Annotated in this window: 167 protein-coding genes (1 of these 167 running past the window's edge); 86 read left to right on the top strand and 81 right to left on the bottom strand. The window is 69.1% G+C overall.

What is annotated here, in order from left to right:
• Positions 1–90 precede the first annotated feature (90 nt).
• From AC2YHA_RS11885 to AC2YHA_RS11875, 3 genes are read left to right on the top strand one after another with little or no spacing between them, the layout of a single operon-like run.
• Complete coding sequence (locus AC2YHA_RS11885; RefSeq protein ID WP_487401670.1) at positions 91–492, top strand: metallopeptidase family protein; 402 nt, start codon at positions 91–93, stop codon at positions 490–492.
• On the top strand, positions 489–1073 hold the full coding sequence (gene ccmA / locus AC2YHA_RS11880; protein ID WP_487401669.1) for a heme ABC exporter ATP-binding protein CcmA: 585 nt from the start codon (positions 489–491) through the stop codon (positions 1071–1073). Before AC2YHA_RS11885 ends, ccmA begins: the two co-directional genes overlap by 4 nt.
• Positions 1070–1705 (top strand): heme exporter protein CcmB, encoded by a 636-nt coding sequence (locus AC2YHA_RS11875; RefSeq protein ID WP_487401668.1) that lies wholly within the window; start codon positions 1070–1072, stop codon positions 1703–1705. The genes ccmA and AC2YHA_RS11875 overlap by 4 nt, the downstream gene beginning before the upstream one ends.
• A 157-nt stretch (positions 1706–1862) precedes the next feature.
• Here AC2YHA_RS11875 and AC2YHA_RS11870 read toward each other — a convergent pair whose 3' ends face one another.
• The 15 genes from AC2YHA_RS11870 to coxB all read right to left on the bottom strand — a co-directional run bounded on the left by AC2YHA_RS11870 (position 1863) and on the right by coxB (position 16044).
• Entirely contained in the window at positions 1863–2732 is an 870-nt protein-coding gene (locus AC2YHA_RS11870) for a class I SAM-dependent methyltransferase (RefSeq protein ID WP_487401667.1), read from the bottom strand.
• A complete protein-coding gene (gene thrC / locus AC2YHA_RS11865; protein ID WP_487401666.1) occupies positions 2729–4129 on the bottom strand; it encodes a threonine synthase in 1401 nt (466 codons plus the stop codon). The genes AC2YHA_RS11870 and thrC overlap by 4 nt, the downstream gene beginning before the upstream one ends.
• A gap of 60 nt (positions 4130–4189) precedes the next feature.
• Entirely contained in the window at positions 4190–4828 is a 639-nt protein-coding gene (locus AC2YHA_RS11860; protein ID WP_487401665.1) for an SURF1 family protein, read from the bottom strand.
• Positions 4825–5223 carry a DUF983 domain-containing protein gene (locus tag AC2YHA_RS11855; RefSeq protein ID WP_487401664.1) on the bottom strand — a complete coding sequence of 133 codons (399 nt, stop codon included), beginning with the start codon at positions 5221–5223 and terminating at the stop codon, positions 4825–4827. Before AC2YHA_RS11855 ends, AC2YHA_RS11860 begins: the two co-directional genes overlap by 4 nt.
• Positions 5216–5722, bottom strand: coding sequence for a DUF3291 domain-containing protein (locus AC2YHA_RS11850; RefSeq protein WP_233785035.1), 507 nt, complete (start codon positions 5720–5722; stop codon positions 5216–5218). The genes AC2YHA_RS11855 and AC2YHA_RS11850 overlap by 8 nt, the downstream gene beginning before the upstream one ends.
• 12 nt (positions 5723–5734) lie before the next feature.
• Positions 5735–6652 (bottom strand): cytochrome c oxidase subunit 3, encoded by a 918-nt coding sequence (locus AC2YHA_RS11845; RefSeq protein WP_487401663.1) that lies wholly within the window; start codon positions 6650–6652, stop codon positions 5735–5737.
• Between the two features lie 35 nt (positions 6653–6687).
• Positions 6688–7221, bottom strand: coding sequence for a cytochrome c oxidase assembly protein (locus AC2YHA_RS11840; RefSeq protein WP_487401662.1), 534 nt, complete (start codon positions 7219–7221; stop codon positions 6688–6690).
• Complete coding sequence (locus AC2YHA_RS11835) at positions 7218–7355, bottom strand: hypothetical protein (protein ID WP_487401661.1); 138 nt, start codon at positions 7353–7355, stop codon at positions 7218–7220. Before AC2YHA_RS11835 ends, AC2YHA_RS11840 begins: the two co-directional genes overlap by 4 nt.
• Positions 7352–8251 (bottom strand): heme o synthase, encoded by a 900-nt coding sequence (locus AC2YHA_RS11830; RefSeq protein WP_487401660.1) that lies wholly within the window; start codon positions 8249–8251, stop codon positions 7352–7354. The genes AC2YHA_RS11835 and AC2YHA_RS11830 overlap by 4 nt, the downstream gene beginning before the upstream one ends.
• A gap of 190 nt (positions 8252–8441) precedes the next feature.
• The gene (gene mprF, locus AC2YHA_RS11825; protein ID WP_487401659.1) at positions 8442–10919 is read right to left on the bottom strand and encodes a bifunctional lysylphosphatidylglycerol flippase/synthetase MprF; all 2478 of its coding nucleotides are present in this window, start codon (positions 10917–10919) and stop codon (positions 8442–8444) included.
• 53 nt (positions 10920–10972) lie between these two features.
• Positions 10973–11377, bottom strand: a complete 405-nt coding sequence (locus AC2YHA_RS11820; protein ID WP_487401658.1) for a DUF2147 domain-containing protein — start codon at positions 11375–11377, stop codon at positions 10973–10975.
• Positions 11374–12117, bottom strand: a complete 744-nt coding sequence (locus AC2YHA_RS11815; protein ID WP_487401657.1) for an AcvB/VirJ family lysyl-phosphatidylglycerol hydrolase — start codon at positions 12115–12117, stop codon at positions 11374–11376. Before AC2YHA_RS11815 ends, AC2YHA_RS11820 begins: the two co-directional genes overlap by 4 nt.
• A 385-nt stretch (positions 12118–12502) precedes the next feature.
• A complete protein-coding gene (locus AC2YHA_RS11810; protein WP_487401656.1) occupies positions 12503–13162 on the bottom strand; it encodes a peptidylprolyl isomerase in 660 nt (219 codons plus the stop codon).
• A 103-nt stretch (positions 13163–13265) separates the two neighbouring features.
• On the bottom strand, positions 13266–14930 hold the full coding sequence (gene ctaD / locus AC2YHA_RS11805; RefSeq protein ID WP_487401655.1) for a cytochrome c oxidase subunit I: 1665 nt from the start codon (positions 14928–14930) through the stop codon (positions 13266–13268).
• A gap of 4 nt (positions 14931–14934) precedes the next feature.
• Positions 14935–16044 (bottom strand): cytochrome c oxidase subunit II, encoded by a 1110-nt coding sequence (gene coxB, locus AC2YHA_RS11800; protein ID WP_487401654.1) that lies wholly within the window; start codon positions 16042–16044, stop codon positions 14935–14937.
• A gap of 165 nt (positions 16045–16209) precedes the next feature.
• Here coxB and pyrE point away from each other — a divergent pair, with 165 nt between their 5' ends.
• From pyrE to AC2YHA_RS11775, 5 genes are all read left to right on the top strand, one after another.
• Positions 16210–16794, top strand: a complete 585-nt coding sequence (pyrE, locus tag AC2YHA_RS11795; RefSeq protein ID WP_487401653.1) for an orotate phosphoribosyltransferase — start codon at positions 16210–16212, stop codon at positions 16792–16794.
• A complete protein-coding gene (locus AC2YHA_RS11790; protein WP_487401652.1) occupies positions 16791–17519 on the top strand; it encodes a pyridoxine 5'-phosphate synthase in 729 nt (242 codons plus the stop codon). Before pyrE ends, AC2YHA_RS11790 begins: the two co-directional genes overlap by 4 nt.
• A 154-nt stretch (positions 17520–17673) precedes the next feature.
• Positions 17674–18081: a holo-ACP synthase gene (gene acpS, locus AC2YHA_RS11785; RefSeq protein ID WP_487401651.1), complete on the top strand. Its 408-nt coding sequence runs from the start codon at positions 17674–17676 to the stop codon at positions 18079–18081.
• The gene (gene lepB / locus AC2YHA_RS11780; protein WP_487401650.1) at positions 18074–18940 is read left to right on the top strand and encodes a signal peptidase I; all 867 of its coding nucleotides are present in this window, start codon (positions 18074–18076) and stop codon (positions 18938–18940) included. The genes acpS and lepB overlap by 8 nt, the downstream gene beginning before the upstream one ends.
• Positions 18937–20025, top strand: coding sequence for an AI-2E family transporter (locus AC2YHA_RS11775; RefSeq protein WP_487401649.1), 1089 nt, complete (start codon positions 18937–18939; stop codon positions 20023–20025). The genes lepB and AC2YHA_RS11775 overlap by 4 nt, the downstream gene beginning before the upstream one ends.
• Here the strand turns inward: AC2YHA_RS11775 and AC2YHA_RS11770 are convergent.
• Positions 19977–21047 (bottom strand): glycosyltransferase, encoded by a 1071-nt coding sequence (locus AC2YHA_RS11770; RefSeq protein ID WP_487401648.1) that lies wholly within the window; start codon positions 21045–21047, stop codon positions 19977–19979. The two genes, AC2YHA_RS11775 and AC2YHA_RS11770, sit on opposite strands and share 49 nt — an antisense overlap.
• Positions 21048–21214: 167 nt before the next feature.
• Between AC2YHA_RS11770 and AC2YHA_RS11765 the strand changes: the two genes are divergently transcribed.
• The 3 genes from AC2YHA_RS11765 to AC2YHA_RS11755 are packed head-to-tail and all read left to right on the top strand — an operon-like array spanning position 21215 to position 23868.
• On the top strand, positions 21215–22153 hold the full coding sequence (locus AC2YHA_RS11765; RefSeq protein ID WP_487401647.1) for a hypothetical protein: 939 nt from the start codon (positions 21215–21217) through the stop codon (positions 22151–22153).
• The gene (locus AC2YHA_RS11760; RefSeq protein ID WP_487401646.1) at positions 22150–22677 is read left to right on the top strand and encodes a DUF2141 domain-containing protein; all 528 of its coding nucleotides are present in this window, start codon (positions 22150–22152) and stop codon (positions 22675–22677) included. Before AC2YHA_RS11765 ends, AC2YHA_RS11760 begins: the two co-directional genes overlap by 4 nt.
• Before the next feature lie 12 nt (positions 22678–22689).
• On the top strand, positions 22690–23868 hold the full coding sequence (locus tag AC2YHA_RS11755; protein WP_487401645.1) for a glycosyltransferase: 1179 nt from the start codon (positions 22690–22692) through the stop codon (positions 23866–23868).
• Here the strand turns inward: AC2YHA_RS11755 and AC2YHA_RS11750 are convergent.
• Positions 23826–25307 carry a DUF2029 domain-containing protein gene (locus AC2YHA_RS11750; RefSeq protein WP_487401644.1) on the bottom strand — a complete coding sequence of 494 codons (1482 nt, stop codon included), beginning with the start codon at positions 25305–25307 and terminating at the stop codon, positions 23826–23828. The genes AC2YHA_RS11755 and AC2YHA_RS11750 overlap by 43 nt on opposite strands.
• A gap of 89 nt (positions 25308–25396) precedes the next feature.
• Between AC2YHA_RS11750 and AC2YHA_RS11745 the strand changes: the two genes are divergently transcribed.
• A complete protein-coding gene (locus AC2YHA_RS11745) occupies positions 25397–27019 on the top strand; it encodes an alkaline phosphatase D family protein (RefSeq protein WP_487401643.1) in 1623 nt (540 codons plus the stop codon).
• Between the two features lie 4 nt (positions 27020–27023).
• Here AC2YHA_RS11745 and AC2YHA_RS11740 read toward each other — a convergent pair whose 3' ends face one another.
• Entirely contained in the window at positions 27024–27710 is a 687-nt protein-coding gene (locus tag AC2YHA_RS11740; RefSeq protein ID WP_487401642.1) for an anti-sigma factor family protein, read from the bottom strand.
• A complete protein-coding gene (locus AC2YHA_RS11735; protein ID WP_487401741.1) occupies positions 27707–28195 on the bottom strand; it encodes a sigma-70 family RNA polymerase sigma factor in 489 nt (162 codons plus the stop codon). Before AC2YHA_RS11735 ends, AC2YHA_RS11740 begins: the two co-directional genes overlap by 4 nt.
• Positions 28196–28283: 88 nt before the next feature.
• Here AC2YHA_RS11735 and AC2YHA_RS11730 point away from each other — a divergent pair, with 88 nt between their 5' ends.
• Together AC2YHA_RS11730 and AC2YHA_RS11725 are read left to right on the top strand one after the other, a co-directional pair.
• Positions 28284–29537 carry a S8 family serine peptidase gene (locus tag AC2YHA_RS11730; protein ID WP_487401641.1) on the top strand — a complete coding sequence of 418 codons (1254 nt, stop codon included), beginning with the start codon at positions 28284–28286 and terminating at the stop codon, positions 29535–29537.
• A gap of 95 nt (positions 29538–29632) precedes the next feature.
• Positions 29633–30475, top strand: coding sequence for a hypothetical protein (locus tag AC2YHA_RS11725; protein ID WP_487401640.1), 843 nt, complete (start codon positions 29633–29635; stop codon positions 30473–30475).
• Positions 30476–30556: 81 nt separating this feature from the next.
• Here AC2YHA_RS11725 and pepN read toward each other — a convergent pair whose 3' ends face one another.
• Positions 30557–33151 (bottom strand): aminopeptidase N, encoded by a 2595-nt coding sequence (gene pepN, locus AC2YHA_RS11720; RefSeq protein ID WP_487401740.1) that lies wholly within the window; start codon positions 33149–33151, stop codon positions 30557–30559.
• Between the two features lie 215 nt (positions 33152–33366).
• Here pepN and AC2YHA_RS11715 point away from each other — a divergent pair, with 215 nt between their 5' ends.
• On the top strand, positions 33367–34779 hold the full coding sequence (locus AC2YHA_RS11715; protein WP_487401639.1) for an MFS transporter: 1413 nt from the start codon (positions 33367–33369) through the stop codon (positions 34777–34779).
• Here AC2YHA_RS11715 and AC2YHA_RS11710 read toward each other — a convergent pair.
• Positions 34735–36990, bottom strand: coding sequence for a glycoside hydrolase family 3 N-terminal domain-containing protein (locus AC2YHA_RS11710; RefSeq protein WP_487401739.1), 2256 nt, complete (start codon positions 36988–36990; stop codon positions 34735–34737). The genes AC2YHA_RS11715 and AC2YHA_RS11710 overlap by 45 nt on opposite strands.
• Before the next feature lie 199 nt (positions 36991–37189).
• Here AC2YHA_RS11710 and AC2YHA_RS11705 point away from each other — a divergent pair, with 199 nt between their 5' ends.
• Complete coding sequence (locus tag AC2YHA_RS11705; RefSeq protein ID WP_487401638.1) at positions 37190–39271, top strand: malate synthase G; 2082 nt, start codon at positions 37190–37192, stop codon at positions 39269–39271.
• A gap of 72 nt (positions 39272–39343) precedes the next feature.
• On the top strand, positions 39344–40267 hold the full coding sequence (locus AC2YHA_RS11700) for a bifunctional helix-turn-helix transcriptional regulator/GNAT family N-acetyltransferase (protein WP_487401637.1): 924 nt from the start codon (positions 39344–39346) through the stop codon (positions 40265–40267).
• A 57-nt stretch (positions 40268–40324) separates the two neighbouring features.
• Here AC2YHA_RS11700 and AC2YHA_RS11695 read toward each other — a convergent pair whose 3' ends face one another.
• Both AC2YHA_RS11695 and AC2YHA_RS11690 read right to left on the bottom strand, forming a co-directional pair.
• On the bottom strand, positions 40325–41593 hold the full coding sequence (locus AC2YHA_RS11695; protein ID WP_487401636.1) for a M20/M25/M40 family metallo-hydrolase: 1269 nt from the start codon (positions 41591–41593) through the stop codon (positions 40325–40327).
• Entirely contained in the window at positions 41593–42705 is a 1113-nt protein-coding gene (locus tag AC2YHA_RS11690) for an S-(hydroxymethyl)glutathione dehydrogenase/class III alcohol dehydrogenase (RefSeq protein WP_487401635.1), read from the bottom strand. Before AC2YHA_RS11690 ends, AC2YHA_RS11695 begins: the two co-directional genes overlap by 1 nt.
• 86 nt (positions 42706–42791) lie before the next feature.
• Here AC2YHA_RS11690 and AC2YHA_RS11685 point away from each other — a divergent pair, with 86 nt between their 5' ends.
• Both AC2YHA_RS11685 and kynU read left to right on the top strand, forming a co-directional pair.
• A complete protein-coding gene (locus AC2YHA_RS11685) occupies positions 42792–43571 on the top strand; it encodes a tryptophan 2,3-dioxygenase (protein WP_487401634.1) in 780 nt (259 codons plus the stop codon).
• A complete protein-coding gene (gene kynU / locus AC2YHA_RS11680) occupies positions 43568–44788 on the top strand; it encodes a kynureninase (protein ID WP_487401633.1) in 1221 nt (406 codons plus the stop codon). The genes AC2YHA_RS11685 and kynU overlap by 4 nt, the downstream gene beginning before the upstream one ends.
• On the opposite strand, the gene AC2YHA_RS11675 is transcribed toward kynU, so the two are convergent.
• Entirely contained in the window at positions 44785–46539 is a 1755-nt protein-coding gene (locus AC2YHA_RS11675) for a chloride channel protein (protein WP_487401632.1), read from the bottom strand. The two genes, kynU and AC2YHA_RS11675, sit on opposite strands and share 4 nt — an antisense overlap.
• Positions 46540–46615: 76 nt before the next feature.
• Here AC2YHA_RS11675 and AC2YHA_RS11670 point away from each other — a divergent pair, with 76 nt between their 5' ends.
• The 14 genes from AC2YHA_RS11670 (at position 46616) to AC2YHA_RS11605 (ending at position 63359) form a co-directional block, all read left to right on the top strand.
• Positions 46616–47026, top strand: a complete 411-nt coding sequence (locus tag AC2YHA_RS11670) for a MarR family winged helix-turn-helix transcriptional regulator (protein ID WP_487401631.1) — start codon at positions 46616–46618, stop codon at positions 47024–47026.
• A gap of 104 nt (positions 47027–47130) precedes the next feature.
• Positions 47131–47442: a hypothetical protein gene (locus tag AC2YHA_RS11665; protein ID WP_487401630.1), complete on the top strand. Its 312-nt coding sequence runs from the start codon at positions 47131–47133 to the stop codon at positions 47440–47442.
• Positions 47443–47643: 201 nt separating this feature from the next.
• Positions 47644–48225 carry an ANTAR domain-containing response regulator gene (locus AC2YHA_RS11660; RefSeq protein WP_233785091.1) on the top strand — a complete coding sequence of 194 codons (582 nt, stop codon included), beginning with the start codon at positions 47644–47646 and terminating at the stop codon, positions 48223–48225.
• Entirely contained in the window at positions 48222–49427 is a 1206-nt protein-coding gene (locus tag AC2YHA_RS11655; RefSeq protein ID WP_487401629.1) for a CmpA/NrtA family ABC transporter substrate-binding protein, read from the top strand. The genes AC2YHA_RS11660 and AC2YHA_RS11655 overlap by 4 nt, the downstream gene beginning before the upstream one ends.
• 251 nt (positions 49428–49678) lie before the next feature.
• Positions 49679–50917, top strand: a complete 1239-nt coding sequence (locus AC2YHA_RS11650; protein ID WP_487401628.1) for a nitrate/nitrite transporter — start codon at positions 49679–49681, stop codon at positions 50915–50917.
• A gap of 11 nt (positions 50918–50928) precedes the next feature.
• Entirely contained in the window at positions 50929–52134 is a 1206-nt protein-coding gene (locus tag AC2YHA_RS11645) for an alginate export family protein (protein ID WP_487401627.1), read from the top strand.
• Between the two features lie 382 nt (positions 52135–52516).
• The gene (gene nirB, locus AC2YHA_RS11640) at positions 52517–55030 is read left to right on the top strand and encodes a nitrite reductase large subunit NirB (RefSeq protein ID WP_487401626.1); all 2514 of its coding nucleotides are present in this window, start codon (positions 52517–52519) and stop codon (positions 55028–55030) included.
• On the top strand, positions 55027–55365 hold the full coding sequence (gene nirD, locus AC2YHA_RS11635; protein WP_487401625.1) for a nitrite reductase small subunit NirD: 339 nt from the start codon (positions 55027–55029) through the stop codon (positions 55363–55365). Before nirB ends, nirD begins: the two co-directional genes overlap by 4 nt.
• Positions 55366–55519: 154 nt before the next feature.
• Positions 55520–58117: a molybdopterin-dependent oxidoreductase gene (locus AC2YHA_RS11630; RefSeq protein WP_487401624.1), complete on the top strand. Its 2598-nt coding sequence runs from the start codon at positions 55520–55522 to the stop codon at positions 58115–58117.
• The gene (cobA, locus tag AC2YHA_RS11625; RefSeq protein WP_233785099.1) at positions 58110–58901 is read left to right on the top strand and encodes a uroporphyrinogen-III C-methyltransferase; all 792 of its coding nucleotides are present in this window, start codon (positions 58110–58112) and stop codon (positions 58899–58901) included. Before AC2YHA_RS11630 ends, cobA begins: the two co-directional genes overlap by 8 nt.
• Before the next feature lie 60 nt (positions 58902–58961).
• On the top strand, positions 58962–59732 hold the full coding sequence (locus tag AC2YHA_RS11620) for an MHYT domain-containing protein (RefSeq protein WP_487401623.1): 771 nt from the start codon (positions 58962–58964) through the stop codon (positions 59730–59732).
• The gene (locus AC2YHA_RS11615) at positions 59629–61035 is read left to right on the top strand and encodes a putative bifunctional diguanylate cyclase/phosphodiesterase (RefSeq protein WP_487401738.1); all 1407 of its coding nucleotides are present in this window, start codon (positions 59629–59631) and stop codon (positions 61033–61035) included. The genes AC2YHA_RS11620 and AC2YHA_RS11615 overlap by 104 nt, the downstream gene beginning before the upstream one ends.
• A 212-nt stretch (positions 61036–61247) precedes the next feature.
• Positions 61248–62930 (top strand): M28 family metallopeptidase, encoded by a 1683-nt coding sequence (locus AC2YHA_RS11610; RefSeq protein ID WP_487401622.1) that lies wholly within the window; start codon positions 61248–61250, stop codon positions 62928–62930.
• A 78-nt stretch (positions 62931–63008) separates the two neighbouring features.
• Positions 63009–63359, top strand: a complete 351-nt coding sequence (locus tag AC2YHA_RS11605) for a GIY-YIG nuclease family protein (protein ID WP_487401621.1) — start codon at positions 63009–63011, stop codon at positions 63357–63359.
• Positions 63360–63372: 13 nt separating this feature from the next.
• On the opposite strand, the gene AC2YHA_RS11600 is transcribed toward AC2YHA_RS11605, so the two are convergent.
• The 8 genes from AC2YHA_RS11600 to AC2YHA_RS11565 form a co-directional block, all read right to left on the bottom strand.
• Positions 63373–64293, bottom strand: coding sequence for a DMT family transporter (locus AC2YHA_RS11600; RefSeq protein ID WP_487401737.1), 921 nt, complete (start codon positions 64291–64293; stop codon positions 63373–63375).
• Positions 64294–64373: 80 nt separating this feature from the next.
• Positions 64374–65375: a threonine aldolase family protein gene (locus AC2YHA_RS11595; RefSeq protein ID WP_487401620.1), complete on the bottom strand. Its 1002-nt coding sequence runs from the start codon at positions 65373–65375 to the stop codon at positions 64374–64376.
• 143 nt (positions 65376–65518) lie between these two features.
• Positions 65519–67582, bottom strand: a complete 2064-nt coding sequence (locus AC2YHA_RS11590) for a transglycosylase domain-containing protein (protein WP_487401736.1) — start codon at positions 67580–67582, stop codon at positions 65519–65521.
• Between the two features lie 89 nt (positions 67583–67671).
• Positions 67672–69261: a serine hydrolase gene (locus tag AC2YHA_RS11585; RefSeq protein WP_487401619.1), complete on the bottom strand. Its 1590-nt coding sequence runs from the start codon at positions 69259–69261 to the stop codon at positions 67672–67674.
• Between the two features lie 64 nt (positions 69262–69325).
• Positions 69326–69736 carry an arsenate reductase (glutaredoxin) gene (arsC, locus tag AC2YHA_RS11580; protein WP_487401618.1) on the bottom strand — a complete coding sequence of 137 codons (411 nt, stop codon included), beginning with the start codon at positions 69734–69736 and terminating at the stop codon, positions 69326–69328.
• The gene (locus AC2YHA_RS11575) at positions 69733–70398 is read right to left on the bottom strand and encodes an aquaporin (RefSeq protein ID WP_487401617.1); all 666 of its coding nucleotides are present in this window, start codon (positions 70396–70398) and stop codon (positions 69733–69735) included. The genes arsC and AC2YHA_RS11575 overlap by 4 nt, the downstream gene beginning before the upstream one ends.
• A complete protein-coding gene (locus tag AC2YHA_RS11570; RefSeq protein ID WP_487401616.1) occupies positions 70395–70742 on the bottom strand; it encodes an ArsR/SmtB family transcription factor in 348 nt (115 codons plus the stop codon). The genes AC2YHA_RS11575 and AC2YHA_RS11570 overlap by 4 nt, the downstream gene beginning before the upstream one ends.
• Before the next feature lie 287 nt (positions 70743–71029).
• A complete protein-coding gene (locus AC2YHA_RS11565) occupies positions 71030–71596 on the bottom strand; it encodes an HNH endonuclease (protein ID WP_233785114.1) in 567 nt (188 codons plus the stop codon).
• 104 nt (positions 71597–71700) lie between these two features.
• On the opposite strand from AC2YHA_RS11565, the gene AC2YHA_RS11560 reads away from it, so the two are divergent.
• From AC2YHA_RS11560 to AC2YHA_RS11525, 8 genes are all read left to right on the top strand, one after another.
• Positions 71701–72753: a glutamyl-Q tRNA(Asp) synthetase gene (locus tag AC2YHA_RS11560; RefSeq protein WP_487401735.1), complete on the top strand. Its 1053-nt coding sequence runs from the start codon at positions 71701–71703 to the stop codon at positions 72751–72753.
• Positions 72754–72762: 9 nt separating this feature from the next.
• Positions 72763–72996 carry a twin transmembrane helix small protein gene (locus AC2YHA_RS11555; protein WP_487401615.1) on the top strand — a complete coding sequence of 78 codons (234 nt, stop codon included), beginning with the start codon at positions 72763–72765 and terminating at the stop codon, positions 72994–72996.
• 1 nt (position 72997) lies between these two features.
• Positions 72998–73543 carry a cob(I)yrinic acid a,c-diamide adenosyltransferase gene (locus tag AC2YHA_RS11550; protein WP_487401734.1) on the top strand — a complete coding sequence of 182 codons (546 nt, stop codon included), beginning with the start codon at positions 72998–73000 and terminating at the stop codon, positions 73541–73543.
• A gap of 52 nt (positions 73544–73595) precedes the next feature.
• Complete coding sequence (gene egtB, locus AC2YHA_RS11545) at positions 73596–74915, top strand: ergothioneine biosynthesis protein EgtB (RefSeq protein ID WP_487401614.1); 1320 nt, start codon at positions 73596–73598, stop codon at positions 74913–74915.
• Positions 74916–75893, top strand: a complete 978-nt coding sequence (gene egtD, locus AC2YHA_RS11540) for an L-histidine N(alpha)-methyltransferase (protein WP_487401613.1) — start codon at positions 74916–74918, stop codon at positions 75891–75893.
• A gap of 189 nt (positions 75894–76082) precedes the next feature.
• On the top strand, positions 76083–76952 hold the full coding sequence (locus tag AC2YHA_RS11535) for a 3-hydroxyacyl-CoA dehydrogenase NAD-binding domain-containing protein (RefSeq protein ID WP_487401612.1): 870 nt from the start codon (positions 76083–76085) through the stop codon (positions 76950–76952).
• A 108-nt stretch (positions 76953–77060) separates the two neighbouring features.
• On the top strand, positions 77061–77729 hold the full coding sequence (locus tag AC2YHA_RS11530) for a L,D-transpeptidase family protein (protein ID WP_487401611.1): 669 nt from the start codon (positions 77061–77063) through the stop codon (positions 77727–77729).
• A 59-nt stretch (positions 77730–77788) separates the two neighbouring features.
• On the top strand, positions 77789–78058 hold the full coding sequence (locus AC2YHA_RS11525; RefSeq protein WP_487401610.1) for a BA14K family protein: 270 nt from the start codon (positions 77789–77791) through the stop codon (positions 78056–78058).
• Here the strand turns inward: AC2YHA_RS11525 and AC2YHA_RS11520 are convergent.
• Complete coding sequence (locus tag AC2YHA_RS11520) at positions 78055–78579, bottom strand: MAPEG family protein (RefSeq protein WP_487401609.1); 525 nt, start codon at positions 78577–78579, stop codon at positions 78055–78057. The genes AC2YHA_RS11525 and AC2YHA_RS11520 overlap by 4 nt on opposite strands.
• A gap of 4 nt (positions 78580–78583) precedes the next feature.
• On the bottom strand, positions 78584–79885 hold the full coding sequence (locus AC2YHA_RS11515; protein ID WP_487401608.1) for a NupC/NupG family nucleoside CNT transporter: 1302 nt from the start codon (positions 79883–79885) through the stop codon (positions 78584–78586).
• Positions 79886–80120: 235 nt separating this feature from the next.
• On the opposite strand from AC2YHA_RS11515, the gene AC2YHA_RS11510 reads away from it, so the two are divergent.
• The 7 genes from AC2YHA_RS11510 (at position 80121) to AC2YHA_RS11480 (ending at position 84559) form a co-directional block, all read left to right on the top strand.
• Positions 80121–80774 carry a queuosine precursor transporter gene (locus tag AC2YHA_RS11510; protein WP_487401607.1) on the top strand — a complete coding sequence of 218 codons (654 nt, stop codon included), beginning with the start codon at positions 80121–80123 and terminating at the stop codon, positions 80772–80774.
• 10 nt (positions 80775–80784) lie between these two features.
• Entirely contained in the window at positions 80785–81684 is a 900-nt protein-coding gene (gene argB / locus AC2YHA_RS11505) for an acetylglutamate kinase (RefSeq protein WP_487401606.1), read from the top strand.
• 53 nt (positions 81685–81737) lie between these two features.
• On the top strand, positions 81738–82037 hold the full coding sequence (locus tag AC2YHA_RS11500; protein WP_233785125.1) for a YggT family protein: 300 nt from the start codon (positions 81738–81740) through the stop codon (positions 82035–82037).
• The gene (locus AC2YHA_RS11495) at positions 82034–82336 is read left to right on the top strand and encodes a DUF167 domain-containing protein (protein WP_487401605.1); all 303 of its coding nucleotides are present in this window, start codon (positions 82034–82036) and stop codon (positions 82334–82336) included. The genes AC2YHA_RS11500 and AC2YHA_RS11495 overlap by 4 nt, the downstream gene beginning before the upstream one ends.
• Complete coding sequence (gene folD / locus AC2YHA_RS11490; RefSeq protein WP_233785127.1) at positions 82333–83208, top strand: bifunctional methylenetetrahydrofolate dehydrogenase/methenyltetrahydrofolate cyclohydrolase FolD; 876 nt, start codon at positions 82333–82335, stop codon at positions 83206–83208. The genes AC2YHA_RS11495 and folD overlap by 4 nt, the downstream gene beginning before the upstream one ends.
• 134 nt (positions 83209–83342) lie before the next feature.
• On the top strand, positions 83343–83942 hold the full coding sequence (locus AC2YHA_RS11485; RefSeq protein ID WP_487401604.1) for a Cif family virulence factor: 600 nt from the start codon (positions 83343–83345) through the stop codon (positions 83940–83942).
• Positions 83939–84559 (top strand): MarC family protein, encoded by a 621-nt coding sequence (locus AC2YHA_RS11480; protein WP_487401603.1) that lies wholly within the window; start codon positions 83939–83941, stop codon positions 84557–84559. Before AC2YHA_RS11485 ends, AC2YHA_RS11480 begins: the two co-directional genes overlap by 4 nt.
• On the opposite strand, the gene AC2YHA_RS11475 is transcribed toward AC2YHA_RS11480, so the two are convergent.
• Positions 84556–86352 carry an AcrB/AcrD/AcrF family protein gene (locus AC2YHA_RS11475; protein WP_487401602.1) on the bottom strand — a complete coding sequence of 599 codons (1797 nt, stop codon included), beginning with the start codon at positions 86350–86352 and terminating at the stop codon, positions 84556–84558. The two genes, AC2YHA_RS11480 and AC2YHA_RS11475, sit on opposite strands and share 4 nt — an antisense overlap.
• Positions 86353–86504: 152 nt before the next feature.
• Between AC2YHA_RS11475 and AC2YHA_RS11470 the strand changes: the two genes are divergently transcribed.
• Positions 86505–86921 (top strand): GtrA family protein, encoded by a 417-nt coding sequence (locus AC2YHA_RS11470; RefSeq protein WP_487401601.1) that lies wholly within the window; start codon positions 86505–86507, stop codon positions 86919–86921.
• Between the two features lies 1 nt (position 86922).
• A complete protein-coding gene (locus tag AC2YHA_RS11465; protein ID WP_233785132.1) occupies positions 86923–87663 on the top strand; it encodes a class I SAM-dependent methyltransferase in 741 nt (246 codons plus the stop codon).
• On the opposite strand, the gene AC2YHA_RS11460 is transcribed toward AC2YHA_RS11465, so the two are convergent.
• Complete coding sequence (locus tag AC2YHA_RS11460) at positions 87585–88619, bottom strand: glycosyltransferase family 2 protein (protein ID WP_487401600.1); 1035 nt, start codon at positions 88617–88619, stop codon at positions 87585–87587. The genes AC2YHA_RS11465 and AC2YHA_RS11460 overlap by 79 nt on opposite strands.
• A 139-nt stretch (positions 88620–88758) precedes the next feature.
• On the opposite strand from AC2YHA_RS11460, the gene AC2YHA_RS11455 reads away from it, so the two are divergent.
• The gene (locus AC2YHA_RS11455) at positions 88759–90987 is read left to right on the top strand and encodes a TonB-dependent hemoglobin/transferrin/lactoferrin family receptor (RefSeq protein ID WP_487401599.1); all 2229 of its coding nucleotides are present in this window, start codon (positions 88759–88761) and stop codon (positions 90985–90987) included.
• 11 nt (positions 90988–90998) lie between these two features.
• Entirely contained in the window at positions 90999–91976 is a 978-nt protein-coding gene (locus tag AC2YHA_RS11450; RefSeq protein ID WP_487401598.1) for a DUF6607 family protein, read from the top strand.
• 559 nt (positions 91977–92535) lie between these two features.
• On the opposite strand, the gene AC2YHA_RS11445 is transcribed toward AC2YHA_RS11450, so the two are convergent.
• The 4 genes from AC2YHA_RS11445 to AC2YHA_RS11430 form a co-directional block, all read right to left on the bottom strand.
• Positions 92536–93291, bottom strand: a complete 756-nt coding sequence (locus tag AC2YHA_RS11445) for an exonuclease domain-containing protein (RefSeq protein ID WP_487401597.1) — start codon at positions 93289–93291, stop codon at positions 92536–92538.
• A gap of 250 nt (positions 93292–93541) precedes the next feature.
• Positions 93542–94924 (bottom strand): phosphoglucomutase/phosphomannomutase PgmG, encoded by a 1383-nt coding sequence (pgmG, locus tag AC2YHA_RS11440; RefSeq protein ID WP_487401596.1) that lies wholly within the window; start codon positions 94922–94924, stop codon positions 93542–93544.
• A gap of 298 nt (positions 94925–95222) precedes the next feature.
• Positions 95223–95480, bottom strand: a complete 258-nt coding sequence (locus AC2YHA_RS11435) for a J domain-containing protein (RefSeq protein WP_487401595.1) — start codon at positions 95478–95480, stop codon at positions 95223–95225.
• Positions 95477–96271 (bottom strand): division plane positioning ATPase MipZ, encoded by a 795-nt coding sequence (locus AC2YHA_RS11430; RefSeq protein WP_406693824.1) that lies wholly within the window; start codon positions 96269–96271, stop codon positions 95477–95479. The genes AC2YHA_RS11435 and AC2YHA_RS11430 overlap by 4 nt, the downstream gene beginning before the upstream one ends.
• Before the next feature lie 86 nt (positions 96272–96357).
• Here AC2YHA_RS11430 and panC point away from each other — a divergent pair, with 86 nt between their 5' ends.
• Positions 96358–97206, top strand: coding sequence for a pantoate--beta-alanine ligase (panC, locus tag AC2YHA_RS11425; RefSeq protein WP_487401594.1), 849 nt, complete (start codon positions 96358–96360; stop codon positions 97204–97206).
• A gap of 72 nt (positions 97207–97278) precedes the next feature.
• Entirely contained in the window at positions 97279–97575 is a 297-nt protein-coding gene (locus AC2YHA_RS11420) for a hypothetical protein (protein WP_487401593.1), read from the top strand.
• A 91-nt stretch (positions 97576–97666) separates the two neighbouring features.
• Here the strand turns inward: AC2YHA_RS11420 and topA are convergent, their stop codons facing one another.
• The gene (gene topA, locus AC2YHA_RS11415) at positions 97667–100189 is read right to left on the bottom strand and encodes a type I DNA topoisomerase (RefSeq protein WP_487401592.1); all 2523 of its coding nucleotides are present in this window, start codon (positions 100187–100189) and stop codon (positions 97667–97669) included.
• Positions 100190–100335: 146 nt separating this feature from the next.
• On the opposite strand from topA, the gene AC2YHA_RS11410 reads away from it, so the two are divergent.
• The gene (locus AC2YHA_RS11410; RefSeq protein WP_233785143.1) at positions 100336–100824 is read left to right on the top strand and encodes a hypothetical protein; all 489 of its coding nucleotides are present in this window, start codon (positions 100336–100338) and stop codon (positions 100822–100824) included.
• A 176-nt stretch (positions 100825–101000) separates the two neighbouring features.
• Here the strand turns inward: AC2YHA_RS11410 and dprA are convergent, their stop codons facing one another.
• Positions 101001–102089 (bottom strand): DNA-processing protein DprA, encoded by a 1089-nt coding sequence (gene dprA, locus AC2YHA_RS11405; protein ID WP_487401591.1) that lies wholly within the window; start codon positions 102087–102089, stop codon positions 101001–101003.
• Positions 102082–102705 carry a glycerol-3-phosphate 1-O-acyltransferase PlsY gene (gene plsY, locus AC2YHA_RS11400; RefSeq protein WP_233785145.1) on the bottom strand — a complete coding sequence of 208 codons (624 nt, stop codon included), beginning with the start codon at positions 102703–102705 and terminating at the stop codon, positions 102082–102084. Before plsY ends, dprA begins: the two co-directional genes overlap by 8 nt.
• Before the next feature lie 110 nt (positions 102706–102815).
• On the opposite strand from plsY, the gene murI reads away from it, so the two are divergent.
• Positions 102816–103613 carry a glutamate racemase gene (gene murI, locus AC2YHA_RS11395; RefSeq protein ID WP_487401590.1) on the top strand — a complete coding sequence of 266 codons (798 nt, stop codon included), beginning with the start codon at positions 102816–102818 and terminating at the stop codon, positions 103611–103613.
• 113 nt (positions 103614–103726) lie between these two features.
• Here the strand turns inward: murI and AC2YHA_RS11390 are convergent, their stop codons facing one another.
• Entirely contained in the window at positions 103727–103906 is a 180-nt protein-coding gene (locus AC2YHA_RS11390) for a hypothetical protein (RefSeq protein ID WP_233785147.1), read from the bottom strand.
• 195 nt (positions 103907–104101) lie between these two features.
• Here AC2YHA_RS11390 and hemA point away from each other — a divergent pair, with 195 nt between their 5' ends.
• Entirely contained in the window at positions 104102–105346 is a 1245-nt protein-coding gene (hemA, locus tag AC2YHA_RS11385) for a 5-aminolevulinate synthase (RefSeq protein ID WP_233785148.1), read from the top strand.
• Between the two features lie 156 nt (positions 105347–105502).
• Here the strand turns inward: hemA and bla are convergent, their stop codons facing one another.
• Positions 105503–106411 (bottom strand): class A beta-lactamase, encoded by a 909-nt coding sequence (gene bla / locus AC2YHA_RS11380; protein WP_487401589.1) that lies wholly within the window; start codon positions 106409–106411, stop codon positions 105503–105505.
• Positions 106412–106513: 102 nt separating this feature from the next.
• Here bla and AC2YHA_RS11375 point away from each other — a divergent pair, with 102 nt between their 5' ends.
• The 4 genes from AC2YHA_RS11375 to AC2YHA_RS11360 all read left to right on the top strand — a co-directional run bounded on the left by AC2YHA_RS11375 (position 106514) and on the right by AC2YHA_RS11360 (position 111343).
• Positions 106514–107389 (top strand): LysR substrate-binding domain-containing protein, encoded by an 876-nt coding sequence (locus AC2YHA_RS11375; protein ID WP_487401588.1) that lies wholly within the window; start codon positions 106514–106516, stop codon positions 107387–107389.
• Between the two features lie 122 nt (positions 107390–107511).
• Complete coding sequence (gene galU / locus AC2YHA_RS11370) at positions 107512–108408, top strand: UTP--glucose-1-phosphate uridylyltransferase GalU (RefSeq protein WP_233785151.1); 897 nt, start codon at positions 107512–107514, stop codon at positions 108406–108408.
• Positions 108409–108437: 29 nt separating this feature from the next.
• Entirely contained in the window at positions 108438–109781 is a 1344-nt protein-coding gene (locus AC2YHA_RS11365) for a UDP-glucose dehydrogenase family protein (protein WP_487401587.1), read from the top strand.
• 152 nt (positions 109782–109933) lie between these two features.
• Complete coding sequence (locus tag AC2YHA_RS11360; protein ID WP_487401586.1) at positions 109934–111343, top strand: glycoside hydrolase family 16 protein; 1410 nt, start codon at positions 109934–109936, stop codon at positions 111341–111343.
• A 49-nt stretch (positions 111344–111392) separates the two neighbouring features.
• On the opposite strand, the gene AC2YHA_RS11355 is transcribed toward AC2YHA_RS11360, so the two are convergent.
• Complete coding sequence (locus tag AC2YHA_RS11355; protein WP_487401585.1) at positions 111393–112904, bottom strand: alpha/beta hydrolase; 1512 nt, start codon at positions 112902–112904, stop codon at positions 111393–111395.
• Between the two features lie 83 nt (positions 112905–112987).
• On the opposite strand from AC2YHA_RS11355, the gene AC2YHA_RS11350 reads away from it, so the two are divergent.
• Entirely contained in the window at positions 112988–113509 is a 522-nt protein-coding gene (locus AC2YHA_RS11350; protein WP_233785155.1) for a MarR family winged helix-turn-helix transcriptional regulator, read from the top strand.
• On the opposite strand, the gene AC2YHA_RS11345 is transcribed toward AC2YHA_RS11350, so the two are convergent.
• The 19 genes from AC2YHA_RS11345 to AC2YHA_RS11255 all read right to left on the bottom strand — a co-directional run bounded on the left by AC2YHA_RS11345 (position 113491) and on the right by AC2YHA_RS11255 (position 132986).
• Positions 113491–114447 (bottom strand): glycosyltransferase family 2 protein, encoded by a 957-nt coding sequence (locus AC2YHA_RS11345; protein WP_487401584.1) that lies wholly within the window; start codon positions 114445–114447, stop codon positions 113491–113493. The two genes, AC2YHA_RS11350 and AC2YHA_RS11345, sit on opposite strands and share 19 nt — an antisense overlap.
• Before the next feature lie 2 nt (positions 114448–114449).
• On the bottom strand, positions 114450–115538 hold the full coding sequence (locus tag AC2YHA_RS11340; RefSeq protein WP_233785157.1) for an acyltransferase family protein: 1089 nt from the start codon (positions 115536–115538) through the stop codon (positions 114450–114452).
• On the bottom strand, positions 115535–116698 hold the full coding sequence (locus tag AC2YHA_RS11335; protein WP_487401583.1) for an endo-1,4-beta-xylanase: 1164 nt from the start codon (positions 116696–116698) through the stop codon (positions 115535–115537). The genes AC2YHA_RS11340 and AC2YHA_RS11335 overlap by 4 nt, the downstream gene beginning before the upstream one ends.
• Complete coding sequence (locus tag AC2YHA_RS11330) at positions 116695–117657, bottom strand: glycosyltransferase family 2 protein (RefSeq protein WP_487401582.1); 963 nt, start codon at positions 117655–117657, stop codon at positions 116695–116697. Before AC2YHA_RS11330 ends, AC2YHA_RS11335 begins: the two co-directional genes overlap by 4 nt.
• The gene (locus tag AC2YHA_RS11325) at positions 117657–118583 is read right to left on the bottom strand and encodes a glycosyltransferase family 2 protein (RefSeq protein ID WP_233785160.1); all 927 of its coding nucleotides are present in this window, start codon (positions 118581–118583) and stop codon (positions 117657–117659) included. The genes AC2YHA_RS11330 and AC2YHA_RS11325 overlap by 1 nt, the downstream gene beginning before the upstream one ends.
• Positions 118580–119509: a glycosyltransferase family 2 protein gene (locus AC2YHA_RS11320; RefSeq protein ID WP_487401581.1), complete on the bottom strand. Its 930-nt coding sequence runs from the start codon at positions 119507–119509 to the stop codon at positions 118580–118582. The genes AC2YHA_RS11325 and AC2YHA_RS11320 overlap by 4 nt, the downstream gene beginning before the upstream one ends.
• Complete coding sequence (locus AC2YHA_RS11315) at positions 119506–120909, bottom strand: O-antigen ligase family protein (RefSeq protein WP_487401580.1); 1404 nt, start codon at positions 120907–120909, stop codon at positions 119506–119508. Before AC2YHA_RS11315 ends, AC2YHA_RS11320 begins: the two co-directional genes overlap by 4 nt.
• Entirely contained in the window at positions 120906–122189 is a 1284-nt protein-coding gene (locus AC2YHA_RS11310; RefSeq protein WP_233785163.1) for a lipopolysaccharide biosynthesis protein, read from the bottom strand. The genes AC2YHA_RS11315 and AC2YHA_RS11310 overlap by 4 nt, the downstream gene beginning before the upstream one ends.
• Positions 122182–122997: a WecB/TagA/CpsF family glycosyltransferase gene (locus tag AC2YHA_RS11305; protein ID WP_487401579.1), complete on the bottom strand. Its 816-nt coding sequence runs from the start codon at positions 122995–122997 to the stop codon at positions 122182–122184. The genes AC2YHA_RS11310 and AC2YHA_RS11305 overlap by 8 nt, the downstream gene beginning before the upstream one ends.
• 37 nt (positions 122998–123034) lie before the next feature.
• On the bottom strand, positions 123035–123790 hold the full coding sequence (locus AC2YHA_RS11300) for a P-loop NTPase family protein (protein WP_487401578.1): 756 nt from the start codon (positions 123788–123790) through the stop codon (positions 123035–123037).
• The gene (locus AC2YHA_RS11295; RefSeq protein ID WP_487401577.1) at positions 123787–125148 is read right to left on the bottom strand and encodes a GNVR domain-containing protein; all 1362 of its coding nucleotides are present in this window, start codon (positions 125146–125148) and stop codon (positions 123787–123789) included. Before AC2YHA_RS11295 ends, AC2YHA_RS11300 begins: the two co-directional genes overlap by 4 nt.
• A complete protein-coding gene (locus AC2YHA_RS11290; protein WP_233785167.1) occupies positions 125145–126473 on the bottom strand; it encodes an nSTAND1 domain-containing NTPase in 1329 nt (442 codons plus the stop codon). Before AC2YHA_RS11290 ends, AC2YHA_RS11295 begins: the two co-directional genes overlap by 4 nt.
• A gap of 44 nt (positions 126474–126517) precedes the next feature.
• Positions 126518–127420, bottom strand: a complete 903-nt coding sequence (locus AC2YHA_RS11285) for a polysaccharide biosynthesis/export family protein (protein ID WP_487401576.1) — start codon at positions 127418–127420, stop codon at positions 126518–126520.
• A gap of 3 nt (positions 127421–127423) precedes the next feature.
• Positions 127424–128626 (bottom strand): outer membrane beta-barrel protein, encoded by a 1203-nt coding sequence (locus AC2YHA_RS11280; RefSeq protein WP_487401575.1) that lies wholly within the window; start codon positions 128624–128626, stop codon positions 127424–127426.
• Positions 128627–128887: 261 nt separating this feature from the next.
• Positions 128888–129016 (bottom strand): hypothetical protein, encoded by a 129-nt coding sequence (locus AC2YHA_RS11275; protein WP_487401574.1) that lies wholly within the window; start codon positions 129014–129016, stop codon positions 128888–128890.
• A 151-nt stretch (positions 129017–129167) separates the two neighbouring features.
• Complete coding sequence (locus tag AC2YHA_RS11270; RefSeq protein ID WP_487401573.1) at positions 129168–130559, bottom strand: exopolysaccharide biosynthesis polyprenyl glycosylphosphotransferase; 1392 nt, start codon at positions 130557–130559, stop codon at positions 129168–129170.
• 227 nt (positions 130560–130786) lie between these two features.
• Positions 130787–131011 carry a hypothetical protein gene (locus tag AC2YHA_RS11265; protein WP_487401572.1) on the bottom strand — a complete coding sequence of 75 codons (225 nt, stop codon included), beginning with the start codon at positions 131009–131011 and terminating at the stop codon, positions 130787–130789.
• Positions 131012–131093: 82 nt separating this feature from the next.
• Complete coding sequence (locus tag AC2YHA_RS11260) at positions 131094–131753, bottom strand: class I SAM-dependent methyltransferase (RefSeq protein ID WP_487401571.1); 660 nt, start codon at positions 131751–131753, stop codon at positions 131094–131096.
• The gene (locus AC2YHA_RS11255; RefSeq protein WP_487401570.1) at positions 131754–132986 is read right to left on the bottom strand and encodes a BtaA family protein; all 1233 of its coding nucleotides are present in this window, start codon (positions 132984–132986) and stop codon (positions 131754–131756) included.
• 179 nt (positions 132987–133165) lie between these two features.
• Here AC2YHA_RS11255 and rpiB point away from each other — a divergent pair, with 179 nt between their 5' ends.
• The 5 genes from rpiB to AC2YHA_RS11230 all read left to right on the top strand — a co-directional run bounded on the left by rpiB (position 133166) and on the right by AC2YHA_RS11230 (position 136977).
• Positions 133166–133618 (top strand): ribose 5-phosphate isomerase B, encoded by a 453-nt coding sequence (gene rpiB, locus AC2YHA_RS11250; RefSeq protein WP_233785174.1) that lies wholly within the window; start codon positions 133166–133168, stop codon positions 133616–133618.
• Positions 133615–134925, top strand: a complete 1311-nt coding sequence (gene glyA / locus AC2YHA_RS11245) for a serine hydroxymethyltransferase (RefSeq protein ID WP_487401569.1) — start codon at positions 133615–133617, stop codon at positions 134923–134925. The genes rpiB and glyA overlap by 4 nt, the downstream gene beginning before the upstream one ends.
• A gap of 120 nt (positions 134926–135045) precedes the next feature.
• Complete coding sequence (nrdR, locus tag AC2YHA_RS11240; protein WP_233785176.1) at positions 135046–135507, top strand: transcriptional regulator NrdR; 462 nt, start codon at positions 135046–135048, stop codon at positions 135505–135507.
• A complete protein-coding gene (locus AC2YHA_RS11235) occupies positions 135504–136235 on the top strand; it encodes an RNA methyltransferase (protein WP_487401568.1) in 732 nt (243 codons plus the stop codon). The genes nrdR and AC2YHA_RS11235 overlap by 4 nt, the downstream gene beginning before the upstream one ends.
• 475 nt (positions 136236–136710) lie before the next feature.
• Positions 136711–136977, top strand: coding sequence for a hypothetical protein (locus AC2YHA_RS11230; protein WP_487401567.1), 267 nt, complete (start codon positions 136711–136713; stop codon positions 136975–136977).
• A gap of 26 nt (positions 136978–137003) precedes the next feature.
• Here the strand turns inward: AC2YHA_RS11230 and AC2YHA_RS11225 are convergent, their stop codons facing one another.
• Positions 137004–137306 (bottom strand): chorismate mutase, encoded by a 303-nt coding sequence (locus AC2YHA_RS11225; protein ID WP_233785178.1) that lies wholly within the window; start codon positions 137304–137306, stop codon positions 137004–137006.
• Positions 137307–137488: 182 nt separating this feature from the next.
• On the opposite strand from AC2YHA_RS11225, the gene rpsD reads away from it, so the two are divergent.
• Positions 137489–138103: a 30S ribosomal protein S4 gene (gene rpsD, locus AC2YHA_RS11220; RefSeq protein ID WP_487401566.1), complete on the top strand. Its 615-nt coding sequence runs from the start codon at positions 137489–137491 to the stop codon at positions 138101–138103.
• A gap of 151 nt (positions 138104–138254) precedes the next feature.
• On the opposite strand, the gene AC2YHA_RS11215 is transcribed toward rpsD, so the two are convergent.
• Positions 138255–140249: an alpha/beta hydrolase family protein gene (locus AC2YHA_RS11215; RefSeq protein ID WP_487401565.1), complete on the bottom strand. Its 1995-nt coding sequence runs from the start codon at positions 140247–140249 to the stop codon at positions 138255–138257.
• Between the two features lie 131 nt (positions 140250–140380).
• Between AC2YHA_RS11215 and AC2YHA_RS11210 the strand changes: the two genes are divergently transcribed.
• Genes AC2YHA_RS11210 through aguB form a run of 3 tightly spaced genes read left to right on the top strand, consistent with a single transcriptional unit; the run spans position 140381 to position 143830 of the window.
• Positions 140381–141997, top strand: a complete 1617-nt coding sequence (locus AC2YHA_RS11210; protein WP_487401733.1) for a M28 family peptidase — start codon at positions 140381–140383, stop codon at positions 141995–141997.
• 10 nt (positions 141998–142007) lie between these two features.
• The gene (locus AC2YHA_RS11205; protein WP_487401564.1) at positions 142008–142985 is read left to right on the top strand and encodes an agmatine deiminase family protein; all 978 of its coding nucleotides are present in this window, start codon (positions 142008–142010) and stop codon (positions 142983–142985) included.
• Complete coding sequence (gene aguB / locus AC2YHA_RS11200) at positions 142982–143830, top strand: N-carbamoylputrescine amidase (RefSeq protein ID WP_487401563.1); 849 nt, start codon at positions 142982–142984, stop codon at positions 143828–143830. Before AC2YHA_RS11205 ends, aguB begins: the two co-directional genes overlap by 4 nt.
• A gap of 6 nt (positions 143831–143836) precedes the next feature.
• Here the strand turns inward: aguB and AC2YHA_RS11195 are convergent, their stop codons facing one another.
• Both AC2YHA_RS11195 and AC2YHA_RS11190 read right to left on the bottom strand, forming a co-directional pair.
• Positions 143837–144232: a lasso peptide biosynthesis B2 protein gene (locus AC2YHA_RS11195; protein WP_487401562.1), complete on the bottom strand. Its 396-nt coding sequence runs from the start codon at positions 144230–144232 to the stop codon at positions 143837–143839.
• 59 nt (positions 144233–144291) lie between these two features.
• On the bottom strand, positions 144292–146181 hold the full coding sequence (locus tag AC2YHA_RS11190; protein ID WP_487401561.1) for an asparagine synthetase B family protein: 1890 nt from the start codon (positions 146179–146181) through the stop codon (positions 144292–144294).
• A gap of 343 nt (positions 146182–146524) precedes the next feature.
• Here AC2YHA_RS11190 and AC2YHA_RS11185 point away from each other — a divergent pair, with 343 nt between their 5' ends.
• Positions 146525–146857 carry a MarR family transcriptional regulator gene (locus tag AC2YHA_RS11185; protein ID WP_233785186.1) on the top strand — a complete coding sequence of 111 codons (333 nt, stop codon included), beginning with the start codon at positions 146525–146527 and terminating at the stop codon, positions 146855–146857.
• A gap of 178 nt (positions 146858–147035) precedes the next feature.
• Here the strand turns inward: AC2YHA_RS11185 and AC2YHA_RS11180 are convergent, their stop codons facing one another.
• A complete protein-coding gene (locus AC2YHA_RS11180) occupies positions 147036–147665 on the bottom strand; it encodes a GcrA family cell cycle regulator (protein ID WP_233785187.1) in 630 nt (209 codons plus the stop codon).
• 62 nt (positions 147666–147727) lie between these two features.
• On the opposite strand from AC2YHA_RS11180, the gene AC2YHA_RS11175 reads away from it, so the two are divergent.
• The 7 genes from AC2YHA_RS11175 (at position 147728) to queE (ending at position 154011) form a co-directional block, all read left to right on the top strand.
• Positions 147728–148573, top strand: coding sequence for an ABC transporter permease (locus AC2YHA_RS11175; protein WP_487401560.1), 846 nt, complete (start codon positions 147728–147730; stop codon positions 148571–148573).
• A 108-nt stretch (positions 148574–148681) separates the two neighbouring features.
• Entirely contained in the window at positions 148682–149878 is a 1197-nt protein-coding gene (locus AC2YHA_RS11170) for an acetylornithine transaminase (RefSeq protein ID WP_487401559.1), read from the top strand.
• Positions 149879–150032: 154 nt separating this feature from the next.
• The gene (gene argF, locus AC2YHA_RS11165) at positions 150033–150971 is read left to right on the top strand and encodes an ornithine carbamoyltransferase (RefSeq protein WP_233785190.1); all 939 of its coding nucleotides are present in this window, start codon (positions 150033–150035) and stop codon (positions 150969–150971) included.
• Between the two features lie 132 nt (positions 150972–151103).
• Positions 151104–152018, top strand: coding sequence for an Hsp33 family molecular chaperone HslO (gene hslO, locus AC2YHA_RS11160; RefSeq protein ID WP_487401558.1), 915 nt, complete (start codon positions 151104–151106; stop codon positions 152016–152018).
• A gap of 167 nt (positions 152019–152185) precedes the next feature.
• Positions 152186–152536: a hypothetical protein gene (locus AC2YHA_RS11155; protein ID WP_487401557.1), complete on the top strand. Its 351-nt coding sequence runs from the start codon at positions 152186–152188 to the stop codon at positions 152534–152536.
• A gap of 162 nt (positions 152537–152698) precedes the next feature.
• Positions 152699–153382: a 7-cyano-7-deazaguanine synthase QueC gene (gene queC, locus AC2YHA_RS11150; RefSeq protein ID WP_487401556.1), complete on the top strand. Its 684-nt coding sequence runs from the start codon at positions 152699–152701 to the stop codon at positions 153380–153382.
• Positions 153379–154011 carry a 7-carboxy-7-deazaguanine synthase gene (queE, locus tag AC2YHA_RS11145; protein ID WP_487401555.1) on the top strand — a complete coding sequence of 211 codons (633 nt, stop codon included), beginning with the start codon at positions 153379–153381 and terminating at the stop codon, positions 154009–154011. The genes queC and queE overlap by 4 nt, the downstream gene beginning before the upstream one ends.
• Positions 154012–154123: 112 nt before the next feature.
• Here queE and AC2YHA_RS11140 read toward each other — a convergent pair whose 3' ends face one another.
• The 3 genes from AC2YHA_RS11140 to lipB all read right to left on the bottom strand — a co-directional run bounded on the left by AC2YHA_RS11140 (position 154124) and on the right by lipB (position 156154).
• The gene (locus AC2YHA_RS11140) at positions 154124–154801 is read right to left on the bottom strand and encodes a hypothetical protein (RefSeq protein WP_487401554.1); all 678 of its coding nucleotides are present in this window, start codon (positions 154799–154801) and stop codon (positions 154124–154126) included.
• A 329-nt stretch (positions 154802–155130) separates the two neighbouring features.
• Positions 155131–155397, bottom strand: a complete 267-nt coding sequence (locus AC2YHA_RS11135) for a hypothetical protein (RefSeq protein ID WP_487401553.1) — start codon at positions 155395–155397, stop codon at positions 155131–155133.
• A 70-nt stretch (positions 155398–155467) separates the two neighbouring features.
• Entirely contained in the window at positions 155468–156154 is a 687-nt protein-coding gene (gene lipB, locus AC2YHA_RS11130) for a lipoyl(octanoyl) transferase LipB (protein WP_487401552.1), read from the bottom strand.
• A 255-nt stretch (positions 156155–156409) separates the two neighbouring features.
• Here lipB and AC2YHA_RS11125 point away from each other — a divergent pair, with 255 nt between their 5' ends.
• Complete coding sequence (locus AC2YHA_RS11125) at positions 156410–157255, top strand: hypothetical protein (RefSeq protein WP_487401551.1); 846 nt, start codon at positions 156410–156412, stop codon at positions 157253–157255.
• The gene (locus tag AC2YHA_RS11120) at positions 157252–158013 is read left to right on the top strand and encodes a hypothetical protein (protein WP_487401550.1); all 762 of its coding nucleotides are present in this window, start codon (positions 157252–157254) and stop codon (positions 158011–158013) included. Before AC2YHA_RS11125 ends, AC2YHA_RS11120 begins: the two co-directional genes overlap by 4 nt.
• Here AC2YHA_RS11120 and AC2YHA_RS11115 read toward each other — a convergent pair.
• The 3 genes from AC2YHA_RS11115 to AC2YHA_RS11105 form a co-directional block, all read right to left on the bottom strand.
• Entirely contained in the window at positions 157983–158576 is a 594-nt protein-coding gene (locus AC2YHA_RS11115; protein ID WP_487401549.1) for a GNAT family N-acetyltransferase, read from the bottom strand. The two genes, AC2YHA_RS11120 and AC2YHA_RS11115, sit on opposite strands and share 31 nt — an antisense overlap.
• Positions 158567–159409 (bottom strand): oxygen-dependent coproporphyrinogen oxidase, encoded by an 843-nt coding sequence (hemF, locus tag AC2YHA_RS11110; RefSeq protein ID WP_487401548.1) that lies wholly within the window; start codon positions 159407–159409, stop codon positions 158567–158569. Before hemF ends, AC2YHA_RS11115 begins: the two co-directional genes overlap by 10 nt.
• 155 nt (positions 159410–159564) lie before the next feature.
• Entirely contained in the window at positions 159565–160014 is a 450-nt protein-coding gene (locus tag AC2YHA_RS11105) for a tRNA (cytidine(34)-2'-O)-methyltransferase (protein WP_487401547.1), read from the bottom strand.
• Between the two features lie 168 nt (positions 160015–160182).
• Here AC2YHA_RS11105 and petA point away from each other — a divergent pair, with 168 nt between their 5' ends.
• From petA to AC2YHA_RS11080, 5 genes are all read left to right on the top strand, one after another.
• Positions 160183–160767, top strand: a complete 585-nt coding sequence (petA, locus tag AC2YHA_RS11100) for a ubiquinol-cytochrome c reductase iron-sulfur subunit (RefSeq protein WP_487401546.1) — start codon at positions 160183–160185, stop codon at positions 160765–160767.
• 15 nt (positions 160768–160782) lie between these two features.
• A complete protein-coding gene (locus tag AC2YHA_RS11095) occupies positions 160783–162090 on the top strand; it encodes a cytochrome b (RefSeq protein WP_233785204.1) in 1308 nt (435 codons plus the stop codon).
• 15 nt (positions 162091–162105) lie between these two features.
• The gene (locus tag AC2YHA_RS11090; RefSeq protein WP_487401545.1) at positions 162106–162954 is read left to right on the top strand and encodes a cytochrome c1; all 849 of its coding nucleotides are present in this window, start codon (positions 162106–162108) and stop codon (positions 162952–162954) included.
• A gap of 73 nt (positions 162955–163027) precedes the next feature.
• Entirely contained in the window at positions 163028–163564 is a 537-nt protein-coding gene (locus AC2YHA_RS11085; RefSeq protein ID WP_487401544.1) for an adenine phosphoribosyltransferase, read from the top strand.
• Between the two features lie 86 nt (positions 163565–163650).
• On the top strand, positions 163651–164385 hold the full coding sequence (locus AC2YHA_RS11080) for a hypothetical protein (RefSeq protein WP_487401543.1): 735 nt from the start codon (positions 163651–163653) through the stop codon (positions 164383–164385).
• Between the two features lie 3 nt (positions 164386–164388).
• Here AC2YHA_RS11080 and AC2YHA_RS11075 read toward each other — a convergent pair whose 3' ends face one another.
• The 5 genes from AC2YHA_RS11075 to AC2YHA_RS11055 form a co-directional block, all read right to left on the bottom strand.
• Positions 164389–164853, bottom strand: coding sequence for a MaoC family dehydratase (locus AC2YHA_RS11075; RefSeq protein ID WP_487401542.1), 465 nt, complete (start codon positions 164851–164853; stop codon positions 164389–164391).
• Between the two features lie 49 nt (positions 164854–164902).
• The gene (locus tag AC2YHA_RS11070) at positions 164903–166189 is read right to left on the bottom strand and encodes an alkaline phosphatase family protein (RefSeq protein ID WP_487401541.1); all 1287 of its coding nucleotides are present in this window, start codon (positions 166187–166189) and stop codon (positions 164903–164905) included.
• 64 nt (positions 166190–166253) lie between these two features.
• A complete protein-coding gene (locus tag AC2YHA_RS11065; protein ID WP_233785210.1) occupies positions 166254–166439 on the bottom strand; it encodes a hypothetical protein in 186 nt (61 codons plus the stop codon).
• A gap of 86 nt (positions 166440–166525) precedes the next feature.
• Entirely contained in the window at positions 166526–167626 is a 1101-nt protein-coding gene (gene ychF, locus AC2YHA_RS11060) for a redox-regulated ATPase YchF (RefSeq protein WP_487401540.1), read from the bottom strand.
• 59 nt (positions 167627–167685) lie between these two features.
• Positions 167686–168150, bottom strand: the end of a protein-coding gene (locus tag AC2YHA_RS11055) for a lipopolysaccharide biosynthesis protein (RefSeq protein WP_487401539.1). 1011 nt of this gene lie beyond the right edge of the window; the window shows 465 of its 1476 coding nt (coding positions 1012–1476); its start codon lies beyond the right edge, outside the window; it ends in the stop codon at positions 167686–167688.

Below are 168150 nucleotides of genomic sequence, written 5' to 3'. Positions count from 1 at the left end.
GCAGTATCTTATGGGTGGCCGGGTGGGGGAGCGGGCCGGTGCCGAGTTCAGCGTAGCTGAAATCGACTCGGACGATTAAGAGCAGAGGCGATGACCTCGCAAGACCGCTTCGCGCCCGACGCCGCCGAGATCGAACGGCTCGCCCGCGCGAGCCTGGCGCGGATTCCGGCGCCCTTCGCCGAGCATCTCGCTGACGTGGTGCTGATCGTCGAGGATTTCGCCGACGACGAGACCCTGGACGCGATGGGCATCGAGGACCCGTTCGAACTCACCGGCCTCTACCACGGCCGCCCCATCGGCCAGAAATCGTCGTTCGATTCGGGCGCGATGCCCGACCGCATCCACCTCTACCGCCGCCCCATATTGGAGGAATGGATCGAGACCGGCGTCGGGCTCGAACGGCTGGTGCATCATATCGTCGTGCACGAGGTGGGACATCATTTCGGCCTGTCGGACGACGACATGCATGGCCTAGAGGATTCGGCGGATTGAGCGCGTGGCTCGCGTTCGAGAGCGTGACCGGGGTCCGCAGCGGCCGGACGTTGTTCGATGGCCTGTCCTTCGCGCTGCGATCCGGCGACGCGGCGCTGGTCACCGGCCCCAACGGCGTCGGCAAGTCGAGCCTGATCCGGATCGCCGCCGGCCTGCTGGCGCCAGCCGCCGGACGCGTGGTGGGGGAGGGCAGCCGCGCGCTGATGGCGGAGACGGCGGCGTTGGACGGCGACCGGCCGCTTGCCGAGGCGCTGCGCTTCTGGGCGGCGCTCGACTCGCATGACGATCCGCGCGGCCGGGTCGGCGACGCGCTCCGCGATACGGGTCTGGCCGCGCTCGCCGCCGTTCCGGTGCGACTGCTGTCGACCGGCCAGCGTCGCCGTGCCGCCTTTGCCCGCGTGGTCGCCAGCCGCGCCCCGGTGTGGCTGCTCGACGAGCCGGCCAACGGGCTCGACCAGGCGTCGCTGGCGACGCTGGAGCGGCTGATAGCGCGCCATCGCGGCGAGGGCGGCATCGTGCTGGTGGCGACGCACCGCCCGGTCGAGCTTCCCGGTGCGGCCATGATCGAGCTGATGCCATGATCGCGATCATCGCCCGGGAGGTGCGGCGCGGCTATGCCGGCGGCGGCACGACGCTGGTCGTAGTGTTCTTCCTGCTCGTAACCGTCCTGTTCCCCTTCGCGGTCGGCCCGGACGGCGCGCTGCTCGCCCGGATCGGCGGCGGCGTGATCTGGTCGGCCGCACTGCTCGCCGCACTGCTGCCGGTCGAGCGGCTGATCGGACCCGATCTCGATCAGGGCGTGTTCGACCAGTTCGCCGTGCGCGGGATTCCGATGGCGGGCGTCGCCGCCGCCAAGCTCGCCGGCCATTGGCTCGGCTTCGCGCCGTCGCTGATGCTGGCGGCGGTGATCGCGGCGGGGCTGCTCGGCCTGCCGGGCGAACTGCTGCTCAGGGTCGAGATCGGCCTGTTGATCGGCACGCCGGGTCTTGCCGCGCTGGGCATCGCCACCGGCGCGCTGGTGGCGGGGCTGCGGGGCGCAAGCGCGCTGGCCGGGCTGGTAATGCTGCCGCTGGCGGTGCCGCTGCTGATCTTCGGCGTCGGATCGCTCGATGGGGGCGCGGGTGCGCTCAAGCTGCTCGCGGCGGTGAGTTTGCTGCTGGTTGCGGGGGCACCGTTCGTGGCGGGAGCGGCGATTCGGATGGGACGAAGCTGAAGAGTTTTGTTCACGCAGAGGCGCAGAGAGCGCAGAGTCGGTGTGGCTTCATCGGCGACAGCCGAAATCAACCGCCGGTCGATCGAGTTGAATAGACGCGCGCTGCCGCGCGCGAGACATCTCTGCGCTCTCTGCGCCTCTGCGTGAACAAGAACCTCTACCGCGACCACCGCGCAAAAATGGCCGTCGGCAACACCAACCCGCGCCCTTCCTCGCGTACGCCGAGTTCGCCCGCCTCGATCGTCCCACCCAAGTCGCCGAGCTCCTGCCTCAGCAGCTCCCCGATCGCGAGCGCCGACATGCGCACGGCATAGACGGTGAGGAACAGAAAGCGCGACCTATCGTCGAGCAACCGCCGGCAATCCGCGATCAACCCCGGCAGCCCGTCCTCCAAGCGCCAAGTCTCGCCGGTCGGACCGCGGCCGAACTTGGGCGGATCGAGCAGGATGCCGTCATAGCGCCGCCCCCGCCGCACCTCGCGCGCGGTGAACTTGCTCGCGTCCTCGACCAGCCAGCGGATCGGACGATCGGCCATGCCGGACAGCTCGGCATTGGCGCGCGCCTGCTCGACCGATTTCTTCGAGGCGTCGACATGCACCATCCGCGCTCCGGCCGCCGACAAAGCCAGCGTGCCGACGCCGGTATAGCCGAACAGGTTGAGGCATTCCGGCTCCGCGGCGCCGTCCAACCGCTCGCGCATCCAGCTCCACACCGGCGCCATGTCCGGGAAGAAGCCGAGATGGCGGAACGGCGTGGTCTGGGCGGTGAAGCGCGCCTCCTGCCACTGGAGCGGCCAGCCTTCGCGCGGCACCGGCTTGTCGAACCGCCAGCGCCCGCCGCCCTCCTCGTCGGAGCCGGGGACGAACTCGCCATGCGCGTCCCAATCGGCGGATGCGGGTGCCCACATCGCCTGCGATTCGGGGCGGATGAAGCGGTAGGGGCCGTAGCGTTCGAGCTTGCGGCCGTGGCCCGAATCGACGAGGCCGTAGTCGGCCCAGGGTTCGCCGATGAGCGTGAGCAGGCTCACGCCTTCGCCACCGCCCGCTCGGCGATGTAGCCGCTCACCGCCTCGAAGGTCGCGGGCAGCACATCGAAACGCTCCTCGCGCTCGAACAGGTCGCCGACGCGGCCCGGCAGGCTCGGCCGCACCCCCGTCGCGCGCTCGACCGCATCGCCGAACTTGGCGGCATGAGCGGTCGCGAGCGTCACCACCGGCACCTCGGCGGGCAGATCCGCCCGGCGCGCGGCGGCGAGGCCGATCGCCGTGTGCGGGTCGATCACCTGGCTAACCCCGGCACTGGCCCAGCGCATCGTCTCCGACATCTCGCCGGGCTCGATCCGGTCGCTTGCGAACAGCGCCGCCGCGCTCTCACGCTGGGCATTGGTGAGGCGCATCGCCCTGGTCGTCTCGAACCCCTTCATCTGTTCCGCGATCGCGGCCCCGTCGCGGCCGGCGAGGTCGAACAGCAGCCGCTCGAAGTTGGAGCTGACCTGGATGTCCATGCTCGGCGCCGCGGTCGGCGTCACGGTGCCGGTCGAATAGTCGCCGCTCGACAGCGCGCGGTGGAGGATGTCGTTGATGTTGGTTGCGACGATCAGCTTCGCGACCGGCAGTCCCATCCGCGCCGCGACATAGCCGGCGAAGACATCGCCGAAGTTCCCCGTCGGGACGCTGAAGGCGACCGGCCGAGTGGGTGCGCCGAGCCGGACGGCGGCATAGAAATAATAGACCACCTGCGCCATCAGCCGCGCCCAGTTGATCGAATTGACTGCCGACAGCGCGAACCGGCCGGAGAAGGCGGGGTCGTTGAACATCGCCTTCACCAGCGCCTGCGCCTGATCGAAGTCGCCCTGGATGGCGATGTTGTGGACGTTGGGCGCGAGCACCGTCGTCATCTGCCGGCGCTGCACCTCGGAGACGCGGCCCTCGGGGTGGAGCATGAAGATGTCGACATGCTCGCGGCCGGTGAGCGCGTCGATCGCGGCGGAGCCAGTGTCGCCGCTGGTCGCACCGACCACGGTCAGGTGGGTGCTGCCGCCGGTCAGGAACCGCTCGAACAATAGGCCGAGGAACTGCAGCGCGACGTCCTTGAAGGCGAGCGTCGGCCCGTGGAACAGCTCCAGCAGGAAATGGCGCGGGTCGAGTTGGACGAGCGGCGTCACCGCGGCATGGGCGAAGCGGCCGTAGGCGGCCTCGCACATCGCGCGGAGCTCGGCTTCGGTGAGCGCATCGCCGACGAACGGCGCCATGATCCGGACCGCCGTCTCGGGGTAGGAGAGGCCGGCGAGGCCCGCGATCTCGTCCACCGAAAGCGCCGGCCAGGCGTCGGGAACATAGAGCCCGCCGTCGCCGGCGAGGCCGGCGAGCGTCGCGTCGCGGAAGTCGAGAGCGGGCGCCTGGCCCCGGGTGCTAACGTAGCGCATGTCGGGCGAGCGCTTAGCGGGCGGGGGAGAGGGCGGCAAGCAAGCCGGGCTTGGCCGCGCTCAAGCCGGAGGCGGCGGCTCGGTGCCTCGCAGCCGCCGGCGCAGCGCGATCGCGTAGATGATGAGGGCGATGGCGGCGAAGACGAACCACTGCACCGCATAGGCGAGATGGTTGTTGGGCACCGCCGACAGGTCCGGTCCCGGATTGGCCGCGAGCCCGGCGACCGGCGTGCTGGCGACCAGCATCAGCGTCTTGGGCGTGCGGTCGAACAGGCCGCCGATCAGCGAACGGTGGTTCGGCGCATGACTGATCCAGCCGCTGACTTCGCCGCCCTTCCAGGCGGGATGTCCCTCCGGCGAGCCGGCGACGCCGAGTTGGATGGTGAGCGGCGGCCCCTCCGCCCCGGTCGCGCAGGTCACGATCTGGCGCCAGCCGGGCTTGCCGCTCGCGTCGCGCCCCGCTTCGCGGCTCCACGACAGCGGGCGCAGGCAATAGGCCGAGGATTTGCGGAACAGCGCCTCGTCGCCGGTGCCGAAGCGCGGCCAGGCGACCGGCGGCGCATGGAGATTGGCGGCATAGCGCTCGAGCGCGGCGAGCTTCTCGTGCCGGCGCTGGAGCTGCCAGATGCCGAGTCCGATCATCGCCGCGACGGCTACAGCCACGACGATCGTCGCGACGATCGGGACCGGCCGCCTCATTCGGGCGCCTTGATCCGACCCTCGCGCGCGGCGTTGCGATATTCGGCGGCGAGCAGCCATGCTTTGGCGATGCGCAGCGATCCCACCACGCCGGCGAAGGTGATCGGAATCCACAGCAGCATATGGACCCACAGCGGCGGACGGACGGTGAAGTCGGTGACCAGCGCCAGGATCACCACCACCGCTCCGACGCCGAGCGTCAGGAAGGCGGCGGGGCCGTCACCGACGTTGAAGGCGGAGAAATCGAGCCCGCACGCGCGGCATTTGGGAGCGAACTTGACCGGTCCCTCGAACAGCGTGGAAGCGCCGCAGCGCGGACACAGCCCTTTCAGCGATGCTGCGGCAATCGTCGGGGCGGCGCTGTCCGAAGCCGCGGCGGGTGTCGGGTCAGGCACGGCCTTCGCACCAGGGATCGGGCTGCATGTCGACCGGAGCGCCGGGCAGGCCGGGCGCGGGGAAGCGCGTCTTGAAGGTGAAAGCGCGTTCGCTCGGCCCGAAGCGGTCGATCATCCACAGCCGCGCCAGCCCGTCGGCAAGGGTCGGAATTTCGCCGGCCGGGATCCACCACAGCGCCTGATAGGCACCTTCGTAGCGCTCGAACCAGGACTTGCGCTGCGCCATCACCGGCGTGTGCTGGCTGCGATAGACGAAGCCGAACAGCGTTTCGGCGTCCGCCCATACCGACATGTTGGCGATCACCAGCGGATCGGGCGTCGGCTGGAGGTCGGTGGCGTTGTTGCCCTCGCCGGTCAGTCGCCAGACGAATCCCGGGCTGGCCTCGGCCAGCGCGTTGATCCGGTCGAGCTCGGCGAAGAAGCCGGCGACCTGGGGGTGCTCGGGCGGCGCGATCAGCCGCCCGATGTTGATCTGCGCGAGATGCCAGCCGGCGCTCACTCAGCCGCCCAATCAACCACCATGCACCGGCGCGCCCCAGCCGCCCCAGACGTAGATCGAGACGAACAGGAACAGCCACACCACGTCGACGAAGTGCCAGTACCAAGCCGCCGCTTCGAAGCCGAAGTGCTGGCGCGGCGTGAAGTCGCCCTGATAGGCGCGGATCAGGCAGACGATCAGGAAGATCGTACCGATGATCACGTGCACGCCGTGGAAGCCAGTCGCCATGAAGAACGACGCGCCATAGTTGATCCCCGCGAACGGGAACGGCGCATGGGCGTACTCGTATGCCTGGATCGAGCTGAACAGCAGGCCGAGCAGGATCGTCAGCCACAGCCCCTTCAGCACGCCGTCGTTCTCGCCGACGCCGATCAGGCCCCACAGGCCACGCTTGGCGCCGCCGCGCTGGCCGTGGATCAGCGCATGGTGCGCCCAGGTCACGGTGGTGCCGGAGAGCAGCAGGATGAAGGTGTTGAGCAGCGGGAACTCGAACGCGTTCAGCACCTCGAGCCCCTTGGGCGGCCACTGGCCGGCGGCGTCGGTCAGCAGCTCGACCGTGCCTTTCTCGCCATGCGCGCCGGGGACGTAGCTGATCGCCGCCGGGAACAGCGAGAAATCGAAATAGGCCCAGAACCAGCCGACGAAGAACATCACCTCGGAGGCGATGAACAGGATCATGCCGTAGCGCAGGTGCAGCTGCACGACAGGGGTATGATCGCCGCGATGCGCCTCGCGGATCACGTCGCTCCACCAGAAGAACATCGTCGCCAGCACGCCGGCCATGCCCAGCGCGAAGGTCCATGGGCCATAGGCATGGCCCTTCATCCACATGATGCCGCCCGACGCCAGGATCAGCGCGGCGATCGATCCCATCAGCGGCCAGGGGCTCGGTGGCAGAATATGATAGTCGTGGTTCTTGGCTCCGGCCATCGTCGCGTCCCTGTTAGGCGTGTTTGGGAGATGCTCTAGCTTGCAGTTTTCCCGGAATCCACCGGGTAAAACGTGTAGCTGAGCGTGATCGTCTCGACGTCCTTGGTATCGGGATCGGTGCGCAGCTTGGGATCGACGAAGAAGATCACCGGCATCCGCACCGTCTCGCCCGGCTGCAGCGTCTGCTCGGTGAAGCAGAAGCACTGGATCTTGGTGAAATATTTCGCCGCCTGGTACGGCGTGACATTGTAGGTCGCCGTACCGGTGACCGGCACCTTGGCGCGGTTGGTGGCGGTGAAGAACGCCATGTCGCGCGCGCCGACGTCGATCGTCTCCTGCTCGAGCTCGGGCTTGAAGCTCCAGGCGAGCTTGGGGCTGACGTTGCTGTCGAAGGCGATACTGATCTTCTCACCCGTAGCCCCCGGCGCCTTGCTGCCGCGATTGGTGGTGCCGTCGAGCCCGGTCGCCTCGCAGAACATGCGATAGAGCGGCACGCTCGCGAAGCCGAGCCCGGTCATGCAGCAGATGCCGGCGACGGCGAGGAGAGCGGTGCGCGTATTGCGGTTCACAGCGCCATCCCCGCCTTGATCTTGGCGATGGTGATGGCGAACATAAGGATGACGAAGGCGCCGAGCAGCAGCGCCATCACCCGCGCGCGGGAGCGTTGCCGGGCGCGATACCGTTCTTCTTCCTGCGGAGTCATGCCACCCACCTGTCGATCACCACGGCCGCGAACAGCAGCGCCAGATAGAAGAGCGAGTAGCGGAACAGCCGCTTCTCGGGCAGCATCGCGTCGCCCTCGCTCGCGGTGCGCAGCGCTACCTGCAGCGCCATCGCGCCGAACACCGCGCTGAGCGCGATCGAGATCAGACCGTAACAAGCGCCGGTCAGCCCCAGCGGCCAGGGCGCGACCGCCGCCGCCGCCATCGGAATGGTGTAGAGCCCGATCTGGTGCCGCGTCACCCGCTCGCCCGCAACCACCGGCAGCATCGGCACGCCGGCATTGGCGTAATCGGTGCGCACGAACAGCGCGAGGCTCCAGAAGTGCGGCGGCGTCCACAGGAATACGGTCGCGAACAGCAGCACCGGCAGCCATGCGACGTCGCCGGTCGCCGCCGCCCAGCCGATCAGCGGCGGAAACGCCCCCGCCGCGCCGCCGATCACGATGTTCTGCGGCGTCCGGCGCTTGAGCCACACGGTATAGACCAGCACGTAAAACAGGATCGAGACGGCGAGAATCGCCGCCGCGGCGAGATTCACCGCCAGCCCCATTAGCAGCACGGAAAAGGCGCCAAGCCCCACCCCGAAGTGCAGCGCCGACTGCCGCTCCATCCGCCCGGCGGGAAGGGGGCGCTGGGCGGTACGCTTCATCGCCGCGTCGAGATCGGCCTCATACCATTGGTTGAGCGCCCCCGCCGCGCCGGCGCCGAGCGCGATGCACAGGATCGCGGTGAAGCCGATCACCGGATCGACATGCGCCGGCGCCGCCAGCATCCCGCACAGGCCGGTGAAGACGACGAGCGTCATCACGCGGGGCTTGGTGAGCGCGAGGAAGTCCCGCCAGTCGGCGGGCAGCGGGATTTGCGTTGCCGGAGTCATGGGTCGCGGACCCCCTTAGCGGCTCCGCACGCAGGACGAAAGCATGTGTCGCTTCCGGGATTTAGAGTTCGATCCATCTGGCCTGAAGCAGCTGTTCCCCGGCGAAGGCCGGGGCCCAGTCTCGAACCGTCTGCAACTGGGCCCCGGCCTTCGCCGGGGAACGGATTCAAAAACTGGCCGAATCCGACCTCTACCCGCTCACCAGCCGCGCGATGTCGAACAGCCCCTGCGCGGCGGCGAGCCCCGGCGGGGTCGCCACGAACCGCGGCACCCAGCGCGGCCCGAACTTCGCCTTAAATGCCCTGAGCCCCGCGAATCCGTAGAGCCGCTCGCCGTTGTCGAACAGCATTCCCCCGATTCGAGCCCACACCGGCGCCAGCGATCCGCTGGGCAGCCCCGACAGCGGCGCCATGCCGAGGTTGAACCGGGCATAGCCTTCCGCCCGCGCGAGCTCGATCAGCCGCACGATCATCAGTTCCATCGTGCCTTGGGGCGCGTCGTCGGCGTGACGCATGAGATCGATCGACAGCTCGCTGCCGTCCCCCGCACGCCAGAGGTTGGCGAAGGCGACGATCTCGCCCGCCACGCGCACCACCGCGCAGTCGAAGCGGGCGAGATAGCCGGGGTCGAACGCGCCGAGGCTGAAACGCTTCTCGCGCCCGTGCCGGTCGCGCAGCCATTCGTCCGAGATTTCGCGCAGCCGCGGGATCAGCGACGGCACCTCGGCGGCGGGCACGATCTCGAACCGCGATCCCGCCGCCTCGCCCCGGCGCAGCGCATGGCGCAGCGACTTGGCGCGTGGGCCGTCGAGCGAGAAGGTGGCGAGATCGATATGCGCCTCGTCGCCGTATTTCATCGGCTGCAGGCCGAGGTCGACGAACAGCGGCAGCATCGCCTCGCTCGCCTGGAAGAAGCACAGCCGCCCCCGCGCGGCATGGGCGTGGCGGCGCAGCGCCCAGACCAGTTCGTCCCACGCTGCTCGCGGCCCCACCGGATCGCCCATCACGATCCAGCTGCGCCCCTGCACGCGGTACATGAGGAAGGCATCGCCGCCCGCAGACGCCACGAACCTTTTGTCGCCGGTCAGCGCGAGGTTGGCGTCGCTGCGTCCCGACTGGGCGAAGGCGGCAGCGGCAACCGCGTCCGACAGCGTGTCGTCGGCCGGGCGCGGCCGGTATGCCGCCAGCAGCTCCCAGCAGGCGGTCGCGGCGAGCAGCACCCCCGCGCAGAAGGTCGCGCGCAGGAAGCGCGGCGCGTTGCCGTAGAGCGCGAACTTCCACCACAGGTCGTCGTCGTAGGGGACATGCTTGTAGGCGAAGAGTCCGCTCCACACGCTCATCGCCACCGCCGCCGCGGCGGCGGCGAGCCAGCGCCAGTCGGGCGGCTGGGTGAAGATGCCGCCTTCGCGCACGAACGCCGGCCGGGCATATTGCAGCGTCACCAGGATGCCTGCGAGCAGCAGCGCCTCCTCCCAGTCGAGCCCCTTCGCCAGCGAGAAGACGATGCCGCACGCCAGCATCAGCCGTGCCGCGTCGAACCCGCTGCGCAGCCGTGCGTGCAGTGCCGGCGCGACCAGCAGCAGCGCGGTGCCGACCAGACTGCCGGCGAGATGCGATCCCTCGATCACCGGTAGCGGCACCACGTTATCGATCGTGTCGAGCCGGGCGTGCACGCCGGGCAGCGCCCCTGACACCAACAGGATCAGCCCGCCGACGAAGATCAGCGCCGTGACCGCGATCGGCGCCAGCGTCTGCGCGCTGCGCTCGGCCAGGCTGATCCCGCGCGCGATCGGCCGGCGCAGGCGGTGTCCCTCCGCCGCGAGCAGGCCGGCGGCGGCAATCAGCAGCGGCAAAATGTAGTAGATCAGCCGGTAGAGCAGCAGCGCGGCGAACACCGCGGCACGGTTCCCGGGCAGCGCGGCCAGCATCACCGCCTCGAACACGCCGGCGCCGCCGGGGACATGGGTCAGCAGCGCGATGACGATCGCAGCGGCATAGGCGACGACGAACGGCGCCAGGCTGTGTAGCCCCAGGCCCGGCACCAGCACGAACAGTGCGGTAGAGGCGGCGGCAAGATCGATGACGGAGATGGCAAGCAGCCGCGCCTGGTGGCGCAGCGGCGGCACGGTCAGCGTCGCGCCGCCGAGCTCCAGCCGCTTTATCCCGGCCGCGCGAATCACTGGCGGGACGGCAAGCAGCGCGAACAGGGCGAAGGCGAGCGGCCGCGCACCAGCGATCCCGAACCCTTGCGGCGCCGCGATCAGCCCGACGCCGGCCACCACGGCCACGCCGGCCCAGAAGGCGAGCGAGGCGATCGCCATCACCTGCCCGATCTCGCCGAGCTCCAACCCCGCGGCGCGGTAGACGCGGTATCGCGCCGACCCGCCGGTCAGGATCGACAGGCCCAGGCTGTGGCTGAAGGCATAGCTGGTGAACGCCGCCACCGCCGCCGTCCGCCACTTGAGCGGGCGCCCGATGGCCCGGAGCGCGACATAGTCACCGAGTCCGAGCGCGAGGTAGCTGAGCGCGGTCAGCGCGATCGCCAGGCCGATCCGACCCCGTGGCACCTCGGCGAGCGCGGCGCGGACGTCGCGCAGATGCACGGTGTGCAGCACCTGGCGGAGCGCAATGAAGCCCAGCACCGCGACCGCGGTGATCGTCCCGAGCAAGATCCAGCGCGCGTGCCGGCGCGCAAAGACGAGGAGCCGGGCGACCGCCCGACTCAGCCGACCCGGCGCCACACTTGCGACTTGCATAGCCAATGTCCGATCAGGCAGCCCGCGATCGTCAGCTCATCCGGCGCGGTCTGTCGGATGTGCGAGGCGAAGCTGCGCCCCATGTCGGGCACATAGACGCGCCCGCTCCATTCGCCGTTCGCTTCGACGCGATAATCCTGCAGCAGCTCGGTGCCGATCAACGTGTCGACCTTGGCTGCGCGTGCATCGGCGAGCGCGGTCGCGTCCGCCCACACGATCCTGCCGCACATCCGGTCCTGCCCGCACGAGCCGGTGCTGACCTCGATCGTATGACGCGGATTGGCCCACCGCCCCGTCGGTGGCGGTGGCCCCGCCACCGCCGGAACCGGCAGCAGCAGGAGGAAAAGTGGGGCAAGTGCGGCGATCCTCATGCCCCATGCTCCCGCGTCGGCAGGAAATGGCGCAGGCTGGCGAGGACGTGGCCGATCAGCGCTGCCTCGTCATGGGCGAGGAAATGGCCGCCCGGCATCGCTACCACGGTTGCATTGGGCAGCTTGACGAGCGGGCACAGGCTGTCGGTCTCGGCGGTTCCGTAGATGCAGGTCAGCGGCGCCCAGGTCAGCGCGGCGGCGGTGGCGGGCCCAAGCGAATCGGGCGTGCCGCGATAGGCGATCCCCGACGGATCGGCGCGGAAGAAGACGGTGCGTCCCGGCACCACCAGGATGATCGCCGCCACCTTGGACCTAAGGTCCGCCGGCAGCGCCGCCGCGCCGGTCTGGAGGATGTCGGCGCCATAGGATTGCCCGATCAGCACCAGCTTCCGCGCGCCGGTTTCCGCCAGCGCCTTGCGCGCCGCGTCGGCGACGACCTTGTCGACATAGGCACGGTCATGATGGACCGCGAACAGCGTCGAGGAACTCACCCCCAGCACCGGCACGCCATGCCGCGCGAGCGCCGCGGTCGTCTTCGGCCCCATACCGAAGCGCAGCCCCATGTCACCGCTGAAGTAGAGTGCGGCGATATCGCTTCGCCGCCCCTCCGCCCTCAGGAAATGAAAGGGATCGCGGTCGAGAAACCCGCCCGCCCACGCGACCGCGCCGACAGCGAGCACGGCCAGCGCCGCGACGAGCGCAATACGGCGAAGAGGCCGGCGAAGGGAGAGCGAAACCATGCTGTTGTCGCTACCACTCCGCGCCTCACGCGATCATGTCGCGCGGATGAAGAAGCTGTCATGTTGCGGGATGGATCTTCCCAGGTCGCCGCGAACCGCGCCCGAGAGAAGAAGAATCGGTTCACGCGAAGGCGCGAAGGCGCGAAGAGAAAGAAGAAGATTGGAAGCTCGCGCGGAGGCGCGGAGACGCGGAGGTGGCTCGCCCGAGGCCCCGTCTCGCGTCAGCGAGACCTTTCAGCCTGTGGGCTTCGCCGAGCATGAGGGCCGCTGGCGCGGCTGAAATGACGGCAAGCGACGTATCTCCGCGTCTCCGCGTCTCCGCGTCTCCGCGTCTCCGCGTCTCCGCGTCTCCGCGCGAACAAATTCTTCTTTTTTCTCTTCGCGGCTACCGCGCCACCCCGATCAGCCAAGGTTTGACCCCGCCGGTCGGCTTGGGCGTCCCGTCCAGTCGTTCGGCGCGGAGGATGGTGACGGGTTTCAGGATCATCTGCCCCTTCATCGGCCCCGATCCGCCGCCGGTGGGCAGCGCGAGGATGCGCTTCACCACGTCCATCCCCGCGACGACGTGGCCGAAGGCGGCATAGCCCGGGTACTGCCCCGCGGCATCGAGCGAGGGCATCGGCCCCACCATGATGCTGAAGTTGCCGGCGGCCGAATCGGGATTCGCGCCGCGCGCCATCGAGATGGTGCCGTCGAGATGCTTGAGGCCGGTCCTGTCGGTGCGCTCGAGCGGGACCGAGCCGGGCAGGATGCGCCGCGCATCGGTACGGATGCCGCCCTGGATGAAGCCGAACTTGGGCGCGACCTTCTTGCGCGCCGCCCGATAGAAATCGATGCCGTCGAACCGCCCGTCGTCGACATAGGCGAGGAAATTGGCCGTGGTCTTCGGTGCCCGCCGCGCGTCGAGCGCCAGCATGATCGCTCCCGCCGAAGTGACGAGGCGGACGCGGACGAAACCGGGGGAAGGGCGGTTGGCGTCCTGTGTCCGAGCCTGTGCCGGCAGGACAAACGCGAGCAGCGCGAGGAGATGGAGGATCGGGCGCATCGGCGTGCCCGCTAGCGGGCCGTCCGCGCCCCTTGCAAACGAAAACGCCCCGGCGCGGGGCCGAGGCGTTTCGTTGATCGGATCGGAGAGGTTCCGGCCGGGGTCAGTCGACCTTCGGGAGCGTCTCGAACTGGTGGTACGGCGGCGGGCTCGACAGCGTCCATTCGAGCGTCGTCGCGCCTTCGCCCCACGGATTGTCCCCCGCCTTGCGGCCGGCGAACAGGCTGATGACCAGGTTGATGAAGAAGATCACCATGCCGACCGCCATGATCGCGTAGCCGATGCTGGCGATGTGGTTGTAGTAGGCGAAGGCGTCCGGATAGTCCGGATAGCGCCGCGGCATGCCCTGCAGGCCCAGGAAGTGCATCGGGAAGAACAGCACGTTCACGCCGATGAAGAACACCCAGAAGTGCAGCTGGCCGAGGAACTCGTTGTACATCCGGCCCGACATCTTCGGGAACCAGTAGTAGAAGCCCGCGAACAGGCTGAACACCGCGCCGAGGCTCAGCACGTAGTGGAAGTGCGCCACCACGTAGTAGGTGTCCTGCATATAGTCGTCGACGCCGCCGTTGGCGAGCACGACGCCGGTCACGCCGCCGACGGTGAACATGAAGATGAAGCCCAGCGCCCACACCATCGGCGTCTTGAAGCGCAGCGAGCCGCCCCACATCGTCGCGATCCACGAGAAGATCTTGATGCCGGTCGGCACCGCGATCACCATCGTCGCGGCGGTGAAGTACATCTTCACGTTCACGCTGAGGCCGGTGGTGAACATGTGGTGCGCCCACACGATGAAGCCGACCACGCCGATCGCGACCATGGCATAGGCCATGCCGAGATAGCCGAACACCGGCTTGCGGCTGAAGGTGGCGACGATGTGACTGATCATGCCGAAGCCCGGCAGGATCATGATGTAGACCTCGGGGTGGCCGAAGAACCAGAACAAATGCTGGTAGAGCACCGGATTGCCGCCGCCGGCCGGATCGAAGAAGGTCGTGCCGAAGTTGCGGTCGGTCAGCAGCATGGTGATCGCCGCGGCGAGCACCGGCAGCGCGAGCAGCAGCAGGAAGGCGGTGACCAGCACCGACCAGGCGAACAGCGGCATCTTGTGCAGCGTCATGCCCGGTGCGCGCATGTTGAAGATGGTGGTGATGAAGTTGATCGCGCCCAGGATCGAGGAGGCGCCGGCGAGGTGCAGCGACAGGATCGCCATGTCGGTCGACGGCCCCGGCTCGCCGTAGGTGGAGAGCGGCGCGTAGAGCGTCCAGCCGTTGCCGGCGCCGCCGAAGAACGGCGAGGCGAGCAGCAGCGTGAAGCTCGGGATCAGCAGCCAGAACGAGATGTTGTTCATGCGTGGGAACGCCATGTCCGGCGCGCCGATCATGATCGGGACGAACCAGTTGCCGAATCCGCCGATCATCGCCGGCATCACCATGAAGAACACCATGATCAGGCCGTGCGCGGTGATCAGCACGTTCCAGAAGTGCAGCGCCTCGTCGAACGACTGCTCGCCGCCATGGAACCAGCTCGCCCAGGCGCCGAGATACTGGATGCCGGGCTCCGCCAGCTCGAGGCGCATCAGGCCGGAAATGCCGCCGCCGATGATCCCCGCGACGATCGCGAAGATCAGGTAGAGCGTGCCGATGTCCTTGTGGTTCGTCGACATGAACCAGCGGGCGAAGAAGCCCGGCTTGTGATCGGCGTCATGATGCGCGTGCGCATCGTGGTGGCCGTGCGCGTCGAGCGCGTCGATGGTGGTGTCGGTCATCGGCTCAGTTTCCGGGGTTGGCCGTCGCGGCCTGATTGGTGGTCTCGGCGGGAACGGTGGCGTTCTCGACCGGCGCGCCCTCGGGCGCGGTGGTGATGTTGCCGGCGGCGGCGTCCGAACCGGGTTGCGCCGGCGTCGCCTCGGACGGCTTGGCCGCGCCCGGCATGCTGCCGCCCTTGGCCTTCACCCAGGCGGCGAACTCGGCCGGCGACACCGCCTCGACCGCGATCGGCATGTATGCGTGACGCGCGCCGCACAGCTCCGAGCACTGGCCGAAGTAGAGACCCGGCTCCTTGATGGTGAAGCTGGTCTCGTTGATGCGGCCGGGGATCGCGTCGAGCTTGATCCAGAAGGCGGGCACCGCCCAGCTGTGGATCACGTCGGCGGCGGTGGTGATCAGGCGGATCGGCACGCCCACGGGGAGCACCACGCGCTGGTCGACCGCGAGCAGGCGCGGGCCGTCGGCATCGGTGCGGTAGCGCTGGCCGGCGGGCACCTCCGACTGCTCCTTCAGCATGTTCGAGGTGAGCTGGATGCCGCCGTGGTCGGGATATTCATAGGTCCAGTACCACTGGTTGCCGGTCGCCTTCAGCGTCACCGCGCCCTTGGGGGCGGGCTTGAACTGCGCGGCGAGCAGGCGGATCGAGGGCACCGCGATCGCGACCAGGATCAGCACCGGCACCAGCGTCCAGATGATCTCGATGAAGGTGTTGTGGCTGGTCTTGGACGGGGTCGGGTTGGCCGCCGCGCGATAGCGGAACACCACCCACAGCAGCAGCGCCAGCACGAACAGCGAGATGATCGTGATCAGCGGGAACAGCACCGCATTGTGGAACCACAGCGCTTCCTGGCCATTCGGCGTGACCTGCTTCTGGATGCCGATCCAGCCGTTGCTCGGCTGGCCGACATGCTCGGTCGGGGCGAGCTTGGGCGCGCCGTCCTGCGCCAGCGTCGGATCGGCGGGCGCGGCGACGTTGGCCGCCGCCGCTTCGGTCGGAGCCGCCGTGGTCGCGACCGCAGGAGCGGCGGTATTGGCAGGCGCCGCGGCGGCGCCCGCGCCGGCGAGCGCAAGCCCCGCGGCGAGGATCATCGTCTTGAGGGCAAACATGCGCATCGTGGCGAAACGTCCCTGTTGTTCCGGCGCTTGGATTGGCCGCTTGGTCGCGAGCGAAGGCTCGGTTGCTAGCGGCCTATACGCAAGCGATTGGCGCGCCTCAAGCATCTTGGATCGCCGCGGCCATTGCGATGAAGCCGGCGCGAACCTACTAGGGGCGCCACAATGACCGACGACGATATCCTCGCCGAATTCCGCGCCGCCGACGCGCTGCTGGAAGGGCATTTCATCCTCTCCTCGGGCCTTCGGAGCCCGCGCTACCTGCAATGCGCGCGCGTGCTGATGGACCCGGCACGCGGCGCCCGGCTGGCGGAGGAGCTGGTGCGGCGCTTCCCCGCCGACCTGCGCGACGCGATCGAGGCGGTGGTGTCGCCCGCGATGGGCGGGGTGATCGCCGGGCACGAGGTCGCCCGTGCGCTCGGCGTGCCGGCGATGTTCGTCGAGCGGCCGACCGGCAGCTTCGAGCTGCGCCGCGGCTTCCGGCTGGAGCCCGGCACCAGGGTGCTGATGATGGAGGACGTCGTCACCACCGGCCTTTCCTCGCGCGAGGCGATGAAGGCGATCGAGGAGGCGGGCGGCAAGGTGATCGCCGCCGCGGCGCTGGTCGACCGCTCCAACGGCAATGCCGCCTTCGACGTGCCGTTCATCCCCCTGATTCGGCTGGAAGTGCCGACTTACGATCCCGAAGCGCTGCCGCCCGAGCTGGCGGCGATTCCCGCGATCAAGCCCGGGAGCCGCGCGGCGGCTTGACCCGGCAGCTGCGCCTCGGGGTCAACATCGACCATGTCGCGACCGTCCGGAACGCGCGCGGCTCGGGCTATCCCGACCCGGTGCGCGCGGCGTTGCTCGCGGCCGAGGCGGGAGCGGACGGCATCACCGCACATTTGCGCGAGGACCGACGCCACATCACCGACGACGACATCGCCCGCCTGTCCGCCGAGCTGCCGGTCCCGCTCAACCTCGAGATGGCGGCGACCGAGGAGATGCTGGAGATCGCGCTCCGCCATCGCCCGCACGCCGCCTGCATCGTCCCCGAGAAGCGCGAGGAACGCACCACCGAAGGCGGTCTCGACGCCGCCGGCCAGCACAATCACCTCGCGCCGATGGTGCGCGCGCTGGGGCAGGCGAACATCCGGGTCTCGCTGTTCATCGAGCCGGACCCGCGCCAGATCGAGGCGGCAATGAGCCTCGGCGCGCCGGTGGTCGAGCTCCACACCGGGCGCTTCGCCGAGCTGACGGGCGACGCACAGGCGGAGGAGCTGCGCCGCCTCGCCGACGCCGCGGCGCTGGCGGCGAAGAACGGCATCGAGCCGCACGCGGGTCACGGCCTGACCTTCGACAACGTCGTGGCCGTAGCGGCGATCCCGCAGCTCAGGGAGCTCAACATCGGCCATTTCCTGATCGGCGAGGCGATCTTCGACGGCCTCGCGCCGGTGGTGAAGCGGATGCGCGAACTGATGGATATGGCGCGGTGAGCCGGCTCCCAAAATCCTCCCCGGCACGGGGAGGGGGACCGCGCCGCGTAGCGGCGTGGTGGAGGGGGCCCTCCTCCAGCGAATCGTTTGAGGCAGGGCCCCCTCCACCACCGCCTTCGGCGGCGGTCCCCCTCCCCGTGCCGGGGAGGAGCTTGTGATCATCGGCCTCGGCTCCGACCTGTGCTCGATCGAGCGCATCCAGTCGTCGCTCGACCGGTTCGGCGCGCGATTCGAGACCCGCGTGTTCACCGAGGTCGAGCTCGCCAAGGCGAAGCGCCGCCCCTTCACCTATGCCGCGACGCTCGCCAAGCGCTTCGCCGCCAAGGAGGCCTTCTCCAAGGCGGTCGGCACCGGATTCAAGCGCGGCGTGTTCATGAAGGACATCGGCGTGGTCAACGCGCCCTCGGGCGCGCCGACTCTGGCGCTCACCGGCGGCGCCAAGGCGAGGCTTGACGCCTTGATCCCGGCGGGCCACCTCGCACACGTGCATTTGACGCTCACCGACGACCATCCCTGGGCCCAGGCCTTCGTCGTCATCGAGGCTATTCCGGATCATGGCTGACGACCTGGCGCTCGACCGCCCCGACACTGTTCCCACGGAGGATGATGGCGTGGCGACGTCCAAGCCCAAGACCGACTGGTGGGCGGAGGCCCGCGGCATCGTCTGGCTGGTGCTGGCGGTGCTCGGCTTCCACAGCCTGATCGCCAAGCCCTTCTACATCCCGTCCGAATCGATGATGCCGGGCCTGTTGGTCGGCGACCGGCTGGTGGTGACCAAATATCCCTACGGCTACAGCTATGTCTCGCCGACCTTCCATGTGCTGCCGTTCATCCACGGCCGGCTCTTCGGGCGGATGCCCGAACGCGGCGACGTGGTGATCGTGACGCCGCCGGGGGCCGCCACCGACTATATCAAGCGCGTGATCGGCTTGCCCGGCGACCGGCTGCAGGTGCGGGGCGGCATCGTCTATCTGAACGGCCGCGCGGTGCCGCGCGTCTATGAGGGCGACCGGCTGATCGCGGCCGACGCCAATACCAAGTGCACCGATACCGAGGTCGCCGGTACCGACGGTAGAACCTATTGCCGGATGCCGATCTACCGCGAGACGCTGCCGGGTGGCCGCAGCTACGACACCATCGACCGCGGCTATTCCGAGGGCGACAATTACGGCCCGATCCCCATTCCCGCGAACCATGTCTTCCTGATGGGCGACAACCGCGACAATTCCGCCGACAGCCGCTTCCCGGTGAGCGAGCTCGGCCTCGGCGGCCCGGTCCCGTGGGAGAATATCGGCGGGCGCGCCGAGTTCATCACCTTCTCATTGGACGGCAGCGCCACCTGGAACCCGCTGACCTGGCCCGCCTCGTTCCGGCCGGGCCGCGCCGGCACCTCGCTCCACCCGCAGCGGACGGCCAAGTGACCAAGCCGCGCGATCCCGTCACCGCGCCGGGACCGAACGACGGGCACGACGCGCGCACCTATGCCGAGCTCAAGAAGGCGAGCATCTGGCTCGGCCTCGCCGCGGCGATGGCGCTGGTGGTGCTGCTGATCCAGCCGCTGCTGATCATCTTCGGCGGGCTCGTCTTCGCTTCGATGCTCGACGGCGGCGTGCGGCTGCTCGGGCGGGTGCTGCCGATCCCGCGCGGTTTCCGGCTCGCGATCGTGATGATCGCGGCGGTAACCTTCGTCGTCACCGTCTTCTACCTGACCGGCGTCCAGATCGCCGAGCAGGCCGAGCAGCTCCGCACCACGCTGGAGGTGCAGGCCAACCGCGTCGCGAGCTGGCTCGCCGAGCTCGGCGTCATGCCCGCGCGATCGGACCTTGCCGGCATGGCGCAGCAGGCCCTGGGATCGGTGGGGCGGCTGACCTCTGCGGTCGGCAGCGCGATCGGGGCGGTCGGCAGCCTGCTGATGATCCTGATCATCGGCCTGTTCGTGGCGATGGAGCCGCGCATCTACGGCCGCGGGCTGGAGTGGATGATCCCGCTCCAGAGCCGCAACGAGTTCGCCATCACGCTCGAGCGCATGTCGGTGACGATGCGCCGCCTGCTCGCCGGCCGCCTGCTGGGCATGGCGTTCGAGGGGGTGTTCACCTGGATCTGCCTGTGGATCGCCGGCGTGCCGATGGCGCTGCTGCTCGGCATCATTACGGGCATGCTCGCCTTCATCCCCAACATCGGCGCGATCACCAGCGGCGTGCTGATGGTGGCCGTCGGGTTCAGCGCGGGCGTCTACACCGGATTCGCGGCGATCTTCATCTACTTCCTCGTCCAGAACATCGACGGCTATATCGTCATCCCGATGATCGCCCGCCGCACGGTCGACCTGCCGCCGGCGCTCACGCTCTCGGCGCAGATCCTGGCGAGCACCTTGTTCGGCGTGCTCGGCCTCGCGCTCGCCGATCCGATGGTGGCGATGATCAAGGTCGCGCTGCAGCGCCGCTCCGAGGCCGCGGCTCAGATCGAAGGCGTCGGCGACACCAGCGAATCGAACAGCGCGGCATAGGCCGCAGCGGGATCGCCGTTCTCGCCAACAGGCGCAGGGCGGCCTCGGCCGGGTGTTAGCCAATGGTCGAGCGCCGCGACCAGCGCGTCGGCGTCGTCGACCGGCACAACGCTGCCTTGATCGGCGCTGGCGATAATTTCGCGTACGGCGACGCTCGAATCAGTGCTGACCACCGGCGTCCCCACCGCCAACGCCTCGCGTAGCACACCGGGCACGCCCTCGAAGTCAGAGGTCAGCACCACCGCCGCCGCGCCGGCGATCGCGGCCGAGGGGTCAGCGACATAGCCGGGCAGGTCCACGCGATCGGAGAGACCGAGCGCTTGCACCCGGCTTTCCAATGCCGCGCGCTCGGCGCCCTCGCCGTAGATCACCAGTCGCACCTCGCGATCCGCAATCCGTGTCATCGCCGCGATCGCGCGGTCCCAGCGCTTCTGCGGCGCGAGCCGGCCGACGCCGAGCAGATAGCGGCCGGCCGGTATCTCGCCCGCGCCGTGCCGCGGCGCCGGATTGGGTATGACGTGCACAAGCTCCCGCGGCATCCGCATCGCCGCGACCGCTTCATTCGCCATCCCTGGCGTCATCGCCACCAGCGCGTCGACGAAGTGCGGATGCAGCCGCAACCAGGCGCGATAGCCGCTCGCCACGATTCCGCCCATGTCGCGGCGGACCAGCGCGTTGGAGACCTTGGCGACGATCGGCGGACAGGCGCGGCCGAGCCGCAGCCGGGTCCATCCGGCGATGCTGGTGTAGTGATTGCCGGGGCAGAACAGGATGTCCGGCGCGGCTTCCTGCGTGATTCGGGGCATCGCCCGGAGCAACGCCGTGTAGCGCGAATCGCCCAGCTCGACGCAGGCGGCACCTTCGGGAAGCTCCGCCGCGAGCGGCCCTTCGCGCGATCCGATGGCCAGCGTCACCTGTCGGCCCTGTCCGATCCACGCCTCGGCGAGTCGCAGCGCAACCTTTTCGACCCCGCCGCCGTTCAGCGTCTGGACCGGCACGAGGATGTGGCGCGCGATGCTCATCTTCGGCGTGCCGATAGCAAAGCGGCCGCTCTCCGCCCATGGATCGCTTTTGACATATGTTTGTCAAATTCCTGGGCGATGGGGAGGCGGATCGGGCTGGGGCCAGGGGCGCTCCCGCCCGGCTAGACCTGGCACCATACGGAATTGCCCCTTTGAATCCTCCCGATATGAGTGCCTCGACGACAATGCACGCCGACGTGCTGCCGCCTGCCCCGGCTGCGAATCAGCTCGCCGGGCTCGAGCCGATCGAACGCATCCGGCGGCGCTGGCCGATCGTGCTGGCGGGCCTGCTCACATTGGCGATGGTGGCGGGCCTCGCTCATGAATTGTTCGGCGAGGGGCTGTCGGCGCTGAGCCGCGAGATTCCGCGCTCGCCCGGCTATTACATCGCCTTCGCGCTGCTCTACATGTCGCCGCCGACCTTCGACTGGCTGATCTTCCGCCGGCTGTGGGGACTTCCGGTCGCCGGCCTCGGTGCGCTGATCAAGAAGCGCGTCGCGAACGAGGTGGTGTTCGGCTATTCGGGCGAGGCCTATTTCTACGCCTGGGCGCGTTCGCGGCTGAAGATGGTGACGGCGCCCTTCGGCGCGGTGAAGGACGTGTCGATCCTCTCCGCCATCGCCGGCAATGCGATCACGCTGGCGATGATGGCGCTGGCGCTGCCGCTCGCCCGGAACCTGTTCTACCCGGAAACCTTCCAGAAGCTGGTGTGGTCGGCGGTGGTCATCGTCGCGATGTCGCTGCCGTTCATCATCTTCTCGCGGCGGGTATTCTCGCTGCCGCGCGGGACCTTGTGGTGGGTGTTCGGGATGCATTGCCTGAGGCTCTGCTTCGGCTCGTTCATGATCGCGCTCGCCTGGCATTTCGCGATGCCGCACGTGTCGCTCGGCATGTGGCTGCTCCTCGCCGCCGGGCGCCTCCTGGTCTCGCGCCTGCCGTTCGTGCCGAACAAGGACCTCCTGTTCGCCAATTTCGCGATCATCCTGATCGGCCAGGGCGAGCAGCTGTCGGAGCTCATCGCCTTCACCGCGGCGCTGACCCTGCTCGGGCACGCCCTGTTCATCGCCTTCTTCGGCATCCAGGCACTGGTGCGGAGGATCGGATGACGCGCGTGGCCGCGGCCGGTCTCGCTCTCGTCATGATCGCTCCCGCCTCGGCGCAGACCGGGCCGATCGGCAGCGATGCCGATGCCTGCGCCTCCGGGCGCGGGCCGGCGATCCGGGCCAATGTGGTGGGCCTCAAGGACCGCACCGGCCGGCTCAAGCTGGAGCTCTACCCGGCGACAGAAGAGGATTTCCTCAAGGACGATCGCGATCTGGTCAAGGAAGGCAAGATCTTCCGCCGCGTCTGGGCGGCGACGCCGTCCGGCGACGGCCCGGTGACGATGTGCATCCGCGTGCCGGCACCCGGCCGCTACGCGCTGCTGTTCACCCATGATCGCGACGGCCGGAACAAGTTCAACTTCTGGCGCGACGGCGCGGGCTTCCCCGGCAATCAGAAGCTCGGCCGCAGCCGCCCCAAGCTCGACCAGGCGCTGATCATGGTCGGCCGCGGGGTGGCGACCGCGACGATCCAGGTGCAATATCTACGCGGCCTGTCGGGCTTCGGTCCGTACACGCCGGACGATTGAGGCAGCTCCGCGATGCGCATCGTCGACGTCAACGAATTCTACTCGCCGACCGGTGGCGGGGTGCGCACCTATCTCGACCGCAAGATGGGCATCCTCGCCGACATGGGGCACGAGCTGATCGTGATCGCCGCGGGCCGCGAGGACGCGGTCGAGGAACGGCCGGGCGGCGGCGTGGTCCATTGGGTGAAGGCGCCGCGCCTCCCCTTCGACCATAATTACGGATTGTTCTGGAGCGCGGAGCCGGTGACGCGGCTGCTCGACCGGCTCGACCCCGACGTGGTCGAGGCGAGCTCGCCGTGGCGGCCGGCCTGGATCGTCGGGCAATGGCAGGGCCGCGCGCTCAAGGTGTTCTTCGCGCACAACGACAATATGGCCGCCTATGCCGGCCGCTGGCTGGAGGGCGTGGCCGACATGGCGACGGTCGAGCGCTGGTTCGCCTGGTACACGCGCTATCAGGCGCGCTTCCTCGCCCATTTCGACGCCTTCGTCACCAACGGCGTGACGCTCGCCAAGCGCCATGCCCGGCGCGGCCTTACCGTCCATGCGGCGATGCCGCTCGGCATCGACCGCGGCTATTTCTCGCCCGAGCTGCGCGACGAGCAGCTGCGCGCTGCGCTGCTGCGCCAGTGCGGCCTGCCCGGGGACGGGCATCTGCTGCTCGGCGTCGGCCGGCACCATCCCGAGAAGCGCTGGCCCTGCGTGATCGACGCGGTGCAGGCGGCGGGCGAGCGGATGCCGGTCGGGCTGATTCTGCTCGGCAACGGCGTCGCACGCGAGAAGTTGGCGCGCCGCGTCGAAGGCAGCCCGCATATCCGCCTGTTCCGCCCGCTCTACGACCGGCTGCGCTTCGCCCAGATCATGGCGAGCGTCGACGGGCTGATCCATGGCTCCGACGCCGAGCCGTTCGGACTGGTCGCGCTGGAGGCGGTCGCCTCCGGCCTGCCGCTGATCGTGCCGGATGAGGGCGGCGCCGCCGACATCGCCGAGCCGCCCTTCGCCGAACAGTATCGCGCCCGCGACGCCCGGAGCTGCGCGGCGGCGATCGAGCGGCTGTTCCAGCGCGAGCCCGCGATCCTGCGCGCAGCCTGCCTCCACGCCGCGGCCAAGGTGCGCACCGACCGCGACCACGCCGCGGCGCTGGTCGACTATTATTCCGAGCTGCTCGAAGGCAAGCGCCGCGCCGCCGCCTGAGGCGGGACGTAGAGGCGGAAGCGCGCGCTCGCGACCGGCACGCGACGCCAGCCATGGGCGGTCGCCCAATCCTCCAGCACCCGGTCGAGCGCATCCTCGCCGCTGGTCCATTTGCCCTCACCGCCGACGAGGATCGCCCGCGGCGGCTGACCGAGCTCGGTAAAATGCTTATCGATCCGCGCGCGGGTGACGAAATGGTGCAGCACCTCGCCGTTGAGGTCGAACAGCCCTGCGCTGCGGAAGACGAACGGACCCGAGGCGAAGCGCGGATCGACCGGACGCCTGCTCGCCGGAACGAACTCCGGCGCGAGCGTGGCGATCGGGCCGTCGGCACGGGCCGCGTCCATCGCCGCTCGGATCGCGTGCCCTTCGGCGATCGCCGTCGACAACCCGCCACCCGCCGCTAGCGCGATGGCCGACGGGACGAGCCCGGCGCCCGCGAAGACGGCGACGGCGATGCGCAGCGCGCGCGCAGGCGGCTGCGCCTCCCAGCGTTCGGCGAGCGCGATGAACAGCGGCGGCAGCAGCGGCAGCAGATACTGCCGCCAGGTTGGCGTCGGCAGCAGCGCCGCGACCAGCCCGGCGAGGATCAGCCAGCCGAGCAGCCGGGGCAGCCCGCGCGGCTGTCGCCATGCGACCGCAATCAGCGCGAGCAGCGCCGGGCCGAGCGCGAGGAACTTCAGCGTGTCGACCAGCTTGAGCCCGGTCGAGAGCTTCCATGCCCGGCCGGCAGACTCATAATATTGGGCGGGGGCGAGAGCCGGGAACAAGACCGTACCGAAATACGCGCTCGGCGGATCAAGCCACCAGAGCCACGCGACCAATGCCACCGCCGGCAGCGTGCCGGCGATCACCCACAGCGGCCGATGCCGCTCGCGGCGCACCAACGCATAGAGGCCGTAGGCGAGCGCGGGGATCGCATAGGAGACCTTCGCGGCGGTCGCGCCGGCGAGCAGCAAGCCGATCGCCAGGGCGCCGATGCGGCTGCCGTCGCCCCGCTCCGCCTTCAGGATCAGCGGCAGCGCCCATGCCAGCATTGCCGCCGGCAGGGCATCGTTGCGCGCGGTGCCGGCCGAGAACAGCAGGATGTCGCACGCCGCGAACAGCATCGCGCAAGAGATCGCGATCGTCGGTCGCGCCCCCGCGACGCGCGCGCCGGCATAGACGCCCGCCACCGCCGCCCAGCCGAGCAGCGCGTTGACGATCCGGAGCGCCGGATAGGCCCATGTCCCCGCCGCCCAGGCGATCGGCGCGAACAGCAGCGGCTGCAACGGCGTCTGCAGATAGGCATAGTCGCGATAAGGCAGCAGCCCTCCCGCGCTCAGCACCGCCGCGGCGACATACTGGCTCTCGTCGTGATCGATCGGCCGCATCCACGCGAGCGCGATCAGCACGACGGCAAGTACCGCCAACAGCGCGAAAGGAGGTGGCAGGCGCATCCTGCAGCGCGCCTAGCCTGCCCATGTCATAGTGTCACGCGCCCGACACATGGCAGGCGCAGACGGCCCGCGGATTGAAGAGGACGCTCATGATCATCATCGACCGCCGCAGCCTGCTCGTCACCGGAACCCTCGGCATCGCCGGCCTCGCGCTGCCGGGCTTCGCCCAGACGCCGAACGTCGCGGCGCTCCGGGGCTTCACCCATTCGGTCGCGAGTGGCGAGCCCGGGCCGGACACGATGCTGCTGTGGACGCGCTATGTCCCCGCCGATGGAGGTACCGCCGAGCTCAAGGTCGAAGTGGCCGAGACGCCCGATTTCGCCCGCATCGCCGCGGGCGGGGTGATGATCACCGGCCCCTGGCGCGATCATACGGTCAAGGTTACCGTCGACGGCCTCAAGCCCGCGACCCGCTACCATTATCGCTTCGTCGCGCCGGACGGCAGCTTCTCGCCGGTCGGCCTCACCAGGACGCTGCCGGAGGGCGCCACGCCGTCCTTCAAGGCGGCGATCTTCTCCTGCTCCAACCTGCCCTATGGCTATTTCAACGCCTATGGCCATGCCGCCGCGCGGGACGACATCGACCTGTCGATCCACCTCGGCGACTATTTCTACGAATATGCGCCGGACGGCTATGCCCCGCCGGGCGGGCCGGTCGACGGCCGCGTGCCGCTGCCGCCCAGCGAAATCCTGAGCCTCGCCGACTATCGCCTGCGCTACGCCAGCTACCGCGCCGATCCCGACCTTCAGGAGCTGCACCGCGTCAAGCCGATGATCGTGCAGTGGGACGATCACGAATCGGCCAACGACAGCTGGGAAGGCGGGGCACAGAACCACCAGCCGAACGAAGGCGACTGGAACCTGCGCAAGGCCGCGGCGGTCCAGGCCTATCGCGAATGGATGCCGGTCAGCGACGAGCCCTGGAAGACCTATGACATCGGCACGCTCGCAACCTTGTTTCGTACCGAGACGCGCCTGCTCGCCCGTACCGCGCAGCCCGACGTCGCCCCGTTGTTCCGCGACGCCGATCCGGTGGCGGCGCTCACCAAGTTCCGCGACGGCGCATGGATGGACCCGGGCATGACCATGCTCGGCACCACGCAGGAAAGCTGGCTGTCCCACGCGATGACGCGCTCGGTGAAGGCGGGCCAGCGCTGGCAGGTCGTCGGCTTCGGCACGATCATGGGCGAACAGCGCGCGCCGGCGGAGGCAATCGGCTGGCTGAAACCCGACGCGCCCGCGCGCAGCCGGAACTATGTGGAAAGCGGCATCGTGGCGGCGAAGGTCGGCCTGCCCTCCAACTTCGACAATTGGGGCGGCTATCCGGCGGCGCGCAAGCGCTTCCTCGCCTCGGCGCAAACGGCCGGCGCGAACCTGGTGGTGATCACCGGCGACAGCCACAACGCCTGGGCCTTCGACCTCGGGAACGACGGCAAGCCCGCCGGCGTCGAGTTCGCCGGCCAGGCGGTGACCTCGCCGGGCTATGAATCCGCAGCGGCCGCCGATCCCAAGGCGATGGCGGCGGCGCTGGTCAAGGCGAGCGGCGAGCTCAAATGGTGCGATGTTTCGCGCCGCGGCTATATGGCGCTGACGCTGACGCCCGACCGCGTCACCAACGACTGGCTGTTCGTCGACACGGTGAAGGCCAGGTCGACCAACGCCAGCGTCGGCCACACCGCGACGGTGACGCGCGGGCGAAACGTGATGGCGTAACGGCTCAGCGCCACCCGCGATCGTGCGCCGCGCGTTCCTGTGCGGCGTCGAGCGGGGCGCCGGCCATCATGTCCTGCGCCATCGCCATCAGCGCGGGATCGGTCGAACCGGCCTGGCGATAGTCGGGGTGCGCCTCGGCCGCGCCGGAGACGGTGCGGCGGAGCGACCAGCCGTCGCCCTCCCGGCAGGCAATCCCGCTCGTCGCCCGTCCGGCGAAGGTGCGGCAGATCGCGCCCGAGGAATCGCGGAAGCTCACGATCACCCGGATCGGCGCATCGCCCTGGGTCGCGGCGAGCTGCGTGTCGAGCGCGCGGGCGAGATCGCCCGATGCGACCAGCCCCATCGGCCCCACCTCAACCGGCGCGCCTGGCCTGAGCATCGGGCCGATCAGGAGTCCGATCACCAGGCTGGCCGCAATCGCCGCCATCCAGCGCAGATCGAAGCGCGGGCGCGCGCGCGGACGCAGCGGCACGACATTGTCAGGCTTGAGCAGCGTGGTCAGCCGCTCCGGCACCGCCGCCTCCGCGACCGGCGCGAAGCTGCCCACGATCCGCGCGCGCAGCCGCCGATGTGCCGCCACCTGCTCGGCGAGCGCCGGATCGGCGGTGATCGCGAGCTCGACCCGCTTGGCAGCAAGCGGGTCGAGCTCGCCGTCGGCATAGGCCATCAGCATTTCCGGTTCGATCGTCATGCCGCTTCCCCCAACTGCCGCATCAGCGCCTCGCGCCCGCGCACCAGCCGCGAGGTGAGCGTGCCCATCGGGATGTCGAGCACCGCCGCCGCCTCCTTGTAGGCGAGCCCCTCGACCAGCACGAGCGCCACCGCCTCGCGCTGCTCGTCAGGCAGCCGCGCCATCGCCCGCATCACCTGATCGAGCTCGACCGCAGCCTCGACGGCGCGGTCGCCCGCATCGCCCACCGTCAGCCCGGCCTCCTCCGCGACGAAGGTCTGTGCGGCGCGGCTGCGGGCGCGGGCGGTGTCGATCCAGGCGTTGCGCATGATGCGATACATCCAGCTGTCCAATCGTGTCCCCGGCTGCCACCCCGCGCGCGCCGTCAGCGCCCGCTCGATCGCCGTCTGGCAGAGGTCGTCGGCATCGCTCGGCGAGCGGGCGAGCGCATGGGCGAACCGCCTCAGCCGCGGCAGCAGCGCCAGCACGTCGTCCTCGAACCTCAGGATGCCTCCTCCTTTCGCCTCCCGGATGAAACGGACGGCCCCGCTCGTTTCATCCCGGTCCTCGATATTTTCTCTTAGGATGTTCCGGATGACGATGCGATTCGCGCTGATGTTGGTGTTCGCTGCCCTGACGGCGGCGGCCGCGCAGGCGCAGCTCGTGCCGCAGCTGCCGAGCCTGCCAGGGCCGGTCGGCAGCCTGCCGGGCGAGATCGTCGATGGCATCGGCCGGACCACGGGCGAAGTCGTCGAACGCGTCCGTGACCTGCCCCCGCAAGCGCTCGCCGCCGCGCGGCTCGATCGGTTCGCGCGGCTGGTGCGCGAGAGCCGCGACCGCATCGCGCTCGACGACAACGGCCAACCCGCGCGCGCGGGCGAGATCGTGCTGACCGATCCCGATGCCGCGACGCTCTCGCTGCTCGCCGGCAGAGGGTATCGCCTGATCGAACAGGCCGAGGTCGAAGGACTCGGCGTCGGCTATGCCCGATTGGCGATCCCCGAAAGCCGCAGCCTCGCCGAGGCGATGCGCGAGGCACGCCGGCTCGCGCCTGTCGCCGCCGTATCGGCGGACGTGCTCCATTTCGAGAGCGGCGGCCTCGGCACGGCGGCGCAGGAGGCTCGGGCATCGGCGGCCGGCAAGGGAATCGTGGTCGGCATGATCGACGGCGGCGTCGGCCGCGGCGTCGGCGGGCCGGTGCGCCAGCAGGGCTTTGCCGCCGGCGCGCCACGGCCGAGCGATCACGGCACCGCGGTCGCCTCGCTGATCGCTGGTGGCGGACCAGTGCGCGGCGGCGCGCCGGGAGCCGGCCTGCTCGTTGCCGACGTCTATGGCGGTGACCGCGCCGGCGGCAGCGCGGTGGCGATCGCGCGGGCGCTCGGCTGGCTGGCGGGCGAGCGCGCGCCGGTGGTCGCGATCAGCCTCGTCGGCCCGCCCAATCCGCTGCTTGCGCGCACGGTCGCCGCCGCCCAGACGCGCGGGATGGTGATCGTCGCCGCGGTCGGCAACGACGGGCCGGCGGCGCCGCCGGCCTATCCCGCCTCCTATCCGGGCGTGGTCGCCGTCACCGGCGTCGATGGTCGCGGCCGGGTGCTGATCGAGGCAGGCCGCGCCGCCCATCTCGACTATGCCGCGCCCGGCGCCGACATGGTCGCGCTCGATGCACGCGGCCGCGCGCGGCGGGTGCGCGGTACCTCCTTCGCCGTTCCGCTCGTCGCCGCGGCGATCGCGCGTGCAGGGGGCCGTCTCGCCGCGGTCGACGCGGCTGCGAAGGACCTCGGCACGCGCGGCCCCGATCCCGTCTATGGCCGCGGCCTCGTCTGCGGCGACTGCGCGACCCGCAAATAATTTTGGGCCGGCGGGATTAAACCGCGAAGCCCTGCCGTTCTCGTGACGAGGCGCCGATCGGTGCCCGATGGAATCATGTCACGGAGGACGAAGAAATGGCCAGGATCGTGATCGGCGGCGCGCTCGTCGCGCTCATATTCGCTTCGGCGCCGGCGTCGGCGCAGCTGCTCGGCGGCGGCGGGCTGGGCGGAGGCTTGGGCGGGCAGCTGGGCGGCACGCTCGGCGGCGGGCTTGGGGGTACGCTCGGCCGCACTATCGACACCACCGGCTCGGGCCGCATCACCGGCGACGGCAATGCCCGCGCCGAGCGCTCGGTCGACCGGCGCAGCGGCCGCGTCCATGCGCGCGGCAGCGCCGACGGCAGCGGCTCGGGCGCACTCGATGGCACCGTCGCCGACCGCGCGCTGAGCGGCAGTGCGTCGGGCTCGGGATCGGCCTCGGGTGGCGCCGACGCCCAGCTCATCGGCACCGATGCGGTGCGCAGCACGGCCGGCCAGGCAGTCGGCGCCGGGCGCGGCCTCGTCGGCAACGCGCGCGACCGCGTCGGTTCAACCGTTGGCGCAGTCCGCGATCGGGCGGGGACGCTCGGCGGCACGAGCGGATCGGACACCGCCGCCGGTTCGGGCGGCGCGGCGGGATCGATGGGCGACGACACGCTCGCGCTCGCCGGGAATGCCGCGGGCAGCGGCACGGGCAACTTCGTCGCACGGCCGGGAATGCCGGTGGTCGACGCGCGCGAACGGCTGATCGGCACCGTCCAGTCGCTGAAGACCACCGCGCGCGGCGCGGTCACCAGCGTAGTCGTCCAGGTCGGCGATCGGCTCGCGACGCTGCCCGTCTCCAATTTCACCGGCTCGGGCGACGTGCTCGTCTCCGCGATGGGGAAGGGTTCGGTCACGAAGCGGGCGGCCAAGCAGGAGCCGGAGCAGCAGCAGTAATCGACTTCGTCCCGGCCGGGCGTGCTCCCCGCTCTCGCCTGGCCGGACCGGCGCGTCCGGCGCCCCCGCCGCCGGACGCGCCTATCCCTCCACGCTCTTGCTGACCTGCTCGAACATATCCTTGCTGAGCCCCGGCACGGCGAGGATACGGTTCAGCTCCGCCTTCATCGCCTCCGCCCGCGCCGCGTCGAACCGCCGCCAGCGTCCCAGCGGCGGCAGCAGCTTGGCCGCCGTCTGCGGGTTGAGCTTGTCGAGCGCGATCAGCTGATCGGCGACGAAGCGGTAGCCGCCTCCCGATGCGTGATGGAACGCCCGCTGGTTCACCCCGAACGCCCCCACCAGCGCGCGGGCGCGATTGGGATTGGCGAGCGTGAAGTCCGGATGCCGCGCCAGCGCCTCGACCGCCGCCAATGTGTCGTCGCGCGTCGACAGCGCCTGGGTCGAGAACCACTTGTCGAGCACCAGCGCATTGTCGCGATAGCGGCGATAGAACAGCTCGAGCGCCGTCGCCCGCTCGGCGGCGTCGCCATTGGCGAGCGTGGTCAGCGCGCCCTGGCGGTCGGTCATGTTGTCCGCCGCCTCGAACTGGGCGAAGGCGAGCGCCGCCGCATCCTCCGCCCCGCTCGCCGCGAGATAGCCGAGCGCCACCGTCCTCAATCGCCGCGCGCCCTTGGCCGCGGGCGAATATTCGAAGCGATTGGCGCGGGTCTTCTCGTAAGCCGCGCGCCACTCGCGCTCGAGCGTCCGGCCGATGTCGTGCCGCAACGCCTCGCGCGCCTGATAGATCGCCTCGGGATCGACCACCGGCATCTGGTCGCCGATGAAGCTCTCGGACGGCAACAGCACCGCCTCGCCGATGAACGCCGCATCGAGCGCCGGATCGGTGAGCGTGTTGCGGATCGCCTCCAGCACCGGCCCGTGATCGGCGCGCCCGCGGCTGACCGCGGAGACCAGCGTGTCGAGCATCAGCTGCTGCATCGCCTCGTAGCGGGCGAAGGGATCGTCGTCGCGCGCCGACAGGAAAGCGAGGTCGGCGGCGGTGCGGTCGCTGTCGACGATGATCGGCGCGGAGAAGCCGCGGTTGATCGACAGTACCGGCCGCTCGGCCAGCCCCTCGAACGCCACCTCCGCGCTCGCGTGGGCGAACACCTCCAGCCGCTCGTCGATGAGCGGCTTCGCGCTGTCGGCGCCGAACAGCTTGAGCCTGAGCGGCAGCACCAGCGGCTCCTTGACCGGCTGGCCCGGCGTCGGCGGGGTGGACTGTTCGAGCTTCAGCACCGCGCGCCGCCGCTCGGCATCATGGCTGAGGCGCGCGGCGAGGCGCGGCGTGCCGGCTTGCGCATACCACCGGCGGAACTGGCCGAGATCGATCCCTCCCGCCTCCTCCATGCAGGCGACGAAGTCGTCGACGGTGGCGGCGGTGCCGTCGAACCGGTCGAAATAGAGGTCGGTCGCGGCGCGGAACTTCTCGGGCCCCAGCAGCGTCGCCATCATGCGGATGACCTCGGCACCCTTGTTGTAGATGGTCGCGGTGTAGAAGTTCGAGATCTCGATATATTCGTCGGGTCGGACCGGGTGGGCGAGCGGCCCCGCATCCTCGGGGAACTGCGCGGCGCGTAAGGATCGCACGTCCTCGATCCGCTTGACCGCCGCCGATCCCTGGTCGGCGGAGAAGCTCTGGTCGCGGAACACGGTGAAGCCTTCCTTGAGGCTCAGCTGGAACCAGTCGCGGCAGGTGATGCGGTCGCCCGACCAGTTGTGGAAATATTCGTGCGCCACCACGGCGGCGATCGCGTCATAGTCGTAATCGGTCGCGGTCTCCGGGTCGGCGAGGATGTAGCGGCTGTTGAAGATGTTCAGCCCCTTGTTCTCCATCGCCCCGAAGTTGAAGTCGTCAACCGCAACGATGTTGAAGACATCGAGGTCGTATTCCCGGCCATAGACATCCTCGTCCCACTTCATCGCCGTCCTGAGCGCGTGGAGGGCGTGATCGGTCTTGGGAAGATCGGCAGCGCGCACCCAGATGCCGAGTTGCACCTCGCGGCCGGACCGGGTGGTGAAGGTCGCGCGATTGGCGACGAGGTCGCCCGCGACCAGCGCGAACAGGTAGCTCGGCTTGGGAAAGGGATCGTTCCACTGCGCCCAATGCCGGCCGCCCTCCAGCTCCCCCGAGGCGGCCGGATCGCCGTTGGCGAGCAGGATCGGAAAACGCGCCTTGTCGGCCGCCATCCGCACCGAATAGCGGCTGAGCACGTCGGGCCGATCGGGGAAGAAGGTGATGCGGCGAAAGCCCTCCGCCTCGCATTGCGTGCACAGCAGCCCGCCCGAGGCATAGAGGCCCATCAGCTGGGTGTTGGTCTCGGGCGCGACCTCGACCTCGGTCTCGATGCTGTGGCGGTCGCCGCTCAGCGGGACGACGAGCGCACCGTCGTCGAGCGACCAGTCGGCATCGCTGCCGTCGACGCGCACCGCGAGCGGTGTGAGTCCGTCGCCATCCAGGCGCAGCGGTTCCGAGTGATCCCCGTTCCGCTCTACGGTGAGCGTGGCGCGAACCCGCGTACGCGCGGGGTCGAGGTCGAAGTCGAGCGCGATCGTCGGCACGAGCCAGGCGGGCGGGCGATAATCCTCGCGGCGGATCGTCTTCGGCGTCGGCGCAGCGGCAGGGCGGGCATCCATCCCGCCGCTATACGCCGCCATGCCGTCGGCAAGCCAGTGTTGTTCTTGCTTCCGTCACCCCGGCCTTGTGCCGGGTTCACCGGGCGGCTCGGTTCAGGACTGGAGGCGTCTGTCCTGAGCTTGCGGCGCAGTGGACCCCGGCACAAGGCCGGGGTGACGGGGAAGGGGGTGGCCAGGTCTTTCCTGTAGTCACGCCGCGCCGCTACAGCAGATGGATGAAGGACGTCGGCGAACGCCCAGCCGCGCAAAGGCTCAGCTTCTGGCAGCGCACCCGCTTCGCGCTCGGCGATCTCGCGTTCAACCTCTATTGGCAAAGCATCACCCTCTACCTCCTGTTCTACTACACCGACGTGATCGGCCTGCCGATCGGGCAGGCGGCGCTGATCTACATGCTGCCGTCGATCTGGGACGGGCTGGTCGATTTCGCGGTGGGGCTGTCGGCGGACCGGCTGGGCGCCGGGAAGGGTGGATATCGCCGCTTCCTGGTCTGGGGTGCGCTGCCCTTGGGCGCTGCCTTCGTGCTGCTCTACCTGCCGCTGCCCTTCACCGGCACCTTGCTGCTCGGCGCGATGCTGGCGGTGCACCTCCTGTTCCGTACCCTCTATGCGGTGGTGAACGTGCCCTATTCGGCACTCACCGCCCGGATCACCTCGAGCAGCCGCGACCGCACCTCGATCGCGGGCCTGCGCATGATGTTCGGCACGATCGCCGCCATCTCGGTCGCGCTGGTGACGCAGCCGATGGCGGCGCTGATCGGGGGAGGGCCGGATGATCCGATCGGCTTCCTCGCCGTCGCGGCGCTGTTCGCGCTGGCGGGGGTCGCGATCCTGCTGCCGGTGGCGCTCGCGATCGAGGAGGCGGAGCCGCCGGCGCCGAAGCAAGGCGCCATCCTGCGTTTCCTCGGCGACTGCCTGCGCAATCTTGCCACCAATCCAGCTTTCCTGTCGCTGATGGCCGCGATGATCTGCATGACCTTCGCCGCGACCGTGTTCGGCAAGTCGATCCTCTATTATTTCAAATATGTCGTCGGCCACGAGGAGGCGGGGCGGCAGGCATTGGCGGTGATGGGATTCGCCGGCGGGCTCGCGGTGCCGCTGTGGATGGTGATCGGACGCCATCTCGGCGCGCGGATGGTGTGGCTGCTTTCGGCCGGCGGCGGGCTCGCGGCGCTAGGGGCCGTAGCGTGGCTCGACATCCGTGGCGTGCTGGCGATGCAGGCGCTGTTCGTCGCGCTGCAGGTGGCGATCATGGGGATGCACTTCGCCTTCTGGTCGCTGCTCCCCGACACGATCGAATATGGCGAGCGCGCGACCGGCCAGCGTTTCGAGGCGACCACCTTCGGCGTCGCCGCGCTGGTGCAGAAGGTCGCGTTCGGCGCCGCCGGCGGACTGTTCGGGGCGCTGTTCGACGCGATCGGCTATCGCGCCAACGTCGGCCAGTCGGCCGAGACGCTGGCGGGGATGCGCTGGATCGTGCTCGCGGTGCCGGCACTGGGCTTCGCGCTGTCGGCGCTGTGCATCGCGCTCAACCCGCTCCGCCGCGACGTCCACGACCGCATCGTCGACGAGCTGGAACAGCAGCGATTAGCCCGCGAGGAGCTCGAAACTGCCCCGAAGCCCATCGGCTGACGAGGGCCCGATCCAGAAGTCGAAGAGGCCGGGCTCCACCGTTCGCTTCATCGCCTGGCCGACGAACTCCAGGTCCCGACGCCGCAGCGTGAAGCTGACCGTCGCGGACTCGCCCGGCGCCAGGTGGATCTTGCGATAGCCCTTCAATTCGCGGACGGGCCGGGTGATGCTGGCGGCGCGGTCGTGGATGTAGAGCTGCGCCACTTCCCACGCTTCGTGCTTGCCCGAATTGGTGACGCGCGCGGTGAGGGTGATCGCCCCATCCCAGCCCAGCCGGCCGCCGCCGTTCGCAAGGTCGGCATAGCCGATGCGGCCGTAGGTGAGGCCGTGGCCGAACGGGAAGCGGGCCTCATTGCTCACCGTCTGGAAATGCGCCTTGTAGGGCTGGAGCGGTCCTTCGGGATTGGGCCGGCCGGTCGCCTTGTGCGCGTAATAGAACGGCTCCTGCCCCGATTCCTGCGGGAAACTGACCGGCAGGCGTCCCGATGGCCCCTCCTCGCCGAACAGCACTTCGGCGATCGCCGGGCCGGTCTCGCTGCCGAGGAACCAAGTGACGAGCAGCGCCGGCGCGCTCAGCACCGCGCCCTGCAGCTCCAGCGCGCGCCCGTTCTTGAGCAGCACGACATAGGGCTTGCCGGTCGCGGCGATAGCCTCGGCCAGCGCCTGCTGCGCGGGATGGAGGGTGAGCGAGGTGCGCGACTTGGCTTCGCCCGACATGTCCTGCGTCTCGCCGAGCACCAGCACCGCGACGTCCGCCGCACGCGCGGCGGCGACCGCGGCGTCGATGCCGCCCGGAATGGGTGCGAACGGCTGGCAGCCGGGCGTCACCGTCAGTGCCGTTGCGTCGGTCAGTTCCGCACGCATGCCCGTGGCGATATCGACCGCCTGGCCGTCGTCGCCATAGACGTTCCACGGTCCGATCAGGTCGTGCTTCCCCTCGGCGAAAGGCCCGATCAGCGCGATCCGCTGCCCAGACTTGCGGAGCGGCAGCAGCTCGCCCTCGTTGCGCAGCATCACGATCGACTTGCGCGCCGCGTCGCGCGCGACCGCCAGGTTGGCGCGGGTGCGCGAGCGCGCCTTCTCGCGCCTGGGATCGAGGCGACGGAACGGATCGTCGAACAATCCGAGCGTCGCCTTCAGCGCCAGCACGCGCCGCACCGCCTCGTCGAGCCGCGCCATCGGCACGCTGCCGTCGTTCACCAGCCCCGGCAGGTGCTTGATGTAGAATCCGCTCTGCATGGACATGTCGACGCCGGCCATGAAGGCGAGCTTGGTCGCCTCGCGCGCATCCGCCGCGAAGCCGTGCGCGATCATCTCCTCGTCGCCGGTGTAGTCGGAAACGACCAGCCCGCCGAAGCCCCATTCGCCGCGAAGCACCTCGGTCTGCAGCCAGCGGTTGCCGGTGGCGGGGATGCCGGACAGCTCGTTGAACGAGGCCATGAAGGTCGGCACGCCTGCCGCCAGCGCGGCCTCGAACGGCGGGAAATAGACCTCGCGCAGCGTCCGCTCGGAGATGTCGACGCTGTTGTAGTCGAGCCCCGCCTCCGCCGCGCCATAGGCGGCGAAATGCTTGGCGCAGGCGGCGACGGCGTCGTCGTCCCACAGCGACTTGCCCTGAAATCCCTTCACGCGCGCCGCCGCCATGTCGATGCCGAGCAGCACGTCCTCGCCGGCGCCCTCGACGCCGCGGCCCCAGCGCTGGTCGCGGGCGATGTCGACCATCGGCGCGAAGGTCCAGTCGATCCCCGCCGCCGCCGCCTCGACCGCGGCGACGCGCGCAGCGCGCTCGGCGAGCGTGGGGTCGAAGCTCGCCGCTTCGGCGAGCGGAACCGGGAAGACGGTGCGGTGCCCATGGATCACGTCGGCGGCGAAGATCAGCGGGACCTTCAGCCGCGATTCCTTCATGGCGACCGTCTGCATCCGCCGCGCCATCTCGGCGCCGTTGCCGTTGAACACGCCGGTGAGCCGGCCCTTCCGCACCTCCTCGAGCTGCGCCTCGAAGCCGGCGCCGGCCTGCGGCGGGTTGAGCGCATTTGCCCCGGCGCCCGCCCAGGCCGCGGCCATCAGCGTGAGCTGCCCGCACTTCTCCTCGACGGTCATCCGCCCGACCAGCGCGTCGATCGCCGCGTGCGATCCGCCATCCTTCCCCGCCTGGAGCAGCAGCGCGCGCGCCGGCGAATGCGCCCAGGCGATCACCGTCCCCGCCGCCATCAGCGCGCCGCGCCGCGTGATCGTCGTGCCGTTCAAGCCATCCTCCCTGTCGTTTCGTCCTGCCGACTCGGCGCTCATCGCCCGATAGCGTGCGCTGTAACCGGTTACAAATCCACCCTCAGGTTGATCCCCCGGGCCGGATCGGCTTAAGCGGCGGGGGCCTCCCCAGGCCCGTTCGTTCCGTTGGAGGCATTCTGCGATGACCTATGTTCCCCGCGCTGGCCTGTCGGTGGCCGCTCCCCTGGCCGCGTTCGTCGAGGAGCAGGTGCTGCCGCCGCTGGGGATCGCGGCGGAGGAATTCTGGTCGGGCACGGCGGCGATCTTCGAACGCTTCGTTCCGGAGAACCGGGAGCTGCTCGCGCGACGCGACGCGCTTCAGGCGGCGATCGATACGCGCCTGGTGGAGGGCGGCCAAGCCGACGAGGCGTTCCTCAGCGAGATCGGTTATCTCGTACCCGAGCCGGCGCCGTTCGCGATCGGCACCGAGAACGTCGATCCCGAGATCGCGACGATGGCCGGCCCGCAGCTCGTCGTGCCGGCGCTCAATGCCCGCTTCGTCCTCAACGCGGCCAACGCGCGCTGGGGCAGCCTCTACGACGCGCTCTACGGCACCGATGCGCTGCCCGGCGCAGCCAAGCCCGGTGGCTATGATGCCGAGCGCGGCACCCAGGTGATCGCCTATGCCCGCGAGTTCCTCGACAAGGCGGTGCCGCTCAAGTCGGGAAGCTGGAAGGATTTCATTAGCGGCGACCTCGACCTCGCCGACCCCGGCCAGTTCGTCGGCTCGAAGGGCGACAACCTGCTGTTCCACCACAACGGTCTGCACATCGAGGTGGTGATCGACCGCAGCCATCCGATCGGCAGGGACGATCCCGCCGGCATCGCCGACGTGCTGCTGGAGGCGGCGCTCACCACCATCGTCGACCTCGAGGATTCGATCGCCGCCGTCGACGCCGAGGACAAGGTGGCGGCCTATGCCAACTGGCTCGGCCTGATGCGCGGCGACCTCGAGGAGACGTTCGAGAAGGGCGGGAAGACGATGACCCGCCGCCTGAACGGCGACCGCGTCTATCAGCGTCCCAACGCCGACGACCTCGTGCTTCCCGGCCGCAGCCTGTTGTTCGTGCGCAACGTCGGCCACCTGATGACCACGCCGGCGGTGAAGCTCGTCGACGGCGGCGAGGCGCCGGAGGGCATCCTCGACGCGATCATGACCAGCGCGGTCGCGCTCCACGACCTGCGCGGGCTCGGCAAGCATCGCAACAGCCGCGCCGGCTCGGTCTATATCGTCAAACCCAAGATGCACGGCCCCGACGAGGTCGCCTTCACCGACCGCCTGTTCGACGCGGTCGAGGACCTGCTCGGCCTCGCCCGTCATGCGATCAAGGTCGGCGTGATGGACGAGGAGCGCCGCACCTCGGCCAATCTCGCCGCGTGCATCCGGGCGGTGAAGGACCGCATCGTCTTCATCAACACCGGCTTCCTCGACCGCACCGGCGACGAGATCCACACCTCGATGCACGCCGGCGCGGTGGTCCCCAAGGCCGAGATGAAGGGGACCGACTGGATCAAGGCCTATGAGGATCGCAACGTGCGCATCGGCCTCGCCTGCGGCCTCTCCGGCAAGGCGCAGATCGGCAAGGGCATGTGGGCCGCGCCCGACCGGATGGCGGACATGCTCGCGCAGAAGATCGCCCATCCGACGAGCGGCGCCAATACCGCCTGGGTGCCGAGCCCGACGGCGGCGACGCTGCACGCGCTCCACTATCACCAGGTCGACGTCTTCGCCCGCCAGCGCGAGATCGCGGGCGAGCCGGTCCCCGCGCTCGGCAGGCTGCTGACCGTGCCGCTCGCCGGCGGCCGCAACTGGAGCGAGGCGGAGGTCGCGCGCGAGCTCGACAACAACGCCCAGGGCATCCTCGGCTATGTCGTGCGCTGGATCGACCAGGGCGTCGGCTGCTCCAAGGTGCCCGACATCGACGACGTCGGCCTGATGGAGGACCGCGCGACGCTGCGCATCAGTTCGCAGCACATCGCCAACTGGCTGCTGCACGGCGTGGCGACGCCGGAGCAGGTCGACGCGGCGCTCCGGCGCATGGCGGCGAAGGTCGACGCGCAGAACGCCGGCGACCCGCTCTACCGCCCGATGGCGGGCCATGAGGAGGACAGCCTCGCCTTCCAGGCCGCCCGCGCGCTGATCTTCGAGGGGCTGACCCAGTCCAACGGCTACACCGAGCCGCTGCTGCACAGGTTCCGGGCAGAGGCGAAGGCGCGAAGGTGATCTCGCGCGGATAGATGTTGACTCGATCAACATTCCGTAGTGTTGATCAAATCAACACTACGGAGCCCGCGCATGACGCATCAGCACGAGAGCGCCGTCGCCGACCTGCGCGCATTCAACCGGCTCTACACCAGCCGGCTCGGCCTTCTCCACGCCAGGCTCGACGGCAGCCCGTTCACGCTGAGCGAGGCCCGGATCCTCTACGAACTCGCACACCGCACCGATCCGACGGCGGCGGAGATCGCGCGGGCGCTGAACGTCGATCGCGCGCAGATGAGCCGCACGGTGAAGCGGCTGGTAACACGCGGGCTGGTGGCATCGCGCGAGGACCCGGCCCATGGCCGCCAGCAGCTGCTCTCACTCACGGAGGAGGGGAGCAAGGCGTTTGCCGCCCTGGAGGGAAACACGAGGGCGGCGATCGGTGCGCTGCTCGAGGGACTGCCGCAAAGCCGGCGAGGGCGCCTGCTTTCGGCCGCCTCCACCATTACCCGCATCTTCGAGGCCGAGACCGCACCGGCAGTCACGTTGCGCGATTTGAGGCCCGGCGACATGGGCCTGGTCATCGCGCGGCAGGCGATCCTCTATGCGGAGGAATATGGCTGGAACAGCGACTATGAAGCCCTGGTCGCGCGCATCCTCGCCGATTTCCACCAGTCGTTCGATCCCGCCCGCGACGCCGCCTGGATCGCGGAGATCGACGGCCGGATGGCCGGATCGATCTTCCTCGTGCGCGGGGACGAGCCGGGCGTGGCCAAGCTGCGCCTGCTGTACGTCGAGCCCGACGCGCGCGGCGCCGGTGTCGGCAAGATGCTGGTGGCGGCCTGCATCGAGCGGGCACGGGCGCTCGGATACCGGCAGCTGGACCTTTGGACCAACAGCGTCCTCGCGGCGGCCCGCAGCATCTACGTGCGCGCAGGCTTCACGCTGGTCGAGGAGGCGCCGCACCATTCCTTCGGCAAGGACCTGATCGGGCAGACCTGGTCGCTCGCCCTTTGACATCATTCGCGCCTGCTTCGGCGTGGAATCATCCTGCGGTCAGCGATGGCAACGGCCTCACGGCGCCATCCCCGTCGCGCCGATCAGGGCAAGCAGCCCGACCGAAAGGCCCCGCACGCTTTCCGGCTTGGCGACGTCGATCCATTCATCGGGCGCATGGGCGCGCCCGCCGCTGCCGCCCGACCCGATCGTCACCGCCGGGATGCCGAGGCTCATCGGCAGGTTGGCGTCGGTCGAGGAGGCGTCGAACTCCGGCGCATAGCCGAACGCCTGCACCGCCGCCGCGGTGGCCCTCACCAGCGGATCGCCGGCCGGCGTGGCGCCGGCGGGGCGGTCGCCGATCACCTCCGGCTCGGCGGTGATCTTGCCGACGCGGGTCGAGCGCGCGGCGTTCTCGGCATCGACCGCGGCCTTGACGATGCCGAGGAAACGCTTCTCCAGCGCCGCCAGCGCCTTCGCGCTCTCCGAGCGCATGTCGACGTCGACGAACACCTCGTCGGGGATCGCGTTGACCGAGGTGCCGCCGCCGGTGACGCTCGCCGAATAGGTGGTGCGCGGGCTTGCCGGCAGCTTGATCCGGTAGAGCTCGCTCACCGCGCCCGCCATCGCTGCCATCGGATTGACGATCCCGAACGCGCCGTAGCTGTGCCCGCCCGGCCCCTTGAAGGTGACGCGGTAGCGCTTCGATCCCACGCCCGCGCGCGTGACCCGCGCCGCGCCGCTGCCGTCGACCGAGAAGAAGGCGCCGATCCGCCCCTTCATCGGCCCCTTGGTGAACAGATAGCGGACGCCGCGCAGGTCGCCGCGCCCTTCCTCGCCGACGTCGGCCACGAACAGGATCGGCGCGCGCGTCCTGATCTGGCCGGCGTCGAGGGCGCGGGCATAGGCGAGCAGCGCCGCGAGCCCGCGCGTGTCGTCGCCGACGCCCGGCGCGGCGAGGCGGGTGCCCTGGCGCTTCACCTTCACGTCGGTGCCTTCGGGAAACACGGTGTCGAGGTGCGCGGAGATCACGACCAGCTTGGCGCCCGGATCGCTGCCGGGGCGCAGGCCGAGGACATTGCCCTCGGCGTCGATCGTCACGTCCTGAAGGCCGACCGCGCGGAACTTCTCCGCCATCGCCTTGGCGCGTTCGGCTTCCTTGAACGGCGGCGCCGGGATTTCGGTGATCTCGACGATCTCCGCGACGAACCGGTCATGGCCCCGATCGAGGTCGGCGATCGCCGCCTTGAACGGCGCGCTCGCCCGGATGCGAGCGACGTCGGCTTCGGGCGTCTGGGCGGCGGCGGGCGCAGCGGCGACCAGCGCCGCGAGGGCGAGCATCCGCATCAATAGACCACCACGGAGCGGATGCTCTCGCCGGCATGCATCAGGTCGAAGCCCCGGTTGATCTCCTCGAGGCTCAGGACATGGGTGATCATCGGGTCGATCGCGATCTTGCCGTTCATGTACCAGTCGACGATCTTCGGCACGTCGGTGCGTCCCTTGGCGCCGCCGAACGCGGTGCCCTTCCACACCCGGCCGGTGACGAGCTGGAAGGGGCGGGTCGCGATCTCCTTGCCCGCCTCGGCCACGCCGATGATGATGCTTGTCCCCCAGCCGCGGTGGCAGCATTCGAGCGCGGTGCGCATCACCTCGGTGTTGCCGGTCGCGTCGAAGCTGTAGTCCGCCCCGCCGTCGGTCAGCGCGAGCACCTCGGCGATCACCTCCTCGCGGCTCTTGCCCTTGCCGTTGATGAAGTGGGTCATGCCGAACCTGCGGCCCCATTCCTCGCGGTCGGGATTGATGTCGACGCCGACGATCACGTCCGCGCCGACCATCTTCGCGCCCTGGATCACGTTGAGCCCGATGCCGCCCAGGCCGAACACCACGACCTTGTCGCCGACCTGCACCTTCGCCGTGTTGACCACCGCACCGACGCCGGTGGTGACGCCGCAGCCGATGTAGCAGCTCGTCTGGAACGGCGCGTCCTCGCGGATCTTGGCCACTGCGATCTCGGGTAGCACGGTGAAGTTCGAGAAGGTCGAGCAGCCCATGTAATGGAAGATCGGCCGCCCCTTGTAGCTGAACCGCGTGGTGCCGTCGGGCATCAGCCCCTTGCCCTGGGTCGCGCGAATCGCGGTGCACAGGTTGGTCTTCCCGCTGAGGCACGACTTACACTGGCGGCATTCGGGCGTGTAGAGCGGGATCACATGATCCCCGGGTTTCACGCTGGTCACGCCTGCCCCGACCTCGCGCACGATGCCGGCGCCCTCATGGCCCAGGATCGAGGGGAACAGCCCCTCGCTGTCCAGCCCGTCCAGCGTATAGGCGTCGGTGTGGCAGATGCCGGTCGCCATGATCTCGACCAGCACCTCGCCGGCCTTGGGCCCGTCCAGGTCGACCTCGACGATCTCGAGCGGCTTCTTCGCCTCGAAGGCGACGGCGGCGCGGGTCTTCATATCCTCTCCCTTCGGGCTGATGGGATTGCGGTAGAAGAAAGGACAGCCCTTCGACAAGCTCGGGGCGAACGGAGTAGGGGAGGCGCATGTCCAACATCACCTACCGCAGCTATCTCCGCCTCCCCGAGCTGCTCGATCTCCAGACGCCGCTCAGCGACGCGCACGACGAGCTGCTGTTCATCTCGATCCACCAGGCGTCGGAGATTTGGCTCAAGCTCTGCCTCCACGAGCTGCGCGCCGCGCGCGAATGCATCGTCGCCGACGATCTCGCCCCGGCCTTCAAGATGATGAGCCGTGTCGCGCGCGTGCAGTCGCAGCTCATCCAGTCGTGGGAGGTGCTCGCGACGATGACCCCGGCCGACTACACAAGGATGCGGGGCAAGCTCGGCACCTCCTCGGGCTTCCAGTCGGACCAGTATCGCCACGTCGAGTTCCTGCTCGGCAACAAGAAGCCCGAGATGGTCGACATCCATGAAGGCGAGCCCGCGGTCGCCGCGGCGCTCCGCGCGGAGCTGGAACGGCCGAGCCTCTACGACGAATCGATCCGCCTGCTCGCCCGCCGCGGCTTCGACGTCCCGACGGAACGCGACTGGACCCAGCCCTATGTCGCCTCAGAGGCGGTCGAGCGCGCCTGGGCCGCGGTCTACGCCGATCCCGACCGTCACTGGGACCTCTACGAGCTCGCCGAGAAGCTGGTCGACCTCGAATATCACGTCCAGCTCTGGCGCTTCGGCCATCTCAAGACCGTCGAGCGGGTGATCGGCTTCAAGACCGGTACCGGCGGCACCGCCGGCGTCGCCTATCTCGCGAACGTGTTGAAGGAAGGCTTCTTCCCCGAACTGCTCAGCGTGCGGACGCGGCTGTGACGCGGGACGAGGCGCGGGCGCTCGACGCCGCCGACCCGCTGCGCCGGCTTCGCGAGCGGTTCGCACTGCCGGAGGGCGTGATCTACCTCGACGGCAACTCGCTCGGCGCGTTGCCCCGGGCGACTCCGGCGCGAATGGCGGAGACGGTCGAGCGCGAATGGGGCGAGGGGCTGATCCGCAGTTGGAACGACGCCGGCTGGATCGATGCGCCGACCCGCGTCGCCGGGAGGATCGCCCCGCTGATCGGCGCGAAGCCGGATGAGGTGGTCGTCGCCGATTCGACCTCCGTCAATCTCTACAAGCTACTGATGGCCGCGCTCGCCGCGCGGCCGGAACGGCGGGTGATCCTGACCGAGCCGGGCAATTTCCCCACCGATCTCTACATGGCGCAGGGCATCGCTGCCGGGGGCCAAGTCGAGATGCGCACGGCTCCACGCGACCGCATCATCGAGGCGATCGACGAGACGGTGGCGGTGGTGATGCTGACCCACGTCCACTACCGCACCGCCGAGATGTTCGACATGGCCGCGGTGACGACGGCGGCCCAAGGGGCGGGCGCGCTGATGCTGTGGGACCTCAGCCACAGCGCCGGCGCGGTACCGGTCGATCTCGGCGCGGCGAACGCCGATCTCGCGGTCGGCTGCGGCTACAAATATCTGAACGGCGGTCCCGGCGCGCCGGCCTTCCTCTACGTCGCCGAGCGGCACCAGGCGCTGCTCACCTCGCCGCTCACCGGCTGGATGGGCCATGCCGCGCCGTTCGCGTTCGGCGATGACTATGCCCCCTGCCCGACGATGCGCCGCTGGCTGTGCGGCACCCCGCCGATCCTCGGGCTGGCGGCGCTGGAAGCGGGCCTTGCGACCTTCGAAGATGTCGACCCCGCAGCCCTTTACGCCAAGGGCCAGGCGCTCGCCGACCTGTTCGTCGCCGAGGTCGAGGCCAAATGCCCCGGTCTGACGCTAGCCTCGCCCCGCGAGCGCACCCAGCGTGGTAGCCATATCTCCTTCGCCCACACCGACGGCTTCCCTGTAATGGCGGCGCTGATCGCGCGCGGCGTGATCGGCGACTTCCGCGCACCCGACCTGCTGCGTTTCGGCTTCACCCCGCTCTACACCAGCTTTGAGGAGGTCTGGCGCGCCGCCGACATCCTCGCCGACCTGCTCGCAAGCGGGGCCTGGGACGACGAACGCTACCGCGCTCGCGGCAAGGTAACTTAGCTCCGCACCCGCTCCAGCTCCGCCCGGCGGCGGACGCTGCGTGCCTTGAGAAGATCGTGGCGGGAGAGGATGCCGACAACGCGCCGATCCTCGCCCTCGACGATCGGGATGCGCCCGACCCCTGTCTCCACCATCAGGTCGGCGACCTCCCCGATCGGTGTGTGGCGGAAGGCGAAGGGCTGCGACGCGTCCGACAGCACGTCGGCGATCGGCGCCTGGAGGTTGCCGCCGTCCACCTGCCAGCGCAGCGCATCGGATCGCGAGGCGAGCCCGATCAGCCGTCCCTCCGCGTCGACCACCGGATAGCTGCGATGCTCGGCCCGCTCGGTGAAGAAGGTCGCCGCATCACGCACCGACATCGCGCCCGGCAAGGTCGCCGGCTCCGGCGTCATGATCTGCTCGGCCTGGAGGAAATCGAGCGGATCGACCGTATATTCCTGCAGGATGTGCCGCCCGCGCCGCGCGATCTTCTCGGTCAGGATCGAGCGGCGCATCACCAGCACGCTCACCGCATAGGCGCCGACCGATGCGGCGATCGTATGCGGCAGCGCGCCGAAATGCCCGGTGAGCTCGACCGCGAACAGCGCGCCGGTTAGCGGCGCCCGCATCGCGCCGCTCATGATCCCGGCCATGCCGATCATCGCCCAGAATCCCGGTGGCCCCGGCAGGAAGCAGCCGACCAGATAGCCGAGCGCCCCGCCCAGGATCAGCAACGGCGCCAGCACGCCGCCCGAGGTGCCCGATCCCAGCGCGATCAGCCACACCAGCGCCTTCACCACCAGCAGCGCCAGCACCACGCGGATCGCCAGCGACCCGTCGAGCAGCGCCTGGATATTGCCGTATCCCGCCCCCAGCACATGCGCGTCAATCAGCCCGCCGATCCCCACCGCCATCGCGCCGATCGCCGGCCACCACATCCAGTGCACCGGCAGCCGGTGGAACGCATCCTCGATTCGATAGAGCAGCGCGGACAGCAGCGACGCCTCCAGCCCCACCAGCGCCCCCAGCCCCAGCGCCGCCGCGCTCCACCACCACGCCTCAGCCTCGACGATCGGGAAGGGGAACAGCGGCCCGACCCCCAGCAGCAGCGGTCGCCAGGCGAGCGCGGCGAGCACCGCCACCACCACCGGCACGAAGCTGCGCGGCTTCCATTCGAACAGCAGCACCTCGACCGCGAGCAGCACCGCCGCCACCGGCGTCGCGAAGATGCCGGTCATCCCCGCCGCCGCGCCCGCGACGAGCAGCGTCTTGCGCTCGGCGGCGCTGAGGCGAAAGCGCTGCGCGAACAGCGATCCGATCGCGCCGCCGGTCATGATGATCGGCCCTTCCGCGCCGAACGGCCCGCCGCTGCCGATCGACACCGCCGACGACAGCGGCTTGAGCAGCGCCACCTTGGGCGACAGCCGGCTCTCGCCATAGAGGATCGCCTCGATCGCCTCGGGAATGCCGTGCCCCCGGATCTTCTCCGACCCGAACCGCGCCATAAGCCCGATGATCAGGCTGCCGATCACCGGGATGACGACGACCAGGACGCCCACCGAACTGTCGGTGATTTCGACCGGCGCGGTCGAAAGGCGCATGAACCAGAACAGGTTGGTCGCCACCGCGATCAGCTTGAGCAGCACCCACGCCCCGAACGCGCCCCCGGTGCCGACGACGATCGCGGCCGCCGCGAGCATCAGCATCCGCCGATCGGCGCTGTGATCGGCGAGATGACGGGGATTGACGGCACGCTCTGCGGACGCGGACATGGCCTCGGACCGGTTTTGAGGGAAGACGCGGGCCAGATATATCGCATCGCGATGTATTTCAATCGATGAGGTGCCGATGACGTCGAGGCGCAAGTTGACCGATGCCGACTACGCGGCGCTTGCCGATTTCCGCCACCTGCTCCGCGAATTCCTCGCGTTCAGCGAAGGGCGCGCCGCGGAGTGGGGCCTGACGCCGCAGCAGCATCAGGCGCTGCTCGCGATTCGCGGAGCGGGGAGCGGGGAGGTGACGATCGGCTACCTCGCCGACCGGCTGATCCTGAAACCGCACAGCGCGACCGGCCTCGTCGACCGGCTCGAGGCGCTGGGGCTGGTCCGCCGCGAAGCCTCTCCCGCCGATCGCCGCCGCGCATTGATCGCGCTGACGCCCAAGGCGCAGGACCTGCTCGAACGCCTCTCCGCGACGCATCGCGAGGAGATCATCCGCCTCAAGCCGATGCTCGCCGGATTCCTCGACCGATTCGGCTAGCTTGCTATTTTAGTTGCATTTTTCTCGAAATCGGAGTATGACAATCACCGAGGCCGCAAGGCCCGAGAAGCCCGTAAAGACACGGCGGCCTCAGGAGAGGTCGCATGAACATTATTTTCGCAGTCATAGAGACACTTGGCCTGATATTGGGCAGCATGGCGGTCGGCGTCGTCCTGTGCGCGCTGCTCTGCGCCATCTTCCGGCGAGTCCATCATCCCGAATGGGGCGCGATCGCGCTGTTCGTCGCCGTCGCCGGGTCTTTCGTGGCTGCGCTTCCGCAGGGCATGTTCCTGCGCCTGACGCTGATCTTCGCTCTCCTTGCCGCTATTCCCTTCGGTCTGGCCGGTCTCTCCTGGCGCAAGCGCTGGCACGAGGAACATCGCGCCACGCCCGGCTTCCCCGAACGCGTCGCCTGACCTTCATTCATAGCTTCCGTCATCCCGGCGAAAGCCGGGATCTCGTGCCGCATCGCGTTTCCGCCTGAGATCCCGGCGTTCAGGGCGCCCATCAAAGTAATACTTTGATGGGACCCTCGCCGGGATGACGATCAGATCGGCCGTTGACCGGCCACCCCCGCTCCATGCATGGGACACACCCGTGCCTGGGAAAGCTCTGCCGTGCGGATCGTGATCGTCGATGATAGCGGCCTGCGTGCGAGCGTGCTCGAGGAGGGGCTGCGCGACGCCGGCTATGACGACATCCATGTCGTGCCGCCGCAGGGCGCCTTCGTCGCCAAGATCGAGCGGATGGCCCCCGACGTCGTGCTGATGGACCTCGGCAGCCCGAGTCGCGACACGCTGGAGGAAATGCTGGCGGTGAGCCGCGCCCTCGCGCGGCCGATCGCCATGTTCGTCGACCAGTCGGACGATGCGATGATCGGCGCCGCGATCGACGCCGGCGTCTCCGCCTATGTCGTCGACGGCCTGCGCAAGGAGCGGGTCAAGCCGATCCTCGACCTCGCCATCCGCCGCTTCAACGCCTTCGCCCGGATGCAGGCCGAGCTCGACGAGGCGCGCACCGCGCTCGCCGACCGCAAGACCATCGATCGCGCCAAGACGATCCTGATGGAGACCCGCGGCCTCGCCGAGCCCGACGCCTATGCGCTGCTGCGCACCACCGCGATGAACCAGAACAAGCGCATCGTCGACGTGGCGGAGGCGCTGATCACCGCGCACAGCCTGCTGGGAGGGCAGCCATGACCCCGCTCGCCATCGCCTTCCTGCCCCTCACCGACAGCGCGCCGATCATCGTCGCCCACGCCAAGGGCTTCGCCGATAAGCACGGCATCGCTCTCACGCTCACGCGCACCACCTCCTGGGCGACGCTCCGCGACCGGCTGGTCTACGGCCAGGTCCAGGCCGCGCACATGCTCGCCCCGCTCGCGATCGCGGTGACATTGGGCCTCAGCCAGCACCGCGCCGCGCTCGCCGCGCCGTTCAAGCTCAACCTCAACGGCAATGCGCTGGTGATGGGCAGCGAGTTCACCGCCGCGCTCGATCCCGATCCCGTCCAGCGCGTCCGCGATCCCGAGGCGACCGCGCACGACTTCGCCAACGCGATTGGCCTCTACCGCCGCAAGCCGGTGATCGGCATCGTCCACCGCTTCTCCAGCCACGCGCTGATGCTGCGCTACTGGCTCGCCTATGCCGGCATCGACCCGGACCGCGACGTCAGCCTGCGCGTGCTGCCGCCCTCGCTGATGGCGGAGGCGCTGCGGCTCGGCGAGATCGACGGCTTCACCGCGGGCGAGCCGTGGAACAGCGTCGCGGTGGCGGAAGGACTGGGCGAGATCATCGCGGTGGGCGTCAACATCTGGCGCCGCGGCGTCGAGAAGGTGCTGGCGACCCGCGCCGACTGGCTGGAGGCGAATCCGGAGACGGTCGACCGCCTGCTCCTCGCGCTCGCCGAGGCGGCGGCGTGGTGCGACGATCCCGCCAATCGCGAGGAGCTCGCCACGCTGCTCGAGCGGCCCGAGCATGTCGGCCAGAGCGCCGAGTTGATCACCGCCGCGCTCGCCGGCCGAATCGTGCTGCACTGCGGCGATGCCCCGGTGGATACGCCCGACTTCATGCTGTTCCACCGCGAGGCGGCGGGCTTCCCGTGGCGCAGCCAGGCGCTGTGGATCTATTCGCAGCTCGTGCGCTGGGGGATGGTGAAGCCGAGCGCCGCGAACGAGCGCCAGGCGGCGGAAGTGTTCCGCTCCGACATCTACCGTCGCGCGCTCGGCGGCGCCGGCCAGCCGATGCCGGGCGCCAGCATGAAGGTGGAAGGCGCCCTCGCCGCGCCGCTGCCGGTCGGCGCCCATCAGGGCGCGCTGACGTTGGGCCCGGACCGCTTCTTCGACGGGGCGGTGTTCGATCCGGCGGATATCGAAGGGTATCTGGCGCGGTTCAGGCGATAAAAAGCCCCTCCCCGTGCCGGGGAGGAGCTTTGCTGCTCCGCAATGAAATTTTTGCACTTGCGAAATGTGACGAAATGAGGAAGCTTTAGCCCTCGGACGCGCGACGCTGCGCGCCGAGACATGCGGAAGGGCCCCAGCGTCGGGCGCACCTCCGCCAACACGAATCAGCAAAGCCGCTGTCCCGCCGCTGCCGATGCGCAGCAGGCTGGGGGCGGCTTTTTTCATGTCCACGCGCAACAAGCGAGGGTTCCATGGCCACGACATTCTGGGACAGTGCGAAGACCGGGAAGAAAAGCGATTTCTGGAAAGCAGGGCACAAGCCCACGCTGATCGCCGCCTTCCTCTATTTCGATCTCGCCTTCATGGTGTGGGTGCTGCTCGGCCCGCTCGCGCCCGAGATCGCCAAGACCCTCCACCTGACCCCCGCCGAGAAGGGGCTGATGGTGGCGACGCCGACGCTCGCCGGCGCGGTGCTGCGGCTGGTCAACGGCCTGCTCGTCGACCGTATCGGCCCCAAGCGCTCCGGCGCGATCAGCCAGCTCATCGTCATCGCCGGCCTGTTCACCGCCTGGCTGCTCGGCGTGAACAGCTTCGCCGGCACGCTGGCGCTCGGCGTGATCCTGGGCTTCGCCGGAGCGAGCTTCGCGATCGCGCTGCCGCTCGCCAGCCGCTGGTATCCGCCCGAGCATCAGGGCAAGGCGATGGGCCTCGCCGGCATGGGCAATTCGGGCACCGTGCTCGCCGCGCTGTTCGCGCCGACGCTGGCCAAGCTGTTCGGCTGGAACGCGGTGCTGGGGCTCGCCTGCATCCCGCTCGCGCTGGTGTTCGCCGCCTATATGATCCTGGCCAAGGACGCCCCCAACGCGCCGCCGGCCAAGCCGATCGCCGCCTATCTCCAGCCGCTGAAGACCGCCGACGCCTGGTGGCTGATGGGCTTCTATTCGGTCACCTTCGGCGGCTTCGTCGGGCTCGCCGCGTCGCTGCCGATCTACTTCACCGACCGCTTCGGCCTCACCACCGTCATGGCCGGCTATGCCACCGCCGCCTGCGTGTTCGCGGGCTCGCTGATCCGCCCGATCGGCGGCGCGCTGGCCGATGCGATCGGTGGGGTGAAGACGCTGACCGTGGTATTCGCCGTCGCCGCGCTCGCCCTCGCCGGCGTCAGCGCCGCCCCTGGCGTCGCCAGCGCGCTGACGACCTTCGTGGTGGCGATGCTCGCGCTGGGGGCGGGGAACGGCGCGGTGTTCCAGCTCGTGCCGCAGCGTTTCCGCGAGGAGATCGGCGTGATGACCGGCCTCGTCGGCATGGCCGGCGGGATCGGCGGCTTCTACCTCGCCTCGTCGCTGGGCTTCGCCAAGCAGTTCGCCGGCAGCTACCAGCCCGGCTTCCTGATCTTCGCCGGCCTTGCGTTGCTCGCGCTCGCGGGACTGACCTGGGTCAAGGGGACATGGCGCGCGACCTGGAGCCTCGGCTCCGCCGCTCGCATCTAAAGGGGGTATCGATGCGGAAGATCGTCGTAACGGCGGCCGCGCTGGCCGCCGCAGGGCCGGCTTATGCGCAGGAAATCACCCTGAAACCGCTCGCCGAGGCGCGGCTGCGCTACGAACAGGTCGATCAGGACGACCTCGCCGACGACAGCGGCGCGCTGACCGCCCGCGTCCGCACCGGCGTCTCCGCCACCAGCGGCGGCTGGAGCGCGCTGGTCGAGGCGCAGGGCACGCTCTCGATCGCCGGCGACCATTATGACGGGCTGCACGGCGCGGCGACGCGGCCGCTGATCAACGATCCGCAGGATATCGCGCTCTACCGCGCGCAGCTCCAATATCGCTCGCCCGCGCTCACCCTCACCGCAGGACGCCAGCGGATCACCCTCGACGACGAGCGCTTCGTCGGCGCCGCGGACTTCCGCCAGAACGGCCAGACCTTCGACGCGGTGCGCGCCGAATGGACCCCGCTCAAGGGCCTCAAGGCCGACCTCAGCTACGCCTGGAGCGTGCGCACCATCTGGGGCATCGACGGCCACGACGCGCGCCAGCAGGCGGTGTCGGGCGACAATGTCTTCGCCAACCTCGGCTACGCGACGCCGCTCGGCACGCTGACCGGCTTCGCCTATCTCGTCGACCAGGACGAGGCCGCGGTGCAGGGCTTCCGCCTATCGAGCCAGACCTATGGCGCCCGCCTCGCCGGCTCGCGTCCGCTGGCGAAGGACGTGAAGCTGTTCTGGCAGGCGAGCTATGCCACCCAGGCCGACTATCACCACAACCCGAACGACTATCGCGCCGACTATTACCTGATCGACGCGGCCCTCGGCATCGGCGGGTGGAAGCTCGGCGGCGGCTACGAGGTGCTGGGTGCCGACAAGGGCGTCGCGCTCACCTCGTTCCAGGCGCCGCTCGGCTCGGTGTTCAAGTTCCAGGGCTGGGCCGACAAGCTGGTGACTACCCCCCCGGACGGCGTGCGCGATCTTTATGGCAACCTCGGCCATAGCTGGAAGGGGCTGGGCCCGTTCACCGCGGTATCGCTCCAGGCCGTCTATCATCATTTCGACAGCGATCGGCTCGTCCGTCATTACGGCGACGAGATCGACCTGCTCGCGAGCGGCAAGCTCGGCAAGACGACGCTGTCGGTGCGCTACGCCGACTATCAGGCCAAACGCTTCGCCGCCGACACCAGCAAGCTGTGGCTGCAAGTGGACTGGGCGCTGTAAAAAGCTCCTCCCCGGCACGGGGAGGGGGACCGCGGGCCGGAGGCCGGTGATGGAGGGGGCCCTCCGCCGAAGATATCGCTTGTGGCGGGGCCCCCTTCACCAAGCCGCTTCGCGTCTTGTCCCCCTCTCCGTGCCGGGGAGGAGCTTGTCCGAATGCTGCGCCGCAAAATTTCCTCTTGAACCTACGCCTCCGAATCAGCATCATGCACGGACTCGGGCAAGGTCGCTCGAACGGGACATAGCTGCCGCTCCCATCGACGGGATCCGGCGGCGCATCGGCCGGCTTCACCGCCGGCCAGGGTGAATTGGCAAGGCCGCCATGCGGGCGCCGGGATTTCCGGCGGCTCGCATGGCGGCCTTTTCGCGTTCTGGAGCTTGGGACATGGACTTTACGGGCGACGGCTGGACGGCGGAGGCAGCGGAGGAATCCGCCGGTGCGCCGGCGCGGCGCGAGCGGCTGGTGGTGGTCGGCAACGGCATGGCCGGCTGCCGTGCGATCGAGGAGCTGCTGGCGCGCGACGCGGACCGCTACCAGGTGACGATCTTCGGCGCCGAGCCGCGCGTCAACTACAACCGCATCATGCTCTCCCCCGTGCTCGCGGGCGAGAAGAGCTTCGACGACATCGTCATCAACGGCCATGACTGGTACCGCGACAACGGCATCGAGCTGATCGCCGGCGATCCCGTCGCGGCAATCGATCGCGTGGGCAGGACCGTCACCTCCCGCGCCGGCCGCACCGTCGCCTACGACAGGCTGCTGATCGCGACCGGCTCCGATCCCTTCATCATCCCGGTGCCGGGCAAGGACCTGCCCGGCGTGATCAGCTTCCGCGACATGAACGACGTCGACGCGATGCTCGCCGCGGCGGACAAGGGCGGCGACGCGGTGGTGATCGGCGGTGGCCTCCTCGGCCTGGAGGCGGCGCATGGCCTCAGCCTTAGGGGCATGAAGGTGACCGTACTCCACCTCATGTCGACCCTGATGGAACGCCAACTCGACGAAGCCGCCGGCTGGTTGCTCAAGTCGGCGCTGGAGGCGCGCGGCCAGACCATCCTCACCGGCGCCGATACCGCCGAGATCGTCGGCACCGACGCGGTCGAGGGCGTGCGGTTGAAGGACGGCCGCACCATCCCGGCGAGCCTGGTGGTGATGGCGGTCGGCATCCGCCCCAACGTCGCGCTCGCCCGCGATTGCGGGCTGGAGGTCGGCCGCGGCATCAAGGTCGACGACCATATGGTCACCTCCGACCCGGCGATCCTCGCGGTCGGCGAATGCGTCGAGCACGACGGGCAGGTCTACGGCTTGGTCGCTCCCCTCTGGGAGATGTGCCGCGCCCTTGCCGACGGGCTGACGGGCAAGCCGACCGGCTACAGGGGCTCGGTCACCTCGACCAAGCTCAAGGTCTCCGGCATCGACGTCTTTTCCGCCGGCGACTTCGCGGGCGGCGACGGCGCCGAGGACATCGTGCTGCGCGACGCCAGCCGCGGCGTCTACAAGCGGGTGGTGGTCAAGGACGACCGCATCGTCGGCGCCGTCCTCTACGGCGACACTGCCGACGGCAGCTGGTATTTCGACCTCTTGAAGAAGCGCGAGGACATCACGGACCTGCGCGACTTCCTCATCTTCGGTCAGGCCTATGCCTCAGGAGGTGGGCAGGCGGACCCTAAGGCGGCCGTTGCGGCGCTCTCGGACGATGCCGAGATCTGCGGCTGCAACGGCGTCAGCAAGGGCCAGGTCGTCGCCTGCATCGAAGCCGGAGCATGCAGTCTCGACGCGGTCCGCGCCGGGTGCAAGGCATCGGCAAGCTGCGGCTCCTGCACCGGCCTCGTCGAAAACCTGCTCGCGATCACCCTCGGCGACGCTGTGGAAGCAGGCCCGAAGACGCTCTGCAAATGCACCAGCTTCGGCCACGACGACGTCCGGCGGGAGATCGTCGCGCAGGACATGAAGTCGATCCCCGAGGTGATGCAGAAGCTGCACTGGTCGACCCCTGACGGCTGCTCGTCGTGCCGCCCGGCGCTCAACTATTACCTGCTCTGCGCCTGGCCCGGCGAGTATCAGGACGATCAGCAGAGCCGCTTCGTCAACGAGCGGATGCACGCCAACATCCAGAAGGACGGCACCTATTCGGTCGTCCCGCGCATGTGGGGCGGCCTCACCAACCCCCGCGAGCTGCGCGCGATCGCCGACGTCGTCGAGAAATACAACGCGCCGATGGTCAAGGTGACGGGTGGCCAGCGCCTCGACATCTTCGGAATCAGGAAGGAGGACCTGCCCGCGGTCTGGGCCGATCTCAATGCCGCCGGCATGGTCTCCGGCCACGCCTACGGCAAGTCGCTGCGCACCGTGAAGACCTGCGTCGGCTCCGAATGGTGCCGCTTCGGCACGCAGGATTCGACCGGGCTGGGGGTGAAGATCGAGCGGATGAGCTGGGGCTCATGGATGCCCCACAAGTTCAAGATCGCGGTGTCCGGCTGCCCCAGGAACTGCGCCGAGGCGACGATCAAGGACTTCGGCGTGGTCTGCGTCGATTCGGGCTACGAGCTCCACGTCGGCGGCAACGGCGGGATCAAGGTCCGCGCCACCGATCTGCTGTGCAAGGTCGCGACCGAGCAGGAGGCGCTCGATTACTGCGCCGCCTTCATCCAGCTCTACCGCGAGGAGGCGCGGTACCTCGAACGAACCGCGCCGTGGATCGAGCGCATCGGCCTCGACTATATCAAGTCGCGCATCGTTGAGGACGACGAGGGCCGCCAGGCGCTCACCGAGCGCTTCCTCCATTCCCAGCGCTTCAGCCAGGACGATCCCTGGGCCGAGCGCGCCGCCGGCCAGGCCCGCGAGCAACACGCGCACATGGCGGCGTTCAAACCCATCCGCGAGGAGGAACTGGCATGATCGGCGAATGGCTCGACATCGGCTGGCTGCACGAGATCCCGCTGCGCGGCGCGCGCACCGTGCCCGTCGACGGCGGCGAGGAGATCGCGGTGTTCCGCACCGGCGACGACAAGGTGTTCGCGCTGGTCAACCGCTGCCCCCACAAGCGCGGTCCGCTTTCGCAGGGGATCATCCACGGCCACAGCGTCGCTTGCCCGCTGCACAACTGGACCATCGCCCTGGCGACCGGCGAGGCGCAGGGGCAGGACAAGGGCTGCACCCCGACGATCCCCGTCAAGATCGACGCCGGCCGCGTCCTCATCTGCCGCACCGGCGCGCTGAAGGCGGCGGCGTGAGGGAAGCCCCCCAGATCCTCCCCGGCACGGGGAGGGGGACCATTCGCGCCAGCGAATGGTGGAGGGGGCCCTCCGCCACCGACTCGCTCGACGAGAGCCCCCTCCACCAAGCCGCTACGCGGCTCGGTCCCCCTCCCCGTGCCGGGGAGGAGCCATGACTACGCCCATCCGCACCACCTGCGCCTATTGCGGCGTCGGCTGCGGCATCCTCGCCACCCCCACCGGCGAGCGTTCGGTCGCGATCAAGGGCGACCCCGATCACCCCGCCAACCACGGCCGCCTCTGCTCCAAGGGCACCCATCTCGGCGAGACGGTCGGTCTCGAGGGCCGCCTGCTCCACCCGATGATCGGCAAGCGCCGCGCGAGCTGGGACAAGGCGCTCGACCTCGTCGCCCGCCGCTTCCGCGCCGCGATCGCCGAGCACGGCCCGAACAGCGTCGCCTTCTACGTCTCGGGCCAGCTGCTGACCGAGGACTATTACGTCGCCAACAAGCTGATGAAGGGCTTCATCGGCACCGCCAACATCGACACCAACTCGCGCCTGTGCATGTCGAGCGCGGTCGCCGGCCATAACCGCGCGTTCGGCGAGGATATCGTGCCGGCGAGCTACGCCGACCTCGACGCCGCCGACCTCGTCGTGCTGGTCGGCTCCAACACCGCCTGGTGCCACCCGATCGTCTACCAGCGCATCCAGGCCGCCCGCGCCGCGCGCGGCACCAGGCTGGTGGTGATCGACCCCCGCCGCACCGAGACCTGCGAGGACGCCGACCTCCACCTCGCCATCCGCCCGGGCAGCGACGTCGCGCTGATGAACGGCCTGCTCGCCCATTGCCGCGCGGAGGGCCTCATCGACGAAGCCTTCCTCGCCGCGAGCGTGACGGTGCCCGACGGTTTCTGGGAAACGATAGGAGAGGGGAGCGATCTGTGGTCGGTCGCGCGCACCTGCGACGTGCCGCCGGCCGACCTCAGGCGCTTCTACGACCTATTCGCGGCGCATCCCCGGACGGTCACGATGTTCAGCCAGGGCATCAACCAGTCGCTGACCGGCACCGACCAGGTCAATGCGATCCTCAACCTCCACCTCGCCACCGGCCGCATCGGCAAGCCGGGCGCCGCGCCTTTCTCGATCACCGGCCAGCCCAACGCGATGGGCGGCCGCGAGGTCGGCGGGCTCGCCTCGACGCTGGCCGCGCACATGGATTTCGCGCCCGAGAACGTCGCCCGCGTCCGCCGCTTCTGGGCCGCGCCGAGCATGGCGACCAAGCCCGGCCTCAAGGCCGTCGACCTGTTCCGCGCGGTGGGGGAAGGCCGGATCAAGGCGCTGTGGATCATGGCGACCAACCCGGCCGTATCGCTCCCCGACGCCGGTCGCGTGCGCGAGGCGCTGGCGGCGTGCCCGTTCGTCGTGGTGTCGGACGTGATCGCCGACACCGACACCAGCGCCCATGCCCATGTCCGCCTCCCCGCCGCCGCCTGGGGCGAGAAGGACGGCACCGTCACCAACTCCGAGCGCCGCGTCAGCCGCCAGCGCCCGCTGTTCCCGCCGCCCGGCGAGGCGAAACCCGACTGGTGGATCGTCAAGGAGGTCGCCCGCCGCATGGGCTGGGGCACCGCCTTCGCCTACGACCGCCCGGCCGAGATCTTCCGCGAGCACGCCCGCCTCTCGGCCTACGGCAACGACGGCCGCCGCCTGTTCAACCTCAAGGGCCACGCCCCGATCGGCAACCAGGCCTATGACGAGATGGCGCCCTTCACCTGGGGCGGTACGCCCTTCGCCGACGGCCGCTTCCCCACGCCCGACGGCCGCGCCCGCCTGATCCCCGTCCGCCAGACCTCGCTGCCGGCCCCGCTCGCGCGCTGGCCGCTGACGCTCAACACCGGCCGCTACCGCGATCACTGGCACACGATGACGCGCACCGGTTTGAGTCCCAAGCTCGCCCGCCACCGCGAGGAGCCGCTGGTCGAGGTCCACCCCGACGATGCCGCCGCGCTCGGCCTGACCGACGGCGGCCTCGCGCGCGTCGCCACTCCGCAAGGGGAAAGCCTGTTCCGCGTGACGCTCAGCACCGGCCAGCGTCGCGGCGAGCTGTTCACCCCGATCCACTGGACCGACCGCCAGTCGACCGGCGGCCGCACTGGCCTCTTGCCGCGCCCGCTCACCGATCCGCATTCGGGCCAGCCCGGCTTCAAGTCGACCCCCGCCTCGATCGCGCCGGTAGCGGTCGACTGGCGCGGCTTCCTGCTTGCCGACGGCGACATCCGTCCGCCCGACTGCCTCTGGGCAACGCGCGTCCGTGTCCCCGGCGGCCTGCTCTATGAGCTGGCCGGCAGCGGCGAGCCCGACCGGCTCGACGCCGTGCTGCCGAAGGGCGAGCGGATCGAGGCGCTCGACAACTCGCGCGGCACCCGCCGGATCGCCGTCCTGCAGGGGGGCAGGCTCGCCGCCGCGCTGTTCGTGACGCGTACCGGCTTGCTCCCTTCCCGCGACTGGCTGATCGCCCAGATCGGCGAGGCGGCTGCCGGCCCCGCCTTGCTCGCCGGCGCACCGCCGGGCGCGGCCCCGGATCGCGGGCCGATCGTGTGCCTGTGCTTCGACGTCGGGCTCAAGACCATCGTCGACGCGATCGTCGGCCAGCGCCTGACCAGCGTCGAGGCGGTCGGCGCGGCGCTGTCGGCGGGCACCAACTGCGGCTCGTGCCGCCCCGCCATCCGCCGTCTGATCGAGGAGGAAAGGACCACCGCCCATGGCTGACGAGGACTTCATGCCCGGCGAGGTCTGGCTGGTCGGCGCCGGTCCCGGCGACCCCGAGCTGCTGACGCGCAAGGCCGAGCGCCTGCTCCGCACCGCCAGCGTGGTGTTCCACGACGCGCTGGTCGGCCCCGGCGTATTGGATCTCATCCCCGCCCATGTCCGTCGCGTCCCTGTCGGCAAGCGCTCGGGCCGTCACTCGCAGGGCCAGGACGCGATCAACCGCCTGCTGGTCGACGCCGCACTGGCCGGCGAGCGCGTCGTCCGCCTGAAGGGCGGCGACCCCGCCATGTTCGGCCGCGCCGCCGAGGAGATGGCGGCGCTCGCCGCATCCGGCATCCGCGCGCGCATCTGCCCCGGCGTCACCGCCGCCAGCGCCGCCGCGGCATCGGCCGGCATCTCGCTGTCGCTGCGCGGCCTCGCCCGCCGCGTCCAGTTCGTCACCGCCCATGCCCGCGCCGGCGAGCCGCTCGATCTCGACTGGCGGGCGCTCGCCGACCCCGGCGCCACCACCGCCTTCTACATGGGCCGCTCGGCCGCGCCCGACATCAGCCGCAACCTGATCGCCGCCGGCCTCGACCCCGCCACGCCGGTGCTGGTCGCCTGCGACGTCAGCCTGCCCCACGAGCGCCGCCTGCGCACCCGCCTCGACCTGCTCCCGCTCGCCGTCCGCGCGCTGGCCGACGACCGCCCGACGCTGATCCTGGTCGGCGAGGCGGTCGCGCAGGCGGACGAAGCGGCGCCCGCCCGTGCCGGCGCAGATACCGGTTTCTTTACGGGGTCGTAACCAGCCAGCGCGCACAGGGTAGGTTGATAGCTCCTCCCGATCGCTTCCAGGCTGAAATCGATGATCAAGGTCGCACTGTGCATCGCCACCGAACATGACCCGTGGCTGGTGGCGCTCGCGGTCGCGATCTGCTGCGCGGGGGCATTCGCGATCGTGCAGATGTGCGAGCGGTCGAGCCATGCGCCGGGCCTCCAGCGCCTCGGCTGGGCCTTCCTCACCGCGATCGCGGCCGGCGCCACCATCTGGTGCACCCATTTCGTCGCGATGCTGGCGTTCGAGGCGGGCGCGCCCGTCACGCTCGATCCGGTGCTGACGATCTCCTCGCTGGTGGTGGCGGTGGCCGGCTCGTTCGCCGCGATCTACCTGGCGACGCGCGAGCGGACCGCGCTCCAGGGCGCGCTCGGCGGTGCGGGGTTCGGGGGCGCCATCTCGGCGATGCACTATACCGGCATGGCCGCCTATCGCGTCGATGGGCTGGTGACATGGGACCTCACCTATGTCGCGGTGTCGATCGTCTGCGCCTCACGTCTTCTCCGCCGCTGCGATGGCGGTGCTCGGATCGGACCGGATCGGCCGCCATCGGCTGGCGATCGCCACCGCATTGATCGTGGTGGCGATCGCGACGCTGCACTTCGTCGCGATGACGGCGATGAGCGTCACCCCCCTCGTCCTGAGCGACACGCCGCTCGACGCTCGCGAGGTGCGCGCGCTCGCCTGGGCGACGGCGATGGTCGGGATGATGGTGATCTCCGCCAGCGTGTTCGCGTGGCTGATCGATCGTCAGACGCGGTCGGATGCGATGCGCAAGCTCACCCATATGGCGCTCAATGACGCGTTGACCGGTCTTCCCAACCGCGTCGCCTTCCAGGCCGAGATCCAGCGCGAGGTCGAGATCGCACGCGCCACCGGCGGCCGGCTCGGGGTGCTCGCGATCGACCTCGACCGGTTCAAGGAGATCAACGACGTCCACGGCCACAAGGCGGGGGACGAGGTGCTCATTCGGCTCGCGGCGCGGCTGCGCGAGGCACTCGGCCCGGGCGACATGGTGGCGCGCCTCGGCGGCGACGAGTTCGTCGCGCTGACCCGCTTCGCCGACCGTGCCCAGCTCACCGCGCTGGCGGACAGGCTCGACGCCACGCTGAAGACGCCGCTGACCGTCGGCCATTTCGAGGCGCGGCTCGGCGCCAGCATCGGCATCGCCATCTATCCCCATGACGGGGACGACGCCGAGATGCTCGCCAACAACGCCGATCTCGCCATGTACCGCGCCAAGAGCGAAGGGGCACCGGCGCCCTGTTATTATGATTCCGAGCTCGACGACGTCATCCGCGACCGCCGCGAGATCGCGAACGACCTGCGCCGCGCGATCGACCGCAACGAGCTCGAGGTCCACTACCAGGTCCAGGCCTCGGTCGCGAGCGGCGAGGTGACCGGCTACGAGGCGCTGCTGCGCTGGACGCATCCGACACGCGGGTCGATCCCGCCGTCGACCTTCATCCCGATCGCCGAGGAGAACGGCTTCATCCTGGCGCTCGGCGAATGGGTGCTGCGGCGCGCCTGCACGGACGCAGCGGCCTGGGACCATCGATCCAAGGTGGCGGTGAACGTCTCGCCGCTCCAGCTCGCCCACGCCAATCTGCCGCGGCTGTTCCACCAGGTGCTGCTCGAGACCGGCCTGCCGCCGCGCCGGCTCGAGATCGAGCTCACCGAGACCGCGATCGTCGCCGATCGCGCGCGGGCGCTCCATGTGCTGCGCCAGATCAAGGCGCTCGGCGTCGGCGTGGCGCTCGACGATTTCGGCACCGGCTATTCCTCGCTCGAGACGCTGCGCGCCTTCCCGTTCGACAAGATCAAGCTCGACCGCTTCTTCGCGGCAGAGCTGGCCGGCAGCCCGCAATCGACCGCGATCCTCCGCGCGGTGCTGGCGCTCGGCAAGAGCCTGTCGATCCCGGTGCTGGCGGAAGGGATCGAGACGCAGGAACAGTTCGAGGTGCTGGCGCACGAGGGCTGCGACGAGGTCCAGGGCTTCCTGCTCGGCCATCCCGGCGTGATGACGGGCGAGAACCCGTCGCCGCTCGCGGAGGCCCTGGAGTCGATCCCGCCTGCGCAGGCCCCGCAGTCGACTGCCGCTTAGGGCGGATCGACATTTGAGGGGATGGCTGACATCCCAACCCTCCTCACCGTCACCCCGGCACAAGGCCGGGGTGACGACTGGAAACCGGGTCACGGAAGATCCGCAACTCAAAACCAACTGCCCCTAGGGGCCTGCGCCACCACTGAATTGCGCAGCCTGCCATGGTGCTGCTAGGCCACTGTGGTCAGACGCTTTTCCCCGAGGGGCCCCCTTTGCGTACGCTTTCCATTCTCCTCGTCGCGTTCGCGGCCGCTACCGGCGCTCTCGCCCAGACCGCTCCGGAACCCGCCCCCGCCACCAAACAGCTTTCAGCCGAGGAGACGGCGCGGCGCAACGCCATCCTCTACGCCGATCTGCCTCCGGCCGAGGCGGCGATGAAGGCGCACGTCATGTTCCTCGCCTCGGACGAGATGCGCGGCCGCGACGCCGGCAGCCCGGAGTTCGACATCGCCGCGCAATATGTCGCCTCGCAATTCTATGCGGCGGGCCTCAAGCCGGCCGGCGACAGCGGCGGCTTCCTCCAGCGGGTGCCGCTGATCAGCGTCAAGCCGGCGGACAAGGGCAGCTTCGTCTGGACGCCGAAGACCGGTCCCGCGGCGACGCTCGAGTTCGGCAAAGACTATATCCCGACCACCAACCCGGCAAAGCTCAATACCTTGGTCGAGGCGCCGATCGCCTTCGCCGGCTACGGTATCGTCGATCCGACGGCCAAGCGCGACGATTATGCCGGCATCGACGTGCGCGGCAAGATCGTGCTCCTGCTGAACGGCGCCCCCGCGAGCTTCCCGCCGGAGCTGCGCGCGCACTTCAGCAGCCCTGCCACCAAGGCGGTGATCGCCGAGGCCAAGGGCGCGGTCGGCGTGATCGGCGTCGACGCCGGCAGCGGCCGCGGCGGCTTCGAGCGCACGGCGAGTTTCTTCGATCGCCCGCGCATCACGTGGGCGCATCCCGACGGCACGGGCTTCAATCCCTCGCCCCGGGCGCCGATGCTGGGCCTGATCAGCCCGGCGTTCGCCCAGCGCCTGTTCGCCAATCGCTGGGCCGAGGTCGCCAAGGGCGCGCAATCGAGCGAGACGCGCTTCAAGCCCTTCCTGCTACCTGGCACGCTCAAGGCCGCGATCAACACCGCGGTCACCCCGCTGCCGAGCTGGAACGTCGCCGGCCTGCTCCCGGGCAGCGATCCGAAGCTTAGGGACGAGGTCGTCGTCTTCTCCGCCCATCTCGACCATGTCGGTGTCGGCCGTGCGGTCGACGGCGACACCATCTACAACGGCGCCGAGGACAATGCCGTCGGCATCGCCGCGCTGATCGAGGAGGCGAAGCGCTTCAAGGACTCGGGCAAGCCGCCGCGCCGCTCGATCCTGTTCCTCGCGGTGACGGCGGAGGAGAAGGGTCTCGTCGGCGCCGACTATTTCGCCCATTATCCGACGGTCGAGAAGGACCGGCTGGTCGCCGACGTCAACCTCGACATGCCGCTGATCACCTACAAGTTCGAGGACGTAATCGCATTCGGCGCCGACCATTCGACCTTGGGCCCACTGGTGCAGCGCGCGGCCCAATCGATGGGCGTCGCGCTCAGCCCCGATCCGATGCCGGACGAGGGCTTCTTCGTCCGCTCCGATCATTACCGCTTCGTGCAGCAGGGCATCCCGAGCGTGTTCCTGTGGCCGGGCTATGCCGGCGGCGGCAAGGCGGCCTATGAGGACTTCCTCGCCAACCGCTACCACAAGCCGCAGGACGAGCCCTGGCACCCGTCGCTCGACTGGGCGCAGGGCGTGCGCTTCGTCGACATCAACTACCGCATCGCCCGCGAGATCGCCGACGCCGACGAGCGCCCGCGGTGGAACAAGGGCGACTTCTTCGGCCTGCTCTATGATGGGTACGGGGCGAAGTAGTCCCGACCGTTCGCCAAACATACATACGTCACCCCGGCCTTGTGCCGGGGTCCACCGGGCGGCACATCATGCCGCCCGATGATCGAGCGAATACCTACCGTCTACATCCTCGCCAACCACTACAACGGCGCAACCTACGTCGGCGTGACCTCCAACCTGCTCGGCCGGATATTGCAGCATCGCGCCGGCACATTCGATGGTCACACCAAGAAATACAGTATCTACCGTCTCGTCTATTTCGAGGTCGCCGACACGATGGAAGCCGCGATCCGCCGAGAGAAACAGCTCAAGCGCTGGCGACGGGAATGGAAGCGCAACCTGATCGAACGGCAGAACCCAATGTGGAACGACCTGGCCGTTGGGTTTGGACTGGAGCCGCTGACGGCAGTTCCCGACGGCACGGTGGACCCCGGCCCAAGGCCGGGGTGACGGTAACGCCGGTCTACCGATTGGGCCGCTTCGCCCTCAGCGCGATCACCAGCCCCACCATCGCCAGCACCGCGCCCGCCGCCGCCAGCACCGACCACCGATACCCCTCGAACAGCGTCGAGATCAGCATCGCGATCACCGGCACCAGCACGCCCGAATAGGCCGCCTTGGCCGGCCCGATCGCCCGGATCACCCCGAAATAGAGCGGAAACGCCAGCGCCGACGCCGCCAGCCCCAAATAGAGCACGCCGCCCCAATAGCTGAAGCGCGTATCGAACGCCGGCGGCCCGCTGGTCGCGAAGGCATAGGCGGCATTGCAGGTCGCACCGATCAGCATCCCCGCCGCCAGCATCGCGAACATCGGATAACGCTTGGCGGTCTCGGTCGCCTGCATCACGTTGGCCACCGATGCCGACATGACCGCCGCCAGCGTGAAGCCGATCCCGGCAAACAGCTCGCCGGTGCCGGCCGCATCGCGTCGCGCCTCGTGCAGGAACAGCAGCGCCACCCCGGCGATCGCGATCCCCGATCCGGCCAGCAGCTGCGCTCCCATCCGTTGTCCCAGGAAGATCCGGCCGAACACCGCATTCGGCACCAGCAGCAGCGCGAACACCACCGCGACCAGCCCCGAGGTGATGTGCATCTCGGCCCGATAGACGAAGTTGAAGTTGAGGCAGAACTGGCTGAGCCCCAGCAGCGCGGCAAAGCCCCAGCCGCGCGCATCGAACGCCAGGCTCTCGCGCTTCCACAGCGCCAGCACGAGCATGGCGATTCCGGCAGTGAGGAAGCGGTAGCACACCGACCAGCTCGTCGGCACGCCGCCGCCGAGCTGCCCGGTGATCACGAACCAGGTCGAGCCCCAGACCAATGTCACGATCCCGAACGGCACCAGCACCGCAAGGCGGGTGGATCGCGGCGGGGCCTCGGGCGGCATCAGCATGGCGCTCTCCTACGCCTGCGGCCTACCGCGGCGAAACCGTTTTTCCTTATCGAATCACAAGCGCCGCTGATGGATCACAGCGCCGAGATCGCCTCGGCGAGCGGCGCGATCGCGGCCTCCCCCTGGTTCCACGAGACGACGAGCCGCGCCTCGCCCGGTCCCCAGTCGTAGAAGTCGAAGCCTTGTCCCCGCAGCGTCGCCGCCTCGTCGGGCGTGAGCCGCACGAACACTTCGTTCGCCTCGACCGGATGCACCAGCCGCTCCCCCGCCGCCTGGCCGAGCAGCGCCGCCCCGGCATTGGCGGTGCGGGCATTGGCGAGCCACAGATCGCCCTCCAGCATCGCGAGCAGCTGCGCGGCGAGATAGCGCCCCTTGGACAGCAGCAGCCCCGCCCGCTTGCGGCGGTAGAGCGTCGCTTCGGCCAGCTCCGGCCGGAACAGGATCAGCGCCTCCGCGCTCATCCCCCCGTTCTTGACGAAGCCGAAGCTCAGCGCGTCGACCCCCGCCTTCCAGGTGAGGTCGGCGGGCGTGCACCCCAGATGCGCGACCGCATTGGCGAACCGCGCCCCGTCGACATGGAAGCCGAGCCCTCGCGCCCTGGCGAGCTCGCCGATCGCAGCGGTCTCGTCGGGCGTATAGGCCAGCCCGTACTCGGTCGCATTGGTGATCGAGATCGCATGCGTCTGCACCTGGTGCACGTCCGGCCGGACGCCGGCGAGCACCCCCTCGACTGCCGCGACGTCGAGCTTCGCACCGGGCCCGTCCGCCAGCAGCAGCTTGGCCCCATGGGTGTAGAAGCCGGGCGCACCGCCCTCGTCGGTGTTGATGTGCGCCTCCCGGTGGCAGACCACCGCTCCATGCGGCGGGCACAAAGCGGCGAGCGCGAGGCAGTTGGCGGCGGTCCCGGTCGGCGCCCATAGCGCCCGCACTTCGGTCCCGAACAGCTCGGAGAAGCGCGCGTCGAGCTGCCGCGACCAGCGATCCCCGTCATAGGCGGTGTCGACCACGTCCGCGGCGGCGATCGCCTCCAGCACCTGCGGACTGACGGGAGCGGCATTGTCGGAGAAGAAGCGCATGAGCGGCCCATGCGGTGGGCACCCTCGCTCGTCAATCATTCCTCGTCATGCCGGACTTGTTCCGGCATCCACCGATCCTCGAACATGGAGGTTCGAGATTGCGGCACGGTGGACCCCGGCACAAGGCCGGGGTGACGAATGGCTCAGTTCGGCGGCCCGTCCCCGAAATCCTCCTCCGGCGGCGGCCGGCGGTCCTCGCGCGGCGGTGGCGGCGGCGCGCGGTCGCGCCCGCTCGGCCGCACGTCGACGCTGCCGTCGCGCCCGACGCGCAGGTCCACGCCCAGTCCCTCCAGCTGCCCCTCGAAGATCGGCCCTGTCGGATCGCTCACATTGGTGATCGCGTCGACCAGGTTGCCGACGGCATCGCCGCCGTCGTCCTCCACCCGCGGCGCCGGTGCCGGCACCGGCAGGTCGAGCGCGTCGGCCATGAAGTCGCGCCAGATCCGCGCCGGGATGCCGCCGCCCGACAGCCCGGGATTGGGGGTATTGTCGTCGTTCCCCACCCACACGCCCGCGACCAGCCCGCCCGCATAGCCGACGAACAGCGCGTCGCGGTTGTCCTGCGTCGTGCCGGTCTTGCCGAACGCCGGCACCACCAGCGCCGCCTGCCGCCCGGTCCCGGTCGAGATCGATCCGGCGAGCAGCTCGCGCATCCCGTCGAGCTCGCGCGCGGGGATCATCGTCGTGCGCCCGGCGAGCCGCTCCATCCAGGTCGGCTCGTCCTCCTGCTCCAGCCCGCGCGGCCGCACCGGATAGGCGCCATTGGCCACCGCCGCATAGGCCGAGGTCAGCTCCAGCAGGTTCATCGTCGAGGTGCCGAGCGCGATCGATCCCTCGTTGGCGATCGGGCTGGCGACGCCGAGGTCGCGCGCCGCCCGGATCACGTTGGCGACGCCGACCTCCTTGATCAGCCGCGCCGAGGCGACGTTCGACGACTTGGCGAACGCCCGCGCCAGCGTGATCTCGCCCTCGTAGCGGCCGTCGCTGTTCTTGGGGCTCCACTCGCCGATCGTCACCGGCTCGTCGAGCACCTTGGAATCCGGGTTCATGCCGGAACGCAGCGCCGCCAGGTAGACGAACAGCTTGAAGGTCGATCCCGGCTGCCGCCGCGCCTGCACCGCGCGGTTGAACGGCGAATCCTTGTAGCTCTTGCCCCCCACCATCGCGACCACGCGCCCGTCCGGCCGCATCGCCACCAGCGCGACCTGCGCCTGCCTCAGCCCCGCCCGCCGCACCGCGCGCTCGGCGGCGCGCTGGATGCGGGTCTCGAGCGTGGTGGTGACCGTCACCTCGTTGGCGAGCTCGCCGGATCGGTCGCGCGCCTCGGGCAGCACCCAGTCGGCGAAATAGGTGCCGTTGGGCACCTCCTTCACCCGCTCGACCCTGAGCCGGGCCGGCGGCACCGCCGCCGCCTCCCCCTCGGTCAGGAACTTGGCGCGCGCCATCGCCTGCACCACCAGCTTCTGCCGCGCCCGCGCGCCGGCAAGGTTGACCGTGGGCGCCAGCCGCGACGGCGCCTTGACCAGCCCCGCCAGCATCGCCGCCTGCGCGACGCTCAGCTGCTGCGGGGACCGGCTGAAATAATGGTGCGCGGCGGCGTCGAGCCCATAGACGTTGTCGCCGAAATAGACGTTGGACAGATAGCGCGACAGGATCTCGTCCTTGGTCAGCCACGCCTCCAGCCACAGCGCGATCATCGCCTCGCGGATCTTGCGCCCGGCGGTGCGGTCCGAATCGAGGAAGGCGTTCTTGGCGAGCTGCTGGGTGATGGTGCTGCCGCCCTCGCGCATCCGCCCGGCCATCGCATTGTGGATCATCGCGCGGCTGATGCCCCAGGGATCGATCCCCCAGTGCGAGCGGAAGCGCCGGTCCTCGATCGCCATGAACGCCTGGGGCACATGTTCGGGCAGCGATTTGACGTCGACCGGATCGCCGATGACGGCCCCGCGCCGCGCGATCGGCGTACCGTCGGCAGCGAGCAGAGTGATCTGCGGCGGCGCGATCGGCTTCAGCGACTTGGACAGGGGCGCCGTGATCGCCAGATAGAGCGTCGCGATCACCAGCAGCACGATCAGCGCGCCCGCCCCGCGCATGATCCACCGCCACACGTCGATCCGCCGGCGGGGCGGCTCCAGGGACTCGCCGGGGAAGGAGGGCTGCGCGCCGGTGGGACGTGTCTGGCCGGTCAGCGCGAGCGGGTCGTGCATGTCCGGGGCGGCGTCGCCCTTGCCGAAAAGAGATGCCAGCCGCACCACTCCAACTGTATTACATGACTAAGACGCTTGCCGCAACTATCCTACCGGACCGGCACGAACGCCAGATGCTGGAAGTCATAGCTGAAGTCGGCGAGCGGCGACAGCGGCTTCATCGTCACGCCGGCCACCCGTCCGTCCGCGACCGCGAAGGTCACCACCGCATCCTCCCCGGCATCCTTGGCGAAGCGCGTGCGGAAGGCGTCCTTACCCCACGGCTCGAGCGCACTCTTGAATACCGGCGTCGGCACGAAGTCGATCGCGAGCTTGCCGCCCTTCTCCGTCACCACCACGTCGCCATACCAGGGATCGCGGTAGCGCCCGGCATAGGCGGCGAGCGGCAGGCTCGGCCCGCCGGCCGGCGGCGTATCGACCCCGCCTGCGCCCAGCTCCTTGAGCGCTGCCGCCTGGCTCGCCTCGATCCGCTTGGCATAGGCGGCGGACCAGTCGAACGCGGGTGCCCCCATCGCATGGTCGAGCATGGCGTTGCGGATCGCGATCGACACGGGGTCCTCGACGTTGCTCAGCACCACCACGCCGATCCCGCGTGCCGGCAGCATCGCGGTGCGCGTCACCTGCCCGGTCAGTCCGCCGTCGTGCGCCACCAGCCGTTCGCCGCGATAGTCGGACACGAACCAGCCGAGCGCATAGCTCTGCGTCACCGCGCGCGTGGGATTGTCGGGAGTCGGTCCGTCGCTGGAGCCGATGATGGTCTGCGGCTTCCACATCTCGGCCGCCTGCGCCTCGCTCCATAGCCGCTTGCCGTCGGGCAGCTGCCCGTGCGCGAGCTGCACCGTCAGCCACTTGGCGACGTCGCCGACGCTGGCGTTGATCCCGCCGGCGGCATCGATCGCCGGCGTCTCGTCGGGTCCGACCACCTGCTGCCGGCCCATCCCGCGCACCGGCGGTCCCAGCCGCGCATGGCGCCCGGCGACATTGTCGGTCCGGAGGAGATCGCGCGACGGCACCGCGTCCGCCATGCCGAGCGGCGCCATGATCCGCGTCGCCACGAACTCGCGCCAGCTCTTTCCCGACACCCGCTCGATCAGCAGCCCGGCGACGATGTAGAGGATGTTGTCATAGGCATAGCCCGCCCGGAATCCCTTGTCGGGCGTGAGGTAGGGGAGGGCCTTCAGCACGTCCCCCGCCGGCCGCGCGCTCGCAGGGAAGTACATGAGGTCGCCCGCGCCGAGCGGCAGCCCGCTGCGGTGCACCAGCAGGTCGCGCACCGTCATCATCTGCGTGACGGCGGGGTCGTGCATCCGGAATTCGGGGAGGTGCTTCACCACCGGGTCCTCCCAGCCGAGCCTGCCCTCGTCGGCGAGGATCGCCAGGCAGGCGGCGGTGAAGCTCTTGGAGTTGGAGGCAATGCCGAACCGCGTATGCACGTCGACCGCGCCCGGCTTGCCCAGCGTACGCACGCCATAGCCCTTGAGGAACGGCGGCTGCCCGGCCCGCACGATCGCCACCGCGATCCCCGGCACCTCGAACCGCGTCATGAACCCCTGCACCAGCGGATCGACCCAGGCCTCGTCCGTCTCGGCGGCGAGGGCGATCCGCGGCAAGGTCGCGGCGGCGATGCCCCCCAGCGACAGCGCCAGCGCGCGGCGGCGATCGATCTGCAATCCGGCCAAGATCTTCCCCCTAAGGCTGGGCGGAAGCTATGGCCGGAAGCGACCGGCTGGCAAGGATAGTGCCTTACGGCCGGACGATCTCGCCGTCCTCCTTGACGAAGCTCTCGGGCGTGCGGTCGAGCAGCGTCAGCACGACCTCCGAGGGACGGCACAGCCGCGTGCCGCGCGGCGTCACCACGATCGGACGATTGACCAGGATCGGATGCTCCAGCATCGCCGCGACGATCGCCTCGTCCGGCGTCTCCGGCGCGAGCAGCCCCAGCTCCGCCGCCGGCGTCCCCTTCTCGCGCAGCAGGTCGCGCGGCCGCGCGCCCATCGCCGCCGTCAGCTCGCCGAGCAGCGCCCGGGTCCACCCGGCGCTGCGATAGTCGACCACGGTCGGCGCATATCCCGCCGCCTCGATCATCGCGAGCGCGTTGCGCGAGGTGCCGCAGTCGGGGTTGTGATAGATGGTGATCGGGAAGGCATCGCTCATGCCGGTACGTCCTCTCTCAGCAGCCAGCCGAACACCGCGACCGCGAGTCCCGCCCCGGCGATCTCGGCCGCGACGAACAGCGGGACCGAGGCGGGCGCGATCCCGGCGAAGCTGTCGGTCAGGCTGCGCGCGATCGTGACGGCGGGATTGGCGAAGGCGGTCGAGGCGGTGAACCAATAGGCGGCGGTGACGTACAGCCCGACCGCGACCGGCGTGAGCTCCGGCCGCGAGCGCCGCACGCCCGCGATCGTGCCGACCAGGCCGAAGGTCGCGAGCAGCTCCGACAGCCCTTGCGCCGGACCGTCGCGCAGCTTGGTCGAGAGCTGGAGGATCGGCTCGCCGAACATGGCGTGCGCCGCCCATACGCCGACGACGGCGCCGACGAGCTGCGCGGCGACGTGGCGCGCCGCGGCACGCCCGTCCATTTCGTCGTGCAGCCACGCCGCCAGCGTCACCGCCGGGTTGAACTGCGCGCCGGAGATCGGGCCGAACACAAGGATCAGCACCACCAGCCCCGCGCCGGTCGCGATCGAGTTGGCGAGCAGCGCGATCGCGACGTTGCCGCCCGCCAGCCGCTCGCCCATGATCCCGGACCCGACCACGATCGCGAGCAGCAGCGCGGTCCCGAGCGCCTCGGCCGCGACCGGACGTGCGACACTCATCGCGCAGGCACGCACGCCGGCGCACCGAGCAGGTCGACGAGCGGCGCGCAGACTTCCGGCCGTCCGCCGCAGCAATCCGCCAGCAGGAACCCGAGCAGCGCCCGCATCCCGTCGAGATCGGCGGAATAGATCACCGACCGCCCGTCGCGGCGCGATCGGACCAGCCCCGCATGGGCCAGGATGGTGAGGTGGCTCGAAAGCGTACTGGGGACGACGCCCACCTCATGCGCGATCTCGCCGGCGGGCAGGCCCTCGTCACCGGCGCGCACCAGCAGGCGGAACACCGCCAGGCGATGGGCATGGGCAAGCGCGGACAGCGCCTCGACCGCGACCGGCAATTGCATCGACGTCCCTTTCGATTCGATATTTCGACTATAAGCGAATTATCGAATTTCGGTAGAGGCTCGGGCCGGACCGACATTTGAGGAGATGACTGACATATCGATCCTCCTCACCGTCACCCCGGACTTGGTCCGGGGTCCACCGGGAGGCAAGGACCGGACAAGAGATTCGAGCGCAGTCCGCGAGGCCCATGACCCCGGATCAAGTCCGGATGACGGCTGGAAACCCGACTACGGAAGATCTGCAACCACGTGCCGATCCGTCCTGCACACCCTCTGCCGGATGGTGCTCACGACTCGAGCTCGACGTCCCAGTAGAGCCAGTCGTGCCAGGTCTCGTGCAGATGGTTGGGCGGAAAGCGCCGGCCGTGCTCCTGGAGCTGCCAGCTCGTCGGCCGGATCGGCTGGATGTGGAGCGGCATGTGCGCTTCCTGGGGGGTACGCCCGCCCTTCCGGAGGTTGCACGGGGCGCAGGCGGTTGCGACATTCTCCCAGGTGGTGCGCCCGCCCTGCGCCCTGGGGATGACATGGTCGAAGGTGAGGTCCTTGTGCGAGCCGCAATATTGGCAGGTGAAGCGGTCGCGGAGGAACAGGTTGAACCGGGTGAACGCTGGGAACTGGGAGGGCTTCACATATTGTTTGAGCGCGATGACCGAAGGGAGCTTCAGCCTCGCGGTGGGACTTCGCACCTCCCGCTCATAGTGGGAGACGATGTCGACGCGGTCGAGGAACACCGCCTTGACCGCGGTCTGCCATGGCCACACGCTCAAGGGGTAATAGCTGAGCGGCGTATAGTCGGCGTTCAGCACAAGGGCGGGGCAGCTGTCCGGATGCCGGATCAGATCGGGATGAAACATACGTCCCCTTTCGCCCGTCGTCGTCCCGCGCCTTTCGCCGCAAAGGATGACATGCGCATGACAGCACAGGCCGCGACTCGCGGTCAAGGGCCGGTTTGACGATGATGGAGACCGTTTCGCTCCCCACCCCTCCCACCACACGTTTCGCCCCGAGTCCGACCGGCCGGCTGCACCTCGGCCACGCCTTCTCCGCGCTCCAGGCGCACGACTTCGCGCGCGGGCGCGGCGGTACCTTCCTGCTCCGCATCGAGGATATCGACGGCACCCGCAGCCGAGAAGAATTCGTTGAAGCCATCCTGGAGGACCTCGCCTGGCTCGGCCTGCGGTGGGACGGCCCGGTGGTGCGCCAGTCCGAACGGCTCGACCTCTACGAGGCGGCGCTGGACCGCCTGCGCGACATGGGCCTGCTCTATCCCTGCTTCTGCACCCGCGCCGACATCGCCGCGAGCGTCTCGGCGCCGCATGGGCCGGAGGGTCCGATCTATCCGGGGACGTGCCGAAACGCGGACAACACCCACCGCCTCCACGAACCGCGCTGCTGGCGGCTGGACGTGGAGAAGGCCCAAAAGCTCCTCCCCGGCACGGGGAGGGGGAGCAGCGGGTCGAACGCGCCCCGCGCGTTCGAGGATCGTCCGGGGGACGATCCGACCCGCTACTCCGCCGAAGGCGGTGGTGGAGGGGGCCCGGCCGCATCGGATTCCGGCGCCGAGGGCCCCCTCCACCAAGCCGCTGCGCGTCTTGGTCCCCCTCCCCGTGCCGGGGAGGAGCTATATTGGCACGACGATTTCGCGGGCTGGGTCCGCGCCGATCCCCTCGCGCACGGCGACGTCGTCCTCGCCCGCAAGGACGCGCCGGCGAGCTACCATCTCGCTGTCACCGTCGACGACGCCGCGCAGGGCGTGACCCACGTCGTCCGCGGCCGCGACCTGTTCGCCGCGACCGATGTCCACCGTCTGCTCCAGGCGCTGCTCGACCTGCCGACGCCGGCCTACCGCCACCACCCGCTGCTCACCGACGCCGAGGGGCATCGCCTTGCCAAGCGCCACGGCGCCCCCACGCTGGCGGACCTGCGCGAGCGCGGCGTAGACGGTCGCGAGCTCGCCGCCATGCTGCGCGAGGGCCGTCTTCCGCTTGGATTCGCGACCGCGAAGGCCTAGATAATGAGGATGTCGATCTTCCTTGTCATCCTGATGATCGCCGCGATGATCGCGGTCCTCGTCGTCCTCATCCGGGGCCTCGTGAACTTCATCAAGATGACCGAGGAGGACCTGAAGGGCACCGGCGACGCCCCCAGTGCCTCGGCGCTCCGCTCCAACAAGCTGATGCAGTGGCGCATCATCCTGCAGGCGGTGGCGATCCTGCTCGCCGCGCTGGTGCTATTCGCGCTCGGCCGGGGTTAGCCTGGTCAAGCTCAACAAGATCTACACGCGCACCGGCGACGACGGCACCACCGGCCTCGTCGACGGCAGCCGCGTCTCCAAGGCCGACGCGCGCATGGCCGCGATCGGCGACGTCGACGAGGCCAATTCGGCGATCGGCGTCGCGCTGACCCTGCTGCCGGAGGGGCCGGTCGCAGCGGCGCTCACCCGCTTCCAGAACGACCTGTTCGATCTCGGCGCCGATCTCGCCACGCCGGAGGGAATAGCCGGCGCGCTCCGCATCACGCCCGGCCAGGTCGCCGCCGTCGAAGCCGAGATCGACCGGCTCAACGCGGATCTTTCTCCGCTGACCAGCTTCATCCTGCCCGGCGGCACGCCCGCGTCCGCCGCGCTCCATCTCGCCCGCGCGATCGCCCGCCGCGCCGAACGCTCCGCCGTCGCCGCGGAGGCGGGTGGGCAAGTGCTCGCCTATCTCAACCGCCTGTCCGACTATCTCTTCGTCGCGGCACGCCATGTGAACCAGGCGGCGGGCGGCGACGTTCTGTGGGTGCCGGGGGGCTCGCGCTAGCCCGTAACGATCCCCACTTGACGCGCATCGCCTCCGGTGGGAGAAGAACGAAATGGGAACGCGCCTTGAGTCCGTACCGGCCGCGTCGCCGCTCGCGGAGCGCTTTTCCGCCGTCCGCGCGCTGACCGAGGCGCTCGCCGCGCCGCTCTCGGATGCCGATGCGACGGTGCAGTCGATGCCCGATGCGTCGCCCGCGAAATGGCATCTCGCGCACACGAGCTGGTTCTTCGAGACCTTCGTGCTGCGCGATCACGTGCCGGGCTACCGCCTCCACGACGATCGCTTCCCCTTCCTGTTCAACAGCTATTACGAGGCGGAGGGCGCGCGTCATGCCCGCCCCGCGCGGGGGATGCTCACCCGGCCGACCTTGGCGGAGGTGCTCGCCTGGCGCCGCGCCGTGGACGCCGCCCTGCTCGACGCGCTGCCGCACCTGCCGGAGGCGGCGCAGGCGCTGGTCGAGCTCGGCTGCCACCACGAAGAGCAGCATCAGGAGCTGCTGCTCACCGACATCCTCCACCTCTTCTCGCAGAACCCGATTGAGCCGGCTGTCTGGCCCGGCGCCCCCAAGATCCCCGTGCCGATGCCGGGTCCGATCGGCTGGGTCGAGCGTCCCGCCGGGATCGCCGAGATCGGGCACGGGGACGAGTCAATGCATGGGGGTGAGTCAACTTCGTCAACTTTTCTGCCTGTTTTTTCGGCAACCTCCGCTTTCGCCTTCGACTGCGAGACGCCTCGGCACCCGGTGATGCTCGCGCCGCATGCGCTCGCCGACCGCACCGTCACCAACGGCGAATGGGCGGCGTTCATCGCCGACGGCGGCTATCGCGACCCCCGCCACTGGCTCGCTGACGGCTGGGCCTGGGTGCAGGCGGAGGGAATCGCGGCACCGCTCTACTGGGAGCAGCGGGACGGGGTGTGGACCCGCTTCGGCCTCGACGGCCGCCGCCCGATCGACCCTGCCGCGCCGGTCACCCACATCAGCTTCTACGAGGCCGACGCCTATGCGAGCTGGGCCGGCGCGCGCCTGCCGACCGAGGCGGAATGGGAAGCGGCGGCAAGCACTTACGACCCGCGCGAGGGCAATCTCCTCGACGCCGCCGGCCCGGTCGAACCGCGCCCTTCCACCGGCGGCCCCGCCTTCTTCGGCGACGTCTGGGAATGGACCGGCAGCGCCTATCGCCCCTATCCCGGCTTCCGCGCCGCCGAGGGCGCGGTCGGCGAGTACAACGGCAAGTTCATGAGCGGCCAGTTCGTGCTGCGCGGCGGCTCCTGCGCCACCCCGCGCGGCCACGTCCGCGCCAGCTACCGCAACTTCTTCTACCCCCACCAGCGCTGGCAGTTCACCGGCGTTCGCCTGGCGAAGGACATCTGAATGCTCAAGCAGGAGATCGAGGACGGCCAAGCCTCGCTGGCCGACCCGCAGTTCCGCGCCGACGTGCTGAACGGCCTGGCGCTCCGTCCCCGCGCGATCCCGGCACGCTGGTTCTACGACCGCCGCGGCTCGGAGCTGTTCGAGGACATCACCGGCCTGCCCGAATATTATCCGACCCGCACGGAGATCGGCATCCTCCGGCGGATCGGCCCCGAGCTCCAGCAGCACATCGGCCCCGGCCAGGCGGTGGTCGAGTTCGGCTCGGGCTCGTCGATGAAGACCCCGCTGCTGCTCGAGGCGATCCGCCCTGCGGCCTATGTGCCGGTCGACATCTCCGGCGACTTCCTGCGCGAGAGCGCCGGCCGGATCGCCGGGCAGTTCCCGGACATCGCCGTCGAGCCGGTCGAGGCCGACTTCACCCGTCCCCTGACGCTGCCGAAGGGCCTGGGCGCGATGCCACGGCTCGGCTTCTTTCCGGGCTCGACGATCGGCAACATGCTTGCCGCCCGTGCGGTCGAGCTACTGCGCAACTTCCGCGACGTGCTGGGGGAGGGCGCGCGGTTCCTGATCGGCATCGACCGCATCAAGCCGCTCGACGTGCTGATCCCGGCCTATGACGATGCGGCCGGCATTACCGCCGCCTTCAACCTCAACCTGCTCGAGCGCATCAACCGCGAGCTCGCCGGCACCGTCCCGCTCGACGCCTTCGCCCACCGCGCGATCTGGAACGACGCGCGCGCCCGGATCGAGATGCATCTGGAGGCGACTCGCGACATGACCTTCGCCGTCGACGGCCGCGTCTTCTCCATCGCGGCGGGCGAGACCATCCATACCGAGAACAGCCACAAATACGGTCCCCGCGACGCCCGCCTGCTGCTGCGCGCCGGCGGCTGGACCCCGATCGCCGAATGGACCGATCCCGACGACTGGTTCGCCCTGATCCTCGCCGAGGCCGGCCCGGAACGCTTCGCGCCCTGATACTCGCGCCGTCAGGCGCAACCCACTTCCTCCGCGCCTCCGCGTCTCCGCGTCTCCGCGTCTCCGCGTCTCCGCGTCTCCGCGTGAAATCAATTTATTGGCTCACGCGGAGGCGCGGAGACGCGGAGAAGATGAAGAGAGATTGCGCTTCGCGCCGAGGCGGATAGGGAGCCCGGAGAGGAGACGGCAATGAAGACGATCGGCGTAATCGGAGCGGGGCAGATGGGCGCGGGCATCGCGCAGGTGTCCGCGGCGGCGGGCTATCGCGTGCTCCTTTCCGACGTCTCGCTCGACCGCGCCGCGGCGGGCAAGGCCGGCATCGCCAAGCAGCTCGCCAAGCTGGTCGAGAAGGAGAAGATCACCGCCGAGGCGCGCGACGCCACGCTCGCCGGCATCGAGCCGGTCGAGGACGCCGCCTCGATGGCCCCCTGCGACCTGGTGATCGAGGCCGCGACCGAGCGCGAGGAGATCAAGCGCCGGATCTTCGGCAGCGTCGGCATCGTGCTGCGGGACGACGCGATCCTCGCCAGCAACACCTCGTCCATCCCGATCACCCGCCTGGCGCAGGCCTCGCCCGATCCTGCACGTTTCATGGGCGTGCATTTCTTCAACCCGGTGCCGGTGATGGGCCTGATCGAGCTGATCCGCGGCCTCGCCACCGCCGACGAGACGGTGCAGGCGGTCGAGGCGTTCGGCCGCTCGCTCGGCAAGGAGATCGTCCACGCCAACGACGCGCCGGGCTTCATCGTCAACCGCGTGCTGATGCCGATGCTCAACGAGGCGTGCTTCGCGCTCGGCGAGGGCGTGGCGACGATCCGCGACGTCGACACCGCCTGCAAGCTGGGGCTCAACCATCCGATGGGGCCGTTCACGCTGGCCGACTTCATCGGGCTCGACACCTGCCTCGAGATCACCCGCGTGCTGTTCGAGGGCACCGGCGATCCCAAGTTCCGCCCCGCGCCGCTGCTGATGAAGTACGTCGAGGCCGGCTGGTACGGCCGCAAGACCGGCCGCGGCTTCTACGACTATTCGGGCCCGGAGCCGGTGCCGACGCGCTGAAGGTAAACGCGGCCGTCGCCCGTCCCGCGGCGGAACAGCGCGAATCCGGGGCTGGCCGCAACCGCGGTTTTGCGCGATTTCCCTGGTTTGGAAGCAGGGAATCGAGCGATGATCGAGCGCATTGCCGGCATGGTGAAGGGCGGTCTGCTCGGCGCAGGCGTGGCCGGCGCGGTCGCGCTGGTCGCCGCGGCGACGGCGCATAGCTTTGCGCCGCCGGCGCCGAAGCCCGCTCCGGTCGCAGCCGCGCCCGCCAAGCCGAAGCCGCCCGCGCCCAAGCCCGCCGCGCTGGCCAAGTCCCCGGCCGAGGAGCCCTTCGTCGTCCGTCGCATCCTGCCGATCGACGGCAAGCCCTTCCGCCACGGCGACTGGTATTGGGACGAGAAGGGCGCCCCCGCGAGCGGCCCGATCGTCATCACCGTCGACCGCAAGGCGCAGGTGCTCTCGGTCTTCCGCGCCGGCTACGAGATCGGCACCGCGGTGATCCTCTACGGGGCGGACAACACGCCCACCCCCCTCGGCGTCTTCCCGATCACCGAGAAGGATGCCGACCACGTCTCCAATCTCTACGACGCACCGATGCCCTACATGCTGCGCATGACCAACGACGGCGTCTCGATCCACGGCAGCAACGTCCAGATCGGCTATGCGACCCACGGCTGCGTCGGCGTGCCGATCCCCTTCGCCAAGCTGCTGTTCGAGCACGTCAAGCTCGGCGATCGGGTGATCGTGACCGAGGGCAAGACGATCGGCATGGGCGATCCCATCATCGCGCGCTGACGGAGCCGTTTCGCCTTCCGAACGTTGTCGCGCAAAGGATCAGGGAAGGGGAGGGACTCATGCGTCTCGCAGCGCTCGCATTTCTCGCGATGATCGGATCGACGGCGGCGTTGCCCATGCCCGCGGCCGCGCAGTGGCTGGGCCCGACGCTGGATGCCCAACGCTACGACAATCTGCGCCGTCACCAGCAGCGCATCCGCGCCGAGCGGCTGAAGCAGTCGCCGTCCAGCCGCCACGCCCGCGCCTGCGCCCGCCGCTACCCGAGCTACAACCCGCGCACCGACCGCTATGTCGTGCGCCGCGGCGTCACCGCACGCTGCCGGCTCTAGAGGAGCAGCGCGGCGATCAGCCAGCCGAACAGCGCGACGGTCGGGTAGAAACTGAGTCCGAACCCCAGGGCCCGGACGGGCAGGCTGCGATAGCCGAGCCCGAACGCCAGCCGCCCGCCCACGAACAGCGCCGCGAGCAGCGACACCAGCGCCGCCGCAGCCGGCGGATGCGTTGCGGCGAGCGCCAGCCAGGCGACCGCGGCGAGCAGCAGCTGCTCGGCCGTGTTCCGGTTGTAGCGCAGCAGCAGCGCGAGCCGCGCGTCGGCCTCGGGCGAGCTCCCGTCGATCGCCTCGGGCGAGGAGAAGCGATGCGCCGCCGTCAGCGCGATGCCGGCGAGCAGGCAGGCGCCGGGCAGGACGAGCCAGCGCAGGGCGGCGCGGATCGCCTCGACCGGCGCCGGATCGATGGCCGGCATATGGGTGAGCCCGATCCAGAAGGCGCCGACGGTGATCGCGGCGGCCGCCGCCATGCCGGCGGCGACATGGCCCTGCCGCTGTCCAGGCCCGCCCGGCGCCACCACGGCGCTAGATCAGCAGCCCCGCCAGCGCCGCCGACATCAGGTTGGCGAGGCTGCCCGCGAGCAGCGCTCTGATGCCGAGCCGGGCGATCACCGGCCGCTGGTTGGGCGCAAGGCTTCCGGTCACCGCCATCTGGATCGCGATAGACGAGAAATTGGCGAACCCGCACAGCGCGAAGGTGATCACCGCGATGGTGCGTTGGGATAGCACGCCCTGCTGCGCGCCGAGGCTGATATAGGCGACGAACTCGTTGAGCACGACCTTCTGCCCGAACAGCCCGCCGGCGATCCCCGCCTCGTTCCACGGCACGTTGAGCAGGTACATGACCGGCGCGAACACATAGCCGAGCAGCCCCTGGAAGCTGAGCCCGGGGATGCCGACCAGATTGCCGATCCCGCCGAGGATGCCGTTGGCGAGCGCGACCAGGGCGACGAACGCCAGCACCATCGCGCCGACCGCTACGGCCAGCCGGACGCCGGTCTGCGCACCCTGCGCCGCCGCCATGATGATGTTGGCCGGCTTCTCCTCGTCGTGCGTCGCCTCGGGCATCGGCGGCGGCTCGGGCGCGACCCCTTCGGGCAGCAGCGCCGCCGGGCCCTGGCCGCTGACGCGGGTGTCGGCGAGCTCGATCGCCTCGTCGGCGACCTTCGGCGGCACGGTGTCCGGCATGATGATCTTCGCCATCAGGATACCGCCCGGCGCCGCCATGAAGCTCGCCGCGAGCAGATACTCGATGCGGATCCCCATCGAGGCATAGGCGGCGAGAATCGTCCCCGCGACGCCCGCCATGCCGCTGGTCATCACCGTGAACAGCTGTGCGGGCGTGAGGCTGGCGAGATAGGGCCGGATCACCAGCGGCGATTCGGACTGGCCGACGAAGATGTTCGCCGCCGCGCACAGCGATTCGACCTTGGAGACGCCCGTCACCTTCTCGATCGCGCCGCCGATCCAGCGCACGACGAATTGCATGATGCCGAGATAGTAGAGGATCGAGACCAGCGCGGCGAAGAAGATGATGACGGGCAGCGCCTGGATCGCGAAGTTCTTACCGAGCGGATCGTCGGCCAGCTTGCCGAACAGGAAGCTGGTGCCGGCGTTGGCGTAGCCGAGCAGATTGGCGACGCCGCCCGACAGGAACTCGAGCACCGCCTTGCCCCACGGCACGTACAGCACCAGCACCGCGATCCCCGCTTGCAGCGCGAAGGCGGCGCCCACCACCCGCGGCCGGATCGCGCGCCGATCAGTCGAGAGCAGCACGGCCAGCCCCAGGATGACGAGAATGCCGGCCAGCCCGATCAGATAACGCATGAAATCCCTCCGCCACGCCCCCCGGCGCGGAAGGGGGTGACAATACACACGCCCGCGGACCTCGCCACCCCCCTCCTCGTCACCCCGGCGAAGGCCGGGGTCCACTGCGCCGCAGGTGCCGGACAGGAGGTTCGAGCGCTGGACGAGAGGCTTGGTGGACCCCGGCCTTCGCCGGGGTGACGGTGGAGGATGCCAAGGGCTTCCCCCGCTCGCGAAATCCGCTAGCGTCGCGGCGATGGACACCCCCGACCGCGGCATCGCCCGCTCGCTCTTCGCCTTCTCGATCCTCTACGGCGGCATGGTCTGCATGGCGGGCGTGCTGGGGGTGAAGCAGGTCGCGCTCGGGCCGCTGGCGGTCGAGGCAGGGATCTTCGGCTTCCTGATCCTGGTGGTGATCTCGAGCGCGGTCGCCGAACTCCACGGTCAGCGCACCGCGACCTTGCTGGTGCGGCTGGGGTTCGTGCCGCTGTTCGTGTCGGCGGGATTGATCCAGTTCGTACTGGCGCTGCCGCACGATCCCGGCATGTATCCGCCGGCGGTCGACGCCTTCCCGATCGTCGTCGGCCAAGGGATCCGCATGATGCTGGCGGGGTTCATCTCCTACGGCACGTCGCAGACGCTCAACGTCTTCATCTTCTCCAGGCTCAAGGGGCAGGAAGGCACCGGGCGGCTGGTATGGCTGCGCGGCATGATCGCGAGCGTGGTCTCGCAGATCGTCGATACCGTGCTGTTCATCACCATCTCCTTCCTCGGCGTCCGGCCGATCCTCGACCTCATGCTGGGGCAGATGCTGGCCAAGGTGGTGCTGTCGATCGTCCTGGTGCCGGTGCTGATCACCGCGTTCGTCGCGATCGGGCGGAAGCTGGACGGCGCGCCGCCGCCCGCGTAATCGCGCGCACATGACCAACCACGCCCCCGATCCCGCGATGCTCGCCAAGGCGGAGACGCTGACCGAGGCGCTGCCCTATCTCCAGCGCTACGCCGGCAAGACCTTCGTGGTGAAATACGGCGGCCACGCCATGGGCGATCCGGAGCTCGCGCGCGATTTCGCCGAGGACGTGGTCCTGCTGAAGATGGTCGGCATCAACGTCGTCGTCGTCCACGGCGGCGGGCCCCAGATCGGGGCGATGCTGAGGCGGCTCGGTGTCGAATCGCGCTTCCACGACGGCCTCCGCATCACCGACAAGCCGACCGCCGAGATCGCGGAGATGGTCCTCGCCGGCTCGATCAACAAGGAGATCGTCGCCTGGATCGCCGCCGCCGGCGGCAAGGCGGTCGGCATCGCCGGCAAGGACGCCAACCTCGTCCGCGCCGAGAAGGTGACGCGCACCGAGCCCGACAAGCTCCAGGGCATCGAGCGCCACGTCGACCTGGGCTTCGTCGGCGAGCCGGTCGCGGTCGACGGCACCATCCTCGACACGCTGTCGGCGCAGGGCTTCATTCCCGTCGTGGCGCCGATCGCGCTCGGCCACGACGGCGAGACCTACAACGTCAACGCCGACACCATGGCCGGCGCGATCGCGTCGGCGATCGGCGCCTCGCGCTTCTTCCTGCTCACCGACGTGCCGGGCGTGCTCGACAAGGCCGGCGAGCTGCTCACCGACCTCACCCCTGCCGACATCGCCGGGCTGCGCGCCGACGGCACGATCACCGGCGGCATGATCCCCAAGCTCGAGACCTGCGTCGCCGCGGTCGAGGGCGGAGTCGACGCCGCGGTGATCATCGACGGACGCATCCCGCACGGCATGCTGCTCGAGATCTTCACCGAACGCGGCGTCGGCACGCTGGTCCGGCGCTAGCGTGGGGGCATCCGGCGTCCTATAGTAACAGCACACCTTCCAGGAGCCGTCGCTTGAACATCGTCCTGCAAATCGTCCTCTACCTGCTGACCATCCTGTGGTGGGTCATCATCATTCAGGCGATCCTGTCGTGGCTGATCGCGTTCAACGTCATCAATCTCCACAACGAGTTCGTGCGCTCGGTCTGGCATGCGCTAGGGGTGGTCACCGAGCCGATCTACCGCCCGATCCGCCGCATCCTGCCCGATTTCGGCGCGCTCGACCTGTCGCCGCTGGTCGTGCTGATCGTCCTCTACATCCTGATGAACATCGTCATCCCGGGGCTCTACTCACCCGTCGCTTACGGCATGTGAGCGCCTGGACCGAGCGTCCCGACGGCCTGGTCCTCAGCGTCCGCGTGACGCCGCGCGCCTCGCGGGAGGCGATCGCGGCGGGGACGGAGGGCAGCTTCGCGGTCCGGCTGAAGGCGCCGCCGGTGGACGGCGCGGCCAACGCTGCATTGATCGCTTTGCTTGCCAGGGCGTTTGGGGTGGCGAAGCGGGACGCGACGATTCTGAGCGGCGAGACCGGCCGGACCAAGCGCATCGCGCTCGCCGGCGATCCCGCAGCGCTGGCGCAGATCGCCGCCCGCCTCTATGGGAGCGAGCCATGACGGCACGGATCATCGATGGAAAGGCGGCCGCCGCGCGGCTGCGCGAGCGGGTCAGCGAGCTGGCCGCGAGCTTCTGGACCTCTGCGGGGCGGCAGGCCGGTCTTGCGGTGGTGCTGGTCGGCGACGACCCCGCCTCCAACGTCTATGTCCGCTCCAAGGGCAAGGCGACGATCGCCGCCGGCATGGCCAGCTTCGAGCATCGCCTGCCCGAAAGCACGACCGAGGACGAGCTGATCGCGCTGGTCGACGCGCTCAACGAAAGCGAGGCGGTCGACGGCATCCTCGTCCAGCTCCCGCTGCCGGCGCACATCCGCGAAGCCGCGGTGCTGACCCGGATCAGCCCGGACAAGGACGTCGACGGCTTCCACCCGGTCAACGCCGGCCGGCTGGCGACGGGCCTGCACGGCTTCGTGCCCTGCACGCCACTCGGCTGCCTGATGCTGCTCGAGCAGGAGCTGGGTGACCTCGCCGGGCTCGACGCGGTGGTGATCGGCCGCTCCAACATCGTCGGCAAGCCGATGGCGGCGCTGCTGACCGCGCGCAGCGCGACGGTGACGCTGGCGCATTCGAAGACCCGCGACCTCTCCGGCCACGTCAGGCGAGCCGATATCGTGGTGGCGGCGGTCGGCCGGCCGCGCTTCGTCAAGGGCGAGTGGCTGAAGCCGGGCGCGACCGTGATCGACGTCGGCATCAACCGCACGCCGGAGGGGCTGGTCGGCGACGTCGACTTCGACGGCGCGGCCTCGATCGCCGGCGCGATCACGCCGGTGCCGGGCGGGGTCGGGCCGATGACGATCGCTTGCCTGCTCCGCAACACCATCGTCGCCGCGCACCGCAATGCCGGCGTGCCGCTCGAAAAGGGCGCGATCTGACTTGCAATGTTGGATTTCGCCCGTCAGCCTGACTGGCGCGATGCCATCGGATCTGGCCGGTCGGCGCGGCAGGCGAAGGGGGCGCGTCTACCTATGACTTTCGTGACCTTCGACGGTTTTCTGCGGGTTTCGCAATGATCCTGCTGGCGCTGCTCGCGGCGCAGGCCGGCCCGTCCGCGGTCGATGCCGAGCGAGCCTTCGCCGCCGATGCCGTCAGGCTCGGGCAATGGACCGCCTTCCGCAAATGGGCGGCCGAGGATGCGGTGATGTTCGCCCCGCAGCCGGTCAAGGCGCAGGCGTTCCTCAAGGATCGCAAGGACCCTCCCAAGCCGGTCGCGTGGTCACCCACCGCCAGCTTCGTCGCTTGTGACGGCCAATGGGCGGTCAACACGGGGGAATGGCGCCAGCCCGACGGCAGCACCGGCTATTTCTCCACCGTCTGGCGGCGCCGCGGCGACGGACAGTGGCGCTGGCTGGTTGACGGCGGCGACGGGCTCAAGGCGCCGCGCGCGCGGGTCGCCAAGCCCGTCATTCGCCGGGCGGCGTGTGGGGGCGAGGGGCGCGCCACCGGCTTCGGCCACGAGGCCACCAGCGGCTATGGCGCGTCGGGCGACGCGACGCTGCGCTGGCGCTGGCATGTCGCGCCCGATGGCTCTCGAAGCTTTACCGCTGAGCTGTGGACGGGACGCGGCTATGAGACGGTGATCGACGATCGCATCGCGGCGCCGAAATGATCGAGCTCTTCATCTCGTCGCTGATCACCTTCTTCGTGGTGATCGACCCGCCCGGCTGCGCCCCGATCTACGCCGGGCTGACCGCGGGCGCGACGCCGGCCCATTCGCGGGCAATGGCGATCCGCGCGGTGACCGTCGCGACGGTCATCCTGCTGGTGTTCGCCCTGGTCGGCGAGGACCTGCTCCGCGCGCTCGGCATCGGGCTCGATGCCTTCCGCATCGCGGGCGGCATCATGCTGTTCCTGATCGCGATCGAGATGGTGTTCGAGCGCCGCACCCAGCGCCGCGAGGAGCGCGCGCAGAAGATCGCCGAGACGCCGGAGATCGAGGACGTCTCGATCTTCCCGATGGCGATGCCGATGATCGCCGGGCCGGGCTCGATCGCCACCGTCATGCTGCTGATGTCGCAGAACCAGGGGCTGGAGCGCTCCGCGGTGGTGCTGGCGGCGATGCTGACGATCCTGGCGCTGACATTGGTGGCGCTGCTCGCGGCGGGGCCGATCATGCGCTTCTTGGGCGCCAAGATCGAGGCGGTGATCACCCGCCTCCTCGGCGTCCTCCTCGCCGCGCTCGCCGCCCAGTTCGTGATCGACGGGGTAAAGGCGAGCCTGGCCTAGTCATAGTCGATCCGCCACAGCCGGAACGGCGAATTCTTCGGCAGCGGCACCGGCACCAGCCATGTCGGCACCTTGCCCTGCGTGAGCTGGCCGTAGAAGCCGTCCTTCGCACGGCTGCGGTAGATCGTCGTCTCGGCCATGTTCGGGCACACCAGCAGCAGCCGAGCGCCGTGCCGCTTCGCGATTGCCCGGAAGCCGTCCGCCGTGCCTGTGAAGGCGTGATGGACGTCGAGGATCGCGTCGCCGTTGCGGTGATAGGGGCCGGCGATCGCGTCGTGATGGGTGAGGGTGATCAGTCGCGGCCCCAGGTCGACATGGGTGAAGATCACCGTCGCCGGCAACCGGTCGAGCGGGCGCATCGCCGGGATGGTCGAGCAGCGGGCGTTGGCACGGTTGACGATCTTGGTCCGCGCGTTCGACGCCTCGGTCGGCAGGAAGCGGAGCGTCATGCCGGCGAAGAGGCCGGAAATCAGCAGGAAGGCCGCGACCGATCCCACCACCCTTACCACCACCGAGGATCGGGTCAGCAGCCACGGCAGCACGATCCAGGCGAGCGCGGTCGCGCCGATCACGCCGATCAGCGCCGCCGCCGGACCGGCACGGATCTGCCACAGCAGCATCGCCGCGGCGAAGGCGACGAACAGCGTGACCGAGACCCAGCCGGCGAAGCGCTCGGTACCGCGGGCGCGCCAGGTGGCGATGATCGCACCGATCAGGCCCGAGACCGGCAGCACCGCCATCGGGAAGGCGACGCGGAGCGGATGCTGGTAGATCGGCTTGGCCTCGCGTACGTTGTTGAGCCACGTCCGCGCGAGCTCCTCCGATACGCCCTCCGGCCGGCCGAGGCATTGCGGGAAGGCATAGGCGAAGGCGCCCGCGACGACGGCGCCGGCAGCCGCCGCCAGCGCCAGCCGAACGATGCGGTTCTCGGGACTGGCCCAGGCCAGCACGAACAGCAGCGCGCCGCCGCCGACCATCACCGACAGCCATACCGGCGTCAGCGCGTCGCAGCGCATCGCCATGTTGGCGTAAGACGTGAAGCCGACAAAGCCGAGCGCGCTCCCGCCGCTCAGGGTCAGCGCATAGGCGAGCAGCCGCCGCGCCTCGGTGCGGTCCCACACCCAACGCAGCGTCACCATCGCCCCCGCCATCGCCCCGTAAGGCAGCATCTCGAGCCCGATGGTGAGCGACACCGCCGTGGCGAGCCCCACCGTCGCCCCGCCGCGCGCGCGTCGCGGATCGGCGAGGCCGGCGGCGGTGAGGCTCAGCATCGCCAGCTGCCAGCCGTGATGGTCGATGCGCATCGGCACGTACATGCCGATCGTCATCGACGCGCCGGTGCCGAACAGGATGATCCCGGCGAGGAGATAGGCGGCCGGCACCACCAGCCGCCGCACGGTGAGCGCCACGCCCACCATCGTCACGCCGAGCGGCAGCAGCGGCGCGATGCCGCAGGCCCAGCGCTCGGCCCAGGCGGTACCGAGGAAGGGCTTGAGGATCAGGATCAGCCCCGCGATCGGCAGGTCGACCAGCCGCGACCAGTGAATGTCGAAGCCGGAGGGCGGATTGAGCCGGTACTGCCGCAGGTCGTACCAGCCCTGACCGCCAAGCAGCGCGCGCACCTGCATCAGCCGCATGTTGTCGTCGGTATCGCCGAGCGATAGCCAATAGATGTTGTTCCAGCGCTGCCACAGGTACCAGGCGACGACGATCGCCCAGGCGGCGAGGGTGATGGTGAGCCAGCGCCGGTCGATCTCGATCTCGAACCGGGACGGGAATGGGCTGTCGTTCAATTCCGCTTCCCTCTTCAACCGGTTGGAGATAGTGCGCGCCCCCAACCACCGTTCGCCCTGAGCTTGTCGAAGGGCCGCCTTTCACCTTTCCGGCGAAAAAGAAAAGGGCGGCCCTTCGACAAGCTCAGGGCGAACGGGTCTGGGAGTGGCAAGTGGTTTCCAAAGCTCTCGATCATCTCAACGCTAACACCGTCCTCGGCCAGCTCGTGCGCTATGCGATCACGGGGGGCGGGATCACGCTGCTGGGCGCAGCGCTCTACACCGGGCTGGTGCTCGCTAGCGCAATCCATCCGCAGCTTGCGATGTTCGCCGCCTATGTGGTTTGCGTGGTGGTCGGTTATGTGCTCCACAGCCGGTGGAGTTTCCGCGGGCACGGCAATCGTGACAATGTGGCCCGCACGACCTTACGCTTCTTCGTCGTCAGCCTGGTGAGCTATGGCCTCAATGCCTTCTGGACCTGGTTCTGCATCAACGCCCTGCATCTGCCGGAGTGGACGCCGGTCGTGCCGCTCTTGTTCGTGACGCCGCTCGCCACCTTCGCGCTCAACCGCAACTGGGTGTTCGGCTGACATGGAACGCGTAGTCTACGATCGCATGGCGGCGCACGACTCCACCCATTGGTGGTATCGGGCGCGGCGCGACATCCTCGCCGATTACCTGACCCGCTACGGCGGCTTGTCGCAGGATGCGCGGGTGCTGGAGATCGGCTGCGGCACCGGGCACAACCTGCCGATGCTGGCGCGCTTCGGCGAGGTCGACGCGATCGAGATCGACGCGGCTGCCCGCGACATCGCCAGCCAGCGGCTCGGCAAGCCGGTGGGCGAGGCGCCGCTGCCCGAGCTCACGGGTGTGGCGCCGGCGAGCTACGATCTGATCGCCGTTCTCGACGTGGTCGAGCATATCGACGACGACGTCGGTGCGCTTCGGGGCATGGCCGAGCGGCTGAAGCCCGGCGGCAAGATCCTGATCACCGTGCCCGCGCACCAATGGATGTGGAGCGCGCACGACGTGGTGAACCACCACAAGCGCCGATATTCCAAGGCGACGCTCGATGCCGCGATCCGCGCGGCGGGGCTGACGCACAATGGCCTGCGCTACTTCAACTCGCTGCTGTTCCCGGCGGCGGTGGCGGCGCGCGGGGTCGGCAGGCTCACCGGCAAGGACGACAGCGACGATTCGCCCCCGCCCGGCCCCGTCAACGCGCTGTTCGAGACGATCTTCCGCCTCGAGCGTCACCTGGTCGGGCGCGTGCCCTTGCCGCCGGGGCTGTCGATCATCACGCTGGCGTCGGTGCCGTCCTCCGACCGATAACCGAGCGTCGCGCGGCCCTGGATCGGGCCTGCGACATCGGCGACGAGATAGAGCGGCCGCCGCTTCGATTCGACGTAGAGCCGGCCGAGATATTCGCCGATCATGCCGAGCACGAACATCTGCACCGCGCCCAGGAACAGCACGACCAGCATGGTCGAGGTCCAGCCCTGCACGGTCCGGCCCATCAGGAAGCTGATCACAACATAGACCAGCACGATCAGCGTCGCCCCCGTCAGCGCCAGCCCGACATGGCTGGCGAAGCGCAGCGGCGCGGTCGAGAAGCCGGTGACGGCATCGAGCGCGAAGCGGACCATCTTGCCGAGGGGGTATTTGGTTTCCCCTGCCAGCCGCTCGGCGCGGTCGTAGACGAAGGGCACCTGGCGGAAGCCGACCCAGGCGACCATGCCGCGGATGAACCGCGCCTGCTCGGGCAACGACAGGAAGGCGTCGAGCGCCCGCCGGCTCATCAGCCGGAAATCGCCGGTGTCGAGCGGGATCGGCGTGTCGGTGATGCGGTCGAGCATGCGGTAGAAGACGGCGGCGGTGAGCTTCTTGAAGAAGGTCTCGCCCTCGCGCTTGCGGCGCACCGCATAGACGACGTCGGCGCCCTCCGCCGCCATGGTCGCGCGCATGTCGGCGAGCAGCTCGGGCGGATCCTGCAGGTCGGCGTCGATGATCAGGATCTGCTCGCCGGCGCACAGGTCCAGCCCGGCGGTGAGCGCAAGCTGATGGCCGTGGTTGCGCGACAGGTTGATCGCGACGAGCCGCGGGTCGGCGGCCGCGAGCCGCTGCATCACCGCCCAGCTGCCGTCGCGCGAGCCGTCGTTGACCAGCACGATCTCATGATCGTCGCCGACCGCCGCCCTGGCGGCGGCGGAGACGCGCGCGTGCAGCGCCTCGAGACAGCGTTCCTCATTGTAGCAGGGGACGACGACGGAGAGCTTCGGCCGCTTCATGGCGGCGCTCCTTAGCCGGTTGCGACGGGCACGTCACCGTATCGATTCGCATATGGCACGAAGCGGCATTGACGCCCGCCGTCGCCGCTCCTAAGCGACATGCAAATGCGAGTCACTCGCGTTAGCAAAAGGGGCAAGGATGAAACGGAACGTCTGGTTGGCCGGCGCGGCAATGATGGCCGTCGCATGGGCGGTGCCGGCACTGGCCCGCGCGCCGGAGGCAAAAGGGGGCGTGGTCGCGGCGGAGGATTCGTCCGCCGCGACCACGGATCGGCCTGCCTCCTCGGACTCGGATAGTCAGACGATCACCGTCACCGCGACCCGGCTGCCGGTTCCGGTCGAGGACGCACCGGCGACGGTGACGGTGATTGGCGCCGAACGCATCGCCGACGAGCTCGCGACCGACATCAAGGACCTCGTCCGGTTCGAGCCCGGCATCAGCGTCCCCCGCCAGCCGGCGCGCTTCTCAGCCGCGGGCAGCTCTGTCGGCCGCGCCGGCAACGAGGGCTTCACCATCCGCGGCATCGGCGGCAACCGCGTGCTGATCCAGGTCGACGGCGTGCGCGTGCCGGACGGGTTCAGCTTCGGTCCGCAGGCGACCGGGCGGGGGGACTATGTCGACCTTGGCCTCATCAAGTCGGTTGAGATCCTGCGCGGTCCCGCCTCGGCGCTTTATGGCAGCGATGGCCTCGCCGGCGCGGTGAGCTTCACCACCAGCGATCCGGCCGATTTCTTGGAGAGCGGCAAGAGCGTCGGCGGCCTGGTGCGGGCGAGCTATGCGAGCGCCGACGATGAGTTTGCCGAGACGGCGATCGTCGCGGGTCGCAGCGGCAGCTGGTCGGCGATGGCTGCCTATACGCGCCGGGACTTCCATGAGCTCGACAACAAGGGGACGAACGATTCGACCGGTGCCGCGCGGACGACGCCGAACCCGCAGGACGGACGCAGCAACGCGGCGCTCGCGCGGATCGTCTATCAGGCGGGCGGGCATCGGTTGCGGCTGACCGGCGAATATTTCGACAGCCGACTGTTCACCGACGTGCTGTCCGGCCTCAGCTCGACGGTCGAACTGCTGCAGGGCCGCGATACCAGCGAGCGCAAGCGCGTCGCGCTCGACTGGAGCTGGGATGGTGCAGGTGCGATCGAGTTCGCGCGGCTTGCCGGCTTCTGGCAGGATTCGGACGACGTCCAGTTCACCGACGAGGATCGCATCCCCCTCGCCGATCGCGAGCGGCGGAACACCTTCGAGAACCGCGTCTACGGCGCTTCTGGGGAGGTGCGGATCGGTTTCGAGACGGGCGGTCTCCGGCATCGGGTGGTGTTCGGCGGCGACCTCAGCTTCACCCGCCAGAAGGGCCTGCGCGACGGCGTGGTGCCGCCCGCCGGCGAGACCTTCCCGACCCGCGCCTTCCCGGTGACCGACTATATGCTGGCCGGTCTGTTCCTCACCGACGAGATCACCGCGGGGCCGGTCGCGCTCTATCCGGCGCTGCGCTTCGACGCCTACGACCTCGATCCCACCGACGATCCGCTGCTGCCGGCCTTCGCCGGCGCCAAGCAGGACGGATCACGGCTGTCGCCCAAGATCGGCGCGGTGGTGAAGCTCACCGACGGTATCCGTCTGTTCGCCAACTATGCCCAGGGCTTCAAGGCGCCCGAGCCGAGCCAGGTGAACAACTTCTTCGCCAATCCGGCGGTCGGCTACACCAGCATCCCCAATCCCGACCTCAGGCCCGAGACCAGCCGGAGCTACGAGGCCGGCGTGCGCGTGACCGGCGGCGCAGTCTCGGTCGATCTCACCGGCTTCCACGCCGACTATCGGAACTTCATCGAGCAGGTGGAGACCACCGGTCTGCCCGGCCCGAGCCCAACGAACCCGTGGATCTACCAATGGGTCAACCGGGGCCGTGTGAAGATCGATGGGGCGGAGGCACGGATCGAGGCGCGGCCGGCGCGGGGCGTCACGGCATCGCTCGCTGCCTCCTACGCCGTCGGTGATGCGATCGACCCCGACGGCGTGCGTACGCCGCTCCAATCGATCGATCCGATGAAGGTGGTGGCGGGCCTCGGCTACGATCACGCCGATCGGCGCTTCGGTGGCCGGTTCAGCGTCACCTATGCCGGGCAGAAGGAAGCGCGGCGGGCGTGCAGCCAGTGCTTCACCGGCGTCGAGCGCTTCGTCCTCGACCTCACCGCCTATGCGCGGCTGACGGAGGCGCTCACGCTGCGCGGCGGCGTCTTCAATATCACCGACGAGAAATATTGGTGGTGGAGCGACATCCGCGGCCTCGCGGCCAGCTCGCCGATCAAGGACGCCTATTCCCAGCCGGGACGCAACGGCAGCGTCTCGCTCAGCTTCCGCTTCTGATGGAGATCGTGATGATCCGCACCTTTATGGCAGGCGCCCTGTTCGCTGCCCTCACCACCCAGCCTGCCCTCGCCGACGGTCCGGTCAAGCCGCGCGCCGCCGAGGCCGAGGCCGCCTCGTTCGAGGCCGACCGCCGCGACATCCTGGCGATGGCGGGCAACTACAAGGTCAGGTTCGACATGCAGGAGACCACGCCGTGGCGGACCGACTATACGCCGATCCCGCCCAAGGTCTCCGGCGGGTTCGAGGCGGTGCGGGTGGTCGAGGACACCGGGCGCGTGATCCGGCTCCAGCACCTGCTGGTGGTCGACGCCGGCGGCAAGCCGATGGTGATCAAGCACTGGCGCCAGGACTGGGAATATGAGCCGGCGCGGGTGCTGGTCTATTCGGGGCCGGGCAGCTGGAGCTGGGAGGCGGTGCCGGAGGCGATGCGCAAGGGCCGCTGGTCGCAGACGGTGTACCAGGTCGACGATTCGCCGCGCTACGGCGGCTGGGGCCAGTGGACGACCGAGGCCGGCGTCCGCCGCTGGCGCTCCAACTGGACGTGGCGTCCGCTCGCCCGGCGCGACGCGGTCCGGCATCCGGTCTATGACCGCTATTACGGCATCAACCGCCACCAGCCGACGCCTACGGGCTGGATCCACTGGCAGGACAACACCAAGATGGGCACGAAGGACGGCAAGCTCGTCGCCTTCGTCCAGGAATCGGTGCTCAACAGCTACACGCGGAGCGACGGCTTCGACGTGAAGGCGGCGGATGATTACTGGGCTTCGACCAAGGGATATTGGGCGGCGATCCGCAGCGAATGGGCCCGGGTCGGCGAGGCCCGGAACGGCATCCGCGTCGCCGAGCAGGCCAAGACCGGCACCGCCATCGCCGGCCGCCTGCTCGCGCTCGCCGACGAGGTCCAGCAGGGCAAGACCAGCGAGGCGAAGGCGGTCGAAGCCGGCCGCGCGCTGATCGACCAGGCGACGGGGGCGACGGGATAGGGACGCCGCTCGATCGAGCATCTATTCCACCGCTTCGTCATCGCGGCTTCGCCGGGAGGAGGGGCGGCAAGATGAGGCTCCGGCCACCATCGCGCCATCGTCCTATCCGCGACCAGGGGTCGGTGGCGACAGGTGCTGAAACCCGCAGAAATCCGTCGAAGGTCACGAAAGTCATAGGTAGACGAGACCTGTGACTTTCGTGATATATTGTTACATGAAGGTCGCGAAAGAATCGACCGGATCGACACCGGTCGCGCGAGTCATTCGCGTGCGCGTACCCAGCCGCGATGGCGGGGGTCTCTACGAATGAGAAAGAGCCGGTCCGCTAGGCTGTCAGGCGAAATCCTACATTGCAAGAGAGATGCTGTCGGTCTCGCTGTTCGGCGTCGAGACTGCCTCAGCAAATCCTCCCCCGCCAGGGGGAGGTGTCAGTTCCCGCGAAGGCGGGGACTGACGGAGGGGGAGGACAGCGACAAATTATCGGCGTGCTTCCTCCCCCTCCGTCACGCTTCGCGTGCCACCTCCCCCTGGCGGGGGAGGATTTATGTCGATCCCGCCGCTACAGCAGCAGCTCTTGCGCGGTCGCCGGGCCGATCGCACCGCCGCCGCGCCTCCGGGCGAGCTCGGTCTCGGCGGTGAAGCGGATGTCGGGGTCGCGGTCGCTGAGGAAGGCGTAGAGCGATTCATTGTCGATCTCGCGCCATTCCTTGCCGCGGTCGGGGCCGTAGCGGACGCGCGGCAGCAGGCCCGGCTCGTTCGACCATTGGATGAGCTGGGCGACCGACGCCTCGTTCAGCATATCTCGCAGGTGGTGGGCGGTGACATAGGCGTCGGGGAAGGCGCGGTGGGCGGGCAGGCCGCGCTCGTGGACCAGGCCGTGGGGCCTGCGCCAGTAGCGGAGCAGCTGGTTGGAGAAACCCGGCGAATCCGGCCACAGCCTGAGGGCGCATTTCCAGGTGCAGATCCATTCGGCGCCGTGCGTCAGCGCTGGCGTGCAGAATAGCTGCTCGAAGCTCGCCCGGTGCGCGGCGAGCGCGACGCGGCGCGGCCAGGGATCGAGGATCGGCCGGGCGACGTCGTGCCACCAGGGCGCGTCGGCGACGTCCTCGTCGCGGATGTGGTGCACCGCCATGGTGACCGGCGGGATCGGCCGGCCGGGATTGACCAGCCTGCTCCCGCCCTCGCCATGAAGCTCCCAGCGGCCATCCTCGCCGAGCGCCACGTCCTGCCAGCCGACCTCGCACACGCCATGGGTGGGAGGGGCATTGCCGGTGGTCTCGAGGTCGATGACGCGGATGATGGACGGGGAGGGCATCGCCCCTATGTGGGGCCGGCGGCGACGCGGCACCACCCCAAAAAGCCCTCTCCTCTGCACGCGGGAGAAGGGAGGATTTCGGCCCTTCCTTCTTCGTCACCCCGGCCTTGTGCCGGGGTCCACCGGGAGGCAAGGACTAGGCAAGAGGTTCCAGCGTCTCCTGCGAGGCTGGGTGGACCCCGGCACAAGGCTGGGGTGACGGTTGGGAGTTGAGCCGGAGAAGGCCCGGAGCTTCGAATATCGACCGATTCTAGTGCGCCGCCTGGGGGCCGCGCTTGACGCCGCTGAGCGCGAGCTGCTCGTCGATCTGGGCCATCAGCCGGTCGAGACCCTCCTGCGTCTTCGCCTCGGCGCGGGCGACCAGCACGTCCTGGGTGTTCGAGGCGCGCAGCAGCCACCAGCCGTCGGGGGTGGTCACGCGCGCGCCGTCGGTGCGGTTGACGTTCGCGCCCGCCGCCTCGAGCCGGTCGAGCACCTCGTCGACCACCGCGAACTTGCGGCTCTCGTCGATCTGGAAGCGCATCTCGGGGGTGTTGACGAACACCGGCATCGCGCCGCGGATCTCGGTCAGCGACTTGCCGATCATGTGCACCGCGCGGATCAGCCGGACCGCGGCGTACTGCGCGTCGTCGAAGCCGTAATAGTCGTGCGCGAAGAAGATATGGCCGCTCATCTCGCCCGCCAGCGGCGCGCCGGTCTCCTTCATCTTGGTCTTGATGAGGCTGTGGCCGGTCTTCCACATCAGCGGCTGGCCGCCCAATTCGGCGATGCGGTCGTACAGCATCTGCGACGCCTTCACGTCGGCGATGATCGTCGATCCGGGCAGCTCCTTCAGCACAGGTTCCGCCAAAATGGAGAGAAGCTGATCGCCCCAGATCACGCGGCCTTCGCCGTCGATCGCGCCGATCCGGTCGCCGTCGCCATCGAGGGCGATACCGAAATCGAGCTTCTTGTCCGCGACGAGCGCCCGGAGATCGGCGAGGTTCTTTTCCTCGGTGGGATCGGGATGATGGTTGGGGAAATTGCCGTCCACGTCGGTGAACAGCGTGTGGTGCTCACCCGGGAGCAGCTTCACCAGCTTCTCGATCACCGGGCCGGCGGCGCCGTTGCCGGCGTCCCAGCCGATGCGGTAGGCGCCGCCCGAATAGCCGGCGAAGAGGCGGCCGACGTAATCGTCCAGGATGTCGGCATCGGTGACGGTACCGGAGCCCTCGTCCCAGTCGCCCTCCGCCGCCATGCGCCCGAGGTGCTGGATGTCCTCGCCGAAAAACGGGCGGTGCTGCAGCACCATCTTGAAGCCATTGTAATCGGCGGGATTATGGCTGCCGGTTATCTGTATGCCGCCGTCCACCTCTAGCGTGGCTTCGGCGTAGTAGAGCATCGGCGTCGGCCCGAGCCCGACGCGGACCACGTCGACGCCGCTCGCGGTGAGGCCGGCAACCAGCGCCGTCTCCAGCTCGACCGAGGAGACGCGGCCGTCGCGGCCGACCGCGACGCGCGTGCCGCCGGCGCGGCGGACCAATGTGGCGAAGCCGCGGCCGATCGCGTTGGCGTCGGCCGGACCGAGCGTCTTTCCGACGATGCCGCGGATGTCATATTCACGGAGCGACGTGGGGTCGAAACGGTGCGTCATGATACCTCCCGATGGGTCGCCCGCCTAAAGCGCGAGGGCGCCGGAAGTTGCAATGGCGATACGATTTATGTTGCGCTGCGGCGCGACGGACGGTGCCGGAAATCCCGCGGAAAACCGTCGAAGGTCACGAAGGTCATGGTTGGACGGGGCCGTGCGACGGGCGCGAAAGTGAAGGGAGGCGCGTTGCATTCGTTCACTTTGCTCCACTTATCGTCGCGACACCGCGAACCAAGCAGAGCAAATCCTATTAGGGAAGCGGTTTGTTGGCCCTTCAGATCCTCCCCGTGCCGGGGAGGATTTAAGCCTTTAGCCGCCGCAGCAGCACGTCGCGGGCGGCGTTGATGCGGCGGGTGAGCTCGGCCGAGCCGCCCTTGTCGGGGTGGACGGCGCTCACCAGGCGGCGGTGCGCGGTGCGGACCTCGTCGGCGGTGGCGTCCGGCCCGAGACCGAGGATCGCGCGGGCTTCGGCGATGTCGGGCAGCGGTTTGCGTGCCGGCTTGCGGATATACCACCAGATCGCGCCGACGATCAGTGCGGCGACGAGCAGCTTGCTCATGCGGCGAACAGCGGCATCGCCGGCTCGGGGAGGGCGAGGCCGGCCATCATCTCGCGCAGCTCCTGCCGCGCGGCGACATGCGCCAGCCCCATCTCGCCGAACGCGCGCGAATCGAGCATGGTGAGGCCCTGGGGGAAGAGCTCGCGGTAGATGACGCGCTCGCTGAGGCCGGGGATCACGCGGAAGCCGACGCGCTTGGAGAGCTGGTCGATCGCCTCCGACACGCGGCGCATGTTGCGCGCCTCGATATGCTGGAGGCGGTTGCGCAGCACCACCCAGTCGATCGTCGCGCCATCGGCCTTGGCGCGGGTCTTGCGCGCTTCCCAGATCAGCTCGGAATAGAAGCTGGGGCGGGTGACCTTGAACGTGTCGGGGTCGACCTGGCCGATCAGGTCGAAATCGACGAAGCTGTCGTTCATCGGCGTGACCAAGGTGTCGGCGTTGGTCGCGGCCATGCGGGCGAAGCGGTCGTCGCGGCCCGGCGTGTCGATCACCAGGAAGTCGGCGTCCGCTCCCAATCGCTCGAGCGCTTGCTGGAACTTGACCAGGCTTTCGCCGTCATGGGTCTCGTGCACCGGGATCGGCAGGTCCTGGCCGGTGCGGCGGATGGTCGCGGCGCGATTGTCCAGATAGCGGCCGAGCGTGCGCTGGCGATGGTCGAGATCGAACGCGGCGACCCGCGCGCCGCGCGCAGCAAGCGCGATCGCGGTATGAACCGCGGTCGTCGACTTGCCCGTCCCGCCCTTTTCGTTGGCGAAGACGATGACGTGTACTCCAGAACCGTCCGCCAAGACGCCTGATTCCCCTGCTTGATCGCCGTCGGCACCCCCCATAGAAGGCCGCGCTTTCTCAGCGCTTTATCGAAGGGCCAAACTCCGTGCAAACCATCCGTCGCGTCGCCGATCTTCGGACCGAGATCGCCGCCTGGCGCGACGCCGGCGAGCGGGTCGCGCTGGTGCCGACGATGGGTGCGCTCCACGCCGGCCATATGGCGCTGGTCGCCGAGGCGAAGCGGCTGGCGAAGCGCGTGGTGGTGTCGATCTTCGTCAATCCAAAGCAGTTCGGGCCGAACGAGGATCTCGACAAATATCCCCGCCGCGAGGCGGCCGACGCGCGGATGCTGGGCGATGCCGGGGTCGACCTGTTGTGGATGCCGACCGTGGAGGAGATGTATCCGGCGGGCTTCGCCACCAACGTGTCGGTCGCGGGGGTGAGCGAAGGGCTCGACGGCGCCGCGCGGCCTGGTCACTTCGACGGGGTGGCGACGGTGGTGAGCAAGCTGTTCAACCAGGTCCGTCCCGACGTCGCGCTGTTCGGAGAGAAGGATTTCCAGCAGCTCGCGGTGATCCGGCGGATGGTGGCCGATCTCGACATGGGGCTGGAGATCGTCGGCGTGCCGACCCAGCGCGACGACGATGGGTTGGCGCTGTCGTCGCGCAATGCGTACCTCGCGCCCGAGGATCGCGCCGCGGCGGTGGCGCTGCCGCGTGCGCTGGGGGCGGCGGCGAAGGCGATCGGCGAGGGCGGCGATGCCGAGGCGGCGCTGGCGCAGGCGCGCGAGGCGCTGAGCGCGGCGGGCTTCGCGATCGACTATGTCGCGCTGGTCGATGCCGAGACATTGGGCGAGCCCGACCCGGCCCGGCCGATGCGGCTGCTGGCGGCGGCGCGGATCGGGGGCACGCGCCTCATCGACAATGTCGCGGTCGTGGTGAACGGACAGGGTTAACCCCGTTAACCATTTGGTGACGCCGCCGGTTGCAGAACCCCTGGTCGGAGAGAAAGACCAAGGGGAGCAATCATGGGTCAGAGTCTCACGAGTGCGAATTTCCTGATCGAGAGCCGGCTGGTCCAGGCCGCGCGCGGCAACGTCCGCGCCTGCTTCGAGCTGGGAATGGCCTATTCGAGCGGTGCCGAGGGGGTCGACGTCGACCTGATCGAGGCGCACAAATGGTTCAACCTGGCGGCGATGCAGGGCAACACCCGCGCGCAGGAGTGCCGCGCCGAGATCGCCGAGGACATGACCGCGCGCGAAGTCGCCGAGGCGCAGAAGGCGGCGCGGGCGTGGCTGCAGCTGACGACGCGGCTGGCGGCCTGATTCCCTGCTCGTGCTCCTGCGAAGGCAGGAGCCGTGGCCGCTGACGTGTCGCTTGAGGCCAAGGCTCCTGCCTTCGCAGGAGCACCGGACTCTACTTCTTCTTCGCCGCCTTCTTGGCCGGGACCTTCTTCTTCGCTCCCGCCCTGCCCTTCTTCGCCGGCGCCGCGGCGGCGCGGGCGTCGATGAGCTGGGCGGCTTCCTCAAGCGTCAGCTGGTCCTTGTCGACCGACTTGGGCAGCGTCGCGTTGGTGGTGCCGTCGGTGACATAGGCGCCGTAGCGGCCGTCCATCAGCTTGATCTCCGCCTCGGTGCGCGGATGCTTGCCCAGCACCTTGAGCGGCTCGCGGGCGGCGCCGCGTGCGGGTCGGCCGCCGTTCGCCGCCGCCTCCGCCAGCTTGACCACCGCCGCGTTCATGCCGGTCTCGAACACCTCGGCGGTCGATGACAGGCGGGCGTATTTGCCGTCGTGGGCGAGATAGGGGCCATAGCGGCCGATCGACGCCGTGATCGGGTTGCCGGTCTCCGGATGGTTCCCGATCGTGCGCGGCAGCGACAGCAGCTTCAGCGCCATTTCGAGCTCGACCGGCTCGGGGACATCCTTGGGGATGGAGGCGCGCTTGGCGTCCTTGCCCTCGCCGAGCTGGAGATAAGGGCCGAACCGTCCGGCGCGGCGTGACACCTCCAGCCCGGTGTCGGGATCGGTGCCGAGGTTGTCGGGGCCGCTGTCCTCGCCCGACGCGCCACCCGGCTGGGCGAAGCGGCGGGTGTATTTGCACTCGGGATAGTTGGAGCAGGCGACGAAGGCGCCGAACCGCCCGCCGCGCAGCGACAGCCGGCCCACGCCGCAATTGGGGCAAAGGCGCGGATCGGTGCCGTCGGCCTTGGCCGGGAAGAGATAAGGCTCGAGGAATTCGTCGAGCGCGGCGGTGATTTCGCTCGGCTGGCGCTCCTTCACCTCTTCGGTGCGCGGCTTGAAGTCGCGCCAGAAGGCGTCGAGCACCGCCTGCCACTCGGCGCGGCCGCCCGAGATGTCGTCGAGCTCCTCCTCCAGGCCGGCGGTGAAGTCGTAGCTCACGTATTTCTCGAAGAAGCGTTCGAGGAAGGCGGTCAGCAGCCGGCCCGATTCCTCGGCATAGAAGCGGTTCTTCTCGACGCGGACATAGGCGCGGTCCTTGAGGACCTGGATGATCGACGCGTAGGTCGAGGGACGGCCGATGCCGAGCTCCTCCAGCCTTTTCACCAGCGACGCCTCCGAGAAGCGGGGCGGCGGCTGGGTGAAATGCTGCTCGGCGGTGACGCCGGTCTTGGCCGGCGCGTCGCCGGTGCGGAGCAGGGGAAGGCGGCGCGAATCCTCATCGTCGCTGTCGTCGCGGCCTTCCTCGTAGAGCGCGAGATAGCCGGGGAAGAGCACGACCTGGCCGGTCGCGCGCAGCACGGTGCGGCCGGTGCCGTCCTCGAGGTCGATCGTGGTGCGCTCGAGCCGCGCCGAGGCCATCTGGCTCGCGAGCGCGCGCTTCCAGATCAGGTCGTAGAGCCGGGCGTGGTCGCCGCTGCCGGCCTTGTCGCGGCCGAAATCGGTCGGGCGGATCGCCTCGTGCGCTTCCTGGGCGTTCTTGGCCTTGGTCTGGTACTGGCGCGGCTTCTCGGGGACGTAGTGGCCCGAGTAGCGCTCGGTCACCGCCTTGCGCGCCGCGTCGATCGCCGAGCCGTCCATCTGGACGCCGTCGGTCCGCATGTAGGTGATCAGCCCGTCCTCGTAGAGCGCCTGGGCGATCCGCATCGTGTGGCTCGCCGAGAAGCCCAATTTGCGCGCCGCCTCCTGCTGCAGGGTCGAGGTGGTGAAGGGCGGCGGCGGGTTGCGGGTCGCCGGCTTGGTCTCGACGCTGGCGACGGTGAAGCGCCCGGCCTCGACATCGGCCCTGGCGCGTTCGGCCGTGCCCTGGTCGCCGATCGCCAGGCGGTCGAGCTTGTTGCCCTCCCAGGTGGTGAGGCGCGCGGTGAAGGCGGTGCCGTCGTGCTCGAACGCGGCCTCGACCGACCAATATTCCTGGGCGCGGAACGCCTCGATCTCGCGGTCGCGGTCGACGATCAGGCGGAGCGCGACCGATTGGACGCGGCCAGCCGACTTGGCGCCGGGCAGCTTGCGCCACAGCACCGGCGACAGGGTGAAACCGACGAGGTAATCGAGCGCGCGGCGGGCGCGATAGGCGTCGATCAGGTCGATATCGAGATCGCGCGGATGCTCCATCGCGGTCAGGATCGCCGGCTTGGTGATGGCGTTGAAGGTGACGCGCTCGACGTCCTTGGGCAGCGCCTTGCGGTTCCTTAGCACCTCGCGGACATGCCAGCTGATCGCCTCGCCCTCGCGGTCGGGGTCGGTGGCGAGGATCAGCCGGTCGGCCTTCTTGGCTTCGTCGGCGATCGCCTTCAGCTGCTTGGTCTTGTCGGCGTAGGTCTCCCACTCCATCGCGAAGCCCTGGTCGGGATCGACCGAGCCGTCCTTGGCCGGCAGGTCGCGGACATGGCCGTAGGAGGCGAGGACGCGATAGTCCTTGCCGAGGTATTTCTCGATGGTCTTGGCCTTGGCGGGCGATTCGACGATGACGAGCTGCATGGGCTTCTGTTCGTGTCCCTTACGTGTACGCGCGAGGGTGGAGAGGCTCGGCGGGAGGCGTCAAGCGGGGAGCGTCAGGTGAGGGCGGCGCGCCGTTCCGTCAAGCCGGGCGGTTTCGGAACCGGGGGAGAATGATGCGGGGTCTGATGATCGTCGCGGCGTTGCTCGGCGCCCAGGCGGGCGAAAGGCTGGTCTGGCCGAAGGCGGACGGGTTCGTCGTCGCGCACCAGCAGGACAACGGCCGCACGAGCATCGAGGAGCAGGTGCCGAAGGGGGAGACCGTGGAGCAGTGGACGCGGATGATCACGACGCTCACCTTCGCCGGTCCGCTCGACCCCGCAGGATTCGCCGACCGCATGGCCGGCCTGTGGAGCCAGAGCTGCCCCGGGGCGAAGGCGGGTGCGCCGGTCTCCGGTGCGCGCGGCGTGGATATCCGGATTGACTGCCCGCTGAATCCGCAGACCGGCAAGCCGGAGACGATGTTCCAGCGGAGCGTTGCCGGCGAGAGCAAGCTCTATGTTCTTCAGGTCGCCTTCCGTTTGACACCGACGAAGGACCAGGCGGCCTGGGCCATGGCGCAGCTGGATCGCGCGACCTTGTGCCGCCTCGATTCGGTGGAGGCGGCCTGCCGCTAGGGCTTTAATCCTCCCCCGCCAGGGGGAGGGGGACCGCCGAAGGCGGTGGAGGGGGAGGACGGCAACCGCTATCGGCTCGCTTCCTCCCCCTCCGTCACGCTTCGCGTGCCACCTCCCCCTGGCGGGGGAGGATTGAAAAGGGCTGAGCTTCCTACGAAGCTGACGGTCGATCCGTCCTACGACGCGGGGAGGCTGACGCGGCCGCCGGCATGACGTTCGAGCCGGCCGGCGAGCTCCAGCTCCAGCAACAGGGTCTGCACGATGCCCGGCGCGAGGCCCGACTGGCGGACCAGCTCGTCGACCGCCACGGGCACCGGGCCCAGCAGCCCCGCGACGGCGCGGCGCTCGGCATCGGTCGGATCCGCGGCGGGGCCGGCATCGAACGGGCGCGACGGCGCGCGCACCGCGCGGGGGTCGATCGGGCGCACCGCTTCCAGGATGTCGGCGGCCGACTGCACCAGCGTGGCGCCCTCGCGGATCAGCAGGTTGCAGCCCTGCGCGCGCGGGTCGAGCGGGGAGCCGGGCACGGCCATCACCTCGCGCCCGGCCTCGGCGGCGATGCGGGCGGTGATCAGCGAACCCGAGCGTGGCGCCGCCTCCACTACCACCGTGCCGAGCGCGAGGCCGGCGATGATGCGGTTGCGGGAAGGGAAGTGGCGCGCGAGCGGCTCGGCGCCGGGCGGCTGCTCGGCGATCAGCAGGCCCTGGCGCGCGACCTCCTCCTGAAGCTCGGCATTTTCGGGCGGGAAGGCAATGTCGATGCCGCTGGCGATCACGCCGATCGTGCCGGTGGCGAGGCTCGCCCGGTGCGCGGCGGTGTCGACGCCGCGCGCGAGGCCCGAGACGATCACCGCGCCGGTCTGGCCGAGCTCGGCGGCGAGCCCGCGGGCGAAGCGGCAAGCGGCGGCGGAGGCGTTGCGTGCGCCGACCATCGCGATCACCGTGCGGGCGGCCAGCGCCCGCTCGCCGCGGACGATCAGCGCAGGCGGGGCGTTCTCGAGCTCGGCGAGGAGCGGGGGGTAATCATCGTCGTCGACGAACCAGTAACGGGCGCCGAGCCGCTCGACCGCCGCCATCTCGCGGGCGATCGTGCGCTCGTCGGGCAGCCGTGGCGCTTCGCCGCCGCCGCGGCGGGCGAGGGCCGGCAGCATCTCGATCGCCGCCTCGACCGAGCCGAAGCGGGCGACGAGTTGGCGATAGGTGACCGGGCCGACGCCGGGCGTGCGGATCAGGCGCAGCCTTGCCGCCGCGCTCGCCTCAGCCACGCGCCTCGGTTTTGGTCTTGGATCCGCCGACCCTGGGCTCGGTGCCGGAGAGCAGGCGGTCGATGTTGTCGCGGTGTTTCCACAGCACGATCAGCGCCAGCGCGATCAGCAGGAACACCTCGTCGAAGCGGCCGAACACCGCGGCGCTGACCGGCGCGCTCACCGCCGCCGCCATGCCGGCGACCGAGGAGATGCGCAGCGCCGCGAGCAGCCCGAGCCATACAGCCGCATAGACGAGGCCGCATGGCCAGTAGAGCGCGAGCACGATGCCCATCAGCGTCGCCACGCCCTTGCCGCCCTTGAAGCCGAGCCACACGGGGTAGCAATGGCCGACGAAAGCGGCGGCCGCGGCGAGCAGCTCGTCGCCCGGCCAGATCATGTGGACGATCCAGACCGCGGCGAAACCCTTCAGCGCATCGAGCAGCAGCGTCGCCGCGGCGAGGCCCTTGCGGCCGGTGCGCAGCACGTTGGTCGCACCGATGTTGCCCGAGCCGATCTGGCGCAGGTCGCCCGCTCCGGCGAGTCGCGTCAGCACCACGCCGAACGGGATCGAGCCCAGCAGATAGCCGAGCAGCAGCGCGCCGAGCGGCGGTATCCAGACGATTTCCGCGGCCATTGTCCCCTGTTCCCGCGGCGAAGGTAGGGGGCTCCCGTCAGCGGCGCAATAATCCCGATCATCTATTTGATATTTGACGGCGCGGCGACGCTGCGCGAAGCGGCGCGGCGATGAGCGATACCCGTCCCCTGCTGTTCTTCGATTCGGGCGTGGGCGGGCTTTCCGTGCTGGCGCCGACCCGCGCGCTGCTGCCGCGCGCGCCGCTGGTCTATGTCGCGGATTCGGCGGGATTCCCCTATGGGACGCGCAGCGAGAGCGAGATCGCGGCGCGGGTGCCGGCGCTGCTCGGGCGGCTCGCCGAGCGCTACGACCCGCGGCTGATCGTGATCGCGTGCAACACCGCCTCGACGATCGCGCTGGCGGCGGTGCGCGCGGCGCTCGATCTGCCGATCGTCGGCACCGTGCCCGCGATCAAGCCCGCCGCCGCGATGAGCCTGACGCGGGCGATCGGCGTGCTCGGCACCGACGCGACGGTGCGCCAGCCCTATGTCGACGATCTCGCGGCGCGCTTCGCCGCCGATTGCCTGGTGCTGCGCCACGGTTCGGCCGAGCTGGTCGAGCTGGCCGAGGCGAAGCTCAGGGGCGAGACGACCGATCCCGCCGCCTATGCGCGCGTGCTGGACGGTTTGTTCGGCCAGCCGGGCGGCGAGCGCATCGACGTGATCGTCAACGCCTGCACCCATTTCCCGCTGGTCGAGGAGGAGCTGACGGCGGCCGCGCCGCGCCCGGTGCGTTTCGTCGACGGAGGGCCGGGAATCGCGCGCCGCATCGCGCACCTGACCGAGGGGCAGGATTGGCCCGAGACCGCCGGCGAGGGGCTGGCGGTGTTCACGCGGCTCGACGATCGCGCGCGGAGCCTGGCGCCGGCGCTGGCGCGCTACGGGCTCGGCAGGGTGGCGGAGCTTTAGGGGCGCTTCGGTGCTCCTGCGAAAGCAGGAGCCCGGGCCGCAAGCGATCCGCCCGTGATCCATGGCTCCTGCCTTCGCAGGAGCACGATCGAAGTTGTTTCGAGGATGAAGCGTCAGGCCGCCGCTGACGGGGCCGGCGGATCGTTGGGGACCATCAGTCGGGCCAGCTGGGCATAGCGATCGGCAAGTTCGAGATGCAGCCGGCGCGTCATCATGTCGCCGCAGCTCTCCGCCACGGCGCGCTCCTGCGCCTCGCGGCGACGGTAATAGGCCAGGTCCAATCCGTTCGTCATGCTACCACTCCCATCGCGATCAGGGAGAGAGACAGCCACTCGCTTGTCGCGGGGCGTGCCGCGCGACTCGACTCGGTTTGTCGCGATGTGGATAACCTAGCATAATCTGCGGGAAAGGTATTGTTCTGAAGCAGGGCGCCCTGGGGCAAATTGTCCGCTGGTCCCTGCGCGCCGGCTGCGGTAGAGGGGCGGGCCATGAACGACGAGAAACTGGGCGCCCGCAAGGTCGATTATTCGCGGGTCTTCACGCAGGCGATCGACCGGCTTCATGCCGAGGGGCGCTACCGTGTGTTCATCGACATCCTGCGCAACAAGGGCATGTTCCCCAACGCGCGCTGCTTCGCCGGACACAATGGGCCGAAGCCGATCACCGTGTGGTGCTCCAACGACTATCTCGCGATGGGCCAGCATCCCAAGGTGATCGCGGCGATGGAGGAGGCGCTGCACGACGTCGGCGCCGGCTCCGGCGGCACGCGCAACATCGGCGGCAACACGCATTACCATATCGATCTCGAGGCCGAGCTCGCCGATCTGCACGGCAAGGAAGGCGCGCTCCTGTTCACCTCGGGCTATGTCTCGAACGAGGCGACGCTGTCGACGCTGGCCAAGGTGCTGCCGGGCTGCATCATCTATTCGGACGAATTGAACCACGCCTCGATGATCGCCGGCATCCGCAACTCGGGCTGCGAGAAGCGGGTGTGGCGGCACAACGACCTCGCGCACCTCGAGGAACTGCTCGCCGCCGACGATCCCGAGACGCCCAAGCTGATCGCGTTCGAGAGCGTCTATTCGATGGACGGGGACATCGCGCCGATCGCGGCGATCTGCGACCTCGCCGACCGCTACAATGCGCTGACCTACCTCGACGAGGTCCATGCGGTCGGCATGTATGGCTCGCACGGCGGCGGCATCTCGGAGCGCGATGCGGTGGCCGACCGGGTGACGATCATCGAGGGCACGCTGGGCAAGGCGTTCGGGGTGATGGGCGGCTATATCGCCGCCGACCAGACGATCGTCGACGTGATCAGAAGCTACGCGCCGGGGTTCATCTTCACCACCTCGCTGTCGCCGGTGCTGGTCGCCGGCGCGCTGGCGAGCGTGCGGCACCTCAAGGAGTCGAGCGTCGAGCGCGAGGGGCAGCAGGCGGCCGCCGCGGAGCTGAAGGCGATGATGGCCGAGGTGGGGCTGCCCGTGATGAACTCGGTCACGCACATCGTGCCGCTGATGGTCGGCGATCCGGTCAAGGCCAAGCGGATCAGCGACATTCTGCTCGCCGAGTATGGGGTGTACGTCCAACCGATCAACTATCCGACCGTGCCGCGGGGGACCGAGCGGCTGCGCTTCACCCCCGGACCGACGCATGACACCGCGATGATGCGCGAGCTGGTCGATGCGCTGGTCGAGATCTGGGGACGGCTGGAGTTGCGGCTGGCGGCTTAGGCTCTTTCCGATCCTCCCCCGCCAGGGGGAGGTGGCACGCGAAGCGTGACGGAGGGGGCGGAAGCACGCCGATAGTTTGTCGCCGACCTCCCCCTCCGTCAGTCCCCGCCTTCGCGGGGACTGACACCTCCCCCTGGCGGAGGAGGATTAAGGATTTCAGGCGGCGATCGCGCTTCCATTCACCGCCGAAGCGATCGCCCGCGCCACCGCGGCGTGGGTGGCCGCGAGGGCGTCGGAACTCGCCGTGCTGCCGCTGAGATAGGACGTCACCAGGATCGGCGGCCGCCCGTTCGGCAACAGCAGGCCGATGTCGTTGTTGCTGCCGCGCTGGCCCGTGCCGGTCTTGTCGGCGACGCGCCAGCCGCGGGGCACGCCGGCGCGCAGGCGCGTCGCGCCGGTGCGGCTCGCCAGCATCCAACCCGTCAGCGTGCGGCGCGAGGCGGGCGTCAGCACGCGGCCGAGCGTCAGCGCGCGGAGCGACCGCAGCATCGCCAGCGGGCTGGTGGAGTCGCGCGGGTCGCCCGGAATCGCGTCGTTGAGGATCGGTTCGTAGCGGTCGATCCTGGTCACATCGTCGCCGAGCGCGCGCACGAAGCGCGTCAGACCGGCCGGACCGCCGATCACCGGCAGCAGCAGGTTGGCAGCGGCATTGTCGCTGGTGGTCATCGTCGCGTGGCAGAGCTCGGCGAGCGTCATCGCGCGGCCGACGTTCCGCTCCGTCACCGGCGAGTTGCCGAGGATGTCGGCGCGACGCACCGTCAGCGTCCGGTTCATCTTGAGCCGCCCCGCGTCGGCCGCGTGGAGCACCGCGCCGCTCAAAAGAAATTTGAAGGTGCTGCACAGCGCGAAACGCTCGTCACCGCGATGGGCGAAACGGCGGCCGCTGTGGGTGTCGAGCACCGCCAGGCCCAGCCGGCCGCCGGTCCGACCCTCGATCCGGCGGATCGCTTCGGCGAAGGATTGCCCGCCGAAATCGGCGGTCTTCTGCGCCAGCCCCACTCGAACATCGATCAGCGTGATCGCCGCAAGCCCACCCATTCCCAACAGCATCTCACGCCGGTCCATCGTCTTCGCCTCCCTTGTCGATGCCGCAAGGATGTCGGCTGGCCGGCGGGCGCGCAAACGATCATAACTGGACCGAGCCACTCAAAAAATTGGGGTCTGTGAATGGATCGCTCTCAATTGCCGCTCAATGCCCTGCGCGCCTTCGAGGCGGCGGCGCGGCATTTGAGTCTTACCCGTGCGGGACTGGAGCTCTGCGTCAGCCAGGCGGCGGTCAGCCACCAGGTCAACCGGCTGGAGGACGTGCTGGGCGTGCAGCTGTTCCACCGCCTGCCGCGCGGACTCGCGCTCACCGATGAGGGGGCGGCGCTGGTGCCGGTGCTGGCCGAGAGCTTCGACCGCATCTCGGCGCTGCTCGACCGCTATGCCGGCGGGCGGCTGCGTGAGGTGCTGACGGTGGGGGTGGTCGGCACCTTCGCGACCGGCTGGCTGCTGCCGCGCCTCGCCGAGTTCAACGCCGCGCACCCCTTCGTCGACCTGCGCATCCGGACCAACAACAATCGCGTCGATCTGGCGGGGGAGGGGCTCGATTACGCGATTCGCTTCGGCGACGGCGCCTGGCACGGGGTCGAGGCCGATCCGTTGCTGGCCGCGCCGCTGACGCCGCTCTGCGCGCCGGCGATGGCGGAGCGAATCGCGCGAGTGGAGGATCTCGCGGGCGAGGTGCTGCTGCGTTCTTACCGGCCCGACGAATGGTCGCGCTGGTTCGACGCGGCCGGCGTGCCCTGTCCCACGCTGCATGGGCCGGTGTTCGATTCGTCGGTGACGACCGCCGCGGCGGCGATGGCGGGAAGCGGCGCCGCGCTGTTGCCGCCGGCGATGTTCGCGCCGGCGCTCGACCGCGGCGACCTGGTGCGGCCGTTCGCGCTGGAAGTGGAGACCGGCCGCTATTGGCTGACGCGGCTCAAGACCCGCGCCCCCGATCCGGCGATGCACGCGTTCCGCGACTGGCTGCTCATGTCGGTTAATCCGACGGGCTGAGTCGCCCGCGGCGTCTGTTTTCGCGAAAATACGGATCATCGGTGCCACCGGAACGGCGAGCCGAAATTGCGACGTCATGACGTAGAATTTATGCTGCATCGCAGCGACGGGAGGTATCCGTTATGAGTGCAAAACCGGTTCGTAAGGCTGTGTTCCCCGTGGGTGGCCTCGGCACCCGCTTCCTTCCAGCAACCAAGGCTATCCCCAAGGAAATGCTGCCGATCGTCGATCGGCCGCTGATCCAATATGCCGTCGACGAAGCGATCGAGGCGGGGATCGAGCAGATGATCTTCGTCACCGGCCGCGGCAAGGCGGCGATCGAGGATCACTTCGACATCGCCTTCGAGCTCGAGACGACGATGAGCGGGCGCGGCAAGTCGCTCGACATCCTGGGGCCGACGCGCCTCCGGCCGGGCGCGGTCACCTATGTCCGCCAGCAGGAGCCGTTGGGGCTCGGCCATGCGGTGTGGTGCGCGCGCGACGTGGTGGGCGACGAGCCGTTCGCCGTCCTCCTCGCCGACGACTTCATGGTCGGCAAACCGGGCTGCCTCAAGCAGATGATCGACGCCTACAACCGCGTCGGCGGCAACGTGATCTGCGCCGAGGTGGTCCCTGACGAGCATACGCACCGCTACGGCATCATCACGCCGGGCGCGGCCGACGGTCCGCTGACCGAGGTGAAGGGGCTGGTCGAGAAGCCGGCTCCGGGCACGGCGCCGTCGAACCTGTCGGTGATCGGCCGCTACATCCTCCAGCCCGAGGTGATGGGGATACTCTCCGGCCAGGAGAAGGGCGCGGGCGGCGAGATCCAGCTCACCGACGCGATGGCGCGGATGATCGGCGACCAGCCGTTCCATGGCCTGACCTTCGCCGGCACGCGGTATGACTGTGGGGACAAGGTCGGCTTTCTCCACGCCAACATGGCGATGGCGCTGTCGCGCGACGAGATGGCGGACGATGTCGAGCTGATCATGAACGAATTGCTCGAAGCACGGGTCGAGCCGCGTCGCGCGGCATAATTCAAACCATATATTAGAGGAGATTCACGATGCGGATCGTGATGATCGGGTCGGGTTACGTCGGCCTGGTGTCGGGCGCCTGCCTGGCGGATTTCGGGCATCAGGTCGTCTGCGTCGACAAGGACGTGGGCAAGGTCGCGCGGCTCAAGGGCGGCGAGATTCCGATCTATGAGCCCGGGCTCGACGAGCTGGTCGAGCGCAACGTCGCGGCGGGGCGCCTGTCCTTCTCGACCGAGCTGGCGGAGCCGGTCGAGCAGGCGGACGCAGTGTTCATCGCGGTCGGCACGCCGTCGCGGCGCGGCGACGGCCATGCCGACCTCTCCTATGTCTATGCCGCGGCCGCCGAGATGGCGCCGTCGCTCCGCGGCTTCACCGTGGTGGTGACCAAGTCGACCGTGCCGGTCGGCACCGGCGACGAGGTCGAGCGCATCCTGCGCGAGCACAACCCCGATGCCGAGGTCGCCGTCGCCTCCAACCCCGAGTTCCTGCGCGAGGGCGCGGCGATCCAGGACTTCAAGCGTCCCGACCGCATCGTCATCGGCATCGAGGACGATCGCGCGCGGCCGGTGATGGAGGAAGTCTATCGCCCGCTCTACCTCAACCATTCGCCGATCCTGTTCACCGGCCGGCGGACGAGCGAGCTAATCAAATATGCCGCCAACGCCTTCCTCGCGATGAAGATCACCTTCATCAACGAGGTCGCCGATTTGTGCGAGCAGGTCGGTGCCGATGTGCAGCAGGTGGCGCGCGGCATCGGTCTCGACAACCGCATCGGGTCCAAGTTCCTCCACGCCGGGCCGGGCTATGGCGGCTCGTGCTTCCCCAAGGATACGCTGGCGCTGGTCAAGACCGCCGAGGACGCCGGCACGCCGATCCGGCTGGTCGAGGCGACGGTGGCGGTCAACGACACGCGCAAGCGCGCGATGGGGCGCAAGGTGATCGCCGCCTGCGGCGGATCGGTGCGCGGGCGCAAGGTCGCGGTGCTGGGACTCACCTTCAAGCCCAATACCGACGACATGCGCGATGCGCCGAGCCTCGCGGTCATCCAGGCGCTCGAGGACGGCGGCGCGCAGGTCTGCGCCTTCGATCCCGAGGGCATGGCGGCGGCGCGGCCGCTGCTGCCGGGCACCGAGTTCGCCAACTCGCCCTATGAGGCGGCGAAGGATGCGGTGGCGCTGGTGATCGTCACCGAATGGGATGCGTTCCGCGCGCTCGACCTCCAGAAGCTGCGCGGCGTGATGGCGGGCGACGTGCTCGTCGACCTGCGCAACATCTATCGGCCGGAAGCGGTGACGGCCGCGGGCTTCACCTACACCGGCATCGGCCGGGCGGTGCAGCCGATCGCGGAGGAGCTCAGCGTGGCCGCGGAATGACCGCGGCCATTGCTATTATATCGTTACGCAGATGATGGCCGTAACGAAACAACTCATCGCAAAATTGTAAAATATTGTAAAATATTAACCAGTAAGCGGTTACATCCCTCGCGGGCGGACTCGACCGATCCGCCAGCAGCGGGGGATTTAACATGCGAAGCTACGTCCTGTGCTCGCTTGCGAGCACTCTCTCTCTTTGCGCGCTCGCCGGATGTGCCGGCGACGGCGATTCGACCACCACGACTGCGGCGGCCAAGACCGAAGGTCTGGTCGTCATCAACGAGCCGGTGACACCGGTTGCCACCACCGAGCCGACCGCCTCGGCGCCGACCGCGGCATCGACGCTGTCGGCGACGAGCGTGTCGACTACCAACGCCTTCGCGACCTTCGATTTCGCGAACGGCACCAGCCTGCCGGCCAAGGCGACCCTTTCGCTCGGATCCGCGGTATTCCGTCCGGGCGCAAGCGTGGCGAACGTGCCCGTCACGCTCGACCGGCCGACGCCCAACACGGTGATCGCGCGCGTCACCACCGTCAACGGATCGGGTACGACCAAGGCGGTCGCCGGCACCAACTATCGCACCGTCGACACCGTCGTGGTATTTCGGCCGGGCGATCCGCTGCGTCAGACCATCAGCGTGCCGATCGTGTCGGCGACCGCCGGTCAGCAATTCGCGGTGAAACTACGTGAGGCGCCGTGGGGCGCGAATCAGGGTACGTCCTGGGTGAGCGTCACCGCGAGCTCGTCCGCCGTGGCGACGGCGTCTGCGACCACCGGCTTCCGTGCGCCGCGCACCTTCAAGGCGACCGGCACGCTGCAATATGAGATGACCAGGGCGAAGATGTGGTGGACCGACACCGGCCATGACGATGCCTGGTCGACCCAGCTCCCGAACGGACGCGCGCAGCCGGCCAATGGCGAGACCGGCCTGTACCTCGATGGGTGGGTCTATCGGGACAAGGACATCGAGGCGCCGCTGCGCTACACCTGGAACGGCCTGGTGATGCACACGCAGAAGCTGAAGTCGCCGATCAGCTACAACGGCAAGAGCTACTATTACGGCTCGGTGGTGCTGAGCGGCCACAACACGCCGTCGACCCAGATCGGCTACGGCCAATACGAGTGGGTGGCGAAGATGCCGAGCCGTCGCGGTGCCTGGCCGGCGTTCTGGTTGATCTCCACCTCGGGCTGGCCGCCCGAGATCGATGTGTTCGAAGGCTTCGGCTACGAGAGCTATTGGGATTTCGACCGCTACATCGCGTCGACGATCCACGGCGGCGCCAATGCCGTGCGGACGTTCCAGCGCGGCTCGGTGATTCAGGCGGAGGCGGCCTATGGGCTGTCCGGCTTCTCGCAGGGCTTCCACAGCTATGCGGTCGACATCCAGCCCGACTATATCACCTGGTTCGTCGACGGGGTGGAGACCTATCAGAGCGTCAACCCGTTCAAGGGTTTCCGCTGGTATCCGATCATGGACGTCGCGGTGAAGACGACCAGCGCCTACGACGACGGCTCGGGCGACATGGTAGTCAAGGGCTTCCGCGCCTGGTCATCGTCCTGAGCGGAAGCGGTCCGACTCGCCGGCACCGTCTCGCCGGCACCGTCTCGCGTCAGCGCGGGGTGCCGGCGAGCGGCGGCGGAAAGCCCGGCACGTCGAACCTGGGGACGGTCAGCGCCACGTCGGTCGGCAGGGCCGCGGTCGCTCCCGTCCTCAGGAAATCATAGATGGCCTGCTTCGCCGCCGGGCTTTCGCGCAGCTGGTAGAAGGTGCCGTCATGGCCGGCGCGATGCACCAGGATCGCATGGCCGCCCGGGAAATAGGGCAGCAGGCCGAGCGTGTTCTCGACCGGGGTCGAGGTGTCCCAGTCGCCATGCACGAAGACGACCGGAACCGGGGTCACGATCGGTCGCCGGACGGCGTCGCCCATGTCCGGCGTCGGCCAGTCGGTGGCCGAGGCGAAGTTCGCTTCGTAGTTCCAGCTGCCGATCAGGCCGACGGCGGGGTCGGTCCGCAGCAGATAATCGCGATCGGGCGTCGCCCCCAGGCTGCTGTCGACCAGCGGCCCGATCAGCTTCACCGGGCCGGCGCGCCGGTCGTCGATCGTCTCGCGCGCCCAGTCGTCGTAATGGCCATGGTAGAGCGACAGAATGAAGGCGGGCCAATGCGCCGCGTCGTCGGTGTGGGATAGGAGCGCGAGTTGCAGATCCTCGGCGCCGAGCACGACCGTCTGCGGCCGGCCGTGGTCGTCGTTTACGGTCACGCGCACGGGCCCGGCGGCGAAGCGCCGATGCAGCGCCTGGATCGCCCCCATCAACCCGCCCTTCGGCAGCCAGGGCGCCAGGCCCGGATCGCGGTCGGCGTCGTAAGCGATCCGCTGAAGCGCGGCGAACACGTGCGACGGCATGTCGAACCCGCCGTTCAGCGGTTCGACCGACGACAGCACGGCCCGGGCCACGCCCTCGGGGTGGAAGCGGATCACCGCCAGCGCCCATTGCGAGCCGAAGCTGCCGCCGAACAGGCTGACCTTGTCATAGCCGAGCGCGCGCCGCAGATCGTCGACGTCGGTCGCGAACGCCTCGATCGTATAGCCCGACAGGTCCTTGTCGGGATTGTGCGCGACCGCGCGCCGGGCCAGCGCCTGCATCGCCAGCGCGTCGGCCCGTACGGAGGCCGGCCGGTCGAGGGGAACGGCGTCGGCCGTCTCCTCGAGCATCTCGCCGCGCCGGGTGTAGCCGCGCTGCTCGACCACCACCAGGTCGCCGACGGCGCCGAAGGTCAGCCACGAGCGCAGGCGGCTGCGCGACGCCTCGTCGGTATCGGTGAAGGCACCGAGCACGCTCAGCCCCGGACCGCCGGGAAGCCAGAAGACCGGCGGCGCGCCGGTCGGATGCGGCGCCCTGATGCGCGCGAAGCCGATGCCGATCCTGCGGCTCGTCGGCTTGCTGCGGTTCTCGGGCACGTAGAGGGTGCCGATCTCGTACGACAGCGTCTCGCCGGTCGGGAGGGTGACGGTATGCGGCTCGATCACGATGCGGTCGGCTGGCGCCTCCGCACGCGCCGGAGCCGCCTGGACCGCGAGCGGGACGAGTGCCCAGGCCAGCATTCGCATCGTCGATCGCATGGACGCTCCCCGAAACAGCTTGCCTATCGGAAGCTTCCGGAGATACATCTTCATGTCAAGATACTTTATATGAAGATTACGTCATGCCCGAACCGACAACGCCGCCTCACCCGGACGAGGACATCGTCGACCAGTTGTTGCGCGACTGGGCGCGCGAGCGGCCGGAGCTGGACACGTCGGCGATGGCGGTGGTCGGGCGCCTGTTGCACCTGGGGGCGCTGCTGCAGTCTCGTGCCGGCAGGCATCTGCAGGATCACGGCCTCAGCTACACCGAGCTCGACGTGCTCGCCACGCTGCGGCGATCGGGCGCGCCCTATCAGCTGAGTCCGACCGCGTTGCGGAAATCGGTCCTGCTCACCTCCGGTGCGATGACGGCGTGCCTCAACCGGCTGGAGCGGCGCGGGCTGATCGGTCGCGAGCCCGACGCCGCGGATCGCCGGTTGCTGATGGCGCGGCTGACCGGCGAAGGTCTGCGCCTGGTCGAGGACGCGATCGTCTCCCATTTCACGCAGGCCGATCGGGCGATCCTGGGCCTGGAGCCGGGCGAGCGCGCCGAGCTGGCGCGCCTGCTGCGCAAGTTCAGGCTTCAGCTGCGCGAGCGCTGAGTCCTGTCATCTGCGACGGCGGCGTAGATCGCGTCGCTCCCGCCCGCCAAGGCGTAGAGGCGCCCGGCCGATTTCACCCATTGGCCGGCAATGTCGAGCCGGCGCTCGACCTGCCAGGCCATGGTCGGCAGGAGGAGCGTGCGCAGGCCCAGCAGGGCGAGCGAGCGTGCGGTGAGCGCGAGCCGCCCGAGCGCGCCGGTATGGCGCTTGCGCGCGGCCATGATGTCGGTGATTCCGATCCGCCACATGCGCCTGAGCACCCAGCTCTTGCGGGCACGCTCAGGGCCGACCGATTCGTAGACCACTGCCGCGGGCGCCCAGGCGAAGGTGACGCCTGCCGCGCGAAGGCGGGTTAGGAAGTCCATGTCCTCGCCGCCGCTCAAGTTGAAGGCGGGATCGAACCACGGCCGTTCGATCGCCTCCAGCGCCCGCCGCTCGACCAGCAGGTTGTTGGCGGCATAGAGCATGTCGGTCAGGCCCTCGCGGCGCTGCTCGGGGCGGAACACCAATGTCTGCATCGCCCAGCCGGGGGCATCCTCGACGAATCTCGGCTCGACCGGCCCGGCGACGACGCCGGCGCCGGTGTTCCGCTGGACCAGGATCAGCTGGGCGAGCCATTCGGGACCGGGCCATTCGTCGTCGTCGATCATCGCCAGCCGGCGCATCGTGGGATAGCGCAGCGCCTGCTCGACGATGGCGTTGCGGACGTGCGTCAGCCCCGCTTGGGGTACGGTGATGATCGCAATCGGGGCGGGAAAGCCGTTCGCCGCGGCCGCGCCGGCGACCGCGACCCCTTCGCGGCCCACATCGTCATTGTCGGCGACGAGCAGCATCGCATCCTCGATCCCCTTGAGGCGGGCCAGCGTGTCGAGCAGATGGCGCAGCCGCTCCGGCCGGCGGAAGGTTGGGACGGCGATGACGGTGCTCGGCCTGCCCATCGTCACTCGGCGGGGGCTTGCTGGAGCACCGGGCGCGGGCGCACCAGGCGCTGCTCCAGCCGCTTGACGGCGCGGTGGCCGGGCACCTCGATCAGCAGGTAGCTCGCCCAGCAGATGAGCCAGGTCACGACCAGCGTCGCGATCAGGAACGCCCAGTCCCAGCCGACGAAGCCATGGCGGTGCGCGACCCCCATGCCGCGCGCGAACACGTCGCGGACCAGCGGGTGCCAGAGGTAGATCGAATAGCTGATCAGCCCCAGATGGAACGACACCGGATTGGCCAGCGTCGCGCGGGCGAGGCGGCCGTCGTAATAGCCGGCGATCACCAGCAGCGGGAAGCTGATCGCGACGATCACGTCGCCGCCGGGGATCAGGAAGGCGAGGAAGATCACGGCGCAGGCGATGACGAACCCGCGCTCGCCGCCGAGCAGCCGCTCGCACCATGGCTTCTGCGCAATGCGATAGGCGAGCACGCCGAGCGAGAAGCCGGCGACGCAGCGCAGCACCGGCAGGATCGAATCGGCGTCATTGACGTCGAGCGGCCCGCGCGAGCCGTGTCCGAGCGCCGCCACCAGCACCAGCAGCGCGACCGAGCCGATCGCCTGCAGCCATGCCAGGCGCGAGAAGGCGATCAGCGCGATCAGCGGATAGGCGAGATAGGCGACCAGTTCGGTGCTGACCGACCAGCTGTTGCCGGCGAACGCCTGCGTGCCCCAGCCCCAGCTCTGCACCATCAGCAGGTTGGAGACGACATTGGCCGGGGTGAGGGCGACCGGCTGCTCACCCGAGACGTTGACCAGGACGCGCAGGATGAACACCAGCGCCACCACGAAATGGAGCGGCCACACCCGCGCCATGCGGTTGACGAGGAAATCGCCGTAGCTCGCCCATCCCGGCCGCCTCACCACGCGTTCGTAATAGCCGAGCGAGATGACGAAGCCGCTCAGCACGAAGAACAGGTCGACGCAGAGATAGCCGCGCGAGAACAGCGGCATCGCAAAGGCGGCGAAGGCGGCGTGATGGGGGATATGGTAGAGCAGCACCGCCACCGCCGCGATCCCGCGAAGTCCTGTCAGCGGCGCGATCCTCATGCGGGCATTCCCTGTGCTTGTCCTGATTGTGCGGCGCGGGTCGGCGCCTTGTCGAATGCGGCCGCCATCGCCGCCCACAGCCGCTTGCGGTTGAGATCGGCGTCGAGCGGCAGCCCGCGCGAGAATTGTCCGTCCGGCCAGCGATATTCGGGGTAGGTCGACAGCCAGGAATAGCGGTCGGACAGGCCCCAACTCAGCACCGGCCCGGCCGCGCCGCTGTCGAGCGCGACGTCGAGGAAGGCGCGGCCGACGGCGGCGACGTCGGCGTCGCGCAGGTCGAGGCGGCCCGGGCCGTGACGGTCGGCGATGTCGAATTCGGTGATCCCGATGCCGAGTCCCATGCCGCGCACCTCGGCCAAGAAATCGGCGAAGACCCGTTCGGAGAAGCCCTCGCGATAGGGTTTGAGGTGACTCTGGACGCCGAGCGCGTCGACGGGCACGCCGCGCGAGAGCAGCCGCTCGAGCAGCTTGAGGGTCGCATCGCGCCGCGCCGCGCACCGGCGCGAATCATGCTCCAGCCCGAAATCGTTGAGGAACAGCCGAGCCTTGGGATCGGCCTCGCGCGCGGCGTGGAAGGCGATGTCGATATAGCGCTCGCCGAACGCCTGCGCCCACGGGTTCTTGGCGCGCATCCCGTCGGGGCGGCCCTCCTTGGGCTCTACGGCCTCGTTGACCACGTCCCATTCGCCGATCCGCCCGGCGTAGCGGCGCATCGCGGTGTCGATGTAGCCGGTCAGCAGCGCCTCGCGCGCCGGCCCCTTGGCTTGCGCCAGCGCTGCGTCGATCCAGGGCGGGTTGTAGGTGTACCAGACCAGCGTATGCCCCCGCATCGCGAGGCCATGCTCCTCGGCGAAGTCGGCCAGTTTGTCGGCGCCGCTGAAATCGTAGCGGCCCGGCTTGGCCTGGGTGACGTGCCGCTTGAGCTCATATTCGGGGACGATCATCCCCGCCTCGCGCAGCACCGCGGCGACGAAGGGCGGATCCTTGGCGAGCTGGCTCGACTTGATCGCGCAGCCGAAGCGCCGGCCGCTGCGCCGTGCCCGTGCGTCCAAGCCCGGACCGCCGGTGTCGGGCATCGGCGGCACCGACCGCACCGCGCTGGTGGCGAGCGGCATGGCCGTCGCGGCGGCGAAGCCCGCGATGAACACGCGGCGCCTCATATGCGGTAGCCCTTGAACCGGCTGAGGAAGGCGATCCATCGGTCGGCGGTGCGGCGGTAGAGGCCGTCGGGGATGATGATCTGCAGGAGCACGATCGCCGCGACGTGCGGGCGGAACGCGCCGTGGCGGAGCGCGCCCAGATAGTAGCGCAGCGCCGTGCGCCGGCTGGTCGGCCAGATGCTCTTGGCGGCGTGCCAGCCCATATAGGCCGAATAGGCGCGCGCCGAGATGTGCGGGCGCAGGTCCTTGAGCCAGGTCAGGTTGCCGATGTTGGAGCGGACCTGCGACAGGCGGTTGTCGGTCTGGCGGTCGGCCCACAGCACGGTTGCGCGCGGCGCCATCAGGAAGCGCGCGCCATGGAGCGAGAGGCGCACGGCGAAGTCGGTGTCGTCGCCGAAGCGGACGTCCTCGCGGTAGCGCACCGTCCGGGCGAGCCCGCGGGGGAGGGCGAGGCTGCTCGTCTGGATGAAGCCGCGCTCGCACATCAGGTAACGGTCGACGCTCTCGCCGAGGCGGATCTCGCGATAGGGCTTGAGGAAGCGGCGGCCCGAGCCGCGGTCGACGATCACGCGGCTGTAGGCGACGATATCGTCGCCCTGCGCCAGCAGTGGCAGCAGGTCGGCGAGATGCTCGGGCAGGAACCGGTCGTCGGAATCGAGGAAGGCGACGTAGCGCCCGCGCGCCTCGGTGATGCCGCGGTTGCGCGCGGCGGAGGCGCCGGCATTGTCCTGGACGATGACGTGGAGGCGCGGATCGGGGATCGCCGCGAGTGTTTCGGGCGTGCCGTCGCTCGATCCGTCGTCGATGACGATCACCTCGATGTCGCGGACGGTCTGGGCGAGCGCCGATTCCACCGCCTCGATCACGGTCGCGCGGCGGTTGTAGGTCGGCACCACCACCGAGAAGAGCGGCGGCTCCTCCACTTCGGCCGGTCCCAGAGGGCGAACGGCGCGCGCCATTACTTGCCCGCCTGGCCGAAGCGGTGGACGAACTGGTTGACGAGCGAGCGGTAGAGGGACTTCGGGAGGTAGGAGCGCAGCAGCTGCCGGGCGAGGATGCGCGGCGGCACCCCGCCGAACAACAGCCCCCGCACCAGCTCGCGGATCGTCGCGATCGGGCGGATCGGCGCCATGTGATAGGCGAGCACGGTCGCGCGATAGCCGTGGCGGGCGCGGTTGGTGAGGAGATGGCCGCAACGGTCGAGCCAGTCGAGCGAGGTCTCGTAGCCGCGGACGTAGGATGTGCGCCCCATCTCGGTCGCGTCGAGCCAGATCGTCAGCGGCTGCTCGATCATGCGGAAGCGGGCGCCCTCGACCTGGAGGCGGACGCTGAAGTCGAGGTCCTGGCCCTTCTTGAGCGCGGGATCGAAGCGCACCCGCTTGGCGAGGGCGGCGGGCACCACCAGCGTCGAGGTCTGCATGAACTGGTTGGCGCAGAACAGATATTCGCCGACGTCCTCGTCCTCGCGGATGCCGCGGTCGGGGCGGACCCAGTAGCGGTCGACGCCGCGGTCGACCTTCATCTGCGAATAGAGCACGGTGAGCTCGTCGTGCGGCAGCGCGGCCGCCATGATCGAGAGCTTGCCCGGCAGGAACTGGTCGTCCGAATCGAGGAAGGCGACATAGCGCCCGCGCGCTTCCTCGATGCCGCGGTTGCGCGCCGCGCCGCCGCCGGCATTGGCCTGCCGGATGTAGCGGATGCGCGGGTCGCCGAACGCGGCGATCACCGGGGCGGGATCGTCCTTCGACCCGTCGTCGACGACGATGATCTCGAAGTCCTGATAATCCTGGTCGAGCACCGACCGGATCGTCTTCCCGACGATGGCGGCGCGATTGTAGAGCGGGATCACCACCGAAAAGGTGGGCTGGATCGGGTCGTGCATCATGCGCCGTGCACCTTGCTGTATTCCTCGTAACGATGGCCGGTGAGCGCCGCGATCTTGCCGGCGGCGCGGTAGACTTTGCCGAGCCGGACGATGCGCTTGCCGCGATCGAGCGTGAGAACGGCGCCGAGCCCGCCCACCACCAAGCCGCCGACGATGCGCGGGGCCTCGGTGGCGGCCGCTTTGAGCCGGCTCGAATGGAATATCTCGATCAGCATGTCGGTCATGCCGACGCGGTAGCCGCGCATCAGCAGCCATTCGGAGGTGATGCGGCTCACCGGGATCAGCTCGACGACGCGTGCCTCCTCCGCCCAGGCGAAACGCGCGCCGGCGCGCTGCATGCGGGTGAAGAGCTGCTTGTCCGATCCGCCGGTCAGCGCCATCTGCTCGTCGAACGGCCGCTCGCCGATCGCCCGCAGCGCGTCGGCGGCGATGATGACATTGCCGGTGCTGTCGATCAGCGGCACTGGGCCTGTGGCGCCGCACGACTTGGGCCGGAGCAGCGGATGCTGCTTCGCCCAGTGCGGCGCATCGCCTTCGAACTCGCGCAGCACCAAGCCGCCGACCACGTCGGCGCCGGTCGCCGCCTGGCAGGCGAGCAACGCCTCGAGCCAGCCAGGCTCGGCCGCCTCGTCGTCGTCGAGCATCGCGACGAAGCGGATACCAGGCAGCGCGAGCGCCTTCGCCACCAGCGCATTGCGTGCCTGGGGAATGCCGGGCTCGGCCACCGTCAGCAGATGAAGCGGCCAACGATAGCCTTCCGCCCGCAGGGTCTCGGCTGCGGCGATGCCGTCGCGGCCCTCCCCATCGTTGTCGGCAACCACCACGGCGACCTCGCGAGCAGTCTCCAGTCCAACCAGCGAGCGGAGCGTGCGCGTCAGGCCCTGCGGGCGCTTGCGGGTGGCGACGCAGATGGCGACTTCTGTCATGCGGCGGCTCCGGCGAGAGAGTGGGCGAGGCGGGAATGGCGGCGCCAACGGGGGCGCTCGACCGACTTGAACGAGGCGTGGGCGACCGCGATCGCCGACAGGAAGATGATCCAGACCTGCCGGTCCTTGTCGAAGAAGGAGGTCTCGAGCAGGTTCTGGTAGAGCACGAAGCTCCAGATCCCGAAGGCCGACGACAGCAGCAGCACGTTGTTGCGCGTGGCGCCGGTCAGGAACCAATAGGCCGGCATCACCACGAACGAGAGCAGCAGCAGGATCAGGCCGATCGGGCCGGTGGTGACCAGGATCTCGAGGTAGCCGTTGTGCGAATGCGCGGTGAACAGGTGGAACTGCTGGTTGATGTATTGGCGCGAGGGGGAAAGCTCACCCACCTGCCAGAAGCCGCCGAAACCGGCGCCCAAATAGGGGTGGTCGGCAAGATAGTCGAAATCGACTTTCCAGATCGACACGCGACCTGTGAAGGAGGTGGGATCCGCGAACAGCCGCTCGATCGTCGGCTGGAAAGCGATGTACAGGCAGAGGAAGGCGACTCCCCCGGCGCCGACCAGCAGCAGCAGCACCGCGCGTTTCGAGATCGAACCGCTGAGCAGGCGATAGACCGAGCTCACCAGCAGGATGACGAAGCACAACGCGGTCGAGGTCTTGCTCTTGGTGCCGATCACGAACACCAGCGCCAGCACGCTCAGCACCGCGTAGTACCATTTGCGCGTCGAGAAAAAGGCATGGGCGCACACCACGAAGGTGAGCGCCATCACCGCGCCGGCGATGTTCTTGTGGAAGAAGAAGCCGCGCCATGCGCCGACCAGCGCCTTGTCGCTCTCGGTCGGCGGATGGACCGCGTTGGGGGTGAGCGGCAGCGAGATCCAGCAGATGATGAGCGAGGTGATCAGCGCAGCGCGCAGCGTTTCATAGAGTTTCTGCGGCCCGAGCAGCGCCAGCGACAGGAAGGTGATGTAGATCACGATCACCTGCTGCATCACGCGCTTGAACGAGACGAACGGATCGACGCCCCAGGTGCACGACAGCAGGAACCAGGCGAGCATCACCACCAGCGGCCAGAAGGTGAAGCGGTATTTGACCTCGTGCCGCCGGAACAGCTCGATGCCGGTGAGCAGCAGCGCGAAGCCGATGAAGAAGGCCTGCTTGAACCCGTCGGACCCGTCGCTGTTGTTGGCGGCCGCCACCAGCTGCTCCTGCGTGCGCGGCGAGAATGGCTGCTGGCCAATGAAGATCAGCATCAGGAAGACGAAATAGACGACCTGCGCGATCGGCAGCGTCACGCCTTCGCCGGCCGCGTTCGCCGCGGCGGCGGAGCGCGCGATCCGCGACGTAGGCGCCGTGTTCGCCGTCGAGCGACGATACCAGGTCGCGCGCAGGCTCATCGTGCTGCCTCCGCCGCGGCGGGGCGCAGGCGACGCTCGAGCCGGAGGATGCCGAGCATCATCACCAGCTGCGACAGCACCACGCCCGCGACGGTGTAGACCGGCGGCACGGTGAAGGTCAGCGCCAGCACGGCGGCGATGCCGACCAGGCAGCTGCGCACGCTGGTCGCCGCCAGCGGACGGAAGGCGCCGCGCGCCTGGGTCAGCACGCTCATCGGCGATTGCAGGCACTGCACCAGCGTCAGCAGCGAGGAGAGCGCGGCGGCGATCGTCACCGTCGTCACCGACAGCGTCGGGCGGATCAGGATGTGCGGGAAGAACCACAGGATCACCGCGGCGGTGATCGAGGTGGCGAGCCACACCAGCGCGAGCGCGGCCGTGAAGGCCTGCGAGGAGCGCCGCGCCGCCCGCTCGTCGCCATGCGCGACCGCGCGCGCCATGCGCGGCCGTTCGAGCTGGGTGAGCGCGGTGATGCAGACGTTGACCGGGCGGAAGAACAGCGCGCCCACCGCGATCGGCGCGAAGGCGGCCGGGCCGGCGAGCGCCGTCACCGCATAGCTGTGGGCGTTGGAGGTCGCCTCGGTGGTGATCACGCCGATCAGCGTCCAGGCCGACTGGCGTTTCCAGACCTCGCGATAGTCACCGAAGGCGCGGACGAGGCCGAGCGGGCGGTGCCGGGCGAGGAAGCGGAGGCCGAACGGCGCCAGCCCGACGAGGCCGGCGGTCGCCAGCACCGCGCCGAACAGCTCGAGCCGCGGACCGAAGGCGAGCGTCCCGGCGACGCCGGCGGTGACCAGCCCGGCATAGACGAAGTCGGAGAAGGCGGCGGTCGCCGGCCGGTGATGGGCATAGGAGGTGGCGCGGCCGAACCAGCGCAACAGCGAGACGACGCCCGCCGCCCCGAACGCGGCGGCGGCGAGTGGCCCCGCCATCACCCAGCCGATGCCGGCGCAGATCAGCCCCTGCGCCAGCGACAGCAGCAGGTTGAGCGGGAAGAAGAAGCCATGATCGCCTTCCTCCTCCGACCGCTGGTTGACCGCGATCGCATAGGGTGTCGAGACCAGCGCGTTGGAGAGGCCGTAGCCGAGCTGGATGATCACCAGCAGGAACGCGAGCGTGCCCACCTCGGTCGCCGACAGCCGGCGCACCGAGACGAGCTGGACGAGCAGATGGCTCGCCGAGACGAAGGCCGAGGACATGCTCGCCAGCCCGAACCGCGCCAGCGTCGCGCGCAGCGGCGTCTTGGTCGGGGGGCTGGCGATGGCCTGGGCCTCAGCCATGGCGATGTTTCCAGATCAGCCACAGCGCATGGGGATTGGTGGTGAGATAGCGCCAGGCGAGGTGGCGCGGGTTGGTCGCCATGCGATGGAGCCATTCGAGCCCCGCGTCCTGCATCCACTGCGGCGCGCGCGGATAGTCGCCGGTGATGTAGTTGAACAGGCCGCCGCAGGTGACGACCCAGCCGGCGCGCAGGCGCTTCTTGTTGCGCACGCAGAACGCCTGCTCGCGCGGCTTGCCGGTGCCGACCCACAGCACGTCGGGCGCGGCCTCGTTGATCGCCTCGATCACGTCGGCTTCTTCCTCGGGCTTCCAGTAGCCGTTGCGGCGGCCGGCGAGCTCGAGCCCCGGGGTCATCGCGGTGATGCGCTCGGCGCAGGCGGCATTCACCTCCTCGGTGCCGCCGAGCAGGAAGTAGCGGACCTTATGGGCGGCGGCACCGGGCAGGCTGTCGATGAACATGTCGGTGGTGCTCGACCGGTCGGCGATCGGCGCCGGCGCGAACCAGCGCGAGGCGGCGACGATCACCTGCCCGTCGGCATGGATGAGGTCAGCCTTGGCGAGATCGGCGCGAAAGGCGGGGTCGCTGTCGTTGAGCGACAGACCGTGGCCGTTGCAGTCGAACACCAGCAGCGGCGGCATCCCTGCGCCGATGCGGCGCGGCGCCTCCCGCAGCATCCGGTCGATCAGCGCCTGGAGCGACAGCGTCGACACCGGCACGCCGCCGATGTTGACCGTCTCGTGTTGATCTCCGCCGGTCTCGCCACCCCCGTGGCGAGCCCAGTCGAGCGGCGTCGCATATCCCTGCATCGGGCCCACTCCCTCTTGCCGTGAACGTGAAAGGCGATCAGCTCATCACCGAGCCGGCGATCGGCACGCGGTGGCGGTCGAGGTCGTCGATCGCGCGCCGGATCTCCGACAGCGGCGTCACCCCGCGCCGGGCGACGAGCACCACCGCGTCGAACTTCTCGAGGATGTTGCCGAACGCGGTCGTGCCGCGCGGCCGCTCGGCGAGATAGACGAGCAGGTTGGCCGCGGGCAGGTTCCAGCGGTCCGCCACCTCGGCGAAGGCGCCGCGCTCGACCAATGTGGCGTTGCCGCTCGCCGCCTGGCCGGCCGACATCAGCCACAGCCGCTCGATCGCGGTCGGCATCAGCGGCAGCCGCAGCGCCATGCCGGCGAGCTGCTCGGCGAGGCCGATCTGATTGGGGAGCCTCAGCAGCCGGTCGAGCGAAGGTCGCTCGATATCGGCGTCGACCAGCATGGTCGGCCCGTCCATCTGCGCCATCACCGTGGCGAGGTTGGCGGTGAGGATCGGCGCTTCGTCGCCGCCCTGGAGCGAGAGCAGCGCAAGCTTCAGCCGGCCGTCGATCCCGCCCGATTCGCGCGCGGTGGCGAGCAGCTTCGCGCGCACCTTGCGGACCTTGGCGACATAGGGATCGCCGGGATCGAAGGCGGCGGTGAGCAGCGGATCGACGCGCGTGTCGCCATGCTCCAGCAGCGGCAGGATGGCGGAGCCGGCGGCTTCGTCCCCGGTCGCGGGGGGCGGGGGCGCCTTTTCGGTGATCAGCGGGCTGGCGCCCGCGGTGGAACGCAGTCTCATGCAGCCTCCTGTCGGGGAACGAACCAGCCCTCGGGCGAGCTGGCCTTGGGGGAGAGATCGGTGATGACCTCGACCTCGGTCGCGGCGGCGAGGCCGCCCGCGGTGCGGACGCGTGGGCGCAGGATCTCGCTCAGCACGATCGCGGCGACGCCGGCGAGCATCCCGAGCGCGAGGCCCGCGATCAGGAACAACGGTATGTTCGGCCGCGCCGGGAGCAGCGGCACTGTCGCCTCGTCGAGCATGGTCGCGTTGGGCTGCGAGATCTGGCTCTTGAGCGCCGCCTCGTTGAAGCGCTGGCGGACGGTGTCGTAGGTCTGGCGCGCCGCCTCGACGTCGCGCTGCATGACCATCAGCTGGTCCTGCACGCCCGACATGCGGATCATGCGATCCTCCTGTGCCGCCATCTCCGCGCGCAGCTCGGCCTCGCGCCGGCTGGCGGCGGAGCTGTTCGCGGTCATCGCCGTCGCCTGGTTGGCGCGGGCGGCGCTGAGACGCTGCTGCAGCTCGGCGAGCTCGGCCTTGGCGGCGACCATCTGCGGATGGTTGGGACCCAATGTCTTGGCGAGCTGGGCGACCTTCGCCGAGGAGGTGGCGACCGCCTCCTCGATGTTCTGCACGACCAGCGCGGTCTGGACGTCGGACACGCCGCCCGATCCGGACTTGGAGTGGGCCTGGGCGGCGTCGGCCTGGGCCTGGGTGAGGTAGGCGGAGAGGTTCTTGAGCTTCTCCGCCTCCAGATCCATGCGGTTGACGCCGATGATGTCGTGCGCGCGCTGGAAGTCGGAGAGCCGCTTCTGCGCCAGCTCGTAGCGGCGGCGCACGTCGGCAGTGCGCGCCTCGAACCATTCGGCGAGACCCTTGGCCGCGGCGGCGCGCAGGCCGACCTGCTCGCGCATGTAGATCCGGGCGGCGAGATTGGCGACGCGGGCGGCGACCGCGGGATCGGGGTCGAGGAACTGGATCTGCAGCACGTTGCTCTGCCGCCCGGTGGTGACGTTGAGCCCGGCGCGCACGCGCGCGGCGGCCTGCTGCAGCCGCGCGTCGGGGGGCAGGTCGGCGGGCGTCGCATCGACGAAGCCGGCGCGCTGCGCGACCTCGTTGGTGACCTTGGCACTCCGGATGAGGTCGACCTGGGTCGCCAGGATCGAATCGACCTCGACCCGGGCGCCCGGCTGCTGCTCATTGTCGGTCGGATCGGTCTGCGACAGATCGAGCAGCAGCGACGAGCTGCCGAGATATTGCCGCGGCATCACGAAGGTGATGGCCGCGACCACCAGGAACACCGCGAGCGCGATCGCCGCGACCAGCTTCCACCGCGCCTTCAGCGCTTCGACGAGATCGGCTGCCCTGACGGTCATAGCCCTGCCACTCCCTGCAGAAGCTCGCGCGCCCGGTTGCTGTCGCTCGTATGAGCGGGCGTGGCGGTCATCCGACCGGTGCCGTTCGCCATCAGCACGAGGAATTGGGGCGCGAGCGAATCTTCGAACTGGAACTCGCCGGTGACCGGCGTATCGCGCAGCGCCGGCCCGATCAGGCCGATTGCGCGGTCAATCGACTCCGGCCGGCTCAGCTGATCGCCGAACAGGTCGGCGGCAGCCGCGGTCATCCGCTCGAACGTGAGCGCGGGCGAGTGCGCCGCCAGTACGCCGGCGAGCGCGACCACGCCGCGCAGCGGGCCTGCCTCGGCCAACGCGCGCTCGAACAGCGCGTGCGGGCCGGGGGTGAGCTCGCTCCATTCGGCGACCGCATCGGTGAGGCCGCGGCGCGCGTCGGCGAGCGTGACCACCTCATGGTCGGCCGCCTCGGCGATCAGCGCCGCGTGCATCCCGAACAGCCGGGCGTGATAGGGCGAGCCGATCGCGGCGGAGGCGATCGTCTGCGTCGCCTGCTCCTCGAAGGCGATCCCCGCCTGCTTGGCGCACAGCTCGAGCAGCGCGGCGAGATCGTCACGCTCGATCGGCGGGGTCGGCTGGGCATAGAGATGGCGGCGCAGCGACGGATGCGCGGCGATCAGCCCGTCGACGTTGGCGGCGATGCCGACCAGCACGACCTGCACCGGCGCCTGGATGTCGGAGAGCAGCTTGAGCAGCGCGGCGACGTCCTGCTTGGTGCGCTCCGACGAGACGCGATCGAACTCGTCGATGATCAGCACCGCGCGCTGCGACAGGTTCTGGACGAACAGATTGCCGAGCTGCTGCACGTCGAGCGGCGCCTGGGTGGCGGCATTCCCGCGCAGCGGCAGCTCGGCGAGGAAGGGGCGGAACAGCGCGTCGACGTCGGCATCGGCGTTGGCCGAACCGTAGAGCGCGACGCAGCCGGCCTCGTCGGCGAGGTCGCCGAACACGCGCGCCAGCGACGTCTTGCCCGACCCGCGCGCGCCGAAGATCAGCGCGTGCTTGTGCTGGTTGACGACCGCGTCGACCAGCCGCGCCAGCTCGCGCTGCCGGCCGGCGAGGCCGTGGCGGTCGGTGACCGGCACCGCCGTGTTGAACGCCGTGAATACCGCATTGCGGCGGTAGGCGATCTTCGGCGCCGCCGGCTCGGTCGCCATCGACAGCCGGGGCTCGGGCGCCTCCGGCAGCGGCAGCGGGGGAAAATCGACGGCCTCGGGGATGCGGCGGCCGCTGTCCGCGCCGCCCGCCAATGCCCGAAGCCACCGTTGCAATCGCTTGCTCCAGCTCATGCTCGCATCTCCAAATCAGCGCCGGGTGCGGCGCCGGAACGTCGTCAGAACAGCTTTTCGCGAATGATCAGGACGTCCTCTGGCTGCACCGGGTCGTCGAGGCTGATGTCCTCGATCTCCTTCCCGGCGCGGCGCACCTTGATGCGGCGGGTCGAGCCCGCGAGAGTCGGGCCGCCGGCCAATGCCAGCGCCTGTCGGAAGGTCTGGCCGGGCACGTAGTTGAACGCGCCGGCCTGCTGGACCTGGCCGTAGACGTAGACCTTCTCCGCCGGCGGCACGAATAGGATGTCGCCGGGCTTCAGCGTACGGCCGGCACCCGCGCTCATGTCGGCGAGCGAGATGCGCACCGGGCCGCTGCCGTCCGCCGGGGTCAGGATGACCGCATTGGCGCCGGTGGCGTTGGCGCCGCCCGCCTTCGCCAACATCGCGGCGACGCTGTAGGATCGGTCGAGCGGATAATTGCCCGCCTGCGGCACGTTGCCGAGCACGGTCACGAAGTTGCTGACGAACTGCGAGACCTCGACTGCGACCTGCGGATTGTTGAGGTAGCCGCCCTGGCTGTAGCCGGCCGAGATCGCCTCGGCGAGCTGCACCGTGGTCTTGCCCGCCGCGGGGATCGAACCGAGCATCGCCAGGCGCACGGTGCCGTCCGCCTTGACGCGGGTGGTGACCGACAGGTCGGGCTGGCCGTAGATGCTGATCTTGAGCTCGTCGTCGGGGCCGAGCTTGTAGCCGGGGCCTGCCGCGGCGGCGGGCGCGGGCGCGGGCGGGGCGGTGGCAGCGGCGGCGGGCGCCGCCGCCTGCGTCGCCTGCGCAGGGGCCTGGGCGACCTCAGCGGCCGGGGGCTGGGCGGGCGTCTGCGCCGCTGCCGGCGCGGCAGCGGCCAGAATCGCGATGGAGGCCATGCAGTGCACGAGCTTGGCCTCCGACCAGGACAATATCCTCATCGTTCAAGACCTCATCGTTATGCCGAGCGTCACGCGGGTGGCGCCGTAGTTGGAAACATCGCTGTTGGTTTCGCGGTCGAAGCGGGAGACTCCTCCCTCGAGCGAGAAGCGGTCGTTGAGCTTGCGGCGAAGGACGACGCCGTACTGTTTGACCTGGTCGCGGGTGTAGCTGAACGGGCGGATCGCCGCGTCCTGGCGGAAGTCGCGCCGCGCGAACTCGCCGTATGCGCCGATCGAGGTCAGCTCGCTGAGGCTGACGTCGGCCTGCAGGCGGAAGGCGGTGCGGATGGCGAAGCCGGTCGCGATCAGGCTGTCGTTGACGATCGTCCGCTCGTTGGTCGCGGTGATCTTGACGCGCGGGATCGCGGTGGTGGCGACGCTGAGGTCCCAGGCGAGACCCTTGTATTCGCCCACCGCGGCCGAAGTGCTGTCGACGTGCATGTAGCGCACGTCGGTCTTGATCTCGGTCAGCGGCGACACCGACCGTTCGAAGGACACGCCGACCGCGTCGCTGCGGTTCTCGAGCCCGAGTCCCGGCCGATTGGCGGTGACGTGCTCGTAATAAGCGGTGATCGACCCCAGGCTCGGGCGATCGTAGCCGATGCCGCCGCGATAGCGGTTGCTGGTCTGGTCGGCATATTCGAAGCCATCGCCGTTGCGCGTCGTGTCGCGCTGCCAGGCGACCACCGGATAGAGGCCGGGCCGCTTGCAGTCGGCGGACACCCCCAGCGTCGAGAATTTCTGAAGGTTCTCGGTCGCGGAGTTGAGGTCGCCATAGTCGGCGCGCTGCTGGCGATAATTGGCGAGCGGGCTGATCGCGCAGGTGCCGGCGACCAGGAAACGGCCGCTCCCCTCGATCTCGAACCGCGGCTTGCTGCGCCCGCCATTCGAGGTGAACCAGTCGTAGCCGGCGAGGCCGCGCAGCGTCAGCCGGCGGATGCCGTTGTCGCGATCGTAGGTGACCTGGACGGTGGGCGTGACGATGATATCGTCGGTCGGATCGGTGGTGCGATCGTCGACGCGATAGATGTTGTCGTCATAGGCCGCCTCCAGCGACGCCTCGATCTGCAGAGGCGGTTTGGGGACGGGCTTGGCGCCGTTGGCCTGGATAGTGTCCTGAACCTGTGGATCGGTCTGGGCATAGGCTGGCGAAGCCAGCCCGGCGCCGAACGCCAGACTGACGGCGAGCAGCGCCGATTGCTGCAACGCAGCAACGACACAGGGCCGAGTCCTTTCGTTATCTTTCGCAACTGCGAAAGATTTGCGACCTAAATACTTGTCGCCAGAGCAAAGCACGCGCTCTTGACCTCATTGCAGTGCAGCAATGCGGGTCATGCTATAGTGTTAAGGCTGCCCTGCCCATCGGGCGTAATGCAACTGGTCGCGCTGCCAGCACGGCTTATTGGTTAATCCGGCAGGAGCAGCCGTAAAGGATGAGCGCCAGGCCGCCGATTCACCCGGAAGAGATCAGCGTATCAGCCAGAAGAGAATCGCCCCGAGCGCACCTGCGAAAGCGAGGATGCCGGCCCAGCGGGACACCGCCTGGATCGTCCGCTCCAGCGCGGAATCGTCGGCGTCGAACGCGGACGGCTGCATCGTCCACGGACCCGTATGCGGAAGCCGGGTCGCTTCCCTCGTCTTCGTCAGATGCTCCACCGCGCCGATCCTCGTTGCCGCGGTAGCCTCTGGACGAAAATAATTAACGCATTCTTGCCGCCGGCCGCCCGATCCGCCGGCGGCGGTCAAATCAATAAGCGTTGCGGTGGACGAGAACCTGGGCCGTGCGCGCCAGGATGCCGACGTCGCGCAGCAGGCTCCAGCCGTGGAGATATTCGAGATCGGCCTTGAGCCGGTTGACGATATCGTGGCGATGCTCGGTCGCGCCGCGGAAGCCGCGGATCTGGGCAAGGCCGGTGATGCCGGGCTTCAGCGCGTGACGATGCCAGTATTGGCGGTCGACGCGCCAGAACAGCTCGTCCCCCGCCTTCGATCCGAGCGCATGGGGGCGCGGGCCGACCAGGCTCATGTCGCCGAGCAGCACGTTGATGAGCTGCGGCAGCTCGTCGATGCTGGTCTTGCGGATGACGCGGCCGACGCGGGTGATGCGGTCGTCGTCGCGCCGGGTCGACTGGGTGCCGTCCGAATCGCTGGTCTCGACGCGCATCGAGCGGAACTTGAGGATGTGGAAGATGCGGTTGCCGCGGCCCATCCGCTCCTGGCGGAAGAAGACGGGGCCGGGCGAGTCGAGCTTGATCAGGATCGCCACCGCGATCATCGCCGGCAACAACACGATCAGCACCGGCACGGTGAGCGCGATGTCGAGCGCGCGCTTCTTGGCGCGGTTGGCGAGGTTGAGCGGCCCGCGCGACACCACCACCGTCGGCGTGCCGCCCAGGTCGTGGACCGCGAGCGGGCCGAGCTCGCTCATCTCGGGCACGATGATCTCGCCGAGGATGTTGGCGCCCTTCAGCACCTGCGCCCATTCGGCCTTGCGGTCGGGCGTGCAGCTGATCACCACCCGGTCATAGTGCCTCAGGATCGTGCCCAGGCGGTTCAACATATAGGGGTCGTCGAGGTCGGAGCGCAGCGCCATGGTGCCGGCATCGATGATGTCGCTGCCCAGGCATTCGTCGGGCACCGTGCCACCGTCGACGATCACCAGCTCGGCCTCGAGCTTGTCGCCGCAGGTCCGGCGGACGATGTGGCAGATGAGGAGGCGTTGGCTGATCAGCACGACGACCGTCGAGATCACGCCGATCGACAGCGCGAACCGCGGCAGCCGGCCGGTCACCTTGAGCGAGAACACCGCCAGCAGGAAGATCAGCGCCGTCGCGGCGAACGACAGCAGCGCCGCGCGGCAGCTCTTGGTCGGACTCGTCAGGCAGCGGGGGTTGTAGGCCTGGTTCTGGAAGGCGACGCCGGCATAGACGACCATCCCGCCGAGGAGCGAGGACCAGGCATGGCCGGACACGCTGCCCGGCTGCTCGACCTGCAGGCCCATGGCGAAGCCGACCAGCAGCGCGAGCGCATCGGCGCCGATCAGCATCAGGCACAGCCAGACCTTGGCGCTGCGCCGGGCAGCCGACCCTATCGAAGGGCGACTCGGATATCCTTGGATCGCTAGGTCAATCTTTGACATGCGACACCTATTGTTATTGACGCGAACAGACCCCTTGGGATCGCCCGGCCGCCCGCGATGGTGAATCCGCGCGCAACCGTGCTGCGGCGCAGCAGGACACAGCCGCCGTTTTGGTGCAAGCCATACCCCGGCCGGATTACGCCGATTTGGGACGACCTGTGCCTGGAGAGGGATTCGCCGAGAGCCGGCCGGAGCCGGACGGCGGCCGCGCGGGCCCGCCGATCAGGTCAGCCGATCAGGAACCAGCCGAGTCCGCCGAGCGCGAGGACGAAGACCAGCGGCCCGGCCCAGCGCGAGCCGAACTCGATCAGGCGATTGGCTTCGTCGACCGGAAAGGGCGGGATCTGCGGCTCATGACCGCCGTGGCGGGGGCGATAGGCCTCACTCGCTTCGTGCAGCGGAGCCGCTTGCGCTTTCGGCGAACGGTTCGGCTCGCCCAGGTCTCCAGACATCCCGTCCTATCCACGTTGGGCCGTTGGCTTCTGGCCTCAACGCTTCTTACGGGATAACGGCCACCATTTCGAGCGAATTGCGTCAGGCGCGCGACAGCGCGGCGCTCCACGCATAGCCGCGGTAAAGCGGGCGGAAGTCGGCAGCCAGGCCGCGGTCGGCAGCGACCGTCCGGACGGCCGATTCGAGCTCCGCGCGCGGCGTCACGTCGAACCTGGCGAGCCAGGCGAACAGCAGCCGGCGCCACGCGGCGGGCAGGCCCTCCTGCTGGCCGAAGTCGATGATCGCGAGTCGTCCGCCCGGTCCCAGCACCTCGGCGCCGCGCGCGATCGTGCCGCGCCAGTCGGGAATCATCGACAGCGTGTAGCTCATGAACACCCGGTCGGGCGCGTCGAAGCCGAACAGCGCCTTGGGATCGAAGCTGGTGGCATCGCCTTGCGCGAGCGTGATCCGCCCGTCCAGCCCCGCGCGGCGGACCGAGGTGCGCGCGGTCTCCAGCATCGCCTCCGAGATGTCGAAGCCGAAGAAGCGCGCCTCCGGCCACGCCCGCGCCGCCGCGATCAGGTTGCGCGCGGTGCCGCAGCCGACCTCGATCACGCTGCCGCCGGGCGGCGGCGCCAGCTCGCGGATCAGCCGGTCGCGGCCGAGCAGATAATATTTGCGGGTGAGGTCGTAGACGTGCCGCTGGCTGCGATAGATCGCATCCATATGGCGCGCGTGGTCGCGCGCGTCGCCCTCCGCCATCTACTTGAGCACGTAGAGATGGACGCCGCCGTAGATCGCCGATCGGTCGCGCCGCGTGTAGTCGAGCGATTCCTCGGCGCGGTAATCCCAGCGGTCGAGAAGCTCCTGCGGGATGCGGCCCGGCAGCAGCGACGGCGCGGCGGCGGTGCGGAACAGCGCGCGCGCGCCCGGCCGGGCGGTGCGGGTGATCTCGGCCCACAGTGCCGTCAGCTGCGCGTCCGTCATCCAATCCTGCGCGTCGAGCAGGATATAGCGGTCGCGCGACTGGTCGGGGAGCGTGCCGAGATGCTCGGTCATGTTGACATGACGGATCTCGACGCGGTCGACGCGCTCGACCACCGCCGCATAATTCTCGGGCTTGAGATAGGGCGGCAGCGGCGCTTCGGGGGACTTGCCGTAGCCGCGGCCGAACGCCTGCCAGGCGAAATAATTGTCGGCGAGGTCGAAATCGCAGGCGAGTTTCTCCAGCCGCCGCCGGAGCACGGTGCGCATCCCCTCCGGATCGTCGGAGGCGAGCGACTCATATTGCGCCGGCGGGATGCCGAGCCCGAACAGCGAGGCGGGCTGGTCGATCACCCAGCGCACGAACTTCTTGTCGAAGAAGGGGGCGAACTTGGTGCGGAAGATCTCGCGCTGCTCGTCGATCGTGCGGGCCTCGAGCATCACCCTGGGATCGACGCCATAGGCCTTGGCCATCAGATGCGCGAGGCCGATGAAGCCGCCGAGCAGCCCGCGTTTGTAGAAGCCCCGCGCGAAGCCCGAGATGCGTCGCCGTCCGATCAGCTCGCGGCCTTCCCAATAGCGCCGCGTCGTCTCGTCGAGATGGGGGCGGACATGGTGCATGTACGCCCGGATGTTCTCCTTCGAATCGGCCTCGCCGAAGAAGCGGTGGAAGGCCGGATAGTCGGGCAGGTGCTTCGCCGCGGCGAGCTTCAGCTTGTTGAGCGCGATGTGCGCGGTGTTGAGGTCGACGGCGGTGATCGCCTTGGGGTTGGCGGTGAGATAGGAGAGGACGTTGCAGCCGCCGCTGGCGATGGTGACGACATGGCTGTCCGGCTGGATCGCCAGCGCCGCCATGTCGACCTCGGGATCCTCCCAGATCTGCGCGTAGACCAGGCCGCGGAAGGCGAAGGTGAAGGCGCGTTCGAGCAGCCCCTGTTTCGAGAGATGCTCATGGCGGTGAACCGCCCCGCGGACGGCGCGGTTGCCCGGCGCCTTGGCTGACAACCCCATGTCTGAACTCGATGCTCCGCTTGGAAAGCCCGTATCTTACGGATTCCATTGGCGCTAGGCCAGCATGGTGTCAGTTTCGTGACGCGAAACGACGGCCAGATGCACGATGGGGTGGCTTTCGCGCCCGCGAAGGACTAGGTGGGCGCCACATTCCTTCGCAAAGGACAACCGCCGCCTTCATGCGCATCGCCATTGCCGCGGATCATGCCGCGTTCGCCCTCAAGCAGACGTTGGCCGAATGGCTGAGCGGGGAAGGGCACGATGTGCTCGACCTCGGCACTCAGAGCACGGAAAGCGTCGACTATCCCGACTATGGCTACCGGCTCGCGCGCGCGATCGCCGAGGGCCAGGCCGAGCGCGGCGTCGCGCTGTGCGGGTCGGGCATCGGTATCTCGATCGCGGTCAACCGCGAGCGCGCCTGCCGCTGCGCCTTGGTTTCCGAACCCTATTCGGCGGCGCTCGCCCGCCAGCACAACGATGCCAACGTGATCGCGCTCGGCGCGCGGCTGACCGGCATCGACATGGCCAAGGCCTGCGTGACCGCCTTCCTTTCCACCGATTTCCTCGGTGACCGCCACACCCGCCGCGTCGAGAAGCTCGGCGCCCCCGACCTTGACGGAGATGCCCGATGAGCAGCCAGGCCCTTTTCAGCGACGTCCAGCCCGACGGTTTCTTCACCCGCGGCCTCGCCGACGCCGATCCGGCGGTGTTCGCCGGCGTCGCCCATGAGCTCGACCGCGAGCAGCATCAGATCGAGCTGATCGCCAGCGAGAACATCGTCTCGAAGGCGGTGCTCGAGGCGCAGGGCTCGGTGTTCACCAACAAGTACGCCGAGGGCTATCCCGGCAAACGCTATTACCAGGGCTGCCACCCCTCGGACGAGGTCGAGCAGCTGGCGATCGACCGCGTCAAGGCGCTGTTCGGCTGCGACTTCGCCAACGTCCAGCCGCACTCGGGCGCGCAGGCCAATGGCGCGGTGATGCTGGCGCTGACCAAGCCCGGCGACACGATCATGGGCCTCAGCCTCGATTCGGGCGGGCACCTGACCCACGGCGCGCGCGCGGCGATGAGCGGCAAGTGGTTCAACGCCGTCCAGTACGGCGTGACGCCGGACACGCACCTCATCGACTTCGACCAGGTCGAGCGGCTGGCCAAGGAGCACAGGCCGACGCTGATCATCGCCGGCGGCTCGGCCTATCCGCGCCACATCGACTTCGCCCGCTTCCGCGCGATCGCGGACGAGGTCGGCGCCTATTTCATGGTCGACATGGCGCACTTCGCGGGCCTCGTCGCGGGCGGCGTCCATCCCTCGCCGTTCGGGCACGCCCATGTCGTCACCACCACCACGCACAAGACGCTGCGCGGGCCCCGGGGTGGCGCGGTGTTCACCAATGACGAGGCGATCGCCAAGAAGATCAACTCGGCGGTGTTCCCGGGCCTCCAGGGCGGGCCGCTGATGCACGTCATCGCCGCCAAGGCGGTCGCGTTCGGCGAGGCGCTGCGGCCCGAGTTCAAGACCTATGCCGCGGCGGTGGTCGAGAATGCCAAGGTGCTGGCCGCGACGCTGGCCGAGCGCGGCGCCAACCTCGTCTCGGGCGGCACCGACACGCATCTCGCGCTGGTCGACCTGACCCCGCTCGGCGTCACCGGCAAGGATGCCGACGAGGCGCTGGAGCGCGCCGCGATCACCTGCAACAAGAACGGCATCCCCAACGATCCGCTGCCGCCGGTCAAGACCAGCGGCATCCGCGTCGGATCGCCCGCCGGCACCACCCGCGGCTTCGGTCCCGCCGAGTTCCGCGAGATCGGCAACATGGTGGCGGACGTGCTCGACGGTCTCAGGAAGAATGGCGAGGCTGGCGACGCGCAGGTCGAGGCCAATGTCCGCGAACGGGTGCGCGCGCTGTGCGAGCGCTTCCCCATCTATCCTGATGCGTGATGCGCGTGCGCGCGTCCGGCACCAGCCCGCTCCCCCACCCGGCCACCCAAGCAAGCTATCCTAGATGGGTGGCCGGGTGGGGGAGCGGGCTGGTGCCGCTTCTCCGCGAGGAGCAATAAAATGCGCTGCCCGTTCTGCGCCCATGAGAACAGCCAGGTGAAGGACAGCCGCCCTACCGAGGACGGGGCGGCGATCCGGCGGCGGCGGCAGTGCGAGGCGTGCGGCGCGCGCTTCACCACCTTCGAGCGCATCCAGCTGCGCGAGCTCACCGTGCTCAAGAGCGACGAACGCCGCCAGCTGTTCGACCGCGACAAGCTGGTGCGATCGATCACCGTCGCCTGCCGTAAGCGCGGCATCGATTCGGCGCAGATCGAGCAGCTCGTTTCCGGCATCCAGCGCCAGCTCGAGACCCAGGGCGATGGCGAGGTCCCGGCGAGCCGCATCGGCGAGCTGGTGATGGATGGGCTGAAGGCGCTCGATTCGGTCGCCTACATCCGCTTCGCCAGCGTCTACAAGGACTTCCGCGAGGCCAAGGATTTCGAGGAGTTCGCCGGCAACGTCAGCGAGGCGGGGCGGGGGTGAGCGCCGACCGACTTCCGCCCGCCATCGTCCTGGTCCGTCCGCAGCTTGGTGAGAACATCGGCAAGGCGGCGCGGGCGATGCTCAACTTCGGGCTGACCGAGATGCGCCTGGTCGCCCCGCGCGACGGCTGGCCCAATCCCGCCGCCGGCCCCGCCGCGAGCGGCGCCGACGTGGTGCTCGCAGACGCGCGCGTGTTCGACAGCGTCGCCGAAGCGGTGGCCGACTGTGCGCACGTCTATGCGACGACGGTGCGCAAGCGCGGCGTGACCAAGCCGGTGGTGACGCCGGAAGAGGCCGCACGCGAGATCCGCCGTGACGCGGGCCGCTCGGCGATCCTGTTCGGTCCCGAGCGGTCGGGGCTCGAGACCGATGATGTCGCACTCGCCCGCACGATCGTGACGGTGCCGATCAACCCCGAGTTCGGCTCGCTCAACCTGGCGCAGGCAGTGATCCTGGTCGCCTATGAATGGTCGAAGGGTGCGGCCCTGGAGAGCCCGCCTGCGGTCGAGCTCGATCCGCCGGCGCCGCAGGAGGAACTCGACGGCCTGATCGGACAGCTCGACGCGATGCTTGATCGCTCGGGCTATTTCTACCCGCCCGACCGTGTTCCCGCGACCAAGCGGACGCTGCGTACGTTGCTGACGAAGCCTGCCTGGTCGAGCCAGGAGCTGCGGACCCTGCGCGGCGTGTTGTCGGCGCTCGACGGGAAGAAGCGGCCGCGCATCTGACCGATGATTTTCGTCGGCGAGCAAGCTAACAATATTGCGAATCGGCCAGGTGGGGGTCTTTATGATGCCGTTGAGGTTGCTTGCGCTTGTCGCTCTCGCATCCGTTCCACTGACTGCTCAAGCGCAGGGCCCTGCGCCCGCGACTGAGAAGAAGGACGATCCCGACCGCAAGATCTGCCGGAGGGAGGCTCCTCCGACCGGCAGCATCATGGGTGGCAAGCGCGTCTGTCACACCCGTGCCGAGTGGGATGCGATCGACGCCGCCAATCGCACGAGCGTCGAGCGCATGCAGGACCTTCGCAGCATGTCGACCCGATAGCGGGAATCGTTCAGCGCCGGCCGAACATCGCGAAATCATAGATGATCGACGCCTCGTCAGCCGCTCTTGCGGTTCGGCGATCGCGGCATTCGGCAGGAACTCTTCTCTTTTGTAGGAAACGGCATAGCATGCCCGGATCTATCGGGGGATTCGATAATGTCTTTGCTCGTGTTGGTTGCAGCAATGGCTTTTCCCGCCGCAGCGCCAGGTCAGGGACCTTCCACACCTGCGCCGGACCAGGCAGCAGCTGCAACCGAAAAACCGGCCAAGGAGAAGAAGATCTGTCGGCGCACGCAAGTGACCGGATCCTATTTCTTCGCCCGCGAATGCCATACTCAGGCCGAATGGGACGCAATGACCGAGCGGGCGCAGGAATCCTTCGCGCGGCGTCGGACCGGCCTGCAGGGGCTGGATATGAAATAGCGCGGCCAGGAACCAGGCGCTGATCGTCAGCGAGCGTCGAACTTCTCGAATTCGTAGGCAATCGAGGCCTCGACCAGCCGGTCCCACAACTCGGCGATCGCGTCCGCCGGCATTCCGGTCGCTTCAGCGGCGGCGCGTGCGTTGGCGATCACCTGGGCCTTTCGCGCCTCGTCGCGCACATGGCTCCGCTCCGGCTTGATGCGCGCGGCGGCGTCCATATAGCCGAAGCGGCGCCTCAGCAGCGCGATCAGCCGCCGGTCGACGTCGTCGACGCCGGCGCGCACCTCCAGCATCGTCGTGCAGTCTTCGGGATCGAGGATCTCTGTCATGGGCGCGGCTGATGGCGGGCGGCGCGAGGTCTGTCCAGCTTGACTTGGCGGGAAAGCGCGGCTAGGCGCGCGCCTTCGCAATCGGCCCCGCATCCCGGTGAAGCGGTGGCCCTGCCTTCCTCCATGGATCAGCAGAGCGGCATACCGGGACGAACGTCGTTAGCAATTGCAAGGATTTACTGATGTCGAAGCGCAACAGCGCCAAGTACAAGCTCGACCGCCGGATGGGCGAGAACATCTGGGGTCGCCCGAAGAGCCCGGTCAACAAGCGCGAATACGGCCCCGGCCAGCACGGCCAGCGCCGCAAGGGCAAGATGTCGGACTTCGGCATCCAGCTGCGCGCCAAGCAGAAGCTCAAGGGCTATTACGGCGACGTCACCGAGAAGCAGTTCAAGAAGGCCTATGTCGAGGCCGCCCGCATGAAGGGCGACACCGGCCAGAACCTGATCGGCCTGCTCGAGCGCCGGCTCGACATGATCGTCTATCGCGCCAAGTTCGCGCCGACGATCTTCGCCGCGCGCCAGCTGGTCAGCCATGGCCACGTCCGCGTCAACGGCGTCAAGTGCAACATCGCCAGCCGCCAGGTGAAGCCGGGCGACGAGATCACCCTGGGCGACAAGGCCAAGGAGATGGCGCTGGTGATGGAGGCGCAGGGCCTCGCCGAGCGCGACATCCCCGACTATGTGGCCCCGGACGGCAATGCCAAGGTCACCTTCACCCGCGTGCCGACCCTCGACGAGGTGCCATATCCGGTGAAGATGGAACCGAACCTGGTGGTCGAGTTCTATTCGCGCTGATGCGAGAATTTAGCGCCAGCTAAATTCGAGCGAACACTCAGCGCGAACGGCCGGCGGCACCAAAAGCGCCGACCGACGACGCGGCTTCGCCGCGGCGCTCTCCAGAACCAAACGAAAGGGCGGCACCGCAAGGCGCCGCCCTTTTCGCATCTCACATCCCCATCGATGCCCGCAGGAACTTGTCCGCGCGATCGAGCATGTCCGCGCGCGCGGCGTTATCGTCGAGCTGGTGATCGAGCCCCTTGTACTCGACGAGCTCCACCTTCTTGCCGACATCCTTCAGGCGATCCTGCATCAGCCGCGACTGGCCGATCGCGACATTCTGATCGACATCGCCGTGGAACAGCAGCACCGGCGCGATGAAGCGATCGGCATGGCGTGCCGGGGAACCCTCCTGCGCGGTGGCCGCGTCTCCAAAGATCGCGTCGAGCGTTTCGGGCGTCTCGCCGCCGTCCCGTTCCTCCTGTTCGCGGACGATACCGAAATCGGTGACCGGCGCGATCGCGACGACCGCCTTGAACAGGCTGGGATCGACCACCGCCGATTGCAGCGCGGCATAGCCGCCATAGGACCAGCCGACGATCGCCAACTTCGACGGATCGGCGATCCCCGACTTCACCAGCCAGCGCCCGGCATCGTCGATATCACCGATCGCGGTGCGCCATGATCGGATGCCGTTCTGCTGGAACCATTCCATCCCATAGCCGCTCGATCCGCGATAATTGGGCTGGATCACCGCGTAGCCGCGGCTGGCGAAATATTGCGGCAGCCAGTCGAAGTTCCATTCGTCTCGGTAGGTTGGGCCGCCATGCGGTAGGACGATCGCAGGAAGGTTCTTTCCGTCGCTCCCGGGCGGCAGCGTCAGATAGGCGGGCACCATCGTGCCGTCGCCGGCGGGATAGCTGATCGGCTTCACCGCCGCGAGCTTGGCCTGCGCGAGCAGCGGCCGCACCGGCAGGATTTCGGACAGGTGCTTGGTTACCTTGTCATAAAGATAGAAGCGGCCCGGGTCGGTATCGCTGCCGGCGAAGAGGATCAGCTTCTGCTCGTCCGCGCTGGCATCGACGATATTGACGAGCGGCGCGCCCGGCAGCGCCTTGGACAGCGACGCCGAGAATCGGCTGAGCTCGGGGTCGAACATTGCGGCCCTGCGCTTGTCGGTAACCCATCTTGCGCCGACGACACGATCGTGACGGCCGATCGTCAGCAGCTCGTCGACGTCGGCACCGGGCGCTGCGAACACCAGCTCCTTCTTGAGGCTTCCGTCGAGCGCGATCTTGTAGAGCCCGGTCCGGCCGCCGACGGCCTCCAGCCCATAGACAACGTCAAGATCGGGATCGACCGCATAGGGCTCGAAGCCGGTGGCGTGATAATTGGAGTAGGTGACCGTGCCGAGCGGCAGCCATTCTCTGCTGCCCTTCTTGCGATAGCGATATTCCACGAAGCTCTTCGACTGGCCGACCGTGTTGCGCGGCGCGATCCCCATCACCCGCACGTTGCCATGGCCGTCGGTAACAAAGTCGACCGCCAGCTTGTTGGGCGCCTCCACCATCCTGCGAGCGAGGGTCCGGGTATTGACGCGCTCGACGCCATAGCCTTCGCGCTCGCTGCTGATGATGTGGCCGGTCGTTGCCTCCGGCACGAACCATCGCGCCATCAGAACCGAGCCGTCCTCGTTGTCCCCCAACCAGTCGATCACGTTGCCGCCGCCCAGCACGATGCCGAGCGAGCGGTCGTTGCCGCGGGCCGTCAAGGCTTTCTGGTCGCTCCCGTCGCTGTTGACGGAAAGGAGCCGCGTGCCCGCCCGCTTCTTCCCGTACACGGTATCGATCATATAGAGGCCGCAGACCAACCGATCATTGGTTGCCCAGCGGCAATAGGTCAGCCGTTCCGGGTTCCCGCTCGCGTAGAGGATGCCCTTCATCGCCGGCGGCCCGCTTCCGTCGAGCCGTACCACCGACGCGACCGTGCCCCGCGCCCCGTTCGGCTGCAGGATGACTAGCGACTTGCCGTCCGGAGAGATGCTGACGTCCAGCACATTGTCGCGTGCACCGAACCGGATCGCGACATCGTCCGCCGCGCGCACCGCAGCGACCGGTGTCGCCATCGCTACGGCGATCGCGACGTATCCCAGCAATTTCCTCATTGAGTCCCCCAACTCGTTCCTATGCTAGGCTAGCATTCCGCTGGAGGACCGCAAGCGCTTGCGACGGTGCGGGCGCGCTGCCACAACATGATTTCGTTCGTCTCGAGAGACCATAGATGCGCCTGTTGATCATGGCCGGCCTGACGCTTTCCAGCGTCCCGGCGCTCGCCCAAACCACGCCCATCTCCACCGACACGCTGAAGGAGGTGACGAGGACCCTCTCCTCCGACGCCTACGAAGGCCGCGCCCCCGGCACGCCCGGGGAGGAGAAGACGCTCGCCTATCTCGCCGACCGCTTCGCCAAGGCGGGACTCAAGCCCGGCAACAACGGCAGCTGGTTCCAGGATGTGCCGCTGGTCGAGCTCACCGCGAAGAACGTGAGCCCGCTGGTCTTCACCGGCGCCGGCGCACCGCAGTCGCTGCGCTACGGCCCGGGTATGGTGGTGGCGAGCTATCGCGTGGCGCCGCGCATCGACGTCAAGGACAGCGACGTCGTCTTCGTCGGCTATGGCATCAACGCGCCCGAGAAGGGCTGGAACGACTATGCCGGCGTCGACGTCAAGGGAAAGACCGTCGTCATCCTGGTCAACGATCCCGATTACGAGAGCGCGACGCTGGAGGGCCCCTTCAACGGCCGCGCGATGACCTATTACGGCCGCTGGACCTACAAGTTCGAGGAAGCGGCGCGGCAGGGCGCGGCGGCGGCGATCATCGTCCATGATACCGTGCCGGCCGCCTATGGCTGGAACGTCGTCCAGTCGAGCTGGACCGGGCCGCAGCAGGTCGCCGATGCCGCCAACGGCCATATGGACCAGAGCGCCGCGATCGGCTGGATCCAGCTCGACGCCGCGAAGACGCTGTTCGCCGGCGCCGGGCAGGACTTCGCGAAGCTCGCCGCCGCCGCCAAGGCCAAGGGCTTCAAGGCGGTGCCGCTCACCGGCGTGAAGGCGTCGGTCGGCTTCGACGTCGGCGTGCGCAAACATGCGTCGAAGAACGTGATCGGCATCCTGCCGGGGACCAAGGCGCCGAACGAATATCTGCTCTACAGCGCGCATTGGGATCATCTTGGCCGCTGCGAGGCGGCGCCGGACGGCGACGACATCTGCAACGGCGCGATCGACAATGCCTCAGGCACCGCGGCGCTGGTCGCGCTGGCCGAGGCGAACGCCAAGGCGGGGCCGACGGCGCGCAGCCAGGTCTTCCTGGCGGTGACGGCCGAGGAATCGGGGCTGCTCGGTTCCGCTTATTACGGCGACCATCCGGTCTATCCGCTGAACCGGACCGTCGGCGGCATCAACATGGACGCGCTGTCGCTCGCGGGGCCGTCGCGGAACGTGGTGGTGATCGGCAAGGGCAAGTCGGAGCTCGATGCCTATCTGAACCGCGCGCTCGCCGCGCAGGGGCGCCGCGCCGATCCCGATCCGATGCCGCAGAACGGCTATTACTACCGCTCCGACCATTTCAGCTTCGCCAAGCATGGCGTGCCGATGCTCTACGTCGATTCGGGCGACGATCTCGTGAAAGGCGGCGTCGCGGCGGGGAAGGCGGCCGCCGAGGATTATACCAAGAACCGCTACCATGGTCCGAAGGACGAATATGATCCCAATTGGGATTGGTCGGGCGTCGTCCAGGACCTGACGCTGTTCTACCAAATCGGCCGGGAGCTGGGCAATTCGACCGCCTGGCCGAACTGGGTACCGGGCGACGAGTTCCGCGCGATCCGCGACAAGAGCCGCGCCGGGCGCTAAGGGCGCGCGCATGACCCGTCCTCCTCCTCCCGAATGGGCGCCGCACAAGGCGGTATGGATCGGTTTCCCCAGCCATCCCGAACTGTGGGAGCGCGACCTCGAACCGGCTCAGGCGGAGGTCGCGGCGTTCGCGCGCGCGGTCCACGCGGACGGGCGCGGCGAGAAGGTGCTCCTGGTCGCCGCCAATATCGAGGCAGCCGAGACGGCGGAGCGGCTCGCGCCCTTCGCCGGCGTGGTGATGGAGCCGTTCGGCGACATCTGGCTGCGCGACACTGCCGCGATCGTCACCGGCGACGGCACCGCGCGCGATTTCCGCTTCAACGGCTGGGGCGGCAAATACGACCTGCCTGGCGACGAGGACATTGGTGCGCGGCTCGCGGCGCAGCGCGGCATCGAGACCGAGGCGTGCGACTGGATCCTAGAGGGCGGCGCAATCGACGGCGACGGCACCGGCCTGATCGTCACGACCGAGCAATGCCTGCTCAACCGCAACCGCAATCCCGGCATGAGCCGCGCCGAGGTCGAGGAGCGGCTGAAGCGCGATCTCGGCGTCACCTCGGTGCTGTGGCTGGGCGAGGGGCTGCTCAACGACCATACCGACGGGCATGTCGACAATCTCGCCCGGTTCGTGGCGCCGGGCGTGCTTGCGATTCCTGAAGCGTTCGAGAACGACCCCAACTGGCGCGTCTACCAGGCCGCCGCCGAGACCGCCGAGCGCTTCGGCCATATCGAAGTCGCCCGCGTACCCTCGCCCGGCCGGGTGCTGAGCCGCGAGGAGGAGATCATCCCGGCGAGCTACATGAACTTCTACATCGGCAATGCGAGCGTCGTGGTGCCGCTCTACGGCCAGCCCAACGACCAGGTGGCGGTGGCGGCGTTCGACCGGATTTTCCCGGACCGCGAGGTTGTCGGGCTGCGTGCCGACCATATCTTGACCGGCGGCGGCAGCTTCCACTGCATTTCGCAACAGATTCCGAGAACCCGATGACCGAGATCACCGTCGGCGCGCTCCAGCTCGCCTTCACCGACGACATCGACGCGAATGTCGCGCGCGTCTCCGCGATGGTGCGCGAGGCGGCGGGGAAGGGCGCGCAGGTGGTGTTGCCGCCCGAGCTGTTCGAGGGCGAATATTTCTGCCGCGTCGAGGACGAGGGGCTGTTCGCCAACGCGAAGCCGGTCGGCGAGCACAAGGCGGTCCAGGCGATGCAGGCGCTCGCCGCAGAGCTTCGTATCCATATCCCGACCAGCTTCTTCGAGGCGGACGGGCCGCATTACTACAACAGCCTCGCGATGATCGGCCCGGACGGGAAGGTCGCCGGCGTCTATCGCAAGAGCCACATCCCCGACGGCCCCGGCTATGAGGAGAAATTCTACTTCCGGCCCGGCAACACCGGCTTCAAGGTTTGGGACGGGCCGGGCGCGACGCTGGGCGTCGGCGTGTGCTGGGATCAATGGTATCCCGAGACCGCGCGCGCGATGATGCTGATGGGCGCCGAGGTGCTGTTCTATCCGACCGCGATCGGCAGCGAGCCGCACGACCCCGGTCTCGACACCGCGCGGTTGTGGCGCCGGGCGATGGTGGGGCACGCGGTGTCGAACGTGGTGCCGGTGGTCGCCGCCAACCGCGTCGGTACCGAGCATGGGCAGACCTTCTACGGCACCAGCTTCATCACCGACGAGCGCGGCGACATCCTCGCCGAGCTGGGCCGCGAGGAGGAGGGCGTGATCACCGCGACGCTCGACCTCGACCGCGTCAAGCGCCACCGCGCCGCCTTCGGCTTCTTCCGCGATCGCCGGCCTGACCTCTACGGCCGGCTGGCGCAGGACGTGTGACGGCAGTCAACCGGGCAGCGGCGGCGCATCGGGGAAACGCGCGAGCGGCGTGAAGCGGCCGGCGGTCTCGCCGCCGATCACGTCATGGTCGCCGATCCGCACCCAGACATGCGCGATAAGGCCGCGTGCCGGATCCTGTGCGACGCCATAGTGCATCGTCGCCGCGATGCCGCGACGGCGCAGCATCCATTGTGCGGCCAACCCCTGCTCGATGCAGACCGCGCGGAAGCGGGCGCGCTTCGCCGCTGCGCGCACCGCCCAGGCGACGGTATCGGCGGCTCGCATCCGATCGGCAGGCGCGAGTCCGGCGGGCGGACGCGCGGCGAGGCGGGCGATCCGGCGGAACGGCAGGCACTTCACCAGCAACGAGGCGGCGGCGAGCGTCAGGCATGCCTCGATCAACGCCCGCCGCTCGTCGGGACGGCGCGCCTGCCAGCGTTCGGCGAGGCTCGGCCGCCGGCTCAGGCGTTGCCTCCTTCGATCTTGCGGATGAAGCGGCCGGTAGCGATCGCGCGGCTGACGGCGGTGGTATATTCGGTCGCCATCAGCCGCCCGGCCGCGTCGGCACCGGGCCAGGCGTCCAGCATGCGCTGAACGCGGTCGAGGTCGATCCACTTCGTCGACCCCCGGCTCTCGCGCAGCCGCGCGACCTCGACCTTGAGCCCCGACAGCGCCGCCTCGAAGCCATGCGCCCAGTCGGCGGCCTGCAGGCCCTTGCGATATTCGTCGACCAGCAAATCGGGAATGATGCCGCGCAGCGCCCGGCGCGCCACCGAGCGATGCACGCCGTGGTGGAGGAACTGTTCCTCGGGAATGGTGAGGCACAGCTCGAACAGGCGCCGGTCGATCGTCGGATCGCGCGTATCGACGCCATAAAGGCGTCGGCTGGTCCGCGCGAAATCGCCGCGGATGCTGCTACGGGCGAGCACGCCGAGGCGCAGCATCCGACTGTCGCCGCCGCTGAGGCGCCGGAGGTCGCCGCCATAGGCCAGCACCTCCCCCTCGCGGCCGCGCGCGCGCAGGAAATCGCGGTTGATCGCGCAGCAATCGAAGAACTCGGGCGGACCTTTGCCGGCCAGCTTGCGCAGCCGCCGCGCGAGGTCGGGGAATGCGGCATCGGCGAACGCACCCGCCAGCGTCGCCCAGCGCCAATGCTGCGCTCGGCGGATCGCGAGCAGCGTCGCCGCCACCCGGTCGATGCGGCCGCGGCGCATCTCCATGCCCAGCAGTTCGCCGCCGTCGTAGCTGAAGCTCATGTTGCCCATCTGCCCGATCAGCATCACGCCGATCCGCCGATCGCGCGCTTCGCGGTCGATCGCGCTGCCCCAGACGGTGTTGGAGAGATTGAGCAATGGCACGTCCTGCACCTGGGTGCGGCGGTCGAGCACTTCCTCCAACGGGGTGTCGGTGTTCGAGATGCGGACGTGCTCGATATTGGCGTGCATCGCCGCGACCCGGGCGGCATGACCCCATTCGTCGCCGAAACGCCCGGGCCGCTCGATGAAGCTGTGGTCGGGCGCTGCCGTGAAGGCGGTCAGGCTGCGTCCTTCGCCGGCCAGGCGCCGGGCGGCGAGCGCGGTCACTCCGCTGCTGTCGAGCCCGCCGCTCAGATGGCTGCCGATACGCTCGTCGCCGGCGATGCGGCAGGCGACCGCTTCCTCCAGACAAGCCAGCACGGCGCGAGGATAGTCGTCGTCGCGAAGGCGCAATGTCGGCAGCCGTTCGGGCCGCCACCAGCGGGTGGTGCGCGACCTGCCCGCCTCCCAGACCGCCGCGCTGCCGCCGGTCACGCGCGCAATGCCGGAAAAGAGCGTGCGGCCACTCTCCATCGGCAGCAGCGTCAGCCATTCGCAGACGCGGTCCTCGTCGAGGCTGCGGGGTACGTCCCCCTCGCTCCATAGCGCGCCCATCTCGCTCGCGAAGCGCAGCTCGCCGTCGGGGCCGATCCAGTAGAACAGCGGCCGCATCTCGCCGGGATCGGTCGCGAGCACCAAACGGCGGGATTCCCCATCCCAGACCGCGCAGGCATAGTCCCCGATCAGGTGATCGGCGAAGTCCTCGCCCCAACGCCGATAGGCGGCGAGCGCAAGCTCGGCGGGGCCGCTGCGCGCCGGCGCACCCGGCCCGAGCGCCGCGATCACCTCCGCCGCATTGTGGAGCTGTCCGTCGAACAGCGCGGCGCACTCGCCCGGCGCGGTTGCCAGCGCGGCGTCGTCGGCGGCCGCCAGCCGCACGCCGCCCGCGCTCCATTGTCGGGCTGTCCGCGCCGACCCGATCGTGACCGCGCGGAGCATACGGTCGATCGGCAGCGGGGCGTCGGGATCGGTCGCGGCGCGGCCGCAGATGCTCATAGATGGCTCGCCGGCTAGAGGACGGCCCAATTCAAACCCCGCCGCGCCTTGCCGGAGAATATTCGGATTGCTCCGTTTCGGTGCCACGGCGCCGCATCCAATCACCGGCTCTCGATCGCAGGTCCGGGGAGGCGCCGAAATGGTGCCGGTTTCGCGCGCGTTCCGATCCGGAACTCATCGGCGCGGCGGGCTGTCCGGCAACAACTTGCTTTTGAAGCACTTCGTGGCAAGGTGCGCCATGGCTTACCTTCCCGATCACGCGGAGCTTGAGTTCATCCGCGAATCCGTACTGCTCAGTCGTCGATGGCGTGCCAAACTGGATGAGCGGCTGAAACCCTGCGGCATGACGCTGGCACGATCGACGGTGCTCTACTGGCTCGACCAGTCGACCGAGGTGATGACGCAGCGCGAGCTGGCCGACATCGTGGGGATCGAAGGACCGACGCTGGTGCGCCAGCTCCACGCGCTCGAGGCGCAGGGGCTGATCGAGCGGGTGCCGGTCGCCCATGATCGGCGCGCCAAGGGCATCCGCCTCACCGAGAGCGCAAGGCCGCTGCTCGACACGCTCAACAAGGTCAGCCGCGCGACGGCCGACGAGTTCCTGGCGAAGCTCGACAGGCGCCGGCTGGGCAGTGCGACCAAATTGCTCCGCGAAGCGCGGGAATCGCTGAGCTAGGGCGAGACTCGATCGTCCCGATCAGCTTGCACGAATCCGTCATGCCGGACTTGTTCCGGCATCCACGTCTCCACGAAGACTGACACCGAGGTTCCAGCTGGAACCTCGAAACTTGAGCTCGCCGTCCGGTGGACCCCGGAACAAGTCCGGGGTGACGATAGAAGGACGTCCGTGGGATTCAGCGCACGCGCGGGCCGCCGTAGGGCAGCGGCGGCGGCGGACGGCGGTCGCGGCGGGGCAGTTGCGCCTGATAGGCATGGCCGCAATGCGCGACGCAATAGGGGAAGCCGGGGTTCACCTTGTCGCCGCAGAAGTGGAAGTCGGGCTCGCCGGGGTGACCGATCGGCCATTTGCAGATCTTGTCGTTGAGATCGAGCAGCGTGGTCTTGCCGGCGATCGCCTCGCTGGGCTTGGCCGGCACCAGGCGGCGCGGCGGCGCGGGGGCGATCGGCGGGGCCTGCTCGCCAGGGTTCTGGCGGACGAAGCCGCCCGGGCCGACCGAGCGCAGCACCGGCTGGTCGGGCGCAGGGCGCGGCTCCGGTGCAGCCGCACGCGGCGCGGCGGGAGCGGCCGGAGCCTCGGCGGCAGGCGCGGGCGCAGGTGCAGGTGCGGCCTTCACCGGGGCTGGCGCCGCGTCGGGCTCGTTGGGCTTCACCGGCGACGGGCGCGGCTGCAGGCCCAGGCGATGCGCCTTGCCGATCACCGCATTGCGGCTGACCCCGCCCAGCGCCTCGGCGATCTGGCTCGCGGTCTGGCCCGCTTCCCACATCGTCTTCAGCGTCTCGATCCGCTCTTCGCTCCAGCTCATATCCGTCCTTCTTCACATCCCCGGGTTGCGGGGAGCCGCGGCAGCGCATAGGTGACGCCACGATGGCCGACCAGCCCCAGCCCGTGCAAAATCCCTTGATCCCCGCCCCTGGCGTGCCCGTCATCCGGAACGTCAATTGGGGCGGTCTTCGAGCCCTCTATATCAAGGAGGTGCGCCGCTTCTTCAAGGTCCAGCTCCAGACGATCTGGGCGCCTTCGGTCACCAACCTCCTGTATCTCGCGGTTTTCACCGTCGCGGTCGGCGCGCGCAGCCCCGTGCATGTCGGCGGCGCCCAGGTGCCCTTCGCCGATTTCGTCGCGCCCGGGCTGATCGTGATGGGGATGCTGACCAACGCCTTCGCCAATTCGAGCTTCTCGCTGCTGGTCGGCAAGATCCAGGGGACCATCGTCGATTATCTGATGCCGCCGCTCTCCACGTTGGAGCTGCTGGCGGCGCTGGTCGGCGGGGCGGTGACGCGCGCGTTCATGGTCGGGGCTGCCATCTGGGCGGCGATGATGCTGTGGCCGGGCGTGCACGTCATACCGGCGCATCCGCTGGCGGTGCTGTGGTTCGGCTTCCTCGGCGCGCTGTTCCTCTCGCTGATCGGCGTGCTGACGTCGATCTGGGCGGAGAAGTTCGACCATTCGGCGGCGGTCACCAACTTCGTGGTCGGCCCGCTGACCCTGCTGTCGGGCACCTTCTATTCGGTCGACAAGCTCGCGCCCGCCTTCCAGCTGGTCAGCCACCTCAACCCGTTCTTCTATATCATCTCGGGCTTCCGCTACGGCTTCATCGGCCATTCCGATTCGCCGCTGTGGGTCGGCAGCGCCGTGGTGCTGCTGCTCGACGTCGTGCTCGGTCTCGTCTGCTACGCGCTGCTGCGCAAGGGGTGGAAGATCAAGAGCTGAGCCCAAGCGCGGACGGCGGTGTTGACCCCCCGGCCCGCTCCCCGATAAAAGCGCGCTCCGGGCGGTCCGGCTGGGCCGCCCTTTGCTTTTTGACAAAGGAGACCCGCGGTGGCCATCACTCCCCTCATGCCCGTCTATCCCCGGTGCGGGGTGCGGCCGGTGCGAGGCGAGGGCTGCTACCTGATCGGCGAGCGAGGCGAGCGGTATCTCGACTTCGCCGCGGGGATCGCGGTGAACGCGCTCGGCCACGGGCATCCGCACCTCACCAAGGCGATCCAGGAGCAGGCGGCGACGCTGATGCACGTCTCCAACCTCTACGGCTCGCCGCAGGGGGAGGCGCTGGCGCAGCGTATCGTCGACAACAGCTTCGCCGATACGGTGTTCTTCACCAACTCGGGGGTCGAGGCGATCGAGTGCGCGATCAAGACCGCGCGCCGCTATCACTATGCCAACGGCAATCCTGAGCGGCACAAGCTGATCACTTTCAAGAACGCCTTCCACGGCCGCTCGCTCGGTGCGATCTCAGCGACCGATCAGGCGAAGATGCGCGACGGCTTCGAGCCGCTGCTGCCGGGCTTCGACTACGTTCCGTTCAACGACCTCGAAGGCGCGCTGGCGAAGATCGACGACGAGACCGCCGGCTTCCTGGTCGAGACGGTGCAGGGCGAGGGCGGCATGACCGCCGGCACGCTCGAGTTCATCCAGGGCTTGCGCAAGGCGGCGGACGAGCACGGCCTGCTGCTGATCCTCGACGAGATCCAGTGCGGCTACGGCCGCACCGGCAAGATGTGGGCCTATGAGCATTACGGCATCACCCCCGACATCCTGACCGCGGCCAAGGGCATCGGCGGCGGCTTCCCGCTCGGCGCGTGCCTGGCGACCGAGGAGGCGGCGAAGGGGATGACGTTCGGCACCCACGGCTCGACCTATGGCGGCAATCCGCTGGGCATGGCGGCGGGGCAGGCGATCCTCGACGTGATGCTGGAGCCGGGCTTCTTCGAGCATGTCACCCGCATGGGCGAGCGCCTGCGCGCCGCGTTCGAGCAGCTGATCCCCAACCACGATCATCTGTTCGAGGAAATCCGCGGCAAGGGTCTGATGCTCGGCATCAAGATGAAGGAGCCGGCGGTTAGCCGCGAGTTCGTGGCGCATCTGCGCGACAACCACGGGCTGCTGACGGTGGCGGCAGGCGAGAATGTGTTCCGCGTGCTGCCGCCGCTGATCATCGACGAGAGCCATATCGCCGAGTGCGTTCAGAAGCTGAGCGAAGGGGCGCGGACCTATGCGCCGGCCAGCGATGACTAACTCCCTCAAGATCCTCCCCGGTACGGGGAGGGGGACCATTCGTCGCAGACGAATGGTGGAGGGGGCCCGGCCACGGGCGGACCGGTGGTGGAGGGCCCCCTCCACCACCGCCTTCGGCGGCGGTCCCCCTCCCCGTGCCGGGGAGGAGCTTTAGATGCGCCATTTCCTCGACCTTGCCTCCGCCGGCGCGGACGGTGTCGCCGCCATCCTGGCGGACGCGATCGATCGCAAAGTCGCGCGCGCCGGCTGGCCGAAGGGGCAGCCGGACACCGACGCCCCGCTCGCCGGCCGCGTGCTGGCGATGGTGTTCGAGAAGAGCTCGACCCGCACGCGCGTCAGCTTCGACATGGCGATGCGCCAGCTCGGCGGGTCGGCGCTGATCCTCGACGGCACCACCAGCCAGCTTGGCCGCGGTGAGACGATCGCCGACACCGCACGCGTGCTCTCGGGCTTCTGCGACGCGATCATGGTGCGCACCGACGATCACGCCAAACTGGAGGAGATGGCGGCCCACGCCAGCGTGCCGGTGATCAACGGCCTCACCGATGCCTCGCACCCCTGCCAGATCGTCGCCGACCTGCAGACGGTGATCGAGAGCGGCAAGGCGCTGCCCGGGCTCAAATGGGCGTGGCTCGGCGACGGCAACAACGTGCTGCACTCGATCGTCGAGGCGGCCGGGCTGTTCAAATTCTCGGTCGTGGCGGGCATTCCCGCCGGCTATGACCCCGAGCAACGCTGGATCGACGCGGCCAATGCCGCGCTCGCCGGCACCAATGCGCGGGTGAGCGTCGACCGCGATCCGCTGCGCGCGGTCGAGGGCGCCGACGTGGTCGTCACCGACACCTGGATCTCGATGGGCCAGGCGCATGCCGAGGAGAAGCTCGCGGCGATGATGCCCTATCAGGTCACCGAGACGCTGATGGCGCGCGCCAGGCCCGATGCAGTGTTCCTCCACTGCCTCCCCGCGCATCGCGAGGAGGAGGTGGTGACGGCGGTGATCGACGGGCCGCAGTCGCGGATATGGGACGAGGCGGAGAACCGCCTCCACGCTCAGAAATCGATCCTGCGCTGGTGCTTTGGGCAGGTCGGGTGAGGTTGTAAGCGGCCCGAGCCGCCTTACCTTCGTCACTCCCGCGAAGGCGGGAGTCCATTGTCGCTGGAGTGGCGATCTTGCCGAAAGCGCAGGATGAATGGATCCCCGCCTGCGCGGGGATGACGAGGTGATATGAGCGAGAGTCCCAAAATCCCCGATCTCGACCGCGTGATCGGCTTCACCATTCCGGGCCGCCACGCCCGCGGGCGGATCGCGCGGCTGGGGCCGGTGCTCGACGAGATTCTGGCCGCTCATGCCTATCCGCCGCCGATCGAGCGGCTGCTCGCCGAGGCGCTGACGCTGACGGCGCTGCTGGGCTCGCTGCTCAAGGAGGCCAAGGGTCAGCTCACGCTGCAGGCGCAGACCAGCGGCGGCATCGTCAGCCTGCTGGTGTGCGACTATCAGAACGGGGAGCTGCGCGGCTATGTCCAGTTCGACCGCGACCGGCTGGGGGAGGTCGGCGAGGCGCCCTCGCTGTTCGCGCTGTTCGGCACCGGGCATCTCGCCATCACCTTCGACCAGGCGCTGACCGGCGAGCGCTATCAGGGGATCGTCCCGCTCGACGGCGACAGCGTCGCCGCCGCGGCGGAAAGCTATTTCCTGCAGTCGGAGCAGATCCCGAGCCTGATCCGTTTGACCTCGGTCCGTCAGCCCGACGGGCGCTGCATCGCGGGCGGACTGTTCCTCCAGCATCTGCCCGAGGGCGAGGAGGGGCGCGAGCGCATCCACGCGCGCGAGGATCATCCCGAATGGCACCACGTCGAGGCGCTGGGCGCGACGATGGGCGCCGACGAGCTCGCCGATCCTGCCGTCAGCCTGGAGACGTTGGTGTGGCGCCTGTTCAACGAGGAGGACGAGGTGCGGCTGCTGAAAGCCACCGACCTCAGCAAGGGGTGCCGCTGCGACGGCGCCTATATCACCCAGGTGCTCGCAAAATTTCCCCCTGAGGAGCGCGCGGCGATGGCGGATGAAAATGGCGTCATTACCGTGGATTGCGCCTTCTGCGCGACCAGCTTTCCGGTCGAGGCGGCCACCATCGGCGCCTGAGGGCCATTGCAACCGCACGGCTCGCCGCCCACATCCCTCGGCAAATCGTGACGGGGGCGATTCGATCAGCGGATCGCCCCGGTCATGCGGAGGCACGATCGATGATGATGCGTGATCTTGTCCGCGCAGGGGCAGCGGGCGGTGTGTTGATGTGCGGATTGGCGGGAATGGCCGCGCCGGCGCAGGCGCCGGGCTTCGCCGCTCTGAAGGGGCTGGAGCGCGGGCAATGGCAACTGCGCGAGGCGAGCGGTACCAGCCGCGCGATATGCCTCGGCGACCCCGTCAGCCTGTTCCAGCAGCGCCATCGCGGCATCGAGTGCAGCCGCCTCGTGCTCGAGAACGGCCCGAGCCGCGCCACCGTCAGCTATACCTGTCCCGGCGCGGGCCGCGGCCGCACCACCATCACCGTGGAGACGCCGCGGCTGGTGCGCATCCAGAGCCAGGGCCTCGAGGAAGGCGCGCCGTTCGACCTCGACATCGAGGCGCGCAAGATCGGCACCTGCGCGGCCGGGAATTGACGCGTTAACCATTTATTTACCAATTTTCGTTATAGAAGGTGTCGTGCCTTCACGGGCACACTCTCTCCCTAGCTGACTAGAGAACTGGGCCGCTCCCGAGCGGCCCTTTTCTCATGCGTCGATGTTGCGACGGCGCGAGCGGGGGCGTAGCGGGAACCCGATATGACTCAATCCCTTGCCGTCGCGCTCGTCTCGGGCGGGCTCGATTCGATGGTGTCCGCGGCGCGTGCGCGCGAGGACGGCCACCGGCTGCTCGCGCTCTCGATCGACTACAACCAGCGTCATCAGGTCGAGCTCGCCGCGGCGCGGCGTATCGCGGCGATGCTGGGCGCGGAGCGACACGTCGTGCTGCCGCTCGACCTCTCAGCGTTCGGCGGTTCCGCGCTCACTGCCGACATCGACGTGCCGAAGGGCGGGGTGGGGGACGACATTCCCGTCACCTATGTGCCGGCGCGCAACACCATCTTCCTCAGCCTCGCGCTGGGCTGGGCCGAGGCGACCGGCGCGCGTGACATCTACATCGGCGTCAACGCGCTCGACTATTCGGGCTATCCCGATTGCCGGCCGGAATTCATCGCCGAATATGAAAAGCTCGCCGAAGTGGCGACTAAGGCGGGGGTGGAGGGCCAGCCCTTCCGCATTCGCGCGCCGCTCCAGCACATGACCAAGGCCGACATCGTGCGCGAAGCGGCGCGGCTGGGGCTCGACGCCGGCCTCAGCTGGTCGTGCTACGATCCCGCGCCGGGCGGGGTGCATTGCGGTCTGTGCGACAGCTGCCGGCTGCGCGCCAAAGGGTTCGAGGAGGCTGGCCTCCCCGACCCGACCGTCTACGCCGCCAAGCCATGAGCTACGCCGTCAAGGAGCTGTTCCTGACGCTCCAGGGCGAGGGCGTGAACGCGGGGCGCCGGGCGGTGTTCGTGCGCTTCGCCGGCTGCAACCTCTGGTCGGGACGCGAGCAGGACCGGGCGAGCGCGATCTGCCAGTTCTGCGACACCGATTTCGTCGGCACCGACGGCGCCGGCGGCGGTCGCTTCGCCGATGCGGCGGCGCTGGCCAGGGCGGTAGCGCAGGCTTGGGGACCGGCACGCGAGCGGCGTTTCGCGGTGCTGACCGGCGGCGAGCCGATGCTCCAGGTCGACGACGCGCTGGTCGACGCGCTCCATGCCGAGGGCTTCGAGATCGCGATCGAGAGCAACGGCACCCTGCCGGCGCATCCGGGGCTCGACTGGGTGTGCATCAGCCCCAAGGCGGGCAGCGAGGTGGTCCAGCGCTCGGGCGACGAACTGAAGCTGGTATGGCCGCAGCCGGGCACCGACGTCGGCGAGCTGGAGCGGTGGGATTTCACCCATTTCCTCGTCCAGCCGATGGACAGCGCCCACGCCGAGGCCAACCGCGAAGCCGCGGTCGCCTTCGCGATGGAGCGGCCGAAGTGGCGGCTGTCGCTCCAGACGCACAAGCTGCTGGGATTGCGTTAGGGCGCGGCTGGGCCGCCTAAGCTCTGTCATCCCGGCGGAGCCGGGTCTCGTGCCTCAGGCGGCGCGCTTGCCGCCGGAGATCCCGGCTTCACCGGGGTGACGGTTCGTTGTCCTAAACCCCGCCCCAGCGCTGCGGCCCGCATTTGCGCGACTGCCACGTGTCCTTCTTCCAGCATCTGGCTTCCATCGACGGCAGCGTGATCGGGCGCGGGTTGATGCCCCAGGGGAATTGCTGATCGCGGCTCAGCTTCAGCGAGTTGCGCATCTCGCGCATCCGCTCGCTCGCCAGCGTGCCGAAGCTGCCGCGCGGCGTGAACAGCGCGGCATGGCCGATCTCGGCCGCCGTCTGGCAGAAGGTGAGCTGCGCGCCCACCGTCGAGAAGCTCGAATAGACACGGGTGCCATAGCTGTCCAAGGCGCTCTGGCCGGCCTTCTTGGTCTTGGCGGTGCGCACGAAATATTTGGTGAGCGTGTCGTAGGACGTCTTGAGCTCGGTCTCGTGGTCGTCGAGCAGGTTGTTGTAGTTGCTCACCGTCAGCAGATAGGGCGCGAACTGGCACTGGAGCGCGGCGACATTGAGCGCCGCGCGCAGGTTCCACACCAGTGCTGCGCGCAGCTCGGCGGGCGTCGCGCCGGGAAGGTCCTGGGCGATCATGCCCGGCTCCGCCCCGGTCACCGGTGCGCCGCGCAGATCCGGCGACTGGAAGAAGAACTGGGCCGACGCCGGCTGCGCCATAAGGGCCGGCGCGATCATCGCGACGGCGACAGCCAGGGAACGCAACACTTTCATCAGACCCCTCTCACACACTCCGGGCCTTGGATTACGGAAATTAGCGCGCGTTCCCAAGAGGTTTTTCGCGTTGTGCGCGCGTTTCAGCAAGTTGAAACGGTTGCGGCACCGCCCTCCACCCGCATTCCAACGATGCTTCGCATCGCCGGAACCTTGGCGGGTTTCGCCCGCTCCCCCACCCGGCCACCCATAAGATACTGCCGTTGGGTGGCCGGGTGGGGGAGCGGGCCGGTGCCGCTCAGCGCAGCTGAACCATCAAGCTCCGCCAAAACGAAGGGGCCGCCCGGTCGCCCGGACGGCCCCTCGAACTCAGCAACCAGTGCGCGAGATTACATCGCGTTGGTGGCGGTCGTCTCGTTCGTGACCGTCTCGTTGGTGACGGTGGTGTCGTTCGCGAGCAGGGCATCGTTGCCCATCGCGCCGTCGACCGCGGTCATGTTGTCGGTCACGGTGCCGTCCATGGTCGCGTCGGTCGCGTTGACGTCGGTCACGACGGTGTTGGTGGTCTCGGTGCTGTTGCCGCCGCACGCCGAAACGAGCAGCGCGGCGCCGGCGATCATCGAGCCGGTAACGACCTTGGAAAGAATTGCACGCATCTGGAAGCTCCCTAGAATAAGGCGATCCGGGCGGGCTGGATGGCCTTTAATACCCAAATCGCGGTAGACATTAAACGGTTCGCGCGGCGCCCTCAAGACGCTTTGTTCCGCTCCCGTCAAGTTCGCCGAGAAACGTCGGAAAGCCCAACGCCAGGGCGGCATCGAAGGTTTCCAGAGAGGAATCGATTCCCAGCGTCGCGGCGCTGGTAACGCCCAGATCGGCGATTCCGCACGGCACGATGCCCTGAAAATGGGACAACTCGGGCGCGATGTTCACGGAAAAGCCATGTAATGTTACCCATTTCTTCACGCGCACGCCGATCGCGCCGATCTTCGCCTCGGCACCGCCGTCGTGCGTCCAGATGCCGACCTTGCCAGGAATGCGGTAGCCGGTGATGCCGATCCGGCCGAGCGCGTCGATCACCCATCCTTCCAGTGCGTGAACGAAACAGCGCACGTCGCGGCCGCGGCGGGAGAGGTCGAGCACCAGATAGCCGACGCGCTGGCCGGGACCGTGGTAGGTGTAGCGGCCGCCGCGCCCGGTCTTGTGGACGGGGAAGCGCGGATCGACCAGCTCGGCCGGATCGGCGCTGGTGCCTTCGGTATAGAGCGGCGGATGCTCGAGCAGCCAGACGAGCTCGGGCGCGCGGCCCTCCTGCACGGCGGCGGCGCGCGCCTCCATCTCGGCGACCGCGGCCTCGTAATCGACCGGCGCCGCCGCCACGCGCCACTCCACGCCTTCGCGAAAATCGGACATGACCGCCAGATGTGCGCGGTCGCGGCGATTGGCAAGGATGAGAAGCTTCGGCTAAGAGCCTGCTTGGAAATGCGGCACCGGCCCGCTCCCCCACCCGGCCACCCATAAGAAACTGCCGTTGGGTGGCCGTCGGGGCCCCCGCAGAATACTACTTTGCGGGGACCCGGGTTGGGGAACGGGCCGGTGCGGCCGAAATGCGCCCTCAGGCGCATTTCCAAACAGGCTCCAAGCCTGTCCAAGGGGAGTTGGCGCCGCATGGTGAAGATGGGCACGGTCTGGGACCGCACGATCGAGTTCCTGAGCGACCATGTCGCGATCGTCGTTCCGATCGCGCTGCTCGCGATCTTTGTCCCGGCCTCGATCACGGGGAGCCTGTCGCCGTTGTGGGGGACCGCCGGGTCCGGACTGAAGGCGCTGCTCGCGTTGCTGTCGCTAGCCTTCGCGATCCTCGGTGTGTGGGGCCAGCTCGCCATCTCGGCGCTGGCGATCGATCCGGCGGTCGGCGGGGGTGCCGGCCGAGTGGCGACCGCGCGGCTGTTGCCGGCGCTCGGCGTCTATCTCGTGCTGGCGATTGTGTTGGGACTGCTGGTGCTGCCGATCGGGTTCATCCTCGCGGCGGGCGGCACGGACATCACGCAGTTTCGCATGGGCGCCAATCCGGCGAGCCTGCCCGCGGGCGTCGCCGGAACGGCGGCGCTCTACGGTACCGTGCTGCTGATCGCGCTGTTGTTTATCGGCGCGCGGCTGGTGCTGACCACGCCGGTGGTCGTCGCCGAGCGGCGTGGCCTCGGCGCGATTGCGCGCGCCTTCGCCTTGAGTCGCGGCCTCACCTGGAAGCTGGTCGGCGTGATCCTGCTCTACGTGGTCGTCGCCAACGTCGCCTTGCTCGCCGCGCAGAGCGTGTTCGGGTCGATCCTCGGCCTCCTGAGCCGCGGCGAGGGGCCGGTGACGATGGCGAGCGTGATCACTGCAATCGCGGTCGCCGCGGTGCAGGCGGCCTTCACCGTGCTCGCGACTGCCTTTGTCGCCAAACTCTATGTCGAGATCATGCACGAGCGCGACGGCGCGGTGGCCGTGCCGTTGGATAGCGAACCCGCGTGAAACTCGATCTCGCCGCGCTGCTGCGCGAAGCCTGGACGCTGTGGCGGCGCGATCGCGCGCTGCTGATCCCCGTTGTCGGGGTCACCATGTTCCTGCCGCGCCTCGCGTTCCAACTCCTTGTTCCGGTGTGGCAGATCCCGGAAGGAGTGACGGGTGAGCAGGCCGTGCGGCAGTTGAGTCAGGCCCTGGCTGACTGGACCGGGCGCTATGGCGGATGGTTCGTGCTCACGACCGTCGTCGGGCTGTGGGGGGCGCTGACGATCATCGCGCTTTATCTCGATCGTGGCCGGCCGACGGTGATCGGCGCACTCGGCCGCGGGCTCGCGCTGCTGCCGCGCTACCTGCTTGCGATGATCCTTGTCGGATTGCCTACCGCCGGCCTGTTCGCCCTGGCGCTTGGCCTGCCGTTGCTGTTCGTGGTGATACTGGCGCCGATCTTCTACATCTATGCGCGCATGTCGCTGACCGGCACCGTGCTGGTGGCGGAATCGCCGATCGGCGCGATCGCCTCCATTGGGCGAAGCTGGCGGCTGACCCTTGGGAATGGCTGGCCGTTGGCGTGGGTGCTGGCGGGAATCATGCTGGCGTCGATGGTGTTCGGCAGCGTGCTGGTTACGCTCGGGCACCTTGGGGAAAGCAATCCGGTCGCGGTCGGCATCACCGTCGCCGCCGCCGTGGCGGTCGAGAGCGCGGCGACCGTTGCGACCGTGCTGGTCGCGATTGCCGCCTATCGCCGGCTGGCGAGCAAGGGGACGTGAGGCGCGGCGTCGATTGAGAGCAGGCCGGTGAGCCGCGGGTCGGGGAAGGTCTCGATCGTGCGATGGATCGGCGTGAAGCCCGAGGCGCGGTAGAAGCCGAGCGCGCGAGGGTGGTCAAGCGTGCAGGTGTGCACCCACACCCGTTCGACCCCCGATCGCCATGCGCGCTGCAGCGCATGCGCCATCAGCCAGCGGCCGTGGCCCTTGCCGGCAAGCTCCGGCACCAACCCGAAATAGGCCAGCTCGCACTCGCCGGCGCGGCGATAATCGAGCTCGAGCATCCCGAGCTCGATTCCCGTGCGGTCGGTGACGGCGAACACCGCCACGTCCGGATCATGGATGATCGCGGCCAGCCGCGCCTCGTCGATCGCCAGCCGCGAGAACCATAGCCATGGCTCGCCGACGCGGCGGAACAGCAGGCGATACTTGTCGGGAGCAGGCTGCTGCCACTGGGCGAGCCGCAGCGCCGAGTCGGGCAGCGGGCGGAGCGGCGGACGCGTCCGCATCTCCAGCGTGGTGACGATCGTCGCCACCTCGCCGTCGGGGACGGGGATCAGTCCCATGCGGCCAGCGGCGGCAGGCTCATCAGGATCGCATCGATGTTGCCACCGGTCTTGAGCCCGAACAGCGTGCCGCGGTCGTAGACCAGGTTGAACTCGGCATAGCGGCCGCGCCAGACGAGCTGCGCCGCCTTCTCCGCCTCGGTGAAAGGCATGTCCATCCGTCGCCGCACGATCGTCGGGAAGATGTCGAGAAACGCACGGCCAACGTCCTGGGTGAAGGCGAAATTGGCGTCGAAATCGCCTTCCAGATGATCGTAGAAGATGCCGCCGACGCCGCGGTGCACCTTGCGGTGCGGGATGTAGAAATAGTCGTCCGCCCATTTCTTGAAGCGCGGATAATGTCCCGGATCGTGCGCGTCGCACGCCGCCTTCAGTCGCGCGTGGAAGTCGGCGGTATCCTCCTCATAGGGAATGGGCGGGTTGAGATCGGCGCCGCCGCCGAACCAGCGCTTGGTGGTGACGAGGAAGCGCGTGTTCATGTGCACGGCGGGAACGTGCGGATTGGCCATGTGCGCGACCAGGCTGATGCCGGTCGCGAAGAAGCGCGGGTCCTCGCCGGCGCCGTGGATGGTCTTGGCGAAATCGCCCTCGAAGGTGCCGCCGACGGTCGAGACGTTGACCCCGACCTTCTCGAACACACGGCCTTTCATCATGCCGCGCGCCCCGCCGCCGCCCGGTTCGCCCGAAGGATCGGTGCGGTCCCAGGGGGTATAGGAGAAGGCGGCGTCGGAACCCGCCTCCTTCTCGATCGCCTCGAACTCGGCGCAAATCCGGTCGCGCAGCGATTCGAACCAGGCACGGGCGGCGGATTGTTGTTCGTCCAGGGGAAGCATGAGGTGCCCCTAACAGGTCCTCCCCGGCACGGGGAGGGGGACCGCGACGCGAAGCGGCGTGGTGGAGGGGGCAGGCCCCAAGCGATTCACTGGAGGAGAGCCCCTCCACCACCGCCTTCGGCGGCGGTCCCCCCCCCCCGCAAGCGGAGAGGAGCTCAGGACGGCCATCCTCTCGTCTGCCTGAGCGCCTCGCCGAGCACGATCCCCGCCGCCACCGCGACATTGAGCGAGCGCACACCCGCCACCATCGGGATCGCCACGCGCAGATCGGCCCGCGCGTGCACGGCGTCCGGCACGCCCGCGCCCTCGCTCCCGAACAGCAGCACATCGCCGGCCTCGAACCGCGCCACATCGAGCCGTACTGCACCTTTGGTGGTCGCCAGCACGATCCGCCCGCCGACTCCCGCTTCGAACGTCGCCCAGTCAGGGTGCCGCTTCACCTCCACCCGCGCCGCATAATCCATGCCCGACCGCGCCAGCGCCCGATCGCCCCACGGAAACCCCATCGGCTCGATCAGATCGACGCCGACGCCGAGGCACGCCGCGGTGCGCAGGATGGTGCCGACATTGCCGGCGATATCGGGTTCATAGAGGGCGATCCGCATGGGCGTAGCGCCTAGCGCGCGCAAATAGCTGTTGGCAAAGCGCAAGGGGCTTGTTTATCAGGCCCGCAGCCACCGGGGGCACCGGGGGGCTCGGCGGGGCGTATCCCACGTCGTATCCGATCCCGGCGCATTCCCCGCGCCAAGATTTACGAGTGCAAGGGCTAGTGCATGGCAACGCTTGAAGACGCTGTTCCTCCCGGCGAATCCGCAGCGCCCTATCATGAAGAGGTCGAGAATCCCCGCCGCCGCGACTATCTCCAGATCGCCGCGGTGGCCTGGGCTGGTGTCGGCGTCGGTGTGGTTGCGCTGCCGCTGATCAACCAGATGAACCCGTCCGCCGACGTGCTGGCGCAGTCGACCACGGAGGTCGACATCTCGCAGATCCAGCCGGGCCAGGCGATCAAGACCCAGTTCCGCAAGCAGCCGCTGTTCGTGCGCAACCTGACGCCGAAGGAGATCGCCGAGGCGGACGCGGTGCCGCTTTCGTCGCTGCGCGATCCGCAGACGCTGGAGGAGCGCACCAAGCCGAACCATAAGAACTGGCTGATCACGCTGGGCGTCTGCACCCACCTCGGCTGCGTGCCGCTGGGCGCGGGCGAGGGCGAGAACAAGGGGCCGTTCGGCGGCTATTTCTGCCCGTGCCACGGTTCGGCCTACGACACCGCCGGCCGCATCCGCCAGGGACCGGCGCCGCAGAACCTGCACGTTCCCGACTATACTTTCACGTCCGACACCGTCGTTACGGTCGGCTAAGGGGGCAAGGACGAGATGAGCTTTCCCTGGGCCAAGCATTATGAGCCGAAGCACCCGCTGATGAAGTGGGTGGACGACCGGCTCCCGCTGCCGCGCTTCGTCTACAATGCGGTCGGCGCCGGCTATCCGGTGCCGCGCAACCTCAACTATTTCTGGAACTTCGGCGTGCTCGCCGGTGCCGCACTGGTGATCCAGATCGTCACCGGCGTCGTGCTGGCGATGCACTATGCCGCGAACGGCGGCGTCGCGTTCGACTCGGTCGAGCACATCATGCGCGACGTCAACGCCGGCTGGTTCATCCGCTACGCGCACGCCAACGGCGCCAGCATGTTCCTGGCGGTGGTCTACATCCACATCTTCCGCGGGCTCTACTACGGCTCGTACAAGGCGCCGCGCGAGATGGTGTGGCTGCTGGGCGTGGTCATCTTCCTCTTGATCATGGCGACTGCCTTCATGGGCTATGTCCTGCCCTGGGGGCAGATGAGCTTCTGGGGGGCGCAGGTGATCACCGGCTTCTTCTCGGCGATCCCGGTGGTCGGCGAGTGGGTGCGTGTGTGGCTGCTCGGCGGCTTCGCGCCGGACAACGCGGCGCTCAACCGCTTCTTCTCGCTCCATTACCTGCTGCCGTTCGTGATCGCCGGCGTGGTCATCCTCCACATCTGGGCGCTGCACATCCCGGGCTCGGGCAACCCGACCGGCGTCGAGGTGAAGGGCGAGCAGGACACGGTGCCGTTCCACCCGTACTACACCGCCAAGGACGGCTTCGGCCTCGGCGTGTTCCTGCTGGTGTTCGCGACGATGATCTTCTTCGCGCCGAACTACCTCGGGCATCCGGACAACTACATCCCGGCCAACCCGCTCTCGACCCCGGCGCACATCGTGCCCGAATGGTATTTCTGGCCGTTCTACGCGATCCTGCGCGCTTTCACCGCGGACTTCATCCTGCCGGCGAAGCTGTGGGGCGTGCTGGCGATGTTCGGCTCGATCGTCCTCTTGTTCTTCCTGCCGTGGCTCGACACCTCGCCGGTGCGCTCGGCCAACTACCGGCCGACCTACCGCCTCTTCTTCTGGGTGCTGGTGGCCGACGTGCTGGTGCTGGGCTATTGCGGCGGCGCGCCGGCGGAGCCTTTCTACATCATCCTGAGCCAGATCGCCGCGGCCTATTACTTCCTGCACTTCCTGCTGATCATCCCGATCATCTCGGCGATGGAGCGGCCGCGGCCGCTGCCGAACTCGATCACCGAGGCGGTGCTGGCGGGCAAGGGCGGCAATCGCTTGAGTGAATCTGCGGTGGACGGCGGCAGCGCCGTACCGGCCGAATAAGGGGCGTCAAAGCACATGGTTCGCATCATCGGCGGCATCATCGGGCTCGGCTTCGCGCTGGTCCTCGCGATCGCCCTGTTCGGCAGCATCTATGGCGTCGTCGCCGAACCGGCGGCGCCGACGGCCGAGCACGAGTTCCACCTTCACCCGAAGGAGCTCCACCTCGCGTCGGACGGGCCGTTCGGCGGCTATTCGAAGAACACGCAGCAGCTCCAGCGCGGCTTCCAGGTCTACAAGGAAGTCTGCGCGGCGTGCCACTCGCTCCGCCTGGTCGCCTTCCGCGACCTGCAGGGCATCGGCTACAGCGAGGCGCAGGTGAAGGCGATCGCCAGCCAATGGGCGATCCAGCAGCCGTCGGTGAACCCGGAGACGGGCGAGGCCGCGACCCGGCCCAACACGCCGGCCGACAAGTTCCCGCTGGTCTTCGCCAACGACGTCGCCGCCCGCGCCGCCAACAACAATGCGATCCCGCCCGACCTGTCGCTGATGACCAAGGCGCGGCACGACGGCGCGGCCTATATCCATTCGCTGCTGACGGGCTATCAGGAGCAGCCGGCCGAGCTGCTCAAGAAGTTCCCGGACGCGAAGACGCCGAACGGGCTGCATTACAATCCGTACTTCGCCAACCTCAACCTGGCGATGCCGCCGCCCCTCACCACCGACGGGCAGGTGACCTATCAGGATGGCACCAAGGCGACCGTCGACCAGATGGCGCAGGACGTCGCGGCCTTCCTGGTGTGGACCGCCGAACCCAAGCTCGAGGCGCGCCACAGCGCGGGCTGGGCAGCGGTGATCTTCATCGCGATCTTCTGCTTCCTGGCCTATGGCGCGTACCTCAGCGTCTGGCGCGGGGTGAAGCACTGAGAGCGTTGGGCTGATCTCTCCCCGTTCGCCCAGGCCTGCGCCGAGGGCGGACCCGGAGCGAGCGGGGACGGGAATGGCCGACAACGACGACCTCAAGGCGCTGATCCGCACGATCCCGGACTTTCCCAAGCCCGGGATTCAGTTCCGGGACATCACCACGCTGCTGCTCGATGCGCAGGGCCTGGCGCTCGCCATCGATCGGCTGGCGGCGGCGGTGAAGGGGCCGGTCGACCTCGTCGCCGGCATCGAGGCGCGCGGCTTCCTGTTCGCGGCGCCGCTCGCGATCCGGCTCGGCGCCGGCGCGCTCCTGATCCGCAAGGATGGCAAGCTCCCCGGTGCGACGATCGCCGAGGATTATGCGCTCGAATACGGCACCGACCGCATCACCATCCATGCCGACGCCTTGGCACCCGGCGCGCGGGTGCTGCTGGTCGACGACCTGATCGCGACGGGCGGCACCGCCCGCGCCGCTGTTCGCCTGATCCGCAAGACAGGCGCGGAGATCGGCCAGGCGGCGTTCGTGATCGACCTGCCGGAGCTGGGCGGCGCCGAGGCGTTGCGTTCGGACGGCATCGAGGTGACGGCGCTGGTCGCCTTCGAGGGGCACTGACGGAACAACGCGCTCGCCCACGCGGTTACGCTGGCATTAATCTTGCGTAGCAGAATATGGTCCCGCGTATCTGGGAGTCTCGAGCAATGATCCGCACGCTTCGCAATCTCGGGCTGATCGCCGCCGCCGGCATCGGCCTCGCCGCCTGCACCGATGGCTACGGCTATTCGGGCGTCTCCGTCGGCTATGGTTCCGGCGGCTATTACGACGATTATTGGGACGGCGGCTACTACGGCTACGGCGGTTCGCCCTACTGGGGCTGGTACGGCGACTATTATTATCCGGGCACCGGCTATTATGTCTACGACCGCTACCGCCGTCCGCATCGCTGGACCGACCGCCAGCGCTATTATTGGGAGCGCCGCCGCAACGAGTGGCGCGGCAATCGCGGCGACCAGCCCAACTGGGACCGGTGGGACCGTGGCGGCCGCCGCTGGGATGGGCGGCGCGACGGTGACAATGACGGCCGCTGGGGTGGTGGGCGCAACATCACCCCAGAGCAACGCCAGCAGTGGCAGCAGCGCCGGGAGCAGTGGCGCAATGCGACACCGGAACAGCGCCAGCAGTGGCAACAGGGCCGGGAGCAGCGGTGGCGCGATGCCACGCCGGAGCAGCGTCAGCAGTGGCAGCAACGCCGGGAACAGTGGCGGGGCGCCACGCCCGAGCAGCGCCAGCAATGGCAGCAGCGTCGCGAGCAATGGCGCGGCAGCCAGGGCCAGACGCAGCCGCGCGCGACCATGCCGAACCGGCCGAGTCCGAGCATCGGTGGCGAGGGTCGTCGCGGAGGCGGTTGGTCGGGGCGTGGTCGCGATCGCCGGTAGCGATCAGCCGGCGCTCTCCACCGGGCGCCGCCGCCATAGCCCGATCGCGATGAAGCTCATCACGGGCTCGTCGTTCTGGTTGAACACCGTCAGCCTGGATCGCGCGCTGCCCATGTCAGGCCGGCTGTTCGAGGCGCGCGTCTCGACGATCTCCGCCTCGCAGCGGAGCACGTCGCCGGGATAGACCGGCCTCAGCCAGCGCAGCTCGTCGATCCCCGCCGCGCCGAGGCTCGCCGATTCCGCCGCATCCGCCTGCATATGCGCGACGTTCATCGCCATGGTCATCGCACAGGTATGCCAGCCGCTCGCGGCGAGCCGCCCGAAATGCGTCTTCGCTGCTGCCTCATCGGAAAGATGGAAGGGCTGCGGATCATATCGGCGCGCGAAGTCGAGCACCTCCTCGCGCGTCACCTCATAGCGGCCGAACGATGCCCGGTCGCCGACCTTGATGTCTTCCCAGTAGCGCATGGAATCAGTTTCGCTCCGAAACCGATCCCGCGCAAGCCCTCTGCGACGATCAGCGCCGGTTCGAGGCCAGTACCTCGCGAAACACCGAGTCGCTGCCATCCACATCCTTTGCCGGCGCCAGCCCGAGCAGGTCGCGGAGCAGCGCATAGACGTCGACGTTATCGAACGGCGCGAGCTGCTTGCCGCTCGCGAAGGCCGGGCCATTGGCAAGGAACAGCGCCGCCATCTCGGGCGCGGCGTTGTCATAGCCGTGGGCACCGCCGGTCGAGCCGGCGGGCGGCGCCTTCTCCAGCACCTGCCAGCCCGTCTCGGCAAGACAGAGATAGGGTGGCACGCGCGGGTTGGCGCCATAATGGAAGCGCGCCGGGATCTCGGCCTTGCGCCAGCATTGCATATGTTCGTGCGGCTTGAGCAGCTTCGCCTCGAGGCTCGCCTCATGTCCCGGCACCGCGGCGAGGCTGGCATAGGGACCGGCCTCGACCACACGATAGTCACCCGCGGTCAGCACGCGATCGAGCGCGATCGTCCGCTCGCTGCTCGTCGCCGCCATGCCGTGATCGGCGACGATGACGAGGTTGGCCGGCTGGCCGAGCGCCGCCAGCCCGTCGACCAGTGCGCCGATCTCCCGGTCGACGTCGGCGATCGCCGCGTTAGTCCGCGCATCGTCGGGGCCATAGACGTGGCCGGCGGTGTCCACTTCCTCGAAATATATGGTCGCGAACCGCGGCCGGATCGCTGCCGGTCGGCGCATCCAGTCGAGGATGGTGTTGACGCGCTGCCCGGGCGAGATCGCTTCATTATACTGCTGCCAGTCGGACGGGCGCGTGCCGCCGGTCACCGTATAGGGCCATTTCGCCGCCTTGGTCCCGCCGACCGGCACGTTCGACCCGGGCCAGAACATCGTCGCGGTGCGCACGCCCGCCTTCTCGGCATCGACCCAGATCGGCGTCGCCTCATTCCACCAGAAGGGATCGTCGCTCGCCATGGTGAAGACCTCGCCCGGCCGGCCCGCATCCTCCATCTTGTTGGCGACGATGCCGTTGCGGTCGGGCCTCAGGCCGGTGACCAGCGCATAATGGTTGGGGAAGGTCTTGGACGGAAAGGACGGCCGCATCGCCGCCCGCACCCCGTTCGCCGCCAGTTTCGACAGGTTCGGCGTGATGCCGCGATCGAGATAGTCGGCGCGGAAGCCGTCGATCGAGACGAGGATAGTGACCGGCGCGCGCGCCTCGGCGACGGCGGCGGAGGGCGTGACCGGCGCGCTCGCGGGCGCGGTGACGCAGGCTTGCAGGCAGGCGGCGAGCGCCACGGCGGCGAGACGGGAGATCCAGCGCATACGCGCGCCCTTGCCAGCGCTTCGCGGCGATCCTGTGACATTCATGATGGCGGCGGAACGGGTCTCAGCGGACGGGATCGCCGACCAGCATCGCCGGCTGCTTGGGACAGCGGCGCTCGGCGGAGAGCATCGGCGGCAGGGTCGGACATTTCTGCTCCGCGGTCGGCTGCTGCTCGACGCGCGCGGTCGTCGCGGCCGCCGCGGGAGCGGTCCAGACGATCGAGAGCAGAAGGAGGCCGCGAACAGTCATGGTCGGATAATACACCGTCGCGTGCAGAAGGGGAAGCGTCATCCGCCCATGGGGTCGTCAGCACACTGCCTTCGAGTTGATCCGGTTCAGACGTTGAAGCGGAACAGCATCACGTCGCCGTCCTGGACGACATACTCCTTGCCCTCGGCGCGAAGCTTGCCCGCGTCGCGCGCGCCGGCTTCGCCCTTGTAGGTGACATAGTCGTCATAGGCGATCGTCTCGGCGCGGATGAAGCCGCGTTCGAAGTCCGTGTGGATCTCGCCGGCTGCCTGCGGGGCCTTGGCGCCCTTGTGCACGGTCCAGGCGCGCGCCTCCTTGGGGCCGACGGTGAAAAAGGTGATGAGGTGCAGGAGCTCGTAGCCCGCGCGGATCACGCGGGCGAGGCCGGTCTCGGTGAGCCCCAGTTCGGTCAGGAACTCGCCGCGCTCCTCTGGCGCCATCGTCGCGATCTCCGCCTCGATCGCGGCGGAGACGATCACCGCTTCGGCGCCCTCGGCCTTCGCCTTCTCGAACACGCGCGCGGAATAGGCGTTGCCGTTGGCGGCATCCTCCTCGTTGACGTTGCAGACGTAGAGCACCGGCTTGGCGGTGAGCAGCTGCGCCTGCTGCAGGACCTTGGCTTCCTCGGCGTCCTTGGGCTGGGTCAGCCGCGCCGGCTTGCCGCCCTGCAGCAGCTCGAGCGCTTGCCCCAGCACGCTCGCGGCGATCTTCGCCTCCTTGTCGCCCTGCTGCCCCTTCTTGACGAAGGCGGGCACGCGCTTCTCGAGGCTTTCGAGGTCGGCGAGCATCAGCTCGGTCTCGACCGTCTCGGCGTCGGCGATCGGGTCGACCTTGTTGTCGACGTGCTGGATGTCGTCGTTCTCGAAGCAGCGCAGGACATGGACGATCGCGTCCACCTCGCGGATGTTGCCGAGGAACTGGTTGCCGAGCCCCTCGCCCTTGCTCGCCCCGCGCACCAGCCCGGCGATGTCGACGAAGCCGAGTTGCGTCTCGATGATCTTGGCCGAACCGGCGATCTTCGCCAGCGCGTCGAGGCGCGGGTCGGGCACCGCGACGTTCCCGACGTTGGGCTCGATCGTGCAGAAGGGATAGTTCGCCGCCTGCGCCGCGGCGGTTTCGGTGAGAGCGTTGAAGAGCGTCGACTTGCCGACGTTCGGCAGGCCGACGATGCCGCAGCGGAAACCCATGGATGCGCTTTCGTCTGATCTTGGAAAGCGCGCCAGATAGGGCGAATGTACGACGTGCGCTAGCCGCGGCGTCGGATCAGGCCGATCGCTTCGACCACCATCGCGCGCGCGATGGCGAGCAGCGCGCCGAGGTAGGCTGCTCCCCCCACGGCGATCAGCAGCGTGAGCCGCGGCAACGGCATGAGCGGCGGCAATGCACGGTCGGCCAGCCCCACCGCCACCGCCATCGCCAGCGCGGCGAGCACCGGCGGGGCGATCGCGCGCAGCAGCGCCGAGGGCGACACGCCGATCACCGGCAGCGTCCGCCACGCGCTGATCGCGAGATAGAAGGGATAGGCGACGATCCAGGCGACCGCGATTCCCGTCACCCCCCATTGGATGCCGATCAGGAAGGCGATCGGCAGCACGACCGCGCCCGTCGCGCTGTTGCGCGCGCTGATCGCCGGCTTGCCGCAGGCGTCGCTCGCGGGCGCGAACAGGACCTGCAGCGTCATGAACGGCATCGCCAGCGCGAGCAGCGCGAC

The sequence above is a fragment of the Sphingomonas sp. SRI_018 genome (assembly GCF_057586275.1).
This window is presented reverse-complemented; position numbering and strand designations above follow the sequence as displayed.

Coding starts and splice junctions, on each gene's coding strand:
- egtB (WP_487401614.1), top strand. CDS start 73,596: ATGGGAACGCGCCTTGAGTCCGTACCGGCCGCGTCGCCGCTCGCGGAG.
- AC2YHA_RS11225 (WP_233785178.1), bottom strand. CDS start 137,306: ATGACAGAGATCCTCGATCCCGAAGACTGCACGACGATGCTGGAGGTG.
- AC2YHA_RS11455 (WP_487401599.1), top strand. CDS start 88,759: ATGAAACGGAACGTCTGGTTGGCCGGCGCGGCAATGATGGCCGTCGCA.
- murI (WP_487401590.1), top strand. CDS start 102,816: ATGAGCGATACCCGTCCCCTGCTGTTCTTCGATTCGGGCGTGGGCGGG.
- AC2YHA_RS11300 (WP_487401578.1), bottom strand. CDS start 123,790: ATGAGACTGCGTTCCACCGCGGGCGCCAGCCCGCTGATCACCGAAAAG.
- AC2YHA_RS11140 (WP_487401554.1), bottom strand. CDS start 154,801: ATGAAAGTGTTGCGTTCCCTGGCTGTCGCCGTCGCGATGATCGCGCCG.
- AC2YHA_RS11510 (WP_487401607.1), top strand. CDS start 80,121: ATGGACACCCCCGACCGCGGCATCGCCCGCTCGCTCTTCGCCTTCTCG.
- egtD (WP_487401613.1), top strand. CDS start 74,916: ATGCTCAAGCAGGAGATCGAGGACGGCCAAGCCTCGCTGGCCGACCCG.
- AC2YHA_RS11210 (WP_487401733.1), top strand. CDS start 140,381: ATGGCCGGCCTGACGCTTTCCAGCGTCCCGGCGCTCGCCCAAACCACG.
- AC2YHA_RS11065 (WP_233785210.1), bottom strand. CDS start 166,439: ATGACTGTTCGCGGCCTCCTTCTGCTCTCGATCGTCTGGACCGCTCCC.
- AC2YHA_RS11175 (WP_487401560.1), top strand. CDS start 147,728: ATGGCCGACCAGCCCCAGCCCGTGCAAAATCCCTTGATCCCCGCCCCT.
- AC2YHA_RS11740 (WP_487401642.1), bottom strand. CDS start 27,710: ATGACGATCGAACCGGAAATGCTGATGGCCTATGCCGACGGCGAGCTC.
- AC2YHA_RS11885 (WP_487401670.1), top strand. CDS start 91: ATGACCTCGCAAGACCGCTTCGCGCCCGACGCCGCCGAGATCGAACGG.
- AC2YHA_RS11290 (WP_233785167.1), bottom strand. CDS start 126,473: ATGAGCTGGAGCAAGCGATTGCAACGGTGGCTTCGGGCATTGGCGGGC.
- AC2YHA_RS11605 (WP_487401621.1), top strand. CDS start 63,009: ATGATCGAGCGAATACCTACCGTCTACATCCTCGCCAACCACTACAAC.
- AC2YHA_RS11230 (WP_487401567.1), top strand. CDS start 136,711: ATGTCTTTGCTCGTGTTGGTTGCAGCAATGGCTTTTCCCGCCGCAGCG.
- AC2YHA_RS11105 (WP_487401547.1), bottom strand. CDS start 160,014: ATGCGGATCGCCCTCTATGAACCCGATATCGCCGGCAATGTCGGCACC.
- argF (WP_233785190.1), top strand. CDS start 150,033: ATGCGCCATTTCCTCGACCTTGCCTCCGCCGGCGCGGACGGTGTCGCC.
- AC2YHA_RS11525 (WP_487401610.1), top strand. CDS start 77,789: ATGCGTCTCGCAGCGCTCGCATTTCTCGCGATGATCGGATCGACGGCG.
- queE (WP_487401555.1), top strand. CDS start 153,379: ATGAGCTACGCCGTCAAGGAGCTGTTCCTGACGCTCCAGGGCGAGGGC.
- AC2YHA_RS11125 (WP_487401551.1), top strand. CDS start 156,410: ATGGTGAAGATGGGCACGGTCTGGGACCGCACGATCGAGTTCCTGAGC.
- rpsD (WP_487401566.1), top strand. CDS start 137,489: ATGTCGAAGCGCAACAGCGCCAAGTACAAGCTCGACCGCCGGATGGGC.
- AC2YHA_RS11090 (WP_487401545.1), top strand. CDS start 162,106: ATGGTTCGCATCATCGGCGGCATCATCGGGCTCGGCTTCGCGCTGGTC.
- folD (WP_233785127.1), top strand. CDS start 82,333: ATGACGGCACGGATCATCGATGGAAAGGCGGCCGCCGCGCGGCTGCGC.
- AC2YHA_RS11340 (WP_233785157.1), bottom strand. CDS start 115,538: ATGAGGATCGCGCCGCTGACAGGACTTCGCGGGATCGCGGCGGTGGCG.
- AC2YHA_RS11190 (WP_487401561.1), bottom strand. CDS start 146,181: ATGAGCATCTGCGGCCGCGCCGCGACCGATCCCGACGCCCCGCTGCCG.
- plsY (WP_233785145.1), bottom strand. CDS start 102,705: ATGGCCGCGGAAATCGTCTGGATACCGCCGCTCGGCGCGCTGCTGCTC.
- petA (WP_487401546.1), top strand. CDS start 160,183: ATGGCAACGCTTGAAGACGCTGTTCCTCCCGGCGAATCCGCAGCGCCC.
- AC2YHA_RS11765 (WP_487401647.1), top strand. CDS start 21,215: ATGAGTGCCTCGACGACAATGCACGCCGACGTGCTGCCGCCTGCCCCG.
- coxB (WP_487401654.1), bottom strand. CDS start 16,044: ATGCGCATGTTTGCCCTCAAGACGATGATCCTCGCCGCGGGGCTTGCG.
- AC2YHA_RS11180 (WP_233785187.1), bottom strand. CDS start 147,665: ATGAGCTGGAGCGAAGAGCGGATCGAGACGCTGAAGACGATGTGGGAA.
- AC2YHA_RS11750 (WP_487401644.1), bottom strand. CDS start 25,307: ATGCGCCTGCCACCTCCTTTCGCGCTGTTGGCGGTACTTGCCGTCGTG.
- AC2YHA_RS11410 (WP_233785143.1), top strand. CDS start 100,336: ATGATCGTCGCGGCGTTGCTCGGCGCCCAGGCGGGCGAAAGGCTGGTC.
- AC2YHA_RS11465 (WP_233785132.1), top strand. CDS start 86,923: ATGGAACGCGTAGTCTACGATCGCATGGCGGCGCACGACTCCACCCAT.
- AC2YHA_RS11450 (WP_487401598.1), top strand. CDS start 90,999: ATGATCCGCACCTTTATGGCAGGCGCCCTGTTCGCTGCCCTCACCACC.
- AC2YHA_RS11715 (WP_487401639.1), top strand. CDS start 33,367: ATGAAGGACGTCGGCGAACGCCCAGCCGCGCAAAGGCTCAGCTTCTGG.
- AC2YHA_RS11345 (WP_487401584.1), bottom strand. CDS start 114,447: ATGGGCAGGCCGAGCACCGTCATCGCCGTCCCAACCTTCCGCCGGCCG.
- pgmG (WP_487401596.1), bottom strand. CDS start 94,924: ATGACGCACCGTTTCGACCCCACGTCGCTCCGTGAATATGACATCCGC.
- AC2YHA_RS11075 (WP_487401542.1), bottom strand. CDS start 164,853: ATGCGCTACTGGGAAGACATCAAGGTCGGCGACCGGGCATCGTTCGGC.
- AC2YHA_RS11330 (WP_487401582.1), bottom strand. CDS start 117,657: ATGGCGCGCGCCGTTCGCCCTCTGGGACCGGCCGAAGTGGAGGAGCCG.
- AC2YHA_RS11535 (WP_487401612.1), top strand. CDS start 76,083: ATGAAGACGATCGGCGTAATCGGAGCGGGGCAGATGGGCGCGGGCATC.
- AC2YHA_RS11460 (WP_487401600.1), bottom strand. CDS start 88,619: ATGAAGCGGCCGAAGCTCTCCGTCGTCGTCCCCTGCTACAATGAGGAA.
- topA (WP_487401592.1), bottom strand. CDS start 100,189: ATGCAGCTCGTCATCGTCGAATCGCCCGCCAAGGCCAAGACCATCGAG.
- AC2YHA_RS11270 (WP_487401573.1), bottom strand. CDS start 130,559: ATGTCAAAGATTGACCTAGCGATCCAAGGATATCCGAGTCGCCCTTCG.
- AC2YHA_RS11675 (WP_487401632.1), bottom strand. CDS start 46,539: ATGTCCGCGTCCGCAGAGCGTGCCGTCAATCCCCGTCATCTCGCCGAT.
- AC2YHA_RS11115 (WP_487401549.1), bottom strand. CDS start 158,576: ATGGGACTGATCCCCGTCCCCGACGGCGAGGTGGCGACGATCGTCACC.
- AC2YHA_RS11435 (WP_487401595.1), bottom strand. CDS start 95,480: ATGAGCAAGCTGCTCGTCGCCGCACTGATCGTCGGCGCGATCTGGTGG.
- AC2YHA_RS11575 (WP_487401617.1), bottom strand. CDS start 70,398: ATGAGTGTCGCACGTCCGGTCGCGGCCGAGGCGCTCGGGACCGCGCTG.
- nirB (WP_487401626.1), top strand. CDS start 52,517: ATGGACTTTACGGGCGACGGCTGGACGGCGGAGGCAGCGGAGGAATCC.
- lipB (WP_487401552.1), bottom strand. CDS start 156,154: ATGTCCGATTTTCGCGAAGGCGTGGAGTGGCGCGTGGCGGCGGCGCCG.
- AC2YHA_RS11320 (WP_487401581.1), bottom strand. CDS start 119,509: ATGACAGAAGTCGCCATCTGCGTCGCCACCCGCAAGCGCCCGCAGGGC.
- AC2YHA_RS11285 (WP_487401576.1), bottom strand. CDS start 127,420: ATGAGGATATTGTCCTGGTCGGAGGCCAAGCTCGTGCACTGCATGGCC.
- AC2YHA_RS11070 (WP_487401541.1), bottom strand. CDS start 166,189: ATGCGCTGGATCTCCCGTCTCGCCGCCGTGGCGCTCGCCGCCTGCCTG.
- AC2YHA_RS11770 (WP_487401648.1), bottom strand. CDS start 21,047: ATGAGCATCGCGCGCCACATCCTCGTGCCGGTCCAGACGCTGAACGGC.
- AC2YHA_RS11095 (WP_233785204.1), top strand. CDS start 160,783: ATGAGCTTTCCCTGGGCCAAGCATTATGAGCCGAAGCACCCGCTGATG.
- AC2YHA_RS11615 (WP_487401738.1), top strand. CDS start 59,629: ATGGTCGGGATGATGGTGATCTCCGCCAGCGTGTTCGCGTGGCTGATC.
- AC2YHA_RS11830 (WP_487401660.1), bottom strand. CDS start 8,251: ATGACTCCGGCAACGCAAATCCCGCTGCCCGCCGACTGGCGGGACTTC.
- AC2YHA_RS11700 (WP_487401637.1), top strand. CDS start 39,344: ATGACGCATCAGCACGAGAGCGCCGTCGCCGACCTGCGCGCATTCAAC.
- cobA (WP_233785099.1), top strand. CDS start 58,110: ATGGCTGACGAGGACTTCATGCCCGGCGAGGTCTGGCTGGTCGGCGCC.
- ychF (WP_487401540.1), bottom strand. CDS start 167,626: ATGGGTTTCCGCTGCGGCATCGTCGGCCTGCCGAACGTCGGCAAGTCG.
- AC2YHA_RS11705 (WP_487401638.1), top strand. CDS start 37,190: ATGACCTATGTTCCCCGCGCTGGCCTGTCGGTGGCCGCTCCCCTGGCC.
- AC2YHA_RS11255 (WP_487401570.1), bottom strand. CDS start 132,986: ATGGGGTTGTCAGCCAAGGCGCCGGGCAACCGCGCCGTCCGCGGGGCG.
- AC2YHA_RS11645 (WP_487401627.1), top strand. CDS start 50,929: ATGCGGAAGATCGTCGTAACGGCGGCCGCGCTGGCCGCCGCAGGGCCG.
- AC2YHA_RS11725 (WP_487401640.1), top strand. CDS start 29,633: ATGGCCAGGATCGTGATCGGCGGCGCGCTCGTCGCGCTCATATTCGCT.
- pepN (WP_487401740.1), bottom strand. CDS start 33,151: ATGGATGCCCGCCCTGCCGCTGCGCCGACGCCGAAGACGATCCGCCGC.
- AC2YHA_RS11325 (WP_233785160.1), bottom strand. CDS start 118,583: ATGATGCACGACCCGATCCAGCCCACCTTTTCGGTGGTGATCCCGCTC.
- AC2YHA_RS11260 (WP_487401571.1), bottom strand. CDS start 131,753: ATGGCGGAGGGCGACGCGCGCGACCACGCGCGCCATATGGATGCGATC.
- queC (WP_487401556.1), top strand. CDS start 152,699: ATGACTCAATCCCTTGCCGTCGCGCTCGTCTCGGGCGGGCTCGATTCG.
- AC2YHA_RS11760 (WP_487401646.1), top strand. CDS start 22,150: ATGACGCGCGTGGCCGCGGCCGGTCTCGCTCTCGTCATGATCGCTCCC.
- AC2YHA_RS11335 (WP_487401583.1), bottom strand. CDS start 116,698: ATGAGGCGCCGCGTGTTCATCGCGGGCTTCGCCGCCGCGACGGCCATG.
- AC2YHA_RS11080 (WP_487401543.1), top strand. CDS start 163,651: ATGATCCGCACGCTTCGCAATCTCGGGCTGATCGCCGCCGCCGGCATC.
- AC2YHA_RS11155 (WP_487401557.1), top strand. CDS start 152,186: ATGGCCGCGCCGGCGCAGGCGCCGGGCTTCGCCGCTCTGAAGGGGCTG.
- glyA (WP_487401569.1), top strand. CDS start 133,615: ATGAGCAGCCAGGCCCTTTTCAGCGACGTCCAGCCCGACGGTTTCTTC.
- lepB (WP_487401650.1), top strand. CDS start 18,074: ATGGCTGACGACCTGGCGCTCGACCGCCCCGACACTGTTCCCACGGAG.
- nirD (WP_487401625.1), top strand. CDS start 55,027: ATGATCGGCGAATGGCTCGACATCGGCTGGCTGCACGAGATCCCGCTG.
- AC2YHA_RS11630 (WP_487401624.1), top strand. CDS start 55,520: ATGACTACGCCCATCCGCACCACCTGCGCCTATTGCGGCGTCGGCTGC.
- AC2YHA_RS11390 (WP_233785147.1), bottom strand. CDS start 103,906: ATGACGAACGGATTGGACCTGGCCTATTACCGTCGCCGCGAGGCGCAG.
- hemA (WP_233785148.1), top strand. CDS start 104,102: ATGAACGACGAGAAACTGGGCGCCCGCAAGGTCGATTATTCGCGGGTC.
- AC2YHA_RS11730 (WP_487401641.1), top strand. CDS start 28,284: ATGACGATGCGATTCGCGCTGATGTTGGTGTTCGCTGCCCTGACGGCG.
- AC2YHA_RS11485 (WP_487401604.1), top strand. CDS start 83,343: ATGATCCTGCTGGCGCTGCTCGCGGCGCAGGCCGGCCCGTCCGCGGTC.
- AC2YHA_RS11685 (WP_487401634.1), top strand. CDS start 42,792: ATGTCCAACATCACCTACCGCAGCTATCTCCGCCTCCCCGAGCTGCTC.
- AC2YHA_RS11375 (WP_487401588.1), top strand. CDS start 106,514: ATGGATCGCTCTCAATTGCCGCTCAATGCCCTGCGCGCCTTCGAGGCG.
- AC2YHA_RS11135 (WP_487401553.1), bottom strand. CDS start 155,397: ATGCGTGCAATTCTTTCCAAGGTCGTTACCGGCTCGATGATCGCCGGC.
- AC2YHA_RS11600 (WP_487401737.1), bottom strand. CDS start 64,293: ATGCCGCCCGAGGCCCCGCCGCGATCCACCCGCCTTGCGGTGCTGGTG.
- AC2YHA_RS11590 (WP_487401736.1), bottom strand. CDS start 67,582: ATGCACGACCCGCTCGCGCTGACCGGCCAGACACGTCCCACCGGCGCG.
- AC2YHA_RS11205 (WP_487401564.1), top strand. CDS start 142,008: ATGACCCGTCCTCCTCCTCCCGAATGGGCGCCGCACAAGGCGGTATGG.
- AC2YHA_RS11875 (WP_487401668.1), top strand. CDS start 1,070: ATGATCGCGATCATCGCCCGGGAGGTGCGGCGCGGCTATGCCGGCGGC.
- AC2YHA_RS11530 (WP_487401611.1), top strand. CDS start 77,061: ATGATCGAGCGCATTGCCGGCATGGTGAAGGGCGGTCTGCTCGGCGCA.
- AC2YHA_RS11565 (WP_233785114.1), bottom strand. CDS start 71,596: ATGTTTCATCCCGATCTGATCCGGCATCCGGACAGCTGCCCCGCCCTT.
- AC2YHA_RS11815 (WP_487401657.1), bottom strand. CDS start 12,117: ATGGTTTCGCTCTCCCTTCGCCGGCCTCTTCGCCGTATTGCGCTCGTC.
- AC2YHA_RS11695 (WP_487401636.1), bottom strand. CDS start 41,593: ATGCGGATGCTCGCCCTCGCGGCGCTGGTCGCCGCTGCGCCCGCCGCC.
- AC2YHA_RS11185 (WP_233785186.1), top strand. CDS start 146,525: ATGACGCTGGCACGATCGACGGTGCTCTACTGGCTCGACCAGTCGACC.
- AC2YHA_RS11355 (WP_487401585.1), bottom strand. CDS start 112,904: ATGCGATCGACGATGCGAATGCTGGCCTGGGCACTCGTCCCGCTCGCG.
- ctaD (WP_487401655.1), bottom strand. CDS start 14,930: ATGACCGACACCACCATCGACGCGCTCGACGCGCACGGCCACCACGAT.
- rpiB (WP_233785174.1), top strand. CDS start 133,166: ATGCGCATCGCCATTGCCGCGGATCATGCCGCGTTCGCCCTCAAGCAG.
- thrC (WP_487401666.1), bottom strand. CDS start 4,129: ATGCGCTACGTTAGCACCCGGGGCCAGGCGCCCGCTCTCGACTTCCGC.
- AC2YHA_RS11445 (WP_487401597.1), bottom strand. CDS start 93,291: ATGCCCTCCCCGTCCATCATCCGCGTCATCGACCTCGAGACCACCGGC.
- AC2YHA_RS11845 (WP_487401663.1), bottom strand. CDS start 6,652: ATGGCCGGAGCCAAGAACCACGACTATCATATTCTGCCACCGAGCCCC.
- AC2YHA_RS11710 (WP_487401739.1), bottom strand. CDS start 36,990: ATGGCGGCGGGGACGGTGATCGCCTGGGCGCATTCGCCGGCGCGCGCG.
- AC2YHA_RS11315 (WP_487401580.1), bottom strand. CDS start 120,909: ATGAGCCTGCGCGCGACCTGGTATCGTCGCTCGACGGCGAACACGGCG.
- AC2YHA_RS11555 (WP_487401615.1), top strand. CDS start 72,763: ATGTCGATCTTCCTTGTCATCCTGATGATCGCCGCGATGATCGCGGTC.
- AC2YHA_RS11810 (WP_487401656.1), bottom strand. CDS start 13,162: ATGCGCCCGATCCTCCATCTCCTCGCGCTGCTCGCGTTTGTCCTGCCG.
- AC2YHA_RS11860 (WP_487401665.1), bottom strand. CDS start 4,828: ATGAGGCGGCCGGTCCCGATCGTCGCGACGATCGTCGTGGCTGTAGCC.
- AC2YHA_RS11820 (WP_487401658.1), bottom strand. CDS start 11,377: ATGAGGATCGCCGCACTTGCCCCACTTTTCCTCCTGCTGCTGCCGGTT.
- AC2YHA_RS11085 (WP_487401544.1), top strand. CDS start 163,028: ATGGCCGACAACGACGACCTCAAGGCGCTGATCCGCACGATCCCGGAC.
- AC2YHA_RS11360 (WP_487401586.1), top strand. CDS start 109,934: ATGCGAAGCTACGTCCTGTGCTCGCTTGCGAGCACTCTCTCTCTTTGC.
- argB (WP_487401606.1), top strand. CDS start 80,785: ATGACCAACCACGCCCCCGATCCCGCGATGCTCGCCAAGGCGGAGACG.
- AC2YHA_RS11620 (WP_487401623.1), top strand. CDS start 58,962: ATGATCAAGGTCGCACTGTGCATCGCCACCGAACATGACCCGTGGCTG.
- aguB (WP_487401563.1), top strand. CDS start 142,982: ATGACCGAGATCACCGTCGGCGCGCTCCAGCTCGCCTTCACCGACGAC.
- nrdR (WP_233785176.1), top strand. CDS start 135,046: ATGCGCTGCCCGTTCTGCGCCCATGAGAACAGCCAGGTGAAGGACAGC.
- AC2YHA_RS11310 (WP_233785163.1), bottom strand. CDS start 122,189: ATGGCTGAGGCCCAGGCCATCGCCAGCCCCCCGACCAAGACGCCGCTG.
- AC2YHA_RS11755 (WP_487401645.1), top strand. CDS start 22,690: ATGCGCATCGTCGACGTCAACGAATTCTACTCGCCGACCGGTGGCGGG.
- AC2YHA_RS11595 (WP_487401620.1), bottom strand. CDS start 65,375: ATGCGCTTCTTCTCCGACAATGCCGCTCCCGTCAGTCCGCAGGTGCTG.
- hemF (WP_487401548.1), bottom strand. CDS start 159,409: ATGCTTCCCCTGGACGAACAACAATCCGCCGCCCGTGCCTGGTTCGAA.
- AC2YHA_RS11480 (WP_487401603.1), top strand. CDS start 83,939: ATGATCGAGCTCTTCATCTCGTCGCTGATCACCTTCTTCGTGGTGATC.
- arsC (WP_487401618.1), bottom strand. CDS start 69,736: ATGAGCGATGCCTTCCCGATCACCATCTATCACAACCCCGACTGCGGC.
- AC2YHA_RS11560 (WP_487401735.1), top strand. CDS start 71,701: ATGGAGACCGTTTCGCTCCCCACCCCTCCCACCACACGTTTCGCCCCG.
- AC2YHA_RS11665 (WP_487401630.1), top strand. CDS start 47,131: ATGAACATTATTTTCGCAGTCATAGAGACACTTGGCCTGATATTGGGC.
- AC2YHA_RS11650 (WP_487401628.1), top strand. CDS start 49,679: ATGGCCACGACATTCTGGGACAGTGCGAAGACCGGGAAGAAAAGCGAT.
- AC2YHA_RS11515 (WP_487401608.1), bottom strand. CDS start 79,885: ATGCGTTATCTGATCGGGCTGGCCGGCATTCTCGTCATCCTGGGGCTG.
- AC2YHA_RS11745 (WP_487401643.1), top strand. CDS start 25,397: ATGATCATCATCGACCGCCGCAGCCTGCTCGTCACCGGAACCCTCGGC.
- AC2YHA_RS11275 (WP_487401574.1), bottom strand. CDS start 129,016: ATGCAGCCGTCCGCGTTCGACGCCGACGATTCCGCGCTGGAGCGGACG.
- galU (WP_233785151.1), top strand. CDS start 107,512: ATGAGTGCAAAACCGGTTCGTAAGGCTGTGTTCCCCGTGGGTGGCCTC.
- AC2YHA_RS11670 (WP_487401631.1), top strand. CDS start 46,616: ATGACGTCGAGGCGCAAGTTGACCGATGCCGACTACGCGGCGCTTGCC.
- AC2YHA_RS11690 (WP_487401635.1), bottom strand. CDS start 42,705: ATGAAGACCCGCGCCGCCGTCGCCTTCGAGGCGAAGAAGCCGCTCGAG.
- AC2YHA_RS11655 (WP_487401629.1), top strand. CDS start 48,222: ATGACCCCGCTCGCCATCGCCTTCCTGCCCCTCACCGACAGCGCGCCG.
- hslO (WP_487401558.1), top strand. CDS start 151,104: ATGAGCGAGAGTCCCAAAATCCCCGATCTCGACCGCGTGATCGGCTTC.
- AC2YHA_RS11215 (WP_487401565.1), bottom strand. CDS start 140,249: ATGAGGAAATTGCTGGGATACGTCGCGATCGCCGTAGCGATGGCGACA.
- AC2YHA_RS11305 (WP_487401579.1), bottom strand. CDS start 122,997: ATGCAGGGATATGCGACGCCGCTCGACTGGGCTCGCCACGGGGGTGGC.
- AC2YHA_RS11265 (WP_487401572.1), bottom strand. CDS start 131,011: ATGTCTGGAGACCTGGGCGAGCCGAACCGTTCGCCGAAAGCGCAAGCG.
- pyrE (WP_487401653.1), top strand. CDS start 16,210: ATGACCGACGACGATATCCTCGCCGAATTCCGCGCCGCCGACGCGCTG.
- AC2YHA_RS11295 (WP_487401577.1), bottom strand. CDS start 125,148: ATGACCGTCAGGGCAGCCGATCTCGTCGAAGCGCTGAAGGCGCGGTGG.
- bla (WP_487401589.1), bottom strand. CDS start 106,411: ATGGACCGGCGTGAGATGCTGTTGGGAATGGGTGGGCTTGCGGCGATC.
- AC2YHA_RS11420 (WP_487401593.1), top strand. CDS start 97,279: ATGGGTCAGAGTCTCACGAGTGCGAATTTCCTGATCGAGAGCCGGCTG.
- AC2YHA_RS11570 (WP_487401616.1), bottom strand. CDS start 70,742: ATGCAATTGCCGGTCGCGGTCGAGGCGCTGTCCGCGCTTGCCCATGCC.
- AC2YHA_RS11350 (WP_233785155.1), top strand. CDS start 112,988: ATGCCCGAACCGACAACGCCGCCTCACCCGGACGAGGACATCGTCGAC.
- AC2YHA_RS11835 (WP_487401661.1), bottom strand. CDS start 7,355: ATGACTCCGCAGGAAGAAGAACGGTATCGCGCCCGGCAACGCTCCCGC.
- AC2YHA_RS11365 (WP_487401587.1), top strand. CDS start 108,438: ATGCGGATCGTGATGATCGGGTCGGGTTACGTCGGCCTGGTGTCGGGC.